Source organism: Serratia sp. 4542 (assembly GCF_016805595.1).
Lineage (GTDB): Bacteria > Pseudomonadota > Gammaproteobacteria > Enterobacterales > Enterobacteriaceae > Serratia > Serratia nevei.
In genome coordinates this window covers 795,520-1,021,531 of sequence record NZ_RXKV01000010.1, presented here as the reverse complement: position 1 = coordinate 1,021,531, position 226,012 = coordinate 795,520, and the positions used below count along the sequence as shown (strand labels likewise).

The 226,012-nt window shown below is 60.9% G+C and carries 207 protein-coding genes and 2 riboswitches (2 of these 209 running past the window's edge); of the genes, 102 read left to right on the top strand and 105 right to left on the bottom strand.

Annotated elements, in window-relative coordinates:
- Positions 1-715: the 5' portion of an AraC family transcriptional regulator gene (locus tag EKL15_RS17060; protein WP_203090053.1), read on the bottom strand. It extends 200 nt beyond the left edge of the window; the window shows 715 of its 915 coding nt (coding positions 1-715); its start codon is at positions 713-715; its stop codon lies beyond the left edge, outside the window.
- Positions 716-940: 225 nt separating this feature from the next.
- Between EKL15_RS17060 and EKL15_RS17055 the strand changes: the two genes are divergently transcribed.
- The 4 genes from EKL15_RS17055 to EKL15_RS17040 all read left to right on the top strand — a co-directional run bounded on the left by EKL15_RS17055 (position 941) and on the right by EKL15_RS17040 (position 5,331).
- The gene (locus EKL15_RS17055) at positions 941-2,143 is read left to right on the top strand and encodes an MFS transporter (RefSeq protein ID WP_100395836.1); all 1,203 of its coding nucleotides are present in this window, start codon (positions 941-943) and stop codon (positions 2,141-2,143) included.
- Between the two features lie 487 nt (positions 2,144-2,630).
- Complete coding sequence (gene add, locus EKL15_RS17050; protein WP_203090049.1) at positions 2,631-3,686, top strand: adenosine deaminase; 1,056 nt, start codon at positions 2,631-2,633, stop codon at positions 3,684-3,686.
- Positions 3,683-4,648 carry a nucleoside hydrolase gene (locus EKL15_RS17045; protein ID WP_203090047.1) on the top strand — a complete coding sequence of 322 codons (966 nt, stop codon included), beginning with the start codon at positions 3,683-3,685 and terminating at the stop codon, positions 4,646-4,648. The genes add and EKL15_RS17045 overlap by 4 nt, the downstream gene beginning before the upstream one ends.
- Positions 4,649-4,920: 272 nt before the next feature.
- Positions 4,921-5,331 (top strand): GNAT family N-acetyltransferase, encoded by a 411-nt coding sequence (locus tag EKL15_RS17040; RefSeq protein ID WP_145957296.1) that lies wholly within the window; start codon positions 4,921-4,923, stop codon positions 5,329-5,331.
- Between the two features lie 122 nt (positions 5,332-5,453).
- Here the strand turns inward: EKL15_RS17040 and EKL15_RS17035 are convergent, their stop codons facing one another.
- Both EKL15_RS17035 and EKL15_RS17030 read right to left on the bottom strand, forming a co-directional pair.
- The gene (locus tag EKL15_RS17035; RefSeq protein WP_100395833.1) at positions 5,454-6,623 is read right to left on the bottom strand and encodes a cupin domain-containing protein; all 1,170 of its coding nucleotides are present in this window, start codon (positions 6,621-6,623) and stop codon (positions 5,454-5,456) included.
- Between the two features lie 290 nt (positions 6,624-6,913).
- Positions 6,914-7,825 (bottom strand): LysR family transcriptional regulator, encoded by a 912-nt coding sequence (locus EKL15_RS17030; protein ID WP_060439994.1) that lies wholly within the window; start codon positions 7,823-7,825, stop codon positions 6,914-6,916.
- A 103-nt stretch (positions 7,826-7,928) separates the two neighbouring features.
- On the opposite strand from EKL15_RS17030, the gene EKL15_RS17025 reads away from it, so the two are divergent.
- Together EKL15_RS17025 and EKL15_RS17020 are read left to right on the top strand one after the other, a co-directional pair.
- Positions 7,929-8,495, top strand: a complete 567-nt coding sequence (locus EKL15_RS17025) for a chromate transporter (RefSeq protein ID WP_033634481.1) — start codon at positions 7,929-7,931, stop codon at positions 8,493-8,495.
- Positions 8,492-9,013: a chromate transporter gene (locus tag EKL15_RS17020; protein ID WP_033634482.1), complete on the top strand. Its 522-nt coding sequence runs from the start codon at positions 8,492-8,494 to the stop codon at positions 9,011-9,013. The genes EKL15_RS17025 and EKL15_RS17020 overlap by 4 nt, the downstream gene beginning before the upstream one ends.
- 4 nt (positions 9,014-9,017) lie before the next feature.
- Here EKL15_RS17020 and EKL15_RS17015 read toward each other — a convergent pair whose 3' ends face one another.
- A complete protein-coding gene (locus EKL15_RS17015; RefSeq protein WP_060439993.1) occupies positions 9,018-9,371 on the bottom strand; it encodes an AprI/Inh family metalloprotease inhibitor in 354 nt (117 codons plus the stop codon).
- 411 nt (positions 9,372-9,782) lie between these two features.
- Here EKL15_RS17015 and EKL15_RS17010 point away from each other — a divergent pair, with 411 nt between their 5' ends.
- Positions 9,783-11,399: a serralysin family metalloprotease gene (locus EKL15_RS17010; RefSeq protein ID WP_203090044.1), complete on the top strand. Its 1,617-nt coding sequence runs from the start codon at positions 9,783-9,785 to the stop codon at positions 11,397-11,399.
- 42 nt (positions 11,400-11,441) lie between these two features.
- Here the strand turns inward: EKL15_RS17010 and EKL15_RS17005 are convergent, their stop codons facing one another.
- Positions 11,442-12,092 carry a dihydrofolate reductase family protein gene (locus EKL15_RS17005; protein WP_203090041.1) on the bottom strand — a complete coding sequence of 217 codons (651 nt, stop codon included), beginning with the start codon at positions 12,090-12,092 and terminating at the stop codon, positions 11,442-11,444.
- A 69-nt stretch (positions 12,093-12,161) separates the two neighbouring features.
- Positions 12,162-13,163, bottom strand: coding sequence for an alpha/beta fold hydrolase (locus EKL15_RS17000; RefSeq protein ID WP_187322378.1), 1,002 nt, complete (start codon positions 13,161-13,163; stop codon positions 12,162-12,164).
- Between the two features lie 234 nt (positions 13,164-13,397).
- Here EKL15_RS17000 and EKL15_RS16995 point away from each other — a divergent pair, with 234 nt between their 5' ends.
- The 8 genes from EKL15_RS16995 (at position 13,398) to EKL15_RS16960 (ending at position 20,846) form a co-directional block, all read left to right on the top strand.
- Positions 13,398-13,829 carry a DcrB-related protein gene (locus EKL15_RS16995; RefSeq protein WP_033634486.1) on the top strand — a complete coding sequence of 144 codons (432 nt, stop codon included), beginning with the start codon at positions 13,398-13,400 and terminating at the stop codon, positions 13,827-13,829.
- 31 nt (positions 13,830-13,860) lie between these two features.
- Positions 13,861-18,171 carry an RHS repeat-associated core domain-containing protein gene (locus EKL15_RS16990; RefSeq protein ID WP_238423711.1) on the top strand — a complete coding sequence of 1,437 codons (4,311 nt, stop codon included), beginning with the start codon at positions 13,861-13,863 and terminating at the stop codon, positions 18,169-18,171.
- 1 nt (position 18,172) lies between these two features.
- The gene (locus tag EKL15_RS16985; protein ID WP_203090038.1) at positions 18,173-18,550 is read left to right on the top strand and encodes a hypothetical protein; all 378 of its coding nucleotides are present in this window, start codon (positions 18,173-18,175) and stop codon (positions 18,548-18,550) included.
- A gap of 141 nt (positions 18,551-18,691) precedes the next feature.
- A complete protein-coding gene (locus tag EKL15_RS16980) occupies positions 18,692-19,150 on the top strand; it encodes a hypothetical protein (protein ID WP_203090035.1) in 459 nt (152 codons plus the stop codon).
- Positions 19,151-19,153: 3 nt separating this feature from the next.
- Positions 19,154-19,564 (top strand): hypothetical protein, encoded by a 411-nt coding sequence (locus tag EKL15_RS16975; RefSeq protein WP_203090018.1) that lies wholly within the window; start codon positions 19,154-19,156, stop codon positions 19,562-19,564.
- Between the two features lie 30 nt (positions 19,565-19,594).
- Positions 19,595-19,924 (top strand): hypothetical protein, encoded by a 330-nt coding sequence (locus EKL15_RS16970; protein WP_203090015.1) that lies wholly within the window; start codon positions 19,595-19,597, stop codon positions 19,922-19,924.
- Position 19,925: 1 nt separating this feature from the next.
- Entirely contained in the window at positions 19,926-20,393 is a 468-nt protein-coding gene (locus tag EKL15_RS16965; RefSeq protein WP_203090012.1) for a hypothetical protein, read from the top strand.
- Between the two features lie 75 nt (positions 20,394-20,468).
- Positions 20,469-20,846, top strand: coding sequence for a hypothetical protein (locus EKL15_RS16960; RefSeq protein ID WP_203090011.1), 378 nt, complete (start codon positions 20,469-20,471; stop codon positions 20,844-20,846).
- A 69-nt stretch (positions 20,847-20,915) separates the two neighbouring features.
- Here EKL15_RS16960 and EKL15_RS16955 read toward each other — a convergent pair whose 3' ends face one another.
- Positions 20,916-21,812, bottom strand: coding sequence for a PhzF family phenazine biosynthesis protein (locus EKL15_RS16955; protein ID WP_084827830.1), 897 nt, complete (start codon positions 21,810-21,812; stop codon positions 20,916-20,918).
- A gap of 54 nt (positions 21,813-21,866) precedes the next feature.
- Positions 21,867-22,784 (bottom strand): DMT family transporter, encoded by a 918-nt coding sequence (locus tag EKL15_RS16950; RefSeq protein ID WP_049199489.1) that lies wholly within the window; start codon positions 22,782-22,784, stop codon positions 21,867-21,869.
- Between the two features lie 181 nt (positions 22,785-22,965).
- Here EKL15_RS16950 and EKL15_RS16945 point away from each other — a divergent pair, with 181 nt between their 5' ends.
- From EKL15_RS16945 to EKL15_RS16930, 4 genes are all read left to right on the top strand, one after another.
- Positions 22,966-23,835, top strand: a complete 870-nt coding sequence (locus EKL15_RS16945; protein WP_089185950.1) for a helix-turn-helix domain-containing protein — start codon at positions 22,966-22,968, stop codon at positions 23,833-23,835.
- A gap of 17 nt (positions 23,836-23,852) precedes the next feature.
- Positions 23,853-24,287, top strand: a complete 435-nt coding sequence (locus tag EKL15_RS16940; RefSeq protein ID WP_084827828.1) for a glyoxalase — start codon at positions 23,853-23,855, stop codon at positions 24,285-24,287.
- 310 nt (positions 24,288-24,597) lie between these two features.
- Positions 24,598-25,050, top strand: a complete 453-nt coding sequence (locus EKL15_RS16935; RefSeq protein WP_204275775.1) for a MoaF N-terminal domain-containing protein — start codon at positions 24,598-24,600, stop codon at positions 25,048-25,050.
- Positions 25,051-25,059: 9 nt separating this feature from the next.
- On the top strand, positions 25,060-25,551 hold the full coding sequence (locus EKL15_RS16930) for a nuclear transport factor 2 family protein (protein WP_060419002.1): 492 nt from the start codon (positions 25,060-25,062) through the stop codon (positions 25,549-25,551).
- A 171-nt stretch (positions 25,552-25,722) separates the two neighbouring features.
- On the opposite strand, the gene EKL15_RS16925 is transcribed toward EKL15_RS16930, so the two are convergent.
- Positions 25,723-26,922, bottom strand: a complete 1,200-nt coding sequence (locus EKL15_RS16925) for a multidrug efflux MFS transporter (protein WP_147839983.1) — start codon at positions 26,920-26,922, stop codon at positions 25,723-25,725.
- Positions 26,923-27,173: 251 nt separating this feature from the next.
- Between EKL15_RS16925 and EKL15_RS16920 the strand changes: the two genes are divergently transcribed.
- Positions 27,174-27,623, top strand: a complete 450-nt coding sequence (locus tag EKL15_RS16920) for a MarR family winged helix-turn-helix transcriptional regulator (protein WP_147839982.1) — start codon at positions 27,174-27,176, stop codon at positions 27,621-27,623.
- A 37-nt stretch (positions 27,624-27,660) separates the two neighbouring features.
- Here EKL15_RS16920 and EKL15_RS16915 read toward each other — a convergent pair whose 3' ends face one another.
- Positions 27,661-27,942, bottom strand: coding sequence for a YjcB family protein (locus EKL15_RS16915; protein ID WP_033634498.1), 282 nt, complete (start codon positions 27,940-27,942; stop codon positions 27,661-27,663).
- Between the two features lie 294 nt (positions 27,943-28,236).
- Here EKL15_RS16915 and mrdA point away from each other — a divergent pair, with 294 nt between their 5' ends.
- Both mrdA and EKL15_RS16905 read left to right on the top strand, forming a co-directional pair.
- Positions 28,237-30,162, top strand: a complete 1,926-nt coding sequence (gene mrdA / locus EKL15_RS16910; RefSeq protein WP_203090009.1) for a penicillin-binding protein 2 — start codon at positions 28,237-28,239, stop codon at positions 30,160-30,162.
- A 107-nt stretch (positions 30,163-30,269) separates the two neighbouring features.
- Positions 30,270-31,988 (top strand): penicillin-binding transpeptidase domain-containing protein, encoded by a 1,719-nt coding sequence (locus EKL15_RS16905; RefSeq protein ID WP_203090007.1) that lies wholly within the window; start codon positions 30,270-30,272, stop codon positions 31,986-31,988.
- A gap of 72 nt (positions 31,989-32,060) precedes the next feature.
- Here the strand turns inward: EKL15_RS16905 and EKL15_RS16900 are convergent, their stop codons facing one another.
- The 3 genes from EKL15_RS16900 to EKL15_RS16890 form a co-directional block, all read right to left on the bottom strand.
- The gene (locus EKL15_RS16900) at positions 32,061-32,264 is read right to left on the bottom strand and encodes a hypothetical protein (RefSeq protein WP_227818400.1); all 204 of its coding nucleotides are present in this window, start codon (positions 32,262-32,264) and stop codon (positions 32,061-32,063) included.
- 226 nt (positions 32,265-32,490) lie between these two features.
- Positions 32,491-32,886 (bottom strand): SRPBCC family protein, encoded by a 396-nt coding sequence (locus EKL15_RS16895; RefSeq protein ID WP_203090005.1) that lies wholly within the window; start codon positions 32,884-32,886, stop codon positions 32,491-32,493.
- A gap of 49 nt (positions 32,887-32,935) precedes the next feature.
- Positions 32,936-34,174, bottom strand: coding sequence for a hypothetical protein (locus EKL15_RS16890; protein WP_203090003.1), 1,239 nt, complete (start codon positions 34,172-34,174; stop codon positions 32,936-32,938).
- A gap of 414 nt (positions 34,175-34,588) precedes the next feature.
- Here EKL15_RS16890 and EKL15_RS16885 point away from each other — a divergent pair, with 414 nt between their 5' ends.
- Positions 34,589-36,133, top strand: coding sequence for a methyl-accepting chemotaxis protein (locus EKL15_RS16885; protein ID WP_172906254.1), 1,545 nt, complete (start codon positions 34,589-34,591; stop codon positions 36,131-36,133).
- A 155-nt stretch (positions 36,134-36,288) separates the two neighbouring features.
- Here the strand turns inward: EKL15_RS16885 and osmB are convergent, their stop codons facing one another.
- Positions 36,289-36,501, bottom strand: a complete 213-nt coding sequence (gene osmB, locus EKL15_RS16880; RefSeq protein ID WP_004940700.1) for an osmotically-inducible lipoprotein OsmB — start codon at positions 36,499-36,501, stop codon at positions 36,289-36,291.
- Positions 36,502-36,732: 231 nt separating this feature from the next.
- Between osmB and EKL15_RS16875 the strand changes: the two genes are divergently transcribed.
- The 3 genes from EKL15_RS16875 to EKL15_RS16865 all read left to right on the top strand — a co-directional run bounded on the left by EKL15_RS16875 (position 36,733) and on the right by EKL15_RS16865 (position 38,058).
- Positions 36,733-37,128: a DUF427 domain-containing protein gene (locus EKL15_RS16875; RefSeq protein WP_060425745.1), complete on the top strand. Its 396-nt coding sequence runs from the start codon at positions 36,733-36,735 to the stop codon at positions 37,126-37,128.
- A gap of 131 nt (positions 37,129-37,259) precedes the next feature.
- Positions 37,260-37,730, top strand: a complete 471-nt coding sequence (locus tag EKL15_RS16870; RefSeq protein WP_048321542.1) for an Rrf2 family transcriptional regulator — start codon at positions 37,260-37,262, stop codon at positions 37,728-37,730.
- A 193-nt stretch (positions 37,731-37,923) separates the two neighbouring features.
- A complete protein-coding gene (locus EKL15_RS16865) occupies positions 37,924-38,058 on the top strand; it encodes an AcrZ family multidrug efflux pump-associated protein (RefSeq protein ID WP_033643027.1) in 135 nt (44 codons plus the stop codon).
- An 82-nt stretch (positions 38,059-38,140) separates the two neighbouring features.
- Here the strand turns inward: EKL15_RS16865 and EKL15_RS16860 are convergent, their stop codons facing one another.
- A complete protein-coding gene (locus tag EKL15_RS16860; protein WP_203090001.1) occupies positions 38,141-39,028 on the bottom strand; it encodes a LysR family transcriptional regulator in 888 nt (295 codons plus the stop codon).
- 121 nt (positions 39,029-39,149) lie between these two features.
- On the opposite strand from EKL15_RS16860, the gene EKL15_RS16855 reads away from it, so the two are divergent.
- Both EKL15_RS16855 and EKL15_RS16850 read left to right on the top strand, forming a co-directional pair.
- On the top strand, positions 39,150-40,316 hold the full coding sequence (locus EKL15_RS16855) for a serine hydrolase (protein ID WP_048321544.1): 1,167 nt from the start codon (positions 39,150-39,152) through the stop codon (positions 40,314-40,316).
- Positions 40,307-41,524 (top strand): MFS transporter, encoded by a 1,218-nt coding sequence (locus tag EKL15_RS16850; RefSeq protein WP_159318012.1) that lies wholly within the window; start codon positions 40,307-40,309, stop codon positions 41,522-41,524. Before EKL15_RS16855 ends, EKL15_RS16850 begins: the two co-directional genes overlap by 10 nt.
- On the opposite strand, the gene EKL15_RS16845 is transcribed toward EKL15_RS16850, so the two are convergent.
- A complete protein-coding gene (locus tag EKL15_RS16845) occupies positions 41,451-42,326 on the bottom strand; it encodes an alpha/beta hydrolase (protein WP_084827820.1) in 876 nt (291 codons plus the stop codon). The two genes, EKL15_RS16850 and EKL15_RS16845, sit on opposite strands and share 74 nt — an antisense overlap.
- A 147-nt stretch (positions 42,327-42,473) precedes the next feature.
- On the opposite strand from EKL15_RS16845, the gene EKL15_RS16840 reads away from it, so the two are divergent.
- The 3 genes from EKL15_RS16840 to EKL15_RS16830 all read left to right on the top strand — a co-directional run bounded on the left by EKL15_RS16840 (position 42,474) and on the right by EKL15_RS16830 (position 45,811).
- Positions 42,474-43,223: a DeoR/GlpR family DNA-binding transcription regulator gene (locus EKL15_RS16840; RefSeq protein WP_048321547.1), complete on the top strand. Its 750-nt coding sequence runs from the start codon at positions 42,474-42,476 to the stop codon at positions 43,221-43,223.
- A gap of 12 nt (positions 43,224-43,235) precedes the next feature.
- A complete protein-coding gene (locus tag EKL15_RS16835) occupies positions 43,236-44,303 on the top strand; it encodes an oxidoreductase (RefSeq protein WP_203090000.1) in 1,068 nt (355 codons plus the stop codon).
- 113 nt (positions 44,304-44,416) lie between these two features.
- The gene (locus tag EKL15_RS16830; protein WP_102984711.1) at positions 44,417-45,811 is read left to right on the top strand and encodes an MFS transporter; all 1,395 of its coding nucleotides are present in this window, start codon (positions 44,417-44,419) and stop codon (positions 45,809-45,811) included.
- Here the strand turns inward: EKL15_RS16830 and EKL15_RS16825 are convergent.
- From EKL15_RS16825 to EKL15_RS16800, 6 genes are all read right to left on the bottom strand, one after another.
- Positions 45,796-46,335, bottom strand: a complete 540-nt coding sequence (locus EKL15_RS16825) for a dihydrofolate reductase family protein (RefSeq protein ID WP_180548589.1) — start codon at positions 46,333-46,335, stop codon at positions 45,796-45,798. The genes EKL15_RS16830 and EKL15_RS16825 overlap by 16 nt on opposite strands.
- The gene (locus EKL15_RS16820; protein ID WP_048321551.1) at positions 46,335-46,736 is read right to left on the bottom strand and encodes a VOC family protein; all 402 of its coding nucleotides are present in this window, start codon (positions 46,734-46,736) and stop codon (positions 46,335-46,337) included. Before EKL15_RS16820 ends, EKL15_RS16825 begins: the two co-directional genes overlap by 1 nt.
- Positions 46,737-46,877: 141 nt before the next feature.
- Positions 46,878-47,072 carry a ribbon-helix-helix domain-containing protein gene (locus tag EKL15_RS16815; RefSeq protein ID WP_038872997.1) on the bottom strand — a complete coding sequence of 65 codons (195 nt, stop codon included), beginning with the start codon at positions 47,070-47,072 and terminating at the stop codon, positions 46,878-46,880.
- A gap of 79 nt (positions 47,073-47,151) precedes the next feature.
- On the bottom strand, positions 47,152-47,940 hold the full coding sequence (locus EKL15_RS16810) for a spermidine synthase (RefSeq protein WP_048321552.1): 789 nt from the start codon (positions 47,938-47,940) through the stop codon (positions 47,152-47,154).
- Positions 47,941-47,970: 30 nt separating this feature from the next.
- Complete coding sequence (gene fabZ, locus EKL15_RS16805) at positions 47,971-48,426, bottom strand: 3-hydroxyacyl-ACP dehydratase FabZ (RefSeq protein ID WP_203089997.1); 456 nt, start codon at positions 48,424-48,426, stop codon at positions 47,971-47,973.
- Between the two features lie 189 nt (positions 48,427-48,615).
- On the bottom strand, positions 48,616-49,110 hold the full coding sequence (locus tag EKL15_RS16800; protein WP_033648490.1) for a TIGR00645 family protein: 495 nt from the start codon (positions 49,108-49,110) through the stop codon (positions 48,616-48,618).
- Positions 49,111-49,325: 215 nt separating this feature from the next.
- Here EKL15_RS16800 and EKL15_RS16795 point away from each other — a divergent pair, with 215 nt between their 5' ends.
- Positions 49,326-49,988 carry a CPBP family intramembrane glutamic endopeptidase gene (locus tag EKL15_RS16795; RefSeq protein WP_048321554.1) on the top strand — a complete coding sequence of 221 codons (663 nt, stop codon included), beginning with the start codon at positions 49,326-49,328 and terminating at the stop codon, positions 49,986-49,988.
- A 22-nt stretch (positions 49,989-50,010) separates the two neighbouring features.
- Here EKL15_RS16795 and EKL15_RS16790 read toward each other — a convergent pair whose 3' ends face one another.
- Both EKL15_RS16790 and EKL15_RS16785 read right to left on the bottom strand, forming a co-directional pair.
- Positions 50,011-50,304, bottom strand: coding sequence for a SelT/SelW/SelH family protein (locus EKL15_RS16790; RefSeq protein WP_004928553.1), 294 nt, complete (start codon positions 50,302-50,304; stop codon positions 50,011-50,013).
- 127 nt (positions 50,305-50,431) lie between these two features.
- A complete protein-coding gene (locus EKL15_RS16785) occupies positions 50,432-51,670 on the bottom strand; it encodes an FAD/NAD(P)-binding oxidoreductase (RefSeq protein WP_060439967.1) in 1,239 nt (412 codons plus the stop codon).
- 191 nt (positions 51,671-51,861) lie between these two features.
- Here EKL15_RS16785 and EKL15_RS16780 point away from each other — a divergent pair, with 191 nt between their 5' ends.
- The 3 genes from EKL15_RS16780 to adhP all read left to right on the top strand — a co-directional run bounded on the left by EKL15_RS16780 (position 51,862) and on the right by adhP (position 55,167).
- Entirely contained in the window at positions 51,862-52,647 is a 786-nt protein-coding gene (locus EKL15_RS16780; RefSeq protein ID WP_080440217.1) for a sulfite exporter TauE/SafE family protein, read from the top strand.
- Positions 52,648-52,664: 17 nt separating this feature from the next.
- Positions 52,665-53,954, top strand: coding sequence for a bifunctional sulfur transferase/dioxygenase Blh (gene blh, locus EKL15_RS16775; RefSeq protein WP_060418973.1), 1,290 nt, complete (start codon positions 52,665-52,667; stop codon positions 53,952-53,954).
- A 196-nt stretch (positions 53,955-54,150) separates the two neighbouring features.
- Complete coding sequence (gene adhP / locus EKL15_RS16770; protein ID WP_004928541.1) at positions 54,151-55,167, top strand: alcohol dehydrogenase AdhP; 1,017 nt, start codon at positions 54,151-54,153, stop codon at positions 55,165-55,167.
- Between the two features lie 67 nt (positions 55,168-55,234).
- On the opposite strand, the gene EKL15_RS16765 is transcribed toward adhP, so the two are convergent.
- A complete protein-coding gene (locus EKL15_RS16765) occupies positions 55,235-56,755 on the bottom strand; it encodes an aldehyde dehydrogenase family protein (RefSeq protein ID WP_197830466.1) in 1,521 nt (506 codons plus the stop codon).
- Positions 56,756-57,030: 275 nt separating this feature from the next.
- On the opposite strand from EKL15_RS16765, the gene EKL15_RS16760 reads away from it, so the two are divergent.
- The gene (locus tag EKL15_RS16760; protein WP_089185967.1) at positions 57,031-58,809 is read left to right on the top strand and encodes a sigma-54-dependent Fis family transcriptional regulator; all 1,779 of its coding nucleotides are present in this window, start codon (positions 57,031-57,033) and stop codon (positions 58,807-58,809) included.
- Positions 58,810-58,864: 55 nt separating this feature from the next.
- Here the strand turns inward: EKL15_RS16760 and EKL15_RS16755 are convergent, their stop codons facing one another.
- Complete coding sequence (locus tag EKL15_RS16755; protein WP_102779662.1) at positions 58,865-59,782, bottom strand: ABC transporter substrate-binding protein; 918 nt, start codon at positions 59,780-59,782, stop codon at positions 58,865-58,867.
- Positions 59,783-59,931: 149 nt separating this feature from the next.
- Between EKL15_RS16755 and EKL15_RS16750 the strand changes: the two genes are divergently transcribed.
- Positions 59,932-61,128 (top strand): MFS transporter, encoded by a 1,197-nt coding sequence (locus EKL15_RS16750; RefSeq protein ID WP_060439964.1) that lies wholly within the window; start codon positions 59,932-59,934, stop codon positions 61,126-61,128.
- Here the strand turns inward: EKL15_RS16750 and EKL15_RS16745 are convergent.
- Positions 61,125-63,218: a bifunctional diguanylate cyclase/phosphodiesterase gene (locus EKL15_RS16745; RefSeq protein WP_203089994.1), complete on the bottom strand. Its 2,094-nt coding sequence runs from the start codon at positions 63,216-63,218 to the stop codon at positions 61,125-61,127. The genes EKL15_RS16750 and EKL15_RS16745 overlap by 4 nt on opposite strands.
- A 933-nt stretch (positions 63,219-64,151) precedes the next feature.
- Here EKL15_RS16745 and EKL15_RS16740 point away from each other — a divergent pair.
- Together EKL15_RS16740 and EKL15_RS16735 are read left to right on the top strand one after the other, a co-directional pair.
- A complete protein-coding gene (locus EKL15_RS16740; RefSeq protein ID WP_203089991.1) occupies positions 64,152-65,591 on the top strand; it encodes a serralysin family metalloprotease in 1,440 nt (479 codons plus the stop codon).
- A gap of 98 nt (positions 65,592-65,689) precedes the next feature.
- Positions 65,690-66,004: an AprI/Inh family metalloprotease inhibitor gene (locus EKL15_RS16735; RefSeq protein ID WP_060418940.1), complete on the top strand. Its 315-nt coding sequence runs from the start codon at positions 65,690-65,692 to the stop codon at positions 66,002-66,004.
- A gap of 74 nt (positions 66,005-66,078) precedes the next feature.
- Here the strand turns inward: EKL15_RS16735 and EKL15_RS16730 are convergent, their stop codons facing one another.
- Both EKL15_RS16730 and EKL15_RS16725 read right to left on the bottom strand, forming a co-directional pair.
- Positions 66,079-66,375, bottom strand: coding sequence for a DUF1330 domain-containing protein (locus EKL15_RS16730; protein WP_060418938.1), 297 nt, complete (start codon positions 66,373-66,375; stop codon positions 66,079-66,081).
- Position 66,376: 1 nt separating this feature from the next.
- Positions 66,377-67,171 (bottom strand): GntR family transcriptional regulator, encoded by a 795-nt coding sequence (locus tag EKL15_RS16725; RefSeq protein ID WP_204275777.1) that lies wholly within the window; start codon positions 67,169-67,171, stop codon positions 66,377-66,379.
- Positions 67,172-67,509: 338 nt separating this feature from the next.
- Between EKL15_RS16725 and EKL15_RS16720 the strand changes: the two genes are divergently transcribed.
- The 6 genes from EKL15_RS16720 (at position 67,510) to EKL15_RS16695 (ending at position 73,910) form a co-directional block, all read left to right on the top strand.
- On the top strand, positions 67,510-68,112 hold the full coding sequence (locus EKL15_RS16720; protein ID WP_033648297.1) for an amino acid synthesis family protein: 603 nt from the start codon (positions 67,510-67,512) through the stop codon (positions 68,110-68,112).
- Positions 68,084-68,911, top strand: a complete 828-nt coding sequence (locus EKL15_RS16715; RefSeq protein ID WP_203089988.1) for an alpha/beta fold hydrolase — start codon at positions 68,084-68,086, stop codon at positions 68,909-68,911. Before EKL15_RS16720 ends, EKL15_RS16715 begins: the two co-directional genes overlap by 29 nt.
- Complete coding sequence (locus EKL15_RS16710) at positions 68,898-69,827, top strand: flavin reductase family protein (protein ID WP_203089985.1); 930 nt, start codon at positions 68,898-68,900, stop codon at positions 69,825-69,827. Before EKL15_RS16715 ends, EKL15_RS16710 begins: the two co-directional genes overlap by 14 nt.
- Before the next feature lie 19 nt (positions 69,828-69,846).
- Positions 69,847-70,884 (top strand): LLM class flavin-dependent oxidoreductase, encoded by a 1,038-nt coding sequence (locus EKL15_RS16705; RefSeq protein ID WP_049199552.1) that lies wholly within the window; start codon positions 69,847-69,849, stop codon positions 70,882-70,884.
- Between the two features lie 11 nt (positions 70,885-70,895).
- Positions 70,896-72,362: an aldehyde dehydrogenase gene (locus tag EKL15_RS16700; RefSeq protein ID WP_049199554.1), complete on the top strand. Its 1,467-nt coding sequence runs from the start codon at positions 70,896-70,898 to the stop codon at positions 72,360-72,362.
- Positions 72,363-72,524: 162 nt separating this feature from the next.
- Complete coding sequence (locus tag EKL15_RS16695) at positions 72,525-73,910, top strand: cytosine permease (RefSeq protein WP_060418931.1); 1,386 nt, start codon at positions 72,525-72,527, stop codon at positions 73,908-73,910.
- 406 nt (positions 73,911-74,316) lie between these two features.
- Here EKL15_RS16695 and pqqF read toward each other — a convergent pair whose 3' ends face one another.
- From pqqF to EKL15_RS16640, 11 genes are all read right to left on the bottom strand, one after another.
- Positions 74,317-76,629, bottom strand: coding sequence for a pyrroloquinoline quinone biosynthesis protein PqqF (gene pqqF, locus EKL15_RS16690; RefSeq protein WP_203089982.1), 2,313 nt, complete (start codon positions 76,627-76,629; stop codon positions 74,317-74,319).
- 2 nt (positions 76,630-76,631) lie between these two features.
- On the bottom strand, positions 76,632-77,768 hold the full coding sequence (gene pqqE, locus EKL15_RS16685; protein WP_060439955.1) for a pyrroloquinoline quinone biosynthesis protein PqqE: 1,137 nt from the start codon (positions 77,766-77,768) through the stop codon (positions 76,632-76,634).
- Positions 77,761-78,039, bottom strand: coding sequence for a pyrroloquinoline quinone biosynthesis peptide chaperone PqqD (pqqD, locus tag EKL15_RS16680; RefSeq protein WP_016927749.1), 279 nt, complete (start codon positions 78,037-78,039; stop codon positions 77,761-77,763). The genes pqqE and pqqD overlap by 8 nt, the downstream gene beginning before the upstream one ends.
- Positions 78,039-78,794, bottom strand: a complete 756-nt coding sequence (gene pqqC, locus EKL15_RS16675; protein WP_048321566.1) for a pyrroloquinoline-quinone synthase PqqC — start codon at positions 78,792-78,794, stop codon at positions 78,039-78,041. The genes pqqD and pqqC overlap by 1 nt, the downstream gene beginning before the upstream one ends.
- A 9-nt stretch (positions 78,795-78,803) precedes the next feature.
- A complete protein-coding gene (gene pqqB / locus EKL15_RS16670; protein WP_159318023.1) occupies positions 78,804-79,715 on the bottom strand; it encodes a pyrroloquinoline quinone biosynthesis protein PqqB in 912 nt (303 codons plus the stop codon).
- 58 nt (positions 79,716-79,773) lie between these two features.
- Positions 79,774-79,851, bottom strand: a complete 78-nt coding sequence (pqqA, locus tag EKL15_RS16665; RefSeq protein WP_004937827.1) for a pyrroloquinoline quinone precursor peptide PqqA — start codon at positions 79,849-79,851, stop codon at positions 79,774-79,776.
- A 117-nt stretch (positions 79,852-79,968) separates the two neighbouring features.
- On the bottom strand, positions 79,969-81,018 hold the full coding sequence (locus EKL15_RS16660) for a dipeptidase (protein ID WP_197847684.1): 1,050 nt from the start codon (positions 81,016-81,018) through the stop codon (positions 79,969-79,971).
- A gap of 133 nt (positions 81,019-81,151) precedes the next feature.
- Positions 81,152-82,078 carry a LysR family transcriptional regulator gene (locus EKL15_RS16655; RefSeq protein WP_203089979.1) on the bottom strand — a complete coding sequence of 309 codons (927 nt, stop codon included), beginning with the start codon at positions 82,076-82,078 and terminating at the stop codon, positions 81,152-81,154.
- A 141-nt stretch (positions 82,079-82,219) separates the two neighbouring features.
- On the bottom strand, positions 82,220-83,689 hold the full coding sequence (locus tag EKL15_RS16650; protein ID WP_033638493.1) for an aspartate aminotransferase family protein: 1,470 nt from the start codon (positions 83,687-83,689) through the stop codon (positions 82,220-82,222).
- Positions 83,690-83,707: 18 nt separating this feature from the next.
- Positions 83,708-85,090: a diaminobutyrate--2-oxoglutarate transaminase gene (locus EKL15_RS16645; RefSeq protein ID WP_071845411.1), complete on the bottom strand. Its 1,383-nt coding sequence runs from the start codon at positions 85,088-85,090 to the stop codon at positions 83,708-83,710.
- Positions 85,091-85,596: 506 nt separating this feature from the next.
- A complete protein-coding gene (locus EKL15_RS16640; RefSeq protein ID WP_203089976.1) occupies positions 85,597-86,817 on the bottom strand; it encodes an NADH:flavin oxidoreductase/NADH oxidase family protein in 1,221 nt (406 codons plus the stop codon).
- A gap of 72 nt (positions 86,818-86,889) precedes the next feature.
- Between EKL15_RS16640 and EKL15_RS16635 the strand changes: the two genes are divergently transcribed.
- Positions 86,890-87,312 (top strand): MerR family transcriptional regulator, encoded by a 423-nt coding sequence (locus EKL15_RS16635; RefSeq protein ID WP_060418915.1) that lies wholly within the window; start codon positions 86,890-86,892, stop codon positions 87,310-87,312.
- On the opposite strand, the gene eno is transcribed toward EKL15_RS16635, so the two are convergent.
- Genes eno through EKL15_RS16620 form a run of 3 tightly spaced genes read right to left on the bottom strand, consistent with a single transcriptional unit; the run spans position 87,299 to position 89,996 of the window.
- Positions 87,299-88,582 carry a phosphopyruvate hydratase gene (gene eno, locus EKL15_RS16630; protein ID WP_060418913.1) on the bottom strand — a complete coding sequence of 428 codons (1,284 nt, stop codon included), beginning with the start codon at positions 88,580-88,582 and terminating at the stop codon, positions 87,299-87,301. The two genes, EKL15_RS16635 and eno, sit on opposite strands and share 14 nt — an antisense overlap.
- A 16-nt stretch (positions 88,583-88,598) precedes the next feature.
- Positions 88,599-89,027 carry a universal stress protein gene (locus tag EKL15_RS16625; RefSeq protein ID WP_046687045.1) on the bottom strand — a complete coding sequence of 143 codons (429 nt, stop codon included), beginning with the start codon at positions 89,025-89,027 and terminating at the stop codon, positions 88,599-88,601.
- A 3-nt stretch (positions 89,028-89,030) separates the two neighbouring features.
- The gene (locus tag EKL15_RS16620; protein WP_203089973.1) at positions 89,031-89,996 is read right to left on the bottom strand and encodes a DHHA2 domain-containing protein; all 966 of its coding nucleotides are present in this window, start codon (positions 89,994-89,996) and stop codon (positions 89,031-89,033) included.
- Between the two features lie 40 nt (positions 89,997-90,036).
- A riboswitch (Fluoride riboswitch) is annotated at positions 90,037-90,112 on the bottom strand.
- A gap of 181 nt (positions 90,113-90,293) precedes the next feature.
- On the opposite strand from EKL15_RS16620, the gene EKL15_RS16615 reads away from it, so the two are divergent.
- The 3 genes from EKL15_RS16615 (at position 90,294) to EKL15_RS16605 (ending at position 93,553) form a co-directional block, all read left to right on the top strand.
- Positions 90,294-92,174 (top strand): diguanylate cyclase domain-containing protein, encoded by a 1,881-nt coding sequence (locus EKL15_RS16615; protein ID WP_203089969.1) that lies wholly within the window; start codon positions 90,294-90,296, stop codon positions 92,172-92,174.
- A gap of 70 nt (positions 92,175-92,244) precedes the next feature.
- On the top strand, positions 92,245-93,093 hold the full coding sequence (locus EKL15_RS16610; RefSeq protein ID WP_060439948.1) for an AraC family transcriptional regulator: 849 nt from the start codon (positions 92,245-92,247) through the stop codon (positions 93,091-93,093).
- Between the two features lie 52 nt (positions 93,094-93,145).
- Positions 93,146-93,553: a DUF2000 domain-containing protein gene (locus EKL15_RS16605; protein WP_019455349.1), complete on the top strand. Its 408-nt coding sequence runs from the start codon at positions 93,146-93,148 to the stop codon at positions 93,551-93,553.
- Between the two features lie 12 nt (positions 93,554-93,565).
- Here the strand turns inward: EKL15_RS16605 and EKL15_RS16600 are convergent, their stop codons facing one another.
- Positions 93,566-94,435 (bottom strand): LysR substrate-binding domain-containing protein, encoded by an 870-nt coding sequence (locus EKL15_RS16600; RefSeq protein WP_060418903.1) that lies wholly within the window; start codon positions 94,433-94,435, stop codon positions 93,566-93,568.
- Between the two features lie 181 nt (positions 94,436-94,616).
- Here EKL15_RS16600 and EKL15_RS16595 point away from each other — a divergent pair, with 181 nt between their 5' ends.
- From EKL15_RS16595 to EKL15_RS16575, 5 genes are all read left to right on the top strand, one after another.
- Entirely contained in the window at positions 94,617-95,789 is a 1,173-nt protein-coding gene (locus tag EKL15_RS16595; protein WP_228011806.1) for a nitrate/nitrite transporter, read from the top strand.
- Positions 95,790-95,806: 17 nt separating this feature from the next.
- The gene (locus EKL15_RS16590; protein WP_203089950.1) at positions 95,807-96,850 is read left to right on the top strand and encodes an FAD-binding oxidoreductase; all 1,044 of its coding nucleotides are present in this window, start codon (positions 95,807-95,809) and stop codon (positions 96,848-96,850) included.
- A 237-nt stretch (positions 96,851-97,087) separates the two neighbouring features.
- Positions 97,088-97,405 carry a cupin domain-containing protein gene (locus tag EKL15_RS16585; protein ID WP_038871643.1) on the top strand — a complete coding sequence of 106 codons (318 nt, stop codon included), beginning with the start codon at positions 97,088-97,090 and terminating at the stop codon, positions 97,403-97,405.
- A gap of 357 nt (positions 97,406-97,762) precedes the next feature.
- On the top strand, positions 97,763-98,554 hold the full coding sequence (locus EKL15_RS16580) for a helix-turn-helix domain-containing protein (RefSeq protein WP_203089947.1): 792 nt from the start codon (positions 97,763-97,765) through the stop codon (positions 98,552-98,554).
- Positions 98,555-98,640: 86 nt separating this feature from the next.
- Positions 98,641-100,176 (top strand): phospholipase D family protein, encoded by a 1,536-nt coding sequence (locus tag EKL15_RS16575; protein ID WP_203089944.1) that lies wholly within the window; start codon positions 98,641-98,643, stop codon positions 100,174-100,176.
- A 59-nt stretch (positions 100,177-100,235) separates the two neighbouring features.
- On the opposite strand, the gene EKL15_RS16570 is transcribed toward EKL15_RS16575, so the two are convergent.
- On the bottom strand, positions 100,236-101,123 hold the full coding sequence (locus EKL15_RS16570; protein ID WP_203089942.1) for an SDR family oxidoreductase: 888 nt from the start codon (positions 101,121-101,123) through the stop codon (positions 100,236-100,238).
- Positions 101,124-101,238: 115 nt separating this feature from the next.
- On the opposite strand from EKL15_RS16570, the gene EKL15_RS16565 reads away from it, so the two are divergent.
- The gene (locus EKL15_RS16565) at positions 101,239-102,159 is read left to right on the top strand and encodes a LysR family transcriptional regulator (RefSeq protein WP_033648321.1); all 921 of its coding nucleotides are present in this window, start codon (positions 101,239-101,241) and stop codon (positions 102,157-102,159) included.
- Here EKL15_RS16565 and EKL15_RS16560 read toward each other — a convergent pair.
- The 7 genes from EKL15_RS16560 to EKL15_RS16530 all read right to left on the bottom strand — a co-directional run bounded on the left by EKL15_RS16560 (position 102,156) and on the right by EKL15_RS16530 (position 108,617).
- The gene (locus EKL15_RS16560; protein ID WP_060418897.1) at positions 102,156-103,031 is read right to left on the bottom strand and encodes an HlyD family secretion protein; all 876 of its coding nucleotides are present in this window, start codon (positions 103,029-103,031) and stop codon (positions 102,156-102,158) included. The genes EKL15_RS16565 and EKL15_RS16560 overlap by 4 nt on opposite strands.
- Before the next feature lie 7 nt (positions 103,032-103,038).
- Positions 103,039-103,251 (bottom strand): DUF1656 domain-containing protein, encoded by a 213-nt coding sequence (locus tag EKL15_RS16555; protein ID WP_033648323.1) that lies wholly within the window; start codon positions 103,249-103,251, stop codon positions 103,039-103,041.
- Position 103,252: 1 nt separating this feature from the next.
- Positions 103,253-105,190: an FUSC family protein gene (locus tag EKL15_RS16550; protein WP_203089939.1), complete on the bottom strand. Its 1,938-nt coding sequence runs from the start codon at positions 105,188-105,190 to the stop codon at positions 103,253-103,255.
- Entirely contained in the window at positions 105,187-105,651 is a 465-nt protein-coding gene (locus EKL15_RS16545) for a MarR family winged helix-turn-helix transcriptional regulator (protein ID WP_015377885.1), read from the bottom strand. The genes EKL15_RS16550 and EKL15_RS16545 overlap by 4 nt, the downstream gene beginning before the upstream one ends.
- Positions 105,652-105,807: 156 nt before the next feature.
- Positions 105,808-106,668, bottom strand: a complete 861-nt coding sequence (locus EKL15_RS16540) for an oxidoreductase (RefSeq protein WP_043147473.1) — start codon at positions 106,666-106,668, stop codon at positions 105,808-105,810.
- A 27-nt stretch (positions 106,669-106,695) separates the two neighbouring features.
- The gene (locus EKL15_RS16535; RefSeq protein WP_203089936.1) at positions 106,696-107,562 is read right to left on the bottom strand and encodes an oxidoreductase; all 867 of its coding nucleotides are present in this window, start codon (positions 107,560-107,562) and stop codon (positions 106,696-106,698) included.
- A gap of 32 nt (positions 107,563-107,594) precedes the next feature.
- Positions 107,595-108,617, bottom strand: coding sequence for an MBL fold metallo-hydrolase (locus EKL15_RS16530; protein ID WP_050438956.1), 1,023 nt, complete (start codon positions 108,615-108,617; stop codon positions 107,595-107,597).
- A 166-nt stretch (positions 108,618-108,783) separates the two neighbouring features.
- Between EKL15_RS16530 and EKL15_RS16525 the strand changes: the two genes are divergently transcribed.
- The gene (locus tag EKL15_RS16525) at positions 108,784-109,737 is read left to right on the top strand and encodes an AraC family transcriptional regulator (RefSeq protein ID WP_203089933.1); all 954 of its coding nucleotides are present in this window, start codon (positions 108,784-108,786) and stop codon (positions 109,735-109,737) included.
- A 15-nt stretch (positions 109,738-109,752) separates the two neighbouring features.
- Here the strand turns inward: EKL15_RS16525 and EKL15_RS16520 are convergent, their stop codons facing one another.
- The 3 genes from EKL15_RS16520 to EKL15_RS16510 all read right to left on the bottom strand — a co-directional run bounded on the left by EKL15_RS16520 (position 109,753) and on the right by EKL15_RS16510 (position 112,871).
- Positions 109,753-110,694, bottom strand: coding sequence for a sugar phosphate isomerase/epimerase (locus EKL15_RS16520; RefSeq protein WP_203089930.1), 942 nt, complete (start codon positions 110,692-110,694; stop codon positions 109,753-109,755).
- Between the two features lie 10 nt (positions 110,695-110,704).
- The gene (locus EKL15_RS16515; RefSeq protein ID WP_197847678.1) at positions 110,705-111,880 is read right to left on the bottom strand and encodes a Gfo/Idh/MocA family protein; all 1,176 of its coding nucleotides are present in this window, start codon (positions 111,878-111,880) and stop codon (positions 110,705-110,707) included.
- A gap of 67 nt (positions 111,881-111,947) precedes the next feature.
- Positions 111,948-112,871, bottom strand: a complete 924-nt coding sequence (locus EKL15_RS16510) for a substrate-binding domain-containing protein (RefSeq protein WP_180548615.1) — start codon at positions 112,869-112,871, stop codon at positions 111,948-111,950.
- Positions 112,872-113,188: 317 nt separating this feature from the next.
- On the opposite strand from EKL15_RS16510, the gene EKL15_RS16505 reads away from it, so the two are divergent.
- From EKL15_RS16505 to bla, 4 genes are all read left to right on the top strand, one after another.
- Positions 113,189-114,199 (top strand): LacI family DNA-binding transcriptional regulator, encoded by a 1,011-nt coding sequence (locus tag EKL15_RS16505; protein ID WP_060418881.1) that lies wholly within the window; start codon positions 113,189-113,191, stop codon positions 114,197-114,199.
- Positions 114,200-114,238: 39 nt separating this feature from the next.
- On the top strand, positions 114,239-114,751 hold the full coding sequence (locus tag EKL15_RS16500; protein ID WP_060418879.1) for a hypothetical protein: 513 nt from the start codon (positions 114,239-114,241) through the stop codon (positions 114,749-114,751).
- 85 nt (positions 114,752-114,836) lie between these two features.
- Positions 114,837-115,217 carry a DUF4440 domain-containing protein gene (locus EKL15_RS16495; protein ID WP_203089927.1) on the top strand — a complete coding sequence of 127 codons (381 nt, stop codon included), beginning with the start codon at positions 114,837-114,839 and terminating at the stop codon, positions 115,215-115,217.
- A gap of 201 nt (positions 115,218-115,418) precedes the next feature.
- Positions 115,419-116,276 (top strand): class A beta-lactamase, encoded by an 858-nt coding sequence (gene bla, locus EKL15_RS16490; protein ID WP_070914323.1) that lies wholly within the window; start codon positions 115,419-115,421, stop codon positions 116,274-116,276.
- Between the two features lie 215 nt (positions 116,277-116,491).
- Here the strand turns inward: bla and EKL15_RS16485 are convergent, their stop codons facing one another.
- On the bottom strand, positions 116,492-116,677 hold the full coding sequence (locus tag EKL15_RS16485; RefSeq protein WP_203089924.1) for a GrpB family protein: 186 nt from the start codon (positions 116,675-116,677) through the stop codon (positions 116,492-116,494).
- Positions 116,678-117,178: 501 nt separating this feature from the next.
- On the opposite strand from EKL15_RS16485, the gene EKL15_RS16470 reads away from it, so the two are divergent.
- On the top strand, positions 117,179-117,556 hold the full coding sequence (locus EKL15_RS16470; protein WP_060418875.1) for a VOC family protein: 378 nt from the start codon (positions 117,179-117,181) through the stop codon (positions 117,554-117,556).
- A gap of 85 nt (positions 117,557-117,641) precedes the next feature.
- Here the strand turns inward: EKL15_RS16470 and EKL15_RS16465 are convergent, their stop codons facing one another.
- Positions 117,642-118,100, bottom strand: a complete 459-nt coding sequence (locus EKL15_RS16465; RefSeq protein WP_048233970.1) for a YbaK/EbsC family protein — start codon at positions 118,098-118,100, stop codon at positions 117,642-117,644.
- 167 nt (positions 118,101-118,267) lie between these two features.
- Between EKL15_RS16465 and EKL15_RS16460 the strand changes: the two genes are divergently transcribed.
- A complete protein-coding gene (locus EKL15_RS16460; protein ID WP_060418873.1) occupies positions 118,268-118,693 on the top strand; it encodes a DUF2231 domain-containing protein in 426 nt (141 codons plus the stop codon).
- A gap of 10 nt (positions 118,694-118,703) precedes the next feature.
- Positions 118,704-120,005: a sorbosone dehydrogenase family protein gene (locus EKL15_RS16455; protein WP_147839953.1), complete on the top strand. Its 1,302-nt coding sequence runs from the start codon at positions 118,704-118,706 to the stop codon at positions 120,003-120,005.
- A 40-nt stretch (positions 120,006-120,045) separates the two neighbouring features.
- On the opposite strand, the gene EKL15_RS16450 is transcribed toward EKL15_RS16455, so the two are convergent.
- Positions 120,046-120,654: a class I SAM-dependent methyltransferase gene (locus tag EKL15_RS16450; protein WP_203089921.1), complete on the bottom strand. Its 609-nt coding sequence runs from the start codon at positions 120,652-120,654 to the stop codon at positions 120,046-120,048.
- Between the two features lie 232 nt (positions 120,655-120,886).
- Here EKL15_RS16450 and EKL15_RS16445 point away from each other — a divergent pair, with 232 nt between their 5' ends.
- The 4 genes from EKL15_RS16445 to EKL15_RS16430 all read left to right on the top strand — a co-directional run bounded on the left by EKL15_RS16445 (position 120,887) and on the right by EKL15_RS16430 (position 124,470).
- Positions 120,887-121,285, top strand: a complete 399-nt coding sequence (locus tag EKL15_RS16445; protein WP_203089918.1) for a DUF2946 domain-containing protein — start codon at positions 120,887-120,889, stop codon at positions 121,283-121,285.
- Between the two features lie 225 nt (positions 121,286-121,510).
- On the top strand, positions 121,511-123,577 hold the full coding sequence (locus EKL15_RS16440) for a TonB-dependent copper receptor (protein ID WP_203089915.1): 2,067 nt from the start codon (positions 121,511-121,513) through the stop codon (positions 123,575-123,577).
- Positions 123,578-123,718: 141 nt separating this feature from the next.
- Entirely contained in the window at positions 123,719-123,880 is a 162-nt protein-coding gene (locus EKL15_RS16435) for a hypothetical protein (RefSeq protein WP_162997437.1), read from the top strand.
- 110 nt (positions 123,881-123,990) lie between these two features.
- Positions 123,991-124,470, top strand: a complete 480-nt coding sequence (locus tag EKL15_RS16430; RefSeq protein ID WP_102984666.1) for a GNAT family N-acetyltransferase — start codon at positions 123,991-123,993, stop codon at positions 124,468-124,470.
- A 13-nt stretch (positions 124,471-124,483) separates the two neighbouring features.
- On the opposite strand, the gene EKL15_RS16425 is transcribed toward EKL15_RS16430, so the two are convergent.
- Positions 124,484-125,377, bottom strand: coding sequence for a LysR family transcriptional regulator (locus EKL15_RS16425; RefSeq protein ID WP_087762808.1), 894 nt, complete (start codon positions 125,375-125,377; stop codon positions 124,484-124,486).
- 84 nt (positions 125,378-125,461) lie between these two features.
- Here EKL15_RS16425 and EKL15_RS16420 point away from each other — a divergent pair, with 84 nt between their 5' ends.
- Positions 125,462-126,238: an NAD(P)H-dependent oxidoreductase gene (locus EKL15_RS16420; RefSeq protein WP_203089912.1), complete on the top strand. Its 777-nt coding sequence runs from the start codon at positions 125,462-125,464 to the stop codon at positions 126,236-126,238.
- Between the two features lie 37 nt (positions 126,239-126,275).
- Here the strand turns inward: EKL15_RS16420 and EKL15_RS16415 are convergent, their stop codons facing one another.
- Positions 126,276-126,830, bottom strand: a complete 555-nt coding sequence (locus EKL15_RS16415) for an NAD(P)H-dependent oxidoreductase (protein WP_049199666.1) — start codon at positions 126,828-126,830, stop codon at positions 126,276-126,278.
- A gap of 104 nt (positions 126,831-126,934) precedes the next feature.
- On the opposite strand from EKL15_RS16415, the gene EKL15_RS16410 reads away from it, so the two are divergent.
- Entirely contained in the window at positions 126,935-127,294 is a 360-nt protein-coding gene (locus tag EKL15_RS16410) for a helix-turn-helix domain-containing protein (protein WP_025302868.1), read from the top strand.
- A 4-nt stretch (positions 127,295-127,298) separates the two neighbouring features.
- Here EKL15_RS16410 and entS read toward each other — a convergent pair whose 3' ends face one another.
- From entS to fes, 4 genes are read right to left on the bottom strand one after another with little or no spacing between them, the layout of a single operon-like run.
- The gene (gene entS / locus EKL15_RS16405; RefSeq protein ID WP_203089909.1) at positions 127,299-128,582 is read right to left on the bottom strand and encodes an enterobactin transporter EntS; all 1,284 of its coding nucleotides are present in this window, start codon (positions 128,580-128,582) and stop codon (positions 127,299-127,301) included.
- Between the two features lie 60 nt (positions 128,583-128,642).
- Positions 128,643-137,153: a non-ribosomal peptide synthetase gene (locus EKL15_RS16400; RefSeq protein WP_203089893.1), complete on the bottom strand. Its 8,511-nt coding sequence runs from the start codon at positions 137,151-137,153 to the stop codon at positions 128,643-128,645.
- Between the two features lie 51 nt (positions 137,154-137,204).
- Positions 137,205-137,429: an MbtH family protein gene (locus EKL15_RS16395; RefSeq protein WP_197847672.1), complete on the bottom strand. Its 225-nt coding sequence runs from the start codon at positions 137,427-137,429 to the stop codon at positions 137,205-137,207.
- A 30-nt stretch (positions 137,430-137,459) separates the two neighbouring features.
- Entirely contained in the window at positions 137,460-138,767 is a 1,308-nt protein-coding gene (fes, locus tag EKL15_RS16390) for an enterochelin esterase (RefSeq protein WP_238423709.1), read from the bottom strand.
- 200 nt (positions 138,768-138,967) lie between these two features.
- On the opposite strand from fes, the gene EKL15_RS16385 reads away from it, so the two are divergent.
- Positions 138,968-141,157 carry a TonB-dependent siderophore receptor gene (locus EKL15_RS16385; protein ID WP_084827783.1) on the top strand — a complete coding sequence of 730 codons (2,190 nt, stop codon included), beginning with the start codon at positions 138,968-138,970 and terminating at the stop codon, positions 141,155-141,157.
- Between the two features lie 50 nt (positions 141,158-141,207).
- Here the strand turns inward: EKL15_RS16385 and EKL15_RS16380 are convergent, their stop codons facing one another.
- Positions 141,208-141,828 (bottom strand): transcriptional regulator, encoded by a 621-nt coding sequence (locus EKL15_RS16380; protein WP_060418849.1) that lies wholly within the window; start codon positions 141,826-141,828, stop codon positions 141,208-141,210.
- Positions 141,829-142,342: 514 nt separating this feature from the next.
- On the opposite strand from EKL15_RS16380, the gene EKL15_RS16375 reads away from it, so the two are divergent.
- Together EKL15_RS16375 and EKL15_RS16370 are read left to right on the top strand one after the other, a co-directional pair.
- The gene (locus EKL15_RS16375) at positions 142,343-142,690 is read left to right on the top strand and encodes an antibiotic biosynthesis monooxygenase (RefSeq protein WP_060418847.1); all 348 of its coding nucleotides are present in this window, start codon (positions 142,343-142,345) and stop codon (positions 142,688-142,690) included.
- A 540-nt stretch (positions 142,691-143,230) separates the two neighbouring features.
- The gene (locus EKL15_RS16370; RefSeq protein WP_060418845.1) at positions 143,231-144,505 is read left to right on the top strand and encodes a Glu/Leu/Phe/Val dehydrogenase; all 1,275 of its coding nucleotides are present in this window, start codon (positions 143,231-143,233) and stop codon (positions 144,503-144,505) included.
- Positions 144,506-144,544: 39 nt separating this feature from the next.
- Here EKL15_RS16370 and EKL15_RS16365 read toward each other — a convergent pair whose 3' ends face one another.
- Positions 144,545-146,083, bottom strand: coding sequence for a long-chain fatty acid--CoA ligase (locus EKL15_RS16365; protein ID WP_084827781.1), 1,539 nt, complete (start codon positions 146,081-146,083; stop codon positions 144,545-144,547).
- A gap of 135 nt (positions 146,084-146,218) precedes the next feature.
- On the opposite strand from EKL15_RS16365, the gene EKL15_RS16360 reads away from it, so the two are divergent.
- Positions 146,219-146,788 carry a DJ-1/PfpI family protein gene (locus tag EKL15_RS16360; protein ID WP_004937978.1) on the top strand — a complete coding sequence of 190 codons (570 nt, stop codon included), beginning with the start codon at positions 146,219-146,221 and terminating at the stop codon, positions 146,786-146,788.
- Between the two features lie 7 nt (positions 146,789-146,795).
- Here EKL15_RS16360 and EKL15_RS16355 read toward each other — a convergent pair whose 3' ends face one another.
- The 5 genes from EKL15_RS16355 to EKL15_RS16335 all read right to left on the bottom strand — a co-directional run bounded on the left by EKL15_RS16355 (position 146,796) and on the right by EKL15_RS16335 (position 154,676).
- Entirely contained in the window at positions 146,796-147,149 is a 354-nt protein-coding gene (locus EKL15_RS16355; protein WP_049200624.1) for a DUF1493 family protein, read from the bottom strand.
- Positions 147,150-147,306: 157 nt separating this feature from the next.
- A complete protein-coding gene (locus tag EKL15_RS16350; RefSeq protein WP_343180060.1) occupies positions 147,307-148,749 on the bottom strand; it encodes an efflux transporter outer membrane subunit in 1,443 nt (480 codons plus the stop codon).
- A 1-nt stretch (position 148,750) separates the two neighbouring features.
- The gene (locus tag EKL15_RS16345; RefSeq protein ID WP_197808428.1) at positions 148,751-151,888 is read right to left on the bottom strand and encodes an efflux RND transporter permease subunit; all 3,138 of its coding nucleotides are present in this window, start codon (positions 151,886-151,888) and stop codon (positions 148,751-148,753) included.
- 1 nt (position 151,889) lies between these two features.
- On the bottom strand, positions 151,890-153,032 hold the full coding sequence (locus tag EKL15_RS16340) for an efflux RND transporter periplasmic adaptor subunit (protein WP_060418836.1): 1,143 nt from the start codon (positions 153,030-153,032) through the stop codon (positions 151,890-151,892).
- A gap of 129 nt (positions 153,033-153,161) precedes the next feature.
- Positions 153,162-154,676 (bottom strand): MDR family MFS transporter, encoded by a 1,515-nt coding sequence (locus EKL15_RS16335; RefSeq protein WP_197808426.1) that lies wholly within the window; start codon positions 154,674-154,676, stop codon positions 153,162-153,164.
- An 82-nt stretch (positions 154,677-154,758) separates the two neighbouring features.
- On the opposite strand from EKL15_RS16335, the gene EKL15_RS16330 reads away from it, so the two are divergent.
- Positions 154,759-155,427, top strand: a complete 669-nt coding sequence (locus tag EKL15_RS16330) for a TetR/AcrR family transcriptional regulator (protein WP_204275783.1) — start codon at positions 154,759-154,761, stop codon at positions 155,425-155,427.
- Between the two features lie 23 nt (positions 155,428-155,450).
- Here the strand turns inward: EKL15_RS16330 and EKL15_RS16325 are convergent, their stop codons facing one another.
- Positions 155,451-156,587, bottom strand: a complete 1,137-nt coding sequence (locus EKL15_RS16325) for an agmatine/peptidylarginine deiminase (protein WP_100395773.1) — start codon at positions 156,585-156,587, stop codon at positions 155,451-155,453.
- A gap of 143 nt (positions 156,588-156,730) precedes the next feature.
- On the opposite strand from EKL15_RS16325, the gene EKL15_RS16320 reads away from it, so the two are divergent.
- The gene (locus EKL15_RS16320; RefSeq protein ID WP_100395772.1) at positions 156,731-157,594 is read left to right on the top strand and encodes a LysR substrate-binding domain-containing protein; all 864 of its coding nucleotides are present in this window, start codon (positions 156,731-156,733) and stop codon (positions 157,592-157,594) included.
- 161 nt (positions 157,595-157,755) lie between these two features.
- Positions 157,756-159,429, top strand: a complete 1,674-nt coding sequence (ggt, locus tag EKL15_RS16315; protein WP_100395771.1) for a gamma-glutamyltransferase — start codon at positions 157,756-157,758, stop codon at positions 159,427-159,429.
- 38 nt (positions 159,430-159,467) lie between these two features.
- Here ggt and EKL15_RS16310 read toward each other — a convergent pair whose 3' ends face one another.
- The 3 genes from EKL15_RS16310 to EKL15_RS16300 all read right to left on the bottom strand — a co-directional run bounded on the left by EKL15_RS16310 (position 159,468) and on the right by EKL15_RS16300 (position 162,968).
- Positions 159,468-160,238: a DeoR/GlpR family DNA-binding transcription regulator gene (locus EKL15_RS16310; protein ID WP_039566063.1), complete on the bottom strand. Its 771-nt coding sequence runs from the start codon at positions 160,236-160,238 to the stop codon at positions 159,468-159,470.
- A 113-nt stretch (positions 160,239-160,351) separates the two neighbouring features.
- Entirely contained in the window at positions 160,352-161,575 is a 1,224-nt protein-coding gene (locus EKL15_RS16305; RefSeq protein ID WP_100395770.1) for an FAD-dependent oxidoreductase, read from the bottom strand.
- Complete coding sequence (locus tag EKL15_RS16300; RefSeq protein ID WP_100395769.1) at positions 161,565-162,968, bottom strand: NAD(P)/FAD-dependent oxidoreductase; 1,404 nt, start codon at positions 162,966-162,968, stop codon at positions 161,565-161,567. The genes EKL15_RS16305 and EKL15_RS16300 overlap by 11 nt, the downstream gene beginning before the upstream one ends.
- A 257-nt stretch (positions 162,969-163,225) precedes the next feature.
- On the opposite strand from EKL15_RS16300, the gene EKL15_RS16295 reads away from it, so the two are divergent.
- The 3 genes from EKL15_RS16295 to EKL15_RS16285 all read left to right on the top strand — a co-directional run bounded on the left by EKL15_RS16295 (position 163,226) and on the right by EKL15_RS16285 (position 166,366).
- Entirely contained in the window at positions 163,226-164,686 is a 1,461-nt protein-coding gene (locus EKL15_RS16295) for a glycerol kinase (RefSeq protein WP_100395768.1), read from the top strand.
- Complete coding sequence (gene eutH, locus EKL15_RS16290; RefSeq protein WP_033640245.1) at positions 164,679-165,911, top strand: ethanolamine utilization protein EutH; 1,233 nt, start codon at positions 164,679-164,681, stop codon at positions 165,909-165,911. The genes EKL15_RS16295 and eutH overlap by 8 nt, the downstream gene beginning before the upstream one ends.
- A gap of 98 nt (positions 165,912-166,009) precedes the next feature.
- Positions 166,010-166,366 carry a DUF1937 family protein gene (locus tag EKL15_RS16285; RefSeq protein WP_047567396.1) on the top strand — a complete coding sequence of 119 codons (357 nt, stop codon included), beginning with the start codon at positions 166,010-166,012 and terminating at the stop codon, positions 166,364-166,366.
- Between the two features lie 38 nt (positions 166,367-166,404).
- On the opposite strand, the gene EKL15_RS16280 is transcribed toward EKL15_RS16285, so the two are convergent.
- Entirely contained in the window at positions 166,405-168,330 is a 1,926-nt protein-coding gene (locus EKL15_RS16280) for a DUF3857 domain-containing protein (protein ID WP_100395767.1), read from the bottom strand.
- 123 nt (positions 168,331-168,453) lie between these two features.
- Complete coding sequence (locus tag EKL15_RS16275) at positions 168,454-169,008, bottom strand: helix-turn-helix domain-containing protein (RefSeq protein WP_077267569.1); 555 nt, start codon at positions 169,006-169,008, stop codon at positions 168,454-168,456.
- Positions 169,009-169,152: 144 nt separating this feature from the next.
- Here EKL15_RS16275 and EKL15_RS16270 point away from each other — a divergent pair, with 144 nt between their 5' ends.
- Complete coding sequence (locus tag EKL15_RS16270; RefSeq protein ID WP_060418811.1) at positions 169,153-170,064, top strand: DMT family transporter; 912 nt, start codon at positions 169,153-169,155, stop codon at positions 170,062-170,064.
- A 133-nt stretch (positions 170,065-170,197) separates the two neighbouring features.
- Entirely contained in the window at positions 170,198-170,770 is a 573-nt protein-coding gene (locus tag EKL15_RS16265) for a hypothetical protein (RefSeq protein ID WP_060418809.1), read from the top strand.
- Positions 170,771-170,979: 209 nt separating this feature from the next.
- Here the strand turns inward: EKL15_RS16265 and EKL15_RS16260 are convergent, their stop codons facing one another.
- The 5 genes from EKL15_RS16260 to tetR all read right to left on the bottom strand — a co-directional run bounded on the left by EKL15_RS16260 (position 170,980) and on the right by tetR (position 176,527).
- On the bottom strand, positions 170,980-171,585 hold the full coding sequence (locus EKL15_RS16260; protein ID WP_038871554.1) for a nitroreductase family protein: 606 nt from the start codon (positions 171,583-171,585) through the stop codon (positions 170,980-170,982).
- Between the two features lie 69 nt (positions 171,586-171,654).
- Positions 171,655-172,953, bottom strand: a complete 1,299-nt coding sequence (locus tag EKL15_RS16255; protein ID WP_087762791.1) for a cytochrome c — start codon at positions 172,951-172,953, stop codon at positions 171,655-171,657.
- 28 nt (positions 172,954-172,981) lie between these two features.
- A complete protein-coding gene (locus EKL15_RS16250) occupies positions 172,982-175,240 on the bottom strand; it encodes a molybdopterin cofactor-binding domain-containing protein (protein ID WP_197862343.1) in 2,259 nt (752 codons plus the stop codon).
- Positions 175,237-175,710 carry a (2Fe-2S)-binding protein gene (locus tag EKL15_RS16245; protein WP_060418803.1) on the bottom strand — a complete coding sequence of 158 codons (474 nt, stop codon included), beginning with the start codon at positions 175,708-175,710 and terminating at the stop codon, positions 175,237-175,239. The genes EKL15_RS16250 and EKL15_RS16245 overlap by 4 nt, the downstream gene beginning before the upstream one ends.
- A 175-nt stretch (positions 175,711-175,885) precedes the next feature.
- Positions 175,886-176,527: a tetracycline resistance transcriptional repressor TetR gene (gene tetR, locus EKL15_RS16240; protein ID WP_087762788.1), complete on the bottom strand. Its 642-nt coding sequence runs from the start codon at positions 176,525-176,527 to the stop codon at positions 175,886-175,888.
- 64 nt (positions 176,528-176,591) lie between these two features.
- On the opposite strand from tetR, the gene tet(41) reads away from it, so the two are divergent.
- From tet(41) to EKL15_RS16225, 3 genes are all read left to right on the top strand, one after another.
- Complete coding sequence (gene tet(41) / locus EKL15_RS16235; RefSeq protein ID WP_072265386.1) at positions 176,592-177,773, top strand: tetracycline efflux MFS transporter Tet(41); 1,182 nt, start codon at positions 176,592-176,594, stop codon at positions 177,771-177,773.
- A gap of 256 nt (positions 177,774-178,029) precedes the next feature.
- Positions 178,030-178,764, top strand: a complete 735-nt coding sequence (locus EKL15_RS16230) for a MurR/RpiR family transcriptional regulator (protein ID WP_047730675.1) — start codon at positions 178,030-178,032, stop codon at positions 178,762-178,764.
- A 130-nt stretch (positions 178,765-178,894) separates the two neighbouring features.
- Positions 178,895-180,331 (top strand): 6-phospho-beta-glucosidase, encoded by a 1,437-nt coding sequence (locus EKL15_RS16225; protein WP_087762786.1) that lies wholly within the window; start codon positions 178,895-178,897, stop codon positions 180,329-180,331.
- A 48-nt stretch (positions 180,332-180,379) separates the two neighbouring features.
- Here the strand turns inward: EKL15_RS16225 and EKL15_RS16220 are convergent, their stop codons facing one another.
- The 5 genes from EKL15_RS16220 to EKL15_RS16200 all read right to left on the bottom strand — a co-directional run bounded on the left by EKL15_RS16220 (position 180,380) and on the right by EKL15_RS16200 (position 184,924).
- Positions 180,380-181,717 carry a D-serine ammonia-lyase gene (locus EKL15_RS16220; RefSeq protein ID WP_060439901.1) on the bottom strand — a complete coding sequence of 446 codons (1,338 nt, stop codon included), beginning with the start codon at positions 181,715-181,717 and terminating at the stop codon, positions 180,380-180,382.
- Between the two features lie 108 nt (positions 181,718-181,825).
- On the bottom strand, positions 181,826-182,515 hold the full coding sequence (locus tag EKL15_RS16215; protein ID WP_100395763.1) for a VIT family protein: 690 nt from the start codon (positions 182,513-182,515) through the stop codon (positions 181,826-181,828).
- A gap of 26 nt (positions 182,516-182,541) precedes the next feature.
- Positions 182,542-183,015 (bottom strand): VOC family protein, encoded by a 474-nt coding sequence (locus EKL15_RS16210; protein ID WP_203089890.1) that lies wholly within the window; start codon positions 183,013-183,015, stop codon positions 182,542-182,544.
- Between the two features lie 11 nt (positions 183,016-183,026).
- On the bottom strand, positions 183,027-183,377 hold the full coding sequence (locus EKL15_RS16205; RefSeq protein ID WP_060418788.1) for a DUF1428 domain-containing protein: 351 nt from the start codon (positions 183,375-183,377) through the stop codon (positions 183,027-183,029).
- Between the two features lie 104 nt (positions 183,378-183,481).
- Positions 183,482-184,924 (bottom strand): diguanylate cyclase, encoded by a 1,443-nt coding sequence (locus EKL15_RS16200; RefSeq protein ID WP_100395762.1) that lies wholly within the window; start codon positions 184,922-184,924, stop codon positions 183,482-183,484.
- Between the two features lie 387 nt (positions 184,925-185,311).
- Here EKL15_RS16200 and EKL15_RS16195 point away from each other — a divergent pair, with 387 nt between their 5' ends.
- On the top strand, positions 185,312-187,444 hold the full coding sequence (locus EKL15_RS16195) for a TonB-dependent siderophore receptor (protein ID WP_238423708.1): 2,133 nt from the start codon (positions 185,312-185,314) through the stop codon (positions 187,442-187,444).
- A gap of 49 nt (positions 187,445-187,493) precedes the next feature.
- Here the strand turns inward: EKL15_RS16195 and EKL15_RS16190 are convergent, their stop codons facing one another.
- Positions 187,494-187,955, bottom strand: a complete 462-nt coding sequence (locus tag EKL15_RS16190; RefSeq protein ID WP_060419689.1) for a GNAT family N-acetyltransferase — start codon at positions 187,953-187,955, stop codon at positions 187,494-187,496.
- Between the two features lie 55 nt (positions 187,956-188,010).
- Entirely contained in the window at positions 188,011-188,826 is an 816-nt protein-coding gene (locus tag EKL15_RS16185; protein ID WP_102984646.1) for an alpha/beta fold hydrolase, read from the bottom strand.
- A 129-nt stretch (positions 188,827-188,955) separates the two neighbouring features.
- Here EKL15_RS16185 and EKL15_RS16180 point away from each other — a divergent pair, with 129 nt between their 5' ends.
- Positions 188,956-189,123: a hypothetical protein gene (locus EKL15_RS16180; protein WP_164550866.1), complete on the top strand. Its 168-nt coding sequence runs from the start codon at positions 188,956-188,958 to the stop codon at positions 189,121-189,123.
- A gap of 46 nt (positions 189,124-189,169) precedes the next feature.
- Here EKL15_RS16180 and EKL15_RS16175 read toward each other — a convergent pair whose 3' ends face one another.
- Positions 189,170-191,599 carry a DUF3772 domain-containing protein gene (locus EKL15_RS16175; RefSeq protein ID WP_194572250.1) on the bottom strand — a complete coding sequence of 810 codons (2,430 nt, stop codon included), beginning with the start codon at positions 191,597-191,599 and terminating at the stop codon, positions 189,170-189,172.
- Positions 191,600-192,049: 450 nt separating this feature from the next.
- Between EKL15_RS16175 and EKL15_RS16170 the strand changes: the two genes are divergently transcribed.
- The 3 genes from EKL15_RS16170 to EKL15_RS16160 all read left to right on the top strand — a co-directional run bounded on the left by EKL15_RS16170 (position 192,050) and on the right by EKL15_RS16160 (position 195,180).
- Complete coding sequence (locus EKL15_RS16170) at positions 192,050-193,780, top strand: ABC-F family ATP-binding cassette domain-containing protein (RefSeq protein ID WP_100395761.1); 1,731 nt, start codon at positions 192,050-192,052, stop codon at positions 193,778-193,780.
- Between the two features lie 47 nt (positions 193,781-193,827).
- Positions 193,828-194,268 carry a GNAT family N-acetyltransferase gene (locus EKL15_RS16165; protein WP_203089887.1) on the top strand — a complete coding sequence of 147 codons (441 nt, stop codon included), beginning with the start codon at positions 193,828-193,830 and terminating at the stop codon, positions 194,266-194,268.
- Positions 194,269-194,334: 66 nt separating this feature from the next.
- Positions 194,335-195,180 (top strand): inositol monophosphatase family protein, encoded by an 846-nt coding sequence (locus EKL15_RS16160; RefSeq protein ID WP_100395760.1) that lies wholly within the window; start codon positions 194,335-194,337, stop codon positions 195,178-195,180.
- Here EKL15_RS16160 and EKL15_RS16155 read toward each other — a convergent pair.
- The 6 genes from EKL15_RS16155 to EKL15_RS16130 all read right to left on the bottom strand — a co-directional run bounded on the left by EKL15_RS16155 (position 195,123) and on the right by EKL15_RS16130 (position 200,517).
- Positions 195,123-196,499: a cation diffusion facilitator family transporter gene (locus tag EKL15_RS16155; protein ID WP_048234025.1), complete on the bottom strand. Its 1,377-nt coding sequence runs from the start codon at positions 196,497-196,499 to the stop codon at positions 195,123-195,125. The two genes, EKL15_RS16160 and EKL15_RS16155, sit on opposite strands and share 58 nt — an antisense overlap.
- Positions 196,500-196,525: 26 nt before the next feature.
- Positions 196,526-196,705 (bottom strand): hypothetical protein, encoded by a 180-nt coding sequence (locus EKL15_RS16150; protein WP_004938106.1) that lies wholly within the window; start codon positions 196,703-196,705, stop codon positions 196,526-196,528.
- A 109-nt stretch (positions 196,706-196,814) separates the two neighbouring features.
- The gene (gene mgtS / locus EKL15_RS16145; protein WP_369803928.1) at positions 196,815-196,898 is read right to left on the bottom strand and encodes a protein MgtS; all 84 of its coding nucleotides are present in this window, start codon (positions 196,896-196,898) and stop codon (positions 196,815-196,817) included.
- A gap of 144 nt (positions 196,899-197,042) precedes the next feature.
- Positions 197,043-198,065, bottom strand: coding sequence for a magnesium transporter (locus EKL15_RS16140; protein ID WP_049199101.1), 1,023 nt, complete (start codon positions 198,063-198,065; stop codon positions 197,043-197,045).
- Between the two features lie 73 nt (positions 198,066-198,138).
- A riboswitch (M-box (ykoK) riboswitch) is annotated at positions 198,139-198,312 on the bottom strand.
- A 141-nt stretch (positions 198,313-198,453) separates the two neighbouring features.
- The gene (locus tag EKL15_RS16135; protein WP_100395758.1) at positions 198,454-200,073 is read right to left on the bottom strand and encodes an ABC transporter substrate-binding protein; all 1,620 of its coding nucleotides are present in this window, start codon (positions 200,071-200,073) and stop codon (positions 198,454-198,456) included.
- A gap of 174 nt (positions 200,074-200,247) precedes the next feature.
- Complete coding sequence (locus EKL15_RS16130) at positions 200,248-200,517, bottom strand: hypothetical protein (RefSeq protein ID WP_033643162.1); 270 nt, start codon at positions 200,515-200,517, stop codon at positions 200,248-200,250.
- A gap of 708 nt (positions 200,518-201,225) precedes the next feature.
- Between EKL15_RS16130 and EKL15_RS16125 the strand changes: the two genes are divergently transcribed.
- From EKL15_RS16125 to EKL15_RS16105, 5 genes are all read left to right on the top strand, one after another.
- Entirely contained in the window at positions 201,226-201,801 is a 576-nt protein-coding gene (locus EKL15_RS16125; RefSeq protein ID WP_100395757.1) for a hypothetical protein, read from the top strand.
- Between the two features lie 273 nt (positions 201,802-202,074).
- On the top strand, positions 202,075-203,091 hold the full coding sequence (locus EKL15_RS16120; RefSeq protein WP_060418774.1) for an iron ABC transporter substrate-binding protein: 1,017 nt from the start codon (positions 202,075-202,077) through the stop codon (positions 203,089-203,091).
- 33 nt (positions 203,092-203,124) lie between these two features.
- Complete coding sequence (locus EKL15_RS16115; RefSeq protein ID WP_060439891.1) at positions 203,125-204,708, top strand: iron ABC transporter permease; 1,584 nt, start codon at positions 203,125-203,127, stop codon at positions 204,706-204,708.
- Positions 204,705-205,742 carry an ABC transporter ATP-binding protein gene (locus EKL15_RS16110; RefSeq protein ID WP_060418771.1) on the top strand — a complete coding sequence of 346 codons (1,038 nt, stop codon included), beginning with the start codon at positions 204,705-204,707 and terminating at the stop codon, positions 205,740-205,742. Before EKL15_RS16115 ends, EKL15_RS16110 begins: the two co-directional genes overlap by 4 nt.
- 213 nt (positions 205,743-205,955) lie before the next feature.
- Positions 205,956-206,501 carry a cysteine hydrolase family protein gene (locus tag EKL15_RS16105; protein WP_060439890.1) on the top strand — a complete coding sequence of 182 codons (546 nt, stop codon included), beginning with the start codon at positions 205,956-205,958 and terminating at the stop codon, positions 206,499-206,501.
- Positions 206,502-206,546: 45 nt separating this feature from the next.
- On the opposite strand, the gene EKL15_RS16100 is transcribed toward EKL15_RS16105, so the two are convergent.
- Positions 206,547-208,043: an alpha/beta hydrolase gene (locus EKL15_RS16100; RefSeq protein ID WP_203089885.1), complete on the bottom strand. Its 1,497-nt coding sequence runs from the start codon at positions 208,041-208,043 to the stop codon at positions 206,547-206,549.
- A 221-nt stretch (positions 208,044-208,264) separates the two neighbouring features.
- Here EKL15_RS16100 and EKL15_RS16095 point away from each other — a divergent pair, with 221 nt between their 5' ends.
- On the top strand, positions 208,265-208,513 hold the full coding sequence (locus EKL15_RS16095) for a DUF883 family protein (protein ID WP_004938127.1): 249 nt from the start codon (positions 208,265-208,267) through the stop codon (positions 208,511-208,513).
- A 239-nt stretch (positions 208,514-208,752) separates the two neighbouring features.
- Positions 208,753-210,858, top strand: a complete 2,106-nt coding sequence (gene fusA, locus EKL15_RS16090; protein WP_100395755.1) for an elongation factor G — start codon at positions 208,753-208,755, stop codon at positions 210,856-210,858.
- 27 nt (positions 210,859-210,885) lie between these two features.
- Here fusA and EKL15_RS16085 read toward each other — a convergent pair whose 3' ends face one another.
- Both EKL15_RS16085 and EKL15_RS16080 read right to left on the bottom strand, forming a co-directional pair.
- Positions 210,886-211,854, bottom strand: coding sequence for a DMT family transporter (locus EKL15_RS16085; protein WP_203089883.1), 969 nt, complete (start codon positions 211,852-211,854; stop codon positions 210,886-210,888).
- 98 nt (positions 211,855-211,952) lie between these two features.
- Positions 211,953-212,780: an AraC family transcriptional regulator gene (locus EKL15_RS16080; RefSeq protein WP_100395754.1), complete on the bottom strand. Its 828-nt coding sequence runs from the start codon at positions 212,778-212,780 to the stop codon at positions 211,953-211,955.
- Positions 212,781-212,976: 196 nt separating this feature from the next.
- Here EKL15_RS16080 and EKL15_RS16075 point away from each other — a divergent pair, with 196 nt between their 5' ends.
- On the top strand, positions 212,977-214,410 hold the full coding sequence (locus tag EKL15_RS16075) for an NAD-dependent succinate-semialdehyde dehydrogenase (protein WP_060439886.1): 1,434 nt from the start codon (positions 212,977-212,979) through the stop codon (positions 214,408-214,410).
- 49 nt (positions 214,411-214,459) lie between these two features.
- Here the strand turns inward: EKL15_RS16075 and EKL15_RS16070 are convergent, their stop codons facing one another.
- Genes EKL15_RS16070 through EKL15_RS16060 form a run of 3 tightly spaced genes read right to left on the bottom strand, consistent with a single transcriptional unit; the run spans position 214,460 to position 217,326 of the window.
- Entirely contained in the window at positions 214,460-215,362 is a 903-nt protein-coding gene (locus tag EKL15_RS16070; RefSeq protein ID WP_203089882.1) for an alpha/beta hydrolase, read from the bottom strand.
- Positions 215,349-216,245 (bottom strand): alpha/beta fold hydrolase, encoded by an 897-nt coding sequence (locus EKL15_RS16065; protein ID WP_197830516.1) that lies wholly within the window; start codon positions 216,243-216,245, stop codon positions 215,349-215,351. Before EKL15_RS16065 ends, EKL15_RS16070 begins: the two co-directional genes overlap by 14 nt.
- A 25-nt stretch (positions 216,246-216,270) precedes the next feature.
- A complete protein-coding gene (locus EKL15_RS16060; protein WP_102984638.1) occupies positions 216,271-217,326 on the bottom strand; it encodes a sugar phosphate isomerase/epimerase in 1,056 nt (351 codons plus the stop codon).
- Positions 217,327-217,466: 140 nt separating this feature from the next.
- Between EKL15_RS16060 and EKL15_RS16055 the strand changes: the two genes are divergently transcribed.
- Positions 217,467-218,057 carry a TetR/AcrR family transcriptional regulator gene (locus tag EKL15_RS16055; RefSeq protein ID WP_060439882.1) on the top strand — a complete coding sequence of 197 codons (591 nt, stop codon included), beginning with the start codon at positions 217,467-217,469 and terminating at the stop codon, positions 218,055-218,057.
- Here the strand turns inward: EKL15_RS16055 and EKL15_RS16050 are convergent.
- Positions 218,054-218,356: a cupin domain-containing protein gene (locus EKL15_RS16050; RefSeq protein WP_047730662.1), complete on the bottom strand. Its 303-nt coding sequence runs from the start codon at positions 218,354-218,356 to the stop codon at positions 218,054-218,056. The two genes, EKL15_RS16055 and EKL15_RS16050, sit on opposite strands and share 4 nt — an antisense overlap.
- Before the next feature lie 94 nt (positions 218,357-218,450).
- On the bottom strand, positions 218,451-220,331 hold the full coding sequence (locus EKL15_RS16045; RefSeq protein WP_203089881.1) for a potassium transporter Kup: 1,881 nt from the start codon (positions 220,329-220,331) through the stop codon (positions 218,451-218,453).
- 240 nt (positions 220,332-220,571) lie between these two features.
- Between EKL15_RS16045 and EKL15_RS16040 the strand changes: the two genes are divergently transcribed.
- Entirely contained in the window at positions 220,572-222,311 is a 1,740-nt protein-coding gene (locus EKL15_RS16040) for an ABC transporter permease subunit (protein ID WP_203089880.1), read from the top strand.
- Between the two features lie 12 nt (positions 222,312-222,323).
- Positions 222,324-223,643, top strand: a complete 1,320-nt coding sequence (locus EKL15_RS16035; RefSeq protein ID WP_038880164.1) for an AAA-associated domain-containing protein — start codon at positions 222,324-222,326, stop codon at positions 223,641-223,643.
- Here EKL15_RS16035 and EKL15_RS16030 read toward each other — a convergent pair.
- A complete protein-coding gene (locus EKL15_RS16030) occupies positions 223,640-224,569 on the bottom strand; it encodes a LysR substrate-binding domain-containing protein (RefSeq protein WP_197779354.1) in 930 nt (309 codons plus the stop codon). The genes EKL15_RS16035 and EKL15_RS16030 overlap by 4 nt on opposite strands.
- Before the next feature lie 169 nt (positions 224,570-224,738).
- On the opposite strand from EKL15_RS16030, the gene EKL15_RS16025 reads away from it, so the two are divergent.
- Both EKL15_RS16025 and EKL15_RS16020 read left to right on the top strand, forming a co-directional pair.
- Positions 224,739-225,689 carry a branched-chain amino acid ABC transporter permease gene (locus tag EKL15_RS16025; RefSeq protein WP_087762767.1) on the top strand — a complete coding sequence of 317 codons (951 nt, stop codon included), beginning with the start codon at positions 224,739-224,741 and terminating at the stop codon, positions 225,687-225,689.
- A 10-nt stretch (positions 225,690-225,699) separates the two neighbouring features.
- A protein-coding gene (locus EKL15_RS16020; protein ID WP_060418741.1) for an ABC transporter ATP-binding protein crosses the window boundary here: on the top strand, positions 225,700-226,012 show its 5' portion. The gene runs 800 nt beyond the window's last position; 313 of the gene's 1,113 nt are visible here — the first part of the coding sequence; its start codon is at positions 225,700-225,702; its stop codon lies beyond the right edge, outside the window.

The window sequence follows — 226,012 nt, the reverse complement described above, 5'->3', positions numbered from 1 at the left end:
TTCTGAAGCGGGTGGTGAAGGCGGTACGCGACATGCCGGCCACGCCGGCGAGCTCGTCCAGGCGCCATTTTCTGCCCGGTTGGTCGTGTATGCGGGTCAGCGCGAGGCCGATATGTTTGTCCGCCATCGCGTAAAACCAGCCCTCGCCGCGGCCGAGCGCGCCGGAAGAGAGCAGCATGCGCAGCGCCTGCGTCAAAATGATCTGCAGCAGATGCTCGGTGATGAGTTCACTGCCCGGGCCGGGATTTTCTATCTCCGACGAGAGGCGGCTCAGGAAATCCTTGATGCCGGCGTTCTCCTCCCGCTGCGTTTTGATCACGATGGGTTCGGGCAGGCCGGTGATAAAGCGGAAGGTATCGTTGATCTGAAATACGAAGCGGCAACCCACAAAGGAGAAATCGCACCCGCCGTTGCTGAAGCAGGATGAGCGGTCTTTCATCACGTGAATTTTTGTTATATCGATGGCCGGCGCGTTAGGGTTATCAAAAATGCTGAATTCGCGCCCGCTGGATAAGATCAGCACATCGCCTTGTTCAATCGGGTAACTGTTGGCGTCGCCCGCCAGTTTAATGAAAAAAGATCCGCGCTTGGCGATATAAATTTTCATCCCGGAATAGTCGGGAAACAGCGCTTTGGTATTAGCGCTCATGTCAAACGTCACAATTTTCTGGCTGCTGATTTTTAGCCTGGAAACAATATCGGATAGCGGATCCATTATTACCTGCTTGTCTGATGCGTTTACTGTTGAGCATAGTCGCTATTGCGCCAGGGTTATGCATGATCCCGGCAGTGCGGCGAGGTGAACGCATTATGGGTGAGGTGCCAGCCGGTGTACAGGCTATCTCGCCGTCCTGTCCGAACGATAAGAAAAAAAGTGCGAACGCGAAAGTTCGCGATCCGGTCGGGTGCTACGATCGGTATTTTCCATGATGGTGGCAAAATGACTTCTGACCAGACAAACCGCAGCCAGGTGAGCCTATTGGCGGCGTTGACGATCGCTTTATTTTTTATCTTGTTGAACAGCGGCTCTCCTACGCCGTTATATCCCCTCTATCAAGAAACCCTTGGCCTGAGCAATATCGACCTGACCTTCATTTTCTCTTCCTATGGGTTTGGCGTATTGCTGGCCTTGTTTTTATCACGCAGGCTCACCATCACCGATAAAAATGCCCGGCTGCTGGTGGTGGTGTCGCTGATGGTGGTGGTGGTGCCTACGCTGTGCTTTTCCTTTGCTCGCTCTTTGCAGGCGCTGTGCCTGTTCAGGTTTATTTCCGGGTTAGGGGCCGGTACGGCCACGGCCATCATCAACATCTTGTTGATTAACGTCAGCCGCGGCGACAGCGCCAAACGCGCCGCGCTGTTGGGCAGCCTGGCTTTGGTGACCGGCCTGGCGCTGGGCCCGGTGATCAGCAGCGTTTACGCCCAGCTGGCGTTTTACCCGCTCACTTCGCCGGCGGTGACCATCGCCGCGTTGGTTTTCCTCTCCGCGATCGCCATCGTCCTGCTTTGGCCGAAGAAAGGATTGCCTACCCTCGGCGTTGCGGACACGAAAACGGCAGAAAAGGGCGCCGGTTTTAGCCAACCGCTGTTCTATCTGCTTGCGCTGTGCGTGTTTATCTCCTGGTCATACGCCGCGCTGATCCTGTCGTTGGGGCCGACGGCCGCGATCCAGGTCTTCGGGCTCCAGTCACCGGCGGGCTTTGGCTATATCGCCACCGGTTATTTACTGGTGGCCGGCGTGGTGCAGTTCACGATCCCGCGTTTTCTGAAGCCTGAGTTTTCTTTGGTGCTAGGGCTGATTGCGCAGGTTTTCTCCATGGTGATGATGACCATGGCGCTCGAAAGCGGTTCTGTGGCCAGCGCGGCGGTGAGTCTGGCGCTGTCCGGCTTCTCGTACGGCGCGGTTTTTGTGGGCGGTGCCATCCTGGTCAATAAGCTCTCGCTAGCGGCGCCAGGGTGGAACGCGGTGTCGAAGTTTTACTTTATCGTCTATTTGTTCAATATCATGCCGCCGGCCGCAGGTTGGCTGGCGGATAAAATAGGGGTAGTGGGCGCCTTGTTCGCCGCCATTGTCCTTTTTATGGCGATATACATCGCCTTTGCCGTGCTGGCGCTGTGGGCGCTGTTGCTGAGAAAGGCCTGACGTTTCCGGCGTTGGGGAAGGGCTTTACAAGCCCCCCTGGCTTTCATAAGCTTGGCGGCGTGTTTTGGCGCTGATGGTTGGCGATGGCCGCGCATAACAGCGGCTGCCGGCGAACACTCTGCTTTAACACGCCATGTTTTACATAGGTTCAGGTAAGAGAACGGCCCCATCGATGATTGCCGGCGCCCATAGAAGTCGGGCGTTGCAGTGAGGATGGGGTGATGCCGTGCCGGCTTCGCTGATGAGAGGTGTCACCGGTTGCCGCACGCATAGGTTACTGACCTGTTGATGAATTTTTGGATGGCCTGCCATCTAACTCATTACAGGATTAACAGATTGCGATGCTTACCCTAGATCATTCCTCGTCTCACGGCGTTTTTTACCGCATTCACTCCCCCTTCAGCGAGGCCTTCGCACCCATGCCGTCACTCACGGTGCGCGAAAAAGTGCTCGTTGGCCTGCATAAATAACCCTTGGGAGCCATTTTATGGAATGGAATGTAAACCAAACCACGCTCTCTCGAGCGCAGATGGTTTCCCTGCCGAAGGCGGAAGTGCACGTGCATCTGGAGGGCTGCTTTGAGCCGGAACAGCTCTCGGCCTGGGCGTTATCCTCGGGGATACCGATGCCCAGAAAGCAGGCCGAGCTGCTGAATTTTAACGGGCTTGCCGACTTTCTCGATTTCCTCGATTGGTCCTGCAGCCTGGTGAGCAGCCGCGAACGCCTGGCGCAGTTAAGCTACTCCTATGCACAACGGCTGTCGCGGGATGGCGGGCTGTACGCCGATCTGATTTTCAACCCGACCCATTGGAAAGCGTGGCGCGGCAGGCTCGGTGACATGATCGACGCGATTGACGCCGGTTTGCGTGCAGCCGAAGAGGATGGATTGGCGTCCGTTGGGCTGTGCGTCAGTTTGCTCCGCCGGCAAACCGCCGCCGAGGCGAGTGAGCTGGTGGATTTTTTAACCGCGCTGCGGCACCCCAGAGTGGTCGCGTTGTCCGTCGATGGCAATGAGGCCGTCACCAAAGGCAGCGGTGCGCGTTTCGCGCAGGCTTTCGCCCAGGCGGGCAGGGCCGGGTTGAAGCGAACCGTGCATGCCGGGGAGTCCAGCGGCGCAGAGGGCGTGCGCGACGCCATCTTGCTGCTGGGGGCCGACCGCATCGATCACGGCGTTCGGGCGATAGACGACCCGGCCGTCGTGGCGCTGTTGGCTGAACGACGTATCCCCATCGGCGTATGCCTGACCTCGAACATCAAACTGGGCGTCTATCCCGGCTACGCGGAACATCCGCTGCGCCGGCTGCGGGATGCCGGGGTCATCGCGACCATCAATACCGACGACCCGGTCTTATTGCACACCACGTTGGTGGATGAATATCTGATCTGTCAGAGCGAATTTGCATTTTCCACCCAGGATATCGTCGATGTGGCCCTGAATGCTTTTGCCGCCAGTTTTGCCAGCGACGAGGCCAAAATGACGTATCGGAAGAAAATGAATCTTTGGGTTGCCTCTCTTAATACAGAAAATGGAGATAAGCGGTGAGCGAGAAGAAAATAAAATTATATTTTGACTGCGATACCGGCATCGATGATGCGATGGCGTTGGGCTATTTGCTCGCAGAAAGTGACAAGGTGGATATTCTGGCGATCGGCACGGTTTGCGGCAACGTCGCCGCCGATGCCGGAGCCAGAAATACACTGGAGCTTGCCCGCCTGGCCGGTTTTCCCGCGATCCCCGTCGCCGTGGGGGAACGGGACTACCTGCGCCAGGCGTATCTTTGCGATGTGCAGCATATACACGGAGACAACGGCATCGGCGACATCGCGCTGGAAGCCTCAAACGCCAAGCTGGCGCCGCTCTCGGCCCCCGAACTGCTGGTTGAGCTGGCCAGAGCGCACCCGGGGGAGCTGGACATCTTGGCGACCGGCCCGCTGACCAACATCGCCAAAGCCTTGCAGCTTGAGCCCGCGCTAGGGGAGCTTATCGGCACGCTGACGATCATGGGCGGTGCGGCACTGGCGCCCGGCAACCGAACGCCCGTTGCGGAGGCGAATATTGCCTGCGATCCGGAGGCGGCGGCCATGGTGTTTAAGGCGATGAAGAATATCGTGATGGTGCCGCTTGATGTCACCATGTCGCATACCTTTGAAGAGGCGGATCGGCTCAAACTGCTGTCGGCCGAGAGCCGGTTTGCGCAGGCGATAGGGCAAATGCTGGAGCGGTATATCCAGTTTTATATCAATACCTACGGCCGCAAAGCCTGCGCACTGCACGATCCGGTGGCTGCGGTGTTGGCGGTGCAGGGCATCGGCGCCTGCCTTGCGCCTAACGTGAAGGTGACGATCGATGATTCCGACGGGCCAGGCCGCGGGCAAACCCTGTGCGATATGCGGGGGCGATATATGAACTATCCGCCGCAGCGCGATGCCAACTGCCATGTGGTATTAAGCACCGAGCTTAATATGTCGGAGTTGCTGCTCGCGAAGCTGTTGTCGTTGGCGTAATTCGTCTCTATCGACAACGTCTGAGTGTATAAGAGGCCTTTCCGGAGGCCTCTGAATGAGCACTGAAGAAGGGGGAAAGAGATCGGGGCTGGATTTATCTATCCGCAGGCGTGCGAATCCAAATCGATGGATGCGTTTGGTATTTGTTTAGCGCATGTTGAGTACAGTGTTTTCCCTGTGCAGTCTGATTATTGATGCGTTTTGCCGAATTCAGCCGGGCCATAAAGTATTAACCAATCCTCCTTTTTTATTTTATATATGCGGAACACGTTGTGGAAAATGAAAATTTAACGTTGCATTATGACAATGATGCACGCTCCTTTCTGGAGGGCCAGCTCGATAGATTTAATTCAAAGTTCATGGGGTTAAATGCTCACGAGTATGGTGTTTATTATAAAGACGGCGATGAGAAAATAATCGCGGGACTTTATGCAGAGTCTTACGGGGCCGTTTTTTACATCCATTATCTTTGGATTGATGAAGCGCAGCGCGGCCGTCGTTTAGGCCACCGTCTGCTGGAAGCTGCAGAGGCTCATGCCAGACAGTTGGGATGCGCCAGCGTCTCCGTGGACACGTTTAGCTTTCAGGCGCCCAATTTCTACCTGAAACAGGGTTTTCAAATGATTGGCGAGTTGGATTGCGGCAATGAAATAACACGCTCCTATCTGAACAAACAACTGTAATATCTGTTTTTTATAAAAGGAATTCGGTTAACTCACTGAAAGCAAGGTGTTGTTCTTAATATGAAATATGACGCTTTGGCCGATGTGACGGAGGGCGAGGGAGTTTCTCCCTCGCCGTGGCGTCAGCGGCTGCGCCGTGACATGACCCGTTTGTCTTTCGGCCGATCCTGCCAGTCCTCAGCCTGATTGTTGAAGTTATCCGCCAGCAGGTAGGCCGGGGTTTTCGCCAGCCAGTCGGACAACGAAATATCCTGATAGATGCCGTTGTCCATCACGATCAGCACTTTCAAATCCTCATCGCCGATGTTCTCGATGTAATGGCCGAAGCCCTGCGGCACGTAACCGACGTCCGAAGGGGCATACTCTTCCGTCTGCGCGTGGCCATGTGAGCTGAACACCGTCATGCGGCCCTTACCGGCAATATAGTATTGCCATTCGTTGGCATTGGGGTGCCAGTGCAATTCCCGGATCGCGCCGGGTTTCACGATCTCGATGATGCCGGTCATGGTGGTGGAAATGGGAAACTCTTTCGATGACACCAAATGCACGCTGCCGGCGTCATTTTCAAAGAACGGCTTTTGCTTCATTAATTCATAGCGGTGGGTCAGTGGGGCGTTATTTAATCCGCCATCGTTTTTCGGTAATGGCAAGGTGGGCGGAACGGCGCCGCCAACAATATAGGCCTCACCCTGTTTGGCCTTGGAAAATACCGCCGCCGGCATGTTGACGCTTTTTTCCAATACCTCTTTCGGCATATGCGCCACCCAATCGGTGATGCTGAAGGTGCCGAATTCGGAGAAATGGCCGTTATCGAACGCCAGAATAAAATGCGCGCCGTCCGCCAGCGCCTGAATGGAATGGCCGTAGCCTTTCGGGAAATACCACACGTCGCCGGGCCCGAAATCCGCCACTTCGCATTTGCCCTCGGGATCGAGGATGGTGATGCGCGCATGGCCTTCCAGCATAAACGCCCATTCGGCGGCGATGGCGTGCCAGTGCAGCTCGCGCACGCCGCCCGGCTCCAGCGTCATGTCGACGCCCGCCACGCCTTCGGAGATTGGAAACTGCTCGACGGTGGCCTCGCGCGCCCAGCCGCTGGGCAGGCTGCGTTTCTTGCTGTCGGTGAATTTGTACTTATAGAGATGCTGCGCATTAGCAGGCGGCTGGTAGCTGCTGGGAGGCACGATATTGCGGTGGTCGTCGGCAGCGGCATTTTTAGCGATGCCGCCGATCATGCCGGCGGCGGCCGCGCTGACGGCGGACACTTTCAATATATCACGACGCGATAGCATAGCATTTTCTCCAATATAAAACCGTGCGCCTGCAGAGGCAGGCGACAGGGAAGGCGCGAGCGCCATTGAAATGATTTTTTGTCATCGGCGGGAACAGGCTGTGACCCTTAAATCCTAGCGGCTGGAATTTATTGGGTAGGCGCTTATTTGTTTGCGTTTGTTACTAAGTGAGAGCGGGTTTGATTAATTACTCGGAAGTTGAATAGTCATTAATTGGAATTAATTTTAGTCGCCGACCGGTTTAAATAAATAATAAACGAACGGCATTTTTTATTGGCCGTTCGGGCTTTTTATGACTCCCCCACGGTCTCCAGCACCAGCTGACGAAACCGCTCGACGATCGGCGAAGCCGGGCTGCGGCGCAGCGCCAGGTAAAGCGGGGCGCTGAGCTGCGCCTCTTCGGCGAGGGTGCGGTAGACGATGCCGTCGCCGCCCAGCCGCCGCATTGAGCCGGGCACCACTGACAGCCCTAGCCCGGCGCCGACCAGGCTGAGGGTGGCCGGCAGGCGCGGCGCTTCCTGCACGATGCGCGGGCTGAAGCCGGCGCGGTGGCAGGCGGCCAGGATGGCGTCGTACAGCCCCTGGCCGGCCGGGCGGCGATAGAGAATAAACGCCTCGTGGGCCAGTTCGGCCAGCGGCAGCGGCTGCTGCGTTTCTTGTGCCAGCCGGTGGCCCAGCGGCAGGGCGACGATCATCGGCTCGCTGAGCACCGGCTCCACGCTCAGGCCGGGAATGCCGCTGGCCGGCGAGCGCACAAAGGCGGCGTCGAGGCGCTGTTCCAGCAACGCCTCCATCAGTTCGCCGCTGCCGGCTTCTTCCAGCTGGGTGGTGATGCCCGGCAGGATGTCGCGGTAGCGGCGCAGCAGGTTGGGCACGAACGGGTGCAGCGCGGCGGAGCTGGTGAAGCCGATGGCGATGTGCCCCTGCTCGCCGCGAGCGGCGCGCTGCACCGCTTCGCGCAGGCGTTCGGCGCGCGCCAGCAAGGCGCGGGCCTCTTCGAACAGCACGCCGCCGGCTTCGGTGACGCGCACGCCGCGCGGCAGGCGCTGCAACAAGGTGACGCCCAGTTCATCTTCCAGCCCCTGCAGCAGGCGGGTCAGCGGCGGCTGCTGGATAAACAGCCGCTCGGCAGCGCGGGTGATGTTGCCTTCTTCCACCACGGTGACGAATGCCCGCAGGCGACGCAGTTCGATCATAGCCATACCTCAAAGGTATCTTTAGTTGTTCCGGAATGCATTAGACATCATGGCACGGCGGCGCGCATGATACCAGACATCAAAACAAGCGATGTGGAATGGCAATGTCATGTCAGATATCAATACGTTAAAACCGCACCCGGCGGCAGCGCCGGGCAACGCGGAGCTGTTTGTGGGCTTTCTGTGGCTGGGGCTGATCGGCTTCGGCGGTGTGCTGCCGCTGGCGCGCAGCATGCTGGTGGAGCGCCGGCGCTGGCTGAGCGGCGAACAGTTTACCGAGCTGCTCGGGCTGTGCCAGTTTCTGCCCGGCGGCAACGTGATCAACCTGTCGGTGGCGGTGGGCATGGAGTTTCGCGGGCTGCGCGGCGCGCTGTGCGCCTTGCTGGGCCTCATCAGCGCGCCGACGGCGATCGTGGTGGGGTTGGGCGTGGTCTACGCCCGCTTCCAAAACGATCCGCATGTGCAGCATGTGTTCGCCGGGCTGGCCGCCGCCGCGGCCGGGCTGCTGCTCTCGACCGGGATCAAGATGCTGCTGCCGCTGCGCGGTAAATGGCCGGCGCTGGCGATCGTCGCGCTGGCCTTGATCGCCATCGCCTGGCTGCGCCTGCCGCTGCTGCCGACCATGCTGGTGCTGGCGCCGCTGAGCATTCTGCTGATGTGGCGGTGGCCGTCATGAGCGGGGTTCTGATTGCGTTGGCGCTGATCTTCACCGAGCTCTCTCTGCTGGCGTTTGGCGGCGGCATGACCATTTTGCCGGAAATGCAGCGGCAGGTGGTGGAGGTGCATCAATGGATGAGCGCCCAGGAGTTTAGCGCGCTGTTCGCCATGGCGCAGGCCGCGCCGGGGCCGAACATGATGATCGTGCCGCTGGTCGGTTGGCATGTAGCCGGCTGGGCGGGGCTGCTGGTTTCTTCGGTCGCCAAGTTCGGGCCATCTTCCATCGTCACGCTGCTGGTGATGGGCGCCTGGCGGCGCTTTAAGGATCGCCCGTGGCGCCGCATCGTGCAGGCCGGATTGGTGCCGCTGACGGTGGGGTTGGTGGCGGCCAGCGGCATCTTGATCGCCGAGGCTTCCGCGCCCAGCTGGCGGCTGGCGGCGATCGTGGCACTGGCGACGGGGCTGAGCATGAGCAAGCGCCTCCATCCGCTGTGGGTGCTGGCGGGCGGCGCGCTGCTCGGGCTGCTGTTCGCCTGAGGAATTAGCGCGGGATCAGCACAAAGCGTGAAGGGCCGCCGCGATCGATCAGCTCATAGCGCTTTGGCGCGGTCAGGGCCAGAAACGCCACCATGCTGCCTTCGGCGTCGGTCAGCGTCATGCCGTCCGGCGTCGGCCGCCAGGCGACCGGCAACGTTTGCAGCGCCAGCGGTTGCAGGCACTGGGCGGAGGCGCTGAAGCGGAAGGCGTTGGTGTTGGCCACCACCTCGTCGCTCAGCTGCACCTCGCAGACGGTTTTACCGTCTCCGATGGCGGCGAGCTGCCAGTCGCCCTTCAGCGCGGCGGGTTCCAGCAACGGCAGTGAACTGCCCAGGGCACTGCTGCACAATACGCTCATAACGACTCCTGTCAGGCTGGCGCGGCGCAAGGCGCGCATAAGGAAATGGGTTGGCATCGGGTCACTCCTTTCGGCTGTCCGTTCACACCTTAGCACGTTCCCTGCGGGATGATGAGGCAAGGATTAGGTTTTTTAATCCTCGATAATTCTGATCTAACCGGCGATAACATGCCCATAAAGACGAGTCATTAGCCCGCCGATACGCTTATCTTTCTCATTAATACTGCGCTAATACAAATCGTTATGATTATTTCCGTCTTAACGCCCGGCGCGATGATGCACGGCGGCGTCGGGTCGCGCCGTCGGGGTTAATTACTATACTGGTCAATCCTAAGCCTTGGCTTAGATTAGAACGACTGATGAATAGTCTTACAAAGCGAGTGGATTCCTACTGTGTAAAAGGAGAATGCAATGAGCAGTCGCCACAACGATATTTTGCAAGATGACGATGAGTTCACCAGCCTGTCCGCCACATCCCCCAACGATCATAACTATCAATTTTACTATCACCAGCCCGGCAGCCTCTATGATGGGTTAGGCTACGGCGCGCTGTTTACGCTGGACAACGCCAACCTGTACAGCAACCAGCGCGGCGGAGCCGCCATCAACAACCTGGGTAAAATCCGCGATAACTTCAGCTTCGATCACGCCGCCGATCAGCTGACGCGGCCGGGCCTGACGCACAACGGCGATCAGGTCTATCACCAGCCGGTGGCGCTGACCTATTCCTTCCTGACGCAGAGCGCGCTGAACCGCATCGGCCAGACCGGTGACGGTGACAAGGGGCTGCAACCGCTGACTCAGGCGGCGCAGACACAGGCGCTGAAATCGATGCAGGCCTGGGCCGACGTGGCGAATGTGACCTTTACCGAGGCGGCGTCCATCGATATCAACCACCGCGCGGACATCACCTTCGCGTACTTCACCCAGCGCGCCGACGGCAGCACCGCCGCCGGCAGCGGCCCGAATGCCATTAACGCGTACGCCTATTACCCGCCGAGCTCCAAGCCGGGCAGCGATAACGCCTTTGCCGGCACGGTGTGGTTCAACAAAAACTTCGCCACCCATCAGGCGCCGGTTAGCGGTGACTTCAGCAGCCAGACCTTCACCCACGAGCTGGGGCATGCCCTGGGGCTGGCGCACCCGGGATCTTATGACGCCTCGTTGGGCAACCCGAGCTACCAGAACGATGCCGCTTACTATCAGGATTCGTTGCAATACTCGATCATGAGCTATTTCAACGCCGGTTACACCGGCGCCGACACCAAAGGGGTGTATGGCTATGGCCCGATGGTGGATGACATCGCTGCGATCCAAAAATTGTACGGCGCCAACATGAGCACCCGCACCGGCGATACGGTGTACGGCTTCAACTCCAACACCGGGCGCGATTTCCTGACCGCCACGGCGGACAACGGCAAACCGGTCAACTTCGCGGTGTGGGACGCCGGCGGTAACGACACGCTGGACTTCTCCGGCTACAGCCAGCAGCAGATGATCAACCTGAACGACGGCGCGTTCTCCAGCGTCGGCGGCGGCACGCAGAACGTCGCCATCGCGCGCGGGGCGATCATCGAGAACGCCATCGGCGGCAGCGGGCGCGATGTGATCATCGGCAACGATCAGGACAACCTGCTGGCGGGCAACGCCGGTTCGGACATCCTGTACGGCGGCCTGGGGGCGGATCATCTGTGGGGCGGCAAAGACGCCAACAACTTCACCGACTATTTCGTCTATCTCAATGCCAAAGAGTCCACGGTGGCGGCGTTCGACGTGATTGAAGACTTCGAGCACGGCATCGACAAGATCGATCTCTCCGGCCTGCGCTTCAACAACAGTCTGAGCGAGCTGCGCTTTATCGACAGCGGCAGCGCCTTCAGCGGCCAGAAAGGCGAGATCCAGCTCAACTTCGACGCCTTCAACGGCACCACCGATCTGCTGATGAACACCCACAGCAACAGCTACGCCGCCGACTTCAAGATCCATGTGGTCGGGCAGGTGGAGCAGAGCGATATTCTGTTTGCCTGAGGGTGAGGAAGGAAAAGAGAAAAGGGCCGAACGGCCCTTTTTTTACGCCTGGGCCGCCGCCGCGCTTTCCGCCACGAAGGAGCCGGTCGCCACCGCGCCGGCGCGGCGGTAGTGGGCCACGATCACGCCGCCGGGCGAGACCACCGATTGGGCCAGCGTAAAGGCCGCCGGCGCCGCGTTGTCATCGAACAGCCGCTTGCCGCCGCCGAGCAGCACCGGGTAGGTGAGCAGGCGCAGTTCGTCCACCAGATCGTTGGCCAGCAGCTGCTTCATCAGCGTGCTGCTGCCCTGCACCAGCAGCACCGGCCCCTGGGTGCGCTTCAGCTCGCGCAGCCGGGCGATGATGTCCCGCCCCAGCCACTGGCTGTTCTGCCACGCCAGCGTCTCGCCGTGGTGGGTGGCGACGTACTTGGTGGCCTGATTGAACGAGCGGGCGATATCGGCGGAAAACGGATCGGCCTCGTCGGTGATCTGCGGCCAGTAGCCGGCGAAAATGTCGTAGGTGCGCCGCCCCAGCAGCAAATCGAACGGCGCGGAGAAAAGATCGCCCATCGTTTCCGCAATGGCGTCATCCCAGTAGGGGGCTGTCCAGCCGCCGAATTGAAAGCCGCCGCTGCGATCTTCGTCCTGCCCGCCCGGCGCCTGCATCACGCCGTCGAGGCTGACGAAGGCGCTGGCAATAATCTGTCGCATGGCTGTCTCCTGCCGTTGAGTGCCAGCTGAAAGTTTAGCCGCCGCGCGGCGGCTACGCCAACCGGCCGCTCAGGGCTGCAGCGCCTTGAGCAGTGCCTGATGGAAACGCTCCGGTTCTTCCATTTGCGGCGCATGGCCCAGCCCGGCGAACTCGATCAGCGTGGCGTGCGGGATCAGTTTCGCCGCCTGTTTGCCCAGCTCCGCGTAGTGGCCGATCCTGGCCTTGACCGCCGGCGCGGCGATATCGCTGCCGATGGCGGTGGTGTCGGCGGTGCCGATCATCAAGGTGGTGGGCGTTTGCAGATCCTTGAACTCGTAATACACCGGCTGGGTGAAGATCATGTCGTAGATCAGCGCCGAGTTCCACGCCACCAGGCGATGGCCCGGCCCGTTGTTCAGCCCGGCCAGCATATCCACCCAGCGATCGTACTCCGGCTTCCAGTTGCCGCCGTAGTAGGTGCGCTGCTCATAGTTGCGGATGCCCTCGGCGGAGGTGTTCAGCTCGCGCTCGAACCATTGATCGACGCTGCGCCACGGCACGCCTTTCGCCTTCCAGTCCTCGAGGCCGATCGGGTTGACCATGACTAGTTGCTCCACTGCCTGCGGATACATCAGGCTGTAGCGCGTGGCCAGCATGCCGCCGGTGGAGTGGCCGATGACGATGGCCCGGCTTATTTTCAGGTTCTGCAGCAGGCCGTGGGTGTTTTGCGCCAGCTGCTGGAAGCTGTACTGGTAATGCGCAGGTTTGGTGGAGGAGCAAAAGCCGATTTGATCCGGCGCGATGACGCGGTAGCCGGCCTTGCTCAGCGCCTTGATGGTGTCCTGCCAGGTGGCGGCGCAGAAGTTTTTACCGTGCAGCAACAGCGCGGTGCGGCCGTTGGCGGCGCCTTCCGGCGGCACGTCCATATAGCCCATTTTTAACGCCTGCCCCTGCGAGGTGAAACTGAACTGCTGCAACGGATAAGGGTAGTGAAAACCCTGCAGCTCCGGGCCGAACTTCGGCGTTTCGGCGGCGGCGGGGAACGCGGCCAGCGTGGCGCACAGCAGCGCGCTACGGGTGAATCTCAGCATCCTGATCTCCTGAAAAACGGACGATAGCCGAGTATAGCCATAATCAGGGCGTCGGCGCGCCGATGGTTTCAGATAATTCTGTAATGTTACGGCCCGATCCCGGGCAAGGTTCCGGCCACGGCCTTGCACACAGTGAACGCGGTCACGCCGCGCAACATTGGCGGTGCCTGATGGTTTTATTTCAAGGCTAAGTTATGCGATGCTTAAGCATTATTTATGCAAAAGGATCCTCGCATGTCCGCTTTATCCCGCTGCGCTTTCAGCGAAGGCAGCGTCGCTTTGCCGGAAGGCTATGCTGATCGCACCGTCAACGTGCTGTTGGCCGGCGATGATGTTTCCCCCTCAATCAATATTTCCCGCGATGCGCTGCAGCCGGCGGAAAACCTGGAAGGCTACGTCACCCGCCAGCTCGATGCGCTGGCGCAGGGGCTGAAAGGCTGGGCGTTCAAAAGCCGCGAGCCGGCGACGCTGGGCGATGGATTAACCGCCGGTGAATGGGTGCGCGCCAGCTACCTGCGCGACGGCAAGCGCATCTGGCAAAACCAGGCGGTGTTCGCGCTGGCGGAGGGCCGGGTGCTGGTGTTCACCCTGGCGATGGCGCGCAAGCTGACGCCGCAAGACGATGCGCTGCTGTTGCAGGTGCTGAGCAGCTACCGGGCGGCATAACGATGAACCCTTCACGTAAAAGGACCTTACGATGACCGAAGCGGCCCGCGTCGGCGATACCATCGGGCATTCCCATGCCCTGGCCGGCATGATTGCCGGCACCCTTGTCGGCGGCCTGATCGCCGCCGCAGGCGCGGTGGCGGCGGGTGCGCTGTTCGTCGCCGGCCTGGCGGCTTCCTGTATTGGCGTTGGCGTGTTGCTCATCGGCGCCAGCCTGGCGGTGGGGTATCTCACCGGGGAGGCGGCCACCGCGGCGCGCGACGGCATTGCCGACGCCGGTGCCGGTAGCCTGACCCCCAAAGGCAATATCGTCACCGGCTCCCCCAACGTCTTCATCAACGGCAAACCCGCCGTGCTCGCCACCAACAGCCAGGTGGCCTGCAGCGACGACGGCCCGAGCATGCAGATGGCGCAGGGTTCCGACAAGGTCAGCATCAACGGCCAGCCCGCCTCGCGCGTGGGGGACAAAACCAACTGCGACGCGCAGGTGATGGAAGGCTCGCCCAACGTGTTTATCGGCGGCGGTACCGTCACCACTTTGCCGATCAAGCCCGAAGTGCCGGATTGGCTGTACAAGGTCTCTGATCTGACGCTGCTGTTCGCCGGCCTGGTGGGTGGCGTGGGCGGCGCCGCCGGCAAGCTGGGGGCGCTCGGCAAACTGCTGGGCAAGCTGCCCGGCATCAACAAACTGGCGCGCATCGCCTGCCGCGCCGGCACCCTGATGACCGCCACCGCCGCCGTCGGCATTATCGCCCGGCCGGTGGATATCGTCAGCGGCCAGAAATTCCTCGACGGCGAAGACGATCTCGATTTCGTGCTGCCATCGCGCCTGCCGGTCGCCTGGCAGCGCTATTGGCGCAGCGGCAACCCCGGCGACAGCGTACTGGGCCGCGGCTGGAACCTGTTCTGGGAGAGCAGCCTGCAGCCGTATCAGGACGGCCTGGTGTGGCGCGCCCCTTCCGGCGACTTCGTCGCTTTCCCTATGGTGCCGCGCGGCCACAAAACCTACTGCGAAGCCGAAAAATGCTGGCTGATGCACAACGACGACGGCAGTTGGCAGCTGTTTGACGTCGGCGAACAGATTTTCCACTACCCGCCGCTGGCGGGCGACCAGCCGAGCCGGCTCAGCATGATCACCGACGCCATCGGCAACGCCACCTCGTTGTTTTACGACGACGAGGGGCTGCTGAGCGAACTGGTGGACAGCGCCGGGCAGCGCCTGATGTGCCGCTATGCGCAGGGCCGCCTGCGCGAAGTGGCGCTGCAAACCGCCGAAGGCGAACGGACGCTGGCGCGCTACGGCTACGATGAGCAGGGCCAACTGACGACGGTGAGCAACCGCGCCGGTGAGGTAACGCGCCGCTTCGGCTGGCGCGACGGCCTGATGATCAGCCACCAGGACGCCGCCGGGCTGCTGAACGAATACCAATGGCAAGAGATCGACGGCGTGCCGCGCGTGACGGCCTACCGCAACAGCGCCGGGGAATCCCTTGAGTTCGGCTATGACTTCGCCGGCGGGCGCCGCAGCGCGGTGCGCGGCGACGGCAAGCGCGCGGAGTGGCGGCTGGATGACGACGACAACGTGGCGCAGTACACCGATTTCGACCAGCGCCGCTACGGTTTTATCTACCAACGCGGCGAGCTGTGCAGCGTGCTGCTGCCCGGCGGCGCGCAGCGCCAGAGCGAATGGGACTCTTATGGCCGCCTGCTGTCGGAGACCGATCCGCTCGGCCGCGTGACGCGCTATCAATATTCGCGCAACAGCGGCCGGCTGTTCGCCGTCGCGTACCCGGACGGCAGCAGCGAAGCGCAGCACTGGGACACGCTGGGGCGCCCGACGCGTTATGTCGATGCCCTGGGCAATACCACGCTGTACCGCTATCCGGATGACGAAGAGAGCCTGCCGGCTAGTGTGATCGACGCGCTGGGCGGGGAAGTGAAGCTGGAGTGGGACGCCCGCGGCCAGCTGACGCGCTACACCGACTGTTCCGGCAGCGTCACGGCTTATACCTACGATGCGCTGGGGCAACTGACGGCGCAGACCGATGCCGAAGGCCACCAGACGCGCTACCTATGGGATAACGGCGGGCGCCTGCACACCCTGATCCACCCGGACGGCGGCGAAGAGCGCTTTAACTGGAATGCGCACGGCCAGCTGGCCGAACATCAGGACGCGCTGGGCAGCCTGACCCGCTGGCAGTACAACGCCCTGGGGCTGCCGGTCAGCATCACCGACCGCATCAACCGCACCCGGCGCTATCACTACAGCCCGCAGGGCTGGCTGACGCGGCTGGAGAACGGTAACGGCGGCGACTACCGCTTCAGCTACGATGCGGTGGGCCGCGTGCTGGCCGAAGAGCGCCCGGACGACACCCGCCACTATTATCGCTACGGCGCGGCCGGGCTGCTGGAGGAGCACCGCGAGGTTGGCCTGCCGGGCAGCACGGGCGAGCTGACGCAGCGCGAACAGCGCTTCCGCTTCGACGAGGCCGGGCAGCTGGTCTGGCGCGGCAACGCCAGCGCGGAATGGCATTACCGCTTCGACGCCATGGGACGGCTGCGCGAGCTGAACCGCCTGCCGACGGCGAGCGGCGCGGCGCTGGGCATCGAGCCGGACAGCGTGCAGATGCGCTATGACGCCGCCGGGCGGCTGCTCGGCGAGCAGGGCGTGAACGGCGAGCTGCAATACCAGTGGGATGCACTGGCTAATCTGCAGGCGCTGACGCTGCCGCAGGGCGATCGCCTGCAGTGGCTGTATTACGGCTCCGGCCACGCCAGCGCCATTAAATTCAACCAGCAGGTGGTGAGCGAGTTCACCCGCGATCGCCTGCACCGGGAAACCGGCCGCAGCCAGGGCGCGCTGCAGCAGCAGCGGCGTTACGACGCCATGGGCCGCCGCAGCTGGCAGAGCAGCGCCTTTGGCCACGACAAACTGACCCGGCCGGAAGACGGCGTGCTGTGGCGCGCTTATCGCTACACCGGCCGCGGCGAGCTGGCCGGGGTGAGCGACGCGCTGCGCGGCGAAGTGCACTACGGTTACGACGCCGAAGGCCGCCTGCTGCAACACCGCGAACCTAATCAGGGCAAACCGGGCGCGCGGCTGGTGTACGATCTGGCGGATAACCTGCTGGGCGAGCGCAGCCCGCAGAGCGACATCGACGCGCATCTGCCGCTGGCGCCGATCGCCGATAACCGGCTGACGCACTGGCAAAAACTGTTTTATCGTTACGACGCCTGGGGCAACCTGATCAGCCGGCGCAACGGCCTTTACGAACAGCACTACCGCTACGACGCCGACAATCGGCTGGTGCAGGCGCACGGCCGCGGCCCGCAGGGCGAGTTCGAGGCGCAGTACCATTACGACGCGCTGGGCCGCCGCAGCCGCAAGGCGGTGCGCTACAAGGGCAAAACCGAACAGACGACCCGTTTCCTGTGGCAGGGCTACCGGCTGCTGCAGGAGCAGCGCGACGACGGCAGCCGCCGCAGCTGGAGCTACGATCCGGCCAGCCCGTGGAGCCCGCTGGCGGCGCTGGAGCAGGCGGGCGACAGCCGCTCGGCAGATATTTACTGGTATCACACCGATCTGAACAGCGCGCCGCTGGAGGTGACCGACGCGGCGGGCAACCTGTGCTGGTCCGGGCAATACGACACCTTCGGCAAGCTGCAGGGCCAGACGGTGGCCGGCGCGGCGAAGCGACAGGGTGCGCAATACCAGCAGCCGCTGCGCTACGCCGGGCAATATCAGGACGACGAAAGCGGCCTGCACTACAACCTGTTCCGCTACTACGAACCCGAGGTGGGGCGTTTCACCACGCAGGATCCGATAGGGCTGCGCGGCGGGTTGAACCTGTATCAGTATGCGCCGAACCCGCTGATGTGGGTGGATCCGTTGGGGTTGACAAATGAGGATGTAACGACATTCTATCATGCTGGTGATATTAAAGGAGCAATAGACCCTTCTTACGGAAACGGACTAAAAGACTTTGATCCAGCAGGCAAAGGTGGATTCTATGTTACGACTGATAGAGCTCAAGCGGAAAGGTGGGCTCAGATGAGAACCGACCGAAATATGTCTATAACTCAATTTGATGTGCCAAATTCAGAATTAGCCAAACTTAATATTAAAACGTTTGGTTCAGCAAATGCAGAGTGGGCTGAGTTTGTCACGAAGGCTAGAGCAGGAACTCTTGCACATTCATATGATGCCGTGAGTGGCCCTATGTTATTGAATTTAAAGGATTTCAGGAGGGGAGGTAAACCTAGGGCTGGTGGTTCCCAATTTGCAATATATAGTGATAAAGCAGCAACAACATTCAATAAATACAAATCAGGATGTAAGTAACATGATTGAAAGAAATGAACTAAAAGATGGATTGGTGTTTGTGAATGAATCCAATAAAAATGAAAGTGTCATTATGAATTTTTATTCTTGGGTCCATATTATTTATGGAGTAATTGTTTTTTATGGAAGAAAAAGTGAAGAGGAAGCAAGTTACATAATTAACAATACACCTATGTTTACAACACCACCCAAGAATTTCATGGAGGCCTGTATGTTAGGTCATGAGGATGAATATTATTGGGGTATGGTAATGTCACATGGTGATAGATATTTTGAGAAGGGTTTTCCTCGTACAGCACCGGATGATTATTTTGAATGGGAGAATAGCTATATAAAAGATCACAATCTTGAGAGAAACACTCTAGTTTTTAATGATTAAAACAAGTGATGTTGTTAGAGCCGACAATTCTCAGTCGGTTCTGAATATCTAGAATTAAAAGTATCGAAACGAGCAGGTTTGATAGTTTTGAAATATCCATCCGTACACATTGATAAATCATTTAATATTACGGTATCTAACATGATTGATTTTAACGCTAGGATTGTGTCTGGTGTTTCTATAGGGAATGTCGTTATAAATGAAAATATTTCATTATATATTAATGAAATGCACTCCAGATTTAGCGTTAAGATTAAAAACTACTTCCTACCTGACGGGAGTGAGCGAAAGTCATATACAGTCGACAATACCTTGACCGTCGTAACTGATAAAGATGGTGTCATTTTGTCACTTGGATGTAATGCTCATTATCAAGGGGGCTACAATGGAATCATATTCCCAGGAATGAAAATAATAGATATAATCAAGCTGGCGAAATCACAGAAAATATACAATGGTTCAATCATTATTAATGATGACTTTGGTGTTTCGTTTATCCTCCCACCTCCATATGATGAGATCGCCGATGCGATAAACTATATTCCTGCTGGGGTGATAATAAACGAAATTTTCGTATCTGATTTTTCATTCTGGCGATAGCTTATGGAGTATGTGAGTAAGTTTAGTGAGCATGTGATTAAATTTGGGGTCAGTGATATAGTTGTCACTGGCTACATAGATTCGGATATACCGCCGGTTTTTCACCCGATGTATGACAGGGTTTACTTTATATCTGGTGAGGCTATTTTTGAGGTTTACATCGGTAATGATGGGATTGTTTATTCACATTTAGTTGAAAACATCTCTCCGTGGTTTGAAGTAGATGTGGATGATCAATTTTCCATGATGTCAATCTATTCACAAGCTTTTAAAACTGAACGGGAAGTTAAAATAATTGCAGTGAATTATAGTGAAGAACCGTTCTCAGTGTTCATCGCCAGGTATAAAGATGGTGACAATGAAAATTCACTGTATTTAGAGCCAAAGAGTTTTTTTGGCTTTTTGATTTCATAGAAAAAACCATGGAATGATTAGGAGTTCAATGTGAGCAAGGAATTAAAGCTTGATGTTATGAATAACAAAAATGACTTGATTGAAGGGACTTTTTGCTACTCGCTTTTTGAGAGGTCGTTCTTTGATGAAAAGCTGTTAAGTGACTTAATAAATAATTCAGAGGCGTTTTTAAAAGAAAACGAATGTGATAAGGATGTTTTAAATTTGCTATCATGGATTGTCAATGGTGTTGATCAGTGTTTTACATCCCATAATGATGAAAATGACTATTATTTAATTGAAAACTACTCTGTGGTATTGGAAAATAGGTGGGTGTTTTTGTGGCGGTCAAAAATTGATAAAATAATTGGCGGGAATTAAAATGGACATCAAGAAAATACAAGAGAAATGGGAACGTGGTCAGTTAATTGGAGTGGATCTCATTGCAAGTAAAAGCAATACAGCAAGAGAGATAAATATTTATTCTGAAGAAAGTGATGGTTTCAAAAATACTTTTAATAAGGAGTATGGCATTTCATATGGGAGTGTTATTTCGTTAAGCTCACTCATTAAGAAACGTGATGATTTGTGGTCTGAAATTCAAATAAACAACAAGGTATTGCTTCCTGATGGTGACGTTTTATTTTGCGGGGAGGGCGAAATGGGGAGTGATGGTTTTATTGTCAGAGCAGATAAGTATAATAAATTGAAATGGTTCATGTACTCTACGACCTCTAACCCATTTTTTGATGTTATAAGGTTAAACGGTCGGCTGCATATAAAATCCACGTTGGGTTTTTATCTTGACTTCGGTATCGCTGACAATGATATTTTTCTGAGAAATAAATGAGTGATGTTTTTCTAATTGACATTATTAGTATTAAACCTAATAATCAATGAGTTTTTAATTTGATGGAGGTTACCAATGATTAACAAATCTAGTCTGGTTGATGGTATCCTTTTTCGAGATGAGAATGACTCGAATGAAACTGTAGTTTTCAATTTTTATACTTGGGTGGAAATGCTTAAAGCGATCATTGTTAAATATGCGCAAAAGTCTGAAAGTGACGCGGAGTTATTGGTTTTATCATCGAGCTTAGTGTGCAAGCCTATCAGAAGTTATACGGCTGTCTGTCTCAGGAGTCATGAAATTGAATATCATTGGGCAATGCGGATAGCTTATGGTGAACAGTATTGGCTGAAAGGCGTAGAATCCAAACAGCCTGATGGCTACTTTGACTGGGATGTGCAATACAGGAAAGAACATAACTTAGCAGAGGAAAGCTTTTTTAGCAATTCATGAATCGCGACCCGATAGGCTCAAACATCCCTCCAAATGTCCAAGGCCTTCCTTATCCTACATCCCCCCAAACTAAATACCCAATGTCCCATTAATCAGGGTGCGACAGTGCCCGCCGATCCAAGGTTCGCCGTCAATAAAACGCACGCTCACGCGGCCATCTCGATTCAGTTGGGTGCCCTGGCGCACCAGGTAGCCCTGTGCGGTCTGGCCGCCGTCGGGAAAGCGGTTGGCCTTCAATAAGCGCGCCAGGCAGGCGTTGGCGCTGCCGGTCACCGGATCTTCAATCAAGGCACCGCATTCCACCATAAACGCGCGTATTTCGTAATCGGCCGGTTCGGCCGTGGTGCAGGCGCCATAGATCACCACGCCATCCACATCGCAAGCCGTTTGCAACCGTTTAATCGTGGCCTGATCCGGCGTCACCGCCAGGCAGGATTGTGCGTCCGGCAGGCGCACCATCAACCAGCGAATGCCCATCTCGGCAATCACCGGCAGGGGGCCTCCTTCAATCACCGCGGGCCGTAAAGCGGCCATCAGCCGTTCTGTTTCCTCAGCCGCCATTGGGCGAAACTCAACTTCGGGTGCGGCGAACGCCAATGTGCCTTCCGGCAGGATATTGACCGCCACCAGGCCGACGCCGCATTCCTGCATCACCGTTCCAGGCCGTTTGGGCGTCAATCCGGCTTCCAGCAGGGCGTGGGCGGTGCCCAGCGTTGGGTGGCCGGCGAAGGGCAGCTCTTTTTCGGTGGTGAAAATGCGCACCTTATAATCCGCCACCGGGTGCGTCGGTTTAAGCACAAAGGTGGTTTCCGAAAGGTTGGTCCAACGGGCCAATGCCAGCATCTGCGCGCTGCTCAGCCCCTCGGCCTCCAGTACCACCGCCACGGGGTTGCCCTGCAGCGGCGTACGGGTAAACACGTCCACCTGTTTGTAGGCGCGGGGTGTCACATCATCACTTCTGAGCATTTGCCATCATCCGTTATCAACAAAACCTGATGATAACGATATTCGCCAATGGCTTCAAAGGGTTGAGTTTTGTTTTGAGATACCCGCCCGTCGCCATTTCAGCCCCGGCTTGGCGAACATCACCAGGTTGCCCAGCAGGATCAGGCACAGGCCCAGCACGGCGTTGAAGTGCCACTGATAGCCTTCGTAGATCGTTGAGATGGTCAGCGCCACCAGCGGGAACAGCAGGGTGCTGTAGGCCGCCGCGCCGGCGCCGATGCGGCCGAGCAGGCTGAAGTAAGCGGCGAAGGCGATCACCGATCCGAAAATCGCCAGGTACAGCAGGGAGCCGATATAGCGGCTGCTGTGTTCCATCTGGAACGAGGCGCCCTGCGCCAAGGCGATCAGCGCCATCAACAGCGCGCCGTAGGTCATGGCGTAGGTGTTGGTGGAAAAGATATCCAGCCCGCGGCGCTGATGGCGCGTGCTGATCATGTTGCCCAGCGAGAAGCCGTAGGTGCCGAGCGCGCTCAGGCCGATGCCTTTGAGCAGCTCCGGCGCCATGCGGGTGGCGGCCAGATCTTGCCAAAACAGCGCCACGATGCCGGTCAACCCCAGCAGCGCCGCCGGCAGCAGGTTGGGGCTGGGGCGCTGGCGGAAAAACAGCAGGCTGTTGAGGGCGTTGAACAGTACCGCCATCGAGAAGATCACCGATTCCAGCCCGCTGCTGATGTAGGCCGCCGCATGGTAGAAGCAGAAGAAGTTGAAGCCGAACACGCAGCAGCCCTGCAGCACGCAGAACAGATGATCGCGCGGAGCGAGGCGGCGCAGGCGGCGCGTTAGCAGCAGCACGGCGAACATCACCGCGGCGGAAATGGCGAAGCGGTAAGCGATCGAGACGGGAATGGCCACCGGCCCTTCCTGTTGCAGGGTGATCGCAATCCAGGTGGTGCCCCAAATCAGCACCACGGCGAGGTACAACAGCGCATTCATTCTATTTGTTACTCCGAAAAAACCGATGGCGCAGTATCCGCTTTGGCGCGCGGCGGCGCTTGCAGCGCTTTGCGCTCAGTTGCATATTCTTGCGCTTTTTTTGCCAAAAGCGCGGGGCGGCGGCTGGTATGCGGCGGCGCCACTCTTTACACTGTCGGCATGTCGAACAACGGGGCCGGCGATGTCCAACTATCAGGCGTTTGAAACACTGCGTGAGCACAAGGCGCGGCTGCACGGCAGCGTGCTGCTGGGCACCGGCGTGGAGCTGGCCGCCTGGTCCAACTGCAACGATCGCGTCACGCAGGAAAGCGCCGACCACCATACCCTGAGCCTGTACGTCGCCGACGGCTATGAGTGCTACCAGCAGGTGCCGGGCGGCTGGCGCAACGGCGGCGGGCCGGATCGGTTCTGCATCATGCCGCGCCAATACGCCTCCACCTGGGATGTGCGCAGCGATTTGTCGTTCGTGCACCTGTATTGCACCGATGGGCATCTGCGGCAGCTGGCGGAGCAGACCTGGGATCGCAGCCCGGCGGCGATCAACGTGGAGCCGCGCAGCTTCGGCGAAGATCCGCAGATCACGCTGCTGTACCGCCAGTTTTTGCTCAACTGCGACTGGCGGGACAGCGCCAATCTGCTGGCGCTCAGCAGCGCGTCGAACCTGCTGATGTCACACCTGATCCAACGTTACAGCCAGCTGCAGTGGAAGCTGCCGCAGGCGCGCGGCGGCCTGGCGCCTGCGGTGGCCAGGCGGGTGCGGGAATATATCGAAAACCACCTTGAACGGCCTTTGCTGTTGGCGGATCTGGCGGCGCAGGCCGGGTTGAGCGAATACCATTTCGCCCGCATGTTCAAGCACGCCACCGGGCTGGCGCCGCACCAGTTTGTGATGCGCGCACGGCTGCAACGCGCGGAACGGCTGCTGCGGCACAGCCAACAGCCGATCACCGAGATCGCGCTGGCGTGCGGCTTCAGCTCCGCCAGCCATTTCAGCAACCGCTTCAAGGCGGCCTATGGATTTGCTCCGCTGCAGGTGCGGCTGGGGCGCTAACCGAAAGGGAGTGCAGCATGGATCAACAGTTTGCCGGGCTGGGCGTGTTGTTTGTCGCCGGATTCGGGCCCATCACGCGTGAGAGCGACGAGAGCAAGGCGTTTTATGTCGAGGCGCTGGGGCTGCCGCTCAAGCCGATGCCGGGCAACGAAACCTATCTGCTGTCGGAGCAGGGCGCGCTGGACGGGGTGAAGCATTTCGCCCTGTGGCCGCTGGCGCAGGCGGCGCAGTCCTGCTTTGGCGACGATCGCTGGCCGGCGGATCTCGCGGTGCCGCAGGCGTGGATCGAGTTCGACGTGGCCGACATGGCGGCCGCCACCCAGGGGCTGGTCGATCGCGGTTATCGGCTGTTGGTCGCCAACCGCGAAGAGCCGTGGGGGCAGAGCGTTACCCGTTTGCTCAGCCCGGAAGGGTTGCTGGTCGGTGTCACCTATACGCCCTGGCTGCGGTAAACGCCACGCCGTTCGCCGCCGCCTGCCGGCGGTGAGCGGCTTAAGAACAAATACGCATTAGCTTAAAGCGGTCTGCGCTATAGACCCATCAAATCCCCGAGTGGTTTCCCTTCCTGTAAGCAGAAATTCCGTTCATTGCGTAAAAACCAATGGCCAGAACGCGCTATTGCCATGCCATTTTACGGCGATTTTCCCCCGTCTTTTTTTGCCGCCAGGTGCCTGATGGGAATAGAGATTATTCTTATATTTCCGCCAACCCTTAAGAAATAATAATGATTCTCGTTTTCAACCACGGAAAGGAGAAGGAACGATGAAAACAGTGAAGCGAACGGGCATCGCGCTGGCGATAGCCCTGACTTTCCCCCTGGCATTGCCCGCCGCTACGGCGGCGCAACCCTCCCTGACTAACAGTAAGGCGGCAACGATGACGGAAAAACACGGGCAGTTCATTGCGGTCGGTAAAGTGGTGCAGGTGACCTTCGGCGATTTCGCCTTCAAGCTGGATTTTACCGATGACAAGACCATGACCTTCACCGGCATCGGCGAGGCGTCGCAGGGCATCACCGATACCGTGCAATACACTGCGGTGGAGATTCGGCCGAAGGTCTATATGGTCTATTGGCACGAACCGCAGTCCGGCGACAACGTGACGCATATCGAGGACTTTGAGCGCGGCGAGGTGTACACCAACATCGCCGCCAAGGACGGCAGCTTCACCCATCTGAAAGGGCAGCTGAAAATCGTAGGTCACTCAGGAAAATAAGGAGCAGTTATGAAAAAGGCATTGATCACCTGTGCGATCGTCGGCGGCTTGCTGGCGAGTTACCCGGCGCTGTCAACGGATCAGGCGGCGTCTTACAAATCGACCGGCAAAGGCGGTTATCATCATGCCCAGCAGAAGCTGAAGGTGGTGGAAGATCTGTACGCGGGCTTCTTCAACCGCCACGACATCGGCGTGGCGCAGAGGCTGATTGTGGAAAACTACAAGCAGCATAACCCGTTCGTCGGCGACGGCATCAAGCCGTTCCTGGATTTCTTCAGCCAGACCTTTAAGGACAATCCGCAGTACAGCGCCAAAATATACCGCAGCGCGGTCAACGGCGATCTGGTCTATGTTCACGTCAAATACCAAAATAACCCGCAGGATCGCGGCACCGCCAGCGTGGATATTTATCGGGTGAACGATCAGGGGAAAATCACCGAGCATTGGGACGTCAATCAGGATGTGCCGGAAAAATCGGCCAACGACAATACCATGTTCTGATCCGCAAGGGCCGCTGCGGCGGCCCTCAACACGCCCGCAACACTTTATTTACTTACATAAATATTAAATGACCGCCGCGTCGAGTAGGCTACGGCCGCCTTTGGCAGTGGTGGCACGGTTGATGGGCGTCATTGTCCCGCCACTGCTTGAGGCGTTTCCCCGCATTTCCCGTTATCCCGCGCGTTGACTCTCCACTTTTTTGAACTGATGGCGCAGCTGCAGCGCATTGCAAAGCACCAACACCGCCGTCACCGCGAACACCCAGCGGAACCCCATCATCGCCGAAATGCCCGAACCCAGCAGCGGGCCAACCACGTTGCCCAGGTACATAAAGGATTGGTTATAGCCGAAGATGCGCCCGGTCACCTGATCGGAGGAATACCTCAGCAGCAGCGCCTGCACCGCCGGCATCAGCGCGCCGTCGGCGAAGCCGAGCAGGAAGCGCAGAAGGCCCAGCTGCAGCGGCGTATTGACCCAGGCCATCACGGCGAACAGCCCGGTAGTGAACAGCAGCGCGGCGATCAGGATGCGAGCGGTGCCGATGCGATCGCCGAGGCGCCCGAGGCGCGGTGCCGAGATCAGCGCAGCAATGCCGGGCACGGCGGCGATCATGCCGCTGACAAAGGCAATATTGCTGACGTCGCCGGACAGCTCGCGGATGAACAGTGTCAGGATCGGGCTGATGGACGAGTTGGCCAGCTGGATCATCAGGGTACAAACGAACAGCGTGACGATCAGCGTCGGATAGGGCAGCGAACGGAATACCGCCTTGCCGCTCAGCTGATCCGCTTTTTTCACCGTGATGCGCCGCTCTTTAATCAGGAACAGCGTCACCAGGAAGCTGACGAACATCAGCCCGGCGGTGACGAAAAATACCACCCGCAGCCCCAGATGATCGGCCATCAGCCCGCCCAAGAGCGGCCCGGCGATCACGCCGGAGATCTGCCCGGTAGAGAGCGTGCCCAGCGCCCAGCCGCTTTTATCGCGCGGCGCCTGCGAGGCGACCAGCGCCATGGCGTTGGGAATATAGCCGGACGTCAGCCCCATCAGGGCGCGCAGCGCGAACAGCTGCCAGACGTTGGTGGCCAGCCCCTGCAGCGCGATGACGATCGCCATGCCCAGCGAAGCGCGCAGCAGCATCAGCTTGCGGCCTTTGCGGTCGGCCAGGCTGCCCCACAGCGGTGAGACTACCGCCGAGACCAAAAAGGTGCCGCTGAACACCAGCCCGGACCACAGGCTGAGGGATTGGTGATCGCTGACGCCGAGCTGTTCGACGTACAGCGGCAGAAAAGGGAGGATTTGGCTCATCGCCAGCCCGGTGAAGAAACACCCGAGCCAGACCGAGATCAGATTGACTTTCCACGCTTCCATCGGCTTACCGTACCACGTTGAATAAGGAGGGATTTATTAAGCAAAATAATAATAACACTGCAAATTAATCGGCGAGGGGCAAATGCGTGAGCAAACGTAACCCTGCCGATGCAGTGTCTTTTTTGCTATATATTAATAGCTATATTATCATAGGTAACTAGGTTAAGCCAGAGCGGCGCGGTAGCCAGGAAGGGCACCGCGCGATCCGGCGGTGTGAAAGCAGGGATAAACTGAACGCTAGATTGATGCCAATGAAGAAAGATCATCCTGAAGACGTGACGCTGCTGCGCACGCAGTTAATGTCGCTGGTGCGCCGTTTACGGCGCGAATCGCGCAGCGACGAAAAATCCTGGGCCCAGCTGATGCTGTTGGGGGCTATCGATCGCCACGGCGGCGAGGCGACGCCGTCGCTGCTGGCGGAATCGGAGCGCATGCGTTCCTCTAACCTGGCGGCCGCCTTGCGTGAGCTGGAGGCCGATGGCTTGCTGGTGCGCACGCCGGACGCCGAAGACAAACGCCGGGTGCGGGTGTGCCTGACGCCCGCCGGGCTGGGCCTGCTGCAGCAAAGCCGCAGCCGGCGCGAGGCGTGGCTGCTGGCGGCGATGGAGAGCTGTTTAACGGAGCGGGAGCAGGCGCTGTTGATTGAGGCGGGGGCCTTGATGGCGCGGCTGGCGGCGGCGCCGTCAACGGAAACGGAATAATCGGCGGGGCGGCCGGTGCGCCGCCCCTGCGGCGAGATTACGGCATCGGCCAATCGACCGGCATGGTGCTGACCACGTCCACGTAGCGATCCCAGGCCGAAGACCAGAATTGGGTGAAGGCTTCCAGGGTAAGGTGGATGCCCATCAGGCCCATCACGAACCAGCAGGCGGTAAACAGGCCCAGGCTGCTGAACATGAACGCCATGCCGTTACGGCTGGTCTTACGGCAAACGACGTTTAACTGGCTGGCGAAGAACATCATCACGGCGCTCAGCAACTCCCAGCGCATCATGACTAAACCGGTGGCAATGGTACTCATCGAACTCGATCCTATGTAACAAAAAGCCGCATCCGGCAGGGCGCCGACAGGGAAATGCGGGGGAATATCGGGAATAGTGTGATTAAGATCACATTGTAGCATTGGGGCGAACGGCGGCTCAATGGGAAGCGCGGTGAAAAAAACGCCGACGGTAACATTCCAATATGCTGAAACAGTTATGCCATTTCATTAGCAACCTTTTCATGGGGCGGTGCGCCCGATAACGCTATGCTTGCCGGCTTTTCAGTTCCCTGATTTTGCGGGGAAATGTGACGCAAAAGGTATCGGCACCGCATGGCCCTGTTAAAAGAAAAAATTCGCGACCACTCTGCGGAAGAGAGGCTGTTTATCCGCCGGGCCGGCGTAGCGCTGGCACTGGTGGTGGTCTGTTTCGGCGTGCTGATCGTCAATCTCTACCGGCTGCAAATCCGCCAGCACGGCTTTTACCAGACGCGTTCCAACCAGAACGACATCAAGATGCTGCCGATCGCCCCCAGCCGCGGGCTGATCTTCGATCGCAACGGCATTCCGCTGGTGCGAAACGTGACACTGTATCGTATCGAGGTCACGCCCAGCAAAATCAGCGACATGGCGGCGCTGCTGCAGGCGCTGACGCCGATCGTCGACTTGACGCCGGAGGACATCAGCGCGTTTCGCGACGACATGCACCACAACAGCCGCTACAAACCGGTGACGCTCAAAGCCGGGCTGAGCGACACCGAGGTGGCGCGCTTTGCCGTCAATCAATACCGTTTCGACGGGGTGACGATCGATACCTATCAACAGCGTGAATATCCTTACGGCGCCCAGCTGGCGCACGTGCTGGGCTATGTGTCGAAGATCAACGACAGCGATCTCAAACGCCTGGACAAGGCCGGGCTGAGCGAGAACTATGCCGCCGACCGCAACATTGGCAAACAGGGCATCGAGGCCTATTACGAGTCCGAACTGCACGGCACCACCGGCTATCAGGAGGTGGAGGTGGATAACCACGGGCGGGTGATCCGCCTGCTAAAGGAGCAGCCGCCGAAGGCCGGCAAGAACATCTACCTGACGCTGGATTTACCGCTGCAGCAGTACATCGAATCGGTGCTGAAGGGGCAGCGCGCCGCGGTGGTGGTGGAAGATCCACGGGACGGCGGCATCCTGGCGATGGTCTCCAGCCCCAGCTACGATCCCAATCCTTTCGTCAAAGGCATCGGCTATCAGGCCTATAAGACCTTGCTGACCAACCCGGATTTGCCGCTGATCAATCGCGTCACTCAGGGCTTGTACCCGCCAGCGTCGACGGTGAAGCCCTACATGGCCGTTTCGGCGCTGTTCGCCGGGGTGATCACACCCACCACCACCTTTTTCGGCGCGCCGACCTGGACGCTGCCCGGCACCGAACGCCGCTACCGCGACTGGCTGAAAACCGGCCACGGCATGCTCAACGTCACCAAAGCGATCGAGGAATCCGCCGACACCTTCTTTTATCAGGTGGCGTATGAGATGGGTATCGACCGTATCCACCACTGGCTGAGCCAGTTCGGCTACGGCCAGTCCACCGGCATCGATCTGAACGAAGAGTACCGCGGCGTGCTGCCGAGCCGCGACTGGAAGCTGAAGGTGCACAAAAAGGGCTGGTATCAGGGGGATACGGTTTCGGTGGGCATCGGCCAGGGGTATTGGGTGGCGACGCCGATCCAGATGGTAAAAGCGCTGACCACGCTGATCAACAACGGCCAGGTGAAAACGCCGCACCTGCTGTATTCGCTGCAGCAGGGCAACCGGGTGACGCGCTACCAGCCGCCGGCGCAAGCGGCGCAGATCGGCGATCCCCACTCGCCTTACTGGGGCATCGTGCGTAACGGCATGTACGGCATGGCCAACTTGCCGAACGGCACCGGTTACAAGCTGTTCCACACCGCGCCATACCAGATCGCCGCCAAATCCGGCACCTCGCAGGTGTTCAGCCTGAAGCAAAACCAGACTTACAACGCCAAAATGATCCCGGTGCGGCTGCGCGATCACATCTTCTATACACTGTTCGCGCCTTACAAAAACCCCCGGGTGGCGATGGCGCTGATCCTGGAAAACGGCGGCGGCGACGGCGTGGTGGCGGGGCCGACCGCCCGCGCGATCCTCGACCATATTTTTGACTCGGCCAGCGCGCCGCAGCCCGGCGATCCGGCGCAAAGTAAACCGCAGTTAAACGACAGTGCGGATGTGCAGCGGTGATGCGGTTTGTTTTTACTTTCTTACAAACTGCAATCTCCTGACCATTTCCGGCAAGGTAGACTGAAATAACACCATAAACCGAATAAAAACGCAGGGTTAACACAACAGTGGCGCCATCGACCAAAAAAAGCGGTAAAACCTATTCCACAGTTCGTTTCGGCTGGATTTGCGCCGGCATGCTGGTCTGTTTTTTTCTGTTGGCGTTCAGGGTCGGCTATCTGCAGCTGCTGGAGCACCAGCAGTTGGCGGAGCAAGCTGACCAGCGCTCTATCCGCACCCAGGTGGTGCCGACCAACCGCGCCATGATCACCGATCGCAACGATGAGGCGCTGGCGGTCAGCGTATCGTCCAAAGACATCGTGCTGGATCCGAAACACATTCTCGATACCCAGACCGACACCGGCAACGAGCGCTGGCAGAGCATGGCCAACGTGCTGAAGATCCCGCTGGCGGACGTGCAGCATCTGATCCAGAGCAACGCGCACAAGCGTTTCGTCTATCTGGCGCGCAAGGTGGAGGACGACAACGCCGCCTACATCAGCAAACTGCATCTGACCGGCGTCAGCACCGAGCAGGATTTCAGCCGATTTTATCCGATGGGCCAGGATGCCGCCGGGCTGATCGGCATCGTCGGCCAGGACAATCAGGGGCTGGAGGGCATCGAGCTGGGCTTCAACCCGCTGTTGCAGGGCAAAAACGGCCTGCGGGTCTATCAGAAGGACGGCAGCGGCGCGGTGATCGGCGTGCTAAAAAGCGTGGATCCGGTGCCGCCGCCGAACGTGACGCTCAGCATCGACAAATTTATCCAGTATGTGCTCTATGCGCAGATCCGCGACGGCGTGGTGGCCAACCAGGCCGACTCCGGCTGTGCGGTGCTGGTCAAGATCGACACCGGCGAAATCCTCGGCATGGCCAGCTACCCGTCGTTCAACCCGAACAACTATGGCAGCACCCCAGCGAAAGACATACGCAACGTGTGCAGCAGCGACAGCTTCGAGCCGGGCTCGACGGTGAAACCGGTGGTGGTGATGGTGGGGCTGGAGCATAAGCTGATCCGGCCGGATACGGTGCTGGACACCACGCCGTATCGGGTGAACGGTCACCTGATCAAAGACGTCGGCCACTGGTCGAAGTTGACCATCACCGGCGTGCTGCAAAAATCGAGCGACATCGCGGTATCGCACATTGCGCTGGCGCTGCCGGCCACGGTGCTGCCTGCGGTCTATCGCAGCTTTGGCCTGGGGCGGCCGACCGAGCTTGGCATCGGCAACGAGAGCAGCGGCTATCTGCCGCAGCATCGTGAACGCTGGGCCGATATCGAGCGCGCTACCTTCTCCTTCGGCTATGGGCTGCGCGTGACGCCGCTGCAGATGGCGCGCGAGTACGCCGCTATCGGTTCCTTCGGCATTTATCGGCCGCTGTCGATCACCAAGGTGACGCCGCCGGTGATGGGGCAACGTATTCTGCCGGCGGATACGGTACGATCCGTGGTGCATATGATGGAGAGTGACGCCTTGCCGGGCGGCAGCGGGGTGAGCGCCGCGGTGCCGGGCTACCGGCTGGCGATCAAAACCGGTACCGCCGAGAAAATGGGCCCGAGCGGCAAATACGACGGCGGCTACATCAACTACACCGCCGGCGTGGCGCCGGCCAGCGATCCGCAGGTGGCGCTGGTGGTGATGGTCAACAACCCGAAAGCCGGCAAGCACTTCGGCGGTTCGGTGGCCGGGCCGGTGTTCGGCAAGATCATGGCCCAGGTGCTGGAGCACATGAATATTCTGCCGGACGCCCAGCCGCTTAACGTGGTGTCGTCGGTCAAGGGGTAATGATTTAAGCGGGAAATATTGGGCCAGAGAATCTCTGACCCAATATTTAATGCAACGAGTCTGACTTACGCGTTATTTCCCTTGGGTTGCCCACCATTTCGCTACGCAAGCATTGGGTGCCTGAATAGTTTTACCTTCTTTGGTGATATAAGGTACCGGTGAGTAAATTCTTGAGCAGTTGCCTGCCGGGCGTTCGGTAGCATTAACGGTGAGAGGGAGGCTAACGGTGGTGGCTAAAATCGCTGTGAGCAGCATCAGATTTGATAACTTCATCATTCTTCCTTAATTAATGAAAATAGAGTTACATGCTTGCCGTTACACGACGAGCGCTAATGAGAGTATTAATTTGTTGGTATAACGTCTACGGCAGATTTCATTATGGATGCGCCCTGATTCATTGATTAATATTTATATTGAATATTTATATCAACATCTAAAAACAACATTTATTTTCCCGAACGCAATTGCTGTCTTTCATTGAAATAAATGTTCCAACAAGCGGTTAGCTGGGCTCAAGGTAATGCTTCAGCGCCTGCAGATCGGCGTTCACCAGCCCGGCGTCGCGGGCGAACAGCGCATCGTCCATGTCCGGCTGGCGGAACAGGGTGAAGATCACCTCGGTGCCGCGCCGGTTGGCGAGCGCGCGCAGCGGCACGTAGACCACGCCGCCGTCCGGCAGCGTCACCCAATGATCCAGCACGCCGAAGGCATTTGGCGCGCTGAAGCGAATGTGGATCCGCCCCTGCGGGGTGTCCGCCACCCAGTCTTCATCTTCCCGCCGCAAGCTGTTGGCTAACCCTTTGGCCCACAAGGGGAAGTTTTTCGGCTGGCTGAGAAAGGCATACACCTCGTCACAAGGGCGGTTGATGGTAACATGCAGCGTTTGTGCGCTCAGCATCGTGGTTTCTCCGGTTGGCGGCGATACTTCAGTGTAGATCCCGCCGCGCTTAGAAGTAGTAACCGATGTTCACGTTGGTGCGAAAATACCATTTATTGCTGCCGGGGGACTGGGTGCCGGTCCAACCGGTGGCATTTTCTACGCCGCCCCACGGGTTGGCGTTCTGTGCCCAGGTCAGATCCACCCACAGCATCACCGGCATGGCGAACACTTGTACCCCCAGCGTGTTCATTTTAGAGTCGGAGCCGCCGTGCCTGTCCTTCCAGAGCACGCTGTAATCGTTGTAGAACCGCAGCTTTTTCACCGGCCCCCAGGGCACGTCGACGTCGCGCGCCAGGTTGATGGCGGCGGTGGTGGCCTGCGACGGGATCAGATAGGCCGGCGTCAGGCCGTTGCCCCCCATCAGGATCACCGAATTGTTGGCCCCGGCCGGGCCTTTGGCGTCGTAACCGTAGCGGATCACCTGGCCGGACAGATGCCAGGGATCGTAATTCACCAGCGTATGTAAGCCTGCCGCCCAGAAGCTGCCGTTATCGCCGGTCGCCTGGTTGTAGAGCCGCGAGGCCGCCAGCGAACCGCCGAGCTCATTGTTCCAGCCGCCCTGATGGAAAGCGCGCGTCAGCCGCAGGTTTACCTGATCGCGTTTTTCGTTGCGCTGCAGGTGCTGTGACGCGTAGTTGGTGTTTTTCAGATCGTCGTAACTGGCGACGTCGGGGGCGTAACGCACGCCGGTCGGCATCATGCGCGGGTAGTAGGCGGCGTCGAAGGCCCAATCGTCATGCTGGTATTGGTATTTGGCGCCCAGCCCGGTGTTGACGCCAAAGCCGAGGTAAAACGGAATGCCGTACGACCAGCCGAACTGCGGGTAGGGCATCAGGCCGAACGGTTTGAACGGCGCGCCGAGTTGCACGGCGGAATGCTCAGACAGGTGGTAGCCGACATAGGCGCGGTCGATGGCGTATTTGCGCCGATCCTGAAACCAGAATCCGCTATCGAAAAACGCGTCGTTTACCTGGCCGGCAGCATCGATGCGAAAGGCGTCAAAGCGTAAATGCGGAGGATTCCGATAATTGCTGCTGTGCCAGTCTTCATAGCGATAATTGGCGCGCAGTGCGCCACCGATATCAATATTCTTTTTATTATCCTCGCTTTGCCAATGAATATGCGGAAATGCCGGGCGGCTTTTTTCTACCGGTGCCGCGGTGGCGGCAACGTCGTTGGGTATTGCGGCGACGGTTGCATAACTCACTGGTGAAACAAGGAAAAAACAAAGCGTAATCTTGCGCATGCCAGGCCCCTGAAGAAAGTAGACTGTTTATTAAGGCGAGCGAGTTTCACCTGTGGACAGGGTGCTTACGCTCATCAGTTTTATATTTGAGACGATTTTATCGAGTGTTTCATATATTAAATTTAGCGCCGGTTAATATATGAAACTTTGTTTCTTTTTTAATGGGAAAACTATAAATCCGGTATTAAACAAGTCAAGAAATAAAAATGAGAGTTGACGGGCAATACCGATTATTCGGTTGTCTTGGTCGGCGGGGGCGGCACACAGCAGGCTGAAATATTAGTGTCATCAATGCCCGTTAGACTCGCGGCATCCTGGTATTACTGACTAAAAATCATGAACATAAAACTGACACTGGGCCGCAGGGTAAAATCTGCGGCGGCGCTGCCGCGCGCGTTTGGCTTCGGCAAGAGCATGGGCTTATTAAGCGGCGTAATTTGCGTTATCGCGCTATTTTCTCTGCTGCAACTGTTTTCCACCGTATTTATTTCTAATATTCTGCGCGACGCCAAGGCTAACCTGGTGGCGGGCGATGGCTTGCATCGCCAGCAGGCGACGATGGATCGCGCCAGACTGTCGCTGCTGACGGCCAGCGACAGTCTGAACCGTGCGGGCATTTACTACCTGCAGGACAAAGCCACCGGCTCCGACGGCAGTTGGCACAGCCTGCTGGATGAGTCGTTGGCGGCGCTGCAGGCCTCAGAGCAGGCCTTCGCCCAGTTCGAGCGCCTGAGCGCGGAGGCGCCCGAGGCGGCGGGCGCCCTGAAAGACAGCTACCGTCTGTTCTATGACGGCCTGAAAGAGCAGGCGCAAGGGTTGCAGGGCAGCAGCATCGATGCGTTTTTCGCCGTGCCGATCCAGGCGTTTCAGGCGGATTTTAACGAGAAGTACCTCGCTTATCAGGCGCTGAACGAACGGCGTGGCGATGATGTCAACGTGCGGCAATTGGCGGCGCTGGAGCAAGCCAGGACCTTTGCGCTCGGCGCGCTGGCCGCGCTGGCGCTGATCGCCGTGGGGGTGTGGGTCGGCGTCTCTCGCTGGGTGATCGCACCGCTGCGGCGGGCAATCGCGCACCTCAACGTGCTGGCCGCCGGCGATCTTTCGCGGCCGCTGCCGCCTGAGCGGGCATTCAACCGCGAGATGCACCAGCTGCAGACCAGCATTGGCCACATGCAGGGCGGCCTGCAGCGCCTGGTCAGCGAGGTGCGCGATGCGGCGAGCGGGATCCTGAACGGCGTCGGGCGGCTGGCGGACGGCAATCGACAGTTGACGGCGCAGTCGGCGAAGCAGAACGGTGAATTGCAGTTGGCGACCGAGCACGTGCAGCAGCTGGCGGCGCGGGTGGAAGAGAACGGTCAATACGCGCAGCAGGCCAGCCAACGAACCGAACAGGCCCGGCAGTGCGCCGGCGCCGGTGAGCAGATGATGGAAACCGTCAATGTTTCGATGCAAGGGATCGTCAACCAATCGGCCGAAATGCGCGGCATCGTCGCGCTGATCGACAGCGTGGCGTTCCAGACCAATATTCTGGCGCTGAATGCGGCAATCGAGGCGGCGCACGCCGGCGTTCATGGCCGCGGCTTTGCCATCGTGGCCAAAGAGGTGGGGCTGCTGGCGCAAAAAAGCAGCCATTCGACGCGCGATATTCAGCAGTTGATCAACCGTTCGCTGCAGCAAATCGATCAAGGTTCGCAGGCGGTGGATCTACTGACGGGCAACCTGCGCCAGATTATCGATCTGGTGAACAAATGCAGTGCGCTGATGGGGGACATTTCCCTGGCATCGCTCAATCAGGGGGAGAGCATTCAGGACGTGACGGCGCGCATCTCGGCGCTGAATCAGGTGGCGCGCCAAACCGGCACGGTGGTGAACGCGGTGACCGAGGCCTCGCAGCTGTTGCAGGGCGAGTCGGAACGGTTGGAAAAAGCGATGGCGCGTTTCAGGCTGCCGGCGCAATAAATACTTCCGATGCAGGTTAATGAATAATAAAGCTGCGCTTAACGTTATTTATTATTTTCGCGTCCTGAGAAAGTTCAGCGGTTAAATAAAAGCGCAGGCCGACGCTTATGGATTAAAAAAACATCGGCCTGCAGAGATTATTTTTGACGGGATGATTAACGGCTGGTCTGGTGGCCGATAATGCCGCCAAGCGCTGCGCCGCCAAGGGTGCCCAGCGTGCTGCCGTCGGTCAGTACCGCGCCGCCGACGGCGCCCACGCCCGCGCCGATCGCCGTGTTGCGATCGCGATTGGACATATGCCCACATGCGGTAACGGAAAGCGTTGCCATCACCACCACCAACACACCTGCGGCACGTTTAATATTCATAATGAGTTCCTGGTAAATTGACTGATTAATGGATTAAAAATAATCCGATTAACCCGCCGGTAGAAGTTGGGATGAATGTATTCCTCCGTAAGAAAATCGAACAGGTAAAAATTCTTAATTTTGCGGCGGTGAAAAGCGATTGCTCGCCGAATGTGCGGCCGCCGGTAAAATCGTGGGTCTATACTGGAAAGACGCCTCGCGGGGTGCGGGGCGCACACTCTGGAGGCCGCCATGTCCGATCTCGTTTCCGCATCCGGCAAACCGGTGAAAATCCCCGGCCCGGACCACCCAATCACCTTGACCCGCCATCCGGCGCGGGTTGTCGTGCGTGCAGCCGGTCAGACCCTGGCCGACAGCCGCAACGTGCTCATCCTGCAGGAAGCCACCTATCCGCCGGTGTTTTACTTTCCGCGTGAGGATGTGAATCGGGCGCTGTTGCAGAAAAACGAGCACGTCAGCTACTGCCCTTATAAGGGCGACTGCAGTTATTTCTCCCTTGTGCTTAACGGCGAGCAGGAGGCCAATGTGGCCTGGAGTTATGAAATGCCCTACAACGCCGTGGTGGCAATCAAGGATCATCTGGCATTTTATCCCGATAAAGTGACGGAGATCCGCACCGAAGAATGAGCCGCCGCCGCCATCGGGCGGGGGCAGGTTGACATTCTCATTGTCCCTACTCATTATGTGTATTACCGGAAATTGATACGCTTTCCTTATGTTTTAATCCGACATAAACGAAACTCTGAGCAGGTGCCAAGGTGTCTACCTCTACGCGATTTGCCGTTGCCATCCATATTCTGACCAATATCACGCTGTGTCGCGGCCAGACGGTGCGTTCCGAAGATATCGCGCGCAGCGTCAACACCAACCCGACGGTGGTGCGGCGCATCCTCGGCGCGCTGGCGGAGGCCGGGCTGACCTATTCACAGATGGGGCAAGGCGGCGGGGCGCTGCTGGCGCGGCCGGCGGAAGCGATCTCGCTGCTGGACGTGTATCGCGCGGTAGAGGATCAACCGTATTTCATGCTACACCGTACCCGGCCTAACGATGCGTGCTATATCGGCCACGCGATTACCCCGGTGCTGGAGCAAGAGTTCGCGCGCGTCGGTCACGCGCTGGAAGCCAGCCTGGCGCAAACCAGCATCGCCGAAATGGCCGGGCAGGTCGAGCGGCGCGCAGGCTATCCTTTTGTCCCTTGTTCACCGCAATATCAAGCGGATACGCAATAAAAACCCACGCCAATTCCCGCTACGCGCAGAGCATTTTTTGCATTGCTTTAATGTAATTGTGTAAGTTACATTAGCTCGCATCAAGTGTGATGTAGCTCACGTTTTAGACTGCCTCCCCACGATACTCAACCGATTGGCCGGAAACCTTTTCTTCCGGCGCAGATTCGCTGTGCTTATAAACCAGGAGAGAACGATGTTAGAAATGATTGAAAGCTTGGCCACCGTGGTGGTCCTGGTGCCGGTAATGGTGGCCGTCTTGCTCGGCGCGATTTACGGCCTGGGTGAAGTGTTCAACGTCTTTTCCGCTATTGGCCGCAAAAACGGCTGATGGCACGCCAGGGGGCGGTTCTCGTCCTCCGGCTCCCCCGCATTTTCCTTCTCCAACATTGCTCCATCGCATAAATATTTCGCTAATCCCGAAAAAGTTGGGCGCTCAGCGTATCGATAAACACCCTGAGTTTCGGCGTCAGGTGTTTGCTGGAAGGCCACAGGACTTTAAAGCTGCCGCGGTGGTGACTGTGCTCGCGCAATATCTGCAGCAATCGCCCCTGTTCCCGTGCGCGCTTCACGGCAAAATCCGGCAAACAGGCTATGCCCTGGCCGCTTTCCGCCAGGTAAATCAGGGTATCGACGGTGTTGCAGACCAGCCGGGTGTTGATCCCCTCGGCGAGCAGCTTTTCCCATCCGGCGATCGGCCAGGGTTCCACTTTGCCGGTCGAGGGAAATTTGTACAGCAGGCAGGCATGGCCTTGCAGTTCCGCCGGTTGATGCGGGATCCCCATCTGGCGCAAATAATCCGGCGAGGCCACCAGCTGCAGTTGAAACGTGCCCAGCTGGCGGCTCATCAGCCGTGAGTCCTCGGTCTCGCCGACGCGAACTACGGCATCAAAGCCTTCTTCGATGACATCGACCCGGCGGTCGGAAAAATCGGTTTCCAACTCAATCTCCGGGTAACGCCGGACGAACTCCGCCAGCACCGGATTCAACAGGCCGCTCACCAACGGCAAACTGACGCGCAGCTTGCCGCGCGGCGCGCTGTGCGTATCGCTGATTTCCCGTTCCGCCGCCGCTAATTCCCCGAGAATACGCTGGCAGCGGAGCAGAAACAGCCGGCCTTCGGCGGTCAACGTCATGCTGCGCGTGCTGCGGTGGAACAGGCGTGCACCCAGCCGATTTTCCAGGCGGGCGATGCTTTTCCCCACCGCGGAGGCAGAAATGCCGAGCACGCGGCCGGCCTCAACGAAACTCAGCGTCTCCGCGGCCTGCACAAAGACGCTCACCCCAGACAGATTATCCATTGCTTGCCTCATTGCGGACGAAATTGTCCGCTATGAAAGGAAATCTAGCCTGTTTTTCCGTTAATCGCCACGCTCTATGCTCGGTGGCTACAGCATGGGCTGACTACCTGGAGCAATAAAGATGAGTGAATACGGATCCTCCGCCAACGCGATCGACGGCGCGATAGAGAAAGCCTTGCGCGAAAAACGATTGGTTGGCGCGGTCGTTTTGGTGGCGCAGGGCGGTGAGATCGTTTATCGACGTGCGGCGGGCATGGCAGATCGCGAAGCGGGCAAACCGATGGCGTGCAATACGCTGTTCAGGTTAGCTTCGGTGTCCAAACCGATCGTGTCCACGGCGGCGCTGGCGCTGATGGCGCGAGGAGACATGCGGTTGGACGATCCCGTTACCCGCTGGCTGCCGGATTTTCGTCCGCGGCTGGCGGACGGCACCGTCCCGTTGTTGACGCTGCGCCATTTGATGACCCACACCGCCGGGTTAAGCTACCGTTTTTTTCAGCCGGAAGGCGGATGCTACGCCCGATTGGGCGTCTCCGACGGGATGGATGAGGCGGCGCTCAGCCTGCCGGAAAATGTGCGGCGCATTGCCTCCGCGCCGTTGCTGGCACCGCCCGGCGCGGAGTGGCGTTATTCCATCGCCACCGATGTGTTGGGCGCGGTTATTGAACGGGCGAGCGGCCTGCCGCTGGCGCAGGCGGTCAAAAAATGGGTGACCGGGCCGCTGGCGATGACGGATACCGATTTCCTGGCGGTGGACGCCGCGCGCCTGGCGGCCGCTTACGCTGATCATCCCGGCGAGCCGCGCCGCCTGCGCCAGCCGGATCGTTTACCGTTCATCGACGGCAGCGCCGGTTTTCATCTGTCGCCGGCGCGTGCGCTGGATCCGCAGGCGTACGCCTCCGGCGGCGCCGGCATGGTCGGTTCGGCGGCGGATTTCCTGCGCCTGCTGGAAACGTTGCGCCAGGGGGGCGGGCAGGTGCTGCCGGCTGATTGGGTGACGGCGCTGACCACCAACCAAATCGGCGATCTGCCGATGCCGTTTTGGCCAGGGCGCGGCTTCGGCCTGGGCATCACCGTGCTGAAAGATCCCGTCGCTGCGCAAACGCCGGAGTCTGTGGGCAGCTGGCGGATGGGCGGCACCTATGGCCACTCGTGGTTCGTCGATCCTGCCCGGCAGCTCAGCGTGGTGGCATTTACCAACACGGCGCTGGAAGGAATGTCCGGCACCTTTGTCGGCGAGATTTGTCAGGCGGTTTATGCCGCCACGGGAGTGCCGTCATGGGCCTGATGCCACCGATTTTCTTCATCGCGCTGGGGCTGTTCGGCGTTTACTGCATCGAGTTCGGCGTGGTGGGTATTTTACCGCAGATCATCGCGCGCTATGGCATCTCCACGGCGCAGGCCGGCTGGCTGGTCGGGGTCTTCGCCCTGACCATTGCGCTGTTCGGGCCGCTGTTGGTGCTGCTGGCGTCGCGGTTCAATCGCAAACGCATGTTGTTGATCGCGTTGGCCGTATTTGCGGCAGCCAGCGCACTGGCCGCTCAGGCGGACAGCTTTGCCATGCTGATGCTGCTGCGTATTTTGCCGGCGTTGTTTCATCCGATCTACTTTTCACTGGCCATGGTGGCGGCCGCGGCGCTTTATCCGCCGCATCTGGCCACCAAAGCAACCGCTTATGCGTTTATCGGCACCAGCATGGGGATGGTATTGGGCATACCGCTGACGCAATGGATCGCCGGGCAGTTCAGCTATGAGGCATCGTTCCGGTTTTGCGCGCTGGTCAACCTGCTGGCGGCGTTGGGATTGCTGTGGCGCTTGCCTGATGCGGCCGTGCAGCGTCTCAGCTACGGCAAGCAGTTGGCAATCCTGCGCAGCGGCACGCTGTGGTTGAATATCACTACCTGCGTGCTGATCTTTGCCGCCATGTTTGCCGTCTACGCTTACGCGGCCGAGTACCTCAGCCGTGAAGCCGGTATTGGCGACGCCGCCATCGGCTGGCTTCTGGTGGCGTTCGGTGTGGGCGGCGTCGCGGGCAACCTGTTGGCCGGCAAGGGGTTGAGCCGCCACCGCGCAGTGACGGTGCTGCTGCATCCGATAGCCTTGATGGCGGCTTATGCGCTGCTGTATCGCTACGGCAGCGCGAATATCGGCGCGATGACGGTACTTTGTCTGTATTGGGGAGCGGCGCACACCAGCGGTTTGATCGTGACGCAGGTCTGGCTGACCGCCGAAGCGCCGCAGGCGCCGGCGTTCGCCACCGGGCTGTATATCGCCTTTATCAACCTGGGCGTGGCGGTGGGGTCGCTGGTGGGCGGTTGGTTTATCGCTGCCTGGGGGCTACAGGGCAGCCTGCTGTGTGGGGCCATGTTTGCCGCACTGGCGGCGATCGCGATCGCCGCCAGGCTGTGGCTGCAACGGCAGGCTACGGTTGCGTTGCGTCAATCATCGCCATCACCTGCCGAAACATCGCGCTTTCCGCATCGGCCAGCTCGTTGACCAACGTAAAGTGATTGCAGTGGCGATCGGCCAGCAGCTGGACGTCGAGGCCGCGCGCCAGGCAGGCGTCATAATAGGCCTGCGTCTGGTTTTTAAACCCTTGGGTTTCCCGCTGGCCGACGTCGAGCAATATCTGCGGCGCATGTTCCTTCGCCGGCAGTAAAAACAGCGGGCTGAGGCTTTGCGCCTGCTCGGGCGTCAGGTGCAGCCAGTCGTTGATGTAGATATCGCACAGCGGGCGCAGATCGTAGAGGCCACTCAGCGCCAACGCGCCTTTGATCGCGTTGGGCGGCAGGCGATAGCGTGGTTGCCAGCCGTCGGCGATCAGCATGCCGCACAGGTGGCCGCCGGCCGAACTGCCGCTGACGAAAATACGTGCCGGATCGATGCCGAAAGGCGCCCCGTGATGATAAAGCCAGGCGACGGCGCTGCGCACCTCGTGCACGATCTCCGCCAGCGTCGCTTCCGGCGCCAGCGTGTATTCCAGCGTGGCGACCGCCACGCCGCGGCGGGCAAACGCGGCGGCCATCGAACAGGCTTCCTCTTTGCGCTGCGAATGCCAGTAGCCGCCATGAATAAAGATCAGCAGCGGGGCGGGCTGCGTGCAGGCCGGGAACAGATCGAGGCGCTCTGCGGCGCTCATGCCGTAGCGCAGATCGTAAATGCCGGGTGTCTGCGCCCTGGCGCGCTGGGCCAGCGCGGCGTATTCCGCCATGCAGGCGTCAAAATCTTCCACCGAAGCGCGGGCGTTGTATTGCACGGCGCGCACGCTCAGGTCTTCAAACGTCAGATCGATGCTCATCACTTCTCCGGATTGTTATGCGTTATGCCTTCATCATCGTCCCGCAGGTGAAAAGATGTTTGATCTCCGGTGCGCATCATTGCGGCTTCTCTGATGCTGTTTTCTGCTGTATATTGCTGTTTTATGCTTTTATTGCGGAACAAACCCATGCACAAAGCGGCACGACAGCGCCATTTATTGGATTTGCTCAGCGAACGCGGGCAGGCGGCGGTGGCGGAATTGGCCGGCGCCATCGGCGTTTCGGTCGATACCGTGCGCCGCGATCTGGCCGATCTCGAGCGGCAAGGGTTGGCGCAGAAACATCACGGCGGGGCGATCGCGCTCGAACCGTCCGACATGCCGCGCCAGGCGCGTGCGGCGCTGTTGCCGCAGGTCAAGCAGCGGCTCGGTCGCGCGGTGGCCGCGCAGATCCCACCCGGCAGCACCCTGATGCTGGATGCGGGCAGTACGCTGCTGGCGGTGGCGCAGGCGCTGCGTGGGCCGGCCACGGTGATCACCGCTTCACTGGATATCGCACAGTGCCTGAGCGACAGGCCGGAGATCAACCTGATTCTGCTTGGCGGCCAATGGGATGCGCGCCAGCGGCTGTTCGCCGGCGGCGCCACCCTGGCGTTGCTGGCACGCTACCGCGCGGACATCGCCTTGCTGGGCGCCTGCGCGGTACATGCGCAGCTGGGGCTGAGCGCCGGCGAGGAGGCCGATGCCGAAGTCAAACGTGCCATGCTGGCCAACAGCGGCGAGCGCTGGCTGGTGGCCGACCATATGAAGCTGGATCGCTGCGAACCGCATCACGTTGCGGATCTGGCGCAGATCCAACGGCTGTTTACCGATCGCCCGTGGGACAACCTGGACGAACAATCACTGATTGAACTTTGTGTCGTCGCCGACGACCGCTAGAGGAGAACACTGATGAACGATACCGCACGACCGTTGCAGGTGGCCCTGATTGGCTACGGCTTTGTCGGCAAGGCGTTTCACGCGCCGCTGATTAACGCGGTGCCGGGGATGGAACTGAGCGTGGTGGCTTCGCGCGATGCCGCCAAGGTGCATGCCGATCTGCCCCACGCGCAGGTGATCGCCGACCCGCTGGAGGCTATCCACCGGCCGGAGGTGGATTTGGTGGTGATTGCTTCGCCGAACGATACCCATGCGCCGCTGGCGCTGGCCGCGCTGGAAGCGGGCAAGCACGTGGTGGTGGATAAGCCCTTTACGCTGGATTTGGCGCAGGCGCGTACGCTGATTGCGGCGGCGGAAAAACACGACCGCCTGCTGTCGGTGTTCCAGAACCGCCGCTGGGACAGCGACTACCTGGGCGTGAAGCAGGTGATCGAACAGGGGCTGATCGGCAAGGTGACGCACTTTGAGTCGCACATCGATCGCTACCGCCCTGAAGTGCGGGTGCGCTGGCGTGAACAGAATCTGCCGGGCAGCGGGCTGTGGTTCGATCTGGGGCCGCACATGGTCGATCAGGCGCTGCAGCTGTTCGGTTTGCCGCAAAGCGTGCAGGCCAACATCGCCACGCTGCGCCCCAATGCGCAGATTAACGACTGGGCCCACGTGGTGCTCAACTACCCGACGCAACGCGTGATCCTGCACGGCAGCATGCTGGTGGCGGGGGGCGTAGCGCGCTTTACCGTGCACGGCGAGAAAGGCAGCGTAGTCAAAGCGCGCGCCGATGGGCAGGAGAGCCAGCTGCTGGCCGGCGTGACGCCGGGCTCGGCGGAGTGGGGCAAAGACGACGACGCGATGAGCCTGTTTATCGGCACGGAGCCGGTGCGCACGCTGCCGACGCCGGATGGCGACCAGCGTCAGTATTATGTCCAGGTACGCGACGCGCTGCGCGGCGCCGGCGCCAACCCGGTTACCGCTGCGCAGGCGCTGGCGGTGATGGCGGTGCTGGAGGCGGCCACCCTGGCGGCGGAAACCGGCGTCACCCAAACCCTGCCGCTCACCGAGGCGGAGATCGCCGCCTGGTAACGGCTCGCGTCAGATAAGGCGTCAGACGCATGGATACAGTGCATGTCGTGCGTCTTCCGCCATCCCAACCCCTGGCATAGGCTAACCCTCAGTCTATGTCAGGAGTGTTTATCATGTTATCCCATCCTACGCCGCAGGGCGTCCGCGGCATACTGGCCGCACTGTCTCTGAGCATGCTGCTGTCATCGCTCGGCATCAGCATCGCCAACGTCGGGCTGCCGGCGCTCGCCACCGCGTTCCATGCTTCGTTCCAGGCGGTACAGTGGGTATTGCTCTGTTATTTGCTGGCCGTCACCACCTGCATCATCGGCATCGGTCGCTTGGGCGACAGCCTTAATCGCCGCCGCCTGCTGCTGGCGGGTATCGCGCTGTTTACCGCCGCTTCGCTGGCTTGTGCGCTGGCCCCGCAGCTTTGGCTGCTGCTGGCGGCGCGCATGGCGCAGGGGCTGGGGGGCGCGGTCATGATGTCGATCGCCATGGCGCTGGCGGGCGAGGCGCTGGGCACGGAAAAAATCGGCCGCGCGATGGGGCTGCTCGGTACCATGTCGGCAGTGGGCACCGCGTTGGGGCCGTCGTTGGGCGGCGCGCTGATCGCCGGTTTCGGCTGGCGGGCGATGTTTCTGATCAATCTGCCGCTGGGCCTGCTGGCGCTGTGGCTCGCCTGGCGGTACTTGCCGGAGGGCGCGCGCCCGGCCGCGCGCCAGGAACCGTTCGATCGCGCCGGTACGCTGCTGCTGGGCGGCGCATTGCTCTGCTATTCGCTGGCGATGACCCTGGGGCGCGGCAATTTCGGCGCGCTCAACCTGGCGTTGATGCTGGGGGCCCTGTTGGCGGGGGCGCTGTTCATCGGCGTGGAGCGCCGCGCCGCATCGCCGCTGTTGGCGCCGACGATGTTCCGCCATCCGGCCCTGACGGCGGGGCTGGCGGCCAGCGCGCTGGTGATGACGGTCATGACCGCCACGCTGGTCGTCGGGCCGTTCTATCTGTCACGCGCGCTGGGGTTAAGCGCTGCGCAGGTCGGGCTGGTGATGTCGGCGGGGCCGGCGGTGGCGATCCTGACCGGCATTCCGGCCGGTTATCTGGTGGATCGTTTTGGATCGCAGCGCATCGCCCAGTTTGGGCTGGCGGCGGTGGCCGCCGGTGCGGCGTTGCTGTCGCTGCTTAGCCGCGCCGGCGTGCTCGGCTATGTGGCACCCATCGCGCTGCTGACCGCCGGCTATGCGCTGTTTCAGGTGGCCAACAACACCATGCTGATGAAGGATCTGTTTCCTGAACGGCGCGGTTTGATCGCCGGCATGGTCAATCTGGCGCGCAATCTCGGGGCGATCACCGGTGCTTCGGCGATGGGGGCGCTGTTTTATCTGGCTTCGCAGCGGGTGGTGGGAACCGCCGCTGCCGCGGCTTACGGTATGCGTGTGACCTACGGGACGGCGGCGCTGTTGGCGCTGGCGGCGTTGCTCATTGCCTTCGGCGGCCGCCGGCTGATGCTGCGTTACGACGCGCGCTGAACCGCGTAGCGTTCTTGCACGAAGCCGTTGTCCGAGGGAGTGACGGCGAGCAGGCGCAGGCGCTGCTCCGGACCATCGGTGCCGAACAAGGGAATGCCGCCGCCCAACAGCAGCGGCACGCGCGTGATAGTCAGCTCGTCGATCAACCCGGCCTGCAGGAAGCGCTGGACGGTCTGGCCGCCGTCGATATACAGGTGACGGCAGCCTTGATCGGCCAGCTGCGCCACGATGGCCGCCGGTTCGCCAGTCATCCAGCGAACGTGCCCGGTATCTTGTTGTGCGGGCGGCTGCGTCGACAGCACCACCACCGGCAGTTCGCCATAGGGCCACTCGGGAAAGGCGCGGACTTTCTCATAGGTATGGCGCCCCATCACCAGCGCGTCGATGTCGGCGATAAACGCCTCATAGCTTAGCCCGTTGAGCAATGAAACCGCGTACTCGGGCCGCAGCAGCCAGTCGATGTCGCCGTCCGCTCCGGCGATGAAGCCGTCCACGCTGGTGGCGATGTAAACCGAGCATTTCATCAGGCGAGATCTCCCCGGTAAACCACATGCACCTTGTTGCCGTCGGGATCGCGCAGGTAAGCACCGAAATAGCCTTTGCCGTAGTGCGCGCGTTCGCCGGGTTCGCCTTCGCTGCTGCCGCCCGCCAGCAGGCCGGCGGCGTAGGCGCGCTTGACCTCCAGCTCATCGGCGGCGAGAAAGGCCAGCATGCTGCCGTTGCCGGCGCTGGCGGGCTGTCTGTCGAAGGGTTGGTAGGCATAGAAACGCGGCAGCGTTTGCCCCGGCATCACCCAGCAGCGGGCGGCGGGGCCGCCGTCCGGCGTCACTTCCCGCCGCTGTAATCCCAGCGGCAACAGAATGGCGTCGTAGAATGCGGCGGCGGCGTCCAGATCGCTGACGCCGACGGTAATATGGCTGAACATGGCGCTTCCTTTCCGAAGAGGGATGAACGCATCAAACAGTAGCAGCGATGCTGCCGAATGGACAGAGCGCAACGGAGGATTCGGATTAGGGACGCGCGCAGGGGGATAGCGCGCTTCATGGTGTGCGGGGCAGGCCGCCGCTCAATTGCTCTCTACGCGCGGGTTGGCGTGAGTCGGCTGGCTGGGATAGTCCACCTGATGCTTATGCAGGTAATCGCGGATCAGCTGGCGCACCACCTGGGAAGGGGTGACGTCCTGCTGCAGGCACAGGTCTTCCAGGGCTTTTTTCTTGTCCGGGTCAATCAGCACCGTTAGCCGCGCCGTTTTCTTTTCCATCAGGATCCTCCAGAGAATGATAACTGAATGATAATACCACGTGGGCGAAGCGGCCAGCCAGACCGCGTCGCCCCCGCCTTTAGCGGAAATGCAGCCGCTCTATTTTGCGCGACAGATAGCCGAGCTCGCAGTTGAACAGTTCGCCGCTGCCGGCGGCCAGATTGCGTAGCGCGCTCAGCGGCAGCGTCACCCGGGCTAGCGTGGCGTAAATAATGACGTTGCCGCTGGGGGCGACGCAAAACAGCACGGTGTTGAATACCCGGTGCAGGCTGTGGTACAGCAGGCTATTTTCGTCGGGCAGATCGTGGTAATTCAGCACCAGCCAGCCCCCGTCGTTCAGCCTTGCGGCGCAGTTTTCCAGGAAGGTCTGGCTGCCTTGCTGCGGATCCATGGCAAACGCCGAATAGAGATCGGAGAAAATCAGATCGTAGCGCGTCTCGGCGGGCGGGCGCACGAAGTCCATGGCATCGGCGGTGCGCAGGCTGATGGTGTCGGTGGCCGGCAGCGTAAAATAACGGCGTGCGATGGCGATCACCGCGGCGCGCAGCTCGACCACGTCCAGGCGCATCGTCGGATCGAGGGCGTGCAGCGCACGCAGTAGGCTGCCGCCGCCCAACCCCAGGATCAACGCCGACGTCGGCGGCTGCCAGGCCACCGCCATCAGCATCGCTTTGATGTAGTTGTGGATCGGCTGCGCGGGGTTGCTGAGGCTCATCTTGCTCTGCTCGCAGATGCCGTCAAACCGCAGCGTGCGGTAGTCCTTGTGATCGGAAACGATGATTTCGCCCCAGGCGTCGGCTTCGCGGGCGATCACCTGGCCGCGCGGAGAGAAATCGAGGGTTCTGAGTAAGCTGTCAACCAGAGACATGGTATTCGCAGGGCTCCTTTGGCAAGCGGCCTATTTACGGGCGCACATGAAATCGGCGGTGCAAAGGCGTTGGCCGTCGATGCTGGCACGGCCGGTAAAGCGGGCGATCGCCCCGCGCCGGCGCACAAAGGCGACCTCCATCAGCACCTGATCGCCGGGGCGGGCGGCGCGATAAAAACGCGCCCGCTGGATGGCGGCGAAATAGTAATGTTCCCCTTCGTTCAGCGCCCCGAGATAGTAATGGGCCAGCAGGCCGGTGCTTTGCGCCAGCGCTTCTACCAACAGCACGCCGGGAAAACCGGCGAAGTGGGCGTGGCCGCTCCAGAACGTCGGCTCATTGGCGGTGATGTTCTTGATGGCGCTCAGCCGCCCTTCGGCAATGCAGGTGCCGGCGGGCAGCACGCGATCGACCAACAGGCAGGGATAGCGATGAGGCAAAATCGCCTGAATATCGTTGAATTGCAGGGGATGACCATTCAATGGCATGGGGGCGCGTGATCCTGTCTGCGGCGAAACCGGTGCGATGGCCGGCGTTCAGTCCATGGTGAGTGTAATAGCATTATAATAAAATTATCATCAGATGTGCCAGATGAAAGACATGATGGCGGAGAAACAGGCGCAGAATGGAGAGGAAGGAGGCACCCGATGCTGGCGATCGGGTGTGGTAGCGCGTGGTTAGTGCTTGGAACGGGTGACCTTGTCCAGATAGCCCATCACGAAAGCGGACAGCACGAAGGTGAGATGGATGATCACATACCACATCAGCTTGTTGTCCGGCACGTTCTTGGCGTCCATAAACACCCGCAGCAGGTGAATGGAAGAGATGGCGACGATGGAGGCGGCGACTTTGTTTTTCAGCGAGGTGGCGTCCATTTTGCCCAGCCAGCTCAGTTTTTCTTTCCCTTCGGTGATATCCAGCTGCGAGACGAAGTTTTCATACCCGGAGAACATCACCATGACCAACAACCCGCCCACCAGCGCCATGTCGACCAGCGACAGCAGGGTCAGGATCAGATCGGCTTCGGCGATAGAAAAAATGTTGGGCAGGACGTGCAGGATCTCCTGAAAAAACTTGATCGACAGGGCGACCAGAGCCAGTGAAAGGCCGACATAAACCGGTGCGAGCAGCCAACGGGAGGCGTACATCGTGTTTTCGAGCAAGCGTTCAATCATAAAATTTTATTAATTACGTGGCTAAAAGAGCGCTCAGTATAACGCAGGAGACCCGGGCGAAATCAACCGCGTGCCAATGGCTTGGAGAAATTTGCGAATGGACGTTCGCTGCGAACGGGTTCATGACAATGATATCGCATAGGGATAAACTGCCGCGGTCTCTTGCCTTGCTACCGTTTCGTCAATCGCTGCTCAAAACTAAGGATGGTTATATGGTCGACAATGCGTTTATCGCGAGAACGCGAGCCGTTAATGGCTGCTTTTCCATGTTTTTGCTGATGTTCCTGATTACATTTATTCCGTTGTTCATTGAGAACAGAGCCGCCTTGATGCGACAAGGGCTATTGCTACCGTTGCTGTACGGAATGGAATTTGTCGCTATCTTTTCGTTATACCTGCTCTTTTTCCGCCGTAGAGAAGGATTGGGCAAAGGCGAGGTTAAACGCAACGATTTTGCGCTGCTGCTGTTCGCGCTGTTGGTGATTCAGTTTATTTTCCCGCGCTTGATGGGCGTGGAAAAAACGGAAACCTGGGTGACGGAGCAGGTGGCATTGCCCGGCGAGATTTTGGCGCTCAATGCCGCTTTGTTGGTTTTCGTCGTCCCCGTCTATGAAGAGATCGTATTTCGCGGCTGTCTGTTTAACGCACTGATGTATTGGTTTAACGATAAGGTGATTTGGGCCGCGTTAACGGTGTCTGTCATCTTTGCCGTTTTGCATACCCAGTACACCGATTGGCGCACATTGGCAGCCCTGGTGCTCATCTCGCTGGTGTTAACGGCCGCCCGAGTAAGATCCAAAGGGATCTATTTGCCCATTGGGCTGCATATGACCATGAATGGCGTCGTGATGGCGGCCAGCTATGCGTTAAATTGAAGCTGTGCTTGCCGCCGGATGTTCAGTGCCGGGCTTTCTTCCCGTCGCTGTGGCCGAGAGAACGATCGGGGAAGCTGTGATCGCGCAGCCGCTGCTTCAGCTGCGCCGCATCGGGGAAGCCGCCGTCAATTTTGCGATCCCAAATCATCACGCCATCGACGCTGATTTGATAGACCCCGCCGGTGCCCGGCATCAGCGTGACGGAGGCGAGATCGTCGCCGAAGGTATTGAGCAGCTCTTGCGCCATCCAGCCGGCGCGCAGCAGCCAGTTGCATTGTGAACAGTAGTGGATCGTCACTGCGGGGGCATTTTTCATCGATGATCGACCGGTAGTGGTAACGGCTTGCAATCAGCCTGATGGACCTGCAAGCGATGGTGGCTTTGTCTCGCCAAATAGTCAAGCGTCTGCTGCGGCCAGAGCGGCAAGGGGGGCCGAGTGTGCGTCACGGCCGCTTGCTGCCGGCAAACCATTCAACCCCACGCAGCATGCCCGCCCAATAAAACCGGGGTAAAAACCAGGCTTTCAGCCACCAGGCCAGACGGCTGGGCTGGGTTGCGTCGAGCAGGGGAAACGTGGGCAGTAACTTACCGTCATAGCCAAACTCCGCCAGCACAACTTTGCCTTTCTCGACCGTCAACGGACAGGAACCATAGCCATCATAATGGGCCGTGAGAGGCGCGCCATGAATCAGCGCCGCGACGTTTTCCGCCACCACCACCACCTGCTTTCGGGCTGCCGCCAGGGTTTTGGCGTTTGGCGTTGAGCAACAGTCGCCTACCGCAAAAATATCCGGCCAATGCTTATGCTGCAGCGTCAATTTATCCACATCGCACCAGCCGGATCCCTCTGCGAGCCCACTTTGCGAAATAAACGCCGGGGCCGATTGAGGCGGCACCACGTGGAGCATATCGAAGGGCAGGGTTAACTCGCGTTTTCCCTCTTCATTTGTCTCTACGGCAAATGTTGCTTGCCGATTCGGGCCATCAACACGAATTAAATGATGATTGAAATTGACCTTTGCACGGTATTTTTGCAAATACTCGCTCAGCGGGGGGACAAATTGCGGAATGCCGAAAATCGCCGTGCCCGCAAGGCAGAAATTGACGTTAATATTATTCAGAATGCCTTGGCGGCGCCAGTGGTCGCATGAAAGATACAGGGCTTTTTGCGGTGCGCCGGCGCATTTTATGGGTAGTGCCGGTTGAGAAAATATCGCCTGGCCGCCTTTCATTTCCTGAACCAGTTGCCAGGTGTATTCGGCAAGATCAAAGCGATAATTAGAGGTGACGCCGTTTAATCCCAGGGTGTCTTCAAGGCCTTCTATTTTATCCCAGCGTAAAACGAGGCCGCACGCAACAATAAGAAAGTCATAGTTTATTTTCTGCCCTTGGCGAGTCTCGATGTATTTTTGACTGGGCTCGACCCTGACAACGCTATCCTGTACCCATGCGGTTCCTGCAGGCAGGACAGCGCGCAGGGAACGCCGTGTTTTATTGATATCAAAGAGCCCGCCGCCCACCAGGGTCCATGCCGGTTGATAATAATGACAGTCGTTAGGTTCCACGACCGTTATATCGATGTCTTTAATTCGCTTCCTTATGCTTGCCGCGATACCTATTCCGGATGAGCCGCCGCCAATAACAACGACGCTTTTCTGGGTATTTATTTTTTCGGGTTTCATGCAGGCCTCCTTTCATAAGAAAGTAGGGGGTTGCTGGCCAGATTAAAAGCGAATTCATAGAACTTGTGGTTATATCAAAATTCACATATTCCATTTTGATATATGTAATAACAAATCGAAATAAGTTATTTGACATTGCCAGTGAACTGATCGTTAATAAATGGCATGAGCATCATTAAGGGATTAGTGCAGTGGATTTTTTCCATTTCAGTTTTTATATCGTGATGCTGTTAGTGGTCACCGGGGGAATTGTGGGATTCCTCCTGGCCCTGACCGGCGGCGGCGGGTCAATCGTCTGCGTGCCGTTATTGCTGTATATGGTGAAAGTGCCGGATACGCATTTGATTATAGGAACCAGCGCCATGTCCGTGGCCATTAACGCGCTGATCAATCTGGCCGCGCACGCTGCCAAAGGCAACGTCAGGTGGCAGACCGGGGTTGTCGTTTCGCTGGTCGCTGTTATGGGCGCTCTGGCGGGATCTCAGATGGGAAAAATCACGGACGGGCACTACTTAACCCTGCCTTTTTCCCTGTTGATGCTGGTTGTCGCCGGATTGACGCTGAAAAGAAATCGCCTTGCCGGCACCCCCTTGCCGTCCCCCCATGCTGCCGTTCATCCCGCCATTGTATGGCCTAGCGTGCTGGCCCTGGGCGGGCTGGCGGGCTTTCTGGGCATCGGCGGCGGATTTTTGGTTGTGCCGGTGCTGGTCTGGTTTTTCCGCTTCTCGATGGTTGAAGCGGTGGCAACCTCACTGGTGGTCGTGGCGGCCATGGGGCTGTCGACCAGCGCCAGCTACGCCATGTCGGGAAAGGTCTCGATCGCGATTACGTGCTGGCTCATCGTCGGTGGCGTTCTGGGCGGCGTGGTGGGGGTGGCGCTCGCCGAGCGCCTGAAAAAACGCGAGGACATTATCAATGTGCTCTATGCCGTCATGCTCCTGGCGCTGGCCCTGTATATGTTATTTAAAAGCCTATGAAACGGAAGGAAAAAAACATGCGCATCCGCACTTACCACCCTCAGCTCTCCTTTTCGGGCGCGCCTGAAGCGAGTGATTTCAAGGCGCTGTCTCAACAGGGCTACCGCCTTATCGTCAACAATCGGCCGGACGAGGAGCCGGGGGAGTATCTTGATCATCAGCAAGAGAAAGCGTTGGCTGAACAAGGGGGGATGCGTTACGTCTATCTCCCTTACACGTTCGATACGCTGACCTGGGAGACCGTTTACACCTTCCAGTTTCTGCTGCGGCAAGGCCGGAAGACCCTGGCGCACTGCAGAAGCGGGGCTCGATCTGCCTGCCTTTCCCTGCTGTATGCGCTGCGCGAAGGTCAGATAGATGAAGCGCAGTTTCGCCGCCAATGCGACGAATACGGCGCGGACGCCGATAAGGCGCTCAGCTGGTATGGCAAGCATCGGTCCGTGCGGGCCACGGCGGAGGTTCACGCGTTTTATGAGCCGGAAAGCGGCAGCCTGCAGTATGTGGTTGCCGATCCCGAGGCGCGCCGCTGTGCGATTATCGACCCGGTGCTGGATTTTGACCGCCGATCGGGCACGGTCTCGCATCAACAGGCCAACGACATTCTGAATTTTATCCATCAACGGGGGTGGGGAGTGGCCTGGGTGTTGGATACGCACCCGCACGCCGATCATTTTTCGGCTGCCACCTGGCTGGCGCAGAAAACCGGCGCCTTCACCGGTATCGGTGAAAAAATTACCGCCGTTCAGGGGCTGTGGGAAGAGATCTATAATTTAAAAGACCTGCCTGCGGCCAAGACCGTCTGGGATGTACTGTTCGCGGACGGGGACGTCTTTTTTATCGGCAACCTGCGCGCTGAAGTCTTGCTGTCTCCCGGGCACACGCTGGCGTCCGTCACTTACCACATTGCGGATGCGGCGTTTATCCACGATACGTTCTTCATGCCGGACAGCGGTACCGCAAGGGCCGACTTTCCTGGCGGCAATGCGGAAGCCTTGTGGGACTCATTGCAGCGGATCCTGAGCCTGCCGGCGGATACCCGCCTGTTTACCGGCCATGATTACCGCCCGGCGGGGCGTGAGGCCCGTTGGGAAAGCACCGTGAGAGAGCAGCGCGAGAACAATCCCTGGGTGGTCAACATGGATAAATCCCGGTTCGTTGCGCAAAGAAAACAGCGGGACGCCACGCTGCCGCACCCGGAACTCATGCTGATGGCGCTGCAGGTCAATATTCGCGGCGGCGTTTTGCCTGACTGTGAAGACGATGGGCAACACTATCTGAAAATCCCCGTGAATCGATTTAAGGGCTGAATCAGGTCATGGTGGCGCCAGCGAACAGGCAAATCATTCGCCTGGGATCGCGACGTCTGTTAATTGTTTTTTATGAAATAATCATGCTGATTCATATTTAATTATTTGTTTTTACACAAAACACGCGGCGCTTGCCCTCACCGAATACAGTCACTACATTAACAACTGTACTTCCCATTCTGCTAAGGAAAACACCATGAAAGCTGCCGTAGTGACGAAAAACCATACCGTAGACATTCAGGATAAAGTGCTGCGCCCGCTGAAGCACGGCGAGGCGGCGTTGAAAATGGAGTGTTGCGGGGTGTGCCACACTGATTTGCACGTGAAAAACGGCGATTTCGGCGAGGTGCCGGGCATTACGTTGGGGCATGAGGGCATCGGCGTGGTCTCCGCCGTCGGTGAGGGCGTCACCTCGTTAAAAGTGGGTGACCGCGCCAGCGTCGCCTGGTTTTACCAGGGTTGCGGCCATTGCGAATACTGCGTCAGCGGCAACGAAACCCTGTGCCGTTCGGTGAAAAACGCCGGCTACAGCGTTGACGGCGGCATGGCGGAAGAGTGCATCGTGGTGGCGGACTACGCGGTGAAAGTGCCGGACGGGCTCGATTCTTTCGCCGCCAGCAGCATTACCTGCGCCGGCGTCACCACCTACAAGGCGGTGAAGATTTCCGATATCAAGCCGGGGCAGTGGATCGCCATCTACGGCCTGGGCGGGCTGGGCAACCTGGCGCTGCAGTATGCCAAGAACGTATTTAACGCCAAGGTGATCGCCATCGACGTCAACGACGGCCAGCTGGAGTTCGCCAAACAGATCGGCGCCGATCTGACCATCAACTCCAAAACGCAAAACGCGGAGGAGATCATTCAGCAGCAAACCGGCGGCGCTCACGCGGCGGTGGTGACGGCGGTGGCGAAAGCGGCCTTCAACTCGGCGGTGAATGCGGTGCGCGCCGGCGGTAAAGTGGTGGCCGTGGGGCTGCCGCCGGAGAGCATGGATCTGAGCATTCCGCGCCTGGTGCTGGACGGCATTCAGGTGGTGGGCTCGCTGGTGGGCACGCGTGAAGATCTGAAAGAGGCGTTCCAGTTCGCCGCCGAAGGCAAAGTGACGCCGAAAGTGACCAAACGGCCACTGGGCGATATCAATGCCATCTTCGACGAGATGAAGGCGGGCACCATTCGCGGTCGCATGGTGATCGATCTCGGCATGGCGAAATAAATCACGCCATCAACCATGCCAAATAAGAAGGCCACCTGCGGGTGGCCTTCTTGTTGTTACGCCCGGATCAGAACAGGCCCAGCGGTTTGGCGTCGTAGCTGACCAGCAGGTTTTTCACCTGCTGATAGTGCGACAGCGCCGCCTTGTGGGTTTCGCGCCCGATACCGGAGTTCTTGTAGCCGCCGAACGCGGCGTGCGCCGGGTACAGGTGATAGCAGTTGGTCCATACGCGGCCCGCCTTGATCGCGCGGCCCATGCGGTAGGCGCGGTTGATGTCGCGGGTCCACAGCCCGGCGCCCAGACCGAACTCGGTGTCGTTGGCCAGCGCCAGGGCTTCGGCCTCGTCTTTAAAGGTGGCGACGCCGATCACCGGCCCGAAGATCTCCTCGCGGAAGAAGCGCATGCTGTTGTTACCGGTAATCAACGTCGGCTGCAGATAGAAACCGTTTTGCAATTCATCCCCGTGCTGCGTGCGTTTGCCGCCGGCGAGGATGTTGCCGCCTTCATTCTTGGCGATGTCGATGTAGGACAGGATCTTATCGTATTGCTCCTGTGACGCCTGTGCGCCGAGCATGGTGTCGGTGTCGAAGGGGTCGCCTTGGCGGATGGTGGCGATGCGCGCGAGCACTTTCTCCATAAACTGCGGGTAGATGGATTCCTGGATCAATGCGCGTGAAGGGCAGGTGCAGACCTCGCCCTGGTTGAAGAAGCCGAGCACCAGCCCTTCAACCGCCTTGTCGATAAACTCCGGCTCCGCCTGCATGATGTCTTCAAAATAGATGTTCGGCGATTTGCCGCCCAGTTCGACGGTGCTGGGGATGATGTTTTCCGCCGCGCAGGCGAGGATATGGCGGCCGACCGGTGTGGAGCCGGTGAACGCGATCTTCTCGATGCGTTTGCTGCGCGCCAGCGCTTCGCCGGCCTCGGCGCCGAAGCCTTGCACCACGTTGAGCACGCCCGGCGGCAGCAGATCGCCGATCTCTTCCATCAGCACGCTGATGCCAAGCGGGGTCTGTTCCGCCGGTTTCAGCACCACGCAGTTACCGCCCGCCAGCGCCGGCGCCAGTTTCCAGGCGGCCATCAGCAGCGGGAAGTTCCACGGAATGATCTGGCCGACTACGCCCAGCGGCTCATAGATATGGTAGGCCACGGTGTTTTGGTCGATCTCCGCCGCGGTGCCTTCCTGCGCGCGCAGGCAGCCGGCGAAGTAGCGGAAATGGTCGACCGCCAGCGGCAGATCGGCATTCAGGGTTTCGCGAATCGGTTTGCCGTTGTCCCAGGTTTCGGTCAACGCCAGCATCTCCAGCCGCGACTCGATGCGATCGGCGATCGCCAGCAGCACGTTGGAGCGCTCCTGCACGCTGGTTTTGCCCCAGGCGTCCGCCGCCGCATGCGCCGCGTCGAGCGCCAGCTCGATGTCCTTGGCGTCGGAACGCGGGAATTCGGCGATCGGCTGGCCGGTCACCGGCGAGGTGTTGGTGAAGTAGTTGCCGGATACCGGTTCGACGAATTTGCCGCCAATGTAGTTGCCATAGCGTTTGCGGAACGAAACCAGCGAGCCAGGCAAACCGGGGTGGACATATTTCATGTGAAGCACCTCTCTGCAGATGATAACCGGCGCTATTGCGCTGCGCCTGTGAGTGCGGCATGCCGCCACAGCAGGGAGAAGCACGCCCCGTGCCAGATTGATGAATGGCGAAGATGCTCGTTAAAAGAGCTTATTTATTAGCGTGTTAAAAACGGATATGGCTTGGCGAATCGAGCGGTGCCACCGCCGGCGATGATTTTTTGTGTCCCGCGTCGCAACGCCTGATACACATCTGTGATACATATTTGCAACACTCGCGAACGGGGGAGAAACGCATGTTGCCTGACGACCGCTTGCCCACTGAGGGCGCCAGTTTGTTGACCCATCCGCTGGCGGAATCCTGGCAGCGCAGCCGGGGCTACGGCCTGGCGCGCGCCGATCAGCACATCTCGTTCATCAAAGCCGGGTTGCTCGAAGAGCGGCGCAGCCGCAACGACTGGGTGCCGCAACGGGTGCAGCCGCTGATCGAGCAGCTGGGCGCGCAAATTACGCGCCAGCCCGCCATTGTGGTCATTGCCGACGCCGACGGGCTGGTGCTGGAAACCCGCGGCAATACCGATTTTCTGCATAAGGCATCGCGCTTTGCGCTGGCGCCGGGCAACCCGTGGGGAGAAGCGGAGCGGGGCACCAACGCCATTGGCACCGCGCTGGCGCTGGGCGCGTTCTGCGAAGTGCGCGGCGACCAGCATTACCTCAACCAAAATGCCGGATTGAACTGCACCGCCGCGCCGATCTACCGGCCGGATGGCCACATTGCCGGGATATTGGATCTTTCCGCCCCCGCGCAGCGGCCGTATCGCGATGCACAGCGCCTGATCATGCAGGCGGTGCGACATATCGAACACCGCTGGGTCAGAAGCGCGATCGCCGATCGTCACTGGACGCTGCGCCTGCACGCCGACGCCGGTAGCTTGGGCAGCGCGCAGGAGCTGCTGCTGGTGTTTCACGACGAAGTGCTGGTCGCCGCCAATCGGCTGGCGATGCTGGAGTTCCAGCTTTCACCGGCCGCATTCGGCTCGGTTGAGTTCGCCCAGCTGTTCCCCGATCTGCTGCGGCAGCCCTACGGCGCACCGCACCAGACGCTGGCCGGCAATCAACGGCATTATTATTCGCTGCTCGAGGCGCCGCAGCGCCGCGTCAGCGCCCTGCGTTCGGTTCCGCCGCCGGCGGAAAGGCATGACGAACAGCATCAGAAGGCGCTGCGCATTCTCAATGCCGGTCTTTCCCTGTGCGTGACCGGCGAAACCGGCTGCGGCAAGGAGCACTTCAGCCGACGCCTGTTTCAAGAGAGCCGCTGGCGCAACGGCAACTTCGTGGCGATCAACTGCGCGGCGCTGCCTGAGCCGCTGATCGAGTCCGAGTTGTTCGGCTATGCCCCGGGGGCGTTTACCGGCGCCAACCCGAAAGGCTATATCGGCAAGATCCGCGAGGCGGACGGCGGCGTGCTGTTCCTCGATGAAATCGGCGACATGCCGGCGGGCCTGCAGACGCGGCTGCTGCGGGTGTTACAGGAAAAAACGGTCACGCCGCTCGGCAGCCGCAGCGCTTATCCGGTCGATTTCGCGCTGGTCTGCGCCACGCACCACGATCTGCATCGGCAGGTACAGGCGGGGGCATTTCGCGAGGATTTGCTGTACCGCATCCAGGAATACAGCCTGCGCATTCCGCCGCTCAGAGAGCGGGCGCAGCTGGAAGCCTTCATTTTGCAGCTGTGGCGAGAGCTGGGCGGCGAGCGGCGCGACATTCGCCTGCTGCCGGAGGCGCTGGCGATGCTGGCGCGCTACCCGTGGCCCGGCAACGTGCGGCAGCTGTTGAGTACGCTCAAGGTGTTGCTGGCGCTGGCGGACGATCATGCGGTGCTCACTCTGGACGATCTGCCGCAGTCCATCGCGGTGCTGGCGCCGCGCCAGGAGAACGACGATACCGGCCTGGAGGATCTGCAGGCGGCGATCGGCAGGGCGGGCGGCAACCTCAGCCGGGCGGCGAAGGCGCTCGGCGTTTCGCGCAGCACGCTGTACCGCAAGCTGGGAAGGCAGAAAGCGGCGGCGGAATGAAACATCATGATTGACCATCAATAGCCGGCCCCTCGATGCGGGGCCGGTTCACGCCTTAGTCTCCCAGTCCCGGCGGGTTAATCTCGGAATGGGCGATCTTCTCGTCGCTCTCCGCCCAGCGATCCAGCACCTGCAGATAGCTGCCGTTGGCGATGGCGCCGTTGAGCGATGCCTGCACCGCGTCCACCAGGCCGTTGCCTTTCTTCAGCGTGACGGCGATGTTGGCGGTTTTCGGCCAGCCGCCGGGCACGATGCCTACCAGCCGGGTTTTGCCGGTCAGCCGCGCCTGGTAAGCGCCGGAGACGTTGGGCCCGAAGGTGGCGTCGGCGCGGCCGGACTGAATGGCCAGCGTGGAGGCGGCCTTGTCGGTGACGTACACCGGCTGCAGCGGCGCCAGCCCCTTGGCGCGGTTCTCCTTGTCCCAGGCCAGCAGCACCGCTTCCTGGTTGGTGCCGGAATCGACGATGATCTTTTTACCGGCGATATCCGGCGCGGTGTTGATCTGGGTGATCTTGCTGTCGGATTTGACGTAGAAGCCCAGCGTATCCTGGCGATAGGTGGCGAAATCGAATTTGGTCTTGCGTTCGTTGGTCACGGTGATGTTGTAAACCGCGGCGTCATATTTGCCGGAGGCCACCCCCAGCGGCCAGTCTTCCCACGAGGTGGGCACCAGCTTGAGTTTCAACCCCAAACCGTCGGCCACCAGGCGCGCGATGTCCGCCTCGCTGCCGATCACCGTTTTGTTGTCGCGGGCGTACAGGCCGAACGGCGGGCCGCTGCCCAGCAGGGAAATGGCCACCGTCAGCGTGCCGGGCTCCACGAACTTGAAACCGGCGGGGATTTTGGCGACCGCCTCGGCGTTCTTCACCGTATGGATCGGCGTTTCGTTGGCGACGATATCCACCCCTGGCGCGGCTGCGGCGGAAAAGCTCAGCAACGCCGCCATCACTATCATCTTTTTGCTATCTATCATTATGTTAATTACCTTCATTATTAGGATTGTCACAGGGTCGTTGCACTATCTCTGAAGGCTAAAGGTCTGTGAACGAACAAAATCAACTATCCAATCTTGGAAAAATCATGATGCGCCGCCGGTGGCGCTGAATCTTTCGAGGATGAACCATGTCGTCGCGCTTCGCTACGTTGGGCCGCATACCGCGCGGCGTGTGGATCTTGGGTGGGGTGAGTCTGCTGATGGACGTTTCCTCGGAAATGATCCACAGCCTGCTGCCGCTGTTTATGGCGACGACGCTCGGCGTCAGCGTGATCGTCATCGGGCTGATCGAAGGGCTGGCGGAGGCGACGGCATTGATCGTCAAGGTGTTCTCCGGCGTGCTCAGCGATTACCTCGGCAAGCGTAAAGGGCTGGCGCTGCTGGGCTACGGGCTGGGCGCCATCAGCAAACCGTTTTTTGCCGTCGCGTCGTCATCCGGCATGGTGATGGGCGCGCGCCTGTTGGATCGTGTGGGCAAAGGCATCCGCGGCGCGCCGCGCGACGCCCTGGTGGCCGATGTGACGCCGCCGGAAATTCGCGGCGCGGCCTTTGGGCTGCGCCAGTCGCTGGATACAGTCGGCGCCTTTTTAGGGCCACTGCTGGCCGTCGGCCTGATGCTGCTGTGGCACAACGATTTTCGCGCCATCTTTTGGGTGGCGGCGATCCCGGCGGCGCTGGCGATCGCGCTGCTGTTCTTCGGCCTGAAAGAGCCGGCCGCCGCGATAACCGACAAGCGAACCCACCCGATTACCCGCGCCAATCTGCGGCTGCTGGGGCGTGGCTATTGGTGGGTAGTGGGCATCGGCGCCGTCTTCACGTTGGCGCGCTTCAGCGAGGCGTTTCTGGTGCTGAAGGCGCAGCAGGGCGGCACGCCGCTGGCGTTGATCCCGCTGGTGATGGTCGCCATGAACCTGGTCTACGCCTGCTCGGCCTATCCGTTCGGTAAACTGTCCGACCGCATGAGCCATAAAGGAATGTTAAAAGCCGGTTTGCTGGTGCTGATCGCCGCCGATGTGGTGCTGGCGTTGAGCGATCATTGGGCGGGCGTGCTGTTTGGCGTGGCGCTGTGGGGCGTGCACATGGGCATGACGCAGGGGCTGTTGGCGGCGATGGTGGCGCATACCGCGCCGGCGCACCTGCGCGGCACCGCGTTCGGCATGTTCAACCTGGTCAGCGGCGTGGCGCTGCTGCTGGCGAGTCTCGGGGCCGGCATGCTGTGGGAGCTGGCCGGTTCCGCCTCCACCTTTTACGCCGGCGCGATCGTCTGCGTGGTGACGCTTATCGGCATGCAGCTGGCGCCGTTCGGCGAACAGCAGGGCGTTTAACGGCCGTCGACAGGCTGCGGTGCTGCCTGCAGCAGCTCGGGCACCCGCTGGGATTCCACCGCCCGGCTGAACAGAAAACCTTGGCCGATGTGGAAACCGGCTTCGCACAGCGTTTGCCGCTGCTGCTCGGTTTCCACCCCTTCGGCGATGATATCGATCGACAGCTTTTGACCGAGAATGCCGATGCTTTCCACGATCGCCAGGATCGCCGGTTCGGTATTCATACGTTGAACGAAGTCGCAGTCCAGCTTAATGCAGTCCAGCGGGTAATCCATGATATGGCTGAACGAGGAGTGACCGGTGCCGAAGTCGTCCAGCGCGATGCGGATGCCCATCTCCTTGAGCATTTGCAACGCGCGCAGCACGTACTTCGAACCGTGCTTGTTGAACGCGTGTTCGGTCACCTCCAGTTCGATCAGGTGGTGGGGAATGTGGAACTTCAGCAGGCGCTGCAGGAAAGTTTCGGCGTAGTTGTCGCGTAAAAACTCGATCGGCGACACGTTCAGCGAGATGGGCTGCACCGCCACGCCGGCTGCGCGCCAGCGGGCGATATCGGCGAAGACCTTCAGCTGCATGGCTTCGCTGATCTTGGTCGCCAGCTCGTAGTCGTTGAACGCCTCGCTCACCGTCGCCGGCAGCTGCACGCCGTTGATCGGGCAGTGCCAGCGCAGTAAGGCTTCAAAGCCGACGATGCTGCCGTCGGTCAGGCTGACCTTCGGTTGGTAGCTGGGGCGGATGCAGTTGTCGCGCACGATCTGGCGCGCGTAGTTGAGCTGGCTGGCGCGGGCGCGCGCCTTGTCCATCATTTTGCGGTCGAACATATAGACACCGCCGCGGCCGCCGTCTTTCAGCTCATACAGCGCAGTGTCGGCGCATTTCATCAGTTCCGAAGCGTCGCGTGCGTCTTTGGGGTAGATGGCGCCGCCGATGCTCATGCCGCAGTGCAGCGTCTTGCCGCCGTGGGTGATCGGCGTCTCCAGCTGCAGCAGAAATTTGTTGGCGATGCGGAAAATATCCTGCTCGTTTTCGACGTCGCTGATCACGACGGCGAACTCATCGCCGCCGAGGCGGGAGACGAACGAGTGCGTATTCATGCAGGCGCTGAGCCTTTTGCCCAAAACCCGCAGCAGATGGTCGCCCGCCGCGTGGCCCAGCGTGTCATTCACCAGCTTGAAGTGGTCAAGATCCAGCAGCATCAGCCCAAGCGACTTGTTGCCGTGCAGGGCCCGCTTCATCTCTTGCTTCAGTTTCTTCTTGAACAGGCGCCGGTTGGGCAGGCCGGTCAATTCGTCATATTCGCTGGCGAGCAACAGGCGTTGTTCCATCACGCGTTGCGAAGTCACGTCGCGTGACACGCACAAGATCTCGGCCACGGTGCCGTGTTCGTCGCTGACCGGCGTGAGAATGTTGTCCCAGTGCTGTTTTTTGCCCTGCGGCGTCACGCTCAATCCCGTGAAGCGCGCATTTTTTCCGGCTCTGACGCTGCGCAGCGCCTTGCGGCCGCGGCGCCGGATCTCGGGCGACAGCAGCCCCAACCAAGGCATGCCAAACTCTTTTTGCCCCGGATCAAGGCCGAGCGCCAGGCTGCCGGAGCGGTTCATGTGGCGCAGCGTGCCGTCGTGATTGATCACTTTTATGCAGTCGACGCTGGCGTCCAGCATGTCTTGCTGGATAGACAGCGCCTGAACGTTTTGCTGGCGCTGCAGCATTTGCGGATGAATGTCGGTCGCCGTCAGGTACCAGCTGGGCTCCAGCGCCATGCCGTCCTGCCGGGCGTTAAACGCCAGCATAAACCAACGGTAGGCGCCGCTGCGATCGCACAGGCGGGCCTCGCCGGCGAACGAGGAGAGGGCCACGATCGCCTGGCGCCACTGCGCGGCCAGCCGCTCGCGATCGTCGGGGTGCAGAGCATCGAGCCAGTCGGCGGCGCCGTGTTCACCGGCGATGGCGCCGGTATAGTCGCGCCACTGTTTATTGAAGTAACCGCCAAGGCGGTTGCCGAAGCAAATCAGGCCGGGCAAGTCGTCTACGATTTCGCCATAGAGATCAATCGGATTTTTGTTATTGCTCTGCTTGGGCAACAGGGTCATGCGGTATTTCCTCGGAAAATTACCCATATTCTCGCTCTAGAGCAGAGCTTCTTTCAATATAGTCTTGCCAATGAAAATGGGAATAGCCAGCGGGCGCGGCTAAAAATCGGCCCGCTAGCATGGAATACATCCAGCGTGAACGCATTAGGAATACTCCTGTTATTTATAAGTATCCCTTATATTGCAGCGAAAAATAAGTGATCGGACCACACCGCGTTATTGCCGTGAAAATTAATCATTCTTGATGTTTCTCTATGGCTAAATGTTCAGTCGCCATGATGTACTCCCTGGCGCTATTCTGCCTGCTCTATGCGGTAATACTGACAAAAACCGCAGTTCAGACGGCGGTGAACGCCATTTTATGCACTCTGCAGCGCCCGTTTACTGGGGCTTAGCGGAAAAATCATGATGCAAATCAAGAAATGTTTTGTTTCATATGTTGACACTTTGCTTACGCGTGAGATAGCCTCGCGAATGATAATCATTAGCAAAACTGGATGGTGGCGCAAATGCATTCACGCAATTATCTCCGGGTAACCGTTCGGATAACAGACCAGATTCACAGCACAAGAGCCTGTCTGATGTGGTCTCTGGCAACGAGGCAATGCATCGGACGGCCGTTGTCATTAGACCTCTTGAGCGACATCTCAACTTAGCCTCAACGCGCAGACACTGGAATCACACCCTTGCCGGATCAATGCGGCCTGTTACTTTCGCGCATTTTGCACGGACACATCGCGATCTCATGCAGTTGCATCAGTTATCAATCATGGGTAAGGAGGCTCGGGTAGTTAAAAGTAAATTTACTCTCTGGGTGTAAAGGGATAGGAAAAAGAGTGGGCGTATCGGGTTATCGCTATTCTCCGGATTTTGATTATCCCTAAGAGACATTTCGGATGTCATATTAATACTAGCTACTTTGTGGAGAAAGTTATGGGTAATACCATGAATGGAAACGAAACGGGTTGGGACAGTGTTAACGATCTTATTCACTACCATGAACGCGGGAATGGCCTGACGATAAATAACAAACCGTCTTATGACATAAATGAGGCGGGGTTGCAGATAGCGCGCGGCGATAAAACCTGGAATGGCGTTCACGTCACGGGAAAAGAGGCGACGGTGACCTATTCCTTCCCGGATTGGGATTATAACGAACTGAACCTGGGCCACCGCTCCCCGGAACGTGATACGGGGCTGAGTGCGTTCACGCAACAGCAGCAAGAACAGGCGAAGCTGTCTTTACAATCCTGGGCCGATGTTGCCAACATCAAATTTGTCGAAGTTGCTTCAGGTCAACCTTCCAATATTACCTTTGGGAATTATGAGGGGACGGGACAAGCGTATGCCTTGAAACCTTACTCATATAATGGCAATGATTACAGAGGGTACAATTCTGATGGGCAAAGTTGGTACAACATTAAGAATCACTCCGAAAATTTGCATCCTGAGCTAGGTAATTACGGCCGCTTAACCATTACCCATGAAGTTGGCCATACTCTCGGGTTAGATCACCCGGGCACTTATAATGCGGGGCAAGGCAGCCCAAATTATACCAAGGCAGTTTACGCCGAAGATACCCGGCAGTTTAGCGTAATGAGTTACTGGAATGAATCCATTACCAACGCGGATCATGGCCATTACTATGCCGCTGCACCGCTGGTTGATGATATCGCGGCCATCCAGCATCTTTACGGCGCCAACATGACTACCCGAACCGGCGACACCGTTTACGGGTTTAATTCAAATACAGGCCGAGACTTCTATACGCTCAAGGACAGCCACGACAAGCTGGTGATGTCTGTTTGGGATGCAGGTGGCAATGATACCCTCGATTTTTCGGGGTATAGCCAAAATCAACGTATCAATTTGAACGAAGGCGCTTTCTCCGACGTCGGTGGATTAAAAGGGAATGTTTCCATCGCTGCCGGCGCCACCATCGAAAACGCGATAGGGGGAGCAGGTAATGACGTCATTGTTGGAAATCACGCAGACAATGTGCTCAAAGGCGGCGCCGGTAACGATGTTATTTACGGTGGGGCGGGCCAGGATCAATTGTGGGGAGGGCAAGGTAACGACATTTTTGTCTTCTCTGACCTGAATGACTCGCCTGTTCGGGCTCCTGATACAATTTGGGACTTTGAGTCAGGCAAGGACAAGATCGATCTGTCCTTCTTCAACCAAGGCGATAAAGGCAGTGATTTTATTCAGTTTGTCGATCATTTCAGCGGGCAGGCCGGTGAGGCGCTGGTGTCCTATGATACCCAAAGCAATCTGAGCGAACTGGCCTTCAACATCCATGGCGGTGCAAATCCAGACTTCCTGGTGCACATCGTCGGGCAGGCTGACGTCGTTGTTGACTTTATCGTATAAAACGGCAACGGTGGGCAATGATGCCCACCGTTTTGCATGGGCCAGCTATGTGTAAATCTATTCTTGTCGGAATAATATTCTTGTTTTCAGGAGCCTCTATGGCAAGCAGTCTGGTTTTACCTTCTGCCGAAACGCTATCCGGGCAGTGGACGGTCAGCGATAAATCAAAGTCCTGTGTTGTACAGCTCAACACGGAGGGTGTGGAATCGGCCGGCGGCTATAGCCTAAAATTTTTGTCTGATTGCACGCCCGACGTCTTGCCGCAAGAGCCAGTGGCGTGGCGTCCTGCACCCGATGGCATTGCATTGTTAGACAAGGAAGGGCTGACTGTACTTTTCTTCTCTCAGGAAGACGATCATTACCGCAGTCAAATCTGGGCCGAGACGGGAAAGATCCTGAAGAGAAATAACTAGCGGAAAACGCCGGCCTGACCCGGCGGTTATCCCACCTCACGCCACCCAGCCTCCGCCGTAACGGTGGGGGGCTTTTATGGGGAGGTCGGCAAGCCGTCGACGATGGTAATCATGGCTTCCGCTACGTGGCGCCGCTGTTGTTTCGCCAGCTGATAGGCCGGTGAATGGTAGCAGGCCAGGGCGGTGGCGTAGTCGTCGAATTCGATCAGCACATGTTTCACAAACGCCGGGCCTTCCAGCGTTTGCGCCTGTTCGCCGCGGGCGAGAAAACGGGCGTTGAACTGGCGAAACGCCTGAGGCGCCAAATCCATATAATGCTGATATTGCTGCGGATCTTTCACGGTGACATGGGCAATCCAGTACGCGGGCATCTCAGGGCTCCTGTTGCAGAATGCGCTTGGCCAGCGCGGCGGCCTCGGTCAGGTGATCGATGACTTCTTGCCTGGCCTGCGTCGGATTGTTTTGTTCGATGGCGTGATAGATCCGCGTCATGCGCTCGAAACCGGCCAGCTGGCGCTCCGGGGTTTTCAGGGTCAGGGCGCGCAGGCGGCTGATGCGGCTATTCAGGCGTTGAACGATTTCCCAGGCGATGGCGTGATGGGCCACCTGGAAAATGGTTTCATAAAAGGCCTGCGACGCTTCAACGCGCTGAATATCGTCCTGCCCGGCCGAAGCCTGATTAATTGCAATTAATTTTTCATGCAGTTTCTTTTTATCTTCCGGCCCGGCTTTCAAAGCGCAGTCGTGAGCGGCATCCTGTTCAAGCAGCAGACGAATAGTATAAATCTGCTCGGCAATTTCCCAGGTCAGAATAGCGACAATCGGCCCTTTCTTGCCGAGTGTTTCAATGAGCCCCTCCGCTTCGAGATAACGGATCACCTCGCGCACCACGCTGCGGCTGACGCCCAGCTCCTCGCACAGGCTGCGTTCCACCAAACGATCGCCGGCCTGAAAATACCCTGAGATAATCGCCTGCCTAATTTTCGCCAATGCCAATTCGCGCAAGGTGACCGGTGCATTCTCAATCTTCAATGACGCCTGAACCATAATTGTCTCTATTTTTTGTGGATCATCATTAATCCGGATAACGACGCGAATTCCCGTTTGCCCGGTACTATTAACATCTTTCCAACCCGCAAAGCAACGGCGGCCGATTTCGCGCCGCATCGCTAAAACGGCGAATGTTGCAGCAGCTCACAAAATCGAAAGATAGCCTAAAAAAACCGCTTTTCGTTGCCGATGCCCGCTGGCTCAACGGGTTCGGCACGGGCACCGGCCGCTGAGCGGAGTCGGTCGTGACCGGCGTTTCGCCGCCGGCCAAAGCCCACGCAGGTTTATTAATGCTTTGATTAATATCGGTTATTTTCAATTTCCCTTTACCTTCTTAGATGAAAATAAGAATACCGTATTATGGTATACCAAATTTTGACATGCCAATCTGCCCGATGCTATACCCTCGCCTTGTGACATCTGATTAACATTTGATTTACTTTTCGAGGTCCCTTATGCATCAAGACATCCGTAAGACTCTGGTTTCCACAGAAACCCTCTACGCCGACGGTGGCAAATCGGCGGGCAAACCGCTGGTGATGATCGCGGCGGCGGCGGTGATTAAAAACCCCTGGGCCGGGCAAGGCTTTGTTGAGGATCTGGCGCCAAAGATTCGAGAAATGGCGCCGGTGCTGGGTGAGCTGCTGACCGGTTTGATCCTCAAAGAGGCCGGCTCCGGCGAGCGGGTGGAAGCCTTCGGCAAAAGCGCGGTGGTGGGGCTGGGCGGTGAGTTGGAACACGCCTCGGCGCTGATTCACACGCTGCATTTCGGCAACCACTACCGCTCGGCGGTCAACGGTAAAAGCTATCTGGCGTTCAACAATACCCGCGGGCCGGCCAACGCGCCGATCCTGATCCCGATGATGGGGAAAAACGACGAAGGCAGCCGCGAGCACTACCTGACATTCCAGTTCAACATCAACGACGCGCCTTTCGACGACGAAATCGTCATCGCACTGGGCGCGGCGCTGGGGGGGCGGCCGCATCACCGTATCGGCAACCGTTATTTGGATCTGAAAGAGCTGGGCCATGATCAGAACAATCCGGCAGCTGTCTGAGCCCGCTCTGCGGGTAGGGTATCTGGAGGCCGGGCGTGGCGAGCCGCTGGTGTTGATCCACGGTGTAGGCATGAACGCGGAGGCCTGGTATCCCCAGCTCGATGCGCTTAGCGCGCACTTTCGGGTCATCGCCGTCGATATGCCGGGCCACGGCGAAAGCGAAGGCTTCGCCCACGCCGCGACGCTGGAGGATTACGTGCGCTGGATGGCGACCTTCTTAAACACCCTGGATACGCCGAGCGTTGCGGTGGCGGGGCACTCGATGGGGGCGTTGATCACCGCCGGTTTGGCGATCGATTATCCGGAGCGGGTCAAACGCGCCGTGGTGATGAGCGGCGTGTTCCAGCGTTCTGCGCAGGCCAGCGCCGCGGTCGCGCAACGCGCCAGCGCGTTGGCCAGCGGCCAGACGCAGCTCGACTCGCCGCTGAGCCGGTGGTTTGGCGCCGATCCCGCCGAACAGCGTCTGCGCCGGCAGGTGGGCGGCTGGTTGCAACAGGTGGACGTCACGGGCTACGCCCGCGCGTATCAGGCGTTTGCTACCGGCGATCGGGTGTATGCCCAGCGTTGGCACCTTATCCGCTGCCCGGTGTTGGTATTGACCGGCGAGCACGACGCCAACTCCAGCCCAGAGATGGCGCGGCAAATGGCGCAGGCCGCACCGAACGGGCGCGCGGTGATCATTGAGAACGCCAAACACATGGTCAGTCTGACCGATGCGCAACGCGTCAACGCGCTGATGCTCGATTTTCTGACCGCAGAGCAACCTTTGACTTTAGGAGCGGCAAATGGACGCGGATAAACGCAGGCAGTTGCGCGACGCTTTCGGCGCCTTTATGACCGGCGTCACCATTGTGACCTCGGTGGACAAGCAGGGGCGGCCGATTGGCTTCACCGCCAATTCGTTTTCATCGGTGTCGCTGGATCCGGCGCTGCTGTTGGTGAGCATCGATAAACGTTCGGCGAACCTGGCGCACTTTACCCAGTGCAGCCACTTCGCCATCAATATTCTGGCGGAACAGCAAAAAGAGGCTTCAACCATTTTTGCGCAAAAGAACGAAGACCGCTTTGCGCTGATCGATTGGCGCTGGAGCGCGTCGCGGGTGCCGCTGATCGAGAACAGTTCGGCGTGGTTCGACTGCTCGCTGCATCAGGTGGTGGATGCCGGCGACCATGCCATTCTGATCGGCCAGGTCGAAGGGTTCGAGTCCAACGCCACCGCCGGTCTGGGGTATTACCGTGGTGCCTATTTCACGCCGTATCAAAACGCGCAGTCGCTGATTGGCGGGCCGCAGGTGGTGGTGAGCGCGCTGATCGAGTTTGAAGGGCATGCCGTGATGGTACGGCAAAACGACGGCGGCTATCAGCTGCCGTCCAGCGCGGTGGGGAAACGCAGCGTCAGCGAAACGTTGGGAGATTTACTGCAGCAGTTGGGCATCAACGCCCATCCGGGTTTCGTCTATTCCGTCTATGACGACCGGCAGAAGCACCAGCAGCACATCGTTTTTCTGTGTGCGCTGCCGACCGACGCCGGCAGCCTGACGCCGCAGCTGAGCGCGGCGGAATGGTTCGATATGCCGACGCTGGCGCGGCTGCCGATCAAGGATCCGGCGCTGCGGTCGATGCTGGGCCGGTTCGTCAAAGAAAACGCCGTGGGCAATTACGGTATCTATTATGGCGATGAGCACAGCGGTGCCATCAAGCAATTCGCCGGTTGAGGCTGAACGGGAGAGTGTGATGAAACTGTCTTTATTCGTGCATATGGAACGAACGTTACCCGAAGAGTCGCAGGAAAAGCTCTACCAGGAGATGATCGAACTCTGCGAAATCGCCGATCGCGGCGGCATGCACGCCATCTGGACCGGTGAGCACCACGGCATGAATTTCACCATCGCGCCGAATCCATTCATCAATTTGGCGGACATTGCCCGGCGCACCTCCAGGGTGCGGCTCGGCACCGGCACCATCATTGCGCCGTTCAACCACCCGATCCGTCTGGCGGGCGAGGCGGCGATGACCGACATCATCACCGGCGGCAGGCTGGAGCTGGGTATCGCGCGTGGCGCCTATTCCTATGAATACGAACGGCTGATGCCCGGTTTGACCGCCTGGGATGCCGGGCAACGCATGCGCGAGCTGATCCCGGCGGTAAAAAAACTCTGGCAGGGCGACTATGCCCATCAGGGGGAATACTGGTCGTTCCCGGCAACCACCTCCTCGCCGCTGCCGAAACAGCAGCCGCATCCGCCGATTTGGGTGGCGGCGCGCGATCCCAACAGCCACGAATTTGCGGTGCAAAACGGCTGCAACGTTCAGGTGACGCCGCTGCATCAGGGGGAAGAGGAGATCGTGCGGTTGGTGACCTGTTTCAACGAGGCGCGTGCACGCTTCGCCGCCGAGCAGCCGCTGAAGATCATGCTGTTGCAGCATGGCTATGTGGCGGAAGACGAGGCGGACGCCCGCCTGGCGGCGGAAGAGCTCAACCGTTTCTACCACTACTTCGGCGCCTGGTTCAAGAACCAGCGGCCGGTGCGGCAAGGGCTGATTCAGCCGCTGAGCGATGAAGAGATCGCCGCCAATACCTATTATTCCGCCGAGATGATGCGCACTAACCTGGCTATCGGTACCGCCAATGAGGTCATTACGCGGCTGAAAAAATATGAGGCGCTGGGTTATGACGAGTTTGCGTTGTGGATCGACAGCGGCATGAGCTTTGCACGTAAAAAGGCCTCTCTGGAGCGGTTCATTCGCTGCGTGATGCCGGAATTTCACTGACGGAGGCGCTGATGGAATCGTTCAAACTCTACATCGACGGCCGGTTTGACGCCGGTTCGGCGACCTTCGCCTCGCTCAACCCGGCGACCGGTGAACCCTGGGCGCAGGTGGCGGAAGCCCGCGCCCAGGATGTGGATCGCGCCGTTGCCGCGGCGCACCGGGCGTTTCAGGGAGCCGAATGGCGCGATATGACCGCCGGCGCGCGCGGCAAGCTGTTGTTGCGGCTGGCCGATTTGCTGGAGCAACACGCTCCCGAGCTGGCGCGGCTGGAGACGCTGGATACCGGCAAGATCATCCGGGAAACCCAGGCGCAGATCGCTTATGTGGCGGAATACTACCGGTACTACGCCGGCCTGGCCGACAAGATGGAAGGCAGCGTGCTGGCGATCGACAAACCTGACATGGAAACCTGGGTGCGGCGAGAGCCGATCGGGGTGGTGGCGGCGATCGTGCCCTGGAATAGCCAGCTGTTTCTTGCGGCGGTGAAAATCGGCCCGGCGATCGCCGCCGGCTGCACGCTGGTGGTCAAAGCGGCGGAAACCGCGCCGGCGCCGCTGCTGGCGTTCGCCAGGCTGATAGACGAGGCCGGTTTTCCACGCGGCGTATGCAATGTGATCACCGGCTTTGCCGCCGACTGCGGCGCGGTGCTGACGGCGCATCCGCAGGTAGACCACATCGCCTTTACCGGCGGCGCGGAAACCGCGAAGCACATCGTTCGCGGCAGTGCGGAAAACCTCGCCAGCACCTCGCTGGAGCTGGGCGGGAAATCGCCGTTTATCGTCTTCGACGATGCGGATCTGACCAGCGCGGCGAATGCGCAGGTGGCGGCCATTTTCGCCGCGTCGGGCCAGAGCTGCGTAGCCGGTTCGCGTCTGTTGGTGGCAGAAAGCATCAAAGACGCGTTTTTGGCCCGGCTGACGGAGAAGGTGCGCAGTATTCGCATCGGGCCGCCGGATCGCCCGGACACCCAGTTCGGGCCGCTTTGTACCCGGCAGCAGCAAGAGCGGATCGCCGCCATCGTCAGCCGCTCGCTGGAGCAGGGGGCGAAACTGGTGGTTGGCCACGCGGCGATCGATTCACCGGGCTTTTATTACCCGCCGACGATCGTCGACTGCAGTGCGCAACCCGACGCCGAGTGCGTAAAGCAAGAGCTGTTCGGCCCGGTGCTGTCGGTGTTGACCTTCAGGGACGAAGCGGAGGCGATTCAGCTTGCCAATGATTCAGCCTATGGCCTGGCGGCCGGCATTTTCACGCAGAACCTGACGCGTGCGCATCGGGTGACCCGACGCCTGCGGGTGGGCGTGGTGTGGCTGAATACCTATCGGGCGGTATCGCCGCTGGCGCCGTTCGGCGGTTACGGCAAGTCGGGGTTTGGCCGCGAGGGCGGGATTGACGCCGCGCTGGAATACACCACCAGCAAGACGGTGTGGCTGCGCACCAGTGACGATCCGATAGACGATCCCTTCGTCATGCGCTGAGTCAGCGTAATCAGGCGCGATCTCAGGTCGCGCCGGCAGCTCTGTTTTCATCGCGTTGATACCGGCGACCGCAATGTCGCCGGGGCAAACGCACGCTTTTTTCGACGTATTCGCACCCTACACGCTGTAAAAAAATAAGAATCCAGGTTAACCGGGGGATATATGAATTCTCAGCCAGAGCAGACCGCGTTTATTGAAGACAAGTCGATCGATTTTGTTCCCGCCGCGGAGCGTCACGGCCATGCCCGCAGCCTGTTTACCCTGTGGTTTTGCACCAACATTGCGCCGCTGGCGGTGGTGACCGGGGCCATCTCCACGCAGACGTTTCATCTCGATATTCTCTCGGCGCTGAGCGCGATTGTCGCCGGCCACCTGTTCGGGGGCATTTTTCTGGCGCTGACCTCGGCCCAGGGGCCGCAGGTCGGGATACCGCAAATGGTGCAGAGCCGGGCGCAGTTCGGCCGCTATGGTTCGCTGTTGGTGATCGTGTTCACCACGGTGATCTATCTGGGGTTCTTTATTTCCAACATCACGCTTTCTGGCAAGGTCATCCATAACGTCATCCCGTCATTGAGCATGGGCGTGGCGACGGTGATTGGCGCGGTGCTGGCGACGCTGATCGGGGTGGTGGGCTACCGTTTCATCCACAAGATCAACAAAATCGGCGCCTGGGTGATGGGCAGCGCGCTGATTCTCGGGTTGGTATTGATGTTTTCTCAACCGCTGCCGGCGGATTTTTGGCAGCGGGGATCGTTCAGCATTGCCGGTTGGTTCGCCACGTTCTGCATCGGCGCCGTCTGGCAAATCAGTTTCTCGCCCTACACGTCAGACTATTCGCGTTACCTGCCGGCGGAAGTCGGCATTGCCAAACCCTTCCTGTATACCTATCTGGGCGCCTGCAGCGGTACCATTTTAGCCTTCGTGTTCGGTATGGTGGCGGTCAATCTGGTCGCCGGCAGCGACGATGCCATGGAGGCGGTACGCCAGGCGACGGGAGGGTTGGGGCCGGTGCTGATGGTGCTGTTTCTGATCAACATCATCTGCCATAACTCGATGAATTTGTACGGTGCGGTGCTCTCGTTGATTACCGCCGTACAAACCTTCTTGCCGCAGTGGATGCCTAATGCGCGGATACGTACGCTGTTCTCGGCATTGATTTTGCTGGGATCGGTATGGGTGGCGTTGGTTGCCTCGGCCAACTTTGTACATCTGTTCCTGAACCTGATCTTTGCCTTGATCTCGGTGCTGATCCCGTGGTGCATGATCAACCTGATCGATTTTTACCTGCTTAACCGCCAACGCTATGACATTTCGGCCATTTTCAGCGCAGACGGCGGGCGCTACGGCCTGCTTAACACCCGCGCGCTCGGCGTTTATTTCGGCGGTATTGCGGTGCAGGTGCCTTTTGTTGAGAACGCGTTCTTCTCCGGCCCTTACGCCAATCTGATCCCGGGCGCAGACATTTCCTGGGTGATCAGCATGGTGCTAACCGGCATCGCTTACCCACTGTGTTGTTCACGACGGGCTAACTGGGCGGTGCAATTATAACTCTCGAGCCTCGCCGGCCAGCATAAAAGGCCGGTTTGAGGGATGTGATAAAGTAATATTTAGAACAGGATGTTTCTAATTTTTTAATTTATTAAATTAGATAATAATCATATGAAATGGCTAAATGGATTTGGGCTAACTTATGATTGTTATATTAATGTTGCTGCTCATGGTGTTTTATATATCTCTAGCTTATGAGTTTAGAAGAATGAAAAAGCGAAGAATATATGCCTGGTATAAAAGGAAAAGGAAGAAGTCGGTTAAGCGATTTATCAACATGCTCTTATTTAAATAATTTTCCGGAGCAAGCTTTACAGGGATAACATGATTTTCTGAGACATATCTTTTCCCGATGATTGTTTGTCTTGCTGCGTTTATATCGCGTCGGATTGGCATCGCCGCAACATCAGCCTGCGGGGAACAGCCGCTGCTGCCAATCCGTCAGTTGCGTCAGTGTCATCGGCTTGGCGGCAATGAGTGCGCGATTTTCCAAGGCAATTTCTCGGGCGCGCTGCAACGATTCGGTGCTGAGGCGCTGCAGGCCTTGCCGCAGCGCCTGTTGTATTTGCGCCAGCTCGCCAGCGCCAACGTGCGCCAGCTCTTGGCGCATCTGCAGTAAGAATTCGTCGGTTAACTGCCGCAGCTGTTCAACGTTGAACGTCGGGGATTGCAGCGCGAACAGCAGGCCCTCGGCATCGGCACAGCGGTGGAAGGCGCATTGCACCACATAGCTCACGTTGCGATCCACGCGCAACCGCTGAAAATAACGCGGGGCGTAAAGCTGAGCCAGCACGCGCAGCGCCCAACGGCCTTCGGCTTCGCCGTTCGGCAGCGGGTAAAACTGCAGTAAGGCGCTTTCGGCGCCGCTTTCCGTCAGCGTAATGGGGCGATGATGGTGATGTGTCGGCAGCGGCGGCTCCGCGGCCACGGAATAGGGGAAACCGTACAGCAGGTGCGACAGCTGCCGTTTTAACTCGCCATCGCCGCCGATCAAGGTGGCATGCCATTGCGCCGCTGCGGTTGGCGCGCTGAGCGCCGCCGGCAACTGGGCTAGCAGACGGCGAATGGCAATATCGTTTTGCTCTTTCCGCTGCGTATGGTGCAGGTTTCTCGCCGCCTCGTTGAGCACGGCCGGCGACAACACCGCCAGCGCCCGGTTTACTACGCTCAGCCCATGGCAGATCAGCGCGTGGCTGCCCGCCAACTGCAGCAGCCACATGCCTTGGTGGCGTTCGAAGCTTAAATGTCCCTCCCGATGCGCCAGTTCGGCTGCCCCGGCGCGCAGCGCCGCCTGTATGCCGCAGGCCTGTTCATCGCTGAAGGGGCTGGACGGCGCCGGCCGCAGCAACAGCACCGGCTGCGCTTCGCCAGGGAGCAGATGCCGCAGCGGCGCCAGGCCGGAAGGCAAGGTCGGACTCGGCAGCGCCGCCGAGGCAGTGAAAAAGCGAAAAGGTTCCGCTGCGGGCGTCAGCGCGGCGCCGACGAAGGGGCCAAGCGCCAGCGGCAACCCTTGAATTTCACGGGTTTCGTCGCCGCCATCGGGCCGCACGGCCAGGCGGCGGCGCGGCGCGCTAATCAGCGCCGCAATATGCCGTGGCCAATCGTCGTTATCCTCCGCCGGCGGCAACCCAAACGCTCTGGCGCGCAGCTGATCGAGCGGCGCCAAACGGTGGAAATCGCGATTGGCCAGCCGCTCGTAATGCGCAAGCTGGGCCGGTGCCAGCACCTGCAGCGCCTGCAGCCACGCCAGCAACGCGCTTTCGATGTGGGCAGCTTCAGCGGCTGAACCGTGATTGACGGTAAAGATAAAACTCAGTAGCGCGTTGTTCTCGCTGCAGCGCGAATAATCAAGCCGAACCGCATCGCACCACGCCTGAGCGCGCAGCCGCGCCAGCAGCCCGCCGGGGGCTTCGTCCAGCAGCAGGCGCTCCAGCCGCCGCAGCCAACCGCGCGAATGGGAGCGCGACAGGGCAAACACCAGTCTCAGCTGCGGCGTGCCGGGAAGAGACAGGGTGTAATCTTTCGCAGCGGTCAGCGGCGGTGAGGCTTTGTGCGGTATGGCGCTGCCCGATGGCAAGCGGCTGCCGTAACGCTGGGCCAGCGCATGCAGCTGCGCCAGCGATTGTGGGCCTTGCAGCCACAGCGTCAGGTTTGGCGCGCGAAAATAGCGCCGGTGAAACTGCCGCAGCGCCTGCTGCAGGGCGGAAATGTCGTTGCCGAAAGCGGCGCGGCTGCCGATATGAAAGCGGTGCATGGCGTCCAGGCCGGCGAACATCTGCCGCTGTGCGGCTTCGCAGCGGGTTTCCACCTCGGCGCGCAGCAGGCGGTATTCGGCGTCGATGACCTCAACCTCCTGAGCGATCGCCTCGGCCGCCAGCTGTGGGGCGGCGAGCATATCGCTCAGCCGCGCCAGCCCCTGCGCCAAATGATCGGCGCCCACCTCGAAGAAAAACGCGGTTTGCGTCGCCTGAGTGGTGGCATTCAGTCGGCCGCCCACCGACGGTACCCAGCCCATCAGACTATCTTGCGCGCTGAAGTTCGCGCTGCCGCGAAACAACATATGCTCCAGCAGATGCGCCAGGCCCGGCCAGGCGGTGGGCGCCTGAAAACTGCCCGCTTCAATGCGCACCAGCGCGGCGGCGCTAGCGGCGGCAGGATCGCTTATCGCCTTGACGGCCAAACCGTTGTCGAGCTGCCAGGAGGCGCCGGCGAGTGCCATCGTCAACCCTTGAAAATCAGACGGGAGTTGGTTTGATTGCGAAAACGCAGCTGATCGATACCGATCTGCGAACGATTCGCCGCTTCCCGCGCCGCCAGAATGGTGCCGTGGTGCGGCGATTTGCCGCATACCGGGTCGGCGTTGTCGGCGTTGCCGGTCAGCATGAACGCCTGGCAGCGGCAGCCACCGTAGTCTTTCTCTTTCTCCGAGCAGGAACGGCAGGGCTCCGGCATCCAGTCATAGCCGCGATAGCGGTTAAAACCGAACGAGTGGTACCAGATATGCTGCAGATCGTGCTCCAGCACCGACGGGAAGGCGATTGGCAACTGACGGGCGCTATGACAGGGTAACGCCATGCCTTCCGGCGTTACGCTCATGAAGATCGCCCCCCAGCCGCCCATGCAGCCTTTGGGGCGCTCCTCGTAGTAGTCCGGCGTGACGAACAGCAGGTTGGCCAGCTTGCCGTCGGCGGCCATGCGTTCGCGGTAGCGTTTTACCACCGCTTCCGCGTCGGCGATCTGCTCGCGGGTCGGCAGCAGGCCCTCGCGGTTGAGGTGTGCCCAGCCGTAGAACTGGCAGGTCGCCAGCTCGACGTCGTCGGCGTCCAGCTGGATCGCCAGTTCGATAATGCGGTCGATCTGACCGATATTGTGGCGATGCAACACGAAGTTGAGCACCATCGGATAGCCGAGCGCCTTGACCGCCCTGGCCATGGCCAGCTTCTGCTGAAACGCCTTGGCGGAGCCCGCCAGCGCGGCGTTCAGCGTTTCGTCGCTGGCCTGAAAACTGATCTGGATATGGTCCAGCCCGGCGTCGGCGAAGGTCTGCAGCTTCTTCTCGGTCAGGCCGATACCGGAAGTGATCAGGTTGGTGTAAAAGCCGAGATCGCGCGCGGCGGCGATCAGCTCGGGCAGGTCTTTACGCACCAGCGGCTCGCCGCCGGAAAAACCGAGCTGCACGCTGCCCATCGCCCGCGCCTGGCGAAACACCTCAATCCACTGCGCGGTGGTCAGCTCTTTTTCCTGCGCGGCAAAATCGAGCGGGTTGGAGCAATAGGGGCACTGCAGCGGGCAGCGGTAGGTCAGCTCCGCCAGCAGCCAGAGCGGCGGGTTCACCGCCGGCGCGCGTGCTTCAGTCACGGAAGGTCACCCATTTTTGTTCGTAGGCGCGCTGGAAAAACTCCAGCACGTCATCCGCCAACCCCTCGGCGCCGGGAAAGCGGGCGTTCAGCTGCGCGATGATGCCGTTCAGCGTGGTGTGGCCATCGACCAGCTGCAAGATGGCGGCGGCGCTGTCGTTCAGCTTGGCCATGCCTTCCGGGTAGAGGATCACGTGGCTGTTTTGCACTTGCTCCCATTGCAGGCGGTAGCCGCGGCGGAAGACCGGGGTGTGTTCAGGGTTCAGCGTCATTACACCAGCCTCTGGTTGTGCCATACCCGCGCGGCGGTCACGCTGTGATAAGGCGGGCGGTTCAGGGTGTAGGCCATGCTCATGGCGTCCAGCATGCTCCACAGAATATCCAGTTTGAACTGCAGGATCTCCAGCATGCGCTGCTGCTTTTCAACGGTGTCGCAATAGTCCAGCGCCAACGCCAGGCCGTGCTCCACATCGCGGTTGGCCTGGCCGAGGCGGCTGCGGAAATAGTCGTAGCCGGCGGCGTCGATCCACGGATAGTGCTGCGGCCAGCTGTCGAGGCGCGACTGGTGGATTTGCGGTGCGAACAGTTCGGTCAGCGAGCTGCAGGCCGCTTCTTGCCAGCAGGCGCGGCGCGCGAAATTGACGTAGGCGTCCACCGCAAAGCGCACGCCCGGCAGCACCAACGCTTCAGAGAGCAGGGTGTCGCGCTGCAGCCCGACGGCTTCGCCCAGGCGCAGCCAGGCTTCGATGCCGCCTTCGCTGCCGCCGTAGCCATCGTGATCCAGGATGCGCTGCACCCATTTGCGGCGGGTTTCCGGCTGCGGGCAGTTAGCCATGATCGCCGCGTCTTTGATCGGAATGCTGGTCTGGTAGTAGAACCGGTTGGCCACCCAGCCCTGGATCTGCTCGCGGGTTGCTTCACCGTTGTGCATCGCGATGTGGTACGGGTGGTGGATATGGTAATAAGCGCCTTTGGCGCGCAGCGCCGCTTCAAATGCCGGCGGAGTCAGGGGCAGTGGTTGCGTCATGGCGGTTCCCTACAGTTCGATATTCATGCCGTCCCAGCTCACTTCAATGCCGGCGGCGGTCAGGCTTTGCCGCTCTGCCGAGTCTTCATTGAGGATTGGGTTGGTATTGTTAATGTGGATCAGGATTTTGCGCCTGGCGGGCAAGGTGGCGAGCAGGGCCGCCAGCCCGTGTTCTTCCGCCAGCGCCAGATGCCCCATGTCTTTGCCGGTATTGCGGCCCACGCCGGCGTTGGCCAGCTCGTTGTCGCGCCACAGCGTGCCGTCGATCAGCAGGCAGTCCGCGCGGCGCAGCCACGGCATCAGCGCCTCGTCCGGCTCACCCAGGCCCGGTGCGTACAGCAGCCCGACCCCGCGCGCGGTATCTTCGATAAACAGCGCCACGTTGTGGCCCGGCAGCGGGCGATCGCGGTACGGCGAATAGGGCGGCGCGTTGCTGAGTAGCGGAATGGCGGTAAAGCGCACGGTCGGGCAGACCGCCGTGTGGAACGGTTCCTCAGGCGTCACCGGGTGGTGAATCAGCCCACCGTTCCAGTGGGAGAGCATGGGAAACACCGGGAAGCCGGTGCTGAGATCGTCATGCACTTCAGGCGTGCACCAGACGTGATGCGGGCAGCCCTCGCGCAAATTGAGCAAGCCCGCGCTGTGATCGATCTGGCTGTCGGTCAACACGATCGCGCCGATACCGGTGCCGCGCAGCACATCGGGATTATTCAATTCGGGCGAGGCCAGCAGCTGATGGCAAATGTCCGGGGAAACGTTGCACAGTACCCAGTTTTTACCGTCGTCGCTGACGGCGATGGAAGACTGGGTGCGGCGCGTGGCGTTGATGCTGTGGTCGCGAACGCCCCGGCAGTTGTCGCAGTTGCAATTCCACTGGGGAAAGCCGCCGCCTGCTGCTGAGCCGAGAACTTTTATCTGCATGTCTAAACCAGAAAGAGAGGGAAAGAAATGCCCGCGCGAAAGGCGGGCAGACGGGCGATTAACGGTTGGAAATGTACAGCGTCACTTCCAGACCCAGACGCAGGTCAACAAATTCAGGTTTAGTCCAGGTAGTCATAGCGGTGCTCCTTAGCATGCATCGTAATAGTTCGAGCCCAATGAGAAACATTCGCATTCGGCCGGCCCAATGTTGGCGAAATGTGACGGAGATCGCAACCTTTAAAGCGTAACCGGGTTATTCGCCCCAGGTGGTGGCGAGCACGTTCAGCCAGTTGCGCCAGGTCAGCTTCTCCAGCAGCCGGTTATCGAACCCGGCCTGTGCCAGCGCTTGCGTCAGCAGCGGCAGGCCGCCGACATCTGCCAACGGGTGCGGTACGTTGACCCCGTCAAAATCAGAGCCAAATCCCACGCGATCTTCACCAAGTTTAGCGATCAAATACTCAACGTGTTTAACAATTTCTGTTAAGCCAGTCGTTGCACTGTCACGTTTACCGTCCGCACGCAGGAAGGCGGTACCGAAATTGACGCCGACCATCCCGCCGCTCTGAGCGATGGCGTCCAGCTGTGCGTCGGTCAGGTTACGCGGTTGCGGGCAGAGGGCGTGGGCGTTGGAGTGGGTGGCGACCAGCGGCGCGCGGCTCAGCTCGGCGGTTTGCCAGAAGGTTTTCTCGTTCATGTGCGAGACGTCTATCATGATGCGGCGGCGGTTGCAGGCGCGGATCAGCGCCTCGCCGGCCGGCGTCAGGCCGGGGCCGGTATCGGGTGAGCCGGGGAACGGCCCGCTGACGCCGGTGCCGAAGGCGTTCGGCAGATTCCAGAAGGGCCCGATGCTGCGCACGCCCAGCCGGTAGAAGGCCTCCAGCTGCGTCAGCTCCGCATCGATCATGCCGGCGCCTTCAATATGCAACACCGCGGCGATTTGTCGGTTGAGACGACACTGTTCTATCTCGGTGGCGGTGCGACAGATGCGCAGCTGCCCCTGAGAAGCCTGCTCCAGCTGCTGCAGGATGGCGATTTGCCGTTCGGCGATCGCCAGCGGATCGAAGGTGGCCTGCGCCTCGTCCTGCGTTTGGTGGCGCATCTGGGCGATATGGCTGACCGGGGGAATAAATACCGCGAACAGCCCGCCGAAAAATCCGCCGCGCCGCATGCGGGCGAAATCGAGGTGGCCCGGCGTGACGCGGGAATAGAAGGCGGTGGCCGGATCGTCGTCATGCTGCAGCCACAGGTTGAGCAGCAGGTCGTTATGGCCGTCGAACACCGGCCAGAGAGGGGGAAGTGTCATGGGCGCTTCACTGAGTCAGGCATCGTGAACGCTATGTTCTCCCATCGCGCGAGGGGGAACAACCCTCAGGCTATGGGGGCTTTGCCGTCGGCGGGATCACTCGCCGTCAGCAAGGCAAAATTTAGTGACATTGTCACTCTGCGCGAAACGGTTCCTGCATGCGTTGGCGGCAGACCGTCAGCAGTAGCTGGCGTAGCCAGCGGTGATCGGCCTCGGCGTCCAGGCGCGGATGCCACATTTGCGACACGGTGATGGGCGGCGTTTTCACCGGCAGCTCGAAGACGCGCATCGGGCCGCCCGCCGGTTGCGCATGCAGGAACGAGGCGGGCAGCAACGCCAGCAGGTTCGAGGCTTGCGCAACCGCCAGCGCGGCCGGAAAGCTCGGCACCACGGCGGCGATATGGCGTGCCAGCCCCAGCTCCGCCAGCGCGGCGTCTACCGGCCCGAGGATGCGCCCGCTGCGCGAGGCCACCACGTGGCCGCAGGCGGCGTAGTCGGCGGCGCCGATCGCCGGCTGCTGCGCCAGCGGGTGTGAGGTTCTCATCACGCCGACGAAGCGATCGCGGAACAGCGCCTGCAGGCGGATTTCCGGGCCCATGTCACCCAGCACGCCAATCTCCAGATCGACCAGCCCTTCACGCAGGGGGCGGTCGCTTTTCTCCGGCTTGGGCGCAAAGCGCAGTCGCACCCGCGGCGCCTGTTCGGCCGCGGCGGCGATCAGCGCCGGGCCGAAGGCTTCGACGAAGCCGTCGTTAGCACGCAGCGTAAAGGTCCGATCCAGCACGGCGGGATCCAATGCCCCCTGCGCCGGGCGCAACACCGCGCGCGCTTCGAACGCCGCGTGCCGCGCCCGCTCGCGCAGCGTTTCGGCATAGGGCGTCAGCACCATATGGCGGCCAGCGCGCACCAGCAGGGGATCGCCGGTGGCCGCGCGCAGCCGGCTGAGGGTGCGGCTCATCGCCGAGGCGCTTAAACCGAGACGCCGTGCGGCGCCGACGACGCTGCCCGCCGTCAGCAGCGCGTCGAGTGCGATCAACAGGTTGAAATCCGGATCGGTCATGCGTGGGTGTCCTGTGGTGCTGGAAATGGGGGAAGGCGTTTGCTGCAGTATATCAGCGTAAACGCTGCGTCTCCTGCGATTGATGAGCAATAAAAAAGCCGATAACGGAGGTTATCGGCTTGGGTGGCAGGCTGCGCGGCGTTACGCCGGCAGCTGCTGGGCGGTTTTCTCGACCAGCGCCAGTAACAGCTTGATGTCTTCCAGCGTCACGATCGGGTTCAGCAGCGTCATCTTCAGGCAGGTCACGCCATCGAACTCGGTCACGCCGACGTTGGCGCGGCCCGATTCCAGCAGGGCGTCGCCGATGCGCTGGTTGAACAGCGCGACGGCCGCGTCGCCGTTCGCCGCCAGCTGCGCCGGACGGTAGCGGAACAGCACGCTGGCCAGCTGCGGCTGCATCACCAGTTCCAGCGATTCCTGATCGGCGATGTAACGCGCCACCTGCTGCGCCAGCGTCACGCCATGATCGATGATCTCGGCGTATTGCTTCTGCCCCAGCGCTTCCAGCCCCATCCACAGCTTCAACGCATCGAAGCGGCGGGTGGTCTGCAGCGATTTGGACACCAGGTTCGGCACGCCTTGCGCTTCGTCGAACTCGGAGTTCAGGTAGGCCGCCTGATAGCGCATCAGCTCATAGTGGCGCTCGTCTTTCAGCAAGAAGGCCCCGCAGCTGATGGTCTGGAAGAACTGCTTGTGGAAGTCCAGGGTAATGGAGTCCACCAGTTCCAGGCCGTCCAGGTAGTCGCGGTACTGCTCGGAAAGCAGCAGCGCGCCGCCCCAGGCCGCATCCACGTGTACCCAAATCTGCTGCTGCGCCGCCAGCCGCGCGATGTCGCGCAGCGGGTCAATGGCACCGGCGTCGGTGGTGCCGGCGGTGGCGACAATCGCCATCACCTGCTCGCCGTTGGCCTTGGCCTGTGCCAGTTTTTCCGCCAGGTCGTTCACGTCCATACGGGCGAAGCGATCGGTTTTCACCAGGGTGACGGACTGATAGCCGAGGCCCATCAGCGCCATGTTCTTCTGCACCGAGAAGTGGGCGTTTTCAGAACAGAACACCTTCAGCTTGCGCAGATCGCCCACCAGGCCGTCCTGCTGCACGGAGTGGCCCTGACGCGCGAAGAACGCATCGCGCGCCAGCATCAGCCCCATCAGGTTGCTCTGGGTGCCGCCGCTGGTGAACACCCCGGCGTCGCCGGGCTGGTAACCGACCTGGGCACGCAGCCACTCGATCAGCTTCATTTCGATCAGCGTGGCCGACGGGCTTTGATCCCAGGAATCCATGCTCTGGTTGGTGGCGTTGATCAGCACTTCGGCGGCCTGGCTAATCACCAGGCTCGGGCAGTGCAGGTGCGCCACGCACTGCGGGTGGTGCACCGACAGGCTGTCTTTCAAAAAGTACTCGATGGCGCGATCGATCGCCGCCTGGTTGCCCAGGCCTTGCGGGGTGAAGTCGAGCTTGATGCGCTCACGCAGTTCGGCCACGCTTTTGCCCTGATACATCTCGGGCTGTTGCAGCCACTGCACGACGGCTTCACTGCTCTGCGCGATCGCCTGGCGGTAAGCCTCGGCGCTGTGCGCCGAGGAAGCCAGAATCGGGTTTAACTTGGACATCGCGGTCATTCGCTCCAATCAGACTGGCTTGACGCCGGCGGCCAACAGCGCCTGCTCAAATTTATCCAGGAAAATACCCAGCTCATCGTTGGTGATCAGCAGCGAAGGCAGCAGGCGCAGCACGCAGCCGTTGCGCCCGCCGCGCTCCAGGATCAGGCCGGATTCGAAGCATTTCTTCTGCAGCAGCGCAGACAGTTCGCCATCGGCCGGGTAGCAGCCCATGTGATCCTGCGCTTCGTTCGGCTTGACGATCTCGATGCCGATCATCAGGCCCAGACCGCGGACGTGACCGATCACCGGATAACGTTTCTGCAGCTCGGCCAGTTTGCCTTTCAGCCATTCGCCCTGAGCGGCCACTTTGTCGGCGACCTTGTGCTCTTTCAGGTATTGCAGGGTGGTCAGGCCGGTGGCCATCGCCAGCTGGTTGCCGCGGAAGGTGCCGGTGTGGTGACCCGGTTCCCAGGCGTCAAACTCTTTCTTGATGCCCAGTACCGCGAGCGGCAAGCCGCCGCCGACCGCTTTCGACATCACGATGATGTCCGGCTCGATGCCGGCGTGTTCGAAGGCGAACAGCTTGCCCGTACGGGCGAAACCGGCCTGAACTTCGTCGATGATCAGCAGAATGCCATGCTCCTGCGTCACTTTGCGGATGCGCTGCAGCCACTCGGCCGGTGCCGGGTTAACGCCGCCTTCGCCCTGAACGGCTTCCAGGATCACCGCCGCCGGTTTACGCACGCCGCTTTCCACGTCGTTGATCAGGTTGTCGAAGTAGTAGGTCAGCGCCTTGACGCCGGCTTCGCCGCCGATACCCAGCGGGCAGCGGTATTCATGCGGATAAGGCATGAACTGCACTTCCGGCATCATGCCGTTGATCGCCGCCTTCGGCGACAGGTTGCCGGTAACCGACAGCGCGCCGTGGGTCATGCCGTGATAACCGCCGGAGAAGCTGATCACGCCGGAACGGCCGGTGTGCTTTTTCGCCAGCTTCAGCGCGGCTTCCACCGCATCGGCACCGGACGGGCCGCAGAACTGCAGGCAATAGGCTTTGCCTTCGCCCGGCAACAGAGAGAGCAGGTAATCGGAGAAACGATCTTTTAACGGGGTCGTGAGATCGAGAGTATGTAACGGCAAGCCGCTGGTAATGACATTTTGGATGCTTTGCAGGACGTCGGGGTGATTATGTCCAAGAGCCAACGTTCCCGCCCCGGCCAGGCAATCAAGATATTGATTATTCTCAACATCAGTGATCCAAACGCCCTGGGCTTTCGCAATTGCCAACGGCAATTTGCGCGGATAACTCCTAACATTCGACTCAAATTCGGCTTGGCGCGCCAAATAGGTTTCATTGTTTCCGTTTAATGAGTTTGCAACTAAAGTATCAATACGGACTTTATCCGTCATCATATCTCTCCTACAACCGAAGGTCTCAACACGCTCCGATTGAATTAATGAATTAGAAAAGTAACTGCCTTGTGAAAAGCGCGACCAATATATGGCTTTTTCGCCTGGGACTCAATAGCCGATTTTGTTTTGAATTGTTTAGTTTTTTCTTAGGCTCATCAATATGTTGTTGATTTATTGACCGTTGGTTTTGCCGGTAAAAAACAACATATCGTTAACATGGCACAAAAATCCTTTCCGTCGCCAACCTGCAGGCGGCTTTAATACGCTTATTAATAAGGTGAATTTCCGTTTAATAACATAAATAGGAATTAACGGCTTATTTTTATCTATTCACCACCTTAAGTCCTATAGCGTTTATATACACAAAATTTGTGATGAATATAAATGGCCAAGCGTTAAAAGCGCAGCATCCAGATCGGTGATTTCTCTCAGATTTCACGTAGCGCGATCAAAAAAGCGCGATTTTTACGCAGCGCCGGCCGGGTTCTCCGGCGCTGTTGCCGTTAACGTTGCCGTAACCAGGCGTGGTAGCGCTGCAGGATGCGGCGGGTACGCCACTGATCGACGAGCAGCGTGAACAGCGGGGAGTAGCGCACGCTGCGTGGCCGATTGTCACTCAGCGCTCGCATCCGGCGCTTGACCAACGCCATCCGGGCGAGCGACGCCATCGCTTTGCTGCGCCAGGTGACCGGGGCAGGCAGCGCATGGGGGGCCGCCCCGGTTTGCCAGCGCCGCGGCAGATCGGGCACTTCCGCCATGGCGGTGGCGATGCCGGCAACCGCGACGCCGCTGTCCAGCACTTGCTGCGCTACTGAAGGACGGGCGATGCCGCCGGTGGTCATCACCGGCATGCGGGCCACCGCGGCAAGATCGCGGGCGAAGGACAGAAAATAGGCTTCTCGCGCCAGGGTGCGGCCGTCCGCCGTTTCGCCTTGCATCGCCGGGCTTTCGTAGCTGCCGCCCGACAGTTCGATCAGATCGACCGGCAGATCGTTCAGCATCAGCACCACCTGGCGGGCATCGTCCGAAGAAAAACCGCCGCGCTGAAAATCGGCGGAGTTGAGTTTGACCGCCACGCAAAAGCCCGGCGAGACGCGCTCGCGCACCGCACGCACCACCTCCAGCAGCAGGCGGGCGCGGTTCGCCAACTCGCCGCCCCAGCGATCGTTGCGTTGGTTGGTCAGCGGCGAGAGAAACTGGGAAATCAGATAGCCGTGCGCCGCGTGGATCTCCACGCCGGTAAAACCGGCCCGTTCGGCAGCGTGCGCGCTGGCGGCGAAGCGCGCGATAACCTCGGCGATCTGCGCTTCATCCATCGCCTGCGGCTGGGCAAACAGTTTGCTGTGCTTGCCCATCGCCAGCGGGATGGCGGAGGGCGCCCATGCGTTGCCGCCCATGTTCGCCATCACCTGCCGGCCCGGGTGGTTAAGCTGCATCCACACCTGCGCGCCGCCCTGGCGCGCGGCCTTGGCCCAGGTTTCGAACGGGGCGAGCGGCGTGTCTTGTTCCAGCACCACGCCGCCGGGGCCGGTCATGGCGCGGCCGTCGATCATCACGTTGCCGGTGATGATCAAGCCGGCGCCGCCTTCGGCCCAATAGCGGTATAAGCGCCACAGCGCCGGGCCGGGCAGTTGGCCTGGGGCGGCCAGATTTTCTTCCATCGCCGCCTTGGCCAGACGGTTGGTCAGGCGGCTGCCGTTGGGCAGCGTCAGTGGGGTAAACATCGGTTTTGCGCTCCTGTCGTAAGGGGAATGGCGCTATACTAGGTTTAAAGTTAACTTTAAGGTCAATAGGGCATGAAGATCGGAGAATTGGCGCAGCGCGCCGGCGTGGCCGCCTCGGCGATACGCTACTACGAGCAGCTGGGGTTGCTGCCGAAACCGGTGCGCGGCGTCAACGGCTATCGGGTCTACAGCGATAGCGCGCTGGAGCGATTGCACCTGATCCAAATCGGCCAAAATCTGGGGTTTTCGCTGCAGGCGATCCAACGCGTGCTGGCGCTGCAGGGCAGCGCTTATGAGGATGGGTTGATACGCGGCGTCGATGAACGGCTGGCGGAGATCGAGCTGATGATGGCCACGCTGAATGAACAACGAGAAACCTTGTTGACGACCCGGCTGACCTTATTGGAGTCCGGTGTCGCCGGGCTGTGCCAAGCCAAGGGCGAAAAACAGGCCGACGCATCGCCGGCCCGGCCGGCAAAGCTTAGCGGCGTTTAAAGGCGGAACGCCCGGCATACACCGCCGCGGCGCCCAACTGGTCTTCGATGCGCATCAGCTGATTGTATTTTTCGATCCGCTCGCCGCGGCTCGGCGCGCCGGTTTTCAGATGGCCGGCTCGCATCGCGACCGTCATGTCGGCGATAAAGCTGTCGACGGTTTCACCGCTGCGGTGCGAGATAAAGGTGCCCCAGCCGTTCGCCTGGCAGAGCTGTACGGCGGCGAAGGTTTCGCTCAGCGTGCCGATCTGGTTCAGCTTGATCAGCGCCGCATTGGCCAACCGTTCATCAATCCCGCGCTGGATGTATTTCACGTTGGTGACGAACAGATCGTCGCCGACCAGCTCCACCTGGTCGCCCAGGGCGTCGCTCAGAATACGCCAGCCGGCCCAGTCGTCCTCGGCCAAGCCGTCTTCAATCAGCACGATGGGGAAATCCTGCACCAGCCGTTGGTAATAGGCCGTCATCTGGGCTGCGTCCAACTCGAGATTCTCGCTGCGCAGGCGATACTTGCCGTCGGCGTAGAATTCGCTCGAGGCCGGATCCATGCAGATCGCGATATCTTCTCCCGGCCGGTAGCCGGCTTTCTCTATCGCCTGCACGATCAGCTCGAGCGGCTGGCGGTTTGAGGCGACCGCCGGCGCGAAACCGCCTTCGTCACCGACGCCGACCGACAGGCCTTTTTCCAACAGGATTTGGCGCAGCGTCTGATAAACTTCACTGCCCCAGCGCACGGCCTCGCGCAGCGACGGCGCGCCCAGGGGAGCTATCATAAACTCCTGAAAGTCCGCCCCTTGCCACCGGGCGTGCACGCCGCCGTTGATGATATTCATGCAGGGCACCGGCAGCAGGTTGGCGCCGATGCCGCCCAGATAACGATACAGCGGCAGCTGCGACAATTGCGCCGCGAGGCGGGCGGCGGCCAGAGAAACGCCGAGCAGGGCGTTGGCCCCCAATCGGCTCTTGTTCTCGCTGCCGTCCAGCGCGATCAGCCGGCGGTCTATCTCCTCTTGTTGGCGCACATCCACTCCGCGCAGCGCCTCGTTGATCGCCGTTTTGACGCTGTGCACCGCCTCCAGTACGCCTTTGCCGCCGAAACGGTGCGGATCGCCGTCGCGGTGCTCCACCGCCTCGCGCGACCCGGTGCTGGCTCCCGAAGGCACCGAAGCCCGGGCCACGACGCCCGCCGCGCTCATTTCGACTTCGACGGTCGGGTTGCCGCGCGAATCCAGGATCTCTCTGGCGGTTACGCTTTCAATCTCATCGTTCATGGGGTGTCACCTCGTTCTAGGGAGTGGGAACGTGCTTTATCAGCACGTCGATGGATAAATGGTTGATGAATTCGAAGCCGAAGGAGGCATAGACGCCAAACGGACGGTTCTGATGGCCGAGCAACAAAAGATCGACGCCTTCACGGGCAATCAGGGCTTCGACGTCTTTGAAGCGATGGATGCTGACCATTGCGCGTACCTCCAGGGGGATTGAGCAGTCTTCCACCAGGCGGCTGAGCATGGCTTTGGCGGCGATCACCTCGCTGGACTGGCGATCTTTGGTTTGCGCATCGCTGAGGTAGTCCAGCTCGGCATAGTCGGCGCTGATGTGCGCCACGGTAATGCGCGTATTCATCTGCTGATTGAGGCGTTCGGCATGGCGCAACAGCAGCCGGCCGTCGCGTTCATCCTGTACCAGCAGTAAAGCGTGTTGGTAGATCGGCATGACTTATCTCCCTGCGTGAGCAATCTGTAGGGTTAACCACGGTAAAACCTCTTTTTTTCGGCTCGTCATACCGGGCAGCGACACCTGCTGAATGGCGAGCACCCGGTTCGACGAGAAATACAGGGTGGAACGGCGGTGGGTGATATCGGTAACCAACAGCGCGGTCATCTCCAGCCCGGTTTCCTGCTTCGCCTGCTCGAGCGCCTGTTGCAGCGCGGGCAACAGCGGATCGATGTCGCTCATGGCCCGCACTTCTATCTGCGACAGCAGCAGCGAAACGGTATGGATGCGGTAATTCTTGGCGTCGCGCTGCAGCAACTGCGGGGCGGATTGCCCGGAGAGATCGGTTTTGGCGACCAGCAGCCCGGCGGTGAAGGCGTCATAGTCGACGTGAGAGATTGCGCGCAACCGGGTGACCGCCAGCCGATCCTGTTCCGTGGTGGTCGGCGCACTGAGCGCGACGGTGTCGCTCAAGATGGCGCCCAGCAGCAGCGTGGCCTGCGCGGCGTTAAGTGGCATTGGCTTTTCTGTCGTCAGGATTTGCAGGATCACGGTGGCGCAACAGCCGACGGCGCGCACCCAGACATCGGGCGGGTTGCGGGTGACTAACGTGCCCAGCCGGTGATGGTCGATAACGCCGACCACGTCGCTGTCGGGCAATGAGGCCGGGCCTTGTTCGATATCGGTAAAGTCGACCAGCCAGACTTTGCGGTCACGGAGATCGTCTGTCAGCAGCGCAGGCGCCTGTATGCCGGCGGCAGCCAGTATGTAGCGGGTTTCCGGCGTCAGCTCGCCAAGGCGGAAAGCCACGGCCGGTTTGCCGAGGTGATTGAGCCAGTCCGCGACCACCAGCGCGCTGCAGATGCTGTCGCTGTCGGGATTTTTATGGCCAAAAACGCACAGGGGCATTTCCCGCGCGACGGCATCGGGCTGGAGTGGAAAAGGGGTAAAACGTGAGATTTCATTCATAGCGACTCCTGACATACCTGCCTAAAAAATAAAGCGAAGTTGTATATCAGGCGTCATCATCCGGTTCGAGTGAACGCGGCGGTTGGGAAAGGTGGAACACCATCACCTTGTGAACGACTGTAGCGCAGCGTGGGGGGAAACGCAACGCCCGGCAAAGTTGGCGAGAATACATAATCGGATTGATACTGTGAGTGAGTCTATGATGGACAAGGATATTATTTGCCGCTAACCGACGGATAGGCTGAACGGACTCACGCCGGCTATGCCGGGTCCGTGGGTGACACAATGGGAGACAACATGCTCGAACCCTGCTTCCCCGAAAACGAAGCCGAACGCCTGTCGGTATTGAACTCACTGAACGTGCTGGATTCGAACACGGTGGAAAAACTGGATCGCATCACGCGGTTGGCGGCGAAATACTTCGGCGTGACCATTGCGCTGGTGTCGCTGATCGACCGGGATCGCCAATGGTTTTTATCGCGCTACGGTCTGGATGCCCGAGAAACGCCGCGCAATATCTCGTTTTGCGGCCATGCCATCTTGCAACACGAAGCGCTGGTGGTGCCCGATACCGCCAAGGATCCGCGCTTTTTCGATAATCCGCTGGTGATCGGCGGGCCGAGGATCGGTTTTTACGTCGGGCAGCCGCTGCTGTCGCTCGATGGCTTGCCGCTCGGCACACTGTGCATTATCGACAGCCACCCACAGCCGTTTTCTCCTGCTCAACTGGCCGATCTGCACGATTTCGCCGCCGTGGTGGAGGAATATCTGCAGAGCATTGAACGCCTCGTCTATACCGAAAACCTGAAATCCGACCTGCAGCGCACGGAGGCGCTGTTCGAACAAACCTTCTCCCAGGCGGCGGTAGGGATGGCGCTGGTCTCGCTGCAAGGATATTGGCTGCGGGTGAATCCGCGCATCTGCGAAATGCTTCAGTACTCCGAGCGCGAGCTGATGGATCGTACCTTCCAGGACATTACCTATCCGCTCGATCTCAACACCGACCTGGAAAAGCTGCAGCAGCTGCTGAAAAATGAAATCAGTACCTATTCGATGGAAAAACGCTATTTCCGCGCCGACGGCTCGATCGTTTGGGTGCAGCTGACGGTGGCGCTCAATCGTTTGCCGAACGGCAAGCCGGACCATTTCATCTCGGTTATCGTCGATATCAGCGAGCGTAAAGCGGCCGAGGCCGATCTGTTCGCTCTGCAACACGAGCTGGAACAACGCGTCGAAATCCGCACGCAGGAGCTGAACGTGGTGGTTAAAAAGCTCAACGAAGAGATTGAGACCCGGGTGCTCGCCGAATATCAGCTCAGTGCGGAGAAGGAGCGTCTGCGCGCCATTACCGACAATATGCCGGCCTTAATCAGCCAGATCGACGGCAATGAACGCTACCTGTTCGCCAACAGCGCCTACAAAACCTGGTTCGGTCTGGAGGAGTCCAGCCTCAGGGGGATGACGGTGCGCGATTTCATGGGGGAAAGCGTTTATCGAATAGCAAAACCGATGATCGAGCGGGCCCTCGCGGGCGAAATGGTGAGTTTTGAGAATGAGCTGCAGACCCGGCAAGGGCTTCTGATGATCCACACCACGCTGGTGCCGTGCGAAGCGCAGGGCTTTTACATTCTCGCCATGGACATCACCGAACTGAAGCGGCTGCAGCAGCGGCTGGAATATGACGCAACCCACGACATGTTGACCGGATTGACCAATCGCCGCGCGTTTCTACGCCGGTTGTCGGGCACGCTGCAGGCCTGTTGCCATCAGCGGCAGATGGCGCTGCTGTTTATCGATCTCGACGGGTTCAAAACCCTTAACGACAGCTATGGCCATGACTTCGGCGACGCGATCCTGAAGACATTCGCCACATTGCTCAGCGCCTGCGCCGGCGAGCGCCACAGCGTCTCGCGTCTGGCCGGTGACGAGTTCACGGTGATCCTGTGGCCGTTGACGGATCCGCGGCGCGAAGTCAGCGAGTTTTGCGAAAACGTGTTGGCGCATCTGGCCAAAATTACGCAGATCGGGCCGCAGAAGGTACGGCTTTCCGCCAGCATCGGCGCGGCCATTTCCCCACGCGGCGATGTGACGGAGGAAATGCTGCTGACCCGCGCCGACGGCGCGATGTATCAGGCGAAATCGGCCGGAAAGGGCACTTACGCCATCTGCGAGCTGTGAGCGTGCAACGGTGGCGGTCTCAGGGTAAGCTGTTTTTCTTTTCCTGTGAGCAGAACTCCGGATTTATTGCATGGCGTCAAATCATCAACATAAAGATTGGCTCGAACTGCGACGCGATGAGGAAACCGGTATTGAGAGCGTCAATGCCCACTTTCAGGGACATGCCTACGATCCTCACGATCATGATGAAATGCTGGTGGGTGTCACGCAGCAGGGTTTACAGCGTTTCAACTGCCACCGCTCATTGCATACCAGCCGGCCGGGGCGCGCCATGCTGATCGAACCGGGTGCGGTGCATGATGGCCATGCGCCGCAGGCCGAGGGATTTACCTATGCGATGCTCTATTTGCCCCAGCATTGGGTATCCGCCGCTATGCACCGCCGTGGAATGGGGGACGCCTCCGTGCTGGAAGGTGCCTTCCACAGCACGTTGACCGACGATCCTATGCTGGCGGCCGCGATACAGCAGGCCTTTTTCTCGTTGCATCATAGAGAGGGGCGACTGGCGCGCGATCAAAGCCTGGACCATCTGCTGACGCTATTGTCACGGCACATCCGTGCCAGGCCGGATTCCCAACACGACGACGCTTTGGTTGAGATGAACCGCTTACGGGACTATCTGCATGCACATATGGCGGATAACCCCAGTCTGGATGACCTGGCGCTTCAGTGTGGTCTGGACCGTTTCCGCCTGACTCGCCAATTCACTCGGGCTTTTGGCCAGTCGCCGCATGCGTATTTGGTTCGGTTGAGGCTGCGGGCCGCACGCTTGTTGTTGGCGCAGGGGCAAGAACCGGCGCAGGTCGCCATGCAGGTGGGCTTTGCCGATCAGAGCCATTTGGGTCGCTGGTTCCAGCGCGCCTACCGTTTATCACCGGCGGCCTATCAACGCCAGTGCACAAACGTTCTATACCGCTGATTTGCCATTTCCGATGATGTGCTTTTAACAGCACTACGGAGTAGAGCGAAAGATGTTTGATACCAAGATAGCGTTTATCGTACGCGACGATCTGCAGACCTGGCAGCGGCTGAACGTGGTGGCCTTTCTGGCGACGGGCATCGCCGCCGCCGCCCCGGAAATCATCGGCGAGTGTTACGTGGATGCGCAGGGCAGACGCTACGGCGGTATTTCCGGGCAGCCGATGCTGATTTTCGCCGCAGATTTGCCGGGCCTGCAAAATGTGCATCGCAAAGGGTTGGAGCGGGAATTGACGTTGATCCCCTATGTGCACGCCATGTTCTCGACCGGGCACGATGAAGCCAATCGGCAGGTTTTTCTCGCTGAAGACGCGGACAATCTGGATTTGGTCGGTCTGGCGCTGCGCGGACCGAAAAAAGCGGTGGATAAGGCGATAAAAGGCCTGGCGCTTCACGGCTAACTCTACCGAGACCTAAGCCTGAAACGCCTGCAGCCAGGCGGCGAACTTTCTCACGACCTCATCGTCCCGATCGCGCAGCAGCAGGGAATAAACGCCGGTTCGGATAGTCAACGCCGGGAAAGGCGACACCAGTCGGCCGGACGACAGATGCTTGGCGCAGAACAGGTAAGGCACGACGGCCAGCCCCAGACCGTCCTCGGCCGCCTGAATGGCGGCGAAGGTATGGTCGAGCGTGAGCGGCGGCGGCGAGGCGTCCAACGCCGTCGGGTAGGTATTCAGCCAGCTGTGCCATAAATCCTCACGGGCGCGGATGCGGATAGCGGTATGCCCGGCCAGCGTGCCGGGCGCACTGACCGGCATGGCGCGCAAGTAGCTCTGGCTGCAGACCAACAGGCTCTCTTCCTGCAGAAAAGGGATCGCTTTCAGCCCGGAGAAGTGCGCGGGATCGCGCCGGATCGCCAGATCAAACGGCGTATTGCGATCGACGGCCCCTGTGCTGGTGGTGATATCAATCGCGACCTCCGGATGAATCTCATTGAACGCCGCCAGCTTCGGCATCAGCCAGTGCATGGTGAACGTCGGCAGGCTGTGCACCACCAGCCGCTGCCGGCCGGCGCTCGCTTTCAGTGCGCTTTCCGCAGCATACAGTTCGCTTATCACCCGGGACGCGGTGCGGGAAAAATTCTCGCCGGCCTGCGTCAGCCGCACGGACTTGTGTCCGCGATAAAACAGTGTGATCCCTAGCTGTTCTTCCAGGCTGCGAATGTGGCGGCTGACCGCGCCGGTGGTGAGAAACAGCTCATCCGCAGCGGCGCTGAAGCTGCCAAGGCGGGCGGCGGCTTCGAAAGCGGACAGGTGCGGCAGGGAGTGAATTTTTTTCATAGGTTGAGTCTAGCTCAACCAAATGAGCGAGGAAAGATCGTTTGTCAGCCGTTGATTTTTCTCACTATTATCACGCATCTTTCCCGGTTTGCCGAGCGTGCTATGCAGCGATTTTCCCCGTCTGTCGTTCGTGTTAGTCGAATTATCCTCACCCCCCGATGGGCAGGGAGACGGCGCTGAGATGCGAGCTTTCTTTCTGCTTTGCGTGAGCCGGGCCGGCCTCTGCCTGGGCACCATGATGTTCGCCGGTGCACTGCCTACCATCAGAAGCGAGTGGCAGCTCGACGCCGCCTCCGCCGGTACGGTGCAAACGGTATTTAGCCTGACCAACGCGCTGGCGCTGCTGGTGGCTTCCTGGTGGTGTGATTCGCTGGGGGCGCGCCGGGTTTACCTGCTGTTTTCCTGGCTGGGCGCCGCTGCGCTGATGCTGTTCGCCGTGTTTGCCCATTCTTATGCCGGCGCGCTGGTGTTGATGGCCTTCGTCGGCCTGACGCAGGGCGGCGCCTATACGCCGGCGCTGCTGCTGGCGATGGGGATGAACGGCCCGGCCCGGCGCGGTTACGCCATCGGCATGATGCTGGCGGCCAGTTCGTTGGGGTATTTTCTGTCGGTTTTCATCGCCGGTTGGAGCGCCATGCGCTGGGGGGCCGGCGTGGCGTTCTCCCTGTGTGCCGCCGGTGCGTTGCTGGGGGCGCTGGCGGGTTCGTTGGCCCTGGTCGGTTATCGGGAACCGCAGCCGCGTACGCTGGGGAGGCAGACGAAACGTGAAAGCTATGCTATCACCTATGCGACCCTGCTGTTGCTGGTCGGGTATATCGCCCACAGCTGGGAACTGCTCGGTAACTGGGCCTGGGCGCCCAGCCTGGTCAGCGAGGCGTTGAGCGGTTTCTCTCTGGATCCGCTCAGCGCCGGATTGATCGTCGCGGCGGTGATCCACCTGGCCGGCATGGTTGCCACGCTGATTGTCGGCACCGTTTCCGACTATTTTAACCGTGCATCGGTGCTGATGTTTATGGGCGCCGCCGGCGCGTTGGGATCGCTGCTGATGGGGTGGTCGGCGAACTGGGGGCCGGGCTGGACGCTGCTGGCCGTCAGCATCGGCAGTTTCTTCATCCTCGGCGACTCCGGCGTGCTGTCGGCCGCGATGGCGGACAACGTGCCGCCGCAACAGCTCGGCAGCGTGATGGGCTGGCGATCGCTGCTGGGGTTCGGCATCGGTTCGTTCGCCCCTTTATCCTTTGGCGTCGTGATGGATACCACCCAGAGCTGGGGCACGTCTTATGCCGTATTGGCCTGCGGCGGTGGAGTAGCCTGTCTGGCGGCCTGCCTGCTTTGGCGGCAGCACTTGAAATGAGGTACGGACATCATTAAATGAATGGAACATCATCACGCATGGTTATCGTGGGCGCCGGGATTGTCGGGGCATCGGTCGCCTATCATCTCGCGCGCCAGGGGCAGCACGTTGTCGTCGTTGAGCAGGCGCATCCCGCGGCGGGGGCCACAGGCAGCTCGTTTGGCTGGATCAGCGAAGGCGTGCCTGAGGGCGCTCCCGACGCGTTTCTGCGGCGCGAGATCGTCGCTGACTGGATGCGCCTGGCGCAGGAGATCCCGGATCTCTGGGTGAATTGGTCCGGCGCGCTCAGCTATGGCCAGGCGCCGGCGACGCAAAACCCCGACAATCGGCTTTTGCCCTCCGCCGAGGTGAACGCGCTGGAACCGGGGCTCAGGCAGCCCGATAGCCAAGCCTATTTTGCGGCGCGTGACGGCGCCGTCGATCCGCAAGAAGTGACACAGCGGTTGCTCGAGTGCGTTAGCGCGTGGGGCGGGGAGTTGCTCCTGGGGCGAACCGTCACCGGATTTTTGCGTGAAGAGGGGCAGATAATCGGCATCGTTACCGAGGAAGGCGCGATTGCCGCCGATCGGGTGGTGCTCGCCTGCGGCACGGGAATCTCCTCGCTGCTGGATGGCAGCGGGTTCTCGCTGCCGATCGAGGCGTCGCCGGCGATTCTGTTACGCTATCATGCGGCAGCGCTGGCAGTGAACACGCTGATTGCGGGCGATGACGTTGAAGTGCGCCATACGCAAAACGGCGATCTGCTGGCGGCGGAGGATTACCCGCCGGAGGGGGACGTTAAACGGGTGGAAAACGACGCGCAATCGGCGATTAAAAACCGCCTGCCGGATACGGCACCCTTGCAACTGCAGGCGTGTTCGGTGGGGATGCGGCCCCGGCCGCGCGACGGTTATCCCATCATCGGGCCACTGGGCGCTACCCGGCTCTATGTGGCGGTGATGCACCCGGCAGTGATGTGCGCGCCAACGCTTGGCCGGCTGGTCAGCGACGAGCTGCTGTATGGCGTCAATCCTGCCATTCCGCACGCTTATCGCCCCGAGCGATTTGACGACGGGAAATGAATATACGCTCAACCTGGCAGCGGTTTTTTGCGCCGTCGGCGAGGCTCTTATATATTTAGTAGCATGCCTGAGGCAGGTTGGGCATGAAACGGCGGTCGGTCGGGCCGCTGCAAGTACGACAGTTAAATCCGTTCGCCAAGAGGCTGCGAGCCTGTGCTTTCGGTAGGGACAGCCGCCAATCGTTTTTATGGCGACCGAAGGCGGAGCAGCTACTCACAGGTCACGAGGACACTTACCATGCATAAGAGAACACTGGCGTCACTGCATTACGAAAACATGCCTTACGATGGGGTGCGTTTTCATATTTTGAAACGGGAGACGCCTGGCCATACGGCGTTGCTGAAGTTGGATGCGGGCAGCCGACAACCGGCGCGTTTTCATCCGGGGTGGGTGAAACTGATGGTGCTGAGCGGTGAACTGAAGGTTGACGATCAGACGTTGCAACCCCATGAGATGTTAATCATCCCTGCCAATACTGCCTATACGGTACAGGCCATTACTGAAGTGATTTGTCTGGCGATTTCCGAGCTGGACGGCGCCGAGTTGGCCCGTTGAGGTGATAACACGAATGGATAGAGGAGAGCCTAGGCGCTCTCCCTATCCCTGCAGCATTAAGCCGCCCCCCAGGCTGAGCTACCTGCTGATTGATGCGTCTACCTCCTGATTTAAGCCACCGCGCTTTCCCTTTCCATCACTTTCGGCCACGTCGCCCCCGCAACGAGCCGCCATCGCGCAGCGCATGCGCAACGTCATCGCCTTGGTTTTACGCAGAACGATGAAATTTTGGTGTAAATAGTGAGTTTCTTCGCATAAGGCCCCTGGTGTGGCTTGCGAGAACGTCACTATATGGAGGATCATGCGGCGCCTCTATCAAATAAAAGACATTCGCGTTATCAAAAGGGACAAACGACCATGGGATTCGAAGTCGACAACGCCGAAACCAAACGCATCGACCTCAGCAGCCACGAAAACTCCTCGTTCGAGGTGACAGGGCTGGTGAAACACTATCCGGCGGGCTTTGTCATTCCTTACCACTCGCATAAACGCAGCCATTTGCTCTATTCGCAGCAGGGCGTTATGGCGGTCGAGGCGAGCAGCGGGCGCTGGATCGTGCCGCCCACCACCGCAGTCTGGCTGCGGCCGGGGGTAGAACATCAGCTGGTCATGCAGAGCAACATTTGCGTTTACGGGATTTTGCTTGATGAAGTCACCGCCGCGCGTTTGCCGCTGCGCGACGGCGTATTGCAGGTCTCACCGCTGCTGCGAGAACTGATCGCTCAGCTGGCGACGCTGGCGCCCGAAGGGGCGGAGACCAAACGCAATACGCTGCTCAGAGCGTTGTTCCTTGAGGAGCTGAGCCTGCAGCCGCAGCTGGCGCTGCATTTGCCTTGGCCGGCAGAGGCGAGAATGGCCGAGATTTGCCGGCTGTTGGTCATCACGCCGGCCGACGATCGCGGCATTGAGGCCTGGGCCGATTCACTGTCGATCAGCGCGAAAACCTTCCAGCGTCATTTCACTCAACAAACCGGCATCACCTTCGGCCAGTGGAAACAGCGCCTGCGGCTGCTGTCGTCCATTCCGCTGCTGTTGGCCGGCAACTCGATCATCCATGCCGCCTTCGAAAGCGGTTACGAGAGCCACAGCGCCTATTCGGTGGCGTTCAAAAAACTGTTTGGCGTTTCGCCTTCGCGCTTTACGCTATAGCCTTATGGCATAGCGCGCTTCTCCTATAGATTGAAGCAACCTAATGACGTATAAAGCAAAGCAGTCAACCTCCGAGGCCGCTTCCCGTGATAAAAATTGTCGTGTATCTGATTCTCGCCGTGACGATCGCCATTATTGCGGCAAGAGTCCTCTTTCGTTTGCCGGATATTTCCCAGCGTCTGCCGCAGGCGGTGTTGCCGGCGGATCCTGCCGCCCAGTTACCGGCGCGGGCCGCCGAACTGATGGCGGCGCATCCAGGCCTGAGCGGCGTGGTGCCGCTGGCCAGCGGGCACGATGCGTTCGCCAGCCGCCTGGCGTTGGCGCGGATGGCGGAAAGGTCGATCGACGCCCAGTACTACATCTGGCATAACGACACCTCCGGGCAGATCCTGCTGAAAACCCTGTATGACGCCGCCCAACGCGGCGTGCGCGTGCGGCTGCTGCTGGACGATAACGGCGTCGCCATGGACGAGACCCTGGCGGCGCTGAACGCCCAGGAAAACGTCGAGATCCGCCTGTTCAACCCATCAACCGTGCGCACGCCGAAGCTGGCCGGCTACGCCTTTGACTTTATGCGCATGAATCGGCGCATGCATAACAAGTCTTACATCGTCGACGGCGCCGTGGCGATCATCGGCGGCCGCAACATTGGCGACGAGTATTTCCAGGTCGGCGACGAAAACTATTTCCTCGATCTCGACGTGCTGAGCGTCGGCAGCGTAGTGGCAGAAACGGCCGAGGTCTTCGATCGCTACTGGAACAGCGCGTCGGTGTTCGGCGTTGAGCAGATTATCCGTGGCAAAGGTAATCTTTCTGCCTTCCTGACGCAGGCCACCGCGACCGAAAGCAGCGAGCGGGCCCGCAAATTGGCGGTGCAGCTGGAAACCAGCGCGGTGCGCTTTCGCGATGGCGCCGTCCAGCCGGAATTCACCCAGGTAGAGCTGGTGGCCGACGATCCGGCGAAAGGGCTGGGCAAGGCGTCGCGCGATCGGTTGATGGTGACGCAGCTCGGCAAGATCATCGGCGGCGTCGGCCGGCAACTGGATCTGGTTTCCGCCTATTTCGTGCCGGGGCGGGAAGGGGCGAGCTTCTTTGAATCGCTTGCCAAACAGGGGAAGTCCATACGCGTGCTGACCAACGCGATGAACACCACCGACGTGCTGGTGGTGCATGCCGGCTACGCCAAATACCGGCGTGAGCTGCTGCAGGCGGGCGTCGAACTGTTCGAGCTGAAGCTGCGCGCCGGTCAACCGACCGGGCGCAAGGAACTCAAGCCGCTGGGGCTGTCCGGCGCGGCGCTGCACGCGAAAACCTTCGCCATCGATGATAAGCGGGTGTTTATCGGTTCGTTCAATTTCGATCCGCGCTCGGCGCACCTGAACTGCGAAATGGGCTTCTTGATCGACAGCCCGACGCTGGCGGCCGACACTCGCCAACTGTTTGATGGCCCGCTCGAGTACGCCGCCTACCGCCCGGTATTGACGCCCGAGGGCAAAATGGTGTGGAAAGAAGCCTTCGAAGACGGCCACACCGAGGTGCATCAGCAAGAGCCCGGCGCCGGTTGGGTAAAACGCATTATTCTCGCCGTGGCCGGCTGGCTGCCGATCGAGTGGATGCTGTAACGGCACGGCGGGAGGGAAACGGAAGGTTCGCTGGTTTTGGCCGGCGAACCTTGCGAGGCTCAGTAGGCCAGCTTGTCACGGTGCTTGCGGATAAACGCCCTTAGCCGCATCGGCTCTCTGCCCGCGTTCTGCGGGAAATTATCGAAAACCTCATCGACGCCTGGGATATCGCGCGCCGCCATGCGGCGAAAATTGTCGTAGACGCAGCTCATGTAGGCCATTTCGGCGCCCGTCGCGCGCATCTCATCCAGAAAAACCTGCGGATCTTGCGCTTCATAGCGGAACGGCTGCCCCAGCTCTTCCGTCATCATGGCAGCGATCTCGCCGTAGGATTTAACGTCATAGCCCATGCGGTAGGTTTGGCCGCCGTGCCGCTCGGGGTGCAGCAGCGCCAGCGCCGCCGCCTGCGCTACATCGTCGCCGTCCACCCAGCTGAACGGCGCATCGCCGGTATATTGCCGGATCACGCCGTTTTTCACCGCCGGTACGCCGTCGTAGTTGAGCAGGTTCTGCATAAAGCACTCCGGCCGCAGGTGGGTGAAAGAAAATCCCGACCACTCGATGTAACGCTCGATGAGCTGGTGCCAAGCCCAGTGCGCGACGCTGGTGTCGTCACGGCCGCAGGCGCCGAGGTGCACGACATGCCGTACGCCGGCCTGGCGCGCGCGATCGAGAAACACCTTGCTTTGCCGCAGCATGTCCACCGTGTAGCCGGTGGCCAGAAATACGCGCTCGATGCCGGCCAGCGCCGGTGCCAGCGTCTCTTCCCGATCAAAATCGAGCTGGACGGTGCGGATACCCAGTTTTTCGAAGGGCGCCGCCTTGGCGGGAGAGCGCACGGCGGCAACCGGCTCGATCTCTGCCTGGGATTGCAAAAGACGCAGGGTCGCACCGCCTATCTGGCCGGTGGCGCCGGTGATCAGGATCTGGGGCTTCTTGTTCTTCATAACTTACCTCTTGCGGTTTTTAACGCTGTGAGGGAAAGTCTATCGGAATAAAAATCATGATTTGCGCTATAAATTACCGAGTTGCGGGAACTAAATTCATCAATAAGGCAGGGGAATGTTTTCTTCCGAACGTCTCAAAGGGATCGGTCTGTTTGTTTGCGTGGCCGATATGGGCAGCTTTACGCTGGCGGCGGAACGCATGAACCTGACTGCCTCCGCCGTCAGCAAAGGGATCGCCCGGCTGGAAAGCCGATTACAGACGAAGCTGTTCCAGCGCACCACGCGGCGGCTGGCGCTGACCGACGCCGGCACCCAATTTTATCGCACCTGTACCGGCGTGCTGGCCGAGCTGGAAGAGGCCGAACTGGCGATGCAGGCGGAAAGCGCCGAGCCGCGCGGCAGGGTGCGCATCGATCTTCCCGCTTCCTTTGGCCGTTTGCATGCGCTGCCGGTGATCTTGCGATGTATTGAGGATCACCCGTTGCTGGTGCCGCATATCACGTTTACGGACCGTTTCGCCGATCCGGTCAGTGAAGGCATCGATATCCTGGTGCGTATCGGCGGTTCAGATGTGTGGCCAAATACGCTGGGGCATCACTACCTTGGTAAGCAGCGGCATATCTTCTGCGCCGCGCCCGGCTACCTGAAGCGCCAGGGTGAACCCACCACCGCTGCTGAATTGGCGCATCATCACTGCGTGCTGTATCAGGAAAACGACGGCGTGCAGACGCCCTGGCATTTCTCGGGAAGCGGTGCCCAGCCGGTAGAGCGAAGAACGTTGACGCCGCGGGTGGCCATTGGCGATGCGGAGGGGCAACTGACGGCGGTGCTGGCGGGGCACGGCATCGCTCAGTTACCGACCTGGCTGGTCAAACGGCAGCTAGAGGAGGGGGCGTTGGCCGAGGTGTTGCCGCATCTGGCGACCGACGGCCTGCCGATCAACGTGGTCTGGCTGAAAAGCCGCCGGGCGCAGCCGAAGGTCAGCGCTTTACTGCAGGCGCTGATCGCCGGGTTGACGCCGGAGGGACAGGCTTAATGAGTTTCACTCAAACTGACCGTCGCCGTGCGGCCGGCGATCAGCTCGACGCCGTGGGGAATGGTGTCGATCGCGATGCGCACCGGGATGCGCTGCGCCAGACGGATCCAGCTGAATGTCGGGTTGACGTTGGCGAGCAGATTGCCGGCGGCGGTGGTGCGCTCGCTGTCGTTGATGCCGGCGGAAAGCCCGTCGACGTGGCCATACAGCGGCTGCCGTTCCCCCATGATGCGGATCACCACCTTGTCACCGTTCTGGATGCGGCCCAGCTTGGTCTCTTCGAAGTATCCGGCGATGTAGAAACTGTTGGAATCCACCAACGCCATGATCGGCTGACCGGCGGTCGCGTAAGCGCCGGGGCGCAGGGAGAAGTTGGTGATCACGCCATCCACCGGCGCATAGAGATCGGCGCGCTGCAGGTTGATGCGCGCCAGCGCCCGATCCGCCAGGGCCTGATCCAGATTGGCCTTCGCCAGCGATTGGGCATCGCGGCGATTGTCGCGTTCCTGCTGTGAAATAGCCGACTGCAGCGCCTGATAGCGCCGGTTTTCGCGCTGGGATGACGCCAACTGGACGTTGGCGCGTTCCACGGCGGCCTCGGCCTGATCCAGCGCATTGCGCAGCCGTACTTTGTCCAGGCTGAGCAGCAGCTGCCCTTTATGCACCACCTGGTTGTCGTGAATGTGCACGGCGTCCACCTTGCCGGAAACATCCGTGGCCAGCGGCACCACGTCGGCGCGGATCTTGCCGTCGCGCGTTTGCGGGGCATAGGTGTAATAGAGATAAAGCTGCCACAGCACGCCTGCCGCGATCAAAACGGCAATCAGGGTCAGCGCGGGGCGCAGCAGAGCAAGAGTACGTTCACGAAACATGGGGTCCTCAGGGGGTGGTAAGCCATTTCAGGCCGTGGAAAAACAGCCCGGCCAGAATAAGAAACAGGGCGGTGTCGAACAGCGGGCGCTGTGCGACCCAGCGATAGACGCCTACCGCGCTGAGCGTCCAGGAAAGCGCCATGCGCGAGAAGAATGCGCACACCAGGCACAGCAGTAAGGGCGAGATGAACACGCCGTCAATGTTGATTTCACCGATCATGTCAGGGATTCCAGTGCAAAGCCGTGGGGAAGTGCAGCAGCCGTAGCCGGGTAAGCGGCCGCAGCGCGCGCCGATCGTTCTGCCGCCAGGCCTGTTGCAGACCGACGTCGATCTGGCCCAGCAGCGCGGAGGGGGCCTCGGCGTGCAGAGAAAGTTGGCGGAACGCCGCCGGCAGACCGGCGTTCGGCGAAGCGCCAGGGCTGAGAGCGCCGGCCTGCTGCAGACGAATCAGGTCGATAGCGGTTTTTAAGCGCATCAACAGCTGTGGGCTGCGATCGGCTTGCCCAACGGCGACCAGGCGGCTACCCAGCGCGGTGATGCGATCCAACGCGCGGGCCTGATAGCGCTGTAAGTCGCGCTCCGTGACGTGGCGATTGAGGCGCAGCATCTCTTGCGCATCCTGCCGCATCAGCCGCGCCACCACCTGATCGGTGCCCCAGCGGCGGAACAGCGCGGCGCACAGGAATGCGAAATAGACGCCGATCAGCGTGCCGGTAGTGCTTTCCAGATACAGCCCCATATTGTTCGGCGCATAGTGCCCCTGAAAGTTGACGTTGCTGAGCGACAGGGCGATCGCCAACGTCGCCAGCGGGTTGCTCGCCGCCCACACGCCGAGCGGCAGCAAAAACAGCCCCATCACGATCAGGAAACTGCCGTAATCCCCGGCCAGCGGCAGCAGCACATAGCTGAGCAGGGCGCCGAGGGCCATAGCGATAGCGGCGAAGCGGCCAAAAGTGGCGATGGTGGTGCCGGGATTGTCGCCAGCGCCGAAGAAGGCGATGGCCACGATCCCCATCAGCACCATATTGGCGCCCTGTTCCCAGCCGGTGAAATACCAGAGGCCGCACAGCAGGGCGTAGGTCGTCAAAATTCCGGCGAACATGCGCACCGCCATGCCGATATCCGGCGGCGGCGAGAAGACGCGGCTGCGCATCATCTGCGCCTGCAGCGCCGCGGGCAGCGGCTCGCCGTCCAGGAATGCGTTCAACTGCTGTACCTCGGCCCACAGCGTTAACCACTGCTCAACCTGTTCAGCCAGCTCGTCGACGATCAGCGTTTCCCACGGCGACAGCGACGCCGCAGGCGGCAACAAGCTTACCGAGGGCGCAGCGTGCGGTGCGGGTTCAACGGCCTGCCGCCGGACCTCATTCAGCCACGGCTGCAGGCGGGGGCGCAGGCCGACCGGCAGTGCGGCGATGCTGCTGCCGATGGCCGAGAGCAGCGGCACGATTTGCAGTACGCGTTGCTGTATCGAAATCGCCGCCTGACGGGTGGGCTTATCGACCGAACTGTCATAGCCAAGGGTGGTCATCATCTGATTGAACGAGGCGATGTCGCCCAGCAAACGGATACGGTCCGCGTCGGCCTGGGCGTCGCTGCCCTTGCCGTCGAGGCTGTCCTCCTGCCAACGCGCCAGGTCAGCCAGCCAGCCTTTCAGCCGCGTGCGCAACACCGGCGCCAGCGACGATGGGAACAGCACGCTGTCTACCAGCGTCACCGCCAAAATACCCAGGCAGATCTCCGTCACCCGCGTGACGACCATAGTGAACATCGTGTCCGGGTGATTGATGTAGGCGATGGCGACCAGCATCATGGTGATGGCGCCCAGCTGGAAAAAGTAAGCGCGTGGCGTGCGATCGAGATAGGAGAGGCCCAGCATCAGTGACGATGACAGCCCAGCGGCGACGATCAACAGCACCGGCGTGTTGCTAAGCCAGGCCGAAAGGCCCAGCGTCAGAACGCCGGCGAACAGCGTGCCGCAAAAACGGTAGGTGGCGCGGGCGCGTACGGCGCCGCTGACCGGATTGCTCAGCACGCAGCAGGTCACCATCGCCCAATAGGGATTTTGCAGGCCGATGCTTTCCGCCAGCGCGAAGGCCAGCATGGCGGAAATAAACAGTTTCGCGGCGTACAGCAGCTGCGGTTTACCGATGTTCATGGCTCATTGCCGGCCTGTTGCAGATAGTGGCCTGCGCGCTCTTCAAACAGGCGCAGAATGCGCGTAGCGGTTTCAATATCTTCCAACGGCACGTCGTGCATCAGCTCGACTCGCAGCTTATCGGCCGCGGTTTCGACCTTTTTGGCCAATTCGGCGCCGGCGGGCAGAATGCGCAGGGTTTTAAACCGACGATCGCCGGCCGACTCCTGCCGCTCGAGGAAGCCTAACGCGGCGGCCTGATCCAACAGACGCACCAGCGCACCGGGATTGACGCCGACTTCTTCCGCCAGGTCGCGCTGATTGATGCCCTGCGGATTGCGATGCACCAGAACCACGACGGTAGCCAACGACATGGAGATGCCGGATTTGGCGATCGCCAGCGTCGCAGCCTGTTTCCACACCCGGCGAACCGGTTGCAGGGCGTTGGTGAGGGCATAGAGGGATTTTTCTTTCGATGACATGGGATACCTCGGCAAACAGTGTATATAGGTTAAATGGCAACAGTTGCTTTGGCAATTAGTTTTGAACACTCGACTGAGAAACAAAAGGTAAGACATACGTGACGACGTCACATAAAACAAACGGGCTACATAGGCAGCCCGTTTGAAAGGTGGGTATTACAGCGCCTGAACGGGATTCATCGCAGCGCCGGGGAAGGCCGTATCTTCACCGCGTTCACGCCACGGCGCCAGATCGCGGCTGCGGGAGGCTACCGCGCTGTCCCACAGCTGATACGCGTCCTTACCGAGCATCAAACGCACCGGCGGGGTGGCGCTGGCCACCATATCGACGATCACGCGAGCGCCCTTGACCGGATCGCCCATCTGTTTGCCGTTCTGCGTGCGGTAATACTCCACCATGCCGGCATCCAGTGGCGCATAGGCAGCGATTTCGCGTTCGGCCTTCATGGCGGCGCTGCTGGCGAAACCGGTACGGAAGGCGCCCGGCTCGATCAGCGTGACGTGGATCCCCAGCGGCTTGACCTCGTGGTGCAGCGCTTCGGTAAACCCTTCCAACGCGAACTTGGTGGCGTTGTACAGACCGCTGCCGGGGAAGGCCACCAGGCCGGCGATGCTGGTCAGATTGAGAATATGGCCGGACCGTTGAGCGCGCATCTGCGGCAGCACTTCACGCGACAGCTCGGCGGCCGCAAAGAAGTTCAGCTCCATCTGGGCGCGGATCTGTTCGGAAGTGAACTCTTCCAGCGCCCCGTAAGAACCGGCGCCGGCGATGTTGGCCAGTACGTCGAGGCGGCCAAAGGTTTCGACGGTCTTCTTCAGGGCGGCGGCGCGCGCCGCAGGATCGGTCACGTCCAGCTGCAGAGCCAGCGCGCGTTCGCCGTGGCCGGCGGCGATCGCCTGCAGCGGCGCCAGGCGGCGGGCGGTGAGCACCACGTTGTCGCCCTTGGCCAGCACGGCCTCAGCCAAAGCCTGGCCGAAGCCGGAAGATGCGCCTGTAATAAACCAGGTTTTGTTCATATCGAGATTCCTCGTTATCGTGGGGAGTTACAGTTGAATTTCAGTGAGTTCTTCGCCATCAAAGGCGGTGTCTTCGCCCCGTTCGCGCCAGGCTTTAAGCTCCTGCTGGCGTTTGGCGAGGGTGGTGTCCCACATGGCGTAAGCGTCGCGCCCCAGCATCAGGCGCACCGGCGGGGCCGTGAGAGTGACCAACTCCAGCATGCGCTGCGCCGCTTTGGCGGGATCGCCCATCTGTCGGCCGGCGGACTGCGCCAGGTAGGTTTCAAACGGTGCAATCGACGGGCGGTAGGCCTCGATGCGCTGCGTCGGCCGCATGTTCACGTCGCCGACAAATTCGGTGCGGAAGGCGCCGGGCTCGACCAGGGTCACGTGGATCCCCAGCGGCCTGGCCTCGATGGCCAGCGACTCCGTCCAGCCTTCGAGGGCAAACTTCGCCGCGCAATAGGGGCCGGCGGCGTTCATCGCCACCAGACCGGCGATGCTGCTTACGGTGATCACGTTGCCGCTGCCCTGGCGCCGCATCTGCGGCAGCACGGCGCGGGTCATCTCCGCCGCCGCAAAGAAATTCAGCTCCATCTGCTCGCGCAGCTGTTCGAGGCTGAACTCTTCGCAGGCGCCGGCTACACCGCGCCCGGCCAGGTTGGCCAGCACGTCGATGCGGCCGAACCGCGCCAGGGTATCGGCGACCGCCTTATCGCGCGCGGCGGCATCCGTGACGTCCACCGCCAAAGGCAGCACGCGATCCTCCTGGCCCTTAGCCAGCGCCTGCAGGCGGTCGAGACGGCGGGCGGTCACCACCACCCGATCGCCGTTGGCGATGGCCGCTTCCGCCAGGGCTTTGCCCAGGCCCGACGAGGCGCCGGTGATCAGCCACACTTTATGGTCATTGTTCATTTCAGGTTTCCTGCGAATAAATAAAACGGCGCTTAGCGCCACCAACGGCTGCCGGGGTGCGGCCGAACGATATCGACACGTTCGCCGATCATCGGCGTCGCGACCTGCACGCTAGAGGTAGCGGCATGGCGCAGTACCTGGTCGAACGGGTCTTGCCAGGCGTGCATCGCCAGATCGAAGGTGCCGTTATGGATCGGCAGCAGCCAGCGGCCGAGCAAATCCCGGTGCGCCTGCACGGTTTGCTGAGGGTGCATATGCACATAGGGCCAGCGTTTGTCGTAGGCGCCGGTTTCCATCAGCGTCAGGTCAAAGGGGCCAAAACGGCGGCCAATCTCGGCAAAACCGGTGAAATAGCCGCTGTCGCCGCTGAAGAACACCCGCAGCTCATCGTCTTCAATCACCCAGGAACACCACAGCGTGCGGTTGCCGTCGGTCAGGCTCCGGCCCGAAAAGTGCTGGGCCGGGGTAGCCGTCAGCCGCAGGCCGTCGATTTCCGTGCCTTGCCACCAGTCGAACTGGCGGATTTTGTCCGGCGCCACGCCCCAGGCCGCCAGGCGATCGCCCACGCCGAGCGGTGCGACGAACTGGCCCACCTTGCCGTCCAGCGCCCGAATGGCGGCCTGGTCCAGATGGTCGTAATGATCGTGCGAGAGGATCACGGCGCGGATCGGCGGCAGCTCCTCGATCGCGATCGGCGGCGCGTGAAAGCGTTTTGGCCCGGCGAACGGCAGCGGCGATGCCCGCTCGGAGAACACCGGATCGGTCAGCCACCATTGGCCGCGCAGCTTGAGCAACACCGTGGAATGCCCCAGGCGGTACAGGCTACGATCGGGTGCCGCCTCAAGCTCGGCGCGCGACAGGCGCTGAATCGGCACCGGCGTCGCCGGCACCGTGCCTTTGGGCTTGTTGAAAAATACGTCCCACCACACGCGCAGGGTGGACTCGGGCAGGTCACCCGGCGCCGGCGGCCGCTGATTGTTAAAGCGCCGATCGCGCCATTGTGGCGATGAAGCATAGCCGCCCGCTGTCGGGCGCAATTTGGAACAACGGCTCAAAGTCAGAATTCCTTCAGCACAGCAATGGATGATTCGGGCAGCGGCGCGGTTCAGGTCGCCTTTGCCCGCACGACGCGATAAAACTTGTTGTCAAGAATAAGCCTTGAGAGACGGACGATCCATGCGCTAAAGTACTTGTTTGTTTATCAAGAGTACGGATTTCATCATGGACCCGCTGTCAGACGTGTTGTCGCTGCTGCAACCCCAAAACCAGTTTTACGCCGGTTTCGACGCCGCCGGGGACTGGTCGTTCGAGTTTCCCCCTCATGAAGGCATCAAATTCACGGCGGTGATGCGCGGCGCCTGCTGGGGCATGACCGACGATCTGACGCAGCCGATCCATTTCCGCGAAGGGGACTGCTTTTTGCTGAACAGTCGGCGGCGCTTCAGGGTCGCGTCCGATCCGGCGTTGCCGCCGCAGGGAGGGGAGCAGATCATGGCCGAGGCGACGCGCGACGGCATCGCCGTGCATAACGGCGGTGGCGAGGTCTTTTTGATCAGCGGGCGTTTCGGTTTTTCCGGCCAGCATGCGGCGCTGCTGTTTGATGCGCTGCCGCCGATCATCAACATCCCCAAAGCCTCGAGCCAGGCGGGCGTTTTGCGCTGGACGCTCGAACAGTGGACGAACGAGTTGCGTCACCCGCAGCTCGGCGGTGCGCTGATGTCGACCCACCTGGCGCACTTGATGCTGGTGCAGGTGTTTCGCCAGTTCCTCGAAACGGCCCATGGGCTGCCGAAAGGTTGGTTTCTGGCGCTGACCGACCGCCAGATCAGCCTGGCGATCGCCGCCATGCACGCCGAGCCGGCGCGCAACTGGACGCTGGAAGAGCTGGCCCGCATCGTCGGCATTTCCCGCACCGTATTCGCTCAACGTTTCAAAGGGCTGGTTGGCAGCACCGCCATGGAATACCTCTCGCGTTGGCGTATGCTGCAGGCGGCAGATCGTCTGCGGGCCGGTAAAGAAAACGTCGCGTCGATCGCCTACTCGTTGGGATACGGCTCGGAAAGCGCGTTCAGCACTGCCTTCAAACGGGTGATGGCGCAGTCGCCGTCGCAGTATCGGCGGCAAACGCCGGCCGGGGCGAGTGAACCGGAGGGAAAGGGGGCGCAGCGGCCGTGACCGCCGCGCCTGGCTTTACTGGCTGATGCTCTGCTGCAGCGCCTGAACGGATGAAACGATGCCGGCATCGACCGACATGGTCAGGTCTTCCATTTCCAGCGACACCCAGTCGTTGTAGCCCATCATGCGCACCACCGAGAAGAACGCCTTCCACCACTGCAGATCCCGGCCGCAGCCGACGGCGACATAGTTCCAGGCGCGGCGGGCCACGTCGTCGATCGGTTTGGTCTCCAGCAGTCCGTTAACCTCAACGACGCCGCGCTCAAGGCGCACGTCTTTGCCGTGCACATGGTGAATGGCGGGGCCGAGGGCGCGGGCCACCGCGATGGGATCCGCACCCATCCAGATCAGGTGGCTGGGATCGAGGTTCAGACCCACCATCGGGCCAACGGCCTCGCGCAGCCGGAACAGCGTTTCCGGGTTCCACACCAGCATGGCGCTGAAGTTTTCCAGCGCAAAGCGCTCGACGCCGCACGCTTTGGCCCGAGCGACCAGCGCCTGCCAATAGGGGATTGCCACTTCATTCCATTGATAGTCCAGACAGTTTTTCACCGTCGGCGGCCAGCTGACGGTATAGGTGATCCAGTTGGGAATGGTGTCATGCGGGCTGGCCGGGGGCAGGCCGCTCATCATAACGATCTTTTTCACCCCCAGCAGCCCGGCCAGCTCCAGCGTATTGTCGGTTTGGCGCTGATGGCGTTGCCCCAGTTCGCCGGGATCGAGCGGATTGCCGGAGACGTTGAGCGCGGCGATCTCTATGCCGCGGCTGGCCAGCGCCTGCTGCAGCTGCCGGCGTTTGGCGGGGTTAGCCAGCAGATCGTCGGTATCCAGATGGGGCGCCGGAGACCAGCCGCCGGTGGTCATTTCCACGCCGCTCACCCCCAGCTCCAGCAGCCGATCCAGCATCTGCTCGAAGGGTAAATGACCCAGGCTGTCGGTACAGAATGAAAGTTTCATGGTGCTTTCCTTATTGGTAATTAACCCAGGTGGCGCCGTTGTCGGCGGAACGAACGCAGTTTTCAATCCAGCGCACGCCTTCCAATCCGGCGTCGATATCCGGATAGATCAGCGTGGCCAGCGTCTGCCGATCGCCGCGCTGGCTGGCGCTGATGGCGATGGCGAACTTGAGGTAGATATTGGCCCAGGATTCGGCCAGCCCTTCGGTATGCAGCGCACCGAGCCTCTCTTCGGCCAGGGCGCTGTCGTCCAGATAGGGCATGCCGTGGTGCAGGATCTGGTTGGGCCGCCCCTGGATCTCATGGCGCAATTCGCCGGGGGCAGCGTCGCTCCACTGCAGGCTGGCGAGCGAGCCCACCACGCGGATGCTTTGGCTGTCCATCGCGCCCGCATTGACGGCGGAGGCCCACATGCGGCCGACGGCGCCGTTTTCGTAGTGCATCAGCACCATGGCGTTGTCTTCCAGCGGGGCGCGAGAAGGAATAAAGCTCTGGCGATCGCACAGCAGGGAGGCAATCTTCATATCGGGCATCACCAGCTGCGAGATGTAGAAGGTATGGGTGGAGATGTCGCCCAGCACAAAAGAGGGGCCGGCGATTTTCGGATCGACGCGCCACTTTTGCGCCTCGAACGTGTCCGCGCTTTCGTTGGCATTGAAACCGTGGGTGTATTGCAATTCGACCATGCGTATTTCGCCGATGTCGCCGTTCGCGATCATGGCGCGCATCTGCATCAGCAGCGGATGGCCGGAGAAGCCGTAGGTTACGCCGACGATCAGGCCTTTCTCCGCCGCCAGCGCCTTGATTTCTCTCGCCTCCGCCGTGCTGAAGAACAGCGGCTTTTCGCAGATGACATGCAGGCCAGCATTCAGCGCGGCGCGCGTGATTGCATAATGGGTGCCGTTGGGGGTGGCGATGGTCACCACCTCAACGCCATCTTCGCGGTCGGCTTCTTGATCCAGCAGCTGTTGATAGTTGTCATAGCAGCGTTCGGCGGGCACGCCGAGGTTGACGCCAAACTCACGTCCGCGCGCCGCGTCGATATCAAAAGCGCCGGCAACCAGCCGATAAGCGGTGTTGTCGCGCAGTGCGCCGGAACGGTGCTTGTAGCCCACCTGGCTGAGGCGGCCGCCGCCGATCATCGCCCAACGCAGCGGGCGAGGGATGCTTCTTTCACCATTTAACATGCTGACTCCTGATACTGTGGTTTTGCACTCGGGTGCAAAATGGGTTTAAAAAGAGAGTGGCAACGGTTTATTTCTGGTTCATCTGTGCAAATTGCGGGTAGTTTTCTCGCGTCACGGTGGCATAAGGCACCCAGTTGTAAGGCTCGGTTTTAGTGTGATCCAACATCGCTCGGGTCACCTGCACCGCGCCGATCGCCTGGGCTTTGGCATCCTGGAAAATGGTCACCGCCAGGTCGCCGCTTTTGATAAATTGCAGGCCGTCTGGCGTGCCGTCGATACCGGCGACCAGCACGCCATTCTTTTTGGCCTGCTTCAGCGCCATGATCGCGCCGATGGCCATTTCATCGTTGTTGGCGGCGATCGCATCGATCGGCGTGCCGTTCAGCAACCAGCCGGAAACCACGTCGACCGCTTCATTGCGCTGCCATTTGGCGGTCTGTTTCTCTACCACTTTCATGTCTTTGTGTGTGGCGATTACCGCTTCTACCGCACGGGTGCGTTCGCGGGTTTCTTCGTTGGAGAGGGCACCCATCAGGATCGCCACGTTGCCGCGGTAATTCATTTTTTTCGCCAGGGCCTCCATCTGCAGGCGGCCGCTGAGCGCCGAGTCGGAGCCGACGTAGGCCGTCGCGCCGGTCAGCGGCACTTCGGGTTTGCGGTTGACGAAGATGAGGGGGATCGCGGCACGTTGGGCGGCCGCTATCATCGGCTGGACGCCTTGCGTATCGACCGGGTTGAGGATAATGGCATCCACGCCCTGATTAATCAGATCGTCTACCTGCTGCACCTGCAGGGCAACATCGCCCTTGGCATCGACGAACTGGCCCTGCAGCTGCTGCGCAGCCAGTTCTCGTGCCATTTGGCTGCGCAGAATGGAGACGAAGTTGAGATCGAAGTTGGCCAGTGCCACGCCGACCTGGTAGGTCTTGGCCTGGGCGGTCACGACAAACAGCGAGCAGGCTAACATCAACAGCAGTCTGGTTTTTTTCATTACGGTATCCTGTCGAGATGAGAGGTGTTGTGTTAAAGCAGTGTATTTGCAACCGGGTGCAAAACAAGAGACAAGACGGCGATGAGTCTCTGAATGCCACCGTGAATGTCGGCTATGGATAAAATTCGGTCAACTGGGGAAAGGTGAAAACAGCGTGGACGATCACAAACTCTTTACCTTTTGCACCCGGTTGCACAACAAATTGCAATCGGGTGCAAAAACGGGACATAATTGCAGCAGGAATGCCGACGGGCGCTTAGGGGATCTGAGCGAGCAGGGTATAGTTTGACTTCATCGAAGCCGGGATCGACGCAACCATGATAAAACACCACAAAGCCACCGCCAGCGACGTCGCCGAAAAGGCCGGCGTCTCTAAATGGACGGTATCGCGCGCCTTTACGCCCGGCGCGTCGATCTCGGACAGCGCGCGTGAAAGCGTACTGGCGGCGGCGGCCGAGTTGGGCTATCGGCCAAACCTGCTGGCGCGCAGCCTGTCGCAAAAACGCACGCACATCATCGGCGTGGCCATCGACGAGATGAAGAACCCGCATTCGATGATGATGCTCGATATGGTCACCAAACAGCTGCAAACCCGCGGCTATATGGCGCTGCTGCTGAACATCACCGCCGGGGAAAACTACCGGGCGGTGATGGCGATGGCCGATCAGCTGCAGGTCGATGGCATTTTGTTCCTGGCGACGGTGTTAACCCAAGAGTGGGCGGCGATCGCGCAAGACCTGCATCAGATCCCGCTGGTGCAGGTGTGCCGCAATACGGAAAGTGAACACATTGATGTGGTCAATATCGACGGTTACCGCGCCGGCGAAGAGATCGCTGAGTTGCTGATAGAACAAGGGCATCGGCGCTTTGGCTACATGAAGGGGCCGGACACGCAAAGCAGCCATTTGCTGCGCATGGAAGGCTACCGCGACAAACTGATGGCTGCCGGCTTTCAGTTGGATCGGGTGCTCACCGCCGGCCACTACGATCGCCAACGCGGTTTCCAGCTGATGAGCGAATACCTGCAGGCAACGCCGGAAAGCGAGCGGGTTGAGGCGCTGTTCTGCGAGAACGACGTGTTGGCGCTGGGGGCGCTCGAAGCGCTCAGGCAAACGGCGCCGTCGTCCGCGATGGCCGTGGTCGGTTTCGACGATATCGATGAAGCCGGCTCAGCCAATTGGGCGCTGACCAGCTACAGCCAACGCATCGACCGGCTGGTCGAGGAGGCTTTGAATCGCCTGATCGACAATCGCGCCACGGCAGACGGCGCCTGGCGGCACGGAGAGTTGCGGGTTCGGCGGTCGCATTTGGCTGGGAAACCGGCGTAAGGATTTCTTTTTGTGTGACAATGTCACTATTGAGGCTTGATGAGAGCACATCGAGATAGAAAGAAAAAACTCTATAGAAGAGAAAGCGTGACATCCAGAGGGCCCATAGCCAGCGGTGGTGAGTACCGCTGGGAACGGCATAGCAAACAGCTGGATGATGAGCAGTTGCCGCTGCGTGAAAGCATGCATGGGCGGATACAACATGGCATGGATTACACGCCGCTATTTCAATTTTTGCTCAGTAAAGTGGGCCAACCCTGGAGTGAAGTGCACAGCGAAGCGGTTAGTCGGTTGGATAAAGAAGCACCTATTTTTTACCTGGTGGCGCTGCACCGTAAAAACTGGCAGAGCTATGTCTGTTGTGGTGAGTCGAGCTATTACAGCGGGCTATGCATAGATGAGCACGGGATACTGCAGAAAGTGAACCCGGCATTCACCGCAGAAGATGTGCCGGTGAGATGCCGCTGTTGTACCTATACGTTCAACGGGGAACTGGTGCCCGTCACGGAAAAAAACTGGCAAAAACCCTATGAGAAGGAATCCTGGGAATAGTCAGGTTTCACGAGTGTCATTCAGATGTAGATTGACTGCCAAAGTTTGCCAGATTTCACGTAGCGCGATCAAAAAGGAGGGCATTTTGACCCATTTTGCACAGTGGCTTAGCCAAATTCAGGCGCTTGAGGTTGAACTGCACCAGCTAACAACGCGCTGCGATCCGAAACATGTCGCGGCATTGTTGCATGAAGACTTTGAAGAGATTGGTCGTTCAGGCCTACGTTATGACAAATGCCAAACCGTTGCGGCGCTGGAGATGGAAACGGATTATCCGCCAATTTTCGCCGAAGGTTTTAAGCTGGCGAAAATCAGTGAAAGCGCCGTGTTGCTGACGTACAAAAGTTTTCAGCGTGATGCGCAGGGCCGCGCCGTTCGTTGCACTGAACGCTCATCGATCTGGCTGCTGACGGAAAAGGCGGGTTGGCAGATGCGCTTTCATCAAGGTACGCCGGCAGAGGATTGAGCAGAGTTTAAAAAGCTGATCGAATGGAGTCATTTAACTCACGCTATAAGTTTTTCTATAGGCTACTAAAAATTATCATCATTTGTTAACCATAAAAAATAAAATATAATCATGAGGAAAAACAAAACCCTGCATAAATTAAACCTTATATTTATGCTGGAATAATTTCATTATATAAACATTGACTATAAAAGGTTTGCTATGAAATTGCGACTTACAATATTTGCCACATTGGTATTAAGCATGCCTATGGCACCCTCTGCTTTTGCTTTGACTTTACAAGATCAAGTTAAACAGTACGAAAAAGAGGGCTGGAAGGTAGGGTTGTCAATTCTATCTTCAGATGATAAAACGATTTCTATAAATGGAAACCAACGCTTTCCTTTAGATAGCACAGTTAAATCAATTGCTTGTGCCAATGTCCTGGCAAAGGTTGATGCAAAGAAGCTTTCATTAAATCATTCTATGGTAGTGACTGAAAAAAATATTGTGACCTATTCACCCGTTGCTAAAGATTATATGAACAAGCCATTTACGCTTGAGCAAGCCTGTAAAGCGGCCAATGAATACAGTGATAATACAGCAGCTAATTTTGCTATTTTTTCGGGTGGAGGACCAGAAGCTCTGACCGAATTTATGAGATCTATAGGAGATACGGTTACTCGCTCTGACCGATATGAGCCAGAATTGACGGTCAATCCCGTGGATGATTTGCGAGATACAACGACTCCTGATGCGATGAGCAAGAGTATCAAGAAAATTTTGACCGGCGAAGTTCTCAGCGATGCATCAAAAGCGCAATTGAAAGAATGGATGGTCAATAACAAAGTCGCTGATAATATGCTTAGAGCGTCTCTTCCTAAAGGATGGAAAATCGCCGATAGGTCAGGTGCAAGTGATTATGGTGTCAGAGGGATAACGTCGATGGTCTGGTCAAATAATCATGATCCTGTATTCATCAGCATCTATGTGAGAAAAGCGGATACCTCTTTGGATGAACGCTCAGCGGTGATCCGTACTTTAGGTTCGCATATATTTGACGAATACCTTAGCCACTAAGAGGATAGTAGTAAGAGGTTAGGGGTTCTATGGAAGAGCCCCGATAAGCAGCAGAGAGTTACGTACTCAGGAAAGCTCCACGCCATGGCGGTTAGCATTCATCACGTTCAATTTAACATAATATACATTATGCGCACCTTGGTGGTGATATGTGGATTCTGCCGTCCAGGCCTGATTCATGGGCTTTCTCCTGCGGCCAACCATGCCGGCGCCGGCTACTCATGCCGCTGAACTAATTCGTTTTTCAACCGGCCATAAGCCGCCGGGTTTTGCCGACGGTCTTCTGCTGCCTGGTGTTTGTGTTGCTCTGCAATACCATGATGCTTGCGCAGAAAATCTCTGAACGCCAACTGTCTGATCGCCTGTTCACTTGCTGCAGCAACGCCTGCCGGTAATGCCATTCTCGCCACGCGGCGTAGATCTCATATCATGCATCTTGTCATTCACACCATCCAACGCCGCCAGGCTTTCAATCTCCAGCAAGATATCAATCGTTGGTTTGGCACTGCTGTACTACCGATATGATGAATTGCCGTTAACACACCAGCCAATATCTCGCGTAGTTTCAGCGCTTCATCTTGATAGTATTCCAGAGATCATAGCCCTCGACCGTGATGCTGCGTGCTGCCATTTCCCGCTTCAGTAATGATGACCGGACATGATTTCTAAGGCGCATACCTGCCGATATTGGCCAGAAATCCCCTGCTTTTTTGATCGCGCTACGTGAAATCTGATAAAACGTGGCGGCTAAGATACTGCAGATTTCTCCCAAACGCGTCACTTAAACGGGCACTATTTGTATGCTAAATACGCATTGGCGTGCGTTTGTATCGCTTTCGGCGCCCACCACGGCGTTGGCTATACTGAATGGGAATATTCTTCCATGCTCCAGGAGCCTCTCCATGTTTGACCATGTGAAATTTGGCGTCAGCGACTTTGCCCTTAGCAAAGCGTTTTTCCTCAATGCGCTGGCGCCGCTGGGCGTAAAGATCGTTGCCGAAGGCGAGCCCGGCTATGGCGTCGAACTTTGTCCCGATCGGGGTAACGTGTCATTGTGCCTGTTTCAAACCGATGAAAAGCCGGCACACCTGCACCTGGCATTTGCCGCAAGCAGCCGTGAACAGGTTGATGCGTTCTACCACGCTGCGCTAAATGCCGGCGGCATAGACAATGGCGCACCCGGTTTACGGCCCAATTACCATGCCCACTACTATGCGGCATTTGTGATCGCCCCGGATGGCCACAATATCGAAGCGGTTTGCCATAACCCGATGAGCTAATGATTTTTCCTGTTAAAACAGTAGATTAATCACGAGGTAACACATCGAATTTAACATAACGCAGTTGTGACGACGTCACTTAACGTTACCCCGTCACGTCAATCCACTCTGCTCCGGTGATGCTGGCCAGCCGCTGTGGCGCAATTCTCACGCCTGAGTTATCGCTGCCACCTGCCGGAAGCACTTCACCGTAGCTGCACAGGCTGCGATCGCAGTAAATTCTCACCGCTGCCGGTGCGGCAAAGGGGCAAACGCCGCCGGGCGGATAGCCGGTCAGCGCCTCCACCTCCTCCGCCGGCAGCATGCGCGCCTTTACGCCGAAGAATTGTTTGTACTTCTTGTTGTCGATTCTGGCGGTTCCCGCCATCACCAACAGCACCACGCCGTCGTTCACGCGAAATGACAGCGTCTTGGCGATCTGCCCGCTCTCCACGCCAAAGGCTTCCGCCGCCAGCGCCACCGTGGCGGTATTCTTTGTCAGCACCGTCACCGCCGTTTCCGGGGCGTGCTCGGCCAGAAATCGCTGAACGCGCTCTATACTCATGTCCTTCCTCCCGATGTTGCTAAGCCATTGATAATGCCGCAGTGAGGGTTCTGGTTTTAACATCGCATGCTAAAAATGAGAATCAAAATTGTTCAAATCGGTGAATCTGAACAAAGCTTTAAGGGGCCTACGCCTTTTTACCTATCATTTTTCATGGAGATACCTGCATGACAACGCAAACCACAGCAAGGCCTTCAGCGGCCGCGGTGGCCGTCTATGAATGGCTCAATCCGCTCCCCTACGGATTTTTCACCGCGGCGCTGATTTTCGACATCATCTATGCCTGCACGGCGAATATTCAGTGGGTCAATGGTGCCAGCTGGCTGATCGCCATCGGCCTGGTTTTTGCCATTATTCCCCGGCTGATTAACCTGGTTCAGGTGTGGTTCGGCAGCGGCCGGCTGCAGGGCTCACCGGTCAAGCTCCATTTCTGGCTGAATCTGATCGCCATCGTTCTCGCCATCATTAACGCTTTCGTGCATAGCCGGGATGCGTATGCCGTGGTGCCGCAAGGCCTGGTGCTGTCTGCGATCGTGGTCGCGCTGCTGAGCCTCGCCAACATTCTGCTGGCCGTGGGCGCCCGCGCAAAATAAGGAGGTTTTCATGAAGCTATCATCCACCGCGATTGCGCTTTCCGCCGTGCTGGCGCTGGCCGGCTGCGATAACAGCGCCGTCATTTCGCCGGAACAACAAATGGGGCCGGATCCGGTGTTGCCGGCGGCGCAAAACTTCCTGATGCCGCCGATGCAGGTGCCAAAGGGCGTCGGCTGGCAACAGAACCAGATGCCGAAAGTGGCCGAGGGTTTGAAAATCGATAAGGTGGCGGACGGTTTGCTGCATCCGCGCCAGCTGCTTACCCTGCCGAATGGCGATGTCCTGGTGGTGGAAGCCAACGGGCCGGGCACGGAGGCGGTGAGCACGCCCAAGCAGCTGATCGCCGGGCTGGTGAAAGGCCAGTCCGGTAAAGGGGGCAAAGGCGGTAACCGCATCACCCTGCTGCGCCCAACCGCCGACGGCCGCTGGGAAAAGCATGTTTTCCTCGAGGGGCTCGATTCCCCATTCGGCGTCCAGCTGATTGGCAACACCCTGTACGTGGCCAACACCGGCAACATCATGCAGTACACCTATCAGCCGGGCGAAACGCGCATCAGCGATGCGGGTAAAGAGCTGGCCGACTTGCCGGACACCATCAACCACCACTGGACCAAGGCCCTGCTGGCCAGCCCGGACGGTAAAAAGCTGTATGTCGGCGTCGGTTCCAACAGCAACATCACCGAAAACGGCCTGGCCGTAGAGTACCGGCGCGCCGCCGTGCTGGAAGTGGACACCGCCTCTGGCGCCAGCCGTGTCTTCGCCAGCGGCCTGCGCAACCCAACCGGGCTGCAGTGGGAACCGCACAGCGGCAAGCTGTGGGCGATCGTCAACGAGCGTGACGAGATTGGCGCCGATCTGGTGCCGGACTACCTGACCTCGGTGCAGGACGGCGGCTTCTACGGCTGGCCTTACAGCTATTTCGGCCAGCACGTCGATCGGCGGGTGCAGCCGGCGCGGCCGGACCGGGTGGCGAAAGCCATCAAGCCGGACTACGCCCTCAGCTCGCACGTCGCGCCGCTGGGGCTGCTGTTCTATACCGCGAACGCACTGCCGGCCGAGTATCGCGGCGGCGCCTTTGTCAGTGAGCACGGCAGCTGGGATCGCTCGCCGCTGAACGGCTACCGGGTCAGCTACGTGGCGTTTGAGCAAGGCAAGCCGGTCGGCAAACTCAAAGCGGTAGTCACCGGCTTTGTCTCCGACGACGAGAAGGAACTCTATGGCGCACCGGTAGGATTAACGGTCGACAAGGCCGGCGCCCTGCTGATTGCGGATGACGTGGGCAACACCGTTTGGCGCGTCAGCGCTAAATAACGTTAACGGGCAGGTTCTGGGGAATCTGCCCGTGACATTGTCACTCAATACCCTGCGCCAACCAGACCGTTCTTCCCCCGCAGGCGGGATCTTCCACCACATGGTCAACCACGCGGAAGCCGTTCTCCTGCAATAAACGTCTGTACTCCTCCGGCGCCAGGCTGGCGTGAAACAGCGGCTGGCCTTCGAAGCTGCCGATCGCCACGCCGTCGGCTGGGCCGCTGGTGAACATCAGTGCGGCGTGCGGCCCGGCATGTCGTCTGAACAGCGGAAACATGCGGCGCTGATCGTCGCGCGCCAGATGAAAGAAGCTGTCCCAGGCCAGCAGGCCGTCGAACTTCGTCGCCAAATCCAGCTGGCGCATATCCATTTGTCGCCACTCCTGCTGAGGAAAACGCTGCCGGCAGTGCGCGATCATCGCCTGCGCACCGTCGACGCCGGTGACCCGATACCCCTGTTCGATAAAATAGGCGGCGATCGGCGCGCCATTGCCGCAGCCGAGATCCAGCAGCCGCGCATTGGCCGGGGTGAGCTGCAAAAAGCGATCGAGCCACGGCCGTTCAAACAGCGTGGTGGGTCTGAGGCGTTCCCAGGCGGCGGCATGTTCGTCATAAAGCGGGATAATGGTGCTCGCCAGTTTTTCCGTCATTAATATTGTCCCCGTCACGTGATTGGTGCAAAAAAAAAATAGCCTTTGGTCAGAATTAAAGCGCTTATCCGATAATATATTCATCAACAGACCGTTGACCAGAAATAAAAGGTTTTAACATTTCGACATAAACCAGTACAATTCCCTACCCTGTGTTAACCCTTTTTTTAGGTTGATTGTGTCGTTAATTCAGCGCTCTGCATCGCGACATCGGGCCGCCGCCTGGTTAGGGATGTTTGCCATTCTGATGTTGTTCATTGCGCCGGTGGTCTCGCGATCCCTGGAGCATGTACGCGCCGGAAGTGCTGGAACGACCGTCATGGCGGATTGCGGCATGGAGATGCCGATGCATCACGGGATGCACTCGCCGCCGCCTGAGCCTGAAAAAGCCTCACAGCCGCTGATGCAGCACGGCGGCGGCCATCACAACATGGCGATGATGGACGACAGCGCCTGCGGCTACTGCGTGCTGTTGCTGCACGCGCCGCTGCTGGACGTGAGCCACGCCCCGCTGTTCTGGTCCCAGTTGCTGGCTTCGCGCCCGCCGCCGATTCACTATCTCGTTCCCCTGTTTGCCCACGTCGTTCACACCGAATTACAGCCGCGCGCGCCCCCCGTCTCTTTCCTCTGATTTAACAATAAGCCCATTGCCGCTCTCTGTATTGCCGTTGATCGCTTCAACCCGGCGGAATTAATTCGCCCAACGGTTAATCATCGAGACGACATTATTAATCCGGTTATTTCCACGTTGATGGAATTAACCCCCGTATTTTCCGATGGTGATTTTCGCCAGGCCGCTCCACGCCTGAATAATCCCACGGCCAAGAACGGAAAAGAGTTAGCTTAAGGAAAGATGATGTTTAAACCGACTTATAAAAAGAACGCCGTTACCCGCGCCATCACTACCGCCATGCCGCTGTTCCTGCTGGCCGGCCACGCGGCGCAGGCGCATCAGCACCCTACCGACGCCCAGGTTAATGATGGCGACGTGATCACCGTCACCGCGCCGCTCTACTCCCCGTTGACCATCGTCACCTCGCCGAAAACCCCGCGCCAGCCGGTGCCGGCCAGCGACGGTTCGGACTACCTGAAAACCATCCCCGGCTTTTCGCAAATCCGCAACGGCGGCACCAACGGCGATCCGGTGTTCCGCGGCATGTTCGGTTCGCGGTTGAAGATCCTCACCGACGGTTCGGAAATGCTGGGCGCCTGCCCATCGCGGATGGATGCGCCGACCTCTTACATCTCGCCGGAAAGCTTCGATCTGTTGACCATCACCAAGGGGCCGCAGACGGTGCTGTGGGGGCCGGGATCGTCTGCGGGCACGGTGCGTTTCGAGCGCGAGCGCCCGCGCTTCGACAAGCCGGGCATCAAGGGCAGCGCCAGCGTACTGACCGGCTCCAACGGCCGCTGGGACGAGAATATCGACGCCAGCCTCGGTGCCGAACAAGGCTACCTGCGGGTGATGGCCAACAAATCCCGCTCCAACGACTATCAGGACGGAACGAATACGCGCGTGCCGTCACGCTGGGACAAGTGGAATGGCGATCTGGCGCTCGGCTGGACGCCGGGCAACGACACGCTGCTGGAAGTGACCATGGGCCGCGGCAACGGCGAAGCGCGCTATGCCGGCCGCAGCATGGACGGTTCGCAGTTCAAGCGCGAAAGCCTGGGCATGCGGGTGGAAAAATCCAACATCGGCGAGGTGCTGGATAAGCTGGAAGCGCAGGTCTACTACAACTACGCCAACCACGTGATGGACAACGTTACCCTGCGCTCGCCGGGCAGCGGCGGCATGGGTGGCCACGGGGGCCATGGCGCTATGAGCATGGGCGGCCACGGCGGGCACATGATGTCCTCCGGCATGACGATGCAGCTCGATCGCCGCACCGTCGGCGGCCGCGTGATGGGCACCTGGCAGTGGCAGGACGTGAAGCTTGAAAGCGGCGTGGACACCCAAACCAACACCCATCGCAGCATGAGCCGCGGCAGCTGGGAAAAAGACGCCCAGTTCAACAGCTACGGCGCCTTCAGTGAACTGACCTGGTCCACCAGCGAACAGGATAAACTGATCGGCGGCGCGCGTCTTGACCGCACCCTGGTGGAGAATTTCCGCAGCGGCAGCGACGGGGAGCGTTCGGATACCCTGCCGAGCGGCTTTATGCGTCTTGAGCATACGTTGGCCGACCTGCCGCTGATGCTGTATGCCGGCGTCGGTTATACCGAGCGCTTCCCGGATTATTGGGAGCTGTTCTCGCCGAAGCTCGGCCCGAACGGCAGCAAGGATCCGTTCTCCAGCGTCAAGAGCGAAAAAACCACGCAGCTCGACATCGGCGCGCAGTACAACGGCAAACGCTTTAACGGCTGGGTCTCCGCTTACGTAGGCCGCGTCGATGATTTCATCCTGTTCAAATACGATCCGCACAACGCGCGTCTCAGCCAGGCCGATAACGTCAACGCCAACATCATGGGCGGCGAAATGGGCATGGGTTACCAGCTGAGCGAGCACTGGAAAACCGACGCCAGCCTGGCCTACTCCTGGGGCAAAAACACCAGCGACGGCCGGCCGCTGCCGCAGATCCCGCCGCTGGAGGCGCGTCTGGGGCTCACCTATGAGTACGGCGACTGGAGCGGCACCGGCCTGTGGCGTTTGGTCAGCAGCCAACACCGCGTGGCGATCAACGAAGGCAACGTGGTAGGCAAAGACTTTGCCGAAAGCGCCGGCTTCGGCGTGCTTTCCGCCAACGCCGCCTACAAGGTGAATAAAAACGTCAAGCTGAGCGCCGGTCTGGATAACATCCTGAACAAGACCTACAGCGAACACCTCAACCTGGCGGGCAACAGCGCCTTCGGGTATTCGGCCAACAGCGCGGTGAATGAACCAGGTCGCACCCTGTGGGCCAAGGTTAACGTCACCTTCTAAACCGTACACCGGGCGATGGGCAACCGTCGCCCGGTCAGGCGATATGCGATCCGGTTCTTAGGATATGAGTTTTAAGTTTTTCCCATTCGGTTGAGCGGCGATTAGTATCACTCTCAATGTAATCAAGGATCCGGAGGGAATATGCAAAAGCTCACTCGTTTTCTGGCCCTGCTCGGCGAGCTGATGATTGAAAAAGCCGAAGACGCCGCGCCGCAGGCTGCTCGGCCTGACGATCGTGACGACGCGTTGCCGCCGCGCCTCGAACGTGGGGTTCCGCTGGCCGACCGCTTCCTGTTCATGTAATTCCCCTTACTGTCTTTTGGTCCGGCACGTTCCGATATTTCATTATCGGACGCCTGCGTCTATCTTCTTTCGATGGTTCCAGCCGATTCATCATAGGAGATAGCAACGCAATGAAGATCAGAACGGTAACCCCGCAAGACGCTGAAGCCCTGACGCAGTTATTGAATGACGTGATCGCCGCCGGCGGCACGACGGCGATAGAAACACCCCTTACCCCCGCCGAATTCAGCGAATGGTTCATCAGCGGCAGCAATGCGCTGAGCTGCCAGGTCGCGGAGGTGGATGGGCTGTTGGTGGGCTTCCAGGCGCTGAGCGCAGATGATGTTCTGCCGCCCGATACCGCAGATATTGCCACCTTTTCCCGCCTGTCGCCGAAGGTGCGCGGCGTCGGCAGTGCGTTGTTCCCTGCCACATTAGCGGCGGCGAAGTCGCACGGTTTCAAGCACATCAACGCCACCATTCGGGCGGATAACGTCGGTGGCCTCGCCTACTATCACAAAATGGGCTTTCGCGATTACGACCGTTTGCCGCAGGTGCCGCTCAGCGATGGCACGCCGATCGACAGAATCAAAAAACGCTTCTCCCTTTAACCCGCCAACCCGCTCACACTGAACGCACGATATGTTCGCGCAGCCACCGGTGAGCGGGATCCCGGTGCGATCGTTCGTGCCACAGCATGGTCATTTCAAAGCCCGGCACCGCCAGCGGCGGCTCGAGCCGTTGTAATAAAGGCTGATTGCGCACCAGCCGCTCAGGCAGCATCGCCACCAAATCGGACTGCGTCAGCACCGAGATAACGAACAGAAAATGTGGCACGGAAAGCACCACCCGCCGCGTCAGCCCCACGTCCGCCAACGCCCTGTCGGTCATACCATAGAACCCGCCGCCGTCCGGCGAGACCATCACCTGCTCCAATTGGCAAAATTGCGCCGGCGTCAGCCTGGCATGCAGCTTGGGGTGGCCGACCCGGCCCACCAGCACATAGCGTTCGCTAAACAGCGTGCGCTGCCGCAGGCCGGATGGCGCACCTTCTCGGGTATGAAATGCCAGGTCGATTTCCCCTTGCTCCATCCGTTTGGCGAGGCGCGCCGGGGCGATCTCCAACACCGCCAGCCGGGTGCCGGGCGCCGCCGTGCGTAAACCGTTCAGCGCCGGCAGCACGATGGTGGATTCGCCGTAGTCAAAGGCAGCCACGCGCCAGGTATCGGTCGCCACGGCGGGATCGAACGGCGTCGCCGGCGTCACCGCCAACTCGAGCGCCGCCAATGCCTGACGTAACGGTTCCCGCAGCTGTTCCGCTCTGGCGGTCGGACGCATGCCACGCGGGCCGGGCAACAGCAGCGGATCGTCAAAGATCGCCCGCAGTTTGGCGAGATGCACGCTGACCGCCGGCTGGGAGAAATTGAGCCGCTGCGCCGCGCGCGTGACGTTGTGCTCTGCCAGCAGCGCGTCGAGCGTCACCAACAGGTTGAGGTCCAGCCGCCTTAAATTATTCATAGTTATACCTGGGATAACAGCAATTCATTTCTAATATACCGACTAGCGCCCTAACCTGCAGCTCTCACACCAAGGAGAGCTGTTATGAATGTGCTGATTGTTTACGCCCACCCGGAGCCGCTGTCGCTGACCGGCTCACTGAAAAACTTCGCCGTTGAACGCCTGACGCAGGCCGGCCATCAGGTACAGGTGTCCGACCTGTACGCCATGAAGTGGAAAGCGGCGCTCGACGCTGACGACAGTCTGGAAGGCCCGGCAACGGCTCGTTTCGATCCTTCGCTGGATTCGCAGCGCGCGTTCGCCAACGGCATGCAGAGCGCCGATATCGAACGGGAGCAGCAAAAATTGCGCTGGGCGGATGCGGTGCTGCTGCAGTTTCCGCTGTGGTGGTTCTCGATGCCGGCGATTCTGAAAGGCTGGTTCGAGCGTGTCTATGCTTACGGTTTTGCCTACGGCGTAGGTGAGCATTCCGACACCCATTGGGGCGACCGTTACGGCGAGGGGTCGCTGGCGGGCAAACGGGCGATGCTGATCGTCACCGCCGGCGGCTGGGAATCCCATTACGCCCCGCGCGGCATCAACGGGCCGATCGACGATATCCTGTTCCCGATCCAGCACGGCATGCTGCACTACCCAGGCTTCGAGGTGCTGCCGCCGTTCGTCACCTACCGCGCCGGCAAAACCGATGAGGCGCGCTTTGCCGCCCTGTGCGAGCAGCTCGGGCAGCGGCTGGATAATCTGTGGAACGCCGAGCCAATCCGCTTTCGGCGGCAGAACGCCGGTGACTATCTGATCCCGCAGCTGACGCTGAAAGCGCATCTCGCGCCGGGGCAAGACGGTTTCGGCGTTCACATCGAGTAGCCGGATGCGCACGCCCGGGCGCATCCGGGGCGTGCCATTAATTCAGGGCGGCGAGAAATGCCTGGTAGCCTTGCGCGCTGCGATCCAATTCGTGGGATTGCAGCGGCTCCACCGTGCCGTCCGACGCGGCCTCCTTGCCGTAAAAGGCGAAGAACGAGGCATAGTCGGCCCGCACGTAGCCGGCGGTGACTTCAAACGGCCGGAAGATTTCCTCCAGCGAATAACGATAGCGCCCGTCGCGCGCATAATCCTCTGCACGCACTCCCGCCGTGACCGCCAACGCCAGCTTCTTGTTTTGCATCTTATAGCCGCTGCGGGAACCGTAGGCCCAGCCGTAGGTGAGCACGTCGTCCAGCCATTTTTTCAGCAGCGGCGGGCTGCTGAACCAGAAAATCGGGAACTGCAGTACGATGTTGTCATGGGCTTCAATCAGCCGCTGCTCTTGGGCGACGTCGATCTGCCAATCCGGATAGGCCTGATGCAGTTCGTGCACGGTATACCGCTCCGGATAGCGCCGCAGCTCCTCCAGCCAGCGTTTATTGACCACCGAGTTCGCCATATCGGGATGGGTCACCACCACCAAGGTTTTCATATCGATTTCTCCAGTCAGGTGTCTATCGGCGCATCATAGGTTATGCTGGAACAATGTAAAATACGCACACTCGCGACATATACTTACCCTGGAGAAAGTACCCAATGACCGCTGAATCCCACTGCAGCCCAACGGGCATCAGCCTCGAAGACACCGGCTATGGCTATACGCTGTCGGTGATCAACGGCAAATATAAAATGATTATTCTCTACTGGCTGGCGTTGTATAAGCCGGTATTGCGGTTCAACGAGCTGCAGCGCTGCATCGGCACCATTTCGTACAAAACGCTGAGTTCGACGCTCAAAGAGCTGGAAAAAGATCGCCTGGTGGTGAGAAAGGAGTATCCGCAGATCCCGCCCAAGGTGGAGTACAGTCTGTCCGAGCGCGGGCGTTCGCTGATCCCGGTGATCGACATGATGTGCAACTGGGGGGAGCAGCACCGGCCGGAACAGCCGGTGCCGTGACGGGTTAGTTGTCTGCCGCCGCTGAGGTTGCCGCAGCGGGCTCATCGTGCTCGACCAACGCGTCCGCCGGCCGGCACTGGCGCAGCGTGCGCACGCTGAAGGCCACCAGCACGCCGAGCACGGCGGCGAATGCGCCGAACGACAGCACGCTCATCAACGGAGTAAACACCCTGCCCAGTACGCCGAGCCCCAGCGCGCCGATCGAATCGCCGGTTACGTCCTGCGCGGTGCCGAGGCTGTTCACCCGCCCCAGCAGATGATCCGGCGTGTTGCTCTGGATCAGCATGAATTGCAGGAGCGAAGCGATGGCGTTGGCGTAGCCGTAGCACACCAGCGCCAGCAGCGCCGGCGCCAGGTGGCTGAACAGCCCCAGCGAAGCGATAGCGGTAAACGCGACGATGGCGGCGACCAGGATCAGTACGCCGGGACGAGCGTATCGCCCCACCCAGCCGCTGGTCAGCGCGCCCAGCATCGCGCCGAGCGGCACCGCGGAATACATCAGGCCGATAGAGGACGCGCCGACGTGGTAAGCGTCCTGCGCCAACGCCGGGAACAGCACCCTGACGGCGCCGACGATGCTCATCAGCATTCCCAGCAGCACCACCGACCCCACCACCTTATTGCGCCAGACAAACTGGAAGCCGCTGGCGAGCGCGCGCAGCGGGTGTTCCGGCTCCTGCTGCTGCGGCAACAGCGTCGGCAGGCGCACCAGCGGGATCAGGGTGCCCAGCGTCCCGGCGGCGGCCACGGCGAACGCCAGCCCCACGCCGCCGAACACGATGATGATCCCGCCCAGCGCCGGCGCCAGGATCGCGCCGATGCGCACCGTTACCATACTCAAGGCCCCCGCCGCCGCCAGGTTTTCGCGCCCGACCAGCAGCGGGATCACCGCCATCAGCGCCGTCATGCCCAGCGCGCCGAAGAACCCGTCCCAGGCCGCCAGCAGGTAAAGCGCCCACAGCGACGGCGCCGGTGCGAAGGCGTTCAGACTCAGGGCGGCAAAGCCCAGCCCGCAGGTGCCGCGCGCAAACAGGATCAGCTTGCGGCGATCGTAGCGATCGGCGAGTACGCCGCCCAGCATCAGGCCGATAAACATGCCCACCCCGTCCAGCGCCACCGCCACGCCCACCTGCAACGTGGAGCCGGTCATCGCCTGGATCTGGATCGGCACCCCCACCGCCAACATGCCGAGGGAAAACACCGACAGCATGCGGGCGCAGAAAATCGCGCGGAAATGCGCATTGCTTCTCAGCAAGCTGAAATCAAGAAAAAAAGAAGGTCTGGCCATAGTGTCCTGCATATCATGTTTTAGTACGGGCCGGGACGCACGCCCCCCGGCCCGGTTGCGTTATACCAACCCGTATTGCCGCGTCAGCAGCTCGTGCAATAGCGGGCCGAGCGTCTCCAGCGAAGCCGGCGACAGAATGTCCGCGTGTTCGCAGCGCTGGTGATGGCAGATCAGCCCATCCAGATACGGCGCCCACACGGCGTCGATATCCATCTCCGGCGGCAGCGTCTGGTCGGCGACAAACAGCGTTGCCGTGCCGTGGAAACGCCGGCTGCGCGCCTGGGACAGAATGCGCACCGCGTCGCGGTAGTTGGCGACGATGCTGTCGAACATCGCCGCCTTCTCCGCCATCAGCGCCGGATCGCCATGATCTTCCGCCATAAACTCGGCCTGCTCCTGCGCCACCTCTTTCTGCGCCTCCTCCTCGCTGGGGCCGGTCCAATCCTGGCCTTCCGGCGGATAGGTATCCAGCATCCCAAGGAACGCCACCTCTTCGCCCTGCTGCTGCAGGCGCGCGGCCATCGAATGCGCCAGCGTGCCGCCGAGCGAATAGCCCAGCAGGTAGTAAGGCCCCTGCGGCTGCAGGCGGCGCAGATGGGCGAGATGACGATCGACCATCTGCTCGATATCCTCGCAGGTGGCGATAGCACCATCCGGTCTTGGCGACTGCAGCCCGATGATGGGGTAGTTCCCCGGCAGATAACGGCTCAGCCCCGAGTACTGCCAGGCGAAACCGGAAGCGGGATGCAGGCAGAACAGCGCCGGGCCTTGGCCGGCCCGCAGCTGCAGGCATTCGCCGACGCCGCGGCTCTCGGCCGAGTTGGCCGCCTGCGCGTCATCGAGCAGGTGCGCCATCTTCTCCAGGCTGCGGGCGAACATGATCTGCCCGACGCTCAATGGCCGCGGGACGCGCCGACGCAGCTCCGCCGCCAGGCGCATCGCCAGCAGCGAATGGCCGCCCAGCGCGAAGAAGTCGTCGTCGGCATACACCGTCTCGCGCCCCAACAGTTCCCCGAACAGCGCCGCCAGCAGGCGTTCGCTGTCGCCCTGCGGCGCACGCCCGGCTTGCAGGGCCAGCTGCGGCCGTGGCAACGCCTTGCGATCCAGCTTGCCGCTGGCGCTGAGCGGAAAGCGGTCGGTCATGACATAGCTGACCGGCATCATGTGCGCCGGCAAACGCTGCTCCAGCGCCTGATGCAGCACGGCGGTGTCCAGCGTCACGCCCGGTTGGGCGATCAGCCAGGCGACCAGCTGGCGCATATCGGCGCCGCCAAGCCCCGTCGCGCCCTCGCCCAGCTCGATGGCGTGCACCGCCGCTTGCGCTACCCCCGGCTGCGCCAGCAGCGCCTGCTCGATTTCGCCCAGCTCGATGCGTTGGCCGCGGATCTTCAGCTGATCGTCGCTGCGCCCCAAATACTCGACGCTGCCGTCTTCCAGCCAGCGGGCGATATCGCCGGTGCGATACATGCGCGCGCCATTGCCGGCGGGATCGGCGACAAACCGCTGCGCCGTCAGCCCCGGCCGATGCAGATAGCCATCGGCCAGCTGAATGCCGCGCAGGTAAAGATCGCCGGCGCAGCCGACGGGCACCGGCCGCAGCATGGCGTCAAGAATGCTCAGCTGGGTGTTCCAGACCGGTTTGCCGATCGGCACGCCGGCGCCGTTTACCGCCGCCAATGCCGCGCCGGACGCCGGTTGGTAGGTGACATCGACCGCCGCCTCCGTCGGGCCGTACAGGTTGTGCAGCGGCGCGGTAACCAACGCCTGATAGCGGGAAGCCAGTTCACACGACAGCGCTTCGCCGCTGCAGAACACGCGTTTCAGGCTGGCGGCGGCGCGCTGTGGCGCCCGTTCGTTCAGCGCCTCCACCCAGATAGCCAACATGGACGGAACGAAATGCAGCGTGGTCACGCCATAGTTGTCGATCAATGTCGTCAGCGCCTGCGGATCGCGGTGCGCCTCCGGCGGCGCCATCACCAGGCGTGCGCCGACCATCAGCGGCCAGAAGAATTCCCAGACGGAAACGTCGAAGCTGCACGGCGTTTTCTGTAATACCACGTCCTGCGCATCGAGCGCATACTCGTGCTGCATCCAGAACAGGCGGTTGACGATCGCCCGGTGGTTCACCACCACGCCTTTCGGCCGCCCGGTAGAGCCGGAGGTATACAGCACGTAGGCGGGATAATCGCCGTTCCCCGCCGGTTGGCGCGGCGCCGGTTCGCGCCCGCTCTCGTCCAGCGCATCGAACAGCAGCGTCGGCGCCAGCGCGGCGAAGCGGGTATCCAACGCGCTTTCGGTGATAATCAGCCGCGGCTTGGCGTCCTCCACCATGTAGGCCAGCCGCTCGTCCGGGTAGCCGGTGTCCAGCGGCAACCAGGCGGCGCCGGTCTGCACAATCGCCGTCAGCGCCAGGCTGAGACGCACAGAGCGCGGCAACGCCACCGCGACGATATCCCCCGGCTGAATGCCGGCCGCCGTCAGCCGCTCGGCCAGCAGCGCGGCCTGGCGCTGCATGTCACGGTAGCTGAGGCTGTGCCCGGCATCCTGCAGTGCGATGCGTTCCGGCGTGCGCCGCGCTTGATCGGCGATCGCCTGATGCAAGGTGGTGTCCGCCACCGCCTGCCCGGTGCGGTTAACCGCCGCGATCAGCGCCTGCTCCTGCGGGGTTTGCAACTGCCAGCGCGGCAGCGGCAGATCCGGCTGGGCGATCCACTGTTGCAGCAGCGCCATCAGCCGCGCGGCGAAGCGCTCAGGCTGCGGCACCGAGGCGCGGTACTCCATCAGCAGGCGCAGACGTTCGCCCGGCAGCACCAGCAGCGTCAGCGGATAGTGGGTATAGCCTTTGTTGCGGATGGCGTCGCAGCGCAGCGATCCTGTGCCGCCCAGCAGAGCGTCGTTGTCCGGGTAGTTCTCCACCACCAACAGCGTATCGAACAGCGTGCCCGCCCCGGCCAGGTGCTGAATTTCCCCCAACCCCAAATCATCGTGCTCCAGCAGTTCAATCTGCCGGTGCTGCAGGTCGGTCAACTGCTCCGTCAACGAACGATCGTGCTGCAGACGAACCCGCACCGGCAGCGTGTTGCTGAACAGGCCGACGTGTTCCTCGATCCCTTCTATCTGGCCAAAACGGCCGGAAACCGGCGAGCCGAACACCACGTCCTGCTGGCCGCAACAGCTGGCCAGCTGCAATGCCCAAATGCCCTGCATTACGGTATTGAGCGTCAACCCGCGTTCGCGGCACAGGGTCAGCAAGCGCCTTTCCTCGGCCGGCGGCAGCGTCATTTCCAGCTCATGCACGCGTTCGTCCTGCGTTTCACCGAACAGCAACGTCGGGCGCACGTCCTGCAGCGTCTCGCGCCACAGGCGGCGCGAGGCTTCGGCATCCCGCGCGGTCAGGCGGCGCACGATATCGGCATAGTTCGAACGCAGCGGCGGCAACGCCTGCTCGCCTTCACGCAGGGCCAGCATCAGATCGTTGAGCACCACCGGCGTCGACCAGCCGTCGACGATCAGGTGGTGCGCGTTAAGGAACAGCGTGTAGCGTTCGCTATCGCCGTGTTTGACCCACAGCGCATGCAGCATCGCGCCCGGCTGGTTGAACAGATCGCGCTGCAGTTCCTGCTGCTCCAGCCGGTGCAGTGCCTGCGCTTCTTGTTCTTCCGTCAGCGGCGGCAGCGCGTGGCTGTCCAGCGGCCAATGGCTTTGCTGCGGTATCAGCTGCAGCGGCTCGCCCTCGCGGTTGAATCGGGCGGCCAATTGCGGATGGCGGCGGATCACCGCATCCAGCGCCTGCTGAAGTTGATGCGCGTCCAGTTCGCCGCAGAGGCTCAGGCGCGTCAGCGAGTTATAGCTGCCGCCCTGCTGCGCCGTCTGCGCATGGAACAGCAGGCCGTGTTGCAGCGGCAACAGCGGCAGCGCCGCGGCTAACGGCCCGCACTCCCGCTCCCAGGCGCGCACCGCCTCATCGTCGGCGCCCGGCTGGGCGATCTCGGCCGCCACCAACGTCGCCGCCGCGCGTTCGGGATGACGTTCGGCAAATTCGCACAGTGAACGCACCGCTTGCTCGATGCCGCTGTGCAGCAGCGCAATGTCGCTCTCGCTGAAAATTCCCTCCAGCCAGCTCCAGTTGATCGCCAGGCAGGGGCCGTCGCGCCGCTCTTCGACAAAGATGTTCACTTCCAGCCCGTAAGACAGCGCCTGCTGCGCATCCTGCGCCACGGCGAAGGCGTCGCGGAAGCGGGTTTGGCTGCGCTGCGGCGTCCAGTGCCCCTCATCCTGGCTGAAGCGCCCGAGGTAGTTGAATAAAATCTCCGGGGCGTTGCGCTGCGCCAGCGCCGCCAGGTCGTCACGCTGCGGATGCAGATAACGCAGCTGGCCGTAACCGACGCCGCGATCGGCCACCGCTCGCGTCGCCCGTTTCACCGCGCGCACGGCCTCATTGTGCTCGGCGTCATGCAGTTCGATGCGCAGCGGATACTCCGCCGTCAGCCAGCCGACGGTGCGGGCCAGATCGAGGCCGTCGTCCAGTTCGGCGCGGCCGTGCGACTCCAGAGAGAAACGCAGCGAAGCGGCCTGGAAACGGCGGCGGCAGGCCTGAGCCAGCGCGCACAGCATGATCTCTTCAACCTGGGCGCGATAATCCTGCGGCAATGTGCCGAGCAGCGCGGCGGTCAACCGGCTGTCGAGCAGCGTGCGCCGCTCGCTCACCGAGGCGATGCGATCGGTCTGCGGTTCCAGCGCGCGCCGGCCCAAACGCGGCACGCCGTCCGCCAGCATTTGCCGCCAGAACGGCAGCTCGGCTTCCCGGCGTTCCACGTCGGCGCGTAAACGCGCGGACCACTCATAGAGCGAGGTTTCTTCCGGCGGCAGCGTGATCGGCCGCCCCTGCATGGCGCTGTCGGCCACTTGCCGCAGCTCCTCGAGCAGGATGCGCCAGGAAACGCCGTCGACCACCAGGTGGTGGATCGCCAGCACCAGCCCCAGGCTCTGCCCGTCGCGCTGCAACAGGATCGCCTGCATCATGGCGCCGGCCGCCGGATCGAGATGCTCAAGTGCGGCGTCGAAAGCCTGTTCCGCCGCCGGCTCCAGTTCGCCGGATACGGCCTGAACCTGCATGAACTCAGCGCTAGCGGCTTCTTCAACCACCAACCGGCCATCGCGGATCCTGGCGCCCAGCGCCGGGTGCGCCGCGCGCAGCTGGTCCAACGCATCACGCAGCTGTTCCGGCTGCAGCTCGGCAGGCACGCGCAGGAAAACGCCGTGCGCAAAGCGGCGATGCATATCGCCCGTTTCGGCGAACCAGTGCAGGATCGGCAGCCCGTCGATCGGGCCTTGCTGCACGCTGCGTGAGGCCTGAGAGTCTACGGCCAGCGGCTGCATCGCCTGCGCCATGCGCGCGGGGGTGTGCAGCGCGAAGATCTCGCGCGGCCGCAGCAGATAACCGTTGCGCCGCAGGGCGGTGCCCAGCCCCATCGCCGAGATGCTGTCGCCGCCGAGCGCAAAGAAATCGTCGTCGGCGCCGACGCGCTCCATCCCCAATAAGTTGGCCATCGCGCGGCAAATCAGCCTTTCCTGCTCGGTGGCCGGTTCGCGAATGCTTTGCGCCAGCGTCTCCTGCGGTTTGGGCAGCGCCTGGCGGTCAATCTTGCCGTTGACGTTGAGCGGCAGCTCCGGCATCACCACCAGGATCGCCGGCACCATATAATCCGGCAGACGCTGCGCCAGCTGGCCCAGCAGCTCGTTTTGCAGCGCCGGCGAGGCGCGGCGCGCGTCATCCTGTACTGAGCAGTAGCCGATCAGGCGATAGGTGGCGCCGATCGGCTCGGCGATCACCACCGCACGCCCCACGTCCGGCAAGGCGGCCAAGGCGCTTTCCACCTCCCCCAGCTCGACGCGGAAGCCGCGCACCTTGATTTGGTGATCGGTCCGGCCAATGAACACCAGCTGGCCCTCCGCGCTCCAGCGCATCAGATCGCCGCTGCGGTACATCACCTCGCCTTCGGCGAACGGGTTGGCGACAAAGCGCGCCGCCGTCAGATCCGGGCGCCGCAGGTAACCGCGCGCGATGCCTTTGCCGGAAATGTACAGCTCGCCCGCCGCGCCGATCGGCACCGGCTGCAGGCGGCTGTCGAGCAGCCAAACTGAGGTATTGGCGAGGGGACGGCCGATTACCGGCTGGTCTGCGGCCGTCACCGGCGCGCCGAGGGTATCGACGGTGTATTCGGACGGGCCGTAATAGTTGTGGATCTCCACCTCCGGATGCTGCTGCATCAGGTTCCACAGCGTCGGCGTCGCCGCCTCGCCGCCGATCATCACGAACGACGGCAGCGGAAACTGCCCCTTCAGCAGGCCGCAGTCCACCAGTTGCGAGAAGAACGACGGCGTGATGTCCAGCAGATCGATCGGCGTCTGTTGGGTTTGTTCCAGCAGCGCCCAGGGGTCGCGGCGCAGCTCCTCATCGAAGATAACCAGTTCGCTGCCCATCATCATGCAGAACAGCGGTTCCCAGGAGGAGTCGAAAGAAAACGAGGCGGTATGGCCGGCGCGCAAGCGGCGCGCGTGGCGAGCCTGGAATTTTTCGATCGCCGGGCCGAACAGAGAGGCCTGATGCGACAGGAACAGGTTCAGCAGCCCGCGGTGGGTGGACATGACGCCCTTGGGTTTGCCGGTCGAACCGGAGGTGTAAATCATGTAGGCGAGATGCGCCTCGCTCAGCGGCATGCGCCGCTCGGCATCCGTTATCGGCGTGACCTTGGCGGCCGCGCAGCGCGCCAGGCACGGGGCGTCGTCCAGGCACAATACCTGCGGCAGATCCGGCATGTTGGCCCGCGTGGCGCGGTGGGTCAGCAACATCACCGGCCGCGCGTCGTCGCACATCAGCGCCAAACGTTCACGCGGATAGTCCAGATCGAGCGGCATATAGGCTGCGCCGCTGGCCAACACGCCGAACAGCGCGACCAGCGTGTCCACCGAGCGCGGAATGCCGATGGCGACCACGTCTTCGGCGCCGATGCCGCTTTCGATCAGCACTCGCCCCAGCTGCATCACCCGTTCGGAGAGCTGCCGGTAGCTGAGGCGCACGTCGCCGCAGGCCACCGCCAACGCCTCGGGCTGGCGCTCAACCTGGCGTTGGAACGCATCCATGATCGAGACCATGCCCGCCGGCGGCGCCAGCTCTGCGCCACGCCCCCAGGCCGCGAGTTGACGCAGCTCCCCTTCGCCGATCAACGCCAGTTGACCGTGCGGTTGATGCGGCTGCCGCGCCAGCTGCTGCAGCCAATGGCCGATGCGCTCCGCGTGATGATGCAAGGTGCGCGGCGAGTATTTGGCCGGGTTGGCGACCAAAGACAGCGTCAGCACGCCGCTTCGAAAACCGATCTCAAACTCCAGATCGTCGACCGGCCCCATCGCCAGCGTATGGGTGACGGCCGCCTGACCGTCGAACGACAAGGCGCCGTGGTAAACCTTGACGTTGACCACCGGCCCGTAGAGTTCCTGATGGCCGCCGACCAGGCCGAGATCGCGTTTGATCTGCTCCGCCTCATAGCGTTGATGGCGGCGCGCCTGCTTGATCTCCGCCACGGTGGCCTGGCAGACGTCCGCCAGCGACAGATCCGGCGTCACGTTAAGCAGCAGCGGCAGCACGTTGACCACCGGGCCGACCGCCGCCAGCGCCTGCGACCCCATCCGGCGCATGAAAGGAAAACCGATTGAGAAGCGGGTTTCGCCGCTCATGCGCGCCAGATACATCGCCAGCGCCGCCGTGACGATATCGGCCGGTTGCAGCGACTGCAGCGCATCATCGCGCCGCGCTTCGTCAAACAGCGATTCAGGCAGTACCAGCGCCTGTTTGAGCGGCTGGGCGCCCGGTTCAACCTCCCGGTTTTCCGTCGATAACGACAGCGGCGACGGCAAATCGCGCAGATGCTGGCGCCAGAATTCGGCCGCCCGCTCACGTGCGGGCGACGTTTGCCATTGCTGAAACTCTTCCACCACCTTGCCGAACGGGGTAAACGGCGAGGCCGCCGGCGCCAGCCCGTGGCGCAGCGCGCGATAGAGATCGGCGATCCGGCGGGTGATGGCTTCGAAGCTGAAGCCGTCCAGGGTCAGATGATGAAAGCGCTGGTACCAGAACCAGCGATCGGCGCTGACGCGGATCACCATATGGCGATAAAGCGGCCGCTCGCCGTCTGCCGGCAGATCCTGCGCCAGATCGTCGTTCATCAGCGCCAGCGCCGCCTGTTCGGCGTCCGGCCGTGCGCTGAAATCGAGCCACTCCGGCGCCTGCACGCGTGCGGGGTCGGCTATCAGCGGCAAACGCTGCACCGGCTGGCCGTCCTGCGCCTCAAAGAATCGCGCCTGAACCGTATCCGCTTCGGCCAGCCCTTGACGGATGGCGCGCTCCAACGACGAACGATCGATAGCGCCGTGCAGTTCGGTGTAGTGCGCCACGGCGAAGCCGTTGCGGCGCAGCGCGATTTGGTCGGCGATCCAGATCCCCGGTTGCGCTGCAACCAGCGGATACTCCCGATACTCGACCTGAGTATCCGGCAAAGAAAGCGTTTCTGACATGGTGTCTGTCCTTTTCCTCAAACGGAATGTATCGATGTGGCTGCCTGGCGCTTAACGCGCCGCATCCGCCGCTTTCAGCGCCGCCGGCCGCATGTCCTGCCAGTGCGTTTCGATGTAGTCGATGCATTCGCCGCGCGACGCCGGCCCCATCAGCACGCGCCACCCCTGCGGCGCCTCGGCAAACTGCGGCCACAGCGAATACTGCTGCTGCGCGTTGACCAAAACGGTGAAACGGAGGCTTTCGTCATCGAACGGGTTTTGTTGTTCCTGAGTCATTTGCATTACCTGTCTGTCAAAATGTGTGGGTTATTCCATCGCGGAAAGCAGCTGGCGCACGCCGTCCACCAGGCCGCCGCGCCAGCAGAGCGCATCGTGCCCGCCGGAAAACACGCGGTATTCGGCGCGGTGCCCCGCCGCCGTCAGCGCCTGATGCATCTGGCGATTAACGAACTCGATGTCCGCCTCCCGATCGCCGGCTTGCTGAATCACGGTGAGCGTGGGCGCCGCCGCGTCGCGTTGCCGAACCTGGCGTATCAGCCAGCCTTCCTCCAGTTCGTGACGTTTTTCGAACTGGGTAACGAATTGCACCGTGGGCCACCAGAAGGAGCCGGACTGGCTCAACACGCGGCCGAAGCGTTCCGGCCAGTGCATACCGGCATATAACGCCGCCAGCCCGCCGTAGCTCTGGCCGGCGACGACGGTGCGCGCCCCTTCCTCGCTGAACGCTTCGCGCTTCTGCGCCTGCGGCAGCAGCTCTTCGATGATTGCCTGCCAGAAGGCGGCGTTGCAGGGCAGCTCGTTTTCCCGGTGTTCACCGTCGATCGCATCGATCAGCAGCCAGCACGCGGGCGGCAGCCGCCCTTTTGCGGTTTCATGCTCGATCACCGGCAACAGCGCGTGCCTTTCGATCCAGTTTTGGCCATCGAGCAATAGCACCAGCGGGCGGTTCGCTTTCACCGCCGCGTCGCCGCTGGCATACAGCCAAACGCGCCGCTGGTTATCCAGACGTTCGCTGCGCCACTGAAAAAACTGTAGCCGCGCCTCGTCCAATGGCCGATCGGCGGCCTGCCAGGCGCTTTGGTCGTCGGCATCCGGCCCTTGCGCCAGGGAAACCGGGCGCGGGCGATGCGAAGGCCCCAGCGAGAGGCGATTTAGCGGATCGGCGATCGCCAGCGGGAACAGCGATACCCACCAGGCGCGCTGCTGGCGATCGCGCAACGCTTCGTCGCCGCTGAAGACGGGGGGAAGATCTCGCTCTGTGATGGGGATCAGGCTGTAGCTGCCGCGCCAGCGCCGATCGATAACGGCGGCGCCGTACCAAACGTCGGTGCCGGGGAGCCTGGTCAGGCTGCTGGGGGACGTGCTGTGGTGATCGGTAATGCCGTTGATATCGGCGTAAACGCGGCATATCGGCGAGTGCCGTTCATCGCCGGCGGGATCGCGCCACAGCCAGGTCATTTTGACGTGGCGGTCATCGTGCGGCTCGACGATGGGCGTGCCGTGTGAGGCGACCTTCTGCCACCACGCGGGCTGCCCTGCCGCCTCTTCACGCAGCCACTGCGCCGCCAATCCCTCATGACCGTTTTCTGGCCTCTTTTCCGGCAAAAACTCCATAGCGCCCCTTACATAACATGAGTGATTTTTACAAAACCTGACAATCGTATTGATACTCATTATCGTTTTCAATACTATTTGTCGGATTTTTACCGTCGTGCACACACGGCGTTTCCGCGTCGACGGGTGAAGAGCGCTTGTCGGCATTTCGGGGTTTATCAGGGTGGCATGACACACAACGCAGGTATGCAGGAGAGATAATGAAGATTAAAAACAAAGGGATAGAAAACGCGAACGCAGAGGCGATGTCCGCCAAGCGTTTATTGCTGGGATCGGCGCTGGCCTTACTGCCCTTCGCGCCACACGCGTCCGCCGCCGCGGACGAGACGATTCTGGTGACCGCCGACGCGCAAAACAGCGTGACCGCCCCGGTCAAGGGGATCGTCGCCAAAGAGAGCGCCGCCGGCACCAAGACCGCCGCCTCTCTGCGTAAAACGCCGCAGTCCATCTCAGTGGTGACGCGCGAGCAAATGAACGACCAGGAGCCGGCGTCGGTCGCCGACGCGCTGAACTACACCAGCGGGGTAATCACCACCTACCGCGGCAACTCCAACCGCAATGACGAAGTGATCAGCCGCGGCTTCCGCTATGCGCCCAAGCTGCTCGACGGCCTGCACTTTGGCCTTTCGAGCCAAAACGGCGGCGCCGGGCAGATCGATCCCTGGCTGCTGGAGCGCGTGGAGATGGTGCACGGCCCGGCCGGCGTGCTGTACGGCCAGGTCAGCCCCGGCGGCGTAGTGGTGATGACCAGCAAGCGCCCCACCGCCCAAAGCATTCACGAAGTCAAATTCAGCACCGGCAACCGCCATCTGGCGGAAACGGCGTTCGATTTCGGCGGCAAGCTCAACGACGACAATACCCTGTTCTACCGCCTGAACGGCATCGCCAGAACCGAACATGAGTTTGTCAAAGACAGCAAGCAGCAACGGGTGGCCATCGCGCCGGCCTTCACCTGGCTGCCGAACGAAGACACCAGCTTTACGCTGCTGACCAGCTACCAGAACGATCCGAAAGCCGGATCGCGCAACTTCCTGCCGCGCGCCGGCACGCTGTTCCCGACCAGCGCGGGCTATGTGCCCTACGACTTCAACATCAGCGAACCCAGCTTCAACAAGTCGCGGCGCGAGCAGGCGTCGATCGGCTACAGCCTCGAGCATAACTTCAGCGATGCGCTGTCGTTCACCCAGAACCTGCGCTTCACCCACCGCGATGAAGACTATAAATATCTGGTTTATAACGTAAACTCGAAAGTCAACGACCATACCGTCACCCGCATGGCGCAGCATGAAACGCAGATGACCAACGAGTTTGGCGTGGATAACCAGCTTAAGGGGTTGTTCGACACCGGCGAGGTGAAGCACACGGTGCTGGGCGGGCTGGATTACCGCTACAGCCATATCGATTCGAAGATGTATCGCGATCGCGGCAACGACTACCCGATCGACTGGGCCAACCCGGTTCGCCCCAGCATCGATGGCAGCACGCTGGCGCTGGCTTCCAGCGACTTGAAGACGCTGAATCAGGTCGGGGTGTATCTGCAGGACCAGCTGGAGTGGAATAACTGGAACCTGCTGCTGTCCGGCCGTCAGGACTGGTCGCAGGTCAACACCCGCGATCGCACCAGCGGCGGTAAAGAGCAGACCTACAACGATGCCCAGTTTACCGGCCGCGCGGGCCTGCTTTACGCCTTCGACAACGGCATTTCACCGTATGTCAGCTACAGCACCTCGTTCGATCCTAACCTGTACCCGAGCGCGCCGGGCGCCGATCCGCTCAAGCCGACCACCGGCAAACAAACCGAGGTGGGCGTGAAGTACCAGATCCCGGGCGGCAACACCCTGCTGACCCTCTCTTGGTTCGACATTACCCAGCGCAATGTGGCGTCCTATAACCGCCTCACCTCCGCCTACGAGCAGATCGGCGAGGTGAAATCCAAAGGGATTGAGGCGGAAGTGCACGCTCAGCCAACGCCAGAGATCAAGCTGACCGCCGCCTATACCTACACCGACGTGGTGACCAAAGACTCCAACTCGGCGGACGAAATCGGCCACAGCCCGGCGGGCATCCCGCGCCACGCGGCGTCCGCCTGGGGCAGCTACAGCTTCCTGAGCGGCGCGCTGAACGGCCTGACCGTCGGCAGCGGCGTGCGTTACATCGGCGATGCGCCGGCCGACGCCATCGGCCAGTACGATGTGCCGCACTACACGCTGTACGACGCCATGGTGAAATATGACCTCGGCCAGGCCTCGTCGGCGCTGCGCGGTGCAGCGCTTCAGCTCAACGTACAGAACCTGACGGACAAGAAATACGTTTCATCCTGCAGCGGCGAGTACGCCTGCTTCTACGGCAGCGGCCGCAGCATCATCGCTTCGGTCAACTACCGCTGGTAACAAAAATGGGCGGCCAGCGCCGCCCATTTCTTCCGCCTTTCCCGCCGCCTTTACTCCTGCTTCAGTTCCCGCAAATGCTTGTACACCGTGGCGCGCCCCATCGACAGCACATTGGCGATGTAGTCGGCGGCGCTTTTGGCCTTGAACGCCCCCTGATGATAGAGATCGCTGACCAGCCGCCGTTTCTGTTCGCGGCTCAGCGCACCGAGCGCGGCGTTTTCGCGCCGCAGCCAGTCGTGCAGGAAGGTGTTGATCTTCTCCTGCCAGTCATCTTTGAACAGCGCTTGCGGCTGCGGCTGCAGCCGGGTGACCGACAGGAACATGTCCAGCGCGTTGCGGGCGTCCTCGAACATCGCGGTGCTCAGGTTGATGCACAGCAGATAGCTGGGCTTGCCCTGCTCGTCGCGCGCGGCGATGCTCACCGAGCGCATCTTTTTGCCGTCCCAGTTCAGCTTCTCATAGGGGCCGGTCACGCCGGCGCCGCCGGCGAGCTCGAAGTCGTCCAGCCCGGCGTCGTCACCCGGTTTGCGCTTCGACAGGTTGTTCGCCAGATAAGCAATCTTGTTGGTGGCCAGATCGTGGATCACCACTTCCGCATTCGGGAAAAACAGCGCCGCGATGCCGTCGGCGACCGAGCGTAAAAGTTCGAGTTGAGAAGAAGAGTTCGGCACGCTGGGGTGTCTCCGTATAGCCCGGTTTGGTTTGCTGTTCAGCCGCTTAGCATACCGCAGTTGCCGCCACTTGCCGAGCGGATGGCGTTTGCGCCCCCTGCGCCGACGGCGGCGCTGCAAACGCCCTTAGTGTTCACACCCGGGATCAGAATTGGCCATTGCCGGTCGTCGGAAAAATACCTCCCGCCAGGCGAAAGAGGAAAGGGAAATATTTAAAGTCACTTTACTCACATGCCGTTTTGTTATTTAAAAGCCGCACCTTTGCCAATGACATTAATCCCCACCCCCTTTATTTAATTATTCACTTCATGCCGATCGCGAATTGATTAGCGGACTCCTTTATCCAAGAAAAATCCCATTAAAATCATCATCTTTTACATAAAGAAAAACGCCAATTCGGACTATTCCTAACTATTTCCTTCTGGCATCGAGAATAAATTTAACTTGCAGTACTGCAATAAGGATGCAGCTTAATTTGAGTTGTATAAGCAATTTAATTTAAAGGACTTTTACTATGAACCATGAATCTAGGGCGGACTGTTCCGCCAACGGCTACATTATTGAAGTTTCAAGTTTTAAACTGCCGGCCTCACTCAGCCCTGAAGCGTTTGCCGTATTGGACAAGCGTGTAGAAGAGGAATTTATCTCAAACCAGAACGGGTTCATTTCGCGTGACTCAGGCATCAGCGTAGACAATGAACCTCGCTGGGTGAACATTGTAAAATGGGAGACGCTGTTGGATGCGGATGAAAACATCTACCAATTTACGCGGGCTTCCGCGCCGGCGTCCGTCAAAGAATATCTGGCGAGTATCGGCGCTGAGCCGGTGGAATTAAAACGCTATCAGCATACCGGCGCGTAATGCGTGCCGGATGACCACGCCACGGCGGCGCGGTCTTCTTTAACGCTGATTGGCAAAACCTGAACGGGTGGCCGCTCGCTGTCACCCGTCCGTTTCAGGTGAGCACATTTATCAGACCCTGCCTCGACGGCCGCAACACATTAAAACAGCCTCGGATTAGGCTTCTCTTTGCACGATAAAAACACGGCCGCAGACGGCGTTTTAACAGGATTTTAACGCTGCCGAGGGGAAACGCCATTGTCAACATAGCAGTTAAATAAAATGAAACTTTTTGATCACATTCAAGCTTCTGAAAAATAGATAAAAAGGGTTTTTATGCGCTTTATATGCATAAAGTATGCATGCACACGCTCAGCGTCGATGAAAAGTAATTAACTATTCATTTGCCGCCCTGCAGGCGGCGAAAAACCGTCCGCTGGCCCGATGAGAGGGGGGCTAACAACCGGCATAATTAGTGGTAAATTTAGCGTCGCAAAGTGTTATGCGCTTGCTAATCCACGGTTAAACGAAATAAATACCTCTAATATATAAAGGTTGGTTATGGAAAAGCTATCCTACGCTTCAGACAGCAGCACCACCGCTTGGGCTACATATCTGCAACAAATCGATCGCGTCGCCCCTTACCTCGGCGAGCTGTCACGCTGGGTTGATACGCTGCGTCACCCTAAGCGCGCTTTGATTGTCGATATCCCGCTGCAGATGGACGATGGCACCATCCGTCACTTCGAAGGTTTCCGCGTACAGCACAACCTGTCGCGTGGGCCGGGCAAAGGCGGTATCCGCTTCCACCCTGACGTCGATCTGAACGAAGTGATGGCCCTGTCCGCCTGGATGACCATCAAGTGTGCCGCGGTCAACCTGCCGTACGGCGGCGCCAAGGGCGGCATCCGCGTCGACCCGTTCAAACTGTCTGAAGGTGAACTGGAGCGACTGACCCGCCGCTACACCAGCGAAATCGGCTTCATCATCGGGCCACAGAAAGACATTCCTGCGCCGGACGTCGGCACCAACGCCAAAGTGATGGCCTGGATGATGGACACCTACTCCATGAACCACGGCACCACCATCACCGGCGTGGTCACCGGCAAACCAATCCACCTCGGCGGCTCCCTGGGCCGTGAGAAAGCGACCGGCCGCGGCGTGTTCGTCACCGGCAGCGAAGTGGCCAAGCGTCTGGGCGTGCAGATCGAAGGCGCCAAAGTGGCGGTACAAGGCTTCGGTAACGTGGGCAGCGAAGCGGCTCGCCTGTTCGTTGGCGTCGGCGCGCGCGTCGTCACCATCCAGGACCACTCCGCCACCCTGTTCAACGCCAACGGCATCGACCTGACCGCGCTGACCGAATACCAGGCCAAGCACAAGCAGATCGCCGGCTTCCCTGGCGCCAGCGAGATCGAAAGCGAAGCGTTCTGGTCGGTCGACATGGACATCCTGATCCCTGCGGCGCTGGAAGGCCAAATCACCCGTCAGCGCGCCGAAATCCTCAGCGCCAAGCTGGTGCTGGAAGGCGCTAACGGCCCAACCTTCCCAGAAGCGGACGACATTCTGCGTTCCCGTAACATCACCGTGGTCCCGGACGTTATCTGTAACGCCGGCGGCGTAACGGTCAGTTACTTCGAGTGGGTGCAGGACATGGCGAGCTACTTCTGGAGCGAGTCCGAGATCAACGAGCGTATGGACAAGATCATGACCGACGCCATGGTCCACGTCTGGAACAAGGCGGCCGAGAAAGAGTGCAGCCTGCGCACCGCGGCTTACATCGTGGCCTGTGAGCGCATCCTGACCGCACGTAAAGAGCGCGGCATCTACCCAGGTTGATGCCCGTATCCCGGCCTGCCCCGGCAGGCCGGATTTTCCTCAGCGCAAACAGCGCTTCAACACCTTACCGGTACTGGTCATCGGCAAACGCTCGACGAACTCGACGATACGCGGATACTTGTACGCCGCCAGCCGCTCCCGGCTCCAGGCAATCAGCGTTTCTTCCTCGATCGGCTCTTCCGTCTCTTTCAATACCACCACCGCTTTGATCTCTTCGCCCAGCGACGGATGCTCGACGCCGATCACCGCCACCAACGACACCGCCGGATGGCGAATCAGCGCCTCTTCAATCTCGCGCGGATAGACGTTGAACCCGCCGCGGATGATCATGTCCTTGGCCCGATCGACGATGAAATAGAAGCCGTCGGCGTCGCGACGCGCCAGGTCACCGGTGCGGAACCAGCCGTTTTCCAGCACCTCTGCCGTCGCCTCAGGGCGGTTCAGATAGCCTTTCATGATGTTGTAACCGCGCACCGCGATCTCCCCGACCTGGTCGATGCCGTCGACCGGCTGCCCGGTGGCGTCGAGCAGGCGCACCTCCACGCCCCAGATCGGTTGGCCGATGGAGCCGGGTTTGGTTACCCGATGGGGATGGTTAAAGGTGGCGACCGGGCTGGTCTCCGACAGCCCATACCCTTCGAGAATGTTGACGCCGAAGCGGCGCGAGAAATCCTCCAGGATCTGCACCGGCAGGCTGGCGCCGCCGGACACCGCCATACGCAGCGTGCTGCGCAAGCGCTCGATATCCGTGTGCTCATCCAACGCATTCAACAGCGCCCAATACATGGTCGGCACCCCGGCGAAAAAGGTGATGCCGTGCCGTTGCATCAGCGCGATGGCCTGCGCGGCGTCGAAGCGCTCGACCAGCACCAGAGTGGCGGCGGAAGCGAACCCGGCGTTCATCTGCACCGTCGAACCAAAAGTGTGGAATAGCGGCAAGGTCACCAGGTGACGATCGGGGGCCGTCTCCGAACCGTCGAACAGCCGCACCGATCCCAAGGCGTTGAGCACCAGATTGGCGTGAGTCAACTCCGCCCCTTTGGCGCGGCCGGTGGTGCCGCTGGTATACAGCACTACTGCGGTGTCGCTTTCGATCGTCGTCGCCGAAGCGAATTCGGTAGCCTGCTCGGCTATCGCCGCGCTGAAACGTTCCCCTTCGAGCGGCAACCGATCGCCGATGATAAACACCTCGCGGCACTGCTCCGCCTTCGCCGCCGCCCGCAGCGCTTCCTCCCCCAGCGGCAGGCCGCTGCTGCCCTCGAAACAAAACAGCGCCACCGCCGCCGAATCCGCCAGGTAATAGTCGAACTCTGCGCTTTTAAGCAGAATATTCAGCGGCACCACCACCGCGCCGCTTTTAAGAATGCCGTAATAGATAGCCGGAAACTCCGGCCGGTTCGGGCAGGCCAGCGCCACCCGTTCACCAGGCCGCACGCCGCGCGCGGCCAACAAATTCGCCACCCGATTGGCCATGTCGTTAAGCGCCCGATAGCTGAGCGGGTTGTCGTCCTGTATCACCGCCGGCCGCTCCGGCCAGGTGCGCGCACTCTCTTCAAGCAAGGTAGCCAGATTCAGCATCGGGGATCCTCCCTGGGGTTGAGCGGCGAGAAAAGCGCCGCAGTATCACGAGTATAGATAGGCGCTTTGCGGTTCGCATTCCCAGGGGCGCTGGGCTATACCTTAGGCAATCCCTATCCCGCAGGAGTTGTGATTATGAGCAAGAAAAAGATCCTGATGCTGGTCGGCGACTACGCCGAAGATTACGAAACCATGGTGCCGTTTCAGGCATTGCAGATGATCGGCCATTGGGTGGACGCCGTGTGCCCCGGCAAAGCCGTCGGCGATTATATCCAAACCGCAATCCACGACTTTGACGGGGCGCAGACCTATAGCGAGAAACCCGGCCACCGTTTTACCTTAAATGCCGACTTCGCCGCCGCCAAAGAAGAGCACTACGATGCGCTCTTGATCCCCGGCGGCCGGGCGCCGGAATACCTGCGTCTGAACCCCGACGTGATCGCGCTGGTGCAGGCGTTTGACGCCGCGAAAAAACCGATCGCCGCCGTTTGCCACGGCCCGCAGCTGCTGGCGGCGGCCGGGGTGTTGAAAGGCCGCACCTGCAGCGCCTACCCGGCCTGCGCGCCGGAAGTGCGGCTGGGCGGCGGCCATTATGCGGAAATCGGCATCGATCAGGCGCACGTCGACGGCAATCTGGTCACCGCCCCGGCCTGGCCGGCGCATCCGCAGTGGCTGGCGAAGTTCGCCGAGGTGTTGGAGCAGTAACGCGGCGCTAGCGGAGCTGCTCGATCAGGAAGTGGATGTCGTACAGCCAGCGCTTGGCGCGCGCGGAGCGCACCAGCATCGACACGCACAGCGGCCGGGGATGCTCTTTGCACGCGGAGGGGGAAAACCAGCGCCCGGTGTTGGTCGGCGGCTGGAAATACAGTTCGTGGTTGTAGTTGCCGCTGTCGACGCCGAAGGTATCGAAGTAGCGGCGCATCAGCGTATTGGAATCGCTGAACGACAGGTTGAGCGCGGTGTTGATCTCGGTTTCCGGGGTGATGGCCACGCCCTTCTTCAGCCGCCCTGATGCGTTGAAGGCGGCGATAAGCGCGATGACCTGTTGCTGAATGTCTTCTGCCATGACGACCTCGAGCCGGTATGAATAAAAGATGAATGCGGTTCTCTGTCTGACTCTGCTCACCGCGGCGAGTTCTGACCGCCGGCCGGGTTTTCTGTTTCTTTACACTTTCCATAAAAAAACCGCGCGTAGCCAAATGCCTGGCGCGCGCGGTCGACGGTTAGCGGCTGAGCGTCGTCTGGTCGGCGATGACGCCATCCCCCTGCCGCTCGGCGGTAACGCCGCCGCCCAACACTTTATACAGGGTGGCCTGATTGTCGTACGCGCTCTGCTGCGCGGCGATCAGCGCCTGTTGCGCCGTGTACAGCGTGCGCTGTGCGTCCAGCAGCGTCAGGTAGCTGTCCACGCCCTGGCGATAACGCAGCTCGGCCAGGCGATAATATTGCTGCGCCGCCGCCACATAGCCGGTTTGCGCCGCCAGCTGTTCCTGCAGCGTGGCTTTGCGCGCCAGCGCGTCGGCGGTTTCCTGAAATGCCGTCTGCACCGCTTTCTCATAGGTAGCGACATACAGATCTTTCTGCGCCTGGGTGTAGTTGAGCTGAGCCGTGTTATAGCCGCCGCTGAAGATAGGCAGGCTGATGCTCGGTGCAAACGACCAGACGCCGGCTCCGTGGCTGAACAACGAGGAGAGTTCACCGCTGCCCACGCCGCCGCTGGCGGTCAAGCTGATCGACGGGAAGAACGCCGCCCGCGCCGAGCCGATATTGGCGTTGGCGGATTTCAGGTTATGCTCGGCCTGCAGCACGTCCGGCCGCTTCAGCAACACTTGCGAAGAGACGCCGGCCGGCAGATCGCGCATGATCCCGCCCAGCGCCTCGATACCGCTCGGCAGCAGGTTTTCCGGCACGCTTTGCCCTACCGCCAAATCCAGCGCGTTTTTCGCCTGCGCGGCGCTGGTGGCGTAGCTGGCGGCGTCCGATCGCGCCTGCTGATAGACGGTTTCCGCCGACGCCACGTCAACCAGCGACGCAATCCCGTGCTGTTGATTGTTGCGCGTGACGTCCAGCGACCGTTTGGCGCTCGCCATCGTCTGCTGTGCCACCGCCAGATTGCTGCGCTCGGCCGCCACCGCCACCCAGTCGGTGACGATATCGGCGATCAGTGTCAGACGGGTGCTTTTCGCCGCCTCCGAGTTCGCCAGATAGGTTTCGAACGCCGCGCGCGACAGGCTGGCGTTCTTGCCGAACAGATCCAACTCGAATGCGCTGACGCCGGCCGCGGCCTCGTAGCTTTGGCTCAGCGCGGTGGCGTTGCCGCTGCCGGTCAACGCCCGCCCGCGGCTGCCGTCGGCGGTGGCATTGATTGTCGGGAACAGCGCCGAGCGCTGCTCGCCGTACAGGGCGCGCGCCGACGCGATATTGGCGATCGCCTCGCGCAGATCGCGGCTGCTGTTCAGCCCCAGCGCCACCACCTGGCGCAGCCGGGCGTCCTGGACATAGTCGCGCCAGGCGACGTCCGGGTAGCTCAGCGCCTGGTTGCCGCTAGCCTCGCCCTGCGGCAGGTTGGCGGGCACCGGCGCCGCCGGGCGCTGGTAGTGCGGATCCAGCGACAGACAGCCGGTCAGCAGCAGCGGTAAAGTTAACATCATGACTCGTTGCAACACGTTATTCTCCTGCCTGTGACGGCGCCTTGGCGGGCCGACGGGTAAACATGCGGCGCACCAACACATAAAACAGCGGGACGAAAAAGATGGCCAATGCGGTGGCGGTGATGGTGCCACCGATGATGCCGGTACCGATGGCGATGCGGCTGTTGGCGCCGGCGCCGCTGGATACCGCCAGCGGCAGCACCCCGGCGGTGAACGCCAGCGAGGTCATCAGGATCGGCCGCAGGCGCATGCGCGCCGCGTGGACCGCCGCGCCAATCAGCGTTTCACCCCGCTGATGCATCTCCTCGGCGAACTCGACGATCAAAATGGCGTTCTTCGCCGACAGGCCGATGATGGTGAGCAGCGCCACCTGGAAGTAGATGTCGTTTTCCAGCCCGCGCAGCGTGATCGCCAGCAGCGATCCCACCACGCCCATCGGCACCACCAACATCACCGCAAACGGAATTGACCAGCTCTCATACAGTGCCGCCAGGCACAGGAACACCACGATCAGCGAAATGGCGTACAGCGACGACGCCTGGCCGCTGGTCAGCCGCTCCTGATAGGACAGCCCGCTCCAGGAATAGCTGCTGCCGGCGGAGAATGTTGCCGCCAGTTTCTCCATCTCGCTCATCGCCGTACCGGAGCTGACGCCAGCGGCGCCCTGCCCGGTGATCTCGAACGACGACAGCCCGTTATAGCGCGACAGGTTTTCCGGCCCGTAGATCCAGTGCGAAGACGCAAAGGCGGAGAACGGCGTCATGCTGCTGGCGCCCGACGCGTTGGTGCCACGCACAAACCAGCGGTCGAGATCTTCCGGCTTGGCGCGGTACTGCACATCGCCCTGCATATAGACTTTTTTCACCCGGTTGCGATCGATAAAGTCGTTGACGTAGGTGCTGCCGAACGCGCTGCTGAGGGTGCTGTTGACGTCGGCGGCGCTCAGGCCGAGCGCCTGCAGCTTGCCGTTGTCGATCTCCACCTGCAGCTGCGGGGTGTCCGGCAAGGTGTTGGCGCGCACCGCCAGCAGTGCCGGGTTGTTGCCGGCGGCGGCAACAATCTGGTCGCGCATCGCCTGCAGCTCGGCGCGGGTGGTCGCCCCTTTGGCCTGCAGCTCGAAGGTGAAGCCGTCGGACTGGCCGAAACCGTCGATCGCCGGTGGGCTCATGGAGAAGACCTGGGCGTCGCGCAGCGAGGCGAAGTGCGCCATGGCGCGTTTGGCGATGGCGTCGGCGGTGTTCGCGCTGCCGCTGCGCTGGCTCCAGTCTTTGAGGCTGACGAACGCCATGCCGGCGTTTTGCCCGCTGCCGCTGAAGCCGAAACCGTTGATGGTGAAAATGGTGCTGACGTTGGCCTTTTCCTGGTCGAGGAAATAGGCGGTCACCGCCTCGCTCACCGCCGAGGTGCGCGCGTTGGTGGCGCCTGCCGGCAAGGTGTACTGCACCATCACCGTGCCCTGATCCTCGTTGGGCAGAAAGCCGGTCGGCAAGCGCAGGTACATCACGGCCGCGGCGATCAACAGCAGGCCGTACAGCAGCAGATAGCGCGTCGGCCGGTGGATTACCCCACCGACCTTGTCGGCGTACTTCTCCTGCAGCCGGTCATAGCCGCGGTTGAATTTGCCCAGCAAGCCCTTGTCGGTCTGCGCGTCGTGCGCGGGCTTCAGCAACGTGGCGCACAATGCCGGCGCCAGCGTCAACGCCAGCACCACCGACAGCACCATCGAGGAGACGACGGTGATCGAAAATTGGCGATAGATCACCCCGGTGGAGCCGCCGAAGAACGCCATCGGCAGAAATACCGCCGACAGCACCAGCGCGATGCCGACCAATGCGCCGGTGATTTCGTGCATCGATTTCTCCGTCGCCTCGCGCGGCGGCAGCTTATCCTCCCGCATCACGCGTTCGACGTTTTCCACCACCACGATGGCGTCGTCCACCAACAGCCCGATCGCCAACACCATGCCGAACAGCGTCAGGGTATTGATTGAATAGCCGAACGCCGCCAGCACGCCGAAGGTGCCCAGCAACACTACCGGCACGGTGATGGTCGGGATCAGCGTGGTGCGCAGGTTTTGCAGGAACACGAACATCACCACCACCACTAACGCCACCGCTTCGAACAGCGTTTTCACCACCTCCTCGATTGAGATATTGATAAAGTCGGTGCTGTCTTTCGGGTAGGCCACCTTGTAGCCCTGCGGCATCGCACTTTGGTATTCCGCCACCTTGGCCTTCACCAGCTTGGCGGTGTTGAGGGCGTTGGCGCCCGCCGCCAGCTTGACCGCGATCCCCGCCGCCGGGTGGCCGTTGAGGTGTGCGCTGGCGGAGTAGTCCTCGTTGCCCAGCTCAATTCGCGCCACGTCGCCCAGCCGCACCAGCGCGCCGCTGCTGTCGCTTTTCAGGATGATATTGCGAAACTGTTCCGGCGTTTGCAGCCGCGACTGCGCCTTTACCGTGGCGGTCAGCTGCTGATCGGCGGCGGCCGGCAGATCGCCGATCTTGCCGGCGGACACCTGGGTGTTTTGCGCTTCGATCGCCGTCTGCACGTCGGAAGGCATCAACGCATAGCTCGCCAGTTTGGTCGGATCCAGCCAGATGCGCATCGCGTATTCCGAGCCGAACACCTGTACGTCCCCCACGCCCTCGATGCGCGACAGCGGATCCTGCAGGTTGCTGACCAGATAGTCGGAGATATCGGCCATCGTCGCCTTGTCGCTTTCGTCATACAGCCCGACGATCAGCAGGAAGCTGCTCTGGGATTTCTTGACCGTCACGCCCTGCGCGGTAACCGCGCTCGGCAAACGGCTTTCCGCCTGCTGCACCTTGTTTTGCACCTGCACCTGAGCGATATCCGGATCGGTGCCCTGATCAAAGGTGACGTTGATACTGACCGAGCCGCTGGAGCTGCTGGTCGAAGAAAAATACAGCAGGCCGTCCAGGCCGGTGAGCTGCTGCTCAATCACCTGCGTGACGCTGTTTTCCAGCGTTTCCGCGTCTGCGCCCGGGTAGGTGGCGGAGATGGAAATCTGCGGCGGTGAGACGTCCGGGTACTGCGAAACGGGCAACGAGTTGATCGACATCAGGCCGCACAGCATGATGATGATGGCGATCACCCAGGCGAATACCGGCCGCCGGATAAAGAACTGCGCCATATCACTGCTCCCCGCGTTGGGTTTTGTCGACCGAAACCTCAACCGGCTTCACCGCGGCGCCGATCGTGACCTTGCTGGTGCCTTCGACGATCAGGCGATCGCCTTCGTTCAGCCCGCTGCCGATCAGCCAATTGCTGCCCACCACCCGTTCGGCGCTGACGGTGCGCTGCGCCACTTTGTTCTGTTCGTCCACCACCAACGCGGTGGCTTCCCCTTTGGCGTTGCGGGTTATGCCCTGCTGCGGCGCCAGAATCGCTTTGGGATCGACGCCGTTATCCACCGTGGCGTGGACATACATGCCGGGCAGCAGCTCATGTTCGGGGTTGGGGAACACCGCGCGCAGCGTGACCGAACCGGTGGCTTCGTCCACCGCGACTTCGGTCAGCTCGAGCTTGCCGGCATGGGCATAAGGCGTACCGTCCTCCAGCTTGATGGCGACCGGCGTGACCGCGCCGCGCTGTAACGCCGCCTGCTGGCGCCGCAGTTTAAGCAGCTGAGCGCTGGACTGGGTCAGATCGACATAGATCGGGTCGAGCGCGCGGATGGTGGCTAACGCATCGCTCTGGCTGGCGGTGACCAACGCGCCCGGCGTCACCGACGAGATGCCGATACGCCCGGCGATCGGCGCCCGCACCTGGGTATAGGCGAGGTTAATGCGCGCCGTCTCCAGCGCCGCCTGATACTGGGCCACCGACGCCACGGCCGCCAGATAGGCGGCTTTGGCATCGTCCGCATCCTGTTGAGAAACGCCGTTCTCTTTCACCAGCGCCGCATAGCGCTGCGATTTGAGCCGGGTGGATTGCACCGTGGCCTGGGCGTTTTTCAGCTGGGCGGCGGCCTGATCGTAGCTGGCCTGATAACTGGCGGGGTCAATTTGGTACAATACCTGCCCGGCTTTCACCTCGGCGCCTTCGGTAAATAACCGCTGCTTGATGATGCCGTCGACCTGTGGCCGCACGTCGGAGGTCATGGTGGCGTTGACCCGGCCGGTCAGCTCGCTGCTCAGGGTCACTGACTGGCCGCGCAGCGTGACCACGCCGACCTCCTGTTCTGCGCCCGCGCCGGCTGGCGCACCGGCGTTTTGCCCATCGCAGGCGGCCAGCAACAGCGACAGCCCAAGCACCAAAAGCGTTTTCCTCTGCATTGCAATACGATCCTGTTGAGAATGACTATTCTCAATATATCGAATGCCGGAATGCGCTTCTGAAAGGGTTGCGTAAGGATTCGGTAAAAGTTCGTCGGGCAGCGCCGGCCGGAGCGGCCGGCGTCGGGATTATTTGTGCCGCAGCGGCACGTCTTTCAAGAGCCAGGTCAGCGCAAAAGCCAACGCCATCACCCCGGCGGCAATTTGATACACCGAATGGATCGCCCCGCCGAAGGCCTGCAGGTAATCCTGCTGCAGCGCCGCCGGCAAATGGTGCACCGCTTCTGCACCGAGCGCGCGCGGCAGCTGCGCGCCTTCCGGCAACAGCGCCGCCAAACGGGTGTGCAGCACCTGCGTGAAAATCGCCCCGAACACCGCTACGCCTATCGAACCGCCGATAGAGCGGAACAGCGTGGCGCTCGAGGTCGCGACCCCCATATGCCGGGGCTCCACGCTGTTTTGCGCCGCCAGGATCATCACTTGCATCACCATGCCCAGCCCCAATCCCAGCAGGCAAATGTACAGGTACAGATGCTGCACCGGCGTGTTATTGGTCAGGGTGCCGAGCAACGTCATCGCCCCTAATGCGCACAGGGTGCCGACGATCGGAAACAGCCGGTATTTACCGCGTTTGCTGATGATCCGGCCGCTGATGATCGAGCTGACCATAATGCCGCCCATCAACGGCAGCAGCTGCATCCCGGCCTGCGATGGCGTCGAGCCTTTCACCACCTGCAGATACAGCGGCAGGAAAGTCACGGAGCCGAACAGCGACATGCCGACGATAAAGCCGATCAGGCCGCACAGCACAAAGGTGCGGTTGCGAAACAGCCCAAGGGGAATGATCGGTTCACCGGCCAGCCGTTCCTCATAGATAAAGCCGCCCAGCGACACCAGGCCAAAGGCCAGAATGCACCACAGCTGGCCGTCCGACCAGGCCATGACCGTGCCGCCCTGGCTGGTGAACAGGATGATGCAGGTGAGCGCCATCGCCAGATAACCGGCGCCGAGGAAGTCGATTTCATGCCGCACTCGATTGACCTGCGACTGAAACACCGCGCCAATCACCAGCAGGGCGAACAGGCCCAGCGGCAGATTGATGTAGAAAATCCAGCGCCAGGAAAAATGCTGCACCAGCAGGCCGCCGATCAGCGGCCCCACCACCGTGGCCAAGCCGAATACCCCGCCGAACAGCCCCTGATAACGGCCGCGTTCCGCCGGCGGGATCACGTCGCCGACCACCGCCAGGGTGATCACCAACAGCCCGCCGCCGCCCAACCCTTGCAGCGCGCGCATCAGAATCAGCTGCGTCATGTTCTGCGCCAGCCCACACAGTACCGACCCAAGCAAAAACAGCACAATAGCGATTTGCAGCACAATCTTGCGGCCGAAGAGATCGCCGAATTTGCCGTACAGCGGCACCACGATAGTGGAAGACAGCAGATAGGCCGTCACCACCCACGACAGTTTCTCAAGCCCACCAAACTCGCCGACGATGGTCGGCAGCGCGGTGGAGACAATGGTTTGATCCAGCGCCGCCAGCAGCATCACTAGCAGCAACGCGGAAAACAGCAACGTGAGCGAAGGCGCCTTGGCTGGTGCCCCGCCGTGATCGGGCCGGGTTGTCGGGTTTTCAATCTCCATCGGAGTCAGTTCACTTGTAATTAATTAATCGCATAATTAATATATGAGTCATCCTTTTCTCCGGTCAATGGATCTCACCGCGATGACAGCACGAAACGTTCAAACTCCCGCCAAGCCTCGCCGCCCCGGCCGGCCGAGCGGCGGCGCCAAAGGGGCGGACAAACGCGAGCATTTGCTTGATACCGCGCTGAACCTGTTTGCCCGCCAGGGGATCGTAGACACCTCGTTGAACGCCATTGCGCGCGAGGCAAACGTCACCCCGGCCATGCTGCACTACTACTTTCATAACCGCGATCAGCTGCTGGACGTACTGATCGAGGAGCGCTTTCTGCCGGTGCGCAAAATGGCCGGCGAGGTGTTCGACGCCAACGCGGACGATCCCGTCACCGCCTTCACCCTGCTGGCGCAACGTTTTATCGACATCGCGTTGGAACACCCCTGGTTCGCCCCGCTGTGGCTGCGGGAGGTCATGAGTGAAAGCGGCGTGCTGAAACAGCGCATGGATGAACGGTTCGGCGATGAGCGCCGCCAAATCGCGCTACAATCCATCGCGCGCTGGCAGGCGCAGGGTAAACTCAATCCCGATCTCGAGCCTTCCCTGCTGTTCTTCACGCTGTTCGGCATCACGTTGCTGCCGCTGGCCACCGCGCCGAAATGGCGGCGCGAACGGGATAAAGGCCAGCTGAACGCCGAAGATATCGCCCGCCACGCCGTCGCCCTGCTGCGTTACGGCATCGGCCCGGCGCGTTAGCCACCGGGCGCGAAGCGCCCTATTCAGCGTGACCTGCCATGCACCGGCAGTTGGTTGGTTGCGCAGTGAATGCCGCCGCCGCCGGCCGCGATGGCGTCGATCTCCAACTGCACCACCTTGCGCTGCGGATAGAGCGCCGTCAGCAGCTCAAGCGCCGCCCGGTCCGCCTGCGGGTCGCCAAACTCCGGGGCGATCACCGCGCCGTTGATGACGAAATAGTTGATGTAGCCCGCCGCAAAATCCGGATTGTTGCGGCTGAATCGGCTGTCACGCGGCGCCAGCGGCGGCGAAAGCGTATGCACCTGCAGCCGGCGGCCGTCGGCGTCGGTCGCCGCCTTGAGGATCGCCAGATGTTGCTGGGTAACCGCATGGTCATAAGAAGCCGGATCGGTGTCCAGATTGGCCACCACCACGCCCGGCCGCACGAAGCGGGCGTAAAAATCGACGTGGGCGTCGGTGATGTCCCGGCCTTTAATGCCCGGCAGCCAGATAATTTTGCGCAGGCCGAGCATCGCTTTCAGCTCCTGCTCCACCCGGTCCCGGCTCCAGCCCGGATTACGGTTCGCATTCACCCAGCTGCTTTCGGTCATGATGCCGGTGCCGTACCCATCCACTTCGATACCGCCGCCTTCGCCTATCAGTGCGCTGCGGCGCAGTTGGGCGGCACCGTAGCGGTTGGCGGCAAACGCCGCCAGGCGCGCATCCTTGGCATGCCGCTGCTTATTGCCCCAGCCGTTGAAGTTGAAATCCACCGCCCCGAGTTCGCCGGCGCCGTTGACGACGAAATTGGCGCCGAAATCGCGCACCCAGATGTCATCCAGCTCGGTGACGACATAGCTGACGTTGTGACTGCCGCAGGTGGCCTCGGCCAATTGCCGTTCATGCTCGCGGCAAAATACCGTCACCGGCTGAAACTCGGCGATGGCGCGGGCGATACGGCCCTGCGCCGCCTGCACATCCGCCGTGAATTCGCCCCAGATGGCCCGCTGCGCGCCGAAAGCGAGAAATGCCCGCTGCTGCGGTTCCCCTTCGTCGGGCATCCGCCAGGCCGGATTAAGCGCAGCTTCTGCGTGACCGTGTAACGAAACACCCAGCGAGGCCGTCAGACCGACTCCGGCGACGGCGGAAAGCTGTTTAATAAACACGCGGCGATTTGACATTAAAGACCTCTTTTAATCATTTATAATTCAAAAAGTTAACCGAATAATTCATGGTTATGCGGTTGAATCTTATGCTAGTCTTCCCCTGCCACCGCGACAAACGATATATTTAGTGGATATCTGATTAGACAGGCTTATCGATAATGTTAAAATACTGGCCCCCCTTGAGCGCGCTACGCGGCTTCGAAGCGGCAGCGCGCCTGGGCAGTTTTCATCAGGCTGCCGAAGAGCTGCACCTTACCCAATCGGCCATCAGCCAGCAGATCCGCAGCCTCGAAGCGTTTCTGGAGCAGCCGCTGTTCTTCCGCACCGGCCGCAGCGTGGCGCTGACCGATGCCGGCCACGATCTGTTCAGCACCGCGCAGGTGATGCTGCAACAGCTGGCGGTCGGCATTCGCCGTTTGGATCAGTACCGCAAACCCAATCAGCTGATCGTCAACACCACTCCGGCTTTCGCCCGGCACTGGCTGATGCCGCGGCTGGGCGACTTCAATCGGCAGCATCCGCAGGTCGACCTGTGGCTGTTCACCAGCTTTGAACCGCCGAATATGGCGACGGACAGTATCGATCTGGCGATCCGCGACGATCTCAGCGCGCAGGCGGACTGCAGCTTTAACGTGCTCTGCAGCGACCGGCTCTATCCCGCCTGCCACCCCAGCCTGCTGGCGCTGGCGGCGGAGCAGCGCGTGACCCTGCACGGCGAACGGGAGATGGACTGGAGCCACTGGACGGTGGCGGGCGGTGCGCACGTCGGCCAGCGCGATAGCGGGCTGAACTTCTCCGATCCCGGTCTGCTGCTGGACGCCGCCTGCAATGGCCTCGGCATCGCGTTGGTCAGCCAACTGCTGGCGCAGCACGCGCGCGACGCCGGGCTGCTGCAACCGTTAACCGAGCAACGCGTGCGCGGTGCCAACTGGGCGTGGCTGCTGCACCGCGACAGCGAACACAACCCGCTCGCCCGGCACTTCTGCCAATGGCTGCAGTCGGCGTTGCCCGCCGGCGCATAACGCGCCACGTCACGATTCGCTACTCTGGTCAGGCGGCCCCGCCTGACCGCTGCTACCTTCAATAAAGCGCCGCAACAGCCCGAAGAAAACGCGCTAACCTGCTGTTTCAAAATAATTAGTTGAATTCACCTGATAACTGAAAATCGCTAAAAGGATCTTCTATGTCTGCCGGTTTATTGAAAACGATAGCTCTGAGCGTGGCCCTGGCCTGCACCGTTCCTACCGCCTTTGCCGCCGATCTGACCGCCGGCGCGGTCGCCGCCCCGGATCAGTATGGCGCAAAAGTCGCCGCGCACATTCTGCAGGCCGGCGGCAACGCGGTCGATGCGGCGGTCGCCACCGCCTTTACCCTGGCGGTCACCTACCCTGAAGCCGGCAATATCGGCGGCGGCGGCTTTATGACGCTGTATATCGACGGCAAACCCTATTTCCTCGACTACCGCGAAGTGGCCCCCAAGGCCGCCAGCAAAACCCTATACCTGAACGAGAAAGGTGAAGTGATCGAAAATCTCAGCCTGGTGGGCAGCCGCGCCGCCGGCGTGCCGGGCACCGTGCTGGGGCTGTGGGAAGCCCACAAGCGCTTCGGCAAGCTGCCGTGGGCCGAACTGCTGACGCCTGCGATCGGCTACGCCCGGCAAGGTTTCACCGTGGCGGATCAGCAGTATCAGTACCGTGAAGACGCCAACAAGCTGTTCGCCGGTAAAACCAACTTTGGCGACTATTTCGGCGCCATGAAGCCCGGCACGGTGTTCAAACAGCCGGAGCTGGCCGCCACCCTCGAGCGCATCGCCAAGTCGGGCGCCGACGATTTTTATCACGGCGAAACCGCGCGCCTGCTGGTGGCGCAAATGCAGCGCGACAACGGGCTGATCGGCGCGGCGGATTTGGCCGACTATCGGGTGAAATGGCGTGAGCCGATGCGCATCAGCTGGCGCGGCAACACCGTATATACCGCCCCGCTGCCCAGCTCCGGCGGCATTGCGCTGGCGCAGCTGCTGGGGATAAAAGAAGATCGCGCCGCCGACTTCAAGGGTGTGCCGCTGAACTCGGCGCGCTATATCCACCTGCTGGCGGAAATCGAAAAGCGCGTGTTCGCCGATCGCGCCGACTACCTCGGCGACCCGGATTTCACTAAGGTGCCGGAAGCACAGCTGATCGCCCCCGACTACCTGCAAAAACGCGCCGCCGAAATCAACCCGACGGCGATCTCGCCGACCGAACAGGTGCGGCCAGGGCTGGAAACCCACCAAACCACCCACTTCTCAATCGTTGATGCCGCCGGCAACGCGGTCAGCAACACCTATACGCTCAACTGGGACTTCGGCAGCGGCGTGGTGGTCAAAGGCGCCGGCTTCCTGCTCAACGACGAGATGGACGATTTCAGCGCCAAACCCGGCGTCGCCAATGCCTTCGGCGTGGTGGGCAGCGACGCCAACGCCATCGAGCCGGGCAAGCGCATGCTCTCCTCGATGAGCCCGACCATCATCACCCGCGACGGCGAGGTCAGCCTGGTGATCGGCACGCCGGGCGGATCGCGCATCTTCACGTCGATCTTCCAGGTGATCAACAACCTCTACGATTACCATCTGCCGCTGGCGCAGGCGGTGGCCGCCCAGCGCGTGCACCATCAGCTGTTGCCGAAGGACACCCTCTACTATGACAGCTTTGCGCCGCTGACCGGCAAACCGGCGGAAGAGCTGAAAGCCATGGGCTACACCCTCGAAGATCAGGGCTGGAACATGGGGGACATTCAGGCTATCCGCATCGATGGCCGCACGCCGGAAACCGCGTCCGATCCGCGCGGCCGCGGCGTGGGCCTGGTGGTGAAAAAGTAACGCCCCGGCGGCCCGCCTCCGGTTAAACGGGCCGCCGCTTATACCTGTGCGACCAACACATTGACGTTGGCCGGGAAAACCAGCCCTTCCAACGCGTTGCCGCTGTCGGAGGTCACCAGATAATCGATCTCTGGCCATTTGGCCACCAACGTCATCGCATGCCCACGCAGCTTGTTTTCGTCCGCCAATACGATGCATTTGCGGCTTTGCGCAATCATTTTGCGCGCGATGGCCGCCTCATTGACGTTTTGATCCATCACCCCGGTCTGCACATTGACCGCGCCGGCGCCGATGATGGCGTAATCGGCGAAAAACGCCTCGATGTTATTCAGCGCGATCGCCCCCAGGCACTCCATTTTGGAGCCGATGAACTGCCCGCCGATCAGCACCACGTCGATGGAGTCATTTTCCAGACAGACGTTGGCGATCAGCGGCGAATTGGTGATCACCGTCAGCTGATCGACGGTCGCCAACTGGCGGGCGAACTCCAGCGTGGTGGAGCCGAAATCCACGAACACCGTATCGCCCGGCTGGATCAGCGTCACCGCTTTCTCCGCGATGGCGCGCTTCTCGGCCTCGGCGATTTTGGCCCGTTCGTTGAATTCATGCTCGAATTTGAACTGGCTGCTGACCGCACCGCCGTGGATCTTCTTAATCAGCCGATAATCTTCCAGCTTGTTGAGATCGCGCCGAATGGTTTCCTGCGAAACCTGGAATTTATCCGCCAGCTCATTCACGTAAACCCGGCCGTTGGCCTGGATCAGCGCCAGTATTTCATTGCGCCTATCCACGGAATTAGAGATATCCATTCACATTACACTCGCTGCCTTAAGTAAGAGTGACCGCTTGCGCCGAGACTCGCGGCGTCAACTGACAGAATACTACGGGTTTCAGGGCGTTAGACGCAAGCCGTTGCCATCGTTCACCCGGCGGATTCGATGCTGATGTGCAGCGCGTCACGCTCGCCGTCGGCCGGCAAAGCGATGTTGCGCAGCAGGATCCGCCGTTCCGGCAGGCAGCGATGCGTTTTGCGATACAGCACTTCCTCGCCCAGCCGCACCACCACCGAACCGGACACCGCCCGTTCCACCCGCATATTGATCGTGACCCGGGTGGGTTTGCCGATCAGCGCCACGTTGGCAGGCGCGGTCAGGCGGATCCGCTCGTCGTGTCGCACCGGGAGAATTTGCCGCGCCGGCGGCAGCGTGCGTTGCAGCGAACGGGCAACGGCTTCGCCAACGCGCAGCCCTTCCTGATAACACTGGTCGCCCATGTCCGCCGGATGCAGCATGTTGCCGACGGCGAAATAGGCGGTGTCGGAACAGCGGCCGAACTGATCGGTCAGCGGGCAGCCGCTGTCCGGCCGCTGCGCCAGGTGGCTCTGGCGGATCAGCGTATACTCCCCGGTGAAACGGCCGGTGAAGATCAGGCTGTCGCAGGCGATGCGCTGTTTCTCCCCGCGGCGGTTTTCCACCTCGATGGATTCGACCCGATCGCGGCCAGCAATATCGGTCACCCGCGAAGAGTAATGGATCGGCACCCCCATCAGGCGCGCATAGAGCGCGCTCAGACGCCAGGCAACGGGCCTGTCGCCGTTTTCAATCATGGCGACGGCGCGCACGCCGGCGTTGCGCAGCGTCCACAGCGCGGAGAAACTGACCAGCTCGGTGCCGACCACCACCGGCGCCTTGCCCGGCTGCAGCCCGCGCAGATAGACGAACTGCTGCAGCGCGCCGGCGGTCAGCACGCCCTGCGGCCGCAGGCCGCTCACCAGGCGCGGATGGCGCGGCGTTTCTCGCACGCCGGTCGCCAGGATCACCCGCTGCGCTTTCAAGGTGCTGACGCCGCGGCGATCCGTGATGCTCAGCTCGCCGCCCGGCTTGATGGCGAGCACCGTCACGCCGGTGCGGATTTCCACCTGCCCGGCGCGCGCCAGTATCTTATCGACATAGGTGGAGCCGAGCATCGGCCGGTAAAACGTTTGCAGCCCGAAGGTGGGGTGCCGACAGTGTCTCGGCACGCCGCCCGCTTCCCGCTCCCGTTCCAGGAGCACCACATCCTCGATCCCCGCCTGCCGCAGCGCGGTCGCCGCCGCGATCCCGGCCGGCCCGGCGCCGACAATCGCCACCTGATACTCAGTTTTCATCAATGCTCCCTACGGCCAGCGTCTGGCCAAAACGATCGCCTACCATTTCCGCCACCCGGCTGCTGCAATAAAAACCGTTGCAGCGCCCCATCATCACGCGCGTGCGGCGCCGCAGCCCGCCGATGCACTCCGGCGGCACGGCGGAATCGAACGCCGCCTCGATTTCCCGCTGGGTCACCAGCTCGCAATGGCAAACGATACCGCCGTTGTCCGGGCGCGCGTAATCGCGCAGCCCGTAGTCGGCGAGCATCGGCATCTGCGGCCAATGCACGGTCTGCGGCGCCGTCGGCGTGAAGCACGGCGTAAAATGGTCGCGGTAAAGCTGCTCCACGTATTGCGCGATGCCGAGCGCCGCCGTCAGGCCGGTGGAGCGAATGCCCGCCACGCAGATCCACTGCCGCTCGGGATAGGGCTGAATGCGGTAGTGTTTCTGTTCGGTCGCCGGGCGCAATCCGGCATAGCTGGCGGTCACGCTGTAATTTGCCAGCGTGGGCAGCAGCCGGGTGCCCTGCTCGATCAGCTCGCGCATTTTGGTTTCGTCCACCGTCGCCGTCTCGCGATCCTGCTGTTCTTCGGCGGTCGGCCCCAGCAACAGATTGCCGAAGATGGTTTTCGACAGCAGCACCCCTTTGGTGATCGCCGTCGGTACCGGCAAGATGATGGCGTTGATCTGTCCGGCGGCGGCCTTGTCGAACACCAGGAACTGCCCTTTGCGCGGGCGGATTTCAAACTCGGGCTGATGGCAGAAACTTTCTACCCGGTCGCCCTGATTGCCGGCGCAGTTGATGACGATTTGGCCGTGAAACTCGCCCCGGTTGCTGGTTAGCCGCCAGCCGGTCGGCAAGCGTTCGGCGCCGGTCACCTCGGTATTGAAGCGATAGTCGCCGCCGTGTTTGACGCCCTGCGTCAGGTAAGCCAGCGGCGTGCTCCAGGGATCGATCACGCTCTCGCCCGGCACCTCTACCGCCGCCAATGCGCCGGGCGCCAGCTGCGGTTCACGGCGATACAGCTCGGCGGCGTCGATCTGCGCCACGTCCGGCACGCCGTTGTCATGTGCCTGCTGCACGATCGCGGGCAGCGCCGCCAACTGCTGCTCGTCCCAGGCCACGACCAGCGCGCCGGTGGGCAGCAGCGGCAGATTCATTCGTTCGCGAATGGCGATAAATTCTCGGTAGCCGGCCTGCATGCAGCGCAGCTCCAGGCTGCCGCTGGGCGCATCGAAGCCGGTATGCAGCAGCGCGCTGTTGGCTTTGCTGGCGCCGGACAGGATATCGCCCCCCTTTTCCAACAGCAGCGTACGGGCGCCCATCAGGCAGAATTTGCGGAATACCGCACACCCGACCACACCGCCGCCAATCACGACAATGTCCCAACCCGTTTGTTCTTCCATCATGCTGATGTCCCGTTTTGATGTGATAACCACAATAAAACCACACAATAACCGCATTTGAAATGACAAAAACAACATAACTCCCAAAAAAAAGCCGCAGAATGGGGTGATAAGCAAAAAGTATGAGGTCGATCACGCGGGGTTATTTTATCTTGTGATTTATGTTGCTTTAATGTGTGAAATTGAAGATAGATTATTAAAACAGTCACACAACCAACACCAGGCACAATAAAAAACAAAACCTATAAGAGAGCGAAGCAATGATGAATCAACGTTATGCCGCGATTGATCAGGGAACCACCGGCACCCGGGTCGTGGTGTTCGGCGAAGACGGCAGGCACCATTCGCCGGCCAGCATGCCGCACAAGCAGATCACCCCCAATCCGGGCTGGGTGGAACACGACGCCCTGGAGATTTTGGCGAATATCCGCCGCTGTCTCAGCCAGTGCGACATGGTGGACGCCATCGGTTTAGGGCATCAGGGCGAAAGCCTGCTGGCCTGGGACGCCGACAGCGGCCTGCCGCTGTACAACGCCATCGTTTGGCAAGATCAGCGCACCGAGCCGGAGATCCAGCGCCTGAAACGCGAAGGCGTCGAGCCGCTGGTGATGGCGAAAACCGGTCTGCCGCTCGATACCTACTTCTCCGCCAGCAAGATGGGCTGGCTGATGAACAACGCGCCGGGGGCCAGGCAGCTGGCGCAACGCGGCCGCCTGCGGCTCGGCACCATGGACGCCTTCTTCCTGTTCCACCTGTGCGGCCGGCATCTCACCGACTATAACTCCGCCTCGCGCACCTCGTTGTTCAACATTCATACCCTGCAGTGGGATGAAGAGCTGTGCCGTTTGTTCGGCGTGCCGATCGACAGCCTGCCCGAGGTCAGAGACAACATCGGCCACTTCGGCGACGTCGCGCTCAACGGCAAACCGGTGCCGCTGACGGCCTGCATCGTCGACCAGTTTGCCGGCACATACGGCCACGGCTGCCATCAACCGGGGCAGATGAAGATCACCTTCGGCACCGGCGCCTTTTTACAGGCGATCACCGGGCCGCGCCCGATCGACGCCGGCGAGTCCGGCCTGTTGCCCACGCTGTGTTGGAAGCTGCCCGCCAGCGAGCCGGTATATGGCCTGGACGGCGGCGTTTATAACGCGGCCTCCGCCATTAACTGGGCGAGAAAGATAGGCCTGTTCAACGACTTCGATGAATTCGGCGATTTCCCGGCCCAGCCTGCCATCGCGCGCGGCCTGGCCTTTGTGCCCGCGCTTTCCGGGCTGGCCTGCCCGTATTGGGATCGCTCCGCCGCCGGGATGTGGGCCGGCCTGTCGCTGGAAACCGAACGCAAGGATCTGCTGCAGTCGATCCTCGAAGGCATCGCCATGCGTTCCGCCGAGGTGATCAACGCCATGGATAAGTTGAAACCGATCGGCGACAGCATTTCGGTGGACGGCGGCCTGTCCGCCAACCGCTATTTCACGCAGTTCCTCGCCAACCTGATCCAAAAGCGCATCGTTACGCCCGCCAACAAAGAGATCACCGCTCAGGGCGTGGCGCAGTTGGCGCGCAAAGGGCTGGGCGTGGAACAGCCGCTTAAGGTGCTCAACCGCTATGAAGTGACGGAGCCCGCCGAGGTCGATATGGCGGTCTGGTTCGCCCGCTATCAGGAAATCATCGCCCGCTCGCGCGGCTTACGTTCATCGCAGGAGGAACACCATGGCTGAGTTCGGTAATTTCATCATCTATATCATCATGGCCGGTACCCTGATCGGTGCACTGGCGTCGATCGTTAAACCGGAAGGTGAACTGGGGCGCGAGTTCGTCAACGGCATTCACGCCATCGGCCCGGTGTTTCTCGCCCAGGCGGGCATCATGGCGGCGATCCCGATCATCTCTTACCTGATCATGTACAGCATTGGCCCCTTCTTCTCGGCGCTGGGCTCCGACGCCTCGATCGCCGCGCTGGCGGTGATCGCCGTGGACATGGGCGGCTATCAGCTGGCCGACGCCATCGCCGCCAACCGCGACATGTGGATCGTCGCCATGCTGGTGGGTTACACCTCCGGCGCCAGCATCGTGTACCTGATCCCCGTCGGGCTTATCATGCTGAACCGCGACGACCATAAATATCTGGCGCTGGGCGCGATGGCGGGCCTGATCAGCATTCCGTTCGCCGTGCTGATCGCCCTGGTGACCATCACCTTCAACAACCTGCCGGTCAGGGAGATCATTTCCACCACCTCGCCCGCCGCGCACTATCTGCAGCTGGATTTCCTGCAGGCGCTGCGGCTGCTGTCGCCGCTGTTTGCCCTGTGTTTCCTGCTGGCGCTGGGCCTGAAGCTGCGGCCGGCGGCCATGGTGAAAGGGTTCCTGATCTTCGGCAAGGCGGCGGACGCCTTTATCAAACTGGTGTTGGCGCTGTGCATCATCGAGCATTTTACCGGCGTGTTTAAAAAGGTCTTCGGCGGCTGGGTATTCGATCCGTTATTCGCCGACAAAGACGAATTATTCCGCGCTATCGAGATTGCCGGTTACATCGGCATTATGCTGGCGGGCACATTCCCCATTTGTTATTTGTTCCAGCGCTATTGCCGTAAGCCGATGCATTTCATCGGCAGAAAACTCGGCCTGTCGGATACCGGCGCACTGGGCTTTATTATGGTGCTGGCTAATATCATCGCGGTTTATCACCTGTTCAAAGGCATGCGGGCACGCGATAAGGTGCTGTGCGTCGCCTTCGGTATTTGTGCGCAGGCGACGTTGGGCGATCACCTGGCGTTTACCGCTAACTTCCAACCTTCGCTGGTGCTGCCGATCATGATGGGTAAATTCCTCGGCGGCATGATTGCCGTGCTGATCGCCATCAAGATCTCGGTGCCGGAAGCCGAATTGCTGGAAAAAGAACAGACGCAAAGGCAGTCGACGGCCATCGCCGCCGCCGCTCGCTGAATTTATCCCTGCACCATAAAAAATAAACGGGGCGCCGCCTCACGGGGAAGCTGCGCCCTTTTTTCCCCACGTTCTAGTTATTGAGAGAGAAAACGGTAATGAGAAAGATATTTTTGGCCTGCCCCTACAGCCACGCCGACGCCAACGTCGTGCAGCAGCGCTTTATGGCGTGCAACGACGTCGCCGCCGCTATCGTGCGCGCCGGCAGCGCCGTTTTTAGCCAGGTCAGCATGTCGCATCCGATCAATCTGTGTTTGCAAGAGCTCGACAAAACCGCCATCGGCAAGTTGTGGGCGCCGATCGACGCCCTGTTCATGGCGGCGATGGATGAGTTGATCGTGCTCGATTTGCCGGGTTGGCAAGAGAGCGGCGGCATCAAGCGCGAGATGGACTCTTTCGCCGCGCGCGGCTGCCGCGTCAGCCTGTGGTCCGAGGTCGCGGGCGAGTTCAACTGAGGCGTGCGCCCCGCCGCTTAGCGCGACGGGGCAGCAGCTTATTTTCCGTTGGCCAATTCGCCGTACACCACCTGGCCGCGGAAACCGCGCCGCACCTGCTGGAACAGCTCGCGGAACGCCGGATAATCCTGCGCCTGGCACAGCGCTTCCTTGCCGCGAATGGCGTTCACCTGCAGCCGATGATTGACGATCACCTGCTGCCCGTCGCGCCGCCATGCCACGCGATAGTCGCCCGCCGCATTGCGGAACTGCCTGTCTTGCGGAATGGCGATGATCGGCACGTTGGCCGGCAGCTGCAGACGGTAGGTTTCGTCGTAGCGCTGCGCGCTGCAGTAGAACGGCGTTTCGTTGTCCGGCGCCGGCGTGGTGGTATACAGCGTGCGAAACGATTTGCCGCCGGGCGGATTCGGCAGGGTCATGCCGCCCACCACGCCGAAATCGACGTAGTCGTCCGCCTTGAAGCGGAAGCGGTAACCGAACTGTTTTTTGAGATCCAGCGGATCGCTGTTCATCGCCACCTCGCCGCTGCCGTCGATGCCGGAGGCGGACATGATCGACGCTTCGGCCTGCGCCCGGTTCTGCCGGTTGATCTGCGAGAAGTAGCCCCGCAGGTCAATCTCTTCCACTTCGCTCAGCCGACGCTCGGTTTGCCCGTGCAGATTGCCCGCTTTGTCGAACACGAAATCGACGCTCAGCGCGCTCTTGACCGGCTGCTCGTCGCTGCCCGGCGTGCGCGCCAGCTTGGCGTCGCGCGTCAGCAGCACCGGTGCCCCCAGGTCGCCTTCCGGCAGTTGCCCGAACCGCGCCCACGGATTGGTGGAGTCCAGGTACAGTTTGAATTCCGGCACGTAGGTGATGGCGTGGTTAAAGCGGCTGAGCAGCGGCACCTTAGGCAGTAACGGGCCTTCGTCCATGCCGATCAGCACCGGCGAGCTAGCAATGCCTTTGGCGGCGAGCAGCGCCTCCAGGATCACCACGTGGTCCTTACAGTCGCCGTAGTGGTTGTCGAGAATGCTCTGCGCCGAATTCGGCTCCAGCCCGCCGTTGCCCAGGTACACCGCCACGTAGCGAATGTTTTGCGCCACCCAGCGATAGAGGGCCTCCGCCTGCTCGCGCCGATCGCTGATGCCGGCGGTGATGTTGTCCGCCAGCGCCTGAATGCCCGGCGTCACCTGCGCCGCCGCGCCGGCCTTCAGCTGGTAGGCCTTGGCCAGCTGCGGCCACTCGCGGTAGGTGCTGGCCATGATGGTCGGGCTGAAGGTCCAGCTGTCCGCCGCCCAGTTTTGTGATTTCATCGGCGTGCTGCGCGAATAATGCCAGCGCCAGTGCGCCTGCCCGTCGCGGATCTGCGGCTGGTCCCCGCCTTCCACGCCGCGCGTGAAGATATGCATCGGCAGCCTGGCCGGCGCCTGCAGCGTCACTTCGGCGTCGTCGAACTGGTCGAAAACGCTGAACGTCTCCCACAGGCCGAAATAGTCGGGGAAATACGGGGTGTTTTGCGTGCGGCGCAGCTCATACACCACGCGCGATCCCGGCGCCAGGTTGGAGAACACGATGACGCGCACTTTGCGGTCGGCATACAGCGGCGCCGTGGCGCTGGAGTAGCTTTCCTGGGTATAGATGCGATCGGGCGCCACGTCGTGGCGCTGGCCGTCGGCGGTCAGCGTGTAGGCGGCGACCACCTCCAGCGTTTCCATTTTTTCGCTGTAGCTCAGGCGGATCTGGCTGAATTTCTCGACCGCCGCCTTGGTCTTCAGCAGCATTTCGTAGCTTTCCGTTTTCACGTTGGTGGCGTTGGCGTTGACGCGGTAATCCGCGCGATAGCGTACGAAGCTGAAATCGTTGTTGGCCGTGTCGTTCTGGCCCTGATCCGCCGCGGCGGGCGGTGCAACGGCCAACACGGTGGCCGGGTGCGTTGCCGTCAAACCGGCGAATAACAGCAGGGAAGGAATAGCGATTTTCATCTTCGGTCCTTGAAGGGCAATAAACGGCGACGCCGGGCTACGCGCCCGTCCCGGCGTCAAAACAGGCGGGCACACTAATATAATTGAGAATCATTTTCAATAAACGGACCTTCAACGCCGGAGCTACCCCTGTTCGATCAGCATCACGGCGGTGGTCTCCGGCTCCAGCGCCTCGAAAACGTGCTCGCGATCGGCGGAGTAGCTGATGTAATCGCCGGCGCTCAGCTCCAGCGGCTGGTCCGCCGGCCCGAGGCGCGCCCGCCCGCTGCTGATGATCACATGCTCGACGGTGCCGGGGGGATGCGGCCGGGAAAGTTTGGCTTCGCCGGGCTGCACCCGCAGCCGGTAAATGTCGCGCTGCGCCCCCGGCGGGCAGGTGGCCAGCAGCGTGGCGGCGTAGTTGCCCTGCTCCGACAGCGCCGGCGTACCTTCATGGGCGCGGATCACTTGCACCTGCCTGCTCGGCTGTGAAATCAGCCGGCTGACCGGCACGTCCAGCGCCATCGCCAGCGCCCACAGCGTTTCCAGGCTGGGATTGCCGCTGCCGGCTTCCAGCTGCGACAGCGTGGATTTGGCGATGCCCGCTCGCTTCGCCAGTTCGGTCACCGACAGGTTCAACCGCTCCCGCTCGCGGCGGATTGCCGCCGACAGCAGGCCGATAGGCGTGATGTTCTGCATCCGATCGTCACTCATTGTTCGCTATGTCATCCATTTGTTCGGCTTGACGAACACTCGTGTTCGTGTTCATCATAATGTTCGATTGTTCATTTTAATGATTAAGCCGCTTCACCACAAGTACGGCCAGGCAACGAAGGAAACAACATGAAAACGAAAACGCGCGGTGCAGTGCAAATGATCCTCGCCATGACCATCTCCGGCACCGTGGGGTGGCCGGTGCTCGTTTTGGGGCAGCCGCCTGCGACGGTGGTGTTTTGGCGCTGCGCGTTCGGCGCGCTGGCCATGCTGGCGACCTGCGCCGCACTCGGTCAGTTGAAACAAGGCGCGATCAACCGCCGCCAGCTGGCCTTCGCCATTCTGGGGGGGATCGCCCTGGTGCTCAACTGGACGCTGCTGTTTGCCGCCTATCAGCATGCTTCGATCGCTGTCGCCACCGTCACCTACCACGTTCAGCCGTTCATGTTGGTGGCGCTGGGGGCGCTGCTGTTCGGCGAAAAACTGACGGCCGATCGGCTGGGCTGGCTTCTGCTGGCGTTCGCGGGGATGGTGTTGATCGTCGCCGGCCGGCAAAACGGCGGCAGCGGCGATGGCTACCTGCTCGGCGTGGCGCTGGCGCTGGGCGCAGCCCTGATGTACGCCATTGCGGCGGCGATCGTCAAACAGCTGGCCGCGCTGCCGCCGCAGCTGATCGTGTTGATTCAGCTGACCGTCGGCGCGTTGGCGCTGGCGCCGTTCGCCGGCCTGGCTACGCCGCCTGCGGCCCCCCTCGACTGGCTGCTGCTGGCGACCCTCGGCCTGGTGCATACCGGTTTGATGTCCACGTTGCTATATGGCGCCATTCAGAAGATCCCCACGGCCCTGGTCGGCGCCCTGTCGTTCATCTACCCGGCGGTGGCGATCGTGGTGGACTGGGCGGTGTTCGGCCACCGCCTCAGCCTGCTGCAGCTGCTGGGCACGCTGGCGATCCTGGGCGCCGCGGCGGGCATGATGTTTTATAAACGCCATTCAATCTCAACAGCAGCCGAGCCTGCCGTCGTGAGACAGAAAAATAAATGAGCATAAACGAATGCCGAAGGCGTTTTATGTCTAACCTTATTATCGATGCCGCCACTCAGCCTATTTAATCCATTCTAATTATTAAGCATGAAAATAATTAGAATATTTACCTTGCGCGTGGAGAAATATCAATATGAGCAATACCGGTGAGACATTAATCAATGCCATCGTCAGCAATAATTCTCTGATGGCAATAAATAATTGCCCTGGCGTCCCCGCCCAAATGAGCCGGGCCGTTTATGGCAAAACGCAGGACGATAGCGGGGCCGGAACCACGATCGAAAATAACCGTGACATGCAAAAGAATATCAATATCGCGCTGGGGTTCTCTGGGGCGAACTCGGAAACCGCCGTTTGGCATTTCATGATTGGCCCGCCCGTCCACCATTTTGTGGTGATCCCCTGGTACCAGCATACGGCGCCGCACGGACGGGTCTACACCGTATTTATGGCCTACGAGAACCGGTATTCGGTTGGCGGCTATGTTCAGCATACGCCGCCGGCGCCTTCTGCGGTGAAAGGCTACCGTACCGTCTGGAGCGTGACCGACCTGGGGCAGATGTTTAGCGATTTGTTGACCAGCGCCACGGCGTGGCAAACCTATTTCGGTGCGGTGGGCGCAGCGCAGGCCAATAAAATAACCTATTGGAAATATAAGGTAACGTCTTTAGATTCCGCCGTGGCCAACGTCAATAAATACCGCTAATCCCATCCGGCGGGCAAGCTATGCACAATAAGGCATTCGTCTTGCGCCCGGCGCGGTGCTATTTATTTAAACCGTGTAGGGTAGAAGGAGTGTTCTATGTGGCATCACCGCCTGCAACGGCGCATCCGTTTCAGCTACTGGAACGAACTGTGCGTCGCAAAAAAATAAGGGAAGGCGCAAGCCTTCCCTTTTGTCATTCACCGTTCAGATCAGAAACGGTCGGTTTTTACCACGTCGTCGAACGGCAGTTTGCCGATGCGCGGATAAGGTTGCCCCGCCGCCTTACCGATGGCGACCATCAGCGCGATCTGATAGTGCGCCGGTTTGTTGATGATTTCGCCCACGGCGTCGAAATCAAACCCGTCCATCGGGCAAGAGTCGTAGCCCTGCGCCTTGGCCGCCAGCATCAGCGTCTGGGCGAAGATGCCGCTGCTGCGCATCACTTCGTCGCGCTGCACCTGTGGCTTACCGCGATAATACTGATCGACGGCCGGGATCATGAACTGCTGTACCGGTTCCGCCGCCTCGGCCCAAACGTTTTTTACCTGTGACTCCCAGCTCGACAGATCGCCGCACAGCACGACCAGCATCGATGCGTCGGTCACCTGCGCCTGCCCCCACGCCGCCTCGCGAATTTTCTCGCGCTGAGCGCGATCTTCGATCAGCAGCGGGCGCCAGTGCTGCAGGTTAAAAGCGCTGGGTGCGCCCTGCAGCGCGATAGTCAGCAACGCTTTTTTCTCTTCGAGCGTCATCACGTGCTGCGTATCGAACTGCTTGGTGGCGCGGCGCTGGCGGATTGCGTCTAACGTATTCATTTTACTGCCTCTGTCCATGTGAAAGGCCCTATTGTCGCCAACGCGGCGCGCCTGTCCAGCCCTCGGCGGCTATTTCTGCGCGGTTTCGGCGCGCAGGCGGCCGACCTGCGCCGCCAGATCGGGCCACGGCGCCTGACCGGCGTAGTGCTGCCGCAGGTAGTTGAGCAGGATGGCGATCTGCACGTCATCCAGGTTATGGCGGAAGCCCGGCATATAGCCCAGTTCGGCGTTCGCCGGCCGCTGTATGCCATCCAGCACCACGCGAATGGCGTTGTCCGGCGCCTCGGCAAACAGGTTGGTGTTCAGCGCCAGAGACGGCCGCACTCCTGCCATCTGCGCGCCTTTTTCCTGCGCATGGCAAGCCATGCAGGCGCCGGAAAACAGCCGCGCGCCTTGCGAGCTCAGGGGCTCCACCTGCCGTTCCGCCTGAGCATTCAACGCGGCCGCCGTCGCGCTCGCCGCCGTTTCAGGATGATAGCTGCGCAGATAGACGGCGATCGCCTGCAGATCGGCCTGCGGCAAGCGGGACAACCCTTCTTCGATCACCGGCGCCATCGGGCCGGCGGCCACGCCGTGGTTGGCCGAGTAGCCGGTACGCATAAAATCGACCAGATCCTGCTGCGTCCAATCGAGCGGCGCAGGCGAGCGGCCGGTCAACGCCGGCGCCGTCCAGCCTTCCGCCACGCCGCCGGCCAGGTGGTCGCTACCGGTTTTCTCGCCGAACAGCACGTTGCGCGGCGAGTGGCAGGCGCTACAGTGCCCCAGCCCTTCGGCCAGATAAGCGCCGCGGTTCCAGGCGGCGCTTTGGGCCGGGTCTTCCTGCATCGCGCCCGGCGTCAGGAACAGCAGGTTCCAGGCGAAGATACCCTGGCGGATATTGAACGGAAAGTGCAGCTCGGTGGCCGGCGGCCGGGAGTTGACCGGCGGCTGCGACATCAGGTAAGCGTACAGCGCCTGCAGATCGTCGTCGCGGGTGCGGGTAAAGGCGGTATAGGGAAACGCCGGGTAAAGGTAGCGGCCCTGGCGATCGACGCCGTGGCGCATGGCGCGTTCAAACGCCGCATAGCTCCAGCTGCCGATGCCGGTTTCCACGTCCGGCGTGATGTTGGTGGTGTAAATGGTGCCGAAGGGGATCTCCATCGCTAACCCGCCGGCGTTGCGCTCACCGCCCGAACGGGTGTGGCACACCGCGCAATCGCCGAGATCGGCCAGCGTTTTGCCGCGCGCGATCTGCGCCTCGCTGAAACTGTGCGTCGCATCGGCGGCGAGCGGCGCGATTTCCGGTTGCCAGCTGGCGACAACGCCGGCCACCACAACGGCGATCGCCGTGAAGCCACCCCACCCGACGATTTTTTTCATCTTACTCATCTTTGCTGTCCTTGTTCGTTACGGGGGGTTAATGGCCGGCCTGAGCGCGCAGCGCGGCGAGCACCCGCGCCGGCGTAAACGGCACCTCGCGCAGGCGCACGCCGAGCGCGTCAAACAGCGCGTTGCCGATCGCCGCGGCACTCGGCACCGAGGCGGATTCTCCGGCGCCCATCGGCGCTTCCTCCGGACGGTCGATCAGCTGGATATCGATCTGCGGCAGTTCGTCGAAGCGCAGGATCGGGTAGCCGCCCCAGTCCAATGACGTCACCCCCGTCTCGTTGAAGGTCACAAACTCTTTCAGCACCCGGCTGGCGGACTGGATAATGTTGCCGTGCACCTGATGGCGCACCCCGGCCGGGTTGATCATGCGGCCGCAGTCATGCGCCACGAAGATTTTATCGAGCGTGATCTGCCCGGAGCGGCGGTTGACGCTGAGATCGCACACCCAGGCCGCCCAGGCGGCGCCGAAGCCAGGGAACTTGCTGTGGAAATAGCGCGCGTAGGCGAAGCCCCGGCCGCTCACCACTTCGGCGCCGGCGGCGCGCGCCCGGTGCGCCGGGCCGTCTTGCCAGTTCGCCTGCCGTTTCAGGGCTTCAATCAAAGCCACCGCACGCGGATCGTTCAGATAGCGCAAACGAAACGCGATCGGATCCTCACCGGCGCGCCAGGCCAGCTCGTCGATCCAGGACTCATGGGCGAACACGTTGGGCAGCGCCGAAACGCCGCGCATCCACGAAGCCCGCACGATCGGCGCGGCGTCCTGGCAGACGACCCGCATGTGCGGATACTCGTATTGCGGAATGGCGGTGCGATCGCCCATCTGCTGCACGTCGGCCCGGTTGGCCACTTTGCCGGTCAACACCAGCGGCAAGGTCACGGCATTGTTGGAGGGATAGCTGGTTTTCAATTCGTAGGCCGCCACCCGGTTTTGCGCATCGAGGCCGCCGCGCACCCGAATCAGCTGGCCGGTGCCCTTCGGCTCCCAACCGGATTCCTGTTCGCGCATCAGCTGCACGCGCACCGGTCGGCCGGTGGCCCGCGCCAGCAGCGCCGCGTCCGCCGAGACGTCGTCGGCGCAGTTGCGGCCATAGCAGCCGGAAGCCTCCATGCGGGTGATGTGCACCTGCCCAGGCGGCAGCTCGAGCAGCCTGGCGATATCTTTGCGCAGATCGTGCGGGTTTTGCGTGCCGGACCACACCTGCGCCCGCCCGTCTTTGACCTCCGCCACCGCGCAGGAAGGGCCGATCGAGGCGTGCTGATGGTAAGGCCAGACATAGTCGGCCTGCACTTCGGTATGCAGCAATGCCAACGCGGCGTCCGTGCCCGCGTCGTCGCGCAGCACGCGGTCGGTTTTCGGATTGACCTCCAGCGCGGCGGGCAGCGCTTCCAGCGACAGATCCGGCAATCCGGCCCAGGGTTGCCAGGTGGTTTTCAGTTGGCGCATGGCGGCGATTGCCTGCTCCTCGCGCTCGGCCACGATGCCGATGAAATCGTTGATCACCACCAGTTTCACGATGCCCGGCAGGTGCGCGATCGAGCTTTTATCCACCGACAGCAGGCCACTGCCCAACGGCGCGCTGCTGTCGGCGCCTGCGTATGGCGGGCGCACCACGCGGCCATGCAGCATGCCGGGCAAGCGCAGGTCGTGTACGTAGGTCAGCCCACCGCTGACCTTGGCCGGAATATCGACCCGGGGCACGGCGCGGCCCACATACTGGTTCTGCCGTTCGCTGTTCAGCTGCACGTTTTTATCCAGCATCACGTGCAGATTTTGCCCACTCGCCAGCTGCGCATAGCTCAGCGATCGCCCTGGGTTCCCGGTCACAAATACCTGCCCCGCCGCCGCCGTCAGCTGTTCGGCCGGCAGTTCGAAGGCTTTGGCCGCCAGCGCCGTCAGCAGGTGCCGCACCTGCGCCGCCGCCTGTCGCAGCGGCACCGACGTCACCTGAAGGGTGGCGCTGGCGATGGTCGGCCCCTGATCCGGCGTGCGTTGCGTATCGCCAAGGATCATCGTGACTTGCTCGAACGGCACGCAAATTTCATCGGCGACGATCTGCGCCAGCGCGGTGCGAATGCCGGTGCCCAGATCGACGTGGCCATTGAACGCCGTCACCCGACCGTCGGCGGTGAGGCTGATAAAGCTGTCCACCCGATCCAGCGGCAGCTCGGCGGGCGATGCAACCGCCTCGGCGGCGAAGGCGTTAAACGACGCGGGCAGCAGGCTGCTGACCATTACCACACCGCCGGCCTGCAGCAGCTGGCGGCGGGTCAGTTCGAGGCGGCTCATGCTTGCCTCCGCGCGGCCAGCAGATCGCGGGCGCGCTCGGCGGCATGCAGGATCTCGATATGCGTGCCGCAGCGGCACAGGTTGTAGGCCAGCTCTTTCTTGATGGTTTGTTCGTCCGCCTCCGGCTCGCGCTCGAACAGCGCGACCAGCGTCATGATCATGCCGTTGGTGCAGTAACCGCACTGCGCCGCCTGCTCATCGATAAACCCCTGCTGCACCGGATGCAGCGCCTCCGGTGTACTCAGGCCTTCGAGCGTGGTGACGGATTTTTTTCCTACGGCGGACAGCGGCATTGAGCAGGAGCGTGCGGCGACGCCGTCGATCAGCACCGTGCAGGCGCCGCACTCCCCCAGGCCGCAGCCGTATTTGGGGCCGTTCAATTGCAGATCGTTGCGTAAAACGTACAGCAGCGGGGTGTCGGGCGAGATATCGCCGAGTGGAACCACCCGGCCGTTAACATTGATTTCCATGGTGAAACTATCCCTTAAGCAAACGGATTTAATCCGTAACATCACTGCGATGAATAATTGTGCAGCGTGCTAATAATTATCATCAAAAGACTTGATAATGTTAAGGGAATGTAGCCGCCATGGCTTTAACGAAAAGTGGGTATTTTCTATAAATTTCCTATAGATAAGCCTGGTTTTATGATTGCGCGCCGTGATTATTGGCGTTCGCCAACGCGGCCTCGGCGCCGTCGACCAACAGCCGGAGGCCGGCTTCGAACAGCGCGTCTGCCCCCTTGTCCTGCAGCTTTTCCCAGCCTCCACACAGCAGCGGGTAGCGCCGGCGATCGGCTTCGTTCAGCGCATCATCGGGCTGCATTTGCTGCTCTTCCAGCACCCAACCCACCACGAAACGCCCGACGGCGAACAGCAGATTAACGGCGTGTTCCGGCGTAAAGCCCGCCCGGCACAGCAGCGCCACCTTGGCCTCGATGATGGCGAACTGCGGTTCCTGCGGCCGGGTGCCGGCGTGCAGGCGCGCCCCGTCGCGGTAAGCCAGCAACGCACGGCGGAAATTGATCGCATTGGCGGTCACCCAGGCCTGCCAGGGCATTTTGGCGGGCACCTCTTCGCGGTGATCCAACATGATGGTTTCCGCCATCGCCTTCAGCAGCTCGGCCTTGTTTTTGAAGTGCCAATAGAGCGTGGGGGATTGCACGCCCAGATGCTGCGCCAGGCGGCGGGTGCTCAGGGCATCGATGCCGATGTCATCCAGTAACGCCAGCGCCCCGCGCAGGACGGTTTCACGCGTTAAACGCGCCGCAGTATTTTTTTCGCTCATCTCTCTATCACTGATAGGGTAACTGTGGAATACTCCATACTCTATCACTGTTAGAGTCACAATTTTGAAAAAACCCATGCTGGTTATTTTGTTGACGGTGTTGCTGGATGCGGTGGGCATCGGTCTGATCATGCCTATTCTACCGGCGCTGTTGCGCTCGCTGGGCGGTCTCGATGCCGGCAGCGTGCATTACGGCGCCCTGCTGGCGGCCTATGCGTTGATGCAATTCCTGTTTTCGCCGATCCTCGGCGCGCTGAGCGATCGTTTCGGGCGGCGGCCGGTGCTGTTGATTTCGCTTGCCGGCGCGGCGGCCGACTACCTGCTGATGGCGTTCGCGCCGACGCTGGCCTGGCTCTATCTGGGGCGGTTGCTGGCGGGCATCACCGGCGCCAACATGGCGGTCGCCACCGCTTACGTCACCGATATTACCCCCGCCGGCCAGCGCGCTCGGCGTTTCGGCCTGGTGGGCGCGGTGTTCGGCGTCGGCTTTATCGTCGGCCCGCTGCTCGGCGGATCGCTGGGCGAATGGCATCTGCATGCGCCCTTCCTGGCGGCGGCGATGATGAATGCCCTCAACCTGGTGATGGCGTTTTTCCTGCTGCCCGAGTCGCGTAAATCCCGCCCCCGCGCCGCCGAGAAAATTCGCCTTAATCCCTTCTCGTCATTGCGCCGGCTGCACGGCAAGCCTGGCCTGCTGCCGCTGGCCGGCATTTATCTGGTTATGGCGCTGGTTTCGCAGGCGCCGGCCACGCTGTGGATTTTATACGGTCAGGATCGTTTCGGCTGGAGCATGATGGTGGCGGGCCTGTCGCTGGCCGGCTACGGCGCCTGCCACGCGCTGTCGCAGGCCTTTGCCATCGGCCCGCTGGTCGCGCGGCTCGGCGAGCGCAAGGCGCTGCTGATCGGCCTGGCCGCCGACGCCGTGGGCCTGGCGCTGTTGTCTGTCGCCACGCGCGGCTGGGCGCCGTTCGCCCTGCTGCCGTTCTTCGCCGCGGGCGGCATGGCGTTGCCCGCACTGCAGGCGCTGATGGCGCACAAGGTGGACGACGATCATCAGGGCGAGCTGCAAGGAACGCTGGCCAGCATGGGCAGCCTGATCGGCGTCGCGGGGCCGCTGGTGGCGACGGCGCTGTATGCCGCCACGCGCGATGTCTGGCCTGGGCTGGTGTGGGCGTTGGCCGCCGCCCTGTACCTGGTGGTGCCGCCGCTGCTGGCACGCTCACGCGCCAGGGATGCGGCGCCATAACTTTGCCGTTCTTTAACTTTAGAAAGCAGAAACCGGCATTTTGCCGCCGGGATCCGCTGACCTATGCTAACCCGGTGTGATGAAACGCGTTTTCATGGCATGTCTTCCGGAACGTTTTGCTTTATTTGTTCGTCGTGAACCCTGGGCCGCGCCTGACTGGTGCGGCTTTTCTTTTTGCCCGGCAGTGCCAGCGGCGGTGAATTTTGCTATGTTAACCCGCAGATAAGCTTCCCGTTTTCAGCCGCCGGACCGACTCATGTTTACCCATAAAGCAATCGCCGAGCTCAACGCCCTGGAGCTGATGGTTTATACCTACGTCAGCAAACACAAGAATCAAGTGATGTACATGACCATCCGCGAGCTGGCCGAGGCCGCCGGCGTGTCCACCACCACCGTGCTGCGGTTTTGCAAGAAAATGGGCTGTGACGGCTATTCGGAATTTCGCATCCGTTTCAAGCTGTACCTGGAACAAACCGATGCGCCGCCGGCCGATTCCGGCATCGGCGAAATCCTCAGCTTTTTTAAAAGCGTCAGCAACGAAGAGTTTAATCAGCTGATCGATCAGGCGGTGCACCATATCGCCGCCGCCGAGCGGATTATTTTCGTCGGTATCAGCACCTCAGGCGCGTTGGGGAAATATGGCGCGCGTTTCTTTTCCAACGTCGGGAAATTCAGCACCCACATCGACGATCCTTATTATCCCGTCAACAGCGACATGTATAAAAACGCGGTGGCGATCATGCTGTCGGTCACCGGCGAAACCGAAGAGATCCTGCGGCTGGCCAGCCAGTTCAGCCTGCATCACTGCAAGATCATCAGCATTACCAACAACGAAACCTCTTCACTGGCGAGGCTGGCGGACTTCAACCTCTCCTACCACGTTCCGCAGCATTTGATCGGCGGGCATCACAATATCACCACGCAGATCCCCGTACTTTACATTATTGAAACCATCGGTAAACGGCTCGGGCATATTAATTCGGCAAAATAAAACAGGCTGTTTTTTTATTGTGACAAATCACTTTCCACGGTGATTTGTTATATCGTGACATTTCTTTCGGTCTTGCTACTCTATTCTCAACGCAGCGTTATTACCCTTCATTAAATAAACCGATGAGACATTGACGATGAAACAGTTGCCGAAGGATTTTCTGTGGGGGGGCGCGGTCGCCGCGCACCAGGTTGAAGGCGGTTGGGATCGGGGCGGCAAAGGGCCCAGCATCGCCGACGTGCTGTCCGGCGGCTCGCACGGCGTGGATCGCGTGATGACCGACGGCGTGCTCGAGGGTTATCGCTACCCCAACCACGAAGCGGTGGATTTCTACGGCCGCTATAAGCAGGACGTGGCGCTGTTCGCCGAGATGGGCTTCAAATGCTTCCGCACCTCGATCGCCTGGACGCGCATCTTCCCGAACGGCGATGAAGCGACGCCAAACGAGGCCGGCCTGCAGTTTTACGACGACCTGTTCGACGAACTGCTGAAATACGGCATCCAGCCGGTGATCACCCTGTCCCACTTCGAAATGCCTTACCATCTGGTGAAGGCCTACGGCGGCTGGAAAAATCGCCGGGTGGTGGAGTTCTTCGTGCGCTTCAGCGAGGTGGTGATGCGCCGCTACCGCGAAAAAGTGAAGTACTGGATGACCTTCAACGAGATCAATAACCAGAGCAACTACCGCTATCCGCTGTTCGGCTACTGCTGCTCCGGCGTGGACTACACCCAGGAAGACAACCCGGAACAGGCGCTGTATCAGGTGCTGCACCACCAGTTCGTCGCCAGCGCGCAGGTGGTCAAACTCGGCCATCAGATCAACCCGGAATTCAAGATTGGCTGCATGCTGGCCTGCGTGCCGTTCTACCCGTATTCCTGCAAGCCGGACGACGTGATGTACGCCGTCGAGGCGATGCACCAACGCTATCTGTATACCGACGTGCAGATGCGCGGCTACTACCCAAGCTACCTGCTGCGCGATTGGGAACGCAAAGGGCTGAAGATCGAGATGCAGCCGCAGGACGCGCAGATCCTGCGCGAGGGCTGCACCGACTACATCGGCTTCAGCTATTACATGAGCAACGCCCTGCAGGCTAACGCGGTGGACGGCAGCGACGGCATGTTCGGCTTCCCGGGCAACGTGCCCAACCCGCACGTCAAAGCCTCCGACTGGGGCTGGCAGATCGATCCGGTCGGGCTGCGCTATTCGCTGAACGTGCTGTATGAACGCTACCAGAAGCCGCTGTTTATCGTGGAGAACGGCTTCGGTGCCTTCGACAAAGTGGAAGCGGACGGCCGGATCAACGATGACTATCGCATCGACTATCTGCGTGCCCATATCGAAGAGATGAAGAAAGCGGTGATTGAAGACGGCGTAGACCTGATCGGCTATACGCCGTGGGGCTGCATCGACTGCGTGTCGTTCACCACCGGCGAGTACAGCAAACGCTACGGCTTCATCTACGTCGACAAGCATGACGACGGCACCGGCACGCTCGAGCGTTCGCGCAAGAAGAGCTTCGACTGGTACCGCCGGGTGATCGCCAGCAACGGCGAACAGCTGTAACCGCACGGCAGGCAATCAGGGGCGATTTTCGCCCCTTTTTACTGCGCCTTATTCCGCCGCCTGCCCGGCGGCGAGATACTTCGCCATTTCCGCCGGCGGCACCATGCCGCCACCGGTCGCCCATACCAGGTGCGTCGCCTGCGCCAGACTCTCGGCGCTGATGCCTTGCTCGCTGAGCGCCTTCGCATGGGCTGCAACGCGCCACGGCCCGGCCATGCCGGCCAGCGCGGACGGCTCCAGCTGAAGATGCTCGTGCTTGTCCAACAGCCCGAGCAGCGCAAACATCTCTTCGTCGCTCAGGGTGTAAAACGCGCTCAGCAGGCGCTCCATCGCCCTGCCGACAAAACCGGAGGCGCGCCCCACCGCCAGCCCGTCCGCCGCGGTGCGGTTGTCGATGCCGAGATCTTGCACCGCAATGCCGTCATGCAGCCCGCTGTAGACGCCGAGCAGCATGCAGGGCGAATGGGTCGGTTCGGCGAAAATACAGTGAACGTGATCGCCGAACGCCAGCTTGAGGCCAAACGCCACGCCGCCCGGCCCGCCGCCGACGCCGCACGGCAGATACACGAACAGCGGGTGCTGCGCGTCCACCACGATGCCCTGTTCGGCGAACTGCCGCTTCAGGCGGCCGCCGGCCACCGCGTAGCCGAGGAACAGAGTTTGCGAGTTTTCATCGTCGATAAAGAAACAACGCGGATCGTTCGCCGCCTGCTTGCGCCCCTGCTCGACCGCCACGCCGTAATCTTCGGCGTACTCCACCACCGTGACGCCGTTATCGCGCAACTTTTGCTTCTTCCACGCCCGCGCATCCGCCGACATGTGCACGCTGACGTCAAACCCCAGCCGGGCGCTGATGATGCCGATGGATAATCCCAGATTGCCGGTCGATCCGACGGCGATGCGGTACTGGCTGAAGAACTGACGAAATTCGTCGGAAAACAGCCGGGCGTAGTCGTCGCCGGTCTGCAGCAGCCCCGCCTCCAGCGCCAGCGTCTCCGCGTGCGTCAGCACCTCGTAGATGCCGCCGCGCGCCTTGATTGAGCCGGAGATCGGCAGATGGCTGTCCTTTTTCAGCAGTAGCTTCCCGCCAAGCCGCAGCCCATAGCGCCGATCCAACGCCTGCTGCATGGCGGGGATCGCCACCAGCTCGGATTCGATGATCCCCCCAGTGGGCTGGGTTTCGGGAAAGGCCGCGGCGAGATAAGGCGCGAAGCGCGCCAGGCGCTGCTCCGCTGCGGCGACGTCGGCGGCGGTCAGGCCGACATGGGGCAAGCCTGCGGCCAGCGTTGTCGCACGCGGATTGAACCAGGTGATAGGCTCGAGGGCGACCAGTCGTTGCAACAGCGGATGCTGCGCAACCCACGGTTGAATCTGTGATTTTTGCATAAATGTCCCTGACTGATTTGGCGTTGCCGTCACCATGCCGCGAACGCCGGCGGCTGACAAATGATAAATACTGAACTTGAGGTGCAACAGATTGATGCAAGCGCGGCGCTAGCCGGCCGCGACGCCAAACAGCATGCCGACGCCGGAGGAAACCGCCATCGCCAGGGCGCTCCAGATCAGGATACGCGCCACGCCCGGCAAGATCGGCGCCCCCCCGGTTTTCGCGGCGATGCCGCCGAGAATGCCGAGGGAAATCAGCGCCGATGCCACCAGCGCCGGCCGCGTCCAGGCAACCGGCACCCACAGCGCCACCAGCAGCGGCAACAGCGCGCCGAGAGAGAAACTGAGGGCCGATGCCAACGCGGCCTGCAGCGGCCGGGCGCGCGTGGCGGCGGAAATGCCCAGTTCGTCGCGCGCGTGGGCCTCCAGCGCATCATGCGCCATCAGCTTTTCCGCCACCTGCCGGGCCAGCGCCGGGTCCAGCCCGCGATGCACGTAGATAGACGTCAGTTCGCGGAACTCCCCCGGATAGTCTTCGAGCAGCTCCGCCTGTTCCTCGGCCAGCGCGGCCTTCTCGGTGTCCGCCTGCGACGACACCGACACGTACTCGCCGGTGGCCATCGACATCGCGCCCGCCACCCACCCGGCGACGCCGGCGATCATCAGCGCGGAATGCGAGGCGCTGGCCGCCGCCACGCCCAGCAGCAGGCTGGTCGTTGAGACGATGCCGTCGTTGGCGCCGAGCACCGCCGCCCGCAGCCAGCCGATGCGTTCAATACTGTGCCGCTCTCGATGCATCCTTTCTCTCCCACGTTCTCTTTCCGCTAGTCCCGCGCCGCCGCTTCCAGGCCGGCGATGTCGATTTTGCCCATCAGCAGCATCGCTTCCGTGACCCGCCGCACGCGCGCAGCGTCGGGGTCGTTCATCAGCTCGGTCAGGCGCCGCGGCACGATCTGCCAGCACAGCCCCCAGCGATCGCGCAGCCAGCCGCACTGCTCCGCCTCGCCGCCCTCGCTCAACGTATCCCACAGCCGGTCAACCTCCGCCTGATCGTCGCATTTCACCATCACGGAAAAGCTGTGATTGAACGGATCCAACGGCCCGGCCTCGATCGCCGCATAGCGCTGGTCGCCCAGGGTGAAGGAGGCCAGCTTCACGCTGCCGGCCGGGCCGCTCGGCGTATCCGCCGGCAGATCGGAAAACCAGTTCACGGACGAACCGGGGATCAGCGCGACGTAGCAATTCAGCGCCGCCTCCATGTCTTTTTCAAACCACAGATGTTGCGTAATTCTGGCCATCGGCGCCTCCTTCAGGCATCGAGGATCGGCGCGAACCCGCCAAAGATCATGCGGTTGCCGTCAAACGGCATCTCGCCCAGCGCCTTCATGCGCGGATCGTTCATCATTTTCTGGTTGGCGGCGTCGCGCACCGCCTTGGAGGGGTACTCTATCCAGCTAAACACCACCACTTCGCCCTCCTGCGCCTTTACCGCGCCGCGAAAGTCGGTGAGTTTGCCGTCGGGCACGTCATCGCCCCAACACTCCACGATGCGCGTGGCGCCAAACTCTTTGAACAGCGGCGCCGCAGCGGCCGCCAGCCGGTGATAAGCCTCCTTGTTGGCGGCCGGCACCGCCACCACAAACCCGTCTACGTATTTCATCCTGGTATCCTCTTGTCTGATTAAGGACAGTCGGTTCAGCACGGGCGACGTTGCCCGTGCCCCCTACCAGTTTAGACGGCGGGCGCGCGGCCCGGATCGGAAGTTCAGCGGCCAGGATCGTTCGGCGGGTAAGATTCCGGCGTGGCGACCCGGTTACGGCCGGCATTTTTCGCTTTGTATACCGCCAGATCCGCCAGTTTGAGCAGGTCGGCCAGGCTATGGCCGGAACCGCCCGGGCAGGTCACCATGCCGATGCTGACAGTGATCTGCAGCGGATGGCCGGCCGGCATGGTGATCGATTCCGCCTCAATGCGTTGCCGCAGCCGTTCGGCCAGCTGCAACCCCTGCTGCGGCTGGCCGAGCGTCGAGACGATGGCGAACTCTTCGCCGCCCATGCGGCCGAACAGATCGTTGACGTTCAGATCGGCGGCGATCGCACGGGTAAACGCCATCAGCGCCTGATCGCCACCGGCGTGGCCGAAACGGTCATTGATCGATTTGAAATAGTCGATGTCGAGCATCATGACGCACACCAGCTCGCCTTTCTGATCGATCACCCGCTCGCCGCGCTGCATAAACGCATTGCGCGTCAGCACGTGGGTCAACGCATCGTGATTCGCCACGTGCTCCAGCGTGCGTAACAACGCGTTGCGCGCATAGTTCATGCTGGCGACGGCGATCGGCCCCAGCGCCAGCAGCGCGATGCCCAGGCGCATGGATACCGCGTTCTGCAGCACCTTCATGTCGAGCGTGGTGCTAAGCAACCCGAAATCGATCGCCAGATGGCACCACAGCACGTAAACCAGCACCGCGATCATGGTGCTGAACAACGAAAAGGACATCGCCAGCCACAGCAGCACCGGCATCGGGAAGATCACCGCGCCGGGGCCGCCGATCAGCACGCTGCAGACCGCCGCCAGCGCCAACAGCGCCAATACCGCCAGTTTCCCCCCCGCCTGCGGCCATTGGCTGCGCTGTATCAACATGGCGCAGGCCGCGCGCAGGCGATGTCGCCAATCGGCGGGAAACACCAGAATGAACGGCATCAGCGTGACGTAGTTGGTGAATTCAGATGAGAACCACAGCGCCAGGGAGGTCAAATAGGGCCTGCCGAACAACCACTGCGAGGCAACGGCCCCCACCAAGCCGGTAGCGGCGGCGGCGGCCAGGCAGATACCGAACAGATACATGCTGGACGCGCCGCGTTGCAACATGCGCGCCGGCGGCGACAGCCGCATGAACAGCAGATAGCCCACCACCACGCCGGCCAGATTGGCGGCGTTCAGCAGCAGCGCTTTCTCCAACGCGCTGCCGGTCAACAGATCCGCCGCCAGGTAGCCCAGCACCGCCATCCCCCAGCCGGCGCGCGTCGCCCACTGCGTGCGGCGCACCAAAACGGCCAGCAGCACGGCGTTAGCCGGCCAGAATATCGCCAGAAAACTGCCGGGCCGGCTCACGATGCCCAGCAGACACAGCGCGAACACCAGCAAAAAAATGCTGAGCGCGGGCCAGATTTTCCGGGTATCGGACAACGAGGTGGTTTGCATCTTGGATCCAGAGACTTCCGCTAGCGTAAGGTGACAGTCTTTGCGTGTCACAACCGTCGACGATGAGGAGAAGATAAACGGCCGACCCGCCTATTATTGCCAGTTTTGCCGGTCCGGACACCTGTTTATTCATCAAGGAAAAATATATTTGTGTATCAATATATTGACGATACTCGCCTATCTGGCGCAGAAACTGCCAAGGCATCCCGACCGTCTTGATCATTATGGTCAATTCGTCGGATTTTTACCGGTAAAACCGCCGTCTTTTTCCTTGATGACAAAATAAAATCGGGCAATGTGCGGATCTCTCCTTTGCCCTCTATCCAACCCCATTAAACGATAATTATAATGATAATCGTTATTATTTATTATTTACCATGGAATGATATGCACCAGTCAGTTCTTCGCCGCCCCAACAAAAAAAATCACGTTTTCCGCTCGCTGCCCCTGGTCGCCGGCCTGTTCCCCGCCCTGGCGATCGCCGCCGCGCCCGACGCAAAAAAGGAAGACGCCATCACGGTGACCGCCACCGCCCTGCCTGCCGGCAGCTATAGCGCCGATACCGCCTCAACCGGCAGCAAAACCGCCACGCCAATCGGTGAACTGCCGCAATCGGTCAGCGTCGTCACCTCACAGGTGATTGACGACTTCCAGGTCAAAAGCGTCAATGACGCGATGAAATTCGTCAGCGGCGTCACCCAGGGCAACACGCTCGGCGGCACCGAGGATAGCTTCGTCAAACGCGGCTTTGGGGTTAACTCCGACGGTTCGGTGTTCATCGACGGCGTGCGCAGCAACCAAGGGCTGAGCATGGACGCCACCACCGATCGCGTCGAGGTGCTGAAAGGTTCCGCTTCGCTGCTGTATGGCATCCTCAGCCCCGGCGGCGTCATCAACCTGATCAGCAAAAAACCGCAGTATGACTGGAACACCCGCATTAGCGGCGCCACCAACAGCTTCGGCGGCGGCAGCGGCAGCGTCGATGTGACCGGCCCGCTGGGCGGCGGCTTCGCCTTCCGCCTGATCGCCGAGCGACAGCACGAGGATTACTGGCGTAACTTCGGCAGCGACCAACACACGCTGATCGCTCCTTCACTCAGCTGGTTCGGCGACCAGGCTTCCTTTAACATCGCCTACAGCGAGTACAAATACGACATTCCTTACGATCGCGGCACCGCGTTTATCGACGGCAAACCGGTCGATGTGCCCTATAACCGCCGGCTGGATGACTACGCCAACCGCGCCTGGGGCAAGAACAAACGCCTGAACGCCCATTATGAATATGCGCTGGATCCGATCTGGACCACCCGCCTCAACTACGCCTGGCTGCAACGCCGTTACGACAGCAACGAAGTGCGCGCCACCGCGATCGACACCGCGACCGGCATCGTTTCGCGCCGCGCCGACGCCAACCGCGGCTTCAATCACCAGACCGATTATTATTCCTGGGATGTGACCGGTTCGCCGGAGGTGTTCGGCATGCAACACGACCTGCTGCTGGGCGTGGACTACGAAAAGAACCAGACTTACAAGGCCTACTCCTATCGCGGCAAAGTGTCGAAGACGTTCAACATGTACGATCCGGCGTATGGCGAAGCGCCCGTCACCGACAGCACCACCTACAACGACGCATTGAGCAACCTGCGCACGACGCTGTTCAGCCGCTCCCTGTACGCCAAGGACAGCATTCATCTCTCCGACCGGTGGATTGCGGTGCTCGGCGCACGCTATCAGTCGTATTACCAGAACAACAGCAACGGTTTCCAGAAGCAGAAAAATACGCTCAATGACAAAGACGATCAGTTTTTGCCGCAGGCGGGGCTGGTGTATAAGCTGACGCCGAACCTGTCTCTGTACGGTAACTACAGCCGTTCCTTCACGCCGTCCACCGCCATCGACGATAACGGCAACGTCGCCACGCCGGAAACCGGCACCACCTATGAGGTGGGCGGCAAATGGCAGATCGCCCCGGCGTTCGACGTCACGCTGGCGCTCTATCGTATTGACGAAAGCAATATGTCGATCTTTATCAACGGCGTGACCCGCAGCATTCCCAAGGCGCGATCCACCGGTGCTGAACTGGAGTTGAACGGCGAAGTGGCGCCCAACTGGGATCTCACCGCCAACTACAGCTACGACAAAACCGAGATCGTCGAAGACAACCTCAATCCGGCCAACGTCGGCAACCGGCTGGTCAACGCCCCGACCAACATGGGCGGCCTGTATCTCAGCCACCGCATGACGCTGCCGGTGGTGCCCGGCGAGGTACGCGTGGGCGGCGGCGCGCGCTATGTCGGCCGCCGCGCCGGCGATCCGGAGAACAGCTTCACCATGCCGGCCTACACCGTGGCGGATGCCTTTGTCGCCTGGGACAGCAAGCTGCTTGGCAAACATACTCAGCTGAAACTGAATGTGAAAAACCTGTTTAACCGCGAATACTACACCTCCAGCGCCGGTAACCTGCGCGTGATTGAAGGCGAACCGCGCAGCCTCAGCCTGCAGGCGACGGTCGATTTCTAACCCCCCATCTCCGGGCGCCGTTTGGCGCCCGTTTTCTTTTCGCCCGGCGTCAAAGCGCCTTGCGGTACATCACGAAACCGGGGCGCTCCGCCACCTTGTCATACAGCCGCATGGCGGTCTGGTTGGTTTCGTGGGTATTCCAATAAACCCGCGGCAACCCCAGCTGCTGCGCACGCTCGTAGACCGCCGCGATCAGCGCTCTCGCTACGCCTTTGCCGCGCACCGTCTCCGCAGTGAACAGATCCTGCAGATAACAGTTAGGCTGCAGCTGGGTGGTGCTGCGGTGCAGGAGGTAGTGCGTCAACCCGACCACCTGGCCCTGATGCTCCGCGACCAGCGCAAACATCGGTTCGTAGGCGTCGAAAAAACGCCGCCAGGTGGTCTGCGTCACCTCGTCCGGCAGCGCCGTTGCCCCCTCACGGCCGTAAAATGCGTTATACCCTTGCCACAGCGCCAGCCAGGCGGCGTAATCCCGCGCTTCCAGCGGCCTGACCACGATGCTTTCGCTCATGATGTCCTCTTCGATGATGTCAAAATACCCCGCCTCCAGCATAGAACAACGCACGTCAACGCGCAGGCGGCGGCATCACATCGGCGAGAAAATCCAACAGCGCGCGGTTGAACACCGCCGGCCGCTGCAGCGGCGCGAAGTGGCTGACGCCCGGCAGCGTCACCAGACGGGCGCCGGGAATGCTGCCGCTCAGGTAGGCAGCATGCTCGGCGCGGATAAACTCATCGTGTTCGCTGTGAACGATCGTCACCGGCACACGAATGGCCGCCAATTCCTGCGCGGTGTAGTTCGGCTGGCTGCTCATCATCAGGCTCACGGCGGCGACAAATTCATCGAACTCCTGCGGCGTCGGCGACAGCGCGGCATAGTCCTGCACGTGGCGGGCGAAGCAGCGCTCGACGATCGGGTTGGCGGCCGGCGGTTTAACACCGCTGGGATCCATATTGCAGCCGAAGAAAAAGACGCCGTCCACCCGCTGCGGCGCCCGATGGGCGGCGATAAGCGCGACGCAGGCGCCGTCGCTCCAGCCCGCCAGCGCGGCGTGCGGGATCCGCAACGCGTCCATCACCGCCAACAGATCATCGGCCATGCGATCGTAACGGTAAGGCCGGGCGTCGTGCGTGCTGCGCCCGTGCCCGCGGCTGTCGATGACCAGCACGCCATACCCGGCGGCCAGCAGCGCCGGCAGCTGATACCCCCAGTTGCCGCTGTGGCCCAGGCCGCCGTGCAGCAGGATCACCGTCGGCGCCACGCCATAGGCGGCATACCAGATGCGCGCCCCGTCATGTTCGACAAATCCCTGCCTGGACGTGGGCGGCAACGGCGGCGCGCCCTGCGCGGCAAAGCGGGTCAACTCGTCGTCGGTTTGCATCTTTTCCTCCTCATTCGCCGACGTTGTGCGCCAACAAGGCATCAAAGGAGTATAGATCGCCCCGACGAGCGGTGCCGTTCGCTTTCCCGACATATACTTAAGGGAAGAATCGCAATGGAGGACGGTGAGATGAAGAAAATAATTCTCGTGTTTTTGATGCTGATGCTGAGCGGGTGTATCGGCGGCGGCGGCGGCCCGTCGAATGCGCCGTCGGCATCGCCGAATGAGCCTTATACCTGCACCAAATCCAGCGCCAACAGCGACTGCTCGCAATCGGTGGAGCCGTCGATGTACTAGCCGCGTTCGGCGGGCCGTCGCGTAGAGGCCCGCCGCCTTAGGGGGACTAGGAGGAGTGCTCCTCTTCGTTGGCCTGATATCGCGTCGCCTGCTGCTTCATAAACACCACTTCCTGCGGGCTGGACAGGCTCACTTCCTGCGCGCGCAGCAGCTTGAGGATATTGAACAGCAGTTCGCTCTTGGTGGCGCCGACCATGCGCGGGCTCGGCACGTAGCCGGTCACGCTCAGGATAATGCCGTCCGGCCCCAGCTGGCTGAAGCGCACGTAAGGCGCCGGCGTTTCCAGAATGGTTTCGTACTCGTTATAGGCGCTGAGCAAGATATTGCGCACCTGCTCCGGATCGATGGAGGTCGGGAACGTCAGCGCAATGGTCACCACCCCTTGCGCGTTGCCCATAGTGGCGTTGCGCACGTTCTGCGAGATCAGCTGCGAGTTCGGTACGATCATGGTGGAACGGTCGCTGAGCTGGATTTCGGTGGCGCGCACGTTGATGCGCCGCACGTCGCCTTCCACGCCGCCGATGCCGATCATATCCCCCACCTTCACCGGGCGTTCGGTCAGCAGGATCAGGCCGGAAATAAAGTTCTTCACGATCTCCTGCAAACCGAAACCAATACCAACCGACAGGGCGCTGACGATCCACGCCAGGTTGCTCCACTGGATGCCCAGCGCCGCCAGGGTGATCAGAATCACCAGCACATAGCCGATATTGCTGAACAGCGTCACCAGCGAGGCGCGAATGCCGACGTCCGAGATGGTTTTCGGCAGCAGTTCAGACCCCAGCCAGCGCCGCACCGCGCGCAAAATATAGATGCCGATCGCCAGACAGATCACGGCGTTGAGCAGGTTACCGGGCACGATATTGAAACGCTGCAACCCTTCACCGGTCAGGATGGAGACGATTTTCTCCATCAGCGAGCCCGGCGTGGTGCTGCCGAACGAGCCGTTGAACAGCGCGACGATCATCAACAGCAACAGGGAACATTTGGCCAATGCGGTGGTGATGATCGACATCTGCTCCAGATGGCGATCCTTGAAGCTGAGCGTTTTCTTCAGCATCTTGCCGCTGACGGTTTGCGGCGAAAACAGCGCGGCGCACAAATCGGTGGCGAACAGCACCATAAAGTAGAACGCCATCAACACCAGCACCACCCAGATCAGCTGGTAGGTCAGGAAGCGGGCGAAGGCGATGTAGCCGATAAGCAGGGAAAACAGGATCACCATCGAACAGACCAGGGTGACGAGGTGCACCAGCCCGCCGACCAGCGTGCGTTTTTCCAGGTGCGCGCCCTGCTGTTCCAGACGGCGACGAATGCGCTGGCCGCGCAGCGGCGCCGCCAGCAGTACCATGCCGATCAACCCCGCCACCAGGCCGTTGCCGAAAATGGTGGTGGCCAATGAAGCGCTGACGACGTTGTTGATCAGCTCTACGGTGCCGAACGCCAGCGCCAGGCCGGCCAGCAGCGGCGAGAAGTAACGCAGCCCGGCGGCCACGTCGTTATCCATGGACGCCAGACGCCACGACGGGCGATTCAGAGACAACGCCGCACGCCCCAGCCCGGCGATCAGCGCGCAGAAAATCCCCAGACGGTTGAAACCTTCCGCGAAATCCTCCAGCGTCACCGGCAGCGGCTGCACGCGGACAAAGACGTAATACAGCAGGTTCAGCGCGATGGAGGTGGTGATCACCGTCACAGCCACGGTAACGATCGCCATGAAGCTGCGGCGCAGTCGCCCGTCCGGCAGAAAACGGATGCTGACCCAGGCGAGGAAACGCTCGGAGAAATAGCGCCCCCAGGACCAGACAATCACCGCCAGCGCCAGCAACGCCAGCGTGCCGTACCGCCATTCGTCCTGCCAACTGGCGTCCCAGGCCGCTTTCATCTCGGCGTTGAACTGATCCAGCCGCTGTACGTCATCCTCTGACGGCTGCAGCACCGGCGCCCAGAATTTGATACCCAAAATGCTGCCGGTATTCAGCGCCAGCTGGGTTTTAAACGCCACCCGGCGCAGATCGCCAATCTGCTGCCCCAGATCGAAGGCGCTGTTCTTGATGGCCTGCGCGCGTTTCACCGCGTCATCCAGCTGCTTTTTGCTGTTGTTCAGCGCGTTGCGCTGCTGGGCCACCGCCGGGGTTTCCGGCAGCGCGCCGGCCGCCGGGGCCGGCCCCAGGACGTCCAGCTGCGCTTTCAGTTTGTCCTGCTCGGGCTGCAGATCGGTGGCAAGTTTTTCCATGCCGGCGACCAGATCGTCAGTCGCCAGCCGCAGTTTGCTGAGCTGGGTATCGGTGGTCGCTTTGGAAACCAGCTGCTTCATGCTGTCCAACTGCTTTTGCGCGGCTTTCAGCTGCGTGGCGGGATCGGGCGCGCTTTCGGCGGCGGGATCATCCTGGGTAGCGGCGACGGCGGCGAGCGGCGTCAGCTGCAAACCCAACAGCAATAACAACAACAGCAGGAACGGGCGAGGCTTTAACATAAATTCAGTGCTCAGCATCATTATCTGATAGACAGACGAACAGGCGGCGGATGAACCGTCGCTTAACCATAAACGCTAATTATAATAGCTGCTTAATGTCGGCCGAAATACAGTAATTATTCCCATTGTGTGCCACGCGCGCCCACCGGACTTAGCCTGCTGATTATTCAGGCGCTTTTACACTGGCGGCGCAGCGTAAAGCGCTCTATACTCCTGCCACCGATTAACCTGCAACCAATAAAAGGAGACTTACTATGCTGACGTGTGAATTGTTTTTTCACTCACACTTCTTTGGTAATCGTCGCCGCTCAAGCATTACCGGTATCGTGCTGCGATAACCCAGCTTGAGCGAAGCTTACTAAAATCCAGGATCTTCCCTCCGGCTTACCGGGTTGTCGTCAGCGATGTTTGACGATAGGCATTGTCATGCCTGTAACTCTTGAGTAAGCAATGAGCACACTACTGTCTGCACAATCTGTCGGTTACGACAACGCGTTCGGCGTCCTGCTGAGCGAGATTTCCTTCAGCCTGAAAAAAGGCGATCGCATCGGTTTGATCGGCGACAACGGCTGCGGCAAAAGCACCCTGCTGCAACTGCTCAGCGGCGCCCTGCCCATCCACAGCGGAACGGTGACATTGTCACACCAATGCCTGATGGCGCGCATCGAACAACACCTGCCGCCTGAGCTGCACGCCAGCACCCTGCTGGATGCGGTACTGGCGCAATTGCCCGCGGGCCAACACCTCAGCGAACGCTGGCGCTGTGAAGCGCTGCTTGCCGAGCTGGGGTTTGAACCGACGAGCTGGACGTTGACCGCCGGCACCCTCAGCGGCGGCCAGCACACCCGCCTGCTGCTGGCGCGCGCGCTGATCCGCCAGCCCGATCTGCTGCTGCTCGACGAACCCAGCAACCACCTGGATCTGCCCACGCTGCTGTGGCTGGAGCAGTTCTTGCGCAGCTGGAGCGGCAGCTTCGTGCTGGTATCGCACGATCGCTATCTGCTCGATCAGGTGACCAACTGTACCTGGATCCTGCGCGATAAAACGCTGCAGTTCTTCCGTTTGCCCTGCTCCGCTGCGCGCGCCGCACTGGCGGAACAGGACGCTGCGGACGAGCATCGGCGCCAGGCCGAGCAAAAAGAGATAGACCGGGTGGAAAAAAGCGCCAAACGCCTGGCGACCTGGGGCAAGGTCTATGACAACGAAGATCTGGCGCGCAAAGCCAAGCAAATGGAAAAGCGCGTCGATCGGTTGAAGGAAGAACAGACCACCCTGACCGCCGGTAGCCCGTGGCGGCTACGATTACAGGGAGAGGCGCTGGACGCCGATCGCCTGCTGGCGCTGCCGCAATGGACCGTGCGCCCGGCGCCGGATGCGCCGGTGCTGTTCAGCCTGGAGCATCTGCGCGTCAAAAGCGGCGATCGCATCGCCATCGTCGGGCGCAACGGCTGCGGGAAATCGTCGCTGCTGCGCTTGCTGTGGCAGGCGTATCAGCACCCCGCGGAACGCCCGGCGATCTTCCACCCGCGCGTGCGCATCGGCTATTACGATCAGAGCCTGCAACAGCTGCGCGATGAAGACACGTTGAGCGAAGCGCTGGCGCAGTTTGCGCCGCTGACCGAGGAACAGCGGAAAATGGCGCTGATCGGCGCCGGTTTCCCTTACCTGCGCCACCATCAGCAGATCCGTTCGCTGAGCGGCGGCGAGCGTTCGCGGCTGCTGTTCGTCGGCCTGACGCTGGCCAACCATTCGCTGCTGCTGCTGGACGAGCCCACCAACCACCTGGACATGGCAGGCAAAGAAGAGCTGGCGGAAACGCTGCGCCAGTTCGCCGGCGCCGTCATATTGGTCACCCATGACCGGATGCTGATCGAACAGAGCTGCAACCGCTTTTGGCTGATCGACCAGCAAAAACTGGATGAGTGGCACGATCTGGCGCCGGTGTATCAGCGCCTGGCGGGCGAAGTGCCGGCGCTGCCGACGGCGGACAAGGCCAACGCAGGCGGTCCGACGCCAGATGAGCGACTGGAAGGCGAAGAAGCGCTGTTGACCGCCCTGTTTGCCCTCGAAAGCAAACTGGAGGACGACCTGGCGCGCAAGCCGAAGCACCAGAAACCGGCGCTTCAGGCGCGCTGGCGCCGCGAGATTGCCGACATCACCGCCCGGTTGAATCTAGGCTAACCTTGACAGGCCGCCCTCCGGCGGCCTGTTTTTTGACGGAGTGCGACATGGCATTTTCCCTTGAGCAGGCTACACACGCGCAGCGGCCACTGCTGGCGGTCATGCTGTCCGATTGCCTTCGCGAGCTGGGCGCCGATGGCGATTACCCCTATCTGCCGCTCTACTGGTGCGAGGTCGGCCGCTACCCCTATTTGATTTTGAGCGATCGGCAAACGGCCGGTTTCGCGTTGGTCCGGCGCCTGGACAGCGCCACCGTCGAAATGGCGGAGTTCTACGTCAAGCCCGAGTGGCGGCGCACCGGGCTGGGGCAACGGGCCGCCCACGCCTTGTTCGCGCAACATCCCGGCGGCTGGTCGCTGTCGGTCAGCCCGGATAATCCGCGCGGGCTGGCGTTTTGGCGCGCGGTAATACCGGCCGGGGCCACGACCGAACCGCTATCGGCCCCCGATGCCATAATGCAGCTGCGTTTTTCATCCCCGCCGCGCTGAGCGACACATTACCTTCATCCTTTTATGGCAGGGTAACCCGATTCGTTCTTTGCTATCGAGCCTGCCATGACTTCACTTTCCCCACGGGACATCGAGGCGCGCTACCGCTTTGCGCGTGAGATCGCCCGCGCCGCCGCCGATCTCGCTTTCAGCTTTTATCAACGGCGGCAAACTCTGGCTGTCGACTTCAAACAGGGGCTGCAGGACGTGGTCAGCGAGGCCGATCGCCGCGTCGAAGCGCTGATCCGCCGCATGATCAGCCGCCGCTTTCCTCAGGACGGGTTTCTCGGCGAGGAAAGCGGCAGCACCGGCGAAAACGCCGCCTGCGTTTGGGTCGTCGATCCGATTGACGGCACCGCCTGCTTCCTGAACGGATTGCATACCTGGTGTATCGCGATAGGCGTGGTGATCGACGGCGAGCCGACGATAGGCGTGGTCTACGATCCCAACCACCGCGAGATGTTCCGCGCCTGTCGCGGCCACGGCGCCTTTCTCAACGGGGAACCGATCGGCGTGCATGCCGGGCGCAGCGTCGCGAATGGCGTGATGGGCGTCGGGATTTCACCGCGCGCTTCAGCGGCGGAATTCAGCGGGTTTCTCTGTCGCCTGCTGCAGGCGGGAGGGATGTTTGTGCGCAGCGGCTCCGGCGCGTTGATGACCGCCCAGGTGGCCGCCGGTCGGCTGCTGGGCTATTACGAACCGCACATGAATGCCTGGGACAGCCTGCCTGGCTGGGTGCTGACGCGCGAAGCCGGCGGCGTGGCGAATGACTTTATGCACAACGACGGGTTGCGGCGCGGCAACCCGCTGCTGCTGGCCAACGCGGCGCTCTACCCGCAGTTGGTCGAACTGATTCAAATGCCGGGCTTGATCGGCTCGACGTGCCCTATCGCGCGCGTGATGGCAGGATAAAGCGAGCGCAGCCGGCGCTCGACCCGATCGACCGCATCGTGCGCGGCGGCGATGGTGACCGCCGGCGACACCCGGCAGTGGAAGTTGACGATGATGCCCCCGTCGGTCTTGCGCGCGCGGACGTTGTGTACGTCTTGCACGCTCTCTCCCTGCTCCAGCGCCGACTGCAGGATGCGGCGAATATCGGCCAGCTCCGTCGCATCGACATCCTCGCTGGTCAGCCAATGTGGCGTCTGCGGCTCCAGGTGCGTCTCTATCTCGGTGTCTTCACCGATCGCCTGGCGCAGGATCCCCTCGATTTCCGTGGCAATGTCATGCGCCTGCGCCACGCTGGCGTTGGCCGGCACCGCCAAATCCATGCCGATCGCCATGCGCGTCGGCAACTGCTGCAAGGTCACATTCTGCACCTGCGCACCGTGGTTGGCGGCGATCGCCCGAATGCGCGTCGCCATGTCTTCATCGCTGCGGGTCTGCGGCACCGCGATGACGGTAAATTCCGCGCTGGCGTACTGCTCCCGCAGCCGCTCAACGATCTCTCGCTTCAGCGCGTCGATGCGTTCCAGCGGCAAGGTGCGGCACACCGCCACCGTGATTTCGACGAACAGCACCGCACCGGCGTTGCGAATGCGCACGCTGTCGCAGGCCAGCACCGCCGGAAAACTTGCCAGCGTGGCGCGGATCGCCTCAGTAGCCCCGGCCGGCGCGGCATCCATCAACGAGTCGAAGGAGCGTTTGCCCAGTTTGATCGCGGCGACAAAGATAAAGCCGGCGACGATCAGCGCGGCGATGGCGTCCGCGCGGCCAAAGCCCAGCAGCACAAACACCATGCCCAGCAGCACCACGCCGGACGAAAGCATATCGGAGAAGAAATGCAGCGCATCCGCTTCCAGCGCCGCGCTGTCGGTCGCTTTGGCGACGCGGTTGAGCGCCCGCACGCGGAAGAAATCGACGCAGATGGAAATGAGCAGCACCGCAATCACCACCGGCGCGGCGACGATCTCATGCGGTTGCCCGAGCAGGCTGCTGCCGGCCTCATAAACGATCCAGCCGGCGGCGCCCAGCAACAGCAGCACCTCGAACAGCGCCGCCAGGTTTTCCACCTTGCCGTGGCCGAAGTGATGATCGTCATCGGCGGGCTTATCGCTGATGCGCACCGCCAGCCAGGTGATGCTGGTGGCGATAAAATCGGTAAAAGAGTGGATCCCTTCGGATATCAGGCCAATACTGCCGGTAAAAATACCGGCGACGAACTTGCCCGTAGCCAGTAACCCGCTGGCAATCATCGAGTTTCTGGCCACGGCCTGTTTTTCATTCTGCATTATGCTGCTCACATTCGGACGGTGATTTATTTTTTTACTTTAGAGGATAATTGCCAGACAAAGGCGATCAGCAGCATACTGCCAGAAAATGTCAGCATGAGGCTAGTAAGAAAATTGGATTTTCCGGTGGAATAAAAATAAATCTCATTAACGCCCACCGAGATCATTAAAATGGCGTAGAGCAATCCCAGAATAAGAATCGTCATTATTATCAACTCCCGTATCAGGCCGCGCGTTCGGCGCGCCGCTAAAAATCCTCCCCATAATAAATAGCGGTTACGGGGAGGATGCATCTAGGCGGATCTTTTGCGTTCATCAATCATCCCATTTGGTGCTCATATAGGCCGCTAACAGGCCCAGTGAGCTGATCATTGCCAGGAATCCCATAAAAATAGTCATGTTTCCCATTATTTTGTCCTCAGGTTAAATGTTATCGATAAAAGCCCCTTGCGTTAAATATCGGGGTTGGTCGGTATCCATGTTTTTTAACGTCCTCCTCATTAAGGCTTTACATCTCCGCCCGCAACATCGGGCGGAGCGCGGTTAAATACCCAATACCTGCTGGGCAATTTTGAAATAAATAATCAGGCCGGTGCCGTCGATAAAGGTAGCGATAAACGGCGCCGATACCACCGCCGGATCGATGCCGAGACGTTTCAACAGCATCGGAATGATCGACGAGACAATCGCGCTCCACACGGTGATTGCCACCAGCGACAGGCTGACCACCAACGTCACCTCCATGCCGACGCCCATGATCCAGGCGCGTACCCAGGCCGCCAGGCCAATGGTGACGGCAATCAGCAGCGAGGTCGTCACTTCCTTACGGATCACCGCGCCCAGGTTGCGCAGGCTGACCTCACCCAGCGCCATGGCGCGCACCAGCGTCGAGGTGATCTGGGTGCCGCTGTTGCCGCCGGTGCCGATCAGCAGCGGGATGAAGAACGCCAACGCAATGGCCGCTTCGAGCTGATCTTCAAACGCCTTCAGCACGTTGCCGGTGTAAGCTTCGGCGACGAAAAGCATCAGCAGCCACACCGAACGTTTACGCCACAGCGCCCACGGGCTGGTCTCCAGATAAGGCTTGTCCAGCGGCAGGCTCGCGCCCTGGCGCTGCGCGTCTTCGGTGTTTTCATCCTCGACCAGGCGAGCGATCTCTCGCTCCCCCAGCACGCCGACCAGCGTGTTGTTCGCCACGACAGGCACCACGTCCAGGCCGCCCTTGCCGAGCAGATGCGCCACATCGTTGCGATCGTCGTCGGGCGAAACCTGAAAATAGCTGTGGTCCATCATCACGCCGACCGCTTTATCCTGCTCGTCGCACTGCAGCAGTTTTTTCACCGACAGCGTGCCGCGCAGATGATAATCGTCCGCGGTAATAAATACTCGGGTGGGAATTTCGTCCGTTTTTAGCTGTGAAAGTAAATATTCCCGGGCATGATTGACCGTCATCGTCGCGGGAACAGTAATAAAATCGGCGTTCATATAGCCGGCGACCGAGGTCTCGTCGAGAGTTTCAGTCGCGCTCAGCGCCGGAGAAGAATAATGTTGATGTGACTTGATCATTGTCAGTCCCTATTTCTGTTTTGAACTTCAACAGCGAATCGCATAGGGGCGTAACCACAGAGGGAGTGCAGACTGCCTATCTCCGCGTCCAGGTTTTAGCACTATACAACGTATCCGAACTGTTACTCGGAAGTTACTTTGGGCTGAACCTTAATCCGATAAAGCCTGTCTTAACCTTGGGCATCTCTCGATGTCGTCAGATCAGTAACCTGTGTTTGTATAGGAGCCTCGCCAAACGAGATACTGCATATAAACTACCGGCGCAGTATAGGCGGTGTTTTCTTCAGCGGGAAGAAAAGATTGCCCGTCGTTTATGGAGTATTTAGGATAATGTTATTAAACACGAATCTATAAAAACGGCTGATATAAATCAGCCGTTTTTTATTTCTCAGTGCTCGAGAAGATAGACGTTTTTATCGTACAAGGCACCTTGAGGGGTAAAATCGATCCCCTTCACGTAGGGTTTAATGAGCGTGGCATTGGCTTCGTAGTACACCGGTGCCACCGGCGTATCGGCGGCCAGCACCGCCTCGGCCTGCTGGAAATATTGCTGCACCTGCTGCGGCGTCTGCGCCGCCGTCGCCTGATGCAGAATGCGGTCATAGTCCGGGTTATGGTATTTGGGGCTGTTCTCGCTGCTGTCGGAACGGAACACGTTCAGGAAGGTGGATGGATCGTTGTAATCGGCCAGCCAGCGGGTAAAGGCCACGCCGTACTGCCCGCGGTTGATATTATCCAGCGTCACTTTACGCTCCTGGCTTTGCAAGCTGGCCTCTACCCCTAGGTTCTTTTTCCACATGGCGGCGGCGGCGATGACGATCTTCTTGATGGTGGCGTCGTTGCTGTACAGCACGGTAAAGCGCAGCGGGTTCTCGGCGTTGAAACCGGCCTGCGCCAGCAGTTGCTTCGCCTGGGCGTGCCGTTGTTCCGGCGTCCAGCCGGCCGCCGCGCCGGGCTGCAGGCTATAGCCGCCCGCCCCCGTTGGGGTAAAGGTCCAGGCCGGCTGTTGGCCGTATCCCAGCACCTTGCCGGCGATAATCTCTTTGTCCAGCGCCAGATTCAGGGCCTGGCGCACCCGCAGGTCGTTAAACGGCGCCTGGCGGTTGTTGAAGGCGAAATAACTGGTGGAGAGCAGCGGATAGGTCACCAGCTGTTGCTCGCCGAGCGTTTTTTTCAGCTGCTGATACAACTCCGGCGGCGTGGTATACCCCAACTCAACCTCGCCGACGCGAAAACGCGCCACTTCCGGGAAGCCCTGTATCGGCAAGAACGTCACCTTGTTGAGCACGGTGTTGGCGTTGTCCCAATACTGCGGGTTACGTTCCACCACCACCTTTTCGTTCACCACCCACTGGCTGAGGCGGAATGCGCCGTTGCCGACAAAATGCGCCGGTTGAGTCCAGTTCTTGCCGTACTGTTCCACCACCTTGCGGTTAACCGGCAAGACCGGGAAATGCACCAGCTGCTTGAGCAGGTAGGAGTTGGGCTCCGACAGCGTCACCTGCAGGGTATGCGCGTCCAGCGCCTTGACGCCCAGCTCGCTCGGCGGTTTGCTGCCGGCGTTGATCGCCGCCGCATTCAGCACGTAGGCCGAAGCCAGATAGCTGCCGTAAGGCGACGCGGTTTTCGGATCGGTGAGGCGCCGCCAGCTGTAGACGAAATCGTCGGCGGTCACCGGATCGCCGTTCGACCATTTGGCCTGCGGCCGCAGATGGAAGGTCCAGACGTTGCCCTGATGCTCCCATTTCTGCGCCAGCGCCGGGATCGCTTCGCCGTCTTTCCCGACGCGCAGCAAACCTTCGAACAAATCGTTGAAGATGTAGAACTCCACATTGCTCTCGGCCAGGTTCGGATCCAGCGTCGCCGGTTCATAGCCGTTGGCGCGCACCAATTCCTGTACCGGCGCCAGCTTAGCGCCCGCCGGTACGTCGGCAGCCTGAGCTGCCGTCGCGTTAAAAGCCAGGAGGATTAAACCAGCCAATTTCTTGCCATTAAATGAATATTTCACGTCGATATCCCTGATTAGTGTTTTATCGCGTTCAATATGCAATGTGGCAGTGGAATAAATTAAATCATTAATCGCTATGAGTCATAACCAAAAGCGGTGTTGAATTTCTTTCATTATCAAAGGAATACCCCTCACCGCGCTTCCCGCTTTCAACACAATGCGCGTTGCCGTCCCCTACTTGATGTTCACGGTCGTGATACCAAACAGCGGCAGGCCTTTAACCGGTTCCGGGCCGGGCTCCCCCCACACCATTAATGATTTACCGCTCGCTTGCGCCTGGATCGCCAGATTCACCAGCAATTTCGGATAGGGTTCATTAGCCGCTACCGATAACGGAAATACGTTTTCGTATAGTCCTCCATCGATCGCCATCTCCACATGCACGCAATCATTAGCTACATCGATAACCACGATCGGATTGGTATAAAACGGTCCATTAGACATAGACACCTCTCTCACTATTTTTTGGTGAATATAATTCTTAATTCGCGTTGGCGGCCCGTGTTATTAATGCCTGTGCGAAATGCTGAAGAACGACATGAAAAGACTGAAGAAAAAGATCGCCAGTCGATAACAAGCCGTCAATATTGAAACAGGTTAATAACCATTACAGATTCGACAAAGAACTGATATAAGTCAAATGCAAACCCGCGTTTACCCGTTACCTCAATGAATATATTAAGAATATTCACAAAAAAAGATAACTACAGTTTAACTTCATAAAAATCAATTAATTAAAAAACACCCTCACTTACCCTATATTAATTAATCGGTTACGAAAAAGGTTAAAATCAAAATAATGGACATGCCAAATAAGTTGCTTTTCAATGTAAAAATAACAGTAGGAAACCCACTTGATATCTCCGTGACACCTAACTACCTTTAAATGGCTTCGAGACTAACACGAGGCCGCCGTTGGTTATCAAACCAATAACTGGCGAATGATTTAATAAGAGATAATTACCAGAAGACAAATCCAAATATATAAACGCGTGCCGAAAGGATAGGATGTAACGGTTTGGTTGCCATACCGTTCTTCTGCCGACGGCAATAACTATTTCCATTCAGATGCAATTACCTGTCTGGTGGCTAACCGGATTCAGCGTGATATGCATTTCAGACTAACTCAGCAAAAATCATAGGGGTTTACATATGCCTTCACTGCAAGATATTACGCCTGAACAGGCTAACGCATTGAATAAACAATCACGTGACGCTTATAACGCGGAAGTGCAGAGCCGTCAGGCGCTGCTCAACCAACATCCGCAATTGAAACCGGCGTTCAACCAGCAAGTGCATCCGCAATCCTTGTGTGGATGCGGGTGCCAACAAAATATCTGCGGCTACTTCAGCTTCCAGGGCTGTGGCTGTGGGTGTGGCTGCGCGCCACATGCGGAGACCGTGCAAATTTCCGCGCAGCCTGCCAATATTGGTCCCAATGCCCCATCAAACGGTACATCGGTGCGTTTTGTCGGCCAGGCCACCGGCACTGGCTCAAACGGTAACATCAACATCCCGACGATTTATTTGCAAGGCACCGTACCCGATGCCGAAAATCTGATCGGCGTTCCGTTAACCCTGCAATTGGCCATCAACCCCGGTTCGATCGTCCTGACGCTGCTGGAGAATGGCCGGGTGCTGGCCTCTTTGGTTCATCCGCCGCAGTGGGCGAGCAGCATCAACGGGCAGTTCTTCGGCGTTGGCAACGGTGAGTTTGTGCTGGCGTGACAAGAAGCAAGCCTGACGGGCGGCTGCCTGCGATGGCAGGTGGCCGCTCACTGTGAGGTAACGCGCCCCAATTCTATTCAGACAATCAAAACAGATTATTCCAGCCGAAACTTAACTTATCCTTAGGGCAATTCATTTTGTGAGCGATCGTCAAAAATAATTTAATACGAATCGTTTTCACTATCATTATTGATGTTCTTGGCTAAAATCGGCCTGCTTGCGCTTGCCAGGCGATATTCGTTTTCCTCATTCGAACGCTAAAAGGATAACTGCATGAAGCTGCGTATTTCATCTCTCGGCCCCGTCGCCCTGCTCGCCTCCTCGATGATGCTGGCCTTCGGCGCTCAGGCGGCCTCGGCCGATCAGGGCATCGTCATTTACAACGCCCAACATGAAAACCTGGTCAAATCCTGGGTCGACGGGTTTACCAAAGACACCGGCATCAAGGTCACGCTGCGCAACGGCGGCGACAGCGAGCTGGGCAATCAGCTGGTGCAGGAAGGCAGCGCCTCGCCTGCCGACGTGTTCCTGACGGAAAACTCCCCGGCGATGGTGTTGGTGGATAACGCCAAGCTGTTCGCCCCGCTGGACGCCGCGACGCTGGCCCAGGTGGAACCGCAGTATCGCCCAAGCCACGGCCGCTGGACCGGCATCGCCGCCCGCTCTACCGTGTTTGTCTACAACCCGGCCAAACTGACCGAAGCACAGCTGCCGAAGTCGCTGCTGGACCTGGCCAAGCCGGAATGGAAAGGCCGCTGGGCCGCCTCGCCGTCGGGCGCCGATTTCCAGGCGATCGTCAGCGCGCTGCTGGCGCTGAAAGGCGAGAAAGCGACGCTGGAATGGCTGAAAGCGATGAAAACCAACTTCACCGCCTATAAGGGCAACAGCACGGTAATGAAAGCAGTCAATGCCGGCCAGGTCGACAGCGGCGTGATCTATCACTACTACCCGTTCGTGGATGGCGCTAAAACCGGCGAAAACAGCAACAACATCAAGCTGTACTACTTCAAACATCAGGATCCGGGCGCGTTCGTCAGCATCTCCGGCGGCGGCGTGCTGGCTTCCAGCAAGCATCAGCAGCAGGCGCAGGCGTTCATCAAGTGGATCACCGGCAAACAGGGCCAGGAGATCCTGCGCACCAACAACGCCTTCGAATACGCCGTCGGCGTCGGCGCGGCCTCCAACCCGAAACTGGTGCCGCTGAAAGATCTGGACGCACCGAAAGTAGACGCCGCGCAGCTTAACAGTAAAAAAGTGGTCGAACTGATGACCGAAGCCGGCCTGCTGTAAGGCCCGCCGGCAAACCGAGAGTTTTTGATCGTTATGTCAAACCTGAGTACCCACGCCGCGCAGACCGCGCGGCGTTATTCTGTTGTCCCCCGTCATCAGCGGCCGGGGGCGATCGTAGTGGCCAGCGCCGTGCTGCTGTCGCTGCTGGCGCTGTTGCCGCTGGGATTCGTTATCGGCGTGGCGTTTGAAACCGGCTGGCAAACGGTCAACGCTCTGGTTTTCCGCCCGCGCGTGGCGGAACTGCTGTTGAACACCCTGCTGTTGGTGGTGCTGACGCTGCCGATCTGCGCCGTGCTGGGCGTGGCCCTGGCCTGGTTGACCGAGCGCACCACGCTGCCGGGCCGCCGTCTCTGGGCGGTACTGGCCACCGCGCCGCTGGCGGTGCCGGCCTTTGTGCAAAGCTATGCCTGGATCAGCCTGGTGCCGTCGATGCACGGCCTGGGCGCCGGGGTCTTCATCTCGGTGCTCGCCTATTTCCCGTTTATTTACCTACCGGCCGCCGCCGTGCTGCGCCGTCTGGATCCCGGTATCGAAGACGTCGCCACCTCGCTCGGTTCCCGGCCGCTGGCGGTCTTTTTCCGCGTGGTGCTGCCGCAGCTGAAGCTGGCGGTCTGGGGCGGTTCCCTGCTGATCGCATTGCACCTGCTGGCGGAGTATGGCCTGTATGCCATGATCCGCTTCGATACCTTCACCACCGCGATCTTCGATCAGTTCCAATCGACCTTCAACGGCCCGGCGGCCAACATGCTGGCCGGCGTATTGGTATTGTGCTGCCTCGGGTTACTGCTGCTTGAGGCTCTCAGCCGCGGCCGCGCGCGCTATGCCCGCGTCGGTTCCGGCAGCGCCCGCAGCCAAACGCCGCGTCGCCTTTCGCTGCCGCTCGCCGCGCTGGCGCTGCTGCTGCCGATTTCGCTGACCGCGCTGGCGCTGGGCGTGCCTTTCATTACCCTGGCCCGCTGGCTGTGGCTGGGGGGATTCGAGGTGTGGCGCAACGCCGAGCTGTGGCCTGCGCTGTGGCAAACGCTGTCGCTGTCCGCCGTCGGCGCGTTGCTGATCACGCTGTGCGCCATTCCGATGGCCTGGCTGTCGGTGCGCTATCCGGCCCGGCTGTACCGCGTGCTGGAAGGCTGTAACTACGTGACCAGCTCGCTGCCCGGCATCGTGGTGGCGCTGGCCCTGGTGACCATCACCATTCACAGCTTCCGGCCGATTTACCAAACCGAAATCACCCTGCTGCTGGCTTATTTGCTGATGTTTATGCCGCGGGCGCTGATCAACCTGCGCGCCGGCATCGCACAGGCGCCGGTGGAATTGGAAAACGTGGCGCGTAGCCTCGGCAAATCGCCGGCGCAGGCGCTGTGGAGCACTACGCTGCGGTTGGCGGCACCGGGTGCCGCGGCGGGCGCGGCGCTGGTGTTCCTGGCGATCGCCAATGAACTGACCGCCACGCTGTTGCTGGCGCCGAACGGCACCCGCACGCTGGCCACCGGATTTTGGGCGCTGACCAGCGAGATAGACTACGTCGCCGCCGCGCCTTATGCGCTGATTATGGTGGCGCTGTCATTGCCGCTCACCTGGCTTCTTTATTCTCAATCTAAACGCACGGCGGGACTATGAGCACGCTCGAACTGCACGGTATCGAAAAATCTTATAACGCCATCAGGGTGCTGGAACACATCGACCTGCAGGTTGCCGCCGGCAGCCGCACGGCGATCGTCGGCCCTTCCGGCTCCGGAAAAACCACCCTGCTGCGCATCATCGCCGGCTTTGAAATTCCCGACGGCGGCCAGATCCTGCTGCAGGGGCAAGCCATGGGCAACGGCGGCGGCTGGGTGCCGGCGCATCTGCGCGGCATCGGCTTCGTCCCGCAGGATGGCGCGCTGTTCCCGCACTTCACCGTCGCCGGCAACATCGGTTTTGGCCTTAAAGGCAGCAAGCGTGAGAAACAGCGGCGCATCGAGGCGCTGATGGAGATGGTGGCGCTGGATCGCCGTCTGGCCGCGCTGTGGCCGCACGAGTTGTCCGGCGGGCAGCAGCAACGGGTCGCGCTGGCGCGTGCCCTGTCGCAGCAACCCCGGCTGATGCTGCTGGACGAACCGTTCTCGGCGCTGGATACCGGCCTGCGCGCCGCCACCCGCAAAGCGGTCGCCGAACTGCTGACGGAGGCCAAGGTGGCGTCGATTCTGGTCACTCACGATCAGAGCGAAGCGCTGTCGTTCGCCGATCAGGTAGCGGTGATGCGCAACGGCCGGCTGGCGCAGGTGGGCGCACCGCAAGATCTCTATCTGCGGCCGGTCGATGAGCCGACCGCCAGCTTCCTTGGCGAAACGCTGGTGTTGACCGCCGAACTGGCGCACGGCTGGGCCGACTGCGCATTGGGGCGCATCGCCGTCGACGATCGGCAACGCAGCGGCCCGGCGCGCATCATGCTGCGCCCGGAGCAGATTCAAATCGGTTTGTCAGATCCGGCGCAGCACGGCCAGGCGGTGATCACCGGCATCGATTTCGCCGGCTTCGTCTCTACGCTCAACCTGCAAATGGCCGCCGGCGGCGCGCAAATCGAGATCAAAACCGTCAGCCGCGAAGGCCTGCAGCCCGGTTCTCAGGTCACTCTCAACGTGATGGGCCAGGCGCATATTTTCGCCGGTTGACATTTCGGGGGAGCCTCTTGACGTCCCCCTCACCACCGCGCATTATCAACGCTATGAAACGCTTCGCGCACGTCCTCACCACCACCGCAACCGCCACGCAATGGCGGGCTGCACGGGTGCGCATCAGCTAACGACGTATCCAAGCCCCGCCAGCCATGGCCGGGGTTTTTTATTTCTCCGTGCCCGCCGGCAATTTCATTACGGAGAAGACCTATGCCAACTATCCCCGCACCGCGCAGCGCCCTGCTGATTATCGACATGCAAGTCGGCCTGTTCGCCTCGCCGGACGATCCGCCGTTCGCCGCCGAAACCCTTCTGGCGAAGACCAATGCGTTGATTCGCGCCGCACGCGTGGCGAATGCGCTCGTAGTGTTTATTCGCCACACCGGCCCGACAGGTTCGCCTATCGCCGCAAACAGTCCGCGATGGCAAGTTCACCCCGATCTCGACACCGATGCGGAAACCGACTGGTTCATCGATAAAACCCATCCCAGCTGTTTTTACCAGACTGGCCTGGCTGAGCGGCTTAAGCAAGCCGGCATCGGTCGGTTGGTGATTTCGGGAATGAAAACGCAATACTGCGTAGACACCGCGTGTCGGCGCGGTGCAGAGTTGGGATTTGACATGGTGTTGGCCGCCGACGCCCATAGCTGTTCAGACACGGCGGAACTCGGTGCCGAAGCCATTATCCGTCACCATAACCAGACCCTGTCGGGGCCATTCGTGACGCTGGCGTTGGCTGAAGAAGTGAAATTCTAAAACGCAGGCGACTTGGCTGTCAGGCCGGGCTTCCGCCCGGCCTCCTCAACGGCAAGTCTTGTCGTGGCGCGGCTTTTTCGGCGCCAGCAGATAATCCACCACGCTTTCGTCAACGCAGCTGTCGATGCCGTTCAGCACCAGCGTATGCCCGTCGCGTTCGCGGGTGATCAGCGGGCTTTTAAAGGCGGCGGCCATCACCTGCGCGTTGCGGTACGGCGTGGTCGGATCGTAGCGCTGCGCGACGAACAGCAGCGGCGGCAACGCGGCAGACGCCACCGGCGTGTGCGGCCGATCTTTGCCGCGGTACGGCCACAGATCGCACATTTCCAGCGGGTATTCGTGCAGCGGCAGATAGTGGGCATACATAGCGGCGGTATTGATCTCCTGCCGCTGCCGGCGCAACAGCTGCGGATCGGCCGTCGGGTTGGCGACGTCGGCGCAGGTGATGACGTTCAGCGCGTCATCGGCATCCGGCGAATAGCTTTCGTCGATCAGATCGGAAACCTGCTGCCCGGCGATCCCGGCATCGAGCTGGCGCAGCACGGTCGCCAGCTCGTGCCAGCGCTCCGGCCACAGCAGCAGCGAACGCGTGACCGTCAGCACGTCATCGGCGGAGATTTCATACCCCGCCGCGGTGACGAACGGCTGCTCATGCAGCTTGCGCAGCAAGGCATGATAACGCTGCAGCGCCTGATTGGCGCCGCCGCCCAGCTGGCAGCTGTCGGTTTTGCCGCAGTAGGCGGCGAAGCGCAGGAAGCTTTGCTGGAAGCCCCGCTCCTGGTTCAGCCGCTGGGTGAAATCGTCTTCCGCCAGATCCACCACCCCGTCGAGCACCAGCGCGCGCGTTTTCTTCGGAAAACGTTCGGCATACAGCGCCGCCACCTTGGTGCCGTAAGAGTACGCCACCGCCGTCAGCCCCGGTTCGCCCAGCGCGTGGCGGATCGCGTTCAGATCGTTGACCGCTTCGTCGGTGCCGATATGTTGCAGCACGTCCGCGCCGGTCTGTTTGATGCAGGCGGCAATCAGGGTGCGCGTCTGGTTCTCCGCACCGGCCACGTCGTTGTCGTCCGGTGACGGGGTTTCGTCGCCTTCGGCCACCTGACAGGAGATTTTCGGCGTCGATTGGCCGACGCCGCGTGGATCGTAACCGATGATGTCGTAGGATTTACGCAGCCTGGCGACGTGACCATCATTGCCCAAATAAGGATTGATGCCCGGCAGGCCCGGCCCGCCGCTGATCATCACCACGCTGCCCTTTTTCGGCCCGGTGGCGGGCAGCAGGGTCAGCGCCAAACGCACGGTCTGTTCGCCCGCCTGCGCCGCATGAACGGGCGGCGTGGCGTAGGCTAACGGCACCTCAAGGTAACCGCAGCGCAGCCCCGGCGGTGGCGGCTCATCGAACCAGCGCTGAAAACCGCTGTTGAGACATGATTGCCAACGAACGCCGTTCTCGGCCGCCGCGCCGTGGAGCACAGGCTTGGCCTGGGCGGGCAACGCGGCGGCGGTCGCGGCGAGCAGCGCCAGAATACGCAGTACTGACATGGGGAGTCCTTTCAACTCAACGAATCGGTCAAAGGTTAACGATACCCGGTTAAACAGCTAGCCAATAGAACACAAAAAACCGCGCGGGTGAAGCCGTCACCGCGCCCCCGGCAAGATTTTTCTCTGCTCGGATTGCTCTTATAACGCACAGAATGCTGCAAAAAACGGCGTCTACCTGCTAGGCTTAGGATTCGTTAACCCATAAGGATCAGGAGAGCAGCATGTTTGGTAAAGCGGAAGACAAAGCCAATGAAGCCGCAGGCGCGGTAGAAGAAGCGTTCGGCAAAGCCGTCGATTCGCCGGAGCATCAGGTGCGCGGCGCGGCGCGCAAATACGCCTCCCAGGCCAGCTATGCCGCCCGAGACGCAGCGGACAGCGTAAGAACCCAGGTGGAAGCCAACCCGCTGGCCGGCGTGGCCGTTGCGGCGGCGGTCGGCATCGTTTTCGGCTTCTTGCTGGGACGCAAATAAGCGGCGAATGCGCCGCTCGACAACAGGCCCGTTACGGGCCTTTTTTTTCGCCCTTTTCTCCCCCTGCGCGCAAACTTTCATCTATCACAGCCATCGCTTATAAAAACCAACGCCTTCAACTACGATTAGTTTGTGACCAGAGCGAGGCTCTGCGATCCGGCAGATAACCCTATGAGGATTATCACCATTATCCATGCTGTTTAAGCCGCTCTCCTTCACGCGGCTAAGAAAGGTTGATTATGGCTCGCACCACCCCTATCGATCGTTACCGCAACATCGGCATCTCCGCGCATATCGATGCCGGCAAGACCACCACCACCGAGCGGATTCTGTTTTACACCGGGGTCAGCCACAAGCTGGGTGAAGTGCATGACGGCGCGGCGACCATGGACTGGATGGCGCAGGAACAGGAGCGCGGCATCACCATCACCTCGGCGGCCACCACCTGCTTTTGGAACGGCATGCAGCATAATTATCCGCAGCACCGCATCAATATCATCGACACCCCCGGGCACGTCGATTTCACCATTGAAGTGGAACGCTCAATGCGCGTGCTGGACGGCGCCGTGATGGTCTATGACTCGGTGGGCGGCGTGCAGCCGCAGTCGGAAACCGTTTGGCGCCAGGCCAACAAATACAAGGTGCCGCGGCTGGCGTTCGTCAACAAGATGGACCGCATCGGCGCGGACTTTTTCCGCGTGCGCAAAATGATGATCGAGCGCCTGAAAGCCAATCCGGTGCCGATCGTCATTCCGATCGGCGCCGAAGACCACTTCAGCGGCGTGGTGGATCTGGTGCGGATGAAGGCCATCCTGTGGGACGAGGCCTCGCAGGGCATGAACTTCAGTTTCGAAGAGATCCCGGCCGAGCTGCGCGATTCGGCGCAGGAGTGGCGTGAAAACATGATTGAAGCCGCCGCCGAAGCCTCGGAAGAGCTGATGGAGAAATACCTCAACCAGGTGCCGCTGAGCGAAGAGGAGATCGTCCACGGGCTGCGGGTGCGCACCGTCGCCGGCGAAATCCAGCCGATGCTGTGCGGCTCGGCGTTCCGCAACAAAGGGGTGCAGCGCATGCTGGATGCGGTGATCGAGCTGATGCCCTCGCCGCTTGACGTGCCGCCGATGGAGGGCCACGGCGAACACGATGAAATCATCACCCGCAAAGCCGACGACAACGAAAAATTCTCGGCGCTGGCGTTCAAGCTGATGACCGACCCGTTCGTCGGCCAGCTGACCTTCGTGCGCGTCTACTCCGGGGTGCTGGCCAAAGGCAGCAGCGTTTACAATCCGATCAAGGGCAAAAAGGAACGCATCGGCCGCATCGTGCAGATGCACGCCAACGATCGTAAGGACATCGACGAGCTGCACGCCGGCGACATCGCCGCCTGCGTCGGCCTGAAGGACGTCACCACGGGCGATACGCTGTGCGACCCCGGCGCCATCATCACGCTGGAACGCATGACCTTCCCCGAGCCGGTGATCGCCCAGGCGATCGAGCCGAAGACCAAGGGCGACCAGGAGAAAATGGGCATCGCGCTGCAGCGCCTCTCTTCGGAAGATCCGTCGTTCCGCGTGCGCACCGATGAAGAATCCGGCCAAACCATCATCTACGGCATGGGCGAGCTGCACCTGGAGATCATCGTCGATCGCATGCGCCGCGAGTTCGGGGTGGAGACCACCACCGGCAAGCCGCAGGTGTCGTACCGCGAAACCATCCGCAAACGGGTAACCGACGTGGAAGGCAAGTTCGTGCGCCAGTCCGGCGGTAAAGGGCAATACGGCCACGTGGTGCTGACCGTCGAACCCAACGAACCCGGCAAAGGCTTCGAATTCTTCGATGAGATCAAGGGCGGCGTCATTCCCGGCGAATTTATCCCGGCGGTGAAAAAAGGCGTGCTCGAGGCGCTGAACAACGGCGTGCTGGCCGGTTATCAGGTGGTGGACGTCAAGGTGCACCTGACCTTCGGTTCTTACCATGACGTCGACTCGTCGGAGCAGGCGTTCCGCATGGCGGCGATTTTCGGCTTCAAGGAAGCCTGCCGCCTGGCGGATCCGGTGATCCTTGAGCCGATCATGTCGGTGGAGGTGGAAACACCGGAAGATTATGCCGGCAACGTGATGGGCGACCTCTCCTCACGCCGCGGCCTGGTGCAGGGCATGGAAGAGATACCGGGCGGCGGCGGCAAGGAAATTCGTGCCAAGGTGCCGCTGTCCGAGATGTTCGGCTACTCGACGACCCTGCGTTCGATGTCGCAGGGCCGCGCCACCTACACCATGGAATTCAGCCACTACGCCGAAGCGCCACGCAACGTGGCCGAAGAGATCATTCACCACAGCAAGCGTTAACCCTCGCGCCCGCCTTCGCGGCGGGCGTCACCCCTGCTTGTCCTCCAGCGCCACCACCACCGGCTGCGGCTTGATGCGCATGGCGTACACCACGCCGGCGATCAGGCAGACGATGCCGGCCAGCGTCAGCAGCGGCGGCCAGGCCTGGCGCAGCAGAAAGGTATAGGCCAACCCCGCCAGAATTTCGAACACGATGAGCGGCCCCACCAATACCGTCGGCAGGCGCTGGCTGGCTTCGTTCCAGCATAGCGCCCCCAGCCAGGAGCAGAACACGCTGATGACCAGCATCAGCGGGATAAACACCTCAGGGCGCGGGCCGAACGGCAAGGCGAACGCCGGTTCGCTCAGCGCCAATTGGCCGCAGACCGCCAGATAGCCCAGCAGCGCCAGCGGCAGCGTCACCAGCCCTTGCGCCGTGGCCCAGGTAGCCGGCCGCTGCGTCGGGTTCTCCCGCAGCCAGCGCGAGTTGCGCAGTGGGAACCAGGTCCAGCACGCCACCGCCAACACGGCCAGCCCCAGGCCGCTGAGATAACGCCAGCCGTCGATCGGCAGCGCGTTGCCGCGCAGCTCGGCGACGTTCACGCACGCTAACCCGCAGACGATCAGCAGCAGTGCCGGCGCCAGCTTGCCCCAGGCCAGCCGCCCGTCGTGGCGGCCGTAAAACAGATTGGCGCAGATGGCGATCACCACCGGCAAGGTGCCGATGATCATGGTCGATACCGGTGCGCCGGTACGCTGAATGGCGCTGGCCAGGCACAGGTAGTACAGCAGGTTACCGATGGCCGTCAGCTTGAGCGCCTCCAGCCAATCCTGGCGCCGCAGCTTGCGCAGGCGGCGGCGATCGAACCACGCCAGCGGCAAGGTGATCAGCCCGAAGGCCAGATAGCGCCCGGTGGACTGCAGCGCGGCGGGATAATCCGGCACCAGCAGCGGGCCGACGAAGATCAATCCCCACATCAGCCCGGCGGCCAGGGCAAACACAACGCCAATGAACATAACGACTCCGACAAACGGCCGGTGCGGCCAACCCGCCCGACAAGACAGCGGCAGAGTAGCGAAAACGCGGGAAGGAATTATTGTAGCAGGTTGCTGTTTTAGCCCAATTTCACCTGTTTCTGGAAACGCACTGGCGTGACGCCGTAACGATTGGCGAAGGCGCGCGTCAGGTGTGCCTGATCGGTCAGCCCCGCCGCCGCCGCCACCTGTGCGGCGGGCATGCCGCGCTCCAGCATGCGTTTGGCCTGCGACAGCCGGATCGCCATCAGCATCTGCTGCGGCGAAACGTGGTATTCGGCCTTGAACTTGCGCAGAAAATGGTACGGGCTGAGCGACACCAGTTCGGCCAGCTGATTGAGGGTCACCGCCTCGGCGAAGTTGTCGTGCAGGTAGCTTTTCACCACCTCGAAACGGTGCGCCGCCTCGGCTTTTTCCCGCTGCCCGGTGCGAATGTGCGGGTGCAACAGCTCGACCGCCTCCAACAGCAGGCCGTCCAGCGTGAGCGGATCGTCGGTTTGCCACAGCGTGGCGAGAATGGTGGACAGGCGCTGCGCCGCCCGCGGATCGTGGCGCACCGCATCGGTGAACCACTGGCTCCTATCGCCGGACAGCTGCTCCAGCGCTTCGGGCGCCAGATAGAGCATACGGTAACACCAGCCGCCCGGCGTTTCGGCTTCGCCGGTATGCAGCTCATCGGGGTTCATCAGCACCAGCGCGCCCGGCGCCGCCAGATGCTGCGCGCCGCGATAGCGGAAACGCTCCGCTCCGGTGTCTACGGTGCCGATAGCGAAGGCGTCGTGGGTATGCGGCTCGAAGGCATAGCGTTCGATATGCGCCTGATAAAGTTCGACGCCCGGCAGATGCGACAAATGCCGGAACTGCGCGCAATCCTTCTCGAACGGAAACTGTTGTGGTACCCCTTGCACCCGACCTCCTCGTCCGTGCTGACAATCTGCTCAGCATAGCCAAAACATCGCCGGTTGAGTAGCCGCCCTGGCGCTTTCGTGCCCCTCGCCTGGACGATCGCCGCCATTCGGCGTAGGGTTAAGGTCCCTGTCCCTTTCAGGCGCGCCGCATCGCGAAGCTCATCGGCCCCTGACACTCCGCAAACAAGAGGCAACAATGTATCCGGATACTCAACTGTATATCGATGGACAATGGCGCAACGCGCTGGCCGGGAAAACCCTGCCGGTCACCAACCCCGCCACCGACGAGATAATCGGTCAAGTGGCGCACGCCGCCACAGAGGATCTCGATCTGGCGCTGGCCGCCACCGAGCGCGGATTTAACGTCTGGCGCGACACCGCCGCGCACCAGCGCGCCAACCTGATGCGCAAAGCGGCGGCGCTGCTGCGCGAACGCGCTAACGCCATCGCCGCCGTCATGACGCAGGAACAGGGCAAACCGGTGGCGCAGGCCAAAGTCGAAATTCTCAACGCCGCCGACGTCATCGACTGGTTCGCCGGCGAAGCCACCCGCACCTACGGGCAGATCATTCCGTCCCGCGCCCGCGACGTGCAGCAGCAAACCCTCAAGCTGCCGGTCGGCCCGGTGGCCGCCTTCACGCCGTGGAACTTCCCGATCAACCAGATCGTGCGCAAGCTGTCCGCCGCGCTGGCGGCGGGGTGTTCCATCATCGTCAAAGGCCCGGAAGAAACGCCGGCCTCGCCGGCTGAGCTGATCAAAGCCTTCGCCGACGCCGGGATCCCGGCCGGGGTGATCGCGCTGGTGTACGGCACCCCGGCGGAAATCTCGGAATACCTGATCCCGCATCCGACCATTCGCAAGATCTCCTTCACCGGCTCCACCCGCGTGGGCAAGCATCTGGCGGCGCTGGCCGGCCAGCATATGAAAAAGGCCACCATGGAGCTGGGCGGCCACGCGCCGGTGTTGATCTTCGACGACGCCGATCTCGACGCGGCGGCCAAAGAGCTGGCGCAGTCCAAGTTCCGCAACGCCGGCCAGGTCTGTATCGCCCCGACCCGCTTCCTGATCCAGCAAGGCGTTTATGAAGCCTTCGTGGAGAAATTCACCGCCGCCGTGCGTGAGCTCAAGCTCGGCAACGGGCTGGAAGACGGCGTGACCATGGGGCCGATGGTGCTGGGCCGCAGCGTCGACAATATCGAGGCGCTGGTGCAGGATGCCGTCGCCCACGGGGCAAAAGCCAGCACCGGCGGCAAGCGCGTGGCGGGCAAAGGCAACTTCTTCGAGCCGACGGTGCTGCGCGACGTGCCGCTGAGCGCGCGCGCCATGTCAGAAGAGCCGTTTGGCCCGGTCGCCCTGCTGCGCCCGTTCGCCACCTATGACGAGGCGATCGCCGAAGCCAACCGCCTGCCGTACGGGCTGGCCGCCTACGCTTACAGCCGCAACATCGCCACCGTCAATGCGCTGGGGCGCGACGTGGAGAGCGGCATGCTGAGCATCAACCACATCGGTTTCGGCCTGCCGGAAACGCCGTTTGGCGGCGTGAAAGACTCCGGTCACGGCACCGAAGGCGGCAGCGAAGCGATCGAGTCCTACCTGGAAACCCGCTTCGTCACCGTCGCCGGCCGTTAATCGCGCGTCGGATGAATAGCCAAAAGCCCCGCAGCGCGGGGCTTTTTTTTTACTCGCGAGCCAGTTCGAACAGCCGCCGCGCCGCCGGGGTCAGCCCCAGCATGTGAATGCAGGCATGCACCATGCCCGGCAACCGTTCACAGTGCACCGGCACACCCGCCTCGCGCAGTCGCTGCGCATACTGCTCGGCCTCATCGCGCAGCGGATCATATTCGCAGCTCAGGATGGTGGCCGGCGGTAACCCGCGCAGCGTGGCGGCGTGCAGCGGCTCGGCGCCGGGATCGCGCCGCTGGGCCAGATACTGCTGCCAACAAAATACCATCGCGTCGCGCGTCAGAAAGTGCCCCTCGGCAAACTCGCGATAGCTCGTCGTCGTCATCTCGCGGCTGAGCGCCGGGTACAGCAGCAGCTGGCGCTCGATGTGCGGGCCGCCGCGATCCCGCGCCAGCAGCGCGACGGCCGCCGCCAGATTGCCCCCAGCGCTGTCGCCGCCCACCGCCAGGTGCTGCGCGTCGATCCCCAACTGCGGCGCCTGTTGCGCCACCCAGCAGAGCGCCTGGTAGACATCTTCCAGCGGCTGCGGAAACGGGTATTCCGGCGCCAGACGGTAGTCGACCGACAGGATCACCCGGCCGGTGGCGTTGGCCAGCGCCTGACAGGGCCGATCGTACAGCGCCAGCGAACCGAGGCACCAGCCGCCGCCGTGGGCGAACAGCATCGCCGGCTGCACGTTTGCGCGGTTTTCCCCTGCCGGTAAATAAGTACGCAGCGCAATCCTGTGTCCATCGGCGGCGACCACCGTATAGTCCCTGACGCCGCCGCTCGGTTCCGCCTCGCCCTGCAGCCGGCGTAAACCGGTTTCCGTGGCCGCGCGCATTTCCGCCAGCGACGCGGGGGGCGGCGCATCGGCCGACGCCGTCAAAAAGGCAGCGATGCGTTCATCGAGCGGCATGGGGTTCTCCTGCCAGGAACGGCGTAATCAGGGCAATAAATTCCTCATGGCACTCCTCGGTAATGAAATGCCCGCAGCCGGCGACCGTTTCGCCCCGCAGATCGTGCGCATTGCCCCGCAGCGTCGTCAGCGGCGCATCACCGGTGGCGTGCTCCGCCCCTACCGTCAACACCGGCATCATCAGGGGCGTGGCGGCGCGCAGCCGGTTCTGCCGCACGGTCTCCGGGATTGCCCGGTAATAGTCGAATCCGGCGCGCAGGCCGCCCGGCGCCGAATAGGCGGTGATATACACCTGCGCCGCCACCCGATCGCGCCGATAGGACCAACGGTTAAAGATATAGCCAAGATACTCCTGCTCACGCTCCTGGGTCAGGGTCTCCGGCAAATCAGCCAGTTGGTTGAACATGAAGTGCCACAGGAAGATGTTCTCCTCCGGCGCGACGAAGATCGGCGGCGGCGGCGCCAGCCCGGGTATCACCGCCTCCGTCAGCACCAGACGTTCCACCGCCTGCGGGAAATCGCTCGCCATGGCGTAACCGATCCACATGCCGATGTCGTGGCCAACCAGTTGGTAACGTTCATGGCCCAGCTGCGCCATCATCGCGTGCAACGCTGCTCCAATGCTGCCGGTGTCGTAGCCGCCAGCGGGCTTGTCAGAATCGCCGATGCCCGGCGGGTCGACGGCGATCGCCTGAAAACCGGCCGCCGCCAGCGCTTGCATCACATGGCGCCAGGTGTACCAGGTTTGCGGCCAGCCAGGGATCAGCAGCACCGGCCGCCCTTCACCGGCCACCACGCAGTGAAGGCGCCGGCCGTTGACCTGGAGATAGACGTGTTCCGCCGCGAGATCCGCCAACGTGACCTCGTTCTGTCGGTATTGCATGGGGTAACTCCCTGAAGGATTAGGCTCAGCGAATGCCGAGCAAGGCATTGATCTGCTGTGGGTTGACCGGCGCGCCGGCGAAATCGTCGAACACTTTGTCGGTGACGTGGATAATGCGATCGCGAATGAAGGCTGCGCCTTCGCGTGCGCCGTCCTGCGGGTTTTTCAGGCAACATTCCCACTCCAGCGCCGCCCAGCCCGAATAATCGTACTGCGTCAGGCGTGAAAAGATGCCGTTGAAATCGACCTGGCCGTCGCCCAGCGAGCGGAAGCGGCCGGCGCGATCGATCCAGGATTGATAGCCGCCGTAAATACCCTGCCGACCGGTCGGATTGAACTCGGCGTCCTTGACGTGGAACATGCCGATAACCTCTTTATAGATATCGATAAACTCCAGATAGTTGAGCTGCTGCAGCACCATATGGCTCGGGTCGAACAGCACCCGGCAGCGCGGATGGTGGCCGACGCGCTCATGAAATATTTCGAATGTCACGCCGTCGTGCAGATCCTCGCTCGGGTGAATTTCGTAACACAGGTTGATCCCCTGCTCGTCGCAGGCGTTAAGCACCGGCAGCCAGCGCCTGGCGAGTTCGTCGAACGCGGTATCGATCAGTCCTTCCGGACGCTGTGGGAACGGAAACAGATAGGGCCAGGCCAGCGAACCGGAAAAGGTGCCCAGTTCGCTGAGCCCGAGCCGCGCCGACGCCTTCACCGCCAACAGCATTTGCTGCCGCGCCCACTCGCCACGCGCCTGCGGATTGCCCTGTAGCGCCGGCGGCGCGAAGCTGTCAAACAGCGCATCGTAAGCCGGGTGTACCGCCATCAGCTGGCCGAAGATATGGCTGGTCAATTCGCTGACCACCAACCCCTGTTCCGCCAACATGCCGATCAAATCATCGCAGTAGGTTTGGCTTTCCGCGGCGGTGGCCACGTCGAATAAACGCCGATCCCAGGCCGGGATCTGCAGCGCACTAAAGCCGGTCTGCGCCGCCCATTCGGCGATGGCGGGCAGGCTATTGAACGGCGCTGTCTCATCGCTGAACTGCGCGAGATGCAGGCTTGGACCTTTGAGGGTTTTCATCGTAAACTCCAATTGGTTGTCGATTGGCAAACAATAGGAGCAAAGCGCGATGACCGCAAGAGAAATTTATAAAGACATTGGTATTCCCGCCGATTTAAGCGATCCTATGTTGCTGAATGGCAGGTAAATTGGAGCAGCGAATGGCAGGCAGACCGCGCGAGTTCGACCGCGAACAGGCGCTCTTGAAGGCGCGAAACTTATTCTGGCGACAGGGCTACGAAGGCACCTCGATGTCGGATCTGGTGGCGGAATTGGGCATTGCTTCCGCGCGCATCTACAAGGCGTTCGGCTCCAAAGAGCAGCTGTTCCGCGAGGCGATCGCCAGTTATGAAACCGAGGAAGGCGGCTTCGCCGATCGCGCCTTCGCGCAGGAAAGCGGCATTCGCCCGGCGATCCAACGTATGTTGGAAGATGCCGTGCGGCTCTACAGCCGGCCGGATCTGCCGCAGGGTTGCATGGTGGTCTCCTCCGCCGCCAGCGTCAGTGCGGAGAACGACGGGCTCAAAACCTGGCTGGCTGAGCATCGGTTGCAGCGCACCCAGCAGATCGTCGAACGGCTGCGGCAGGCGGTGCAAGCCGGCGAACTGCCGGCCGGCACCGACGCCGACAGCCTGGGGGACTTTTTCGCCGTCTTCCTGCACGGCCTGTCGATTCAGGCGCGTGACGGCGTCACTGAAGCGCGACTGTTGGCGGCGGTAAAGGTGGCGCTCACCGCCCTGGGCGACGCTTAATCTTCGGGCAGATCGAAAATCACCAGCGTGCCTTCGCTGCCCGGCAACACGCGGTGCGGCACGCCGGCCGCGGCCTGATACAGCTGGCCGGCCTGCACCACAATCGTTTCCCCCGCCACCTGCAGCCGCAGCTGCCCGCGGATCACCAGCAGCCCTTCGCTGTAATCATGCACTTCATCCGCAATGCTGCGCTCATCCATGCGCAGCACTTTGATATTGGCCGCACCGACGCGGCCCAGCACGGTAGAACGCCAGGCCTCAGGCAGTTCGGCCGCCTGCAGGTTTAAATCGAACAGCATCGGTACCCCCTATGGTTATCGAACGTAGCGGCACTCTACGCCGACTGCGGCCGGCGTGGAAAGAATCCCGGGTTGTAGCTTATGCCCGCCCGGCCTATACCGGCACCCGGCGGCTGATCTCCACCACCTGATCGCTGGGCAGGTAATAATAATCCGTGACGTGCATGCCGTTGCGCACCATCAGCGCGAACAGGTTGCGCTGCCAGGACGGCATCCGGTCGCTCGCCTCGCGGCGCACCACGGTTTCATGGCCGAGATAGTAAGTCGCCTCGTCGAAGTTCAGGCCGCATTTTTGCGCTTCGACGTGCTGCAGCAGCTGCGGGATGTTCGGCCGCTCCATAAAGCCGTAGCTGGCCACGCCGCACCAAAACCCCGGCGCCAGTTCGCGCATCACCAGGCGTTCGGCATTCGATACCCGCGGTTCATTGACGATGGCAATGGTCAGCGCCAGCACGTTGGCGTGCAGCGAACCGTTGCGTTTGACGTGCCATTTCATTACCGGCGGCGTGCCCTGCAGGCTGCGGGTGAGAAAGACCGCGGTGCCCGGCACCCGCGGCACGGATTCACGCTGGATTTTCGCCAGGAAATCCGCGATCGGCACCGTCGTCTCGCCGAGGGTGCGCACGGCCGCCAGCACCCCGCGATGCCAGATCAGCATCACGGTATAGACCGCGGCGGCCAGCAGCAGCGGGATGTAACCGCCCTGCAACACCTTGGTCAGGTTGGCCGTCAGGAAGCTCAGATCGACCACGAAGAAACACCCCGCCACCAACAGGCTGGCGGCCAGCCCCCAGCGCCACACCTCGCGCATCGCCACGAACAGCAAGCCGGTGGTCATGATCATGGTCAACGAAACGGCGATGCCGTAGGCGGCGGCCAGATTGTCCGAGGATTTGAAGAACACCGTCAGGAACAGCGTCACCACCATCAGCAGCCAGTTGATGGCGCCGATGTAGATCTGCCCGTAGCTTTCCTCGGTGGTTTGTTTAACCCGCAGCCGCGGCAGCCACCCCAGCTGGATTGCCTGGCGGGTCATCGAAAACGCGCCGCTGATGATCGCCTGGCTGGCGATGATCGTCGCCAGCGTGGCCAGGATCACCAGCGGGATCAGCAGCGCCGGCGGGCACAGGCGGAAGAAGATGTTCTGCGTGACGTCGGCGCCGGCCAAAATCAGCGCGGCCTGGCCGGCGTAGTTGAGCAACAGGCTGGGAAAAACGATGTCGAACCAGGCCAGCCAAATCGGCCGTTTGCCGAAGTGCCCCATGTCGGCGTACAGCGCTTCGGCGCCGGTGACGCACAGAAACACGCCGCCCAGCACCAGGAAGCTGGTCAGCCCATTCGAGAACAGGAAATGAATGCCGTACATCGGGTTCAGCGCCAGCAGCACCGCCGGGTGCTGGATGATGCCCCACACGCCCAGCGCGGCGATCGACAGGAACCACAACGCCATGATCGGCCCGAACACGCGGCCGATACGTGCGGTGCCCAGCGGCTGAATGGCGAACAGGCTGAGCAAAATCACCACCGCCGCCGGCAGAATGTAGGGCTGCGACGCCGGCAGCACGATATTCAGCCCCTCGAGGGCGGAGAGCACCGAGATGGCCGGCGTGATGGCGCCGTCGCCGTAGATCAACGCCGCGCCGAACAGGCCGGCGAACAGCACCAGCGGCCGGGATTTCCGCCTGCTGACCAGCAGCGACATCAGCGCCATGATGCCGCCCTCGCCGCGGTTGCCGATGCGCATGGCGAACATGGCGTATTTGAGCGAGGTGACGATCACCAGCGTCCAGAAAATCAGCGACAGCAGGCCAAGGATCACCGGCGCCGACGGCGCATCGCCGGAGAGAAACAGCACGGTTTTCAGGGTGTACAACGGGCTGGTGCCGATATCGCCGAACACCACGCCCAAAGCGCCCAGCGCCAACGGCGCCAGGCCGGTCTTGTTCGAGGTTTCCGTATCATTGCCGACAGACATCTGCTTGCTCCTTAGCCTTGCACAGTGAGTTGGAATTATTGTCACTTTATTGCCGCCGCGCCACTCGCTCGGCAGCGATAAGCATAACTTAACCGTCATCTTCACGGGTTACAGTATCGCCCGTTTGCGGCACAGAAACCGCCGCCGGTGAGCAACGGTTTAGAATCGCCCGCGCCGGATGGTCTATAGTCCTTATGCGATTGTCACTTTCTTGTTTGCGCCCGCCGTGGGAGAAGTGAAATGAACGTCCGGCTCAACACCCATGTTTCCGCCCGGCGCCTGCTGCCCAATGGCTGGGACGTCATCGCCTTTCCGCTGATCATCGGCCTGATCGCCATGATGGCCATCGGCCTGCATCAAACCCTGCAACCGATCGTCACGCTGAAAACGCAGGCGATATCGCTCGATCCCGCCAACCTGCCGGAATACGCCCTGCGCACCACGCTGCGCATGCTGGTGGCGATGGTGGCCGCGCTGGTGTTCTCGCTGGTCTACGGCACCCTGGCGGCCAAGAGCCGGCGCGCCGAAAAGGTGCTGGTGCCGATCCTCGATATCCTGCAGTCGGTGCCGGTACTCGGCTACATCTCTTTCACCGTCACCTTTTTCATCGCGCTGTTCCCCGGCCGGGTGCTCGGGGTCGAGCTGGCGGCGATGTTCGCCATCTTCACCAGCCAGGCGTGGAATATGACCTTCAGCTTCTACCAGTCGCTGCGCACCGTGCCGCGCGATCTGCAAGAAGTGGCGCGCGGCTTCCATCTGAGTCCGTGGCAACGTTTCTGGAAGCTTGACGCGCCGTTCGCCATGCCGGGGCTGATCTGGAACATGATGATGTCGATGTCCGGCGGCTGGTTCTTTATCGTGGCGTCGGAAGCGATCACCGTCGGCAACAACACCTTTACGCTGCCGGGCATCGGCGCGTATCTCGCGCAGGCGATCCTGAGCAAGGATCTGCCCGCGATAGGTTGGGTGCTGCTCACCATGACGGTGGTGATCCTGGCCTACGATCAGCTGCTGTTCCGGCCATTGGTGGCATGGGCGGACAAATTCCGCATGGAAACCACCCGCTCGGCGAGCGCCCCCACTTCCTGGCTGTTGAACCTGATGCGCCGCACGCGCCTGATCCATCTGCTGCTGACGCCACTGGGCGCGCTGCTGGCCAAAACCGCGCGCCTGAAACTGAGCCTGCCCGCCCGGCCGTTGCGCCTCGGCAATAGCGCCCAACGGCAGCGGCGTTCGCGCACGATCGATCGGTGTTGGAGCACCATCGTCATCCTGCTGACGCTGGCGATCGCCTGGCGCGTCATTCTCTATGTGCAGACCGGCGTGACGCTCAATGACGTGGGCCATGTGATGGTGCTGGGGCTGATCACGCTGCTGCGCGTGGCGGTGCTGATCGCCCTGTCGTCGCTGATCTGGGTGCCGCTCGGCGTACTGATCGGCCTGCGCCCGACGCTGGCCGGAAAGATCCAGCCGATCGCCCAGTTTCTGGCCGCGTTTCCGGCTAACCTGCTGTTCCCGGTGTTCGTCATCACCATCGTCCACTTCCGGCTGAACCCCGATATCTGGCTGTCGCCGCTGATCGTGTTGGGCACCCAGTGGTACATTCTGTTCAACGTGGTGGCCGGCGCCACCGCGTTGCCCAACGACTACCGCGAGGCCGCCGCCAATTTTCACATTCGCGGTTGGCAATGGTGGCGCCAGGTGATGCTGCCGGGCATCTTCCCCTATTACATTACCGGCGCCATCACCGCGTCGGGCGGCGCCTGGAACGCCAGCATCGTGGCGGAGTTCGTGCAGTGGGGCAGCACCCAGGTGAAGGCACATGGGCTGGGTGCCTACATCGCCGAAACCACCGCCGCCGGCGATTTCCCCAAGATCATTTTGGGCATCGCCGTGATGTCACTGTTCGTTACGCTGTTCAACCGTCTGCTGTGGCGGCCGCTTTACGCCTACGCCGAATCCCGCTTCCGCATCGATTAAGGAGCCGTTCAGATGTCAGACCTTCACCCAACGCAGGCGACGCACTCGCCCGGCGAGGAAATTTTAGCGGTCAACGCGGTCAGCCATGGCTATGACAAGGCACATGGCGAGCTGCTGATCCTCGACGGGGTCAATCTGTCGCTGCGGGCGGGCGAGATCGTCGGGTTGCTGGGCCGCTCCGGCTCGGGCAAATCGACGCTGCTGCGCATCATCGCCGGCCTGGTTACCCCCACCGCCGGGACGGTGAACTACCTGGGGCAGCCGCTGAACGGCCCCGCCAAAGGCGTCGCCATGGTGTTTCAAACCTTCGCGCTGTTCCCCTGGCTGACGGTGCTGCAAAACGTTGAGGCCGGCCTCGAGGCGCTGGGCGTCGCCCCTGCCGAACGGCGCGAGCGGGCATTGGCGGCCATCGATCTTATCGGCCTGGACGGCTTCGAAAACGCCTACCCGCGCGAGCTTTCCGGCGGCATGCGCCAGCGCGTAGGCTTTGCGCGCGCGTTGGTGGTGGATCCTACGCTGCTGCTGATGGATGAGCCATTCTCGGCGCTGGATGTGTTGACCGCCGAAACGCTGCGTACCGACCTGCTGGATCTGTGGACCGAGGGGCGAATGCCGATCAAATCGGTGCTGATCGTCACGCACAACATCGAGGAAGCAGTCTTCATGTGCGATCGCATTCTGCTGCTCTCTTCCAACCCCGGCCGGGTGATCGCCGAAATCAAGGTGCCGTTCAGCCACCCGCGCAACCGGCTGGATCCGCAGTTCCGCCGCCTGGTGGACGATGTGTACGCCAAGATGACCGCCCGCCCGACCGACGGCAACGTCAAGAAAGGGCTGAAGCTCGGCACCCGGCTGCCGCACGTGTCCACCAACCTGATCGCCGGCCTGATCGAAACCCTGGCCGCCGCGCCCTATTTCGGCCGTGCCGACATGCCGGAGATCGCCCTCTCGCTGCATCTGGAGGTCGATGAGCTGTTCCCCATCGCCGAAGTGCTGCAGTCGCTGGGCTTCGCCGACGTGCGTGAAGGCGACATCTTCCTGACGCCGCCGGCGCGCGCCTTCGCCGACGGCGACGTTCAGGCGCGCAAAGTGCTGTTCGCGGAGCATCTGCTGCGCTATGTGCCGCTGGCCGCGCTGATCAAAAACGTGTTGGACGAGCGGCCGGGGCACCGCGCGCCGCGCGTGCGTTTCGAGCAGGAGCTGGAGGATTCGCTGTCGGACAGCGCCGCCAAAGAGACGCTGGATACGGTGATCAACTGGGGCCGTTACGGCGAAATCTTCTCCTACAACGATCAAACGGCGTTTTTCAGCCTGGAGGACGTCGAGTTTTAAGCGAGCCGGCGCTCATCGGCTTCGCGGCGCAGCCACTGCCGCAGGTTTTCACCCTCCTGCGACAGTTCGCTATCCAGGCGAGCGCACAGGTAATAATCCCGACCGTCGTCGATCGGCAGATCGAACATTTTGATCAACTCGCCGCTTTCAAGGTACTGGGCGATTAACGGCTCGCGCATCAATGCACACCCCAATCCCGCCTGCACCGCCGCCAGCGTCAGCAACCCGTCTTCGAACATCGGCCCGATGCTGCGCAGCGGGCGTTTAACGCCGGCCAGCTGAAACCATTGCATCCAGGTATTACGCTCCTCGTCATGCAGCAGCGGCAGCGCCGCCAGCTGATCCGGCGTATCGAGCAAACCGTGCAGTTTACTGAATGCCAGGCTGCACACCGGCACCATTTGGCCGGACATCAGCTTTTCGCTGCGATAGCCGGTCCACTGCCCAACCCCGAAGCGGATCGACAGATCGGCGGCGTCGCTCAGGTAATTGCGGTGGTTGGCGTAAACCACATTGATGTCGATATCCGGATTTTCCCGCAGAAAGCCGCGCAGCCGCGGAATGAACCAGCCCATGCCGAACAGCGGGATCAGGCTGATGGTGACCTGCCGCGACGCGGACTGCTCGCGCACGTGTTCGGTCGCCTGGCGCAGCACGTTAAACGCCGAGCGGATCGAGCGGTAATATTCCCGCCCCTCGCCGCGCAGCACCAGATGGCGCCCCTGCCTTTCGGTCAACGGCATCTGCAAGAATGCCTCCAGCGTTTTCAGCTGATGGCTGACCGCCGAAGGCGAAATCATCAGCTCCTTCGCCGCCGCGCTGATGCTGCCCAGGCGCGCGATGGCCTCGAACGCCCGCACGGCGCGCAGCGGCGGATCGTTCGGCAACATCGGCAACGGCTCATCGTACTGTTCTGTTTTTTTCATATATCGATTGTTTTATGGAAAGTCCGGGAGAAGGTTTTATTTAATATACATAAAAATCAAAGCATTAAAATCACTCGTTTTTTGTATAAGAAAGTATTTTTCCGTATTTTACAATTTTTTTAAATTCTCTACTGTGAGCCTCCTGACTCATTATCTCCGGACTCTCCCTATGGATACGCTGGTACAGCAGACCGTCAACGGTTTGATGCTCGGCAGCATCTATGCGCTGATCGCGCTCGGCTACACCATGGTGTACGGCATCCTGCGCATCATCAACTTCGCGCATGGCGACGTGCTGATGGTCGGGGCGCTCAGCGCGCTGTCGGCGATCGGCGCGTTGCAGCATCATTTTCCCGCGTTACCGCCCTACGCCACGCTGCTGCTGGCGGCCCTGTTCGCCATGGCCGTCTGCGCCATCACCTCGATGGCGATCGAACGTCTGGCCTATCGCCGGTTGCGCAATGCACCGCGCCTGGCCCCGCTGATCAGCGGCATCGGCGTCTCGCTGCTGTTGCAAACCCTGGCGATGCTGATCTGGTCACGCAATCCCCTGATGTTTCCGCAGCTGTTGCCGATGACGCCCATCGCCCTGACCGCAGGCAGCGCCGAACATGCGCCGGCGGTAATCACCGGCACCGCGATCGTCACGCTGGCGGTGGCCGTGGCGGTCATGGCCGGCCTCTGGCTGCTGGTCGAACACAGCCGTTTCGGCCGCGCCATGCGCGCCACGGCGGAAAACCCGCAGGTCGCCGGCCTGATGGGAATCAGTCCTGACCGCATCATCGTTCTGACCTTCGCGCTCGGCGGCGCGCTGGCGGCGGTAGCCGGCATCATGATGGCCAGCAACTACGGCAACGCCGGCTTCTCGATGGGCTTTTTGCCCGGCATCAAAGCCTTTACCGCCGCCGTGCTCGGCGGCATCGGCAACCTGCGCGGCGCGATGCTCGGCGGTTTGCTGCTGGGGCTGTTCGAATCGCTGGGCACCGGCTATCTCGGCGAGCTGACCGGCGGCGTATTCGGCAGCAACTACCAGGACGTATTCGCGTTTCTGGTGCTGATCGCCGTGCTGGTCTTCCGCCCCTCCGGGCTGTTGGGCGAACGCATCGCCACCCGCGCATAAGGACATCACGATGACCGTTTTAACTTCCTCGCTTCCTCTGGCCACGCCTCGGCGCGCCAGGCTGGGGCTGACGCTGTTCATTCTCGCCCTGCTGCTGGCGCCCTGGGTGGCGGGCGCCGCCGGCGGCAACTACTGGGTGCGCGTCGTCGACTTCGCGCTGCTGTACCTGATGCTGGCGCTCGGGCTGAACATCGTGGTGGGCATGACCGGATTGCTGGACATGGGCTTTATCGCTTTTTACGCCGTTGGCGCCTATCTGGCCGCGCTGCTGTCGTCACCGCATCTGACGCAGCAGTTCCCGCTGCTGCTGCAGTGGTTCCCCG

Excerpts from the sequence above, each read along its gene's own strand:
- EKL15_RS17035 (WP_100395833.1), bottom strand. The coding sequence starts at position 6,623 with ATGCTATCGCGTCGTGATATATTGAAAGTGTCCGCCGTCAGCGCGGCC.
- mgtS (WP_369803928.1), bottom strand. The coding sequence starts at position 196,898 with ATGACTATTTTTATGGGATTCCTGGCAATGATCAGCTCACTGGGCCTG.
- EKL15_RS16185 (WP_102984646.1), bottom strand. The coding sequence starts at position 188,826 with ATGCAAACCGACGACGAGTTGACCCGCTTTGCCGCGCAGGGCGCGCCG.
- EKL15_RS16940 (WP_084827828.1), top strand. The coding sequence starts at position 23,853 with ATGGATCAACAGTTTGCCGGGCTGGGCGTGTTGTTTGTCGCCGGATTC.
- EKL15_RS16915 (WP_033634498.1), bottom strand. The coding sequence starts at position 27,942 with ATGAGTACCATTGCCACCGGTTTAGTCATGATGCGCTGGGAGTTGCTG.
- EKL15_RS16580 (WP_203089947.1), top strand. The coding sequence starts at position 97,763 with ATGGGATTCGAAGTCGACAACGCCGAAACCAAACGCATCGACCTCAGC.
- EKL15_RS16045 (WP_203089881.1), bottom strand. The coding sequence starts at position 220,331 with ATGTCTGTCGGCAATGATACGGAAACCTCGAACAAGACCGGCCTGGCG.
- EKL15_RS16735 (WP_060418940.1), top strand. The coding sequence starts at position 65,690 with ATGGCAAGCAGTCTGGTTTTACCTTCTGCCGAAACGCTATCCGGGCAG.
- EKL15_RS16645 (WP_071845411.1), bottom strand. The coding sequence starts at position 85,090 with ATGACGGATAAAGTCCGTATTGATACTTTAGTTGCAAACTCATTAAAC.
- EKL15_RS16825 (WP_180548589.1), bottom strand. The coding sequence starts at position 46,335 with ATGAAATGCTCGGTTTACATCGCCACCAGCGTGGACGGCTTCATCGCC.
- EKL15_RS16710 (WP_203089985.1), top strand. The coding sequence starts at position 68,898 with ATGGACGCGGATAAACGCAGGCAGTTGCGCGACGCTTTCGGCGCCTTT.
- EKL15_RS16730 (WP_060418938.1), bottom strand. The coding sequence starts at position 66,375 with ATGCCCGCGTACTGGATTGCCCATGTCACCGTGAAAGATCCGCAGCAA.
- EKL15_RS16510 (WP_180548615.1), bottom strand. The coding sequence starts at position 112,871 with ATGAAAAAAACCAGACTGCTGTTGATGTTAGCCTGCTCGCTGTTTGTC.
- EKL15_RS16935 (WP_204275775.1), top strand. The coding sequence starts at position 24,598 with ATGAAAACAGTGAAGCGAACGGGCATCGCGCTGGCGATAGCCCTGACT.
- EKL15_RS16610 (WP_060439948.1), top strand. The coding sequence starts at position 92,245 with ATGGCGTCAAATCATCAACATAAAGATTGGCTCGAACTGCGACGCGAT.
- EKL15_RS16180 (WP_164550866.1), top strand. The coding sequence starts at position 188,956 with ATGAAGAAAATAATTCTCGTGTTTTTGATGCTGATGCTGAGCGGGTGT.
- EKL15_RS16965 (WP_203090012.1), top strand. The coding sequence starts at position 19,926 with ATGGACATCAAGAAAATACAAGAGAAATGGGAACGTGGTCAGTTAATT.
- EKL15_RS16600 (WP_060418903.1), bottom strand. The coding sequence starts at position 94,435 with ATGAAAAAAATTCACTCCCTGCCGCACCTGTCCGCTTTCGAAGCCGCC.
- EKL15_RS16570 (WP_203089942.1), bottom strand. The coding sequence starts at position 101,123 with ATGAAGAACAAGAAGCCCCAGATCCTGATCACCGGCGCCACCGGCCAG.
- EKL15_RS16430 (WP_102984666.1), top strand. The coding sequence starts at position 123,991 with ATGAAGATCAGAACGGTAACCCCGCAAGACGCTGAAGCCCTGACGCAG.
- EKL15_RS16720 (WP_033648297.1), top strand. The coding sequence starts at position 67,510 with ATGCATCAAGACATCCGTAAGACTCTGGTTTCCACAGAAACCCTCTAC.
- EKL15_RS16340 (WP_060418836.1), bottom strand. The coding sequence starts at position 153,032 with ATGCAGAGGAAAACGCTTTTGGTGCTTGGGCTGTCGCTGTTGCTGGCC.
- EKL15_RS16365 (WP_084827781.1), bottom strand. The coding sequence starts at position 146,083 with ATGCTGAATCTGGCTACCTTGCTTGAAGAGAGTGCGCGCACCTGGCCG.
- EKL15_RS16875 (WP_060425745.1), top strand. The coding sequence starts at position 36,733 with ATGTCCGATCTCGTTTCCGCATCCGGCAAACCGGTGAAAATCCCCGGC.
- EKL15_RS16370 (WP_060418845.1), top strand. The coding sequence starts at position 143,231 with ATGGAAAAGCTATCCTACGCTTCAGACAGCAGCACCACCGCTTGGGCT.
- EKL15_RS16560 (WP_060418897.1), bottom strand. The coding sequence starts at position 103,031 with ATGTTTCGTGAACGTACTCTTGCTCTGCTGCGCCCCGCGCTGACCCTG.
- EKL15_RS16835 (WP_203090000.1), top strand. The coding sequence starts at position 43,236 with ATGAACGATACCGCACGACCGTTGCAGGTGGCCCTGATTGGCTACGGC.
- EKL15_RS16105 (WP_060439890.1), top strand. The coding sequence starts at position 205,956 with ATGCCAACTATCCCCGCACCGCGCAGCGCCCTGCTGATTATCGACATG.
- pqqB (WP_159318023.1), bottom strand. The coding sequence starts at position 79,715 with ATGCAGATAAAAGTTCTCGGCTCAGCAGCAGGCGGCGGCTTTCCCCAG.
- bla (WP_070914323.1), top strand. The coding sequence starts at position 115,419 with ATGAAATTGCGACTTACAATATTTGCCACATTGGTATTAAGCATGCCT.
- EKL15_RS16165 (WP_203089887.1), top strand. The coding sequence starts at position 193,828 with ATGGCATTTTCCCTTGAGCAGGCTACACACGCGCAGCGGCCACTGCTG.
- pqqD (WP_016927749.1), bottom strand. The coding sequence starts at position 78,039 with ATGACGCTGAACCCTGAACACACCCCGGTCTTCCGCCGCGGCTACCGC.
- EKL15_RS16245 (WP_060418803.1), bottom strand. The coding sequence starts at position 175,710 with ATGGAAATCAATGTTAACGGCCGGGTGGTTCCACTCGGCGATATCTCG.
- EKL15_RS16695 (WP_060418931.1), top strand. The coding sequence starts at position 72,525 with ATGAATTCTCAGCCAGAGCAGACCGCGTTTATTGAAGACAAGTCGATC.
- EKL15_RS16125 (WP_100395757.1), top strand. The coding sequence starts at position 201,226 with ATGCCTTCACTGCAAGATATTACGCCTGAACAGGCTAACGCATTGAAT.
- EKL15_RS17030 (WP_060439994.1), bottom strand. The coding sequence starts at position 7,825 with ATGGCTATGATCGAACTGCGTCGCCTGCGGGCATTCGTCACCGTGGTG.
- EKL15_RS16270 (WP_060418811.1), top strand. The coding sequence starts at position 169,153 with ATGAAAACGAAAACGCGCGGTGCAGTGCAAATGATCCTCGCCATGACC.
- EKL15_RS16515 (WP_197847678.1), bottom strand. The coding sequence starts at position 111,880 with ATGTTAAATGGTGAAAGAAGCATCCCTCGCCCGCTGCGTTGGGCGATG.
- tetR (WP_087762788.1), bottom strand. The coding sequence starts at position 176,527 with ATGAGCGAAAAAAATACTGCGGCGCGTTTAACGCGTGAAACCGTCCTG.
- EKL15_RS16845 (WP_084827820.1), bottom strand. The coding sequence starts at position 42,326 with ATGAGCATCGATCTGACGTTTGAAGACCTGAGCGTGCGCGCCGTGCAA.
- EKL15_RS16585 (WP_038871643.1), top strand. The coding sequence starts at position 97,088 with ATGCATAAGAGAACACTGGCGTCACTGCATTACGAAAACATGCCTTAC.
- EKL15_RS16360 (WP_004937978.1), top strand. The coding sequence starts at position 146,219 with ATGAGCAAGAAAAAGATCCTGATGCTGGTCGGCGACTACGCCGAAGAT.
- EKL15_RS16285 (WP_047567396.1), top strand. The coding sequence starts at position 166,010 with ATGAGAAAGATATTTTTGGCCTGCCCCTACAGCCACGCCGACGCCAAC.
- EKL15_RS16920 (WP_147839982.1), top strand. The coding sequence starts at position 27,174 with ATGAAGAAAGATCATCCTGAAGACGTGACGCTGCTGCGCACGCAGTTA.
- EKL15_RS17010 (WP_203090044.1), top strand. The coding sequence starts at position 9,783 with ATGAGCAGTCGCCACAACGATATTTTGCAAGATGACGATGAGTTCACC.
- EKL15_RS16785 (WP_060439967.1), bottom strand. The coding sequence starts at position 51,670 with ATGAAACCCGAAAAAATAAATACCCAGAAAAGCGTCGTTGTTATTGGC.
- EKL15_RS16525 (WP_203089933.1), top strand. The coding sequence starts at position 108,784 with ATGGACCCGCTGTCAGACGTGTTGTCGCTGCTGCAACCCCAAAACCAG.
- EKL15_RS16855 (WP_048321544.1), top strand. The coding sequence starts at position 39,150 with ATGAGTGAATACGGATCCTCCGCCAACGCGATCGACGGCGCGATAGAG.
- EKL15_RS16060 (WP_102984638.1), bottom strand. The coding sequence starts at position 217,326 with ATGAAAACCCTCAAAGGTCCAAGCCTGCATCTCGCGCAGTTCAGCGAT.
- entS (WP_203089909.1), bottom strand. The coding sequence starts at position 128,582 with ATGGCCAGACCTTCTTTTTTTCTTGATTTCAGCTTGCTGAGAAGCAAT.
- EKL15_RS16410 (WP_025302868.1), top strand. The coding sequence starts at position 126,935 with ATGACCGCTGAATCCCACTGCAGCCCAACGGGCATCAGCCTCGAAGAC.
- EKL15_RS16625 (WP_046687045.1), bottom strand. The coding sequence starts at position 89,027 with ATGCCGATCTACCAACACGCTTTACTGCTGGTACAGGATGAACGCGAC.
- EKL15_RS16330 (WP_204275783.1), top strand. The coding sequence starts at position 154,759 with ATGACAGCACGAAACGTTCAAACTCCCGCCAAGCCTCGCCGCCCCGGC.
- EKL15_RS16765 (WP_197830466.1), bottom strand. The coding sequence starts at position 56,755 with ATGAAATATGTCCACCCCGGTTTGCCTGGCTCGCTGGTTTCGTTCCGC.
- EKL15_RS16375 (WP_060418847.1), top strand. The coding sequence starts at position 142,343 with ATGAACCATGAATCTAGGGCGGACTGTTCCGCCAACGGCTACATTATT.
- EKL15_RS16815 (WP_038872997.1), bottom strand. The coding sequence starts at position 47,072 with ATGGAAAAGAAAACGGCGCGGCTAACGGTGCTGATTGACCCGGACAAG.
- EKL15_RS16995 (WP_033634486.1), top strand. The coding sequence starts at position 13,398 with ATGTCCGCTTTATCCCGCTGCGCTTTCAGCGAAGGCAGCGTCGCTTTG.
- EKL15_RS16590 (WP_203089950.1), top strand. The coding sequence starts at position 95,807 with ATGAATGGAACATCATCACGCATGGTTATCGTGGGCGCCGGGATTGTC.
- EKL15_RS16345 (WP_197808428.1), bottom strand. The coding sequence starts at position 151,888 with ATGGCGCAGTTCTTTATCCGGCGGCCGGTATTCGCCTGGGTGATCGCC.
- EKL15_RS16085 (WP_203089883.1), bottom strand. The coding sequence starts at position 211,854 with ATGTTCATTGGCGTTGTGTTTGCCCTGGCCGCCGGGCTGATGTGGGGA.
- EKL15_RS16745 (WP_203089994.1), bottom strand. The coding sequence starts at position 63,218 with ATGACCCTGTTGCCCAAGCAGAGCAATAACAAAAATCCGATTGATCTC.
- EKL15_RS16755 (WP_102779662.1), bottom strand. The coding sequence starts at position 59,782 with ATGATAGATAGCAAAAAGATGATAGTGATGGCGGCGTTGCTGAGCTTT.
- EKL15_RS16275 (WP_077267569.1), bottom strand. The coding sequence starts at position 169,008 with ATGCAGAACATCACGCCTATCGGCCTGCTGTCGGCGGCAATCCGCCGC.
- adhP (WP_004928541.1), top strand. The coding sequence starts at position 54,151 with ATGAAAGCTGCCGTAGTGACGAAAAACCATACCGTAGACATTCAGGAT.
- EKL15_RS16175 (WP_194572250.1), bottom strand. The coding sequence starts at position 191,599 with ATGTTAAAGCCTCGCCCGTTCCTGCTGTTGTTGTTATTGCTGTTGGGT.
- EKL15_RS17055 (WP_100395836.1), top strand. The coding sequence starts at position 941 with ATGACTTCTGACCAGACAAACCGCAGCCAGGTGAGCCTATTGGCGGCG.
- EKL15_RS16420 (WP_203089912.1), top strand. The coding sequence starts at position 125,462 with ATGAATGTGCTGATTGTTTACGCCCACCCGGAGCCGCTGTCGCTGACC.
- EKL15_RS16155 (WP_048234025.1), bottom strand. The coding sequence starts at position 196,499 with ATGCAGAATGAAAAACAGGCCGTGGCCAGAAACTCGATGATTGCCAGC.
- EKL15_RS16930 (WP_060419002.1), top strand. The coding sequence starts at position 25,060 with ATGAAAAAGGCATTGATCACCTGTGCGATCGTCGGCGGCTTGCTGGCG.
- EKL15_RS16615 (WP_203089969.1), top strand. The coding sequence starts at position 90,294 with ATGCTCGAACCCTGCTTCCCCGAAAACGAAGCCGAACGCCTGTCGGTA.
- EKL15_RS16415 (WP_049199666.1), bottom strand. The coding sequence starts at position 126,830 with ATGAAAACCTTGGTGGTGGTGACCCATCCCGATATGGCGAACTCGGTG.
- EKL15_RS16555 (WP_033648323.1), bottom strand. The coding sequence starts at position 103,251 with ATGATCGGTGAAATCAACATTGACGGCGTGTTCATCTCGCCCTTACTG.
- EKL15_RS16885 (WP_172906254.1), top strand. The coding sequence starts at position 34,589 with ATGGGCTTATTAAGCGGCGTAATTTGCGTTATCGCGCTATTTTCTCTG.
- pqqA (WP_004937827.1), bottom strand. The coding sequence starts at position 79,851 with ATGACTACCTGGACTAAACCTGAATTTGTTGACCTGCGTCTGGGTCTG.
- EKL15_RS16900 (WP_227818400.1), bottom strand. The coding sequence starts at position 32,264 with ATGATGAAGTTATCAAATCTGATGCTGCTCACAGCGATTTTAGCCACC.
- EKL15_RS16540 (WP_043147473.1), bottom strand. The coding sequence starts at position 106,668 with ATGAACAAAACCTGGTTTATTACAGGCGCATCTTCCGGCTTCGGCCAG.
- EKL15_RS16865 (WP_033643027.1), top strand. The coding sequence starts at position 37,924 with ATGTTAGAAATGATTGAAAGCTTGGCCACCGTGGTGGTCCTGGTGCCG.
- eno (WP_060418913.1), bottom strand. The coding sequence starts at position 88,582 with ATGAACGATGAGATTGAAAGCGTAACCGCCAGAGAGATCCTGGATTCG.
- EKL15_RS16070 (WP_203089882.1), bottom strand. The coding sequence starts at position 215,362 with ATGCCGCTCGATGAACGCATCGCTGCCTTTTTGACGGCGTCGGCCGAT.
- EKL15_RS16075 (WP_060439886.1), top strand. The coding sequence starts at position 212,977 with ATGTATCCGGATACTCAACTGTATATCGATGGACAATGGCGCAACGCG.
- EKL15_RS16640 (WP_203089976.1), bottom strand. The coding sequence starts at position 86,817 with ATGTTTACCCCACTGACGCTGCCCAACGGCAGCCGCCTGACCAACCGT.
- EKL15_RS16945 (WP_089185950.1), top strand. The coding sequence starts at position 22,966 with ATGTCCAACTATCAGGCGTTTGAAACACTGCGTGAGCACAAGGCGCGG.
- EKL15_RS16120 (WP_060418774.1), top strand. The coding sequence starts at position 202,075 with ATGAAGCTGCGTATTTCATCTCTCGGCCCCGTCGCCCTGCTCGCCTCC.
- EKL15_RS16250 (WP_197862343.1), bottom strand. The coding sequence starts at position 175,240 with ATGAGCCGCCTCGAACTGACCCGCCGCCAGCTGCTGCAGGCCGGCGGT.
- EKL15_RS16215 (WP_100395763.1), bottom strand. The coding sequence starts at position 182,515 with ATGCATCGAGAGCGGCACAGTATTGAACGCATCGGCTGGCTGCGGGCG.
- EKL15_RS16445 (WP_203089918.1), top strand. The coding sequence starts at position 120,887 with ATGTTTGCCATTCTGATGTTGTTCATTGCGCCGGTGGTCTCGCGATCC.
- EKL15_RS16975 (WP_203090018.1), top strand. The coding sequence starts at position 19,154 with ATGGAGTATGTGAGTAAGTTTAGTGAGCATGTGATTAAATTTGGGGTC.
- EKL15_RS16545 (WP_015377885.1), bottom strand. The coding sequence starts at position 105,651 with ATGTCATCGAAAGAAAAATCCCTCTATGCCCTCACCAACGCCCTGCAA.
- EKL15_RS16115 (WP_060439891.1), top strand. The coding sequence starts at position 203,125 with ATGTCAAACCTGAGTACCCACGCCGCGCAGACCGCGCGGCGTTATTCT.
- EKL15_RS16520 (WP_203089930.1), bottom strand. The coding sequence starts at position 110,694 with ATGAAACTTTCATTCTGTACCGACAGCCTGGGTCATTTACCCTTCGAG.
- EKL15_RS16830 (WP_102984711.1), top strand. The coding sequence starts at position 44,417 with ATGTTATCCCATCCTACGCCGCAGGGCGTCCGCGGCATACTGGCCGCA.
- eutH (WP_033640245.1), top strand. The coding sequence starts at position 164,679 with ATGGCTGAGTTCGGTAATTTCATCATCTATATCATCATGGCCGGTACC.
- EKL15_RS16205 (WP_060418788.1), bottom strand. The coding sequence starts at position 183,377 with ATGAAATACGTAGACGGGTTTGTGGTGGCGGTGCCGGCCGCCAACAAG.
- EKL15_RS16955 (WP_084827830.1), bottom strand. The coding sequence starts at position 21,812 with ATGCTCAGAAGTGATGATGTGACACCCCGCGCCTACAAACAGGTGGAC.
- EKL15_RS16505 (WP_060418881.1), top strand. The coding sequence starts at position 113,189 with ATGATAAAACACCACAAAGCCACCGCCAGCGACGTCGCCGAAAAGGCC.
- EKL15_RS16200 (WP_100395762.1), bottom strand. The coding sequence starts at position 184,924 with ATGCAAACCACCTCGTTGTCCGATACCCGGAAAATCTGGCCCGCGCTC.
- EKL15_RS16925 (WP_147839983.1), bottom strand. The coding sequence starts at position 26,922 with ATGGAAGCGTGGAAAGTCAATCTGATCTCGGTCTGGCTCGGGTGTTTC.
- EKL15_RS16990 (WP_238423711.1), top strand. The coding sequence starts at position 13,861 with ATGACCGAAGCGGCCCGCGTCGGCGATACCATCGGGCATTCCCATGCC.
- EKL15_RS16300 (WP_100395769.1), bottom strand. The coding sequence starts at position 162,968 with ATGATGGAAGAACAAACGGGTTGGGACATTGTCGTGATTGGCGGCGGT.
- EKL15_RS16725 (WP_204275777.1), bottom strand. The coding sequence starts at position 67,171 with ATGCGGCGCGAAATCGGCCGCCGTTGCTTTGCGGGTTGGAAAGATGTT.
- EKL15_RS16255 (WP_087762791.1), bottom strand. The coding sequence starts at position 172,953 with ATGAGTAAGATGAAAAAAATCGTCGGGTGGGGTGGCTTCACGGCGATC.
- mrdA (WP_203090009.1), top strand. The coding sequence starts at position 28,237 with ATGGCCCTGTTAAAAGAAAAAATTCGCGACCACTCTGCGGAAGAGAGG.
- EKL15_RS16220 (WP_060439901.1), bottom strand. The coding sequence starts at position 181,717 with ATGCAAAAATCACAGATTCAACCGTGGGTTGCGCAGCATCCGCTGTTG.
- EKL15_RS16550 (WP_203089939.1), bottom strand. The coding sequence starts at position 105,190 with ATGAACATCGGTAAACCGCAGCTGCTGTACGCCGCGAAACTGTTTATT.
- blh (WP_060418973.1), top strand. The coding sequence starts at position 52,665 with ATGCGCATCCGCACTTACCACCCTCAGCTCTCCTTTTCGGGCGCGCCT.
- EKL15_RS17025 (WP_033634481.1), top strand. The coding sequence starts at position 7,929 with ATGTCAGATATCAATACGTTAAAACCGCACCCGGCGGCAGCGCCGGGC.
- EKL15_RS16210 (WP_203089890.1), bottom strand. The coding sequence starts at position 183,015 with ATGGCCAGAATTACGCAACATCTGTGGTTTGAAAAAGACATGGAGGCG.
- EKL15_RS16030 (WP_197779354.1), bottom strand. The coding sequence starts at position 224,569 with ATGAAAAAAACAGAACAGTACGATGAGCCGTTGCCGATGTTGCCGAAC.
- EKL15_RS16260 (WP_038871554.1), bottom strand. The coding sequence starts at position 171,585 with ATGAATACGTTAGACGCAATCCGCCAGCGCCGCGCCACCAAGCAGTTC.
- EKL15_RS16740 (WP_203089991.1), top strand. The coding sequence starts at position 64,152 with ATGGGTAATACCATGAATGGAAACGAAACGGGTTGGGACAGTGTTAAC.
- EKL15_RS16025 (WP_087762767.1), top strand. The coding sequence starts at position 224,739 with ATGGATACGCTGGTACAGCAGACCGTCAACGGTTTGATGCTCGGCAGC.
- EKL15_RS16130 (WP_033643162.1), bottom strand. The coding sequence starts at position 200,517 with ATGTCTAATGGACCGTTTTATACCAATCCGATCGTGGTTATCGATGTA.
- EKL15_RS16320 (WP_100395772.1), top strand. The coding sequence starts at position 156,731 with ATGTTAAAATACTGGCCCCCCTTGAGCGCGCTACGCGGCTTCGAAGCG.
- EKL15_RS16470 (WP_060418875.1), top strand. The coding sequence starts at position 117,179 with ATGTTTGACCATGTGAAATTTGGCGTCAGCGACTTTGCCCTTAGCAAA.
- fusA (WP_100395755.1), top strand. The coding sequence starts at position 208,753 with ATGGCTCGCACCACCCCTATCGATCGTTACCGCAACATCGGCATCTCC.
- EKL15_RS16440 (WP_203089915.1), top strand. The coding sequence starts at position 121,511 with ATGTTTAAACCGACTTATAAAAAGAACGCCGTTACCCGCGCCATCACT.
- EKL15_RS16980 (WP_203090035.1), top strand. The coding sequence starts at position 18,692 with ATGATTGATTTTAACGCTAGGATTGTGTCTGGTGTTTCTATAGGGAAT.
- EKL15_RS16395 (WP_197847672.1), bottom strand. The coding sequence starts at position 137,429 with ATGACTCAGGAACAACAAAACCCGTTCGATGACGAAAGCCTCCGTTTC.
- EKL15_RS16950 (WP_049199489.1), bottom strand. The coding sequence starts at position 22,784 with ATGAATGCGCTGTTGTACCTCGCCGTGGTGCTGATTTGGGGCACCACC.
- EKL15_RS16325 (WP_100395773.1), bottom strand. The coding sequence starts at position 156,587 with ATGTCAAATCGCCGCGTGTTTATTAAACAGCTTTCCGCCGTCGCCGGA.
- EKL15_RS16535 (WP_203089936.1), bottom strand. The coding sequence starts at position 107,562 with ATGAACAATGACCATAAAGTGTGGCTGATCACCGGCGCCTCGTCGGGC.
- EKL15_RS16190 (WP_060419689.1), bottom strand. The coding sequence starts at position 187,955 with ATGAGCGAAAGCATCGTGGTCAGGCCGCTGGAAGCGCGGGATTACGCC.
- add (WP_203090049.1), top strand. The coding sequence starts at position 2,631 with ATGGAATGGAATGTAAACCAAACCACGCTCTCTCGAGCGCAGATGGTT.
- EKL15_RS16985 (WP_203090038.1), top strand. The coding sequence starts at position 18,173 with ATGATTGAAAGAAATGAACTAAAAGATGGATTGGTGTTTGTGAATGAA.
- pqqF (WP_203089982.1), bottom strand. The coding sequence starts at position 76,629 with ATGGCACTCGCCGGCGCCTCCTGGCAGCTCGACAACGGTTTGGCCGTC.
- EKL15_RS16750 (WP_060439964.1), top strand. The coding sequence starts at position 59,932 with ATGTCGTCGCGCTTCGCTACGTTGGGCCGCATACCGCGCGGCGTGTGG.
- EKL15_RS16635 (WP_060418915.1), top strand. The coding sequence starts at position 86,890 with ATGAAGATCGGAGAATTGGCGCAGCGCGCCGGCGTGGCCGCCTCGGCG.
- EKL15_RS16790 (WP_004928553.1), bottom strand. The coding sequence starts at position 50,304 with ATGAAAAATGCCCCCGCAGTGACGATCCACTACTGTTCACAATGCAAC.
- EKL15_RS16265 (WP_060418809.1), top strand. The coding sequence starts at position 170,198 with ATGAGCAATACCGGTGAGACATTAATCAATGCCATCGTCAGCAATAAT.
- osmB (WP_004940700.1), bottom strand. The coding sequence starts at position 36,501 with ATGAATATTAAACGTGCCGCAGGTGTGTTGGTGGTGGTGATGGCAACG.
- EKL15_RS16050 (WP_047730662.1), bottom strand. The coding sequence starts at position 218,356 with ATGCTGTTCGATTTAAACCTGCAGGCGGCCGAACTGCCTGAGGCCTGG.
- EKL15_RS16895 (WP_203090005.1), bottom strand. The coding sequence starts at position 32,886 with ATGCTGAGCGCACAAACGCTGCATGTTACCATCAACCGCCCTTGTGAC.
- EKL15_RS16065 (WP_197830516.1), bottom strand. The coding sequence starts at position 216,245 with ATGCAATACCGACAGAACGAGGTCACGTTGGCGGATCTCGCGGCGGAA.
- EKL15_RS17000 (WP_187322378.1), bottom strand. The coding sequence starts at position 13,163 with ATGCTGAGATTCACCCGTAGCGCGCTGCTGTGCGCCACGCTGGCCGCG.
- EKL15_RS16655 (WP_203089979.1), bottom strand. The coding sequence starts at position 82,078 with ATGACCGATCCGGATTTCAACCTGTTGATCGCACTCGACGCGCTGCTG.
- EKL15_RS16565 (WP_033648321.1), top strand. The coding sequence starts at position 101,239 with ATGTTTTCTTCCGAACGTCTCAAAGGGATCGGTCTGTTTGTTTGCGTG.
- EKL15_RS16715 (WP_203089988.1), top strand. The coding sequence starts at position 68,084 with ATGATCAGAACAATCCGGCAGCTGTCTGAGCCCGCTCTGCGGGTAGGG.
- EKL15_RS16890 (WP_203090003.1), bottom strand. The coding sequence starts at position 34,174 with ATGCGCAAGATTACGCTTTGTTTTTTCCTTGTTTCACCAGTGAGTTAT.
- EKL15_RS16160 (WP_100395760.1), top strand. The coding sequence starts at position 194,335 with ATGACTTCACTTTCCCCACGGGACATCGAGGCGCGCTACCGCTTTGCG.
- EKL15_RS16055 (WP_060439882.1), top strand. The coding sequence starts at position 217,467 with ATGGCAGGCAGACCGCGCGAGTTCGACCGCGAACAGGCGCTCTTGAAG.
- EKL15_RS16795 (WP_048321554.1), top strand. The coding sequence starts at position 49,326 with ATGGTCGACAATGCGTTTATCGCGAGAACGCGAGCCGTTAATGGCTGC.
- EKL15_RS16110 (WP_060418771.1), top strand. The coding sequence starts at position 204,705 with ATGAGCACGCTCGAACTGCACGGTATCGAAAAATCTTATAACGCCATC.
- EKL15_RS16605 (WP_019455349.1), top strand. The coding sequence starts at position 93,146 with ATGTTTGATACCAAGATAGCGTTTATCGTACGCGACGATCTGCAGACC.
- pqqC (WP_048321566.1), bottom strand. The coding sequence starts at position 78,794 with ATGACGCAACCACTGCCCCTGACTCCGCCGGCATTTGAAGCGGCGCTG.
- EKL15_RS17015 (WP_060439993.1), bottom strand. The coding sequence starts at position 9,371 with ATGAGCGTATTGTGCAGCAGTGCCCTGGGCAGTTCACTGCCGTTGCTG.
- EKL15_RS16500 (WP_060418879.1), top strand. The coding sequence starts at position 114,239 with ATGAGAGCACATCGAGATAGAAAGAAAAAACTCTATAGAAGAGAAAGC.
- EKL15_RS16170 (WP_100395761.1), top strand. The coding sequence starts at position 192,050 with ATGAGCACACTACTGTCTGCACAATCTGTCGGTTACGACAACGCGTTC.
- EKL15_RS16960 (WP_203090011.1), top strand. The coding sequence starts at position 20,469 with ATGATTAACAAATCTAGTCTGGTTGATGGTATCCTTTTTCGAGATGAG.
- EKL15_RS16140 (WP_049199101.1), bottom strand. The coding sequence starts at position 198,065 with ATGATCAAGTCACATCAACATTATTCTTCTCCGGCGCTGAGCGCGACT.
- EKL15_RS16230 (WP_047730675.1), top strand. The coding sequence starts at position 178,030 with ATGTTTACCCATAAAGCAATCGCCGAGCTCAACGCCCTGGAGCTGATG.
- EKL15_RS16650 (WP_033638493.1), bottom strand. The coding sequence starts at position 83,689 with ATGTCCAAGTTAAACCCGATTCTGGCTTCCTCGGCGCACAGCGCCGAG.
- EKL15_RS16435 (WP_162997437.1), top strand. The coding sequence starts at position 123,719 with ATGCAAAAGCTCACTCGTTTTCTGGCCCTGCTCGGCGAGCTGATGATT.
- EKL15_RS16335 (WP_197808426.1), bottom strand. The coding sequence starts at position 154,676 with ATGGAGATTGAAAACCCGACAACCCGGCCCGATCACGGCGGGGCACCA.
- EKL15_RS16660 (WP_197847684.1), bottom strand. The coding sequence starts at position 81,018 with ATGACACTTCCCCCTCTCTGGCCGGTGTTCGACGGCCATAACGACCTG.
- EKL15_RS16095 (WP_004938127.1), top strand. The coding sequence starts at position 208,265 with ATGTTTGGTAAAGCGGAAGACAAAGCCAATGAAGCCGCAGGCGCGGTA.
- ggt (WP_100395771.1), top strand. The coding sequence starts at position 157,756 with ATGTCTGCCGGTTTATTGAAAACGATAGCTCTGAGCGTGGCCCTGGCC.
- EKL15_RS16305 (WP_100395770.1), bottom strand. The coding sequence starts at position 161,575 with ATGAAAACTGAGTATCAGGTGGCGATTGTCGGCGCCGGGCCGGCCGGG.
- EKL15_RS16035 (WP_038880164.1), top strand. The coding sequence starts at position 222,324 with ATGTCAGACCTTCACCCAACGCAGGCGACGCACTCGCCCGGCGAGGAA.
- EKL15_RS16040 (WP_203089880.1), top strand. The coding sequence starts at position 220,572 with ATGAACGTCCGGCTCAACACCCATGTTTCCGCCCGGCGCCTGCTGCCC.
- EKL15_RS16705 (WP_049199552.1), top strand. The coding sequence starts at position 69,847 with ATGAAACTGTCTTTATTCGTGCATATGGAACGAACGTTACCCGAAGAG.
- EKL15_RS16355 (WP_049200624.1), bottom strand. The coding sequence starts at position 147,149 with ATGGCAGAAGACATTCAGCAACAGGTCATCGCGCTTATCGCCGCCTTC.
- EKL15_RS16465 (WP_048233970.1), bottom strand. The coding sequence starts at position 118,100 with ATGAGTATAGAGCGCGTTCAGCGATTTCTGGCCGAGCACGCCCCGGAA.
- EKL15_RS16485 (WP_203089924.1), bottom strand. The coding sequence starts at position 116,677 with ATGGCATTACCGGCAGGCGTTGCTGCAGCAAGTGAACAGGCGATCAGA.
- EKL15_RS16860 (WP_203090001.1), bottom strand. The coding sequence starts at position 39,028 with ATGGATAATCTGTCTGGGGTGAGCGTCTTTGTGCAGGCCGCGGAGACG.
- EKL15_RS16400 (WP_203089893.1), bottom strand. The coding sequence starts at position 137,153 with ATGTCAGAAACGCTTTCTTTGCCGGATACTCAGGTCGAGTATCGGGAG.
- EKL15_RS16150 (WP_004938106.1), bottom strand. The coding sequence starts at position 196,705 with ATGACGATTCTTATTCTGGGATTGCTCTACGCCATTTTAATGATCTCG.
- EKL15_RS17020 (WP_033634482.1), top strand. The coding sequence starts at position 8,492 with ATGAGCGGGGTTCTGATTGCGTTGGCGCTGATCTTCACCGAGCTCTCT.
- fabZ (WP_203089997.1), bottom strand. The coding sequence starts at position 48,426 with ATGCCATTGAATGGTCATCCCCTGCAATTCAACGATATTCAGGCGATT.
- EKL15_RS16385 (WP_084827783.1), top strand. The coding sequence starts at position 138,968 with ATGAAGATTAAAAACAAAGGGATAGAAAACGCGAACGCAGAGGCGATG.
- fes (WP_238423709.1), bottom strand. The coding sequence starts at position 138,767 with ATGGAGTTTTTGCCGGAAAAGAGGCCAGAAAACGGTCATGAGGGATTG.
- EKL15_RS16295 (WP_100395768.1), top strand. The coding sequence starts at position 163,226 with ATGATGAATCAACGTTATGCCGCGATTGATCAGGGAACCACCGGCACC.
- EKL15_RS16810 (WP_048321552.1), bottom strand. The coding sequence starts at position 47,940 with ATGTCTCTGGTTGACAGCTTACTCAGAACCCTCGATTTCTCTCCGCGC.
- EKL15_RS16425 (WP_087762808.1), bottom strand. The coding sequence starts at position 125,377 with ATGAATAATTTAAGGCGGCTGGACCTCAACCTGTTGGTGACGCTCGAC.
- EKL15_RS16455 (WP_147839953.1), top strand. The coding sequence starts at position 118,704 with ATGAAGCTATCATCCACCGCGATTGCGCTTTCCGCCGTGCTGGCGCTG.
- EKL15_RS16310 (WP_039566063.1), bottom strand. The coding sequence starts at position 160,238 with ATGGATATCTCTAATTCCGTGGATAGGCGCAATGAAATACTGGCGCTG.
- EKL15_RS16850 (WP_159318012.1), top strand. The coding sequence starts at position 40,307 with ATGGGCCTGATGCCACCGATTTTCTTCATCGCGCTGGGGCTGTTCGGC.
- EKL15_RS16450 (WP_203089921.1), bottom strand. The coding sequence starts at position 120,654 with ATGACGGAAAAACTGGCGAGCACCATTATCCCGCTTTATGACGAACAT.
- EKL15_RS16460 (WP_060418873.1), top strand. The coding sequence starts at position 118,268 with ATGACAACGCAAACCACAGCAAGGCCTTCAGCGGCCGCGGTGGCCGTC.
- EKL15_RS16100 (WP_203089885.1), bottom strand. The coding sequence starts at position 208,043 with ATGTCAGTACTGCGTATTCTGGCGCTGCTCGCCGCGACCGCCGCCGCG.
- EKL15_RS16620 (WP_203089973.1), bottom strand. The coding sequence starts at position 89,996 with ATGAATGAAATCTCACGTTTTACCCCTTTTCCACTCCAGCCCGATGCC.
- EKL15_RS16760 (WP_089185967.1), top strand. The coding sequence starts at position 57,031 with ATGTTGCCTGACGACCGCTTGCCCACTGAGGGCGCCAGTTTGTTGACC.
- EKL15_RS16820 (WP_048321551.1), bottom strand. The coding sequence starts at position 46,736 with ATGTTCAGCCATATTACCGTCGGCGTCAGCGATCTGGACGCCGCCGCC.
- EKL15_RS16595 (WP_228011806.1), top strand. The coding sequence starts at position 94,617 with ATGCGAGCTTTCTTTCTGCTTTGCGTGAGCCGGGCCGGCCTCTGCCTG.
- EKL15_RS16700 (WP_049199554.1), top strand. The coding sequence starts at position 70,896 with ATGGAATCGTTCAAACTCTACATCGACGGCCGGTTTGACGCCGGTTCG.
- EKL15_RS16280 (WP_100395767.1), bottom strand. The coding sequence starts at position 168,330 with ATGAAAATCGCTATTCCTTCCCTGCTGTTATTCGCCGGTTTGACGGCA.
- EKL15_RS16195 (WP_238423708.1), top strand. The coding sequence starts at position 185,312 with ATGCACCAGTCAGTTCTTCGCCGCCCCAACAAAAAAAATCACGTTTTC.
- EKL15_RS16840 (WP_048321547.1), top strand. The coding sequence starts at position 42,474 with ATGCACAAAGCGGCACGACAGCGCCATTTATTGGATTTGCTCAGCGAA.
- EKL15_RS17005 (WP_203090041.1), bottom strand. The coding sequence starts at position 12,092 with ATGCGACAGATTATTGCCAGCGCCTTCGTCAGCCTCGACGGCGTGATG.